Genomic DNA, 226,226 nt, shown 5'->3' on the forward strand with positions numbered 1-226,226 from the left:
GGGTGTGTCTGTCGCTCCTCGGGGCTTCGCCCCTCGTCCCGACAGACACACCCCCGCCATTCTCATCTAGATTGTCGCGCTGTTCTCACCTTGATTGTCGCGCAGCACTAAGTTGCGTGTGTCGCAGAGCCCACCAGCCTCCCTGCTAGGAGTCTGGTACATGAAGGACATTCGGGAGCCAGCTGGCGCCATTACCACACGGCACCCTCTCACCGTCACGGTGAAGGTGGCGCTTGCTATGATCGGCATCGGACGCACTCGCTTCTACGAGTTGGTCGCGGCCGGTCAGATCACCACCGTCAAGATCGGCCGGCGACGACTGGTGCACGTAGAGTCGCTGCAGCGCTTGGCAGCTGAGGGCTATGTCGCGGCACCGCCATACATGCGCCCAGAGCAGATAGACCTCGATCTTTGAACTGGCGCAAGAGCCTATCGGGAGAGGTCGTTTGACCGACTCCGTTCGCCAGCATTCAGCTCTAGTCGCAACAAAATGTGGGAACGGAAGAGGGAGTCCGCGGGAGATGCGATCAGAAAAACCCAAAAAATTCAGACACTTTACTGGCATTGCGTGGTGACCCCGACTGGATTCGAACCAGTGGCCCCCAGATTAGGAATCTGATGCTCTATCCTGCTGAGCTACGGGGCCCCACGCGGCGGCGGTGATACTCGGGACGGACGGCATGGTCCAGAGTGGTTTGACGGCGGCTCAGTTCACCTGCTTGGGCGGCACCACCGGAAAGGGCAAGGGCGCGACCGGTACGCCGTCCTCGACCAGCGCCTTGGCCTCGGCCAGGCTGGCCTGGCCATGGATCTGCGCGACCGGGGCCTCGCCCTCGTGCATCGCGCGGGCCTGATCGGCGAAGGCGGTCCCGACCCAGGTGGATTTCTCCAGCATCCTGGCCTGCTGCCCCGCCAGTTGCTCCAGCGCGGCACGGATCGCCTGCGGGGACGCGGTGTCGGGACGACTATTGCCCTTGGCGGCGATCTGGGGGGCCATGACCGCCTTCTCGATGTTGCGATCGCCACAGAGCGGACATTCCACCTGCCCGCCCTCGCGCTGGTCGGCATAGGCGGCGGATGAGGCGAACCAGGCCTCGAACACATGGCCCTGCGCGCATCGCAGGTCGAAGACGATCATGACTGGCCCACCGGTGGGATAGGGCGGCGATGGCGGATGGCGGGCAGGCGCTGGCGGACCGCATCGACCTGTGCCGAATCGATGGCGGCAAAGCCGAGACCCGCCGCCTCGCCCATATCGAGCAACACCTCGCCCCAAGGTCCGACCACCAGCGAATGGCCATAGGTAGCGCGGCCGTCCTGATGCTCGCCTGTCTGCGCGGCGGCGACGAGATGCACCCCCGCCTCGATCGCGCGCGCGCGCAGCAGCACATGCCAATGCGCCGCACCGGTGGGCCGGGTGAAGGCGGCGGGCACCGACAGCAAGGTAGCCCCCGCCTCCGTCAGCGCGGCGAACAGCGCGGGAAAGCGCATATCGTAACAAATGGCGAGCCCCAGCCGCCCGACCGGCGTATCGACCACCACCGCCCGCTCGCCCGGTGCATAGGAGGCCGATTCCCGCCAGCTTTCGCCGCTGGGCAGATCGACGTCGAACAGGTGCATCTTGTCATAGCGGGCACGAATGTCGCCCCGATCGTCGATGACATAGCTGCGATTGGCCAGCCGCCCATCCTCGCGCCGCACCGCGAGCGAGCCGAGATGAACCCACAAACCATGCGCCGCCGCCGCCGAACGCACCCTCGCCAGGACGGGATCGCGGTCCTCCGACATCAGATGCTCTGCCGCACGCGCTTTATCGCGGTCGATCAGCCCCGACATTTCGGGCGTGAACAGCATCGCCGCGCCCCCCGCCCCCGCCTCGGCGATGGCGCGTTCCAGCGTATCGGCATTGGCGGCAGGTTCGATTCCCGCCGTCATCTGGAGAACCGCGATGGCGGTCATGCGGACAGAAGCGGGTCCAGCCCTCCGCGTTTGTCGAGCGCGGCCAGATCGTCCGAACCGCCGATATGCTGTCCGTCGATGAAAATCTGCGGCACGGTGGTCCGTCCATGGGCGCGCTCGATCATCTCGGCGCGCTTGGGACCACCCATACTGATGTCAAATTCCTCCGGCTCGACGCCCTTGGAAGCGAGCAGCGCCTTGGCCCGGGTGCAATAGGGACAGAACGCCTTGGTGTAGATTTCGACCTTTGCCATCCCCCTCAGGTGTGGCGCGTGGGCGCGCTTGTCAATCGTCGGGGTCCGTTGCGTCATGATCGACGACCCGCGCCCAGCACAGGATCGCCACCGATGCCGCCCCCGCCGCCAGCAGCACGCGGACACAGGCGCCCGCCGTCGCACCCGTCGTATACACATCGTCGATCAGCACGACGTGGCGCCCCGCCACCGCCGCCGGGTCGGGCGCGCGAAAGGCCGATGTCACCGCCGCCCGCCGTGCACGGGGCGACAGGCCGCGCAGCAACGGCGTCGCGCGAACCCGCTCCAACCCGTCGCGCAGCAGCGGAACGCCGGTCCGCCGCGACACGCCCGCACCGATCAGCACCGCCTGATTGAACCCCCGTCGCCACAGCCGCCAGCGATGCAACGGCACCGGGATCAGCAGATCGGCCCGTTCGGGCATCAACCGCGCCATGGGCCCGGCCATGGTCTCCGCCACGCCAATCCGGCCGCCATGTTTCAGGCGGATCGGCAATTCGCGCGCGATCGGACCATAAGCGACCGCGGCATGGATACCGGCATGGCGCGGCGGATCGGCGAGACAGGTTCCGCACCAGCCTCCCCCACCATGGCCCTCCGCGACCGGCAGGCCACAACGCACGCAGCCCGCCCCGTCCAGAAACCGCAACCGTCCCCAGCAAGAGGCGCAGAAGCGATGATCCGCCTCGACCGGCTCGGCACAGCCCGGACAGCGCGGCGGCAGGGCCCAGCGGACCGCCCCGGCCAGCCACCCGCCCGGCGCGAATCCCTGCCATTTCGCCTGCCCGCCCATCGGGTTCGACTTGTTCCCGATCGCACAAGCGCGCACAAGCGCGCGGGTGAACAGCCCGACCATCTTCGACCGTAACGCCCGCCGTCTCCGCCGCGACCGCGCACAGCCGGATTTCGCCGCGCACGACTTTCTGCGCGCGGCCATGCTGGATGGCCTTGCCGAGCGACTGGATGCGGTCACGCGGCCGTTTCGCGACATTCTGGATCTGGGCTGCTTCGACGGCGGCTTCCAGGCGCCGCCGGGCGCGCGGGTCGCGCGGCTGGACCCCGGCTTTGCGTTCGCACATGCGGCGGGCGGGGTGCAGGGAGATGAGGATCGTCTGCCCTTCGCGGATCGCAGCTTCGATCTGGTGGTCAGCGCGGGCGTGCTCGATCAGATCGATGACGTGCCCGGCGCACTGACGCTGATCCGGCGGGTGCTGCGCCCCGATGGACTGTTCCTCGGCGCGTTCGTGGGCGGCGGTTCGCTCCCCCGGCTGCGCGCGGCGTTGCGCGTGGCGGAGGCCGAGCGGCCGGTCGCGCGGCTCCATCCGCAGGTCGATGTCCGTTCGGCGGGGGATTTGCTGATGCGGGCGGGCTTTACCCTGCCCGTCGCGGATATCGAGACGCTGGAGGTGCGCTACCGCGACTTCGGGCGGCTGCTGGGCGATCTGCGCGGCATGGGCAGCAGCAATATGCTGGCCGAGCGGCGGCCGATCGGCCGTGCGGCACTGGCGGCGGCGGCGGCGGCCTTTGCAGATATGGCCGACCCCGATGGGCGGGTGTCGGAACAGTTCAACCTGATCTTCCTGACCGGCTGGGCCCCCGACCCTTCGCAACCGCTCCCCGCCAAGCGGGGCAGCGCGACCGCGTCGCTGGCCGATGCGCTGCGCCCCAAACCGGATGTGGCGAGCTAGATAGAAAGCCTGTCCGGCGCGGAGGCGATCAGCCGATCATCGCGCCGCCGCGATCCCCCGCCAGGATGCGGCCCATCGCCTCGAACAACTGGTCCATCGCCACCGGCTTGACGATGACGTCATCGGCCCCCGCCGTCATACAGCGTTCGCGCAGGTCGACGCCGCTATCAGCAGTGACAACGATGATCGGCACTTCGCCCTTGGCATCGCCACGGGCCCGGATCTGCTGAATGGCGGTGATACCATCCATGCCCGGCATCCGCAGATCGATCAGGATCATATGATAGGAATCGCGCTCGATCATCGCGAGGCCGATCTCGGCATTTTCCGCTTCAGCCATATTGGCGCCCGCCACGTCGAGCATATCGCGGACCACCCGGCGGTTCATGCGATCATCCTCGATGAAAAGGACGTTCATCGGCGTCCTTTCCCCGTATCGCATCCCATTCCGGTCATGACGCAGATCATAATCCCGCCCTAGCGATCATGCCGCTTGCGTTACAAGTGGCGTGGCGGCGGTTTGCGGTGAGGTGCCAAACATCTTGTGCATCACCTCAACCCCCGAGACCGGTTTTGCGATAACCTCAATTAACCCGGAGGCAAAATATTCGTTCCTCTCCAAAGGCTCCGATTCCGGCCACAACAGGAAAGTCGGGATTTGCGAGGAAACGCCCGTCTCGATCGGAGACAGGATCGGGCGGCCATCGGCATCACGAATCGCGCTATCGTCGATCAGCAGGCGCGCGATACCCCCTTCGCCCAGACGCGCGACCGCCTCGTCCGCGTCGCCGACGAAGGTGGCGGCGGCATGCGGGTCACACAGCTTGGTCCACATCGCCCGCCGGATCGGGTTGCGATCAAGGATCAGGACGATGGGACGCTCGGACGCCGGCTCGACGGCCAGTTCCTCCAGCGACAGCGTCAGGGTGAAGGTCGATCCCTGCCCCACCATGCTCTCCACCGTCACGTCGCCGCCCATCGCCCGTGCCAGTCGCCGACAAATCGCCAGCCCCAGCCCGGTGCCGCCGAAATGCCGCGTAGTGCTGGCGTCCGCCTGGCGGAATGCCTCGAATATCTCCTCCTGCTTGTCGGGCGATATGCCGATGCCGCTGTCGGTGACACGGATCGCAACGCCGTCCGTCGTCCGCTCCGCCGACAGCGTCACCCGGCCCGAGGCGGTGAATTTCAGCGCGTTGGACAAAAGGTTGAAGACGATCTGCCGGATACGCGCCGAGTCGCCCAGCACCGTCGCGGGACAGTCGGACAGGTCGACCGAAAAGCCGATCGCCTTGGCCTCCGCCTGCCCCTCGAACAGACGCGACGCGTCACGGACCGTGGCCGCCAGATCGAAGGGCGCGCGCTCCAGTGTCATGCGGCCATTCTCGATCTTGGCCACGTCCAGCAGATCATCGACCAGCGCGCGCATGGTCATGCCCGCGCCGTGCATCACCTCCACCCGCTCGCGCTGATCGCCGGGCAGCGCGGCGTCGGCCAGCATGATCTGGGTCATACCCAGAATGCCGTTGAGCGGCGTGCGGATCTCGTGGCTGGTGGTCGCCAGGAACTCGGTCTTGACCGCCAGCGCCTTTTCCAGCCGGTCGTTGGTCACCGCCAGATCGCCATGCGCCGCGCGGATGCGGTTGCGGCTGCGACCCAGCGTGACCAGCCAGATGCCCAGCAGCGCCAATACCACGATGATCGCCGCAACCGAGCCGATCAGGATGATCCGCTCGGTGCGCAACTGCTCGCGTTCGAAGGCGATATTGCGTTGCAGGTCGGCAGCCTTCATCCGGGCGATCCGCAACTCCTGGTTGGCGAAGTCGAACCGGGCGCCCATCAGGGCGAGGCTGGTGGAGGTCGCAAGGCGGGTGGCCTCGTCGTCGATCCGCTTCAGCGCCTCCAGATGGCGCAGGGCGTCCGCCGTCCGACCTATGGCTGCGTAGATTTGGTAGGCGCTCTGATGCGCATCCCTGAACGAAATGCCGGTCTGAAGGGTATCGACGCCTTCGAAACTGCGATCGATCAGCCGCGCGGCCTCGTCGAATCTGTTGCGCTGGAATGCGACCTGCGCTGCGATGCTATCCAGCGCACGCGCGTCTTCGGGATCGGCACGCCGCGCACGCGCGATCGATGCTTCTGCCGCCTCGACGCGCCCCAGGCGCAATTCGCTGCGCGCGATATTGCGCCATACCTGCGCCAGCATCGGGGGACTATTGAGCTGCTGCGCCAGCGCCCCTGCCTCCCGCAACTGAGCCAGTGCATCTTCTGGGCGTCCCAACTCGCCAAGGGTCAGCGAACGGTTGTTGAGCACGACCATTCGCAGGGCGTCGTCCCCCTGATAGGCGGCACGCGCCTGTTCCAGATAACGCAGCGCGGACGCGAAATCCTTGCCGTTGATATACAGGTTCGCCATCTGGACGAGCGCCCGCGCCTGACCGCGTGGATCGTTCAGATGTTGAAAGACCCGGTACGCCGTTTGAAAGGACTGAAGGGCGGCGGAGATATTGCCGTTGTCGGTATCCAGGCTGCCCTTGGACAAAAGGACATTGCCATACAGATCGGATCGGGGGGCCAGTCGATGCGCGGTAGTCAACGCTTCGGCAATGGCCGCACGGGCCCTTTGACCGTCTCCAAGCCGGAGCGCGCCCTCGCCACGTAGCCAGTCTGCGGTCGCGAAGGCCAGCGCTCGCTGGTCGGCATCCACGATCTGCGCAGCGGATTGGCGCGCGCCTTCGGCCTTTCGAACGGCGGCCGCCGGATCGCGGAGCATCTCGGCCTTGGCCGCCTCGATCGCACGATCGAACAGGGGTTGCGGCCCCTTCGCTCCGCGCGCGCCCGACTCGAGTCCCGCCGCGAGCAAGGCTGCGACGATCAATCCGATCCTAACCGCGCGCATTCGCTACCAAGCGGGCAAAGGGCGTCGGCCGGGACAATGCCACGGCGGCCTCATGCCCCTGTTCCGCCAGGAAATGGGTCAGCGCATCCAACCCGATCGGACGGCTGATCAGATAGCCTTGGACCATATCGCACCCCATGACGCTGAGCAGGGCGAGCGCGGCCGGGGTTTCGACCCCTTCCGCCACCACTTCCATTTCCAGCGCATGGGCCAGATCGATGGTCGACCGGACGATCAGGGGATCGCGGTTGGAACTGGTCAATTGGGTGATGAACAGCTTGTCGATCTTGAGTTCGCAAGCGGGCAACTGCTTGAGATAGGACAGCGAGGACAGTCCCGCGCCATAATCGTCGATCGCAATGGTGATCCCTATATCGACGAACACCTGCAGATTCGCCATCGCGCTGTCCGGATCGCGGATTACCGAGGTTTCGGTGATCTCGAACCCGATACTGGCGCCGCTATCGGTCACCAGCGCGCAGGCCTCGCGCACGAAATTCTGATCGCTCAACAACATGCCCGAGATGTTGACATAGACCCTCAGGTCATGACCCGCGCATTTGAGGCACCGCTGGTCGGCGATCACCCGGCGGAGCGTCCATAGCGTCAGCGCCGCGATGGTGCGCGACTCCTCCGCCACCGGAATGAATTCCATCGGCGAGATCATGCCATAGGTCGGATGCCGCCAGCGCAACAGTGCCTCGATGCTGCAAATCCGTTGCTGACGGACATGGACCTTGGGCTGATATTCGACATAGAGGCCATCGTGCTCGACCGCCTGGCTGAGATCGCGGGCCAGCGCGATGCGGTCGAGGCGGTCGGCGCGCGCCGCCATCTCACGCACCACGGGCCTCGATTCGATATGCGCGTCGGCCAAGGCCTGTTCGGCATTTTCCAACAGGCGGATATCGTCGTCATGCGGCACCGTCGTCACCGCCGCGCCCAGAACCGGCTCGATACGGCATCGCTCGCCGGCCACTTCAAAAGGTTCGGACAACAAGGCGCTCATCGCCGCGAGATGCTCTTCCAGCACATCGCGGACCGGGGCCAGCATCATGATTTCAATCTGTGCCGGTGCCGTCGGGCGGATGACGCCATCGGGAAAAGCCGCGGCCAAACGCGCGGCCACCATCTCGACCAGGGCGGCGAAATGCACGCGCCCGAAGCGCCGTCGCAGGATCGTGAAATTGCCGACCGCAAGTAGGATCAGGAACTGCCATTGCGGATCCACTACACCCCCCGCCGCCATGGCGCCGGTAGGAAGGCCGTTCGGCTCAGCGGCGCTGGCGGCGATTCGAGGAGGAGTGTCGTTCACCACCTCAAATGTAATCGCGATCACTGAAGAAGGTGTTAACCTCCTTTTACGGGCGTTCTCAATCCGTTGCCGGATCAGTTACCCATTGCCTCTTGGTTAATTCTATATTAACCATATCTCCGCGCTTTTCGAAACGGGCGCCAACGAGGGAGACTATCCGTGCTGAAGTTCATCATCGCACTGATCTACGGCGAGACCATGCGCCCTTGGTAATCAGATATGCCATGGGGCGATCCCTGGCGACGAAGCCGGATCGCCCCATGACTTTTGGTTGAAATGCCGACTTCCTGACGGTTAGATTTTTAGGTCATCCGCCAGCCGCAGCATGAAGGCAGCGCCGCGCTCCATCTGAGCCACCTCGATATATTCGTCCGGTTGATGCGCCTGAGCGATCGAACCTGGCCCGCAGATGACCGTCGAGAAACCCGCCCCCTGAAATTGCCCGGCCTCCGCCGCATAGGGCACCGCGCGCGCCGGACCATTGTCCCCCGCCCAGCCCCGCGCCAGCCGTTCCGCCACTCCGTCCCTTTCCGGCGCGAAAGCGGGCGTACGCGACCGTCGCTCCACCGACACGCCAGCCCCGGGAAAGCGTAGGCGAAGCGCCGCATCGGCCTCCGTGCAGGCGGCGAAGAAGGGTGCCAGCACCGCCTCCGGCTCCTGCCCCGGCAACGTCCGCAGATCGAAGACGAACCGACATTCGCGCGCCAGGATGTTGACGGCGGTGCCGCCCGCCATCTGCCCGATGGTCAGCGTGGCGTGATGGGGGCAGAAGGGGCTGTGCGGGTCCCCTTCCCCCGTCAGCCGGTCGGCCAGATCGGCAAGCTGCTGCATCAGCCGGATGGCGACCATATTGGCCGACGCGCCCAAATGGGTCAGGCTGGAATGTGCCTCATGCCCCGTCACCGTGACGTTCCAGGTCGCGATCCCCTTATGACCACTTACCACGACCATCTCGGTCGGCTCGCCCACAACCACGGCAGCGGGCGAGGGAAGCTCGCGAGCGATCTCGGCGATCATCGACGGTGCGCCCAGACAGCCGACCTCTTCATCATAGGAGATCGCCAGATGCAGTGGACGCCGCGCGCCCGCACGCGCGACATGTGGTGCCAGTGCGAGCGACAAGGCGAGAAAACCTTTCATGTCGCAGGTGCCCCGCCCGAACAGCCGGTCGCCGCGCCGGGTCAATCGCCAGGGGTCGCTGGTCCAGGGCTGACCATCGACGGGCACCACATCGCTATGGCCCGACAGGACCACACCACCCGGCTCCATCGGCCCGACGGTGGCATAGAGATTGGCCTTGCTGGCGTCCGCGTTGAAGACCCTCCGCCCGGTAACACCGAACCCCGCCAGATGCCGCTCGACATAGGCGATCAGGTCGAGGTTGGATTCGCGCGACGTGGTGTCGATGGCGATCAGGTCGGCCAATATGGCGGTGGCCTGGGCGGAGAGCTGGTCCGGGGTCATGCCGGCATCCTGCCCGATGTGACAATCCGGTGAAACCCCGCCGAATCATTCCGGCGGGGTTTCATCATGGAAGTCAGAAGTCGCGCGAGTAGCGCAACGATGCCGCGGACCCACCGAACGATCCGGTCTGGGTCAACAGGCTGAGCGTGCGGGTCAGTGCGATCTGCAACTGGGTGGCGGTGAAGCCGCGCGCATCGGTCACGATCTCGACATAGATATTGTCGGTCAGATACTTGCCCGCCGCCAGGCTGGTGCCCCGCCCGGTCGCCTCGTCCGCGCCCAGCACGCGCAACCGGTCGAACCCAGTGGCCGAGCGCAGCTTACCCAGCGGGTTCAGCCCGCCGCCGCCAGACCCGCGCAGCGAGTTGAGCGCGGCGGCCAGTTGGATCGCCTCGGTCGCCGACAGATTCTCCGGATTGGTCCCGAACAGCAACCGGCTGAGCACCTCGTCCTGCGGCAGGGTCGGCGTTGAGGTGAAGCTGATCTGCGGACGCTGGCCGGTGCCGGTCACGTTGATGACCGCGGTGATCCCGTCGGTGGTCGTGGTGGCCTGGATATTGATGTCAGGATCGGTCAGCGCGCCGCCCCGGAAGCGGATCGTGCCACGATTCACCTCGAACCGCTTGCCCGCGAAGCTGTAGGTGCCGCGTACCAGATCAAGCCCACCATTGATCGTTGGCGCCGCGCTGGTGCCGCCGATACGCAGGTCCATCTCCCATTCGGACTCCAGCCCCATGCCGGAGACGAACAGCTGGTTGTCCGCGCGCACCCGCAGGTCGAGGCGGAACAGCCCCGGCGGCGGCGTGGGTGCCGGACGATCGGTCGGACGCGGGGTACGAATCTCGCTGCGACGGCGTACGCCGGTCAACTCGGGTACCTCGGCCTGGCCCTGGCGGATGATCTGATAGCGGGCATTGGGCACGGTCAAATCGCCCTGGATCAGGCCGCCGTCACGATTATGGGTCAGGCGGATCGTGCCGCTGGTCGTGGCGGCCAGCGCATCGCTGTCGGCCAGACGGGCATTGTTGAGCTGCGCTCGGATGTCGATCGGATAACCGCTATCCGCCGCCAGACCGATCGTGCCCTGCGCCTGGATGCTGCCCTCTCCCGCCTTGGCCTGGAGCCGGGTGATTTCCAACCGGTCATTGGAGAAGCGGCCCGCAAGCTGCATGTTGCTCAGCCGAGTACCATAGGCCTCATTGTCATAGGTCAGATTGTCGGCGCGGATCAGGCCGTTCAACTGCGGCGCGGAAACCCGGCCGGAGAAGTCGGCGGCCACCGCGATCGGTCCGCTCAACTGCTGGTTGGGCAGCGCCGCGAAGGAGAAGAGCACCGCGGACGGGCCGTTATAGCGGATACCGCCCGACAGCGGAGCCTGCATCAGCCGGTTGACCCAGCCGCCATTGCCCGGCGGCAGCGGACGCAAGGTGGCGACCATGCGGCCGACCACTGTCTGCCCACGCCGGATCAGCGCACGCGCTTCGCCACCGTCGGGCACGAGGCGTCCGGCAAAGACGATGTCCACCGCCTCCGATACTGCCGCCAGACCGGTGCGCCGGAAATTGGCGATGGTCAGCCGGGCCTCGGCCGCCGGGAAGCTGGCGCCCTGCGCCTGGGTGAAGTCCAGCGCGCCGCTGGCCTGCCCCGAAATGCCCAGATTGGGGACGAAGGCGTCGAGGATCGACATGTCCAGACGGTCGAGGCGGGTCTGTACCTTCATGCCGTTGCCATAGGATCCGGCGACGCGCACCGATCCCTGTCCCAGATCGATGCGGGTCGGCATCAGCCGCCACTCGCCGGCGACATTCTGCACCCGCGCCGGGTTGGTCGTGCGGAAGGCGATGCCGTTGGCCTGCCCCTTCGCCGCGATCAGATAATCATTGGGGGACAGGCGCGCATTGAGCGCGACGTTGAACGGGATGCTCGACGATCCGGTCAGCACCGCCTGCGCCGTGCCGCGCCCGCCGGTATAGTTCACCTTGGCGCGGGCCGACTGAATGACGACCTCGCCATAGCGGGTGTCGGCCAGTTGCGCGTCGGCGACGATCTGCGGCGCGTTCGGCAGCATGACGATGCTGGCGTTGACGATGGCGCGGCCGATGGTGAAGTCGACCATGCCGGGCACGCGCGCATTATAGGCCCGAGCTGCCACATCGGCGCGCTGGTTGCCGCCTTGATCGGCCAGTTGGACCCGCCCGGTGATCCCCTGCCCGGCGAATTGCAGTGCACCCGCGAAGGGCCCGGCGGCGGTCTGCACGACTCGCCCAGTGGTGTTGATCCCGGCAAAGACCAGGCTGCGTATGTCGATCGCCAGCTGCCGCCCCGTGCTGACCAGCACATTGGCGGTGAACGGCCCGTAATTGGTGTCGCCGCTGGCGTTCACCGCATAGGCGCCGTTCCGTCCGACGACCCGTGCCTGAAGGTTGGCCAGCCCGACGCCGACGCCGGGCTTGGCCGCGCGCAGCACGATGACCGGGTTGGTCTGCGATCCCGTCACCCTTGCGGTGATCGGGCCATATTGGTTGGAATAGGCATCCGCCTCCACCGCCAGCGCGCCATTGGCCGGGTTGTAGCGTCCGCTACCGCGCGTCACGCGGAATTGTGGCGCGGCCAGCCGCAGGCCGCTGAACGTCACGATGCCTTCGGGGCTATATTCGACATCGGCGCGAATGATCGCATTCCCGCCCAGGAAATTGCGCGCACCCTCGTTGAAGATCTGTTGCGTCCGCGCGACCACCCGGCCCTTTATCCCGAAGCCGGTCGGTGTCGCGACCAGATTGGCATCCGTGGTCAGGTTGATGATGCCGATACTCTCGACCCGATAATTGTTCACCCGGCCCTTGAGGGCACCGGTGTAGCGCCCGGTCGACAGGTTCGCGACGACGACCGCCGTGGCATCGATATTGTCCGACCGGATACGCAGGTTATCCGACAGGATATTGGGCATGGCGATCGCGAAATCGCCCTGGATCGCGACATTGTTGGTGAGCCCGCCCACCGCCGCGTTCAGCCCCGCGATCCGCTTCGCCCGCGCCTTGACGGGCACCAGGATTCGGTCGGCATTCACCTTGGCCAGACCCTCGGCATAGAGATTCTGGACCGAGGTTTCGCCAAATCCCAGCGCCGCCGCGCGGATCTTGTAGTCCACCGTCGGAGTCGCGAACGCGCCGTTCAGCACCACGCGCGCCAGCACGTCGCGGCCCGTCAGATTGGGCGCGATCGCCCCTGGCGTCAGCAGCTTGGCATCGACCGCGAAATTGCCGAACTGGCTGTTCGCCAGATCGAGGATACCGCCCGCATCGACCATCAAGGCCGAGGAACGCAGCTTCATCCGCGTATCCGCGCGCCGCTCGTTCAGCGTAGTGTCGATCGCGACCTGCAGTGCGGGGGCGGTCAGTCGTTCGACCGGACCTTCCAGATACAGGCCGGGGCGGGTCAGTCCGCGCACCTCGATATGGCCGTTGCGCGCGGTAGCGTTCAGATTGGCGAGTTCGCCGCCGCCCAAAGTCGCGATGGCGCGCCCCTGCCAAGCCTTCCAACCGCCACGCCCATCGACCGACAGGGTCAGCGGAGCCTTCAACCCGGCCATGGACGCGACGACACCGCCGGTCGGCGCGGTCAGCTTCACATCCACCGCCAGCCGGTCGGCATCGGGCACCGCGTCGAGTACCAGGCGCAGCCGGTCGCCGCCCGCGATACCGGGCCCGCGCAGCGCGTCGGCGCTGGCGGTCACCTGCGCTCGCCGGTCCGCGATATGCACCTTGCCGTCGATCGCCAGCACATGGCGCTGCCCCGTCACCGGCGCGCCGATCACGAAGCGCTGCACGGCCAGCCGGTTCACGTCGATGTCGAGATCGGGGAGCAGCGGCGCGTTCGGATCGCTCGGCGTCTGCTTCAACTCGGGCTTGCGCGCCAGCGTGACGAGGTTAGCGGTCAGCGAGCGGACATCGATATGATTGTTGGTATAGGCGAACGGCCGCCAGTCCACGTCCAGCCGCGGGCTCGACAGGAACACGCCCTTGGGATCGCTGACCCGCAGGTTGACGAGGCTCATCCGGCCATAGAGCGAACCCTCGATCCGCCCGACCTTGATGTTCAGCCCCGACGCCGTGGTGTAACCGCCCAGCTGGTCCGCGACGAAGCGGCGACCCGGATCGGTGTTGATGCCCAGCAGGATCGCCCCGACCAGCAGGATCAGCCCCAGGATCGTGAAGCCGATCCATTTGAGCACCCGCTGCCACAAGGGGCGACGCACGACGACGGTCTCGGTGGCGGGCTCGGACGACATGATCTGTTCGTCCGCCATCAGAAAGCCTGCCCGATCGAGATATACAGGGCCACCTTGCCGTCACCCGGACGCGGGTTCAGCGGGGTCGCGACATCGACGCGCAACGGCCCGAAATTGGTGTAGAAGCGCCCGCCGACACCGGCGCCGAAGCGTAGATCCTTGCCCGTCGGAAGCGTGCTTTCATAGCTGTTGCCCGCATCGACGAACGGCACGATGCCGAAATTGCCGAAGCGATAGCGCGCCTCCAGCGCAAACTCGTTCAGGCTGCGCCCGCCGACCGGATTGCCCTGCGGATCGAACGGGCCCAGCCGCTGGAAGCCATAGCCGCGTACCGAACCGCCGCCGCCGCCATAATAGCGCCGCGACGGAGCCAGATCGTTGCGGTCGATCCCGAAGATCGCCCCCGCCCGCGCCCGACCCGCAATGACGAGGCTGTCGTTGAAGGGATAATAGAAGGTCCCCTCCACCATCGTCCGCGCATAGGGGCGCACCGCACCGCGCACCGAGGTTTCGGGGCTGAGATTCAGTTTCAGGCGATAGCCGCGTGTCGGGTTGAGCAGGTCATTGGACTGGTCGAACACCACCTGCCCCGGAATGGCGGCGATGCCATAGGTGCCGCGCACCCGTTCGCCACGCGTGAAATCATAGACGCTTTCGTTCGTGCCGGTCAGCTCGCCGCCAAAGGCATAGGTGAACTTCTTCTGCCAGATCGGCGTCGAGTCATAGCTCCAGCGGAAGGCGACCGTGCCGATGAACGCATCGAACGCGTCGTAATTCTGGTGGCTGGCCGAAGCGATGACCTGAAACGTCCGGTCGCGCCGCCCGGCATTGGAGCGACGGAAGGTGCCGCTGAGCCCCTGTTCCTGGGTACCCGCGATGATCGACGCGATCAGCGCGCCTTCGGGTTTGAAGGCGTTGCGGTTGGTGAAGCTGCCCTGCAAGCGCACGCCTTGCCCGGTCGAATAGCCGCCTTCACCCGACAGGGTCCGTGCGGGGCCCTTGGTCTGGGTGACCTGAAGGTCGATCGCCTCGGTGCCGTCGGGGTTGATCCGCCCGGTCCGCTTGGGCTCGACCGCGACGCCGTTGAACAGGCCGGTCGCGACCAGCGCATTGCGCAGATCGTCGGTCAGTCGCGAGTCGTACAGCTCTCCCTCATCGAAGCGCGGGAAGACATTCAAATGGTTCAGGTCGAACACCTGATCGCCGGTCGTGGTCAGCTTGCCAAAGGCCGAGCGTGGCCCCGTATCGACGGGCAGGGTATAGGCCCCGACCGGTTCCGGCCCCTGATCCTCGAGCAATATGTCGCGGTCGCCGACCTTGACGAAGGGATAGCCGCGCTGCGGCAGGACGAGGCTGACATTGGCCTCCGCCCCCTGGATGCGGGCGGCCTCGATGGGGTCACCTACCTTGAGCGGCAGGTTGGAGCGCACCAGATCGGGTGGCGTCGTCGCCTGCGCATTCACCGTGATCGACGACAGGCGATAGAGCCGCCCCGGCGTCGCGGTCAGCACGACCTTCAACCGGCCCGCCTCGCCCTCGCCCTGCTGTTCGCGCTGCAGGGTGGAGACGGCGGTCGCATCATAATAGCCGAGCGACTTCATCAGTCGGATCGCCAACTGCTCGTCCTCGCGCGCACGGGCGGACACCTGGGTCGCATTGGCCGCCTTGCCCTTGCCCTCGCGCAGCGATGACAAGCCCTTGAACTCGTCGTCCAAGTTCAGATCGGCCAGCCCGCGGACTTCCATATCATAGCGTATGTCCGGTGCCCGCTCGCCCTTGGGGTCGGCGGCGGTCTGGAGCGGCGTGGAGTCGAAGTTGCTGAGCGGGGTGAGGGGTTGGGCCAGTTGCGGGTCTTCGGGGTCGACCGGGCCGATCGCTTCGCCGGTGGCCAAAGGCTGGGCGGTCTGTGCGCTTGGCAGCGGGGTCGTGGGCAGCGGCGTCGTGGGCAGCGGGGTCGCAGTCTGGGGCGCGGGGATGGTCTGCGTCTGCGGCTGGGTCGTCGCCATGGTCGACATGGGCTCCAGCGGCGCGTTGATGTCGCCGCTCAACGGGGGCAGCGCGGCGTTGAATTGGGCATCGGGAACGATCGGGGCATTGGCCTGCGGATCGGCCATTCCCTCGCGCTGATCCTTCGGCACGCTGGGCCCCTGGGCCGGCGCGGTACCGGGCTTCGACAATTGCCCGAGAGCCGGGGAAGTAAGCGATGAGGGAGCAATCAGCGCGACCGCGAGCCAGTAATGTCTGCCAATCCGTCCCGCCACGCCGTTAGAAACCCCTTTCCGCTCAAAGGTCTTCCGTCGTTCGGATCGATCCCCCAGCCTCTCCCAAACGCCACAAGGTCAGCCAGGGTTCCCTTAATATCGTCATCTTGGCGTCGGGGCGCAGCCGACCAGCCCGCCAACGGGTACGATGATCTCGTCCTGCCCCGTGCGGGCGATGCTCAGGCTGGCGTCGGAGACGATGGCGCCGTCCTGCAATGTTTCGCGTTGCGCGATCGTCATGGTCACGGTCGCGCTGACGCCGTTACCGGCATAGCGCGTGCTGCTCGCCAGCCCGAGCGCGCCGCCCCCCGCCGCCTCGGTCGCCGCCAGATCGATCACCTTGCCGTCCAGCGACAGCCGCAGCCGCGTCGGCTCGACCATCGCGACGAAGCGCTGATCCTGCACCGTCCACAGATAGGCGGCGCATCCCCGTTCCGGCAATTGCTGGCGCGGCAGGGTTCCGGGCGTCGGAACGGCGACCTGCGCTTGCATCAGCGCCAGGGCGAGGAGAGGCGAAACCATCATGGCGCCGATGCTATCATCAACAGCCAGCACGGGTAAGCCGCCACCGCCAGCAACAGCCCCAGCGGCACCATGTCGTCCCCCGCGATCCGCGCGCCCAGCATCCGGCGGACCAGCACATGGCCCAGCCCGATCAGGCATGCCGCCAACAGCACGGCCGGCAGCATCCGCCAGCCCAGCCACAGCCCGATCGCCCCCAGCAGCTTGGGATCGCCGCCGCCCATCCCCTCTCGCCCGCGCCATCGGCGATAGCCAGCGGCAACGGCCCAGAGCGCGCCGAAACCGGCCAGCCCCCCGACGATCCGGTCCCCCAGCAGCGGCGCGAAGCCGAGCGCTCCGGTCACCAGGCCCGTCCCCGCCAGCCATGCGGTCAAGCGATCGGGCAACCACAAGGCCAGCGCGTCGAGCGAGGCCAGGGCCAGCAACGACCAGCCGAACATCGCGCCCGTCCAGCCGTCCGGCCCCGCCAGCCAACCTGCCACCGCGCCGACCAGGACGGCCAGAAGCTCGACGCGGATATGCACCGGATCGATACGCTGTCCGCAGCGCGCGCAGCGCCCGCGCAGGATGACGGCGCTGACGATCGGTATCAGTTCCCAGGCGCGCAACGTCTTGCCGCATCCGTCGCAGGCGGAACGCCCCGACAGCACCGATCGATCGTCCAGCCAGCGCAGCACCAGGGCCGCGATGAACGACCCGATGATCGCCCCCGCCACTCCATAGATACAGGCCCAAAGTCCCGATGCCGCCCCGAACGTCATGGCGTCGCCCCTACTCCGCCGCCCCTTTGCGCGCCACGGGCAAAAGGCGTAAGGCCGCGGCAAAACATATCGATCGGAGAGTATGCGCCATGACGGATCCCATCGTCATCCTGTCCTATGCCCGCACCCCCATGGGGTCGTTCCAGGGAAGCCTGTCGAGCCTGTCCGCGACCCAACTGGGCGCGGCGGCGGTCAAGGGTGCAGTCGAGCGCGCGGGCGTCGATCCCGCCGCCATCGAGCGCATCCATATGGGTTGCGTCCTGCCCGCCGGTCTGGGCCAGGCCCCGGCGCGGCAGGCGGCGATCTTCGCCGGGCTGGGCGAGCATGTCGAGGCGACCACCGTCAACAAGATGTGCGGATCGGGCATGCAGGCCGCGATCATGGCCGCCGAAGCGCTGGCGGCGGGTTCCGCCGAGATGATCGTCGCGGGCGGCATGGAGAGCATGACGAACGCCCCCTATCTCAGCCACAAGCATCGGAGCGGGGCGCGGATCGGGCATGACACGCTCTATGACCATATGTTCCTCGACGGGCTGGAGGACGCCTATGAGCGCGGGCGGCTGATGGGGCATTTCGCCGAGGAGGCGGCGCAGGACTATCAGTTCACGCGGGCGGCGCAGGACGATTTCGCCATCGCATCGCTGGAACGCGCCAAGGCGGCGCAGGGTTCGGGCGCGTTCGACCGGGAAATCGTGCCGGTCACCGTCAAGACCCGCAAGGGCGAGGAACGGATCACGCTCGACGAACAACCCGCCAAGGGTGATCCGGCGAAGATCCCGACCTTGAAGCCCGCTTTCGCCAAGGACGGCACGATCACGGCGGCCAATGCGTCGTCCATCTCGGACGGTGCGGCGGCACTGGTGATGACGCGGGCAAGCGTCGCGGATCGGCTGGGCCTTACCCCGATCGCGCGGATCGTGTCGCATGCCGCCCATGCCCATGCGCCCGCGCGCTTCACGACCGCGCCCGTCTTCGCGATGCGCAAGGCGCTGGACCGGGCGGGCTGGTCGACGGGTGATGCCGATCTCTACGAGGTCAACGAAGCCTTTGCGGCGGTCGCGATGATCGCGATGCACGACATGGGATTGTCGCACGACCGGCTGAACGTCCATGGCGGCGCCTGTGCGCTGGGCCACCCGATCGGGGCGAGCGGCGCGCGGGTGCTGGCGACTCTGCTCTCCGCCCTGGAAACGAAGGGCGCGCGGCGGGGCATGGCCTCGCTATGCATCGGCGGCGGCGAGGCCACCGCGATGGCGGTGGAGTTGATGTAAGGGCTCTCCGTCCCCCTCGCGCAGGCGGAGGGGGCGGGCAGGGCCGCCAGCGACCGCCTGGCTTTTACGGCAGCGTTTCGCCGGGCTCGACGCCCCACAGGCTCCCGACCGGCACGAAGCCTGCCTGCCCCTTCACGTCCAGCCGGCACCAGCCGCCATTGCATTCGCTCAACCGCCCGACGACGCCGGGGGCCGCGCGCCATAGCGTCTTGGCCGTGTCATTGGGTGCGGAGCGCATCGGCAAGGGTTCGGACCCGCGCACGATCGCGGTGCGCGTGTTCCGCAGGAGGACGGCGAGCATCCACCCCTCAGTCCCATCGGGGTCCTGCACCTTGCGCCATTCCTTGAACGCGGCGACGACCTTCACCGGAAGATCGGGACGGCGATAGGTCCAGCTGGCGGGATAGGCACGCGCGGGGCCGGTCCGCATCCGCGCCAGCGACGCGCCGATCGAACCATAATAGGGCATGGCCCGCTTCTCGGGCGCGGCGGATGCGACCGACGCGACCGGCCCCATCGTCACCGTCACCGCCGCCAAGGCCAGTCCGATCATGGACCTGCGCATCCTGTTTCCTTCTTCTCGCCCGCTGTTTCCGGGCTCTACGACGAGGCGGGGGGATGCTTCAACCATGTTCCGCCGCCGCATCGCCGGTTGACGCGGTGCCGGGCTTGCCGCAATCCCGTGGCCATGGTCGATCCGCGCCGCTGCCTGAACCCCAGGGTGGTCGTCACCCGCGAACTGCCCGATCCGATCATGGACCGGATGGCCGCGCTGTTCGACACGCATCTGAACCGCACCGACGAGAAATGGAGCCGCGATCAGCTGGTCCAGGCGGTGGCGGAATGCGACGTGCTGGTTCCCACCGTCACCGATGCGATCGATGCCGATCTGATCGCCCAGGCTGGCCCCCGGCTGAAGCTGATCGCCAATTTCGGCGCGGGCGTGAACCATATCGACCTTCGCGCGGCACGCGCGCGCGGTATCATCGTCACCAACACACCGGGCGTCCTGACCGAGGACACTGCCGACATGACCATGGCGCTGATCCTGTCGGTTCCACGCCGCCTGGCCGAGGGGGAGAAGCTGGTCCGGTCGGGCGCCTGGAAGGGGTGGAGCCCCGGAGGGATGCTGGGCCACCGGATCGGCGGCAAGGCGCTGGGCATCGTCGGCATGGGGCGGATCGGACAGGCCGTGGCGCGGCGCGCACGCGCGTTCGGCCTGTCGATCCATTATCATAATCGCCGCCGCCTGCCCGCCAGCATCGAAGCGGAGTTGGGCGCGACCTGGCACGCCGATCTCGACACGATGCTGGGCGCGGTCGACATCGTGTCGATCCACACGCCGCTCAACGCCGACAGCCACGACCTGATCGATCGTCGCCGCATCGGCCTGATGCGCAGTCACGTTTACCTCATCAATGCCAGCCGGGGCGGCATCGTCGACGAGGATGCGATGGTCGACGCGCTGGAAGCGGGACGGCTGGCGGGGGCGGGATTGGATGTCTGGCGCCACGAGCCGGAAATCGACCCTCGCCTGCTCGCGCTCCCCAATGTGGTGATGACCCCGCATATGGGCTCGGCGACGTTGGAGGGGCGCATGGCCTCGGGCGAGCGGGTCATCGCCAATATCCGAAGCTGGGCCGATGGCCACCGCCCGCCGGATCAAGTGCTGGAGGGGTGGCTTTAGGCCCGTCCCCTCGCGCCTGCGTCAGTCGACCGTCTGGACGCCGAATGTAAACCACGCGCCGACCGCGTGATCGTATAGCCGGACCAGATCGTCGTCTATTCGGCAGGTGAAATGGCCGGCGCTGCTGCGATCATAGCCGCGCGCCTCGCCATCCGCGATCTCGAAATGGATCGATCCCCCGGCAGCATTGTCCTGAATTTCGGGTAGTGTGCCGCCGAATTTCACGCCACGGTCGCCGTCGAAGCCCTGCAGATGCTCGCCCCGCGCTTCCGCCGCGATCCGACGATGGCGGTCCTCCGCCTGGTCATAGAGTCCGGCGACTTTCCTGCCCTTCACGAGCGCATGGGATGAGGCGGCGATGATCGCCCGCATGTCTGACTGCATGGCCTGCGCCTGACACAAGCGATTGGGCCGATCAACCGCGCGTCGACAGACTGCTTCACGCGCAGACAGCGGACAGGCGAAAATGGAGCCCCGTGCCTTGCTCCATATCAAAATGTTGCGACGCGGAACCGAGGGTTCGTCGCTGCATTCCCCTCCTGTCATTCCAACAGGAGCTACCATCATGAAAAAGCTGGCAATTGCCCTCACCTTCACCGCGCTCGCCCTGTCGACTTCGGCCTGTTCGACGCTGAAGGGCGCGGCGATCGGTGGTGCGGGTGGCGCCGGGGTCGCGGCGGCGACCGGTGGCAGCGTGGAAAAGGGTGCGGCGGTCGGCGGCACGGCGGGCGCGGTGGTCGGCACCGTCGCCGACTGAGCTATCGGGCGGGAGAATCCGGGCTCGGCTTCACTCCCGCCCTCTCCAGCGCGGCAATGCGCGCGGCGTCCTTGGGGCGCCCGAAGAGGCGGAACAGCGACAACAATTCGGAGCGATCCGGTACGAACAGCAGGGCATCGCCGATCATCGTCCGCTCGCGGGATCGCGGCTCGACCGGACGCCAAATGCCGCCCACCGAGACTTGAAACCCCGCCATCATCTCGACCGGAACGCGCGGCACATCCCATCGCGCGAAGACCGCCGAACGGAACAGCGGATCGGGCGGCAGTGTCAGCGGCGCGACGCCCAGCCGGTCCAGCACCGCCGGTGCCAGCGACAGGTCGACCAACAGATCAACATCCTTCACCGGCCCGGCCTCAATGCCGTGCAGCGCCAAGGCCGCGCTGCCGATCATCCACCAACCCTCGGGAAATGACGCCATCGCCGCCGCGACGCTTCGCAACGTCGTGTCGAGCTCCGGCGTCATCCTCCGGGCTCAGTCGCCGGTCAGGATGCGATCGACCAGCTGCTTCACGCTCGGTACGAAGCCGTTGGAATAGAAGGGATCGCGCTTGAAGTTATAGGCCGCATGCCCGGCGAACATCAGGTTCTGCTCGACATCACCGCCATGCGCGATCTCTTGCAGCGTCTTCTGGATGCAGAAGCTGCGCGGGTCCGCCAGACGCCCGGTCGAGTTGGTCTCGCTATCGGCCCAGCTCGAGAACAGGCACTGCGACAGGCACCCCATGCAGTCGGCCTGATCCTTGCGGATTTCCTTGGCTTCTTCAGGGCTGACGAAGACCAGCGTATTGTCCGGCGTCTTGAGCGCCATGGTGAAGCCGCTGCCGAACCATTCGCGCGCGCGCAGCAGATCGCCCTTGGTCACCCAGAAATTCTTGCCCTTCACGCCGACATCGAGCTGGAAGACATGGTCGCCCGCTTCCTGCGTAGAAAAGGCGATCTGCCGGTCCGACCGCGCTTCGAGATTGCGCAGGAAGGGATTGCGCACCGCGCTGGAATAAAAGCCGGTCGGCGAGAAGCGATGGAGAAGGACATCGCCCTGCTCGATCGTCATCAGCCGCTGCTTCCACTCTTCGGGGATCGGGCTTTCCTGCGTCAGCAGGGGACGCGTGCCGAACTGGAAGGCGATCTTGCCCAGCTCGGGATTGTCGATCCAGTCGTTCCAGTCGCGCAGGTACCAGACGCCGCCCGCCATCACGATCGGCACCTCGTCCGAGATACCACCCTCGCGCATCGTGTCGCGTAGCGCCTTTACGCGCGGATACGGGTCCTGGGGCTGCAACGGGTCTTCGGCGTTGGACAGGCCGTTATGGCCACCGGCCAGCCAGGGGTCCTCATAGACCACCGCCGCCAGCCACTCCGCCGCCTTGGAATAGGCACGCTTCCACAGCGCGCGGAAGGCGCGGCCCGAGGAGACGATCGGCAGATAGCTGACCTGATGATGCGCCGCGATCTCCGACAGCTTGTAGGGCATGCCCGCACCGCAGGTGACGCCCGCGACCAGCCCCTTGGTACGCGCCAGCACGCCTTCCAGCACCCGCTGCGCGCCGCCCATTTCCCACAGCACGTTGATGTTGATCGCGCCCTTGCCACCGGCGATGTCCCAGGCACGCTTCACCTGCTGGACCGCGCCCTCGATGGCATATTCGATCAGTTCCTCATGCCGCTCGCGCCGGGTCAGGGCGCGGTAGATCTGGGGAATGATCTTGCCTTCGGCGTCATAGCTGTCGGCATTGACCGCCGAGACGGTCCCGACGCCGCCCGCCGCCGCCCAAGCCCCCGCCGAGGCGTGATTGGTCGCAGCGACACCCTTGCCCCCTTCGATCAGCGGCCAAACCTCGCGGCCGTTATACAGGATGGGGCTCAAGCCTTTGAACACGTCGTTACCTTGTCTGACCGAAAGGGTCTCATATAGCGTGTTAGGAACGCTAGGCGAGGGGGAATTAACGGCACCGGCCCGTGCCGGATCAGCCCAGCGCGCCGGGCCGACCCAGGACCTGTTCGTACAGAGCCTTGTACCGGGCGACCATCTGGCTCTGGTCGAACTCGGCCCGCGCGCGCTGCTGGTTGGCGGCGCCGGCCTGAGCGCGCAGATCGGGATTGGCGATCAGCGCCTGGATGACGTCGCGCAGGCGGACCTCATTGGCTGCATCCGCGATGAACTGGCGATTGGGCTCGGACACCATCGACCGCACATCGCCGACGGGCAGCGACGCGATGGGCAGCCCCGCCGCCATTCCCTCCAGGACCGAAATCGGCGCCTGTTCGGACAGCGAGGACAAGGCGACAATGTCGAAATGCCGGATGAAGCTGTAGGGCCGTTCCAGAAAGCCCGGCATGACCAGCCGGTCGGCAATGCCCATGGCCGCGGCGGCCTGCTGGATCGTCGCGCGCTCCGGCCCCTCCCCGACGATGACCAGCCGGAAACGCCCCGGAACGCCGCCCATCGCACGGACCAGCATCGGCAGGTTCTTGACCACCCGCAGTCCCGCCAGCGCACCGACGACGATCTCCTTGGGCTGGCGGACGAAGCCGGGAATCGCCTTGGGATCGGGATCGCGGGTGTAGAGCTGGGTCGCGATGCCGTTGGGAATGCGGTGAACCCGCTCGGCGGGCTGTTTCCAGGTCCGCAGCGCGATCCCCTCCAGCACATGGCTGGGCACCGCCAGCGCGTTGGCCGCCGACAGGGCGATGCGGCGATAGATATTGCGCTCCAGCTTCAGCCCGCGCGCTTCATCGGCGTTGAAACCATCCTCGTGATGGACCAGCGGCGGCGCACCCTTGGGATAGACGCGCCGTGCCATCACCCCGTCGATCGCCCCCCAATTATAGGTCAGCACCAGGTCGAAGCGGCGCATATAGGCCGCGATCGCCTCGTAACGCTTGACCGAGGGCTTGCCGGTCAGCGGCGGCGCATCCTGCGCGATTTCATAGCGTATGCCCTTGGCGATCGAATCCCGCGCGCCGAGTTCGTCGGGCATGGCGGAGACGATGGTGTGCCTCGTCGCATCGCCGAACGCGTTCATCAGCGCGACCGCGCGCGCCTCCTTGCCGCCCAGCGAAAAGGAGGAGTGGAGGTGAAGGATGTTCAGCGGTCGAGCCATGCGCCCCGGATTAGCGGGCAAGGCAGGGCTTGAAAACCGCCTATCCCTCCACGCGGTCGAGCAGGCGCCCGATCCCCGCCAGCGCCTCCGGCTCGGTCAACAGCGGCGTATGGCCGACATGCGGCACCGTGACCAGTTCGGACGGCGACAGCATCTCGACCATCCGGTTCGCGACGGCCGCGCTCAGAATGTCGGACCGCTCGCCCCGCACCACCAGCGTCGGTACGCCGTTCAGCGCGGACAGCGCCGCCCACATGTCCGGCCCGGCCTCGGTCCCCGGCACGCGGAACGGCTCGGCGATCCTCAGGTCGTAATCGAGCACGATCCGCCCGGCGCTGGTCAGCCTATGGGTTCGCTTGGCCATGGCCAGCCAATCCTCGACCCCCCAGTCGGGATAGACATCCTCATTATTCTCGTGGAGGCAACGCGCCGCGTGAAGCCAGGTCGGAAAGCTCTGCCCCTTGCCGACATAGCCGCGAATGCGCGCCAGGCCGGCCGCCTCGATCTCCGGCCCGATATCGTTGAGCACCGCGCCCGCCAGCCGCCCGCGCGCGGTCGCCGCCAGCACCATGGTCACGATCCCGCCCAGCGACGTGCCGACCGCGACGAACCGGGTGATGCCGTATTCGTCCAGCATCGCCTGCACGTCCTGCACATAGGTCAGGGGCACATAGGTCATCGGGTCCTTGGCATGGGCGCTTTCGCCGCGCCCGCGAAAGCTGACCGCGATTACCCGCGCACGCCCATCGAGCGCCCGGGCCAGCCCGTCGAAATCGCGGGCGTTGCGGGTCAGGCCCGGCATGCAGATGATCGGGGGAAGCGTATCGGACCCCGGATAGTCGCGCGCATGCAACCGCAAGCCGTCTTTCGACCACCAATAACGATTCTCATAGGCCGACATGCTTGAACGTCCTCCGGTGCACCCTCCATATCGCGGCATGCCCGTATCCCCGCAAGCCTATCGCCCGTCCCGCGCCCTCGCCGAAGTCGCCGATTTCCTCGCGGATTCCGTCGCACCGGCCGATTTTCCGCAGACCGTCGTCCGCTTTCGCAACGATCGCGCGGCGGGCGAAATCGGGCTGGAGACGCTGACCGACGACGAATGGGCCGACCATCTCGGCCGATTCCGGCCGCTGCCCGACACGCTGCCGGGGCCGCTCGCGCTGCGCTACCACGGCCACCAGTTCCGCCAGTATAATTCCGACCTGGGCGATGGGCGCGGCTTCACCTTCGCGCAGATGCACGGCGTGGATGGCCGGTTGCTCGAACTCGGCACCAAGGGATCGGGGCAAACGCCCTATAGCCGTTTCGGCGACGGCCGCCTGACGCTGAAAGGCGGCGTGCGCGAAATCCTGGCGACCGAGATGCTGGAGGCGCTGAACGTCCCCACCTCGCGCACTTTGTCGCTGATCGAGACGGGCGAGTCGCTGCACCGGGGCGACGAACCCTCCCCCACCCGCTCCGCGGTGATGGTGCGGATGAGCCATGGCCATATCCGCATCGGCAGTTTCCAGCGCCTCGCCTTCGAGCGCGACGAGGAGAATATGCGGCGCCTGGTCGCCTATGTGCTGCGGCATTTCTACGCTGAGACTTCGGACGATCCGGTGCGGCTGCTGACCCTGGTGGCGGAGCGGACCGCGACACTGGCGGCGCGATACATGGCCGCCGGGTTCGTGCACGGCGTGCTCAATTCGGATAATATCAACGTAACGGGGGAAAGCTTCGACTATGGTCCGTGGCGGTTCGCGCCCAGCTGGGACCCGGAGTTCACCGCCGCCTATTTCGACCAGACGGGTCTCTATGCCCTCGCCCGCCAGCCCGAGGCGATCCAGTGGGACGTGATGCAACTCGCCTCCAGCCTGCGTCTGATCGCGGAGAGCGAGCCGCTGATCGCGGCGCTGGAGGGGTTCGCCACCCGTTATCAGACGGAGATCGTGACCGCGATCCTGTGGCGACTGGGGGTGACGCCGCGCGAAGGCACCGAAGACCGCGCACTGGTCCAGACGTTCGAGCGGGCTCTGCGCGCCTCGCAAGCCCCGATCGACCGCGTCTATTTCGATCTGTTCGGCGGGCAGGTGCCGGATCAATATGACGAGACGTGGAACGAACTCCGCGACCTGATCGAGCCCTATGCGCCCCGCCGCGCCCGCGATCATGACTATTGGCGGGGCGAACCCGAGTCGATGCTGATCGACGAGGTCGAGGCGATCTGGGCCCCGATCGCCGAGCGCGACGACTGGTCGATGCTGTACGACAAGGTCGCGCGGGTGCGTGCGATGGGTGCGGCGCTTGCCGCCCCCGATGCGGCGGCCTAGCCTTTCCGAATGACCCGCCATCTGTCGACATTCGAGCCCGCCACCGGCGCGCTGATCGCCGAGCTTCCCATCGGCGACGCCGCACGCGAGGTAGCCACCGCCCGCGCCGCCTGGAGTGGCTGGGCGGCGACTCCGCTGACGGAGCGGATCGAGACGTTGCGCCGCTTCGCCGAGATCGTCCGGACCCGCGCCGAGGCCTTTGCCGATCTGATCGCGCGCGAGACGGGCAAGCCGCTATGGGAAGCCAGGACCGAGGTCGATACGGTGATCGCCAAGGTCGCCATCTCGATCACCGCGCAAGCCGAACGCGCCGGCGAACGCGTCAGCGATCAGCCGGGTGGCGGGCGCATGGCGCTGCGTCATCGTCCACATGGGGTATTGGCGGTGCTGGGCCCCTATAATTTCCCCGCGCATCTGCCCAACGGCCATATCGTGCCCGCGCTGCTGGCGGGCAATGCGGTGGTGTTCAAACCATCCGAAAAGACGCCCGCGACCGGAGCGTTCCTGGTCGAATGCTATCATGCGGCGGGGGTGCCCGAGGGCGTCGTCCGGCTGCTGATCGGTGGGCCGGATGAAGGGCGGGCCCTGGCCGGGCATGACGGGATCGACGGGCTGCTCTTCACGGGTTCGGCGCGCACCGGCATCGCGCTCAACCGGCAATTCGCCGAGCGGCCTGAGAAGATCCTCGCGCTCGAAATGGGTGGCAACAACCCGCTGCTGGTCTGGGACGATCCCGACCTCGACGCCGCCGCCGCTCTGATCGTCCAGTCGGCCTATACCACCGCCGGACAGCGGTGCACGGCGGGGCGGCGATTGATCGTGGAGGACCGGCTCTACGATCCGCTGATCGCCGCGCTGACCCGGCTGACCGACCGGCTGATCGTCGGCGCGCCGCATGACGAGCCCGCCCCCTTCATGGGGCCGGTGATCGACAATGACGCAGCGGAATTGCTTGATATGGCTTTCGGCAAACTCGTCGACATGGGCGCCCATGTCATCCGTTCGCTCGAACGCCCGATCCCCGACCGCCCCTTCCTCACGCCCGCGATCCTCGACGTGATGGATGTGACCGATCGGCCCGATGACGAGCTGTTCGGCCCGGTGCTGCAAGTCTCCCGCACTCGCGACTTTGCCGATGCGATCGGGCAGGCCAACGCCACCCGCTACGGCCTGTCGGCCTCGCTGATCTCTCCGTCGCGCGAGCGGTACGAACAATTCTGGAGCGGCGTCCGCGCCGGGATCGTCAATTGGAACCGCCCGACCAACGGCGCGGCATCGAGCGCCCCGTTCGGGGGCATCGGCTGGTCGGGCAACCACCGCCCCAGCGCCTATTACGCCGCCGATTACTGCGCCTATCCGGTTGCCAGCGCCGAAGCGGACCAGGCCGCCGCAACGATCCCGGTCGGCCTGCGCTGATGGAGAAATGGCCCGGAACCGGGGTTCCGGGCCATCCCGTCAGTTAGAAGCGGGCGGATATGCCGACCCGCAACGTCCGCCCCCGTACCGTGTAATAGGTGGGGAAGGTGTTGAAATAAGCACCCGTCGCATAGTTGGTATCGGACCCGATCAGCGGCGGGTCCTTGTCGAAGAGATTCTGGACATTGAACCGCACATCGATCCCCTTCACCAGCGTGATGTTGGTGTTGAAATCGAAATAGCTGTAGCCGGGAATACGCTGCGTCAGCGGATAGGTCTGGCCTGCCGATGCCGCCAGCACGGTGTTGGTCGACAGCTTGGAGTTGCTGGTCGGCCCGATATAGCGCCAGGTAAAGCCCAGGCCGCCCCTGATCCAGGGCAGCTGCCAGTTCACGCCTGCGACGTGACGCCAGCGCGGCATTGGATCGCCACAGGCAAATCCGAAATACCCCAGGCATGACCAGGGCGTGTTGCCCGGTGCGAATTGCCGTTCGAATTTGGTGGTCAGCGTTCCGTTGAAGTTCAGGCCGAAGGTGCCGATATTGTTGGTCATACCCAGACGCTTGGGGTCCAGCGCATAGTTGGTGCTGAAGTCGATACCCCGCGTCGCCGTATAGCCCGAATTGTTATAGCGTGCATCGGCGATCAGCAGCTGTCCCGTCTGCGGATCACGCTTGTAGAACTGGCAGAAGAATTCGACCTTGTTGCGATAGCATTGGTCGAACGCCATACCGATGCGGGTCCATTCGAACGCGCCCTGGATATTGATATCGTACCAGTCGACCGATGCAGTCAGACCGGGAATGAAGCGCGGCTGGAACACCACGCCCAGCGTCTTGCTGCGCGACCGTTCGGGCTGAAGGTCCGAATTGCCGCCATTGACCAGCGTCGTCGGGCAGAAACCGTTCGTGTCGCAGCCGGTATAGCTGGTCAGCGCATCATATTGCGCGCGCGTCATGCCGATCGAGCATTGTTCGAAGGTGTAGCGCGTCGCCCCCTTGCCGTCGGTGGACGCCCGCGGCGGCGCGCACAGGTCCAGCATTGGATAATTGGGATAGCGATTCTCGCCCTCCAGACGCTGGAGCACGCCCACACGCACCGCGCGGTTATAGCTGCCCCGGAAGCGCAGGCCGTCCACCGGCGCCCAGCTCGCCTCCGCCTTCCAGCTATGGATCAGGTTCTGATAGACGTCGTAATCGGAAATCCGATAGCCGCCATTGATGCTGAGTTCCTTGGCGAAGGGCTTGTCCTCGACCAGTGGGATGTCGATTTCGCCGCCCAGTTCCTTGACGCTGGTCCGCCCGTCGAAGGTCGTGAAGGTCGACCATGAGCCGAAGCCCTGCGACTGGTTGCGATATTTGCGATATTCGCCGGTGATCGCAAAGCCGATGCCGTTGGTGGCGAACGGGCTCTTGATTCCGTAATCTTCCAGCGTGCCCGATACGATCGCATTAATGACCTGCAGATCGTTCTGCTGGCGACGACTGCCGATGCCCGTCACCCAATTATAGACCGCATCGCTGATCGAGCTATTCGACGAAAAGGCGTCTATCGGCTGACAGTCGGGATCGGTGCCGTTGATTTTCGACAGACAGGTCGGCACGCCGTTCACATTGCGCACCTGAAGACCGCGTGCCAGCCGATCGGCCTGATCGGGCACATATTGGTGATCGGACGACCCGAGCATGATGTTGCGGGTCTGCTGATAGCTAAGCTCGAACCGGATCTTGTCGACGATCATGCCCGACAGATTGAGCGCGCCGCGCCAGTCGTCCGTCGAGTTGCGGAAGTTATAGATCATGCCGGGCCGGAACAGCGACAGCGAGATGGGTTGGCTGAGCGCGGTGGTTCCTGCCGCCGTGCCGCAAATCTCCTGCGCCTGCGACGCGCTGAGGAACGGATTGTCGCAATTGACCGGCGCGGACGGCGTCCACAGCCCGCCATCGACCGAGTTGGCTCCTGTCTCGACGATCCGGCTATACAGGAAGCTGCCGTTCACGCGCATGCCCAGCGGCAATTCCGCCGTCAGGAAGCCGCCGGTATTGAACGTCTCGCTGCGCCGCTGAATCGAGTCGACGCGCTGGATACGCACCTCATCCGCCGTGTCATAGGGGCGAAAGCTGCGCGAACCATCACGCGCATTGCTCCGGTCCTGACCGTTGATACTGAAATAATTATACGGGTTGTACGTGGTGCCGTCGCACGCCCAAGTCGTGTTGCCCGCATCGCGATTATTGGGGTCGAACATCAAAAGCGGACAGTTGACGGTATCGATATTGCGGAACTGGATCGGGTCCGCCTTTTTATAGGTCGCGAAGCCGCTGACGTTCAGGCGGCCGTCCAACAGGTTCTTGCCCGCCGCCAGCGAGGCGAAATAGTTGCCGCCGCCCAGATAGGTGCCGCGCGGATAGGTATAGCCCGCATTCTGTGCGACCTTGGCGAGCAGCGGATTGTCGTTGTTGTGGTTGAAGCCGCTGACCTCGCCATCAAAGGCGATGCCGTCGAACTTGCGCTTGACGATGAAGTTGACCACGCCCGCGATCGCGTCGGAGCCATAGACCGCCGAGGCGCCGCCGGTCATGATGTCGATCCGCTCGATCAGCGCGCCGGGGATGATGTTGACGTCATTGTCCATCCGCTGTCCGTTGAGCAGCGTCAGGGTGCGCCCGGCACCGAGATTGCGCAGCCCGACCGAGGCGGCACCCGATGTCCAGCTCTGCCCCTGCAACCCCAACATCGGCGTGACCTGCGGCAATTGCGACAAGGCATCCTCGACCCGCGCAAGCCCCCGCTCCTTCAGATAGGTCGAGTCGATGGTGGTGATCGGCGCGTTGCTGGTCATGTTGGGGCGCACGATCCGCGTGCCCGTGACGATGACATCCGACGGATCGCTCTTTTCCTGCTTGGCGTCGATCTTGTCCGTCGAGGCAGCCACACCGGTCAGCGGCGTGTCGTCCTGCGCGGCCGGGTCAGTCGCACTGCCGCCAGACTCCTGGGCGGATGCCACGCCCGACCACATCAGCGCAATCAACGACGCCCCTAACAAGCGCTTCGCGTAACGAAATTCCCCCATTTGACCCGTCCCCGCTTTGATTTTTGCGAATCCATTCAACCACATTTTAAACTGACAAGCAAATATATTATACTATATGCGCTGCAACATGAACTGCCCCAAGTTGATCTACCGCCTCCCCAAGCATCGCTCGGTTGTGGAGCGGACGGCGGGGGCTCATCTGTCAGATCATGGCTAGCCTTCTCGACCCTGCCGCGCGTGGCCGCGTGATCCTTGTCGGTGCCGGGCCCGGTGATCCGGGCCTGCTGACCGTTCGTGCGGTCGAAGCGCTGAAACAGGCCGATGTCGTCGTGCATGACGGCCTGATCGACCCGCGCGTGCTCGATATCGCCCCGCCGCAGGCCCAGCGCATCTCGGTCGCCAAGCGGCGCGCGCGGCATACCTTGTCGCAGGACGCGATCAACGCGCTGATCGTCGCGCATGTGAAGACCGGCGCGATCGTCGTGCGATTGAAGGGCGGCGACCCCTTCATCTTCGGGCGCGGTGGCGAAGAGGTGGAGGCGGTGCGCGCCGCCGGCCTGCGCGTCGAGGTGATCCCCGGCGTCTCGGCGGCGCTCGGCTGCGCGGCGGAGGCGATGTTGCCGCTGACGCACCGCGATCACGCTTCCGCGGTGTCGTTCGTCGCGGGCCAGTGCAAGGGGCTGACCGATCAGGACTGGTCGGGGCTGGCGGGCCAGGGGCGCACGCTCGTCATCTATATGGGCGTCGCGACCGCCAACGCCATCGCCGACAAGCTGATGGCGGACGGCGTCGCCCCCGACATGCCGGTTGCGGTGCTAGAGCGCGGCACGCTGGAGGGCCACCGCGCCATTCGTACCCTGCTCGCCGATCTCGGCCCGATGGTCGAGCGTGAGAAGGTGCAGAGCCCGGCGATCATCGTCGTGGGCGAAGTCGTCGAATTGTCGGATGCCGAGGACAAGCTGGCGCGTTGGGCCCGTGTGGCGGAAGGGATGAACGCATGAAGCTTTTGACGGGCAATGATCTGGCGACCGGCGATGTCGTCTGGTGGACCGGCCAGGACTGGTCGCGCCATGTCGAAGATGCGGTCGATGTCGGCGCGAGCGGTGAAGCGATCCTGCGGGCCGAGGAAGGCGCGCGCCGGGTCAACGTGCCCTATCTGATCGATGCCGAGGCGACCGAACAAGGCCCCCGCCCCGCCCATATCAAGGACCGTATCCGCGCGCTCGGCCCGACGGTGCGCCCCGACCTGACGCTGAAGCCCGCTGATGCGGATGCCGGCGCCTGGGTCATCTGAGAGAGTAATCGATGTACGTTTACGACGAATATGACCAGAGCATCGTCGATGCCCGTGTCGAGGAATTTCGCGATCAGGTGGAACGCCGCCTGTCGGGCGCGCTGACCGAGGATCAGTTCAAGCCGCTGCGGCTGATGAACGGCCTCTACCTTCAGCTTCACGCCTATATGCTGCGCATTGCGGTGCCCTATGGCACGCTGGACAGCCGCCAGATGCGGATGCTGGGCCATATCGCGCGCAAGTACGATCGCGGCTATGGCCACTTCACCACGCGGCAGAACATCCAGTATAATTGGATCAAGCTGGCCGATGCGCCTGACATCCTGGCCGAGCTGGCGACCGTCCAGATGCATGCCATCCAGACTTCGGGCAATTGCATCCGCAACATCTCGTCCGACCAGTTCGCCGGTGCCGCCGCCGACGAGGTCGCCGATCCGCGTCCCTGGGCCGAGCTGATCCGGCAATGGTCGACCTTCCACCCGGAATTCACCTATCTCCCGCGCAAGTTCAAGATCGCGGTGATCGCGGCGGACGAGGATCGCGCGGCGATGCGGCTGCACGATATCGGCATCCAGTTGCTGGAGCGGGACGGTGTGCTCGGCGCGAAGATCTTCGTCGGCGGCGGCATGGGCCGCACCCCGATGATCGCGCATGAGGTGAAGGACTTCATCACCGCCGACCATCTGATGAGCTATCTGGAGGCGTGCCTGCGGGTCTATAACCGCTATGGCCGCCGCGATAATATCTACAAGGCGCGGATCAAGATCCTGCTGCATGAGATCGGCGTGGACTCGTACCGAGAGCAGGTGGAGGCGGAATTCGCCGCGATCCGCGATCTTGGTATCGACCCGCCGGTCGCCGAACTGGCGCGGATCACCGCCATGTTCGCCGGGCCCGATTTCGCCAGCGACGCCCCCGACACGGTGGATCGCTCCGACCCCGACTTCGCGGTCTGGCTCGATCAGAACGTCGCGGCCCACAAGCAGCCCGGCCATGCCATCGTCACGATCAGCCTGAAGCCGATCGGCGGCATCCCCGGCGACGCCTCGGCCGACCAGATCGACCTGATGGCCGACCTCGCCGAGCGTTACGGCCATGACGAACTACGCGTCACCCATGCGCAGAACATCGTGTTGCCGCACGTCCGCAAGGCCGATCTCTACGCCATCTGGACCGCCCTGCGCGACGCCGGGCTGGCCGAGGCCAATCTCGACCTGATCTCGGACATCATCGCCTGCCCGGGTCTGGATTATTGCAGCCTGGCGAACGCCCGCTCCATCCCGCTGGCGCAGAAGATCGGCGAGCGATTTGCCGGGCGGCAGCGCGAGCTGGGTGAGTTGAAGTTGAAGATTTCGGGCTGCATCAACGCCTGCGGCCACCATCATGCCGGGCATATCGGCATCCTCGGCGTCGATAAGAAAGGCACCGAGAATTACCAGCTTCTGCTCGGTGGATCGGGTGCGGAGGATGTGTCGCTCGGCAAGATCACCGGACCCGGCTTCGATGAGGACGGCGTGGTCGACGCGATCGAGCGCGTGACCGACCGTTACGTGGCGCTGCGCGAGGGCGGCGAGCGCTTCCTCGACACCTATCGCCGCGTCGGAATGCAACCGTTCAAGGAGGCGATCTATGGTTGATCCGATCACGGCGAACGGCGATGCGGGCGAGACGCTGCTGCGGTTCCGCGATGACGTGGTGCATGACGAACCGGCGGTGACGCTGGACGCCTTTCTGGGTCAGACCAACGCCACCGCCGTCCGGCTGGAGGCGGGCGACGATGCGCGCGCGCTGCTGTCGCATCTGGGGCAGATCGCGCTTGTCGAGATCAGCTTTCCGACGTTTCGCGACGGGCGCGGTTATTCGGCGGCGCGGATTTTGCGCGAGGCGGGGTTCGAGGGCGAGTTGCGTGCGGCGGGCGACGTGCTGGTCGACCAGATCCCGCATATGCGCCGCTGCGGCTTCGACAGTTTCGCGCCCGAAAAGCCGATCGACGCGGCCACGCTGACCAAGCTGCTGAATCTCTATCCCCAGCCCTATCAAAAGGCCGCCGATGCGCGCGTGCCGGTGTGGAAACTGCGCCATGGCTGAGGCGCGGCAGCTGGACCGGATCGACGTTCGCCCGGCCTATACGGCCGAGGATGCGGCGGCGTATGAAGGGCGGTTCGCAGGCGTGTCTGCACCGGACATGCTGCGCACCCTGCTGACCGGCGAATTACGGGGACAGATCGCGGCGGTGTCGTCCTTCGGCACCGAGTCCGCCGTGCTGCTGCACATGGTCGCGCAGGCCGATCCGGCGACGCCGGTGGTGTTCACCGACACGCTCAAGATGTTCCCCGAAACGCTGGCCTATCGCGACATGCTGGTCGACCGGCTGGGCCTGCTCGATGTGCGGGTGATCCAGCCAGACCCCGCGCTGCTCGCGGCCAAGGACCCGGAGGGCATCCGCCACGGTTACGACCCCGATGGCTGCTGCGACCTGCGCAAGGTCGAGCCGCTGACGCGTGGCCTGGCGCCGTTCGAAGCATGGATTTCCGGCCGCAAGGGCTTCCAGGCGGGCACCCGCCGCGCCCTCCCCCGCTTTGAAGTCGAGGATGGCCGGTTGAAGCTCAACCCGCTGGCGGACTGGGACAAGGCGGCGTTGGACGGCTATTTCGCCGCTCACGACCTGCCGCGCCATCCGCTGGAGGCGCAAGGCTATCCCTCGATCGGCTGCGCACCGTGCACCAGCCAGGTGAAACCTGGCGAAGACCCCCGCTCCGGGCGCTGGCGCGGCTTTGCCAAGGTGGAATGCGGCATCCACCGTCCGGTCGAAGCCGCTCAGCCGGTTTGAGCCCTTCAGGCAATAGGGCGGGATGACATCAGGTTGATCCTCCCACCCCTTCAAGGGAGGGGCTCGGGTCGACTCCATGTCATCCTGCTCTAACGACACCACCCCGGCGAAGGCCGGGGTCCAATTGCGATGCGTTCGGTAGCGCGGAGACGTAAGCGAGCGGCGAGATAGGCACCCACGCCCCGGCTCAAAGTTGGTGGCGACTAGAGCCCCGGCCTTCGCCGGGGTCGTTAGGGAGTGTGGGAGACCCAACCCCAACATCCGCTCGCACTGAACGGCGCGCGGGGATAAACTTGTCCTCGCTCAATAGCCCGCGAAGTCGGTAAACCGCGTGATCGTCGGGTCGAACTTCATCACGACCTTCCCCGTCGCGCCGTGACGCTGTTTCGCGACGATCAGTTCGGCCAGGCCATAGACCCGCTCGACCTCGGTCGCCCATTTCGCGTGATCCTCGAAGACCTTGCCGTCATCGCCTTCCATCGGGCGCTTGGGCTCGCGCTGCATCATGTAATAGTCTTCGCGGAACACGAACCAGACCATGTCGGCGTCCTGCTCGATCGAGCCCGATTCGCGAAGGTCGGACAGCATCGGGCGCTTGTCCTCGCGCTGCTCGACCGCACGGGATAGCTGGGACAGCGCCAGCACCGGCACGTTCATGTCCTTGGCCAGCGTCTTCAGCCCGCGCGAAATCTCCGAGATTTCCTGCACTCGGTTGCCCTCGGACGACTTGCCCGAACCGGTCAGCAGCTGGAGATAGTCGACCACGACCAGGCCCAGCTCGTTGTTCAGCCGCCGCTGAAGCCGGCGGACGCGGGTGTGAAGCGCCGAGATGGTAAGGCCGCCGGTATCGTCGATGAACAGTGGCAACTGCTCCAGCTCGGCGGCGGCGGCGGCGAGCTGGGCGAACTCGTTGCGGCTGATCTTGCCCATGCGCAGCGCTTCGGAACTGATCCCCGACTGCTCGGCCAGGATACGCGTCGCCAGCTGGTCGGCCGACATTTCGAGGCTGAAGAACGCGACCTTGGCACCGACCGACTCGGAGGGCGGGATGCCGTCCTGCATGTCGCGCATCCAGCGCCGCGCGGCATTGAACGCAATGTTGGTGGCGAGCGAGGTCTTGCCCATGCCTGGGCGGCCCGCCAGGATCATCAAGTCGGAGCGGTGCATACCGCCGATCTTGGCATTGACCGAGTCGAGACCCGTGGTGATGCCCGAGACATGGCCGCCGGAGTTAAGCGCGCGCTCGGCATTCTTGACCGCCATGGTGGTGGCCTGAGAGAAGCTTTTCACGGCATTCTCGGAGCCGCCGTCCGCCGCGACCTTGAACAGCTCGTTCTCGGCCAGTTCGATCTGCGCGCGCGGATTGACCTCTTCCGAGGTGTCCATTGCCCGGTCGACCAGCGTCCGCCCCACCGTCACCAGCGCCCGCAGCATCGCCAGATCGTAAATCTGCGTCGCGAATTGCCGCGCGCCGATCAGGCCCGCGCCCGATCCGGTCAATTGTGCCAGATAGGACGGGCCGCCCAGTGCCTTCATCCCCTCATCCGCCTCGAACATCGGGCGCAGGGTCACTGGCGTCGCCAACATGTCGGTGGCGCGCAGATTCTTGATCGCAGAAAATACGCGGCCATGCACCGGCTCGAAGAAATGCTCCGGGTCCAGCCGGTCGACCAGATCGTCGGCCAGCCGGTTGTCGATCATCATCGCGCCCAGCAGCGCGGCCTCCGCTTCGATATTGCGGGGAAGCTGCTGCGGCTCGGTGGCGGCAGCGGGGTTCGGGAATGCGAGGGTGGCCATTTCTTCGGCGTTAGCGCGGAGTGGGCCCGGATGAAAACGGATTGCGTCGATCAGCGAGGGATTTGCGGCGCGCGCGCTTCGCGACTATTCCGTTCGCCATGGCCGATCCTCGGATCATCTCTATCGAACTGGACGAACGCAGCCTGGGCTGGCGCTCGGCCGATGTCGAGCAGGAGCGGCGGATCGCGATCTTCGACCTGATCGAGGAAAATTATTTCGCACCGCAGCGGCCGCAGGCCGATGGCTATGCCGGGCCCTACCGCATCAAGCTGGAGTCGGAGGAAGGCCGGCTGGGCATCCATATGTACCGGGAAGACGGGACGCATATCGAAACCCTGGTGCTGGCGCTGGGGCGGTTCCGGCGGCCGATCAAGGATTATTTCGCGATCTGCGACAGCTATTACCAGGCGATCCGCGCCGCCACGCCGCAACAGATCGAGACGATCGATATGGCTAGGCGTGGCATCCATAATGATGCGGCCGAAATGCTGAAGGAGCGGCTGACCGGCAAGATCGAGGTCGATTTCGACACCGCACGCCGCCTCTTCACACTGCTCTGCGTCCTGCATATCCGCAACTAATGGCGATTCTCTGGAAAATCGGCGCGGGGCTGCTGGCCCTTGGCGCGATCACGGCGGGCGGGCGGCATTGGGCGACGCATTGGCAGCCTTCGACCGAGCATTATCCCCTCCAAGGCATCGACCTGCCCGAAAACCCGCCTGCGGTGGAGTGGCGGACATTGCGCGCCAATGGTGCCGACTTCGCCTATATCGTCGCCACATCCGGCGCGGATCGGCGCGATCCGGCGTTCGAGGGGAATTGGGCCGCGCTGCCCGAGGCCGGGTTGCGGCGCGGGGCGATCCATGTCTATTCGCTGTGCCAGCCTGCCGCAGCGCAGGCGGACGCGTTCAACATCTTCGTGCCGCGCGCCGGCGATGCGCTGCCGGTGGCGATCGATCTGTCCTATCATGACGATTGCACTGCCCGCCCCGAACGGCGCCAACTGGTCGCCGATCTGACCCGCTTCGTGACGATGGTCGAGACGCATACGGGCAAGCCCGTGATGCTGCGCGTGTCCAAGGCGTTCGAATCCGATTACAGCGTCACCGCCGCCCTGCCCCGCCCGGTCTGGGCGGTGGGCAATGTCCTCAAACCCGATTACGCCGCGCGCCCCTGGCGCATGTGGCGCGCGAGCGACTTCCGCCGGGTCGAAGGGGTGGAAGGCCCCGTCAACTGGGATGTCGTCACCTCATGAATTCGATCGATCCGAAAGCGGCGCAACTGATCGCCGCCGCCCGCGCCGCCGCACGCCATGCCCATGCGCCCTATAGCCGCTTCGCGGTCGGGGCCGCGCTGTTGATGGAGGATGGCTCGGTCATCACCGGCGCCAATTTCGAGAATGCCAGCTATGGCCTGTCGCTCTGCGCCGAGACGGTCGCGATCGCGACCGCCTCGGCTGCGGGGCGGCTGCGCGAGATCGTCGCGATCGGGGTGATCGGCGGCGCGATGGATGCGAACGGCGCTCCGACCGGCACCACACCGGTCAGCCCCTGTGGTCGCTGCCGCCAGGTCATCAACGAAGCCGCACAGATGGGCGGTCGCGACCTGCCCGTCCATTGCGGCGCTGCCGAAGGCGATGCGGTGCGGACCTATCGTCTGTCCGAGTTGCTGCCGGATGCCTTCGGTCCTGCCGATCTGGGGATCGGCTGACTTTCTCACGAAGCAGCGAATAGGAGACGGGGATGCCCGCGCAGACGCGCGAGCGCAGAGAAAGCGGAACACGGCCACAACGCCATCGCGTGCGCTGACCGGCCATCGACCGAGACCGGATACGACCTCTCTGCGCTCTCCGCGCCTCCGGGCGAAGATCACTTTCCTTCAAACGCCGTACCGTCAAGCGTCCTGGGGCTTGTCGCCTCGCGCACGCATCGCCGCCCCGGCCGCCTGGATGAACTGCCACACCTCCGCGGAGAATCCCGGATCGGCCTGCCCTTCCCACTCCGCCCGGTTCTCGTGGAGCCGGGTTGCCCCCGACCACATTTCGGGCGTCGCGACCGCGCGGAACGGAGCCAGCAGCGCGAACCACTCGCGCACGAAACCTCGTGCCGCCTCCGAATCCGGGTCGAGCGGCAAGGCCGTCGCGATCCGCTGGCCCAGATCGGCCCATTGCGCCTGATAGGCATTCTGGTCGAAATCGACGGGCAAGGCGGTCATCCGCTTGGCCCAATGGGCCTGTTCCTTGGCGGTGAAGTGGCGGTCGGCGACCGCCTTCCACTGTGTCGTCGTCATGCTGTTTCCCTTTCGAATCAGCGAGCAGAGCGTCGCGACGTCGATGCGCTCGCCGGCATCGATGCGGGACTGGATCGATTGGAGCAGCGCGGCGGTATCGGCCAGCGTCGCCCGCTGCGCCTCGACCACCGAAAGCTGTGCAGCCACCATCGGGCCAAGCCGCGCGTCGGGCCGGTCGAGCATGCGCCCGATCGCCGCCAAGGTGAAACCCGCCCTTTTGAGCGCGACGATAGCATGCAGCCGTTCCAGTTCGCCCGCGCCGAAAATCCGCCGCCCGCCTTCGCTGCGCAGGGGCCGGATCAGCCCCCGCGCCTCATAGAAGCGAAGCGCGCGGCTGCTGAGTCCGGTCGCCCGTGCGATCTCGGCAATGTCGAGCATGCTGGTCATGGCGTGACCCTACCGCTTGACGCAACGTCAACCGCAAGCCCCTTTTTGGAGGTTGCCGCTTGCCCTGTCCCCGCGATCCGGCGATGAGCGGCCACGCAAAAGGGGAATGAAGATGTCGATCCTGTCCGACCGCTGGATTCGCGAGGCCGCGCAGACCCAAGGGATGATCGAGCCGTTCGTCGAGAATCAGCGCCGCGATGGCTGCATCAGCTATGGCCTGTCATCCTATGGCTATGACGCGCGGGTGGCGGACGAGTTCAAGATCTTTACGAACGTCGACAGCGCGGTGGTCGACCCCAAGGATTTCGCGTCCAACAGCTTCGTCGATCGCAAGACCGATGTCTGCATCATCCCGCCCAACAGCTTCGCGCTGGCTCGCACCGTCGAATATTTCCGGGTGCCGCGGGACGTGCTGGTCATCTGCCTAGGCAAGTCGACCTATGCGCGGTGCGGAATCATCGTGAACGTCACGCCGCTCGAACCCGGCTGGGAGGGGCATGTGACGCTGGAATTCTCCAACACGACTCCCCTGCCCGCTAAGATCTACGCCAATGAAGGCGCGTGCCAGTTCCTGTTCCTGAAGGGGAACGAACCCTGCGAGACCAGCTATGCCGATCGCGCGGGCAAATATATGGGCCAACGCGGGGTGACCCTGCCGCGATTGTAAGGCGCGAACGCCCGTTTCGCGGGCCGCGCGGTGCAAGATCCGGCCTTGGCACGGCACAGGCTCCACCTTGCGCCGCCTGGACCGGAGTCGTGCGCATCAGTCGCCGGCCACGTCACAAGTGCCACCCATGCCGGATCATTCATCGGCAAGTCCGATGCGGCGTTCCGCCCGGACTTGCTCCTGCGATCACCGGGCGGCGATGGTCTGTGGCAAATGGCGCAGGCCGGTGCGCGCCACCGTATGCGACGAGAGGATCGCGCCCGATGGCATGTCCATCGCAATCGCCTTCTCCTCCAGCACGGAGGCATAAAGCGCGCGCGCTTCGTCGGTGCGGCCGGTCTTGGCATAGACGGCGGCAAGGTTGAGCATCAGTTCCGGACTATCGGGACTGGCGCGCCGCTCCTGAACCAGCGTGCGCTCGGCGGCCACGAAGTTGCCCGCCGCGATCTCCTGAAACCCCGTGCGCTGCGGCCAGGAATCCTGGGCCATGGCCGGGGCCGCCATGCCCGCCGCCGCCACAAGCAAAACCGAAACGACTCCGCGCATCTCCGATCTCCTATGTTGCACTTTTATGACGTTACGTTGTCATTTTTGTGAAACGCCCGCAAGAGGCGAAAGATGCGGTTCCTGTGTACAGGCAGGAACGGGAAATCGGATGTCTGCGGGATTGGGATCCGACGGCACAGTGCGACCCGATTGCCGGTCTCAGAGGAGCTGGACGGAGGCCGCTCAGAGCGTCGCCATGCTCGCATGGGAAGGAACGCGATCTGTCGGATCCGTGCCATCCCAAACGGTTGGAATGCCCCCTCATCTAGGCTGATTTGAAGGCTCGGCTATCTGCCTCACCGGCAAGACGGATCTATAGGCGTTAACTTTGGCCGGTTTAGGCTCTGCGGATCTTGGGGGCGGATCACCCTGGAGCGAGACTTTGCCGTGCCCTTCGGCTGTACTCGAGCCGAACAGCGTTAGGACATCACCCGCCGGGTCACGTCACCGTCGCGCCGCCACTGGGGCCCGCTTGCGTGATGGTATGCTTTTCATCCGGAGCGATATTGCTCGCCGCTCACGGTGCTTCGGCTATGCGCCCTCTCGCGCGATGCCCCGAACCGAAGTCGCTACGGTAACGGGACTCAAGCTTCGGCAGGAAGCGATTTGAAGCGGTTTCCGTTCAAGTCGGACCACCGCGATTGACCCTCGCAACCGCTGCGCCGCGAACGCTTTCGATGCGGCGCCGCGTTGCCCGTCGGTCCGGCGTTTCAGCTTCGCCCCATCCTCCAGCCTTGCGCCAAATCGACATCGCTTCCGTGCCACCGATCCAGCCTGATCGGAGACCGCTGTGGCACGATCGTCCTTCGCCTACGCACGGCCGGTCAGCCGGAACGCTGGCGCAGGCCGGGGGCCCTGCCGCAACGCCAACCTTCGAAATGCCGAGCCTCAAACGAAAAAGGGCGGCCTCCGGAGAGACCGCCCTTTTCCTGTCGTCCGACAGTGACCGCGAGGGATCAGAAGTCGTTGCGATACTGCTCGTTGCCGATGAAGCCGAGCTTGCTCACCGCCGAGCGCTTGATGACGGCCAGGGTCTGATCGACCTTGTCGTACTTCGCGTCGGGGGCTGGCTGGAAGTGCAGTTCCGGCTCGGGGTTCATGGCGGCCGACTGGTCCAGATACTGGCGCAGAGTGACTTCGTCGACCGGCGCACCGTTCCAGGTGACCGTGCCGGCGGCGTCGATGCCGACCTTGTTCTTCTCGCTGTTCACCTGCGGCTGGTTTCTCGGAGAGTTGACCGGCAGGTCGACCTTCACCGCGTGAGTCTGGATCGGAATGGTGATGATGAACATGATGAGGAGCACGAGCATGACGTCGATCAACGGCGTCGTGTTCATGTCCATCATGGGCTCGCCATCATCGGATCCGGCGCTCATTGCCATGGCGTGCTAACTCCTATTCTGTCCGCCCGGCCGATCAGGCGCGGGCGTTGCCGCCGGGGGGCGGCTCGGAGATGAAGCCGACACGGGCGAAACCGGCCTGCTGCATCGTGTAGATGGTGCCGCCGATGCACCGGTACGGCGTGTTCACGTCGCCGCGGATGTGGGCCTCGGGCAGCGAGTCCGGGGTGATGTTGGGCCCCAGACGCTCGACTTCGGCCTTCAGCTTTTCGACCGCACGGGTCCGCAGCTCATCCGAGGTCACCGGCGTCAGGTTCCAGTACACCTTGCACTGGCCATTCTCGCTGGTCACCGAAAGCGACACGTTTTCCGGCTTCGTCGTGGTCGGATCGAAGCGGACGTTCGGCAGCTTCAGCGGAACGGTCTGAATCACGACCGGAACCGCGATCAGGAAGATGATGAGGAGCACCAGCATGACGTCCACGAGGGGCGTCGTGTTGATCTCCGACATCGGTTTCTCGGCGGAGTCCCCGCCAACGCTCATCGCCATGAGAGAGCTATCCTATCCATGCATTCTATCGCCGCCCTGAATGGGTCGGCGGGGGGTGGCGGGGCCGCGTCCCGAAGGATCGGTCCCCGCCCCCTTAGGCTCAGGCGCGCGTCTGAACGCCACCGGCCTGACCGGCCGTGGTCGTCGCCGGGGTCGCCTTGACGGCGGTCGGCTTGGCAGCGGCGCCCGAAGCGATGGCCGGACGAACCGCACCGTTCGAAGCCAGGAAGCCCAGCACGTCGTTCGAGAAGGACGACAGGTCTTCCGCGATGCCCTTGTTGCGACGCTGCAGCCAGTTGAAGGCGAGCACGGCCGGAACCGCGACGACCAGGCCGAGCGCGGTCATGATGAGCGCTTCACCGACCGGACCGGCGACCGCGTCGATCGACGCCTGACCCGACGAGCCGATCTTGATGAGCGCGCGGTAGATGCCGATAACCGTACCGAACAGACCGATGAACGGCGCGGTCGCACCGACGGTCGCGAGGAAGGCGAGACCGCCGCCCAGCTTCGAGTTAATCGCGGCTTCCGAGCGGGCCAGCGAACCATGCAGCCAGTCATGCGCTTCGACCGGATCGGTCAGCTTCGAATGCTGGTCCTGCGCGGCCAGACCGTCGTCGACGATCTGCTTGTAGGCCGAGTTCTTCTCGAGCTTGGCCGAACCTTCGCGCAGCGAGTTCGACGACCAGAAGCCCTGACGAACGCGCTTCGCCTGGTTGATGATCTTCTGCTGCTCGAACAGCTTCGAGAACAGGATGTAGAAGGACACGATCGACATCAAGCAGAGGATGGTGAACACCGACTGCGAGATGAGGCCGCCTTCCTTCAGGGCCTGGCCGAGACCGTAGGGGTTTTCGGCACCGGCCGCGGCGCCGCCCGCGGCGAGGATGGTGGTGAGCATGGTTGGTTAGGTCCTCTGACTAAAGCGTTGGGTTTTGATCGGCTTTTAGCCGTTATTCCTGTGGCAGCTGCCAACGGATGTTAAGCGTGTAGGACGACGCGACCGGATTACCGCCGGCATCCTGCGCCGGGGTAAAGCGAACGCGCGCCTTGGAGATGCGGCACGTCGCATCGTCCAGGGCCCGGTTGCCGCTGCTCGACAGGATCGAACAGTCGGTAACGCGCCCATCGGTGCCGATCGACAGCTTGGCCGACACGCGACCTTCCGCGCCTTCGCGCTGGGCCGAGGGCGGATAGGCGTCGGGACCGAAATACTGGCCCGGATTACCGCGCAGACCGGCCGCCTTCGAAACCGCGGGCGGAGCCGGCGGCGCAGGCGGGGCCGGCGGCGCAGGCGGAGCCGGAGGCGCAGTCGGCTGGCTGAGCGGGATGACCGACGTCGTCGTGACGGCGGGTGCCGGAACCGGCAGCTGCACGATTGGCGGCGGCGTCACCACCGTGGTCGGCGGCGGCGGCACATTAGGCTGCTCCGGCGGCGGGGGCGGCGGATCTTCCGGCGGTGGGGGGGGCGGCGGCTCTTCCACGTTGAACGTGTCGAGCTTTTCGGTGGCCTTCTTCACGTACTGGTAAGCCAGCCCCGTGACGAAGGCATAGCCCAGAGCAGCATGGATGAGCACGACGATAACGATCGCGACCACCTTGCCCCCGGACATCTTCTGGTCAGTATAGGCCATTCAGCAACGAAACTCCTCAGTCTGCCAGTTTCGCCTCGCCGTAGCGTGGGGACGTGGGAAACTCCTGCCATGCTCTTACGGCACGCGGCAGAGCCTTGAACCCTATCGCTACGACTGGCGCGGCGCAATCAGTTTGTCGGACGTAATAAACGTACAACCGGCACATGACGAAATTATTTCTGTACCGTTAATACACGAAGGAGTAGCCGAAAGCGATGAATCCCCTCTCCCACGCCATTCGCGCTTGCGTTTTGACGCTGGCGATTCCCGCTTTTACCTCCCCCGTTCCGGCGCAGATCGCGACCCGGCCGTCGATCGCTCAGGGTGATTCGATGGTAGCGCAAACAGGGCCCGGCTATGCCGATATGGCCGATTTGGTCCTGTCGGCCCCGGTGATCGCGGACGTGACGATCCGATCGGCGGCGGCGATCAAGGGGGCCGAGGCGGCGGGCGTCGCGGCCGGGCATCAGCGCTTCTATGTCGAGGCGGATGTGGGCACGTTGATCCGGGGGGCGGGCGGTTTGCCCGCACGGGTCGGCTATCTGTTCGATGCCGCCACCGATGCGCGCGGACGGGCACCGCGGCTGAAGAAGATGCGGGTGCTGATCTATGCGCGTCGCGTCCCGAATGCCGCGGATCAGTTGCAACTCGTCGCCCCCGATGCGCAGCTTGCCTGGACCCCAGATGCCGAACAGCGCAGCCGCGCCATCACGCGCGACGCCCTGTCGCCCGATGCGCCGCCGGTCATCACCGGCGTCGGCAATGCGTTTTACGTACCCGGCAGCCTGCCCGGCGAAGGCGAGACCCAGATTTTCCTGACCACCGCCAACAATCGCCCTGTTTCGCTATCCGTGCTGCGCCGTCCGGGCGAAGACCGCCGCTATGCCGTGGCGCTGAGCGAGATTGTCGACGAATCCGCCGCACCGCCCACGCGCGACACGCTGCTCTGGTATCGCCTCGCCTGCGCGTTGCCGGAATCGCTGCCCGACCACAGCACGGCGTCGCTATCGCCCGAGGATGCCGGGGCGGCGCGCGACGATTATCGCTTCGTTCTGCAAAAGCTCGGCCCCTGCGGGCGCGAGCGTCAGGTGCCGACCGCGAGCAACTGACCCGTGACGGCGTGTGCGGCGGCGAGATAGGCAACCGCCGCCGCGACCGATTCCGCCGTGGCGTCCGCCGTCGGGACGATCGCATTGATCCGCGCGCCGGGGGCGGCGGCGATGGCGAGCGGCGCGATCGTCGCCTCCGCCATTGCCTGCGACACGGGGTCACGCCCCGGAGTCAGCACCAGGACCAGATCGACACCGGGATTCGCGGCCACCACGACCGCGACATCGGCGTTGGGATCGAGATCGATTCGCCGCGCCGCCATGACGATCAGCGGCGATGACGGACCAGGGTGATGCCGATCGCTTCGCCATCCTCGGCGATGGCCAGCTTGACGATCTTCACCTGCACCCGGCGAACCCGCTTGTCCTGAAGGAACAGCGTATCGCAGATATGATCCGCAACCCCTTCGATCAGCGTGAAATGCACGCCCTCCGGCAACGCCGTCGCGGCATGTTTGAGGTCGAGATAGTTCTTCGACTCGGTCAGCGGACTGTCCGGGGTATAGCGCGCCGGACAGTCGAGATCGACGGTCAGCGAGATGCGCAGCGGCTGCGGCAGGTGTGTTTCCTCGGAATAAATGCCGGTCAGGACCTGCACTTCAAGGTCGTGGACTTCGAGCTGGAGACGGTCTTCCATGCCCGCGCCTCTAGCAGAGGCCGTACGCCCAAGGAAAGCGCAAGGGAAAGCTTGCATCACTCCGCCGTCGCGCTAAGGGCGCGCGTCCCCCTCACCCACCGGACTGCCGCCCCTTGACCGTCACGCCCGTCCTTGTCCCGCTCGACGCGGTCGATCCCGCCGCGGTCGAGGCCCTGCTGGACTGTGCCTTTCCGCCGGGGCGGCAGGCGCGAACCGCCTATAAGATACGCGGCAACGTCGCCCCCATTTCGCCGCTCTGCTTCGCGATGGTCGAGGACGAGGCGCTGATCGGTTCGATTCAGTGCTGGCCGGTGGCGCTGACCGATGACGCCGGGAATGCGCATCCGCTCGTGATGGTCGGGCCGGTCGCGGTCGCACCCGATCGCCAGCGCGACGGCATCGGTCGGCACCTGCTTCACCATATGCTGACGGCGGCGGCCTCGCTGGGACGGGACAGCGCGCTGATGCTGATCGGCGATCCGGAATATTATGGCCGCTTCTTCGGCTTCACTGCCGAACGTACCGGCCAATGGCGGCTGCCGGGACCGGTCGAGCGGCATCGCCTGCTGGCCCGTGGTGCCGATGTGCCCGCCATGGCGGGGATGCTGGGCCCGGATCCCACCCGCGGCTGAGCCTGCGGCCTTTACCTGAGCGGTCTGCGTCCCTAACTCGGGTGGATCATGCCGATGGCGCTGCCCCCCGATCTATCCTCCCTCAGCCTGGCCGAAATCGTCCAGGCTATGGAAGCGCAGAAGCTGCCGCCCGTGTCGCATTGGAATCCCGGCCATTGCGGTGACAGCGACATGCGGATCGCGCGCGACGGCACCTGGTTTCACCAGGGCAGCCCGATCACGCGTCCGGCCATGGTCCGCCTGTTCTCCACCATTTTGCGACGCGAACCCGATGGTCGCCACGTCCTGGTGACGCCGGTCGAGAAGCTCGACATCGCGGTCGAGGATGCGCCGTTCGTCGCGGTGACGATGAAGGCCGAGGGCGAAGGGCGGGATGCCCGGCTGGTTTTCCAACTCAACACCGGCGATCTGGTGGCTGCCGGCCCCGCCCATGGGCTGCGTTTCGTCGAGGGGGAAGACGGCCCCCGCCCCTATCTGCATGTCCGCGACGGGCTGGAGGCGTTGATCGCGCGGCCGGTCTATTACGAACTGGCCGAACGCGCGCTGGTCGGGGACGAGCAGCTGCCCGGCGTGTGGAGTGATGGCGCGTTCTTTCCCCTGACCGGTCCGGCCGCCGCATGACGCTGGCCGAAAGGCTGGCTCAGGCGATGGCGCGCATTCCGGCCGCCGACCTGCTGACCGGCGACGGAGTCGAGACGCACGAGATGACGGTGACGCCCACCGCCGCCGCCGTGCTGGTGCCGGTCACCGACCGGGCCGAGCCGGGTGTCGTCCTGACCCAGCGGACCGAGAATTTGCGCAATCATGCCGGGCAGATCGCCTTTCCCGGTGGGCGGGCCGATCCCGGCGATGCCGATCTGGTCGCAACGGCATTGCGTGAGGCGGAGGAGGAAATCGGCCTAAGCCCCGGCGCCGTCACCATAGTCGGGCTGGCGGACCGTTATCGCACGGTGACCGGGTTCGAGGTGACTCCGGTGCTGGGTGTCATCCCGCCCGACCTGACCCTGCACCCGGCGGAGGCGGAAGTGGCCGACCTGTTCGAGGTCCCGCTGGCCTTTCTCCTCGATCCTGCCCATCACCACCGGGTCAGCGCGCCGTGGCGCGGGCGGACCCGCCATTTCTACGAGATTTTATGGACCGACCGGCGCATCTGGGGCGCGACTGCCGCGATGATCGTCAACCTGTCACGGCGACTGCAATGGGCGACCTGAACGCCGCCAGCGCCCCTTGGGCGGACCGGATCGATCTGATCGCGCTGGCCGAGCGGCTGGAGGCGCGTTTCGTCGGCGGCGCGGTGCGAGACTCTCTGCTGGGCCATGCGGTGGCGGACATAGACCTCGCCACGCCGCTCTCGCCCGAGACGGTGATCGAGCGGGTGCGCGAATGCGGGTTCAAGCCGGTGCCGACCGGCATCGCGCACGGTACCATCACCGCCGTCCTGCCCGACGGCCCGGTCGAGGTCACGACGCTGCGTCGCGACGTCTCCACCGATGGCCGCCATGCCGTGGTCGCCTTCACCGACGACTGGCGCGAGGACGCGGCGCGGCGCGACTTCACCATGAACGCGCTTTACGCCGATCCGGCGACCGGCCGGATGTTCGACTATTTCGGCGGGCTGGACGATCTGAAGGCGGGGCGGGTGCGCTTCATTGGCGATCCGTTGCAGCGCATTGCCGAGGATCATCTGCGGATATTGCGCTTCTTCCGTTTCCACGCCCGTTTCGGCCAGGCGGTGGACGAAGCCGGGCTGGCGGCCTGTACGCAGCGCGCCAACGACCTGATGGCCCTGTCGCGCGAGCGGATCGCGGCGGAGTTGCTGAAATTGCTGGTAGCGGCGCGCGCCGTGCCGGTGATCGCGCTGATGGTCGAACACGGCATTTTCCGGGCAGTGCTCCCGGAGATCGATGCCGAGGGGGCCGAGCGGCTGGCGCAATTGGCCGAGCGCGAGCGGGCCCAGGGGATTGCACCCGACGCCATTCGCCGCCTCGCCGCGCTGATCCCGCCGCCGTCCGCCGAAGCGGTGGGAGCCCGACTGAAGCTCTCCAATCTCGACCGCAAGCGCCTGATCGCCGCCACCGCCGGACCGGGAGAGGAAGGCCCCCGCGCGCTGGCCTATCGCGTCGGGGTCGGTGGAGCGATCGACCGGCTATTGCTGGCTGGGGAGCCCGTCGAGCCGATACGCGACTGGACCCCGCCCACCCTGCCGCTGACCGGGGGCGCGCTGGTGGCGCGCGGGATCGGCAAGGGGCCGGAGGTGGCGCGGCTGCTTCGCCAGATCGAGACCCGCTGGATCGCGGAGGGTTTCCCGGACGAAGCGCGGGTCGGCGCCTTGGCCGATGCGGCGGTGGCTCAGGCCTGATCGGCGATCATCGCCCAAGCGGCATCGGGATCGAGCGGATGGGCATAGAAATAGCCCTGGCCGTAATTGCACCCCAGGGCTCCCAGCGTATGCCCCAGTTCGATCGCCTCGATCCCCTCGGCGGTGGTCTGCATGCCGAGCGCCTGGGCCAGGCCCAGGATCGCGCGGACGATCGCGATCTTGTCGCGGTCGGCCAGCATCCCGTTGATGAAGCTGCGATCGATCTTGAGCACGTCGATCGGCAATTTCTGAAGATAGGCCAGGCTGGAATAGCCGGTGCCGAAATCGTCCATCGCGATGGTGGTGCCCAGCGCCTTCAACGCCTTCATGATCGCGGTGACCCGATCGGGATCGCCGACGATCGCGCTTTCGGTCAACTCCAGCGCCAACCGCTCGCCGGCGATGCCGGCTTCGGCCAACGCCATTTCGATCAGCGCCGGAATATCGTCGCGCTGTAATTGGATCGCAGAGACGTTGACGGATATGCGGACCCCGCAGTCGCCGCCTGCCGCCCGGTCCCATTCGGCAAGCTGCCGCAGCGCCTCTCGCACCGCCCAGCGGCCCAGCGGGACGATCAGCCCCGATTCCTCGGCGACGGGGATGAATTCGGACGGCAAATGATCCTGCCCATCCACGTCGCGCCAACGCGACAGCGCCTCGAATGCGACGGTCTTGCCCGTGGCAAGGTCGCAGATCGGCTGATAGGCGAGGTGCAATCCGTTCTGTTCGATCGCGCGGCGCAACGCGGTTTCCATCGCGAACTGGGCGCGCGCGATGGTGAAGGCCTGGGGATGATAGATTTCGGTGCGGCCCGCCGCCTTGGCATGCTTCACCGCGAACTGCGCGTGGCGGATCAACTCCTCCGCATCGCCATCGGGCCCTTCGTTGAAGGCGATACCGACCGATGCCTCGACATTGACCTCGTAATCGGTGAGGCGGAACGGCGCGCGCATCGCGCGGTCGATCCGGGCGGCCAGGACATGCGCCTCGTCCTCGCTGCCGTCGATCATCATCAGAATGCCGAATTCATTACCACCGATTCGGCCGATCGAGTCGCGGGCGCGCAGCGCCCCCTTTACGCGCCGCGCCACGGTAATCAGCAATTCGTCGCCGACCAGCGAACCCATGCACGCGTTCAGCCGACCAAATCGGTTGAGGTCGATGACCAGCACGGCATGACGCTGGCCGGTCGCCATGATCGCCTCGATCAGGTCGCCAAAGCCCTGTCGATTGGGCAGCCCGGTCAGACTGTCGGTCATCATTTCGCGACGCAGGCTGCGCTCGGTATGATGCTGGGTGGTGTGATCGACGAGCATCAGGACGCAATGATCCGCCGCCCCCTCCGCCGGGCGCGTCAGGGTCGCCTGATAGTAACGGCAGTCGATCACCTCGCCCAGTTGCAGCGGGAAGTCCACCGAGCCCTGGTCGCCCCCTAGAAACGCCTCGATCCGCTGTGCCAGTTCGGTCATCAGCATCATCTGGGTCCGGTCTTCATCAAGACCGGCACGGCGAAAGGCGTCATTGGCGGCGACAATGCTCAGGCAGCCCTCGGACAGCCGGATCTCCGCCGCCGGGATCGCCATGATCTGGATCGCGCATGACGTCAGCGACACGGAATTTCGCGTCGAGGAACGTTGCGTGGGATAAGCGATTGAAGCCATCTCCCGCCCCGATTAGCCGGAGAGTCTTAAAACCCCCTAAAAACAGGGCGGTTTTCTCTCATCGCAATCGATTACGGATCGATCGATCGCGCGGAGCCGAAACGGGTTCATCCGGCCCGGGCGTTCGCCCCGGAAACGGGCCGGACGCCGGTTTTCAGCGGGCCGATGCCGCAAGAACGTCCCCCGGCCTATTTCGCAGAAAGCCTCTAATCGAAACGATTGTCGCGCGGGAAGCCGGTGGGGGGCATCCGCCCCGCCGCGCCGCGCGCCGTCCGCCAGGCCGACAGGTCGGTTTCGGTTCGGACCCGCCCGCTATCGCCGCCCATCGCCCAGCTCAGCCCGTCCTTGAAGACGAAGGTCGTGGCGTCCGACAATCCACCATCGCGGTAGCGCTGAAGCTGGACCCCGGTGCCACGCGACAACTCGACGAACTCCGTCAGCGGGAAGACCAGCAGCTTGCGATTGTCACCGATCGCCGCGACATAATCGTCCTCGACCCCGACCGGACGCACGACCTTCAATTGGGACCCGGCGCGCGGGGTCAGCACGGTCTTTCCTTTTCGCGTTTCGGCAATGGTATCGGCGGTCGGCACGACGAAGCCGCGTCCGTCCGACGCCGCGACCAGCAGCTTGGTCGCGCGCGCGGCGGGCAGGAAGCCGACGATGCCGATCGATCCGTCGAGGTCGATCATCGCGCGCACCGGTTCGCCAAAGCCGCGCCCGCCGGGCAGCTTGTCCGCCGCCAGCGTGAAGAAGCGCCCATTCGCCGCCGCCAGCAACAGCTTGTCGGTGGTCTGCGCGTGGAAGGCGAAGGCGGGGCCGTCACCTTCCTTGAACTTCGCCGTATCCGCCGAGGCGAGGTCGACATGCCCCTTCATCGCGCGAATCCAGCCGCGTTGCGATAGGATGACGGTGATCGGCTCGCGCTCGATCATCGCCTCCAGCGGTATGTCGCGGGTCGGCGCGGCTTCCTCGATCAGCGTGCGGCGCGCGCCCAGCGCAGTCTCGGGACCATAGCGGTCGCGAATCTTGCCCAGATCCTTCTTCATCCGCGTCCGCTGGCGCTGGTCGGACCCCAGCAGCAGGGTGAGCTGCTCGCGCTCCTTGTCGAGCTTGTCGCGCTCGCCGCGAATCTCGAACTCTTCCAAACGGCGCAGCGAACGGAGGCGCATGTTGAGGATCGCCTCGGCCTGACGGTCGGTCAGGCGGAATTCCGCGATCATCACCGCCTTGGGCTCGTCCTCGGTACGGATGATCTCGATGACCCGGTCGAGATTGAGATAGGCGACCAGATAGCCTTCGAGCAGTTCGATCCGGTCGGCGATCTTGCCGAGCCGATGCTCGGAACGCCGCCGCAGCACCACGAACTGATGCTCGACCCAGGCCGCCAGCGCCTCGCGCAACGACATGACGCGCGGGGTGCGGTCCTTGTCGAGAACGTTGAGGTTCAAGCTGACCCGCGTCTCCAGGTCGGAGAAGCGGAACAGCCCATCCATCAGAACCTGCGGATCGACGGTGCGCGCGCGCGGCTCCAGCACGATGCGAACCTGCGCATCCGATTCGTCGCGGACATCGGCCAGGATCGGCAGCTTCTTGTCGTTGATCAGCGTGGCGATCTGTTCGATCAGCTTGCCCTTGGCGACGCCGTAAGGGATTTCGCTGACCACGATCTGCCAGCCGCCGCCCTTCTCGCGCTCGATCTCCCAGCGCGCGCGGACGCGGAAGCCGCCCCGCCCGGTGGTGTAGCTTTCGCGCAATATGGCCGGCGCATCGACCACGATGCCGCCGGTCGGGAAATCGGGTCCCTTGACCAGCGCCAGGATCGCATCGTCATCCGCGTCCGGCCGATCGACCAGCAGGATCGCGGCCTCCAGCAGTTCGGCGGCGTTGTGCGGCGGGATGCTGGTCGCCATGCCGACCGCGATGCCGCTTGCGCCGTTCGCCAGCAGGTTGGGGAACAGGCCGGGAAACAGCTCGGGCTCCTGCTCCTCGCCATTATAGGTCGGGCGATAGGCGACGGCGTCTTCATCCAGCCCGTCCATCAGGTCGATCGCGACCTGGGTCAGCCTTGCTTCGGTATATCGGTAGGCGGCGGCGTTATCGCCGTCGATATTGCCGAAATTGCCCTGCCCGTCGACCAGCGGGTAGCGAAGGGCGAAATCCTGCGCCAGGCGAACCATCGCGTCATAGACCGATTGGTCGCCATGCGGATGGTACTTACCGATCACGTCGCCGACGACGCGGGCGCACTTCTTATACCCCGCCGCCGGATCGAGCTTGAGCAGCCGCATCGCCCAAAGCAGCCGCCGATGCACCGGCTTCAGCCCGTCGCGCACATCGGGCAGCGAGCGCGCGGTGATCGTGGACAGCGCATAGACGAGGTAACGCTCCGACAGCGCACTGTCGAAGGGCGCGTCCAGCACGCCGACGGGAGGATTGTCGCGGAGATCGATCGCCATGGAAGCATCGCTTCTAGCAAGCGTTGCACCGAAGAACAATCGGCGAGATCAAAAAGGGAACATATACATACGAAGCGGACGCGTGGGGTAGCCGCGCCCGCTTCGTCGAACCAGGGACCGGGCTTACGCCTGGGTCGCCTGAGCCTGGTTCACATCCTGGGCGAAGTGATCGCCCGCCGCCACGGTGCAATTCTGGAAGGCGACGGGGGTGAAGGTTTCGACCCCGGCCACATCCTCGTCGGTCTTCACCTTGCCATGCGGCCCGCGCACCGGCTGGAAGGCGACGACTTCGGGATGGAAGGTCGCGAGGACGTCCGCCGTATCGCGGCAGGCGACCGTGCGCTCCGCATTACCATTCTTCACCACCGCGATGGCCTCCATGCCGTTGGCGAGCGGGACACGCGCCTGCTCCCAGATTTGCGGCTGCGGCGCCGCATGCATCGGCCGCGCCACGGCAGTACCCGCCGTCAACACCAGGGCTCCACCAACAACACCGATCATCAGCTTGTTCATGACTACCTCCTTTGCAAGCATAGCCATAACCCGTGATCTACAGGGTCGGTTTCCGTTACTTCTGGCCTTACAATTTTTTAATCTGTCCTCCAAAAACTGTTCATTGTGTCGCGAGGATTACAACGCCGTCATCCTTGACGATGCTGTTCGCCGCACCATGTCAGTATGGCGCCCAACTCCATTGCGCCGCCGCGCCCCTTCCATTATAGGCGCGCCATCCCGCCTCGGGCCTCAGCATGGGGGCGCCGGGGCTGTACTCATTTCAGGGGACCGCCGCATGGCTCGCCGCCGCCAAATCTACGAAGGCAAGGCCAAGATCCTGTACGAGGGCCCCGAGCCCGGCACGCTGATCCAGTATTTCAAGGACGACGCCACCGCGTTCAATGCCCAGAAGAAGGGCACGATCAACGGCAAGGGCGTGCTCAACAACCGCATCTCCGAGCATGTCTTCACCATGCTCGACCATATCGGCGTGCCGACCCACTTCATCCGCCGCCTGAACATGCGCGAGCAGTTGATCCGCCAGGTCGAGATCGTGCCGATCGAGGTCGTGGTGCGCAACGTCGCGGCGGGCTCGCTGTCCAAGCGCCTGGGCATCGAAGAGGGCGTGAAGCTGCCCCGCACGATCATCGAATACTACTATAAGGACGATGCGCTGGGCGACCCGATGGTCACCGACGAGCATATCGCCTGCTTCGGCTGGGCCAGCCAGGAAGAGATGCACGACATCGCCGACCTGGCGATCCGCGTGAACGACTTCCTGTCGGGCATGTTCGCCGCGATCGGCATCCGCCTGGTCGACTTCAAGCTGGAATTCGGCCGCATCTGGGACAATGACTTTGGTCGGATCATCCTGGCCGACGAGATCAGCCCCGATGGCTGCCGCCTGTGGGACATGACCACCAACGAAAAGCTGGACAAGGATCGCTTCCGTCGCGACCTGGGCGGCGAGGTGGAAGCCTATCAGGAAGTGGCGCGCCGTCTGGGCCTGCTGCCCGAGGGGGGCGACACCGCCGTCCTCGACCTCGAAGAACACCGCAAGAGCCGGGGCAAGTAATGAAGCTGAAGATTTTCGTCACCCTGAAGCCCGGCGTGCTCGACCCGCAGGGCAAGGCGATCCACCACGCGCTGGAAAGCTTGGGCTTTGCTGGCGTGAACGACGTCCGCGCGGGCAAGCTGATCGAGCTGGAAGTCGCCGACGCGACCACCGACGCGCAGATCGACGAGATGTGCCGCCAGCTCCTCGCCAACACCGTGATCGAGAATTACCGGGTGGAGCGCGCCTGATGAAGACCGCCGTAATCGTCTTTCCGGGCTCGAACTGCGACCGCGACCTCGCCGTCGCGCTGGAGGCGGTGACGGGCGTCAAGCCGGCCATGGTCTGGCACGGCGACAGCGAACTGCCCGAGGGGCTGGGGCTGATCGGCGTACCGGGCGGCTTCTCTTACGGCGATTACCTGCGCTGCGGCGCGATCGCGGCCCGCTCGCCGATCATGCGCGCGGTCGTGGAGTCGGCGAACAAGGGCACGCCGGTCTTCGGCGTGTGCAACGGCTTCCAGGTGCTGGCCGAAACCGGGCTGCTGCCGGGCGCGCTGATGCGCAACCGCTCGCTTAACTTCGTGTGTCGCGACGTCGATCTGGAGGTGGCCAACACCGACAGCGCCTTCACCCGCCTCTACAAACAGGGCGAGACGATCCGTATCCCGGTCGCGCATCATGACGGCAATTATTTCGCCGATGCCGACACGCTCGACCGTCTGGAAGGCGAAGGACGCGTGGCCTTCCGCTATGCCGAGGACGTCAACGGCTCGGCCCGCAACATCGCGGGCGTGCTGAACGAGAAGCGCAACGTGCTGGGCATGATGCCTCACCCCGAACGCCGCATCGAAGCCGCCCATGGCGGCGATCATGGCCGACGCCTGTTCGAAGGCCTGCTGGAGATGGTGGGGGCCTAACCCCTCCCCTGTTCAGCCTGAGCGAAGTCGAAGGCCACGGGACTACATCTGACAAAGGGGGAGCGAGGCGACTCGCTTCCACTTTTTTGTTCGCGCGAAGCCGCGATGGCGCGAAGAAGGTTTTTGTTCGCGCGGAGGCGCGGAGGACGCAGAGGTGTCTGGTCTTGTGGACGCCCTATCCCTTTCGCCTCATGCTTGCGGCAAAAGCATGCGGCTACCGCCGCGTAGGGCAGTTCCGCGCCCTCTGCGCCTCTGCGCGAACCCATTCATGCCCCGCTCCTTTGCGTCTTCGCGGCGTCGCGCGAACCCAAATCAAACCCGCGCCCGGAATGGCGTGAAGTCGGTTCCCTCGTCGAAAACATCCACCCCCTCGGCGCGCTTCAGCCAGCCGACGATCAGATAGGTCACCGGGGTCAGCAACACCTCCCAACCTACTTTCAGCGCCCATTGGGTGAACAGCACCACGACCACCAGATGCGTGGTCCACCCCTGCGCGCCCCAGAAGGCCAGCGGATAGAAGATCAGGCTGTCGACCCCCTGCCCCACCAACGTCGAGCCGATGGTCCGCGACCAGAGATGCCGCCCGCCCGTCCAGACCTTCATCCGCGCCATGACATAGGCATTGACGAACTCACCCGCCCAAAAGGCGCAGACGCTGGCCAACACGATGCGCGGCACCTGGCCGAAGATCACCTCATAGGCTGCCTGGTTGGTCCAGCTCGGCGCCGGTGGCAGCGCGACGACGACATAGCTCATGAACGCCATGAACAGCACCGCCGCCGTCCCCGCCCAGATGACCCGCCGCGCGCGGGCATAGCCATACACTTCGGTCAGCACATCTCCGATGACGTAGCTCAGCGGAAAGAACAGGATACCCGCGCCGAACGGCCACTGTCCGACCAGCGGCAAGTCGATCACCGCGACCTTGCCCGCACCGATGACGTTGGACAGCAGCAGGATGGTGACGAACGCCGCCATCACGAAGTCAAACCAGCGAAACGTCGTCCGCTCCACATCGCGTCCCGTGACCGCCCGTTCCCCACTCATGCCGATCCCCTTCACCCTGTTCGGACCGACATTTATCGCCATTCCCAAAGCACGCAAACCACGCTACGAACCCGCCCATCCGCGCGTCCGTAGCTCAGTTGGATAGAGCAAGGAGCTTCTACCTCCTCGGTCGGGGGTTCGAATCCCTCCGGGCGCGCCAGTTCCTAAAATGGTTGCCGGGCAAAGCTCGACCCCTGGCCGGATTGCCCAGTTCCCCTTCAGTTCGCCGCGAAGGAGGGGACCTGGGTGGCCACCGTCGGAATGTCGCTCAGCGCGGCAATTTCGTCGGCGTCGCCGAGCATAAGGCCAACCCGCTGGTGAAGCCCCGTGGGCGCAATATCGAGTATCCGCCTCTCGCCATCGGTCGCCGCGCCGCCCGCCTGTTCGATCAGATAGCTCATCGGATTGGCCTCATACATCAGGCGGAGCCTGGCGTGGCCGGTGCGCTCGTCGCGGGGATAGAGGAAGGTGCCGCCGCGTTTCAGGATGCGGTGGACATCGGCCACCATCGACCCAGTCCAGCGCATCGAATAGTCCCGGCCGCAAGGACCTTCGCTGCCCGCCACCCGATCGTCGACGAAGCGGGCGACCACATCCGACCATTGCCGCCGCCGCGCCACGTTGATCGCGAACTCAGGCGTCCCGCCGGGCATCCGGATCGGGCCATCGGTGAGGTTCCAGGCCCCGACCTCGCGGTCCAGCGTGAACTCGTACACACCGGTGCCGATCGACAGCATCAACAGCGTCTGCGGTCCGTAAATGGCATAGCCCGCCGCCACCTGCTCCGAGCCGGGCTGAAGGAAATCCTCCTCGCCAATCTCGCGACCGGCGGCGTCCGCCGGGGCCTTCAGGACCGAGAAGATGGTGCCGACCGACAGGCAGACATCGATGTTGCTCGACCCGTCGATGGGATCGAACAGCAGCAGATATTCGCCCTTGGGATAGCGATTGGGAATGCGGTGGATCGTCTCCATTTCCTCCGACGCCATCGCCGCGAGGTGCCCGCCCCATTCATTGGCATCGAGCAGGAAGTCGTTGGCGATCACGTCCAGCTTCTTCTGGACCTCGCCCTGCACATTCTCGCTGCCCAGCGACCCCAGCACCTCGCCCAGCGCGCCCTTCGACACGGCATGGCCGACCGTCTTGCAGGCGCGCGCCACCGTCTCGATCAGCAGCCGCAATTCGCCGGGCAGCTTCGCGGGCCCCCGCTGCTGTTCGATCAGGAAGCGGGTGAGCGACATTCGTGGTGTCATGGTCAAGCTCCAGGCTGGGTGGAGAGGAGGGAAAGCATTGGGTTGGAGGCCGCCGAGACGCTCGAGCCGCGGGCGATCAGCCGTCCGGCGAGCACGACCTTGCGGACCGCGGCATCGGCATGGTCGAGGCGATCGATCAGCATCGCCATGGCGGTGCGGCCGATTTCCTCGACCGGCTGTTCGATGACCGACAGGCCGCCGCCGACCAGGTCCATCCAGCCCTCATTGTCGAATCCGGCCAGCGCCATGTCGCCCGGTACCGATAGGCCCAGTCCGTGCAGCGTGCGCAGGACCGCCATCAGGGCCAGGCCGTTGCTGGCGACCAGAGCCTGAGGGCGATCCGGCCGCGCGAGCAGGTCGGTGACGATCCGCGCCACCTCGCCATCGCCATGCGGGACGGCGATCGCCTCGGCGGTAAGGCCCAGCCGCTGCGCCGCCGCCTCGAAGCCCGCACGGCGTTCCTCGCCCGTGCTGCTCGACGCGCCGAACAGCCCCGCGATCCGGCGGAACCCGCGCGCCTGGAGGTGTTCGACCAGCAGCGCCGCCATCGCGGCATTGTCGAGCACGACGCAGTCATGCGCGATGCCGGGCGTGGCGCGGTCGATCAGGATCATCGGATAGTCGGGCTTCGCCTTGCCCAGTTTCGCCAAACCCTGTCGGGTCGGCGCCAGGATGACGCCGGTCACGCGCTCTTCCTGCATCAGTTGCAGGTACATCGCCTCGCGAACCGGGTCCTCGTCGGTGTTGCACAGGATTACGCGCAGGCCGCGCGCATAGGCCAGGTTTTCGATAACGCGCGAAACCGCGGTGAAGAAGGGGTTGCGGATGTCGGCGACGACCAGCCCGATGGTGTTGGTGTGTCGCGACCGCAGCCGCCGGGCGGCGAGGTTGGGGCGATAGCCGGTCGACCGCACCGCCGCGAGCACGCGGTCGCGCATCGCCTCATCGACATTGCGGCCGCTCAGCACCCGCGACACCGTCGCGGTCGAGACGTTGGCGACCAGTGCCACATCCTTGATACCGACGGTCATGGAAAACGTTCTCTCCTCTCCACTGCGCGTTCTGACGTCGCGTTCCCAAGTTTCATGCCTGCTCCGTCGTTTCGTGGCAAGCGCTATTGACATAGTTTAGAGAAAACGTTTTCTAGGACGACAAGCGACGATCGAGAGTCGTGCCGGAGAGGCCAGAAAGACATGTCTACCCAAGCCCCGCCCCCTGCCATCCGCCCGGAGCTCATCCGGCTCGCGGCCACGGCGACCGACAAGACGGATGCGATCCGCCAGGCGGGGCAGCTGCTCGTCGCGGCGGGATGCGTCGGTGCTGGCTATGAGGACAGCATGATCGCGCGCGAGGGCGTCGCGAACACCTTTCTCGGCGCGGGAGTGGCGATCCCCCATGGGCTTGGCGAGGACAAGGGACTGGTTCGTCGCGACGGGATCGCGGTGCTGCAATTCGTCGATGGGATCGAGTGGAATCCCGGCCAGGTCGCCCATCTGGTGGTCGGCATCGCCGCCAGTTCGGACAGCCATATCGCAATCCTGCGCCGCCTGACCCGCCTGATCCAGGACGAAGCGCGACTGCATCAGCTGGCGACCACCGACGACCCGATGCTGATCATCGCCGCGTTGCAGGACGAGGCGACCGATAGCCATCGGACCCGCCTGCCCGCCGACGATCTGGACGAGCGGGTGACATGGACCGTCGATTATCCCACTGGCCTGCACGCGCGTCCGGCCGCCGCCTGGTCGGAAGCGGCCAAGGCGCTGCCGGTCGCGCTGCGTGTCCGGCACGAGGGGGAAACCGCCGATCCGCGCAGCCTGGTCGCCCTGCTCCAGCTCGGACTGAAGGCCGGGGACCAGATCACCATCTCGGCTTCCGGGCCCGGAGCGCGGGGTGCAGTGGACAGCTTCCATGCGGCGATCACGCGACTGACCACTCGCGAAAAGGCCGATGCCGCGCGTGCCGCGCAAAAGGCGGCGGCGGCGGCCCCCGTCCAGGGCTGGAAACCCGTCGGGACGCCCGCGATGATCGCGGGGGTCGCGGCCAGCCCGGGACTGGCGATCGGTTCGGTCCATGTCCTCGCCTCGGCGGAACTGGAGGTCGTCGACCATCCCGCCGACCTGGCCACCGGGGGTGCGCTGCTGGAGGGCGCACTGATCCGCACGCGGGCGCAAATGCAGGCGCTGATCGACGACACCACCCGCCGCCTGGGCGCGGGCGACGCGGCGATCTTCAAGGCGCAGGCGGGTCTGCTCGACGATACCGACCTGATCACGCTCACCTGCCAGTTGATGGTCGAGGGTCATGGCGTCGCCTGGGCCTGGCATCAGGCGATCGAGCGCATGGCGGGCCAGTTGTCGGCGCTGGGCAATCCCGTGCTCGCCGCACGCTCGGCCGATCTGCGCGACATCGGCCGCCGCGTCCTGGCGCAGATCGATCCCGGATTGGGGCTGGGGACACTCGACGACCTGCCCGAAGCGCCGTGCATCCTCGTCGCCGCCGATCTGGCGCCATCGGATACGGCCGCGCTCGACACGAACCGCGTGGCGGGCATTGCCACCGCATTGGGCGGCCCGACCTCGCACAGCGCCATCCTGGCGCGCACGCTCGGCCTGCCTTCGGTCGTCGCGGCGGGCGCGGACCTGTTGTCGCAGGCGGCGGGGACGGTCGCGATCGTCGATGGCGATACCGGGCGGGTGTGGCTCGATCCGTCCGAAGCGGATCTGGCCTCCGCCCGCGACTGGATCACCGCCATCGCCGCGCGCCGTGCCGCCGAGGAAGCCGAACGCAGCCGCCCGGCCGTCACCCTCGACGGCCATGGCGTCGCGATCGCCGCCAATGTGAACCGCCCCGATCAGGTCGCCGAGGCGCTGGCGCAAGGTGGCGAGGGCGTCGGCCTGATGCGCACCGAATTCCTGTTCCTCGAACGTGGCGACAGCCCCAGCGAGGACGAACAATATGCCGTCTACCGCGCGATGATTGACGGGCTGGACGGTCGCCCGCTGATCGTCCGCACCCTCGACATCGGCGGCGACAAGCAGGTGCCGCACCTGCACCTGCCCAAGGAGGAGAACCCCTTCCTCGGCGTGCGCGGCGCGCGGCTGCTGCTGCGCCGCCCCGACCTGCTGGAGCCGCAGTTGCGCGCGCTCTACCGCGCCGCCAAGGATGGCGGCGACCTGTCGATCATGTTCCCGATGATCACCTCGGTCGCCGAACTCGTGACGTTGCGGGAACGGTGCGAGGCGGTACGCGGGTCGCTCGACGCGCCGGTGGTGCCGATCGGCATCATGATCGAGGTGCCCGCCGCCGCCGTTCAGGCCCATGCGCTGGCGAAGCATGCCGATTTCTTCTCGGTCGGCACCAACGACCTGACTCAATATGCGCTCGCCATCGACCGGCAGAATCCCGAACTGGCGAGCGAAGCGGACTCGATGCACCCGGCCGTATTGCGTCTGATCGCCATGACGGTGGAGGGAGCGCGGCAGCATGATCGCTGGGTTGGGGTGTGCGGCGGTCTGGCGGGCGATCCGTTCGGTGCGGCGCTGCTGACCGGCCTGGGCGTCACCGAATTGTCGATGACCCCGCGCGACCTGCCCGCGGTCAAGGCGCGGCTGCGCAGCAGTGAGCTGCCCGCGCTTCAGGCATTGGCCGCCCGCGCGCTGACGATGGAGAGCGCCGCCGATGTGCGCGCGCTCGACGTCGCACCGGTTGCGGAGTTGCGCGAAAGGAGTGCCGCGTGATGCGTATCGCCACCGTCACCTTCAATCCCGCGATCGACCAGACAATCATGGTCGACCGGCTGGTCCCCGGCGAAGTCCATCGCGCGCGCTCGATCCGCCAGGATGCGGGCGGCAAGGGCGTCAACGTCGCGAGTTGCCTCGCCGATTGGGGTGCGCCGGTCAGCGTGTTCGGGCTGCTGGGACAGGACAATGCGACCCTGTTCGAAACGCTGTTCGAGCAGAAGGCGATCGACGACCGCTTCGTGCGCTTGGGCGGTGACACGCGCGTCAACATGAAGATCGTCGACGACACGGACACCACCGACATCAACATGAGCGGCCCCGTGGTCGGCGAGGCCGATGTCGCTCGGGTCGAGCAGGCGGTGACGGATTTCGCGGGCGAGGACGCGCTGATCGTCCTGTCGGGCAGCCTGCCGCCGGGATGCGACACGATCCTCTATGCCGGGATGGTGGCGACGCTGACCGCGCGCGGCGCGCGGGTGCTGCTCGATACCAGCGGCGCGCCGCTGACCCAGGCGCTGCGCGCCGATGTGTTGCCGCACATCGTCAAGCCCAATCGCCGGGAACTGGCCGCCTGGGCCGACACCTCGCTCGACACCATCGCCGAGGTCGCCGCGTGCGCGACGGCGCTGCACCGGCGCGGCGTGGCGCTGGTGGTCGTGTCGATGGGCGAAGACGGTGCGCTGTTCGTATCGGACGAAGGCGCGCTGGTCGCGCATCTGGCCGCCGGGCCGCTCGCCAGCACGGTGGGCGCGGGCGACGCCATGGTCGCGGGGCTGGCCGCCGGGATCGCCGAAGGCGCTGGACTGGAGCGGATCGCGCGCCTGTCCACCGCCTTCGCCGTCGCCAAGCTGGGGCGGCCGGGCCCGCACCTGCCAGACCTCGCGACTATCGACGCATTGGCCGCACAGGTCACGATCAGCGGAGCCGGGGTTACCGGTCCGTCCATGGTGGGAGAGGATTCATGAAGAGGCTGTTGGCGATCGTCGACGCCGGAGAGGCGGGCGTCACCGGCGTCCTGGCGGGCGAGGCACTGCGCCGCGCGGCCCGCGATGCGGGCCAGGCGATCGAGATCGAATTGCGCACCGCCCAAGGCGTGGTCAATCCGGTCGCCGCCGGAAATGACGACATGCTGCTGTTCGTCGGCGCCGAAGACAGCGCCGATGCCGACACCCGCGCGCGCGCCGACCGGCTGTTGACGCTGGAAGCGGTGCTCGCCGATCCGGTCGCCGCGCTGAAGATCGGCAGCAAGGCGCCCGTCGCGACCAAGAAGATCGTCGCGATCACCTCCTGCCCCACCGGCATCGCCCATACCTTCATGGCCGCCGAGGGATTGCAGGAGGGCGCGCGCCAGCTCGGCTATGACATCCATGTCGAGACGCAAGGCTCGGTCGGCGCGGGCAACCCGCTGACGCCCGAGCAGATCGCCGAGGCCGATGTGGTCCTGATCGCCGCCGATCGCGAGGTCGATCGCGCGCGCTTCGCGGGTAAGCGGGTGCTGGTCAGCAACACCAAGCCCGCCATCACCGGCGGCGCGGCGCTGATCGAAAAGGCGCTGGCCGAGGCCAAGGTCCAGGGTGGGGCCGCCACCGCCTCCTCCGCCGCCGCAACGACCGAGCGCGCGGGGCCGTACAAGCATCTGATGACCGGCGTGTCGTTCATGCTGCCCTTCGTGGTGGCGGGCGGCCTGCTGATCGCGCTCGCCTTCGCGCTGGGCGGCATCCACGCCAATGACGAGGCGAATGCCGGCACCTTGGCCTATGCGCTGTTCAGCATCGGCGCGAAGGGGGGCTTCGCGCTGATGGTGCCTGCGCTGGCCGGATATATCGCCTATTCGGTCGCCGACCGGCCCGGCATCGCACCCGGCATGATCGGCGGGATGCTTGCGAGCAACCTGGGTGCGGGTTTTCTGGGCGGCATCGTTGCGGGCTTCATCGCGGGATATGGCGTCGACGCACTCAACCGCGTCATCCGTTTGCCCAAGAACCTCCAGGGCCTGAAACCCGTCCTGATCCTGCCGCTGCTCGGCACGCTGCTGACCGGTCTCTTGATGATCTATGCCGTGGGCACGCCGGTCGCAGCGGTGCTGTCCTTCCTGACCGAATGGCTGCGCGGGATGCAGGGGTCGAACGCGGTCCTGCTGGGCCTGATCCTGGGCGGCATGATGGCCTTCGACATGGGCGGACCGGTCAACAAGGCCGCCTATGCCTTCTCGGTCGGGCTGGTCGCCTCGCAGGTCTATACGCCGATGGCGGCGACCATGGCGGCGGGCATGACCCCGCCGCTCGCCATCGCGCTGGCCACCCGACTCTTCCCCAACCGGTTCACCGCCGATGAGCGCGAAGCCGGGGCCGCCGCCGCCGTGCTCGGCCTCGCTTTCATCAGCGAAGGCGCGATCCCGTTCGCGGCGCGCGATCCGCTCCGGGTCATCCCCTCGCTGATGGCGGGATCGGCGATCACGGGGGCGATCTCGATGGTGGCGGGCGTCGAGCTCCGGGTGCCGCATGGCGGCATCTTCGTGCTGCCGATCCCCGGCGCGGTCACCCATCTGGTCGCCTATGTCGCCGCGCTGGCGGCCGGAGTGGCGGTGAGTGCGGTACTCGTCGGATTTGTGAAGCGCCCGGTGGCGCAAGGCTGATCGCCACGCCCCGCCGGGGGGACTGGGCGTATTTCAAGAGGTACAGGTTCATGGCTGGATTGAAGGGCTTCGCGGCGATCGCCGCGCTGGGCATGGGGATGGCTGCATCCGTCGCCCGGGCCGAGGATGGGCCGACGACGCCCTCCGGCCCCGTCGTGCCGCAGGTCTCGCAACAGGCGACCAAGACGGTGCCGTTGGTGCTGGGCCAGAAGAAGAAGGGCGTCGAGACGTTCCAGCCGCTGGCCGATGACGGCATCACCCTGGCGCTGAACTACACCGGCGAGGCCGCGGCGAACGCGACCGGCGGCTTTGCACGCAAGTCGGCCTATACCGGGCAGATCTATGTCGGGGCCGACCTCGATTTCGAGAAGATCGCCGGTATCACCGGCGGCGGCCTGCACCTCGCGATCACCAATCGCCACGGCCAGAGCCTGTCGCAGATCGCGATCGGCAACAATACCTCGGTGCAGGAGGTCTGGGGCACCCAGAACACCCACCTCGCCATCCTGACCTGGGAACAGAAGCTGATGGGCGGCGCGCTCGACATCGAGGCGGGCAAGAGCCAGGCGAACATCCATTTCCTGAACTCGCCCTATTACTGCCATTTCCAGACCAATTCGGCCTGTGGCAATCCGACCTTCGTCTTCAAGAACAGCAACTTCACCTATTTCCCGGCGTCGAGCTGGATGGCCAGGGCCAAGCTGACGGTCGCCGACAACTGGTTCGCCCATGCCGGCATCTACGAGGTCAATCCCAATCGGAAACGCCCCGATGACAATGGTTTCAGCCTGAGCTTCAAGGGTGGCACCGGCTTCATCGTGCCGTACGAACTGGGCTATGCGTCCGACTTCAAGACCGACCGGCTGCCGCGCCACTATATCCTGGGCGGCTGGATCGACCGGGGCGACTATGCCGATCCGTTGCGCGACGACCGCGGCGGTATCGCGATCCTCAGCGGACGGCCAGCGGCCACGCTGAAGGGGCGCAGCGGCATCTATGCCCGTTTCGATCAGATGCTGACCCGACCCGATATGAACTCGCATCGCGGGCTGGGGGTGTTCGGTGTCGCCATGACCAACCTGTCGGGGCGGGTCGAGGAACGGCACTTCCTGGAGCTGGGTCTGCTCCAGACCGGCACCTTTGCGGATCGCGACCAGGATACGATCGGCTTCGTCATCAACCAGCAGAGCTTTTCCGACCTGGCCATGGCGCGGATGCGCGCGGCGCGTGTCTCGGCGGGCGGCGACGCCAATATCCGCCGTGACCAATATATGATGGAACTGGCCTATGGCGCCCAGGTCGGGCCCGCCATCCGCCTGTCGCCCAACATCCAATATATCCTTCACCCCGACCAGACCGGCCTGCCCTTCCGCCGGACCAACATCGGAAACGCCCTCGTCTTCGGGCTGAAGTTCACCATCGACGCCCCCACCCTCATCGCAGCGGCGCGGCGCGACTGACGTCGCGAGTCATCGCCGTTCGCGGGACGATGACGATCCGATCCTGGCGAAGATCGGCGCGATGCCCGATGGTTGTCGATCGGCCCGTATGATCGGTGGCATTCAACGCCGCGATCATCGGGCCGCCAACTGGCCAGCATCTCCGTACACCCAGAATGCTAATGCGTTTGACTCGCATATTCACCTTCATTAGGCGCGCGCTCGTAACGAGCATTGGGGGGAAAAATGCGCCTGTTTCGGTCGAGTCTTGCAATATTGCTTTGCACTGTGTCGTCGCCTCTGGTGGCGCAGGGCACGCCGCCCGGCCAGGCAGCGCAGTCGACCGACGACGTGAGCAACGACATCCTCGTTCTGGGCGAGAAGGCCAACCGAAGCCTTCGGGATACCCCTGCCAGCGTCGCGATCACCACCGCGGAGACGATCGCCAACCAGAATCTGCTGGATGTCTATGATGTGCTCCAGCGCACGCCCAATGTCTCGATCGCGGCGAACCGGACCAGCTTCACCATCCGGGGTATCGATGCGTTCAACGTATCGGGTGCGGGCGACGGCGCGCTGGCCAGCGTCTATGTCGATGGCGCGGTCCTGCCCCGCGCGGCGCTCAATACCGGGCCGCTCGACCTGTACGACATCGCTCAGGTAGAGGTGTTTCGCGGCCCGCAATCGACCGTACAGGGCCGCAATGCCCTGGCGGGGGCGGTGATCGTGCGGACGACCGATCCCGGCTATGACTGGAGCGGCAAGGCGCGGGTGATGCTGACCGGCCCGGATGGCCAGCGCCGGGCGGCGGCGGCCATCGGCGGCCCTCTGCTCGGCGATCAGATCGCCTTTCGCATCGCGGGTGAGATCGCGCGTTCCGACGGACTGGTCTACAACCGCACGCTCCACCGCGACGCCGATCCGCGCCGGTCGGAAACGCTGCGGGGCAAGCTGCTCTTCACCCCGGACGCCGTGCCTGGCCTGCGGGTCATCGCGACCTATGTCCATGACCGGCACGAACGCGGCGTCTATGCCTATGAATTCGACGCCCCCTATTCGCCCACCGATCGAATCGTGACCGAGGATGTGGCGACCGACACCCAGATCGTCAGCGACATCGCGACGCTGGAGGCCCATTACACGCTGGGCGGCGGGTTCGACCTGAGCTCCGTCACCAACGTCTCCGATGTCCGCGCCGACTATATCGCCGACCCCGACCGCAATGCCACACCGGGTCAGCTCAGCCTGACCCGCGATCCCGCCAGGACGGTGCAGCAGGAAATTCGGCTCGGCATCGACCTGCCCTGGGTTCGCGGCCTGATCGGTGCCTATTATCTGCGCGAGGACAATCGCGACTATCTGTTCGAAGCCACGCAGACCCTGAATCTGACACGACTGGGCGTCGATCGCCAGTTGCTGGCGCTGGGCCTGTCGCAGCCCATGGTCGATACGGTGCTGGGGCTTTATGGCGGCGTCGTTCCGATCAAGAACCGCCTCACCCAACCGCGCCTTACCCGCAATCTGGCCGCCTTCACCGACCTGACCTTCCCGCTGACCGGGCGGCTCAGCCTGCGTGCGGGGCTGCGCTACGACAATGAGCGACAGTTGCGCGGCGCGACCCAGTCGGTGACGCTGAACGGCAGCCTGCCCGATCCCGCCAGGCTGCCCGTGGCGGCGCTGGCCCCGATCGTGACCCGGCTGAACGCCTTGCTGTTGGCGACGGCCGCCGGTGCCAACAGCGTCGAGCCGACGCGCGCCATCACCTATGACGCGTGGCTGCCCAAGCTGGGCCTGACCTGGGACGTCGCGCCCAATGTCGGGCTGAGCGCGACGGTACAGCGCGGCTACCGCGCGGGCGGTGCCGGGATCAACCAGCAGCGGGCGCAGGCCTTCACCTATTCGCCCGAATATACCTGGAATTACGAACTGGCGCTGCGGTCCGAATGGCTGGATCGCAAGCTGATCTTCAACGCCAATGCCTATTATATCGACTGGCGGGACCAGCAGGTGGGCGTACAGCTGACCCCGGGCGCGGTATTCGACACGCAGGTCGTCAATGCCGGCAAGTCCCGCCTTTATGGCTTCGAGGCGGAATTGCGCGGGCGGCCGACGCCGTCGCTGGACGTCTATGCCGGGGTCGGCCACAGCCGGTCCAAATTCCTCGACTTCACCCTGCCCTTCGGTACCGAAGCGCGATCGGCCGGTGGCAATGAGTTCGCCAATGCGCCGCACTGGACCGCTTCCGCAGGCACGACCTGGCATGACAAGGCGGGCCTGCTGGCCAATGTCAACGCGACCTATCGCGATGCCTTCTTCCAGGATACGGTCAGGCAGAGTGTTCGCGACGTCCGCCCCCTGACGCTGGTCAATGCCAAGCTGGGTTGGCAAGGCGAGCATTTCGGCGCCTTCCTGATCGCCAGCAATATCTTCGACCGCCAGCAGCCGACTTCCTTCTTCACGGACTTTGACGGTCGCATACGCGGCACGCTGTCCGATCCCCGTATTCTGGGCCTGAGCTTCGAAGGACGGTTTTGAGGGCAGAGAAACGTCTATTCCAACGATGAACAATACATAGGTTGGTACGATCGTCCGTTGATTACCCTTGCCTCTGCCATATGATGATTTCGATCAATACAGGGGAGTATGCCAATCATGACGCGTCACGACGATCAATATGGCGATGATCTTTTTGCCAAGGACGATTACTTCAAGTTCGGATCGAATGGCTCGATTTCGGGTAATCTTCTGGGCAACGACCGAAGCGGTGACGAAGGGGAAATGGCACTCCGCTTTTTCGGCGGGGTCAGGGTTGGAGAAAAGAAGGGGCCGCCGGTCACCGATGTTCAGGGGACATATGGCACCTTCCATATTTGGGCGGATGGTCGCTTCACCTATGACCTCGATGCCGGTGTGAAGGCCTCCACGCCCCAGGGCACGGTGCTGACGGAATCCATTCCGTACAAAATCTCAGATAAGGCGGGGAAGACCGACTTCGCCTATCTGACGATGGACGTTGGGTTTGGGAATGTCGGCAGTCAGACCCGCGAGGTCGTCTATGATTTCGACCACCGCCCGAGCCTGGACGTCATTCACTTCAACACCGTTTATGACGGCGATACGATGATGATCGGGTCGGAGAGCGGCAATCGCTATTGGCAGGCCGACCCCTGGGGCCTCGGCTTCTCGTCGGACCATAATGTCGATTTCATCGTGTCCGACATGATTGTCGCGACCGGCGATTCACCGGATGCCGTCGCGCGCGTAACATTTACCGGACATAATGACGGACGCATAGTCGGCCAGAAAACGGTCTTGATCGACGTCGCGAGCATCTCTGGCCAGCAACATGTCTCCCTTTCAAGCTTTGGGAAGATCGATAGCCTGACCTATACCGTGGAAGACGTCTACGGCACCTTTCAGGGCCTGCCGTCATTGTCGTTCGACGACATCCACCTGCTGATCTAAAGCAAAGGGGTCTGTGGCACGCATGCGCCACAGACCCCTGCCCGTCTTACCGTTCAGCCCGGGAAGCCTATCCCGTCACTCCCATTCGATCGTGCCGGGCGGCTTGCTGGTATAGTCATAGACGACGCGGTTGATGCCCTTCACCTCGTTGATGATCCGGGTCGTTACGCGCGGCAGGAAGTCGCCGGGAAAGTCGAACGCCTGCGCGGTCATGCCGTCGACCGACGTCACCGCGCGCAGCGCCAGCACCGAGTCATAAGTGCGGCCATCCCCCATCACGCCGACCGACCGAACCGGCAGCAGCACCGCGAAGGCCTGCCAGATGGCGTCGTACAGCCCTGCGTTGCGGATTTCCTCGAGATAGATCGCATCTGCCTTCCGCAGGATGTCGCAGCGTTCGCGCGTCACTTCGCCGGGGATGCGGATGGCGAGGCCGGGTCCGGGGAATGGATGGCGACCGACGAACACGTCCGGAAGCCCCAATTCGCGACCCAGCACGCGGACCTCGTCCTTGAACAGCTCGCGAAGCGGTTCGACCAGCTTCATGTTCATGCGTTCGGGCAGGCCGCCGACATTATGGTGGCTCTTGATCGTCACCGACGGGCCGCCGGTGAAGCTGACGCTCTCGATCACGTCCGGATACAGCGTGCCCTGCGCCAGGAATTCGGCACCGCCGATCTTCTTGGCCTCCGCCTCGAACACGTCGATGAAGGTCTTGCCGATGAACTTGCGCTTGGCTTCCGGATCGGTGACGCCCGCCAGGCCGTCCATGAACAGGTCCTGCGCATCCACATGGACGAGCGGGATGTTGTAATGGCCCCGGAACAGGCTGACGACCTGCTCGGCCTCGCCCTGGCGCAGGATGCCGCCATCGACGAAGACGCAGGTCAGCTGGTCGCCGATCGCCTCGTGGATCAGCAGCGCCGCGACCGACGAGTCGACTCCGCCCGACAGGCCGCAAATCACCCGACCGCTGCCCACCTGTTCACGAATTTCGGCGATCTTGGCCGAACGGAACTCGGCCATCGTCCAGTCGCCCGACAGGCCGACGACGTGCCGCGCGAAATTGGCGATCAGCTTCGCGCCATCGGGAGTGTGGACGACCTCCGGATGGAACTGCATCGCATAGATGCGGCGGGCATCATCGGCGATGATGGCATTGGGAGCGCCCGGGCTGGTCGCGACGACGCGGAAGCCCGGCGCCAGCGCCGTCACCTTGTCGCCATGGCTCATCCACACCTGATGGCGCTCTCCCTGGCTCCACAGCCCGTCGAACAGCGCGCATTCGCCCTCGATGGTGATGAACGCCTCACCGAACTCGCCGCTATCGCCCTTCTCGACCTTGCCGCCGAGCTGCTGGGTCAGCGCCTGCTGGCCATAGCAGATGCCGAGCATCGGCAGGCCGCTGTCCAGGATCGCCTGCGGGATGCGGGGAGACTCGGCATCGACCACGGAGGCGGGGCCACCGGACAGGATGATGCCGGCGGGCTTGATCCGGGCGAACGCCGCTTCGGCCGATTGGAAGGGAACGACTTCGCTATAAACCCCCGCTTCGCGCACGCGCCGCGCGATGAGCTGGGTGACTTGGCTGCCGAAATCGACGATGAGGATGCTGTCGGGGTGCTCCATGGCGGTCCGATAGCGATGTCTTTCGGAAAATGCTACCGGGTCGGGACGGTTTGAATCCCATCGATCGCGACCATCCGCACCGCCTGAGCATCGACACGGCAGCGGAAGGGGCGGCTCTCGCCCGCCTCGCGGTAACTGGTGCGCAGCAAAACATCACCCTGCACGTCATAGCCATTGCCCAGCGGAAGGGCCGAGCGGACCTGCCCGACCTGGGCCAACGCGAAGCTGCGGCGCCCTTCGCCCTCGGCCGCCTTGGCGCACGCATGGACCGCCGCTTCATCGTCCGTTTCCGCGCGATAGGGCGACGGCGTTTCGACGGCACGAACCGGGCGGGAGACATCTATGACGCCGGAATCATGATCGGGCGTCGACGTCTTGCCTGCGATCAGCGTCACGGCCGTGGTCAGCAGCGCGCCCGCAACGAAACCTCCGGCGATGGCGTTCGCCTGCTTGCGTTGCTCCGGGCTCTGCCATTGCCGTTCGCGATCGGAGGGAATGAACGGCACGGCCGGCACGACCTGCGTAGACGTGGCGGGCGCGGACGGCTCGGTCTGCGCCGCTAGCGGCAGAGGGAGCATCGAAACCGTCAGGATCCAGCCGACCGTCATGCGCTGCATTCCCCACCTCCCTTGGTTCGCTTCCGTAACGTTATTCGTTCCGACTTTCGCCAAGCTGAACATAGGCGAAATCGCGGACACGAAAAAGGGCCGCCCCATCGCTGGGACGGCCCTCTTTTCGAAGGTCTTCGAGGCTGCGGATTACGCGGCTTCGTCGAAATCTTCCTCGGTCATGACCGGACCCGAATCCTGGCCCTTCGCCGAGACGTCGCGGTCGACGAACTCGATGATCGCCATCGGCGAAGCGTCCGACGCGCGGATGCCGGCCTTGATGATGCGGGTATAGCCACCGTTGCGGTCCGCATAGCGCGACGCCAGAACGTCGAACAGCTTCACCAGCTGCGCATCGTCGAGGAGACGGGCATGGGCCAGACGACGGTTCGAGAGACCGCCCTTCTTGGCCAGCGTCACCAGCTTTTCGACATAGGGACGCAGTTCCTTCGCCTTGGCGACGGTGGTGGTGATCTGCTCGTGCTTGATCAGCGCTGCCGCCATGTTGCGGAAGAGCGCGATACGATGAGCCGAGGTACGCTGCAGCTTACGGCCGCCGACGCGATGACGCATGGGTATTTCCTTCGTTCGTTAAGGGGCCGTTTGACGGTACCCCAGACCTGGTAGCCGTTAGAGGCTGCTACCTTCGCCTATCTTGTGGCCCTCCGGTATTGCCGGGGAGCGGGTCAGCAAAGCTGCTGGAGTGGCCGGGACGGATCACGGCAAAGCCGCGATCCCGACGTCGAACGGGTCGCCCGTGGGCGACCCGCCGGCCGGGCTTTCGCCGTCTCGCGGATAGCGACGCTATCCGCGTGCGGCTTAGCCCATGATCTCCTGTTCCAGCTTCTTGGCCATTTCCTCGATATTCTCGGGCGGCCAGCCGGGGATTTCCATGCCCAGGCGCAGACCCATGGACGACAGCACTTCCTTGATCTCGTTCAGCGACTTGCGGCCGAAATTCGGAGTGCGCAGCATCTCGGCTTCGGTCTTGCCGACCAGATCGCCGATATAGATGATGTTGTCGTTCTTGAGGCAGTTCGCCGAACGCACCGACAGTTCCAGCTCGTCGACCTTCTTGAGAAGGTAACGGTTGATCTGCTGCGCGTCGCTCTGCGGCTCGCCACCGGCGGCGGGGATCGCCGCCTGGCCCACGGGGGCCGCGCGGGTGAGCGCCGAGTCGTCGAAGTGCACGAACAGCGCCAGCTGATCCTGGAGGATGCGCGCGGCATAGGCCACGGCGTCTTCCGGGGTGACGGTGCCGTCGGTTTCGACCGAAAGCGTCAGCTTGTCATAGTCCAGGTCCTGACCGACGCGGGTCGGGTCGACCTTGTACGACACCTGGCGAACCGGCGAATATAGCGCATCGACCGGGATCAGACCGATCGGCGCATCGGCCGGACGGTTGGACGCGGCGGGGACATAGCCCTTCCCGATATCAGCGGTCAGTTCCATGTTGAACGTCGCGCCTTCGTCGAGATGGCAGATCACCAGGTCCTTGTTCATGACCTCGATGTCGCCCGACACGGCGATGTCGCCGGCCTTGACGGTGGTGGGACCGGTCGCCGACAGCTGGAGCCGCTTGGGACCTTCGCCCTGCATGCGGATGGCGAGCTGTTTGACGTTCAGGACGATGTCGGTGACGTCTTCACGCACACCGGCCAGCGACGAGAACTCGTGCAGCACGTTCTCGATCTTGATCGAGGTGACCGCCGCGCCCTGGAGCGACGACAGGAGAACGCGGCGAAGCGCGTTGCCCAGCGTCAGGCCGAAGCCACGCTCCAGCGGTTCGGCAACGAACGTCGCCTTCCGCTTGCCATCGCCACCCTTCTTTTCGAGCGCGTTGGGCTTCTTCAGTTCCTGCCAGTTCTTTGCGTTGACAGACACGTGGTTCCCCTGAGTTATGGGCCGGAACGGGGACGGTTCCAGCCGTGGAGAGAGGCATGGCCGACTCGTCAGCCGGCCATGGGAAGCATCAGACGCGGCGACGCTTGGAAGGCCGCACGCCGTTGTGCGGGATCGAGGTCACGTCACGGATCGAGGTGATCTGGAAACCGACCGCCTGCAGCGCGCGCAGCGCCGACTCGCGGCCCGAACCCGGACCCTTCACTTCGACTTCCAGGGTGCGCACGCCATGCTCGGCGGCCTTCTTGCCCGCGTCTTCCGCTGCGACCTGCGCCGCATACGGGGTCGACTTGCGCGAGCCCTTGAAGCCCATCATGCCGGCCGACGACCACGAAATGGCATTGCCCTGCGCGTCGGTGATGGTGATCATGGTGTTGTTGAAGCTGGCGTTCACATGGGCGACGCCGGCGGTGATGTTCTTGCGCTCGCGACGGCGAATGCGCTGCGGTTCACGTGCCATTGAATGAAAGTCCTGACCTAATATCCTGATGCGGAGAGCGGCGGGCGGTCAGCCACAAGCCTGCCTCCGGCGGAGTAATTCGTCCCCCGGACGAATTACTTCTTCTTGCCTGCGATCGGCTTCGCCTTGCCCTTGCGGGTGCGCGCGTTGGTGTGCGTGCGCTGGCCGCGGACCGGCAGGCCCTTGCGGTGACGCAGGCCGCGATAGCAGGCCAGGTCCATCAGGCGCTTGATGTTCATCGCGGTCTCGCGACGAAGATCACCTTCCACCGTGTGGTCGGCGTCGATGGTCTCGCGGATCTGGAGCACTTCCTGATCCGACAGGTCCTGGACGCGACGATCGGCGGCGATGTTCAGCTTTTCGGCGATCTGCTTCGCCTTGGCCGGACCGATGCCATGGATATAGGTCAGCGCGATCAGAACGCGCTTGTTGGTCGGGAGGTTGACACCCGCGATACGTGCCATGAAACTTGTTCTCCTAGCTCCACGAAGCATGGCATGGCCGCACATGCTCCATCTCAACGCGATGGTTCCGCCACGCGGAAGCGCGACGCCCGCAAATCGCGCGTCGTTCAACCGGGAGTGGTGGAAGGACGGTCAGTTAGGCCCCGCGCAACCCTCTGTCAAGCGATCGGTTCCCGAAACTTCGTCGATTGAACCCGGCGCAGTGTCAGCCAGCGGCGGAACGACACGATCGCCCAGACGATCTCCACCACGCCAAACGGCCAGGCGCCCTGGAGAAAACCATAAGCGGAGCCCGCAATGCATCCCAGCACGAAGCCGAAAGTCCACCAATGCGATCCCGCCTCCATCGCATAGCAGAGAAGCGTGAACGACACGGCGGCAAGGCCGAACAGCGACAGCGAATCCATCGCCTGGGTTTAGTGCGCCAGGACAAGGGGGCAACCCCTGTGCCCTCCCGCCCCTGCAAAGGGAGAAAGAACGCGTTACGGAATGATCAACCGGGCAATCAGGCCCGGTGCGTTGTCCGCCAGTTCGAATCGCCCGCCATGCAGCCGCGCCACCGCTTCGATCAGCGCCATGCCCAGTCCCGCGCCGGGCGTGGTGCGCGCGGTATCGAGTCGGCCGAACCGCTTGAGCGCCTGTGCCCGGTCCGCCTCGGCAATGCCCGGACCATGATCCTCGACCTGAAAGACGATGCCGTCATGGCCCTGATAGAGCCGCAACCCGACCTGCCCGCCCGACGCGCCATGCTTCAGGGCATTGTCGATCAGGTTGGATAGCGCCTGGCTCATCAGTTCACGATGCAGGGGCAGCGGCGCCGGGCGATCTTCCACCGCGATCAGGAAGCGCAGGCCCGCATCCTCGATCACGGGGGCATAGAGTTCGCCGATTTCCTCGACCATCTCGGCGGGGGCGGCCATGGTGAAGCGGTCGCGTGTCACCGACTCCGACCGGCTGATCTCGATCACCATGGTCAGCATCCGCATGATGAGGTCGGTTTCGACCAGCAATCCGCCCAGCGCCGCCTCGCGCTGCGCTGGGTCGGCGATCAGCACCGCCTGTTCGGTCTTGGTCCGCAACCGCGCCAGGGGCGAGCGCAAGTCGTGCGCCAGGCTGTCGGTGACGACGCGGAGTTCGGCCATCAACTGCTCGATCTTGCCCAGCATCGCATTCAGCCGCAGCGCCAGTCGGTCGAACGCGTCGCCATCGCTGTTGCCGCCCCGGACCAGCGACACCCGCCGCGACAGGTCGCCCTCGCCCGCCGCATCCATGACCGACACAATGGCATTGAGCCGCCCCGACACATAGCGCGCCAGGACCAACCCTGTCCCCACCCCCAGCATCAGCGACAGGAAGACCGCCAGCGCCAGGGCGCGCTCGATCGCGACCTGCTGCGCCTCGATCAGATCGAGCGGGCGGCCGACCAGCAGCCAGTCATTGCCGATGGGGTGAAGCGTATAGCCCGCCTCGCGCGACGCCCAGACGCCGTCGCGCCCCAGCACGGCGATGCGGAACGGCGTATCGGCCAACGGCACGGCCAGGTGACGCGGCGCATAGCCCGCGATCCGATGCCCCTGGGTATCGAAGATGGCGAGCACCAGCGAGACGTCCCCCGGCTCGCGCGCCTGGGTGATCGCATCGGCCAGCGCGGGCAAGGCGCCCGTCCGCCACACGGCGCGAAGGGCGTCGGCCTGTTCGACGATCTCGCGGTGGAGCGCCGCCACCGCATCGGCGCTGGTCTGTTTCCAGATGAACCCGACCAGTGCCAGATTGGACACCAGCGCCAATATGATCGACAGCAGCGCGATCCGCGCCGAGATCGTCAGCCGCAACTTCACCCTTCGACGGCCAGCCTGTAACCTGCGCCGCGCACGGTGTGCAGGATCGGCGTGCCGAATCCTTCCTCAAGCTTGCGCCGAAGCCGCCCGATATGGACGTCGACCACGTTGGAGCCGGGGTCGAAATGATAGTTCCAGATCTTCTCCAGCATCATCGTGCGGGTGACGACCTGCCCCGCATGACGCGCCAGGAACTCCAGCAGATTGAATTCGCGCGCGCCGACCGGGATGATCTTGCCCGCCCGGGTGACGGTGCGGGCCAGCAGGTCGATCTCCAGATCGCCGACATGCAGCTTGGTCCGCGTCGGCTCCGACGCCGCGCGGTCAGACCGGCGCACCAGCGCCTCGATCCGTGCCGACAATTCGGCAAACGAGAAGGGCTTGCACAGATAATCGTCCGCACCCGCCTTCAAACCATCGACCCGGTCATCGACCGTGGCAAGAGCCGACAGGATCAGCACGGGCGTGGCGATCCCCGCCGCGCGGATCGCGCTGACCATCGCCAGCCCGTCCAGGCGCGGCAGCATCCGGTCGGCGATGATCAGGTCGAATATGCCCTCGCTCGCCAGGAACAGCCCGTCGCGCCCGTCCCCGCACTGTTCGACGGCATAGCCCGCCTCGGCCAGTCCCTTGGCGACATAGGCGGCGGTGGACGCATCGTCTTCGACGATCAGGATCTTGCGGCTCATCGGTTCGTCTGCTCCGGCATAGGGCGATCTTCGCTCCAACGACGTCGTTCGGCATGTTCGAGCCCATCGTCCCGATCCCGTCCACGCCGTCCGCCCGCGGATGACTAGGCCCGATATCGGTTCAGGGAAAGGCCGGCGGAAAGTGCGCTCTCCGCCGGCCCCGACGGCACCCCCGGGAGTGTCGGGCGCCGAGCTCGTTGAACTGCTTGGCTTTTCGCTACATCGGGCCGGGATACCCCGGCGTGACCATAATGTGACAAATGCGTCATTCGCGGCATCGGCTGAGCAAGGGTGGTGCGCCGTACATCCGCAACCGGACCGAATTCCGCACCAAAACCTCAATCATGTTTAAACTTTTGATAATCCTTTAATTTATGATCCCGCCATCATGTTGACCGCCCCCATCCCCCTCGATGCTTCGTCCGCCGAGGAGCGGCGTCTCGCCACGCTTCAGGCGCATGCCCTGCTCGACAGCGAGCCGGAGGCGGAGTTCGATGCGCTGGTATCGCTGGCGGCGGACATGCTGGATTGCCCGGTCGCCGCGCTGACGCTGGCCGATCGCGATCGTTTCTGGGTGAAGTCGTCGGTCGGTCCGCTGCCCAGCCAGATGCCGCGCAGCGTCGCCTTTTGCGACCAGACGATCCGGTCGCCCGACCTGATGATCGTGCCCGACCTGACCAGCGATCCGCGCTTCGCCGTCAATCCCTTCGTCACCGGCGAGGCCGGGACGCGCTTCTATGCGGGCATGCCGATCCGCGTGCCGGCACTGGATGGGTCGCCCCAGGCCATCGGTTCGCTCTGCGTCATGGATGCCACCCCCCGCTCGCTGAGCCCTGCGGGCGAGCGAACGCTGCGCCATCTTGCCCGGTTGGCCGAAGCGCTGATCGCTGCGCGCGCCGTTGCCAGGCGCGCCACCGCCATGGCCGAACTGAGCGAACGCCAGGCCGAGGACCTGCGCGGCAAGGAGCGGACCGTGCGACAGGTCGAGCGGCTGGCCCTGATCGGATCGTGGCGCCTCCGGTTGTCCGACGGTCAGGCGACATGGTCCGAAGGCGTCTATCGCATCCACGAACTCCCCCCGGGGCGGCCGGTGACGGTCGAACAGGGACTGAGCTATTACCCGCCCGCCTCACGCGACATATTGCGCTCGACGATCGAGGCCACCGCCCGTCTGGGCGATCCGTTCGACATCGAACTGGACTTCGTCACCGCACAGGGTCGCCAGCGCCGTGTCCGGGTGATGGGCGAGCGCGAGATGCAGAACGGACGGCCCCACGGCCTGGTCGGCATGTTCCAGGACGTGACCGAGCGCCACGCTCTTGAGGTCCAGCTACGCCGTAATGCGGATACCGACGCGCTGACCCTGCTCGCCAATCGCGCCGCGTTCGACCGGACGCTGGAAGCCGCCATCAGGGAGGCCAGTGCCACGGATCAGCCGCTCGGGCTGGTGCTGATCGACCTGGACGGGTTCAAGCTGATCAACGACACGCTGGGTCACCCCGCCGGGGACGAGGTGTTGCGCATGGTCGGCACGCGGCTGCGCGCCGACTGGCTGCACGCATGTTTCGTCGCGCGGTTGGGGGGCGACGAGTTCGGGGTGATCGTCCGTGATCCCGTCTTGCTCGCTCAACCCGAATCGCTGCGCGCTCGGCTAGAGACGCTGCTGACCATCTCTATCACGGCGAACGACCTGACCATGAGTTGCGCGGGCACGGTATGCGTCACGCTGCGCCCCGAGGATTGCCGGACGATCCGCGACTTCATGCACCATGCCGACACGCGCTTATACGCCGCCAAGCGCGACCGGGTGGGCGAGCGGCGGCGGGGCGACCGGCGGCAGGGCGACCGGCGCCGCGCCGGATAGCAAGGCGGGTCAACGAGGCTCGGCCCTTCCCTCACCCGCCCATGGCCCCATATAGCGGGTGCATGTCTTCGCGCGCCCGCGTCCTCGTCCTGAACTCCGCGCTCGGCCCTCTCGACTATCGCGTGCCGCAAGGCATGACGGTCGAGCCGGGGTCGATCGTCGTCGCACCGCTCGGGCCCCGGCAGCTGCTGGGCGTGGTCTGGGAACCCGAACGGATGCCGTCGGATGCCGAGGTCGGCGACAATCGCCTGCGCCCGCTGCTGGGTGTGGCGGACGCGCCGCCCCTGCCCGATCCGCTGCGCCGGTTGATCGAGTGGACGGCGGATTATTATCTCGCCCCGCCTGCTGCGGTCGTGCGAATGGCGCTGTCCTCCACCTCCGCGCTGGAGGGCGCGCGGACCGTCACCGAGTACCGCGTCACCGGCCATGTCCCCGACCGCCTGACCCCGCAGCGTGCCCAGGCGCTGGAGCGGATCGGTGATCGGCAGGGCCTGATCCGCGAACTGGCAACGATGGCGGACGTCTCCGACGCGGTGATCCGGGGGCTGGTCAAGAACGGCGCGATCGAGGGGGTGGAGGTCGATATCGACAGCCCCTTCCCGCTGCCCGATCCCGACCATCACCGCCCGGAGCTTTCGGAGGACCAGCGCGCGGCGGCCGACACGCTCGTCGCGGGCGTCGCGGCGCATGCGTTCCAGCCGGTACTGCTCGACGGCGTCACCGGTTCGGGCAAGACGGAGGTCTATTTCGAGGCGGTGGCGCAAGCGGTTGCCGAAGGGCGGCAGGTGCTGGTCCTCCTCCCCGAAATCGCGCTGACCGAACCGTTCCTCAAGCGATTCCACGACCGCTTCGGCTGCGAGCCGGTGGCGTGGCATTCGGGACTGCGTTCGTCACAGCGGCGGCGGGCGTGGCGGGCCATCGCCAGTGGACAGGGCCTGGTCACGGTCGGCGCACGCTCGGCGCTGTTCCTGCCCTATCGCAATCTCGGCCTGATCGTCGTCGACGAGGCACACGAAACCAGCTTCAAGCAGGAAGACGGCGTCCATTACCATGCGCGCGACGTGGCGGTAATGCGCGGCAAGTTCGAGCCCTGCCCGGTCATCCTCGCCTCCGCCACTCCCGCGATCGAGACGCGGCAACAGGTCGCGCTGGGCCGCTATACCGAAGTGAAACTGCCCGGCCGCTTCGGCCCGGCGCAAATGCCGACGATCGAGGCGATCGACCTGATCCAGGACCCGCCCGAACGCGGCCGCTGGATCGCGCCCCAGCTGGTCGCCGCGATGAAGGAGGTGCTGGAGAAGCGCGAACAGTCGCTGCTCTATCTCAACCGGCGCGGCTATGCCCCGCTGACCCTGTGCCGGACCTGCGGGCATCGATTCCAATGCCCCAATTGCACCGCCTGGATGGTCGAGCATCGACTGGTCCGGCGACTGGCCTGCCATCATTGCGGCCATGTCTTGCCCACGCCGCGCGCCTGCCCAGAGTGCGGCGGCGAGGATTCGCTGGTCGCCTGCGGCCCCGGTGTCGAGCGGATCGCGGACGAGGCGACGGCACTGTTCCCCGAGGCCAAGATCGCGGTCGTCACCTCCGACACCATCTGGTCCCCCGCCAAGGCGGCGGAGTTTGTCGGGCGGATGGAGGCGGGCGAAATCGACATCGTCGTCGGCACGCAGTTGATCACCAAGGGCTATCACTTCCCCAATCTGACCCTGGTGGGCGTGATCGACGCCGATCTGGGCCTCGACGGCGGCGACCTGCGCGCGGCGGAGCGTACCTTTCAGCAGATCCGCCAGGTATCGGGTCGCGCGGGACGCGGCGCCAAGCCGGGCCACGTCTTCATCCAGACCCACAGCCCCAAGGCCCAGGTGATGCAGGCGCTGGTGACGGGCGATGCCGAGGCCTTCTACACAGCGGAGACCGAGGCACGGCGGGACGCCGATGCCCCGCCCTTCGGCCGTTATGCCGCGATCATCGTCTCTTCGGAGGATCAAGGCGCGGCGCAATCGGCTGCCGGGATGATCGCACGCGCTGCTCCCAAGGTGGAGGGGATGCATGTCTTCGGCCCCGCGCCCGCGCCGTTGGCGATGCTACGGGGGCGGCATCGGTATCGGTTGCTGGTCCACGCCCGGCGCGCGCTGGCGGTGCAGGATGTGATTCGCGAATGGCTGGGCGGGCTGGAATGGTCCGCCAAGGTTCGCGTCGCGGTCGATGTGGACCCGTACAGCTTTTTGTAAGCCGGGCATCGAAGAAGGTCAGTTCGCGCGGAGGCGCGGAGACGCGGAGGTGCCGTATTGGCGGCACCGCCGCCCTTTCATAACTGGCCAGAGGTGAAAGGCTGTATAGGCGACGAGCGAGACACCTCCGCGCCTCCGCGCGAACCAAATCTCCTTTGCGCTTTCGCGAGGCCGGTCGAGAGGGTTTCCCTTGGCCTTCGACTTCGCTCAGGCTGAACGGCGGTTGGGGATAGCCGCCCTACCCCCCCATCGGTACGCCAGAGCGAAATCGCAGGCCACGCCCTGCCCCTCCCCACAAACGAAAACGGCCGCAGCTTCCGCCACGACCGTTTCAAAAACCCGGTAAGGAAAACCTTACCCCGCATGCTCCGCCAGCACGGTCAGGCCCTTGGGCCCCACCTCGGCGAAGCCGCCACGGATCTGGATCGATTCCGGCTCGCCCTTGTCGGTGCGGTACACCTGGATCGCGCCGTCGCGGATGGTCGACATAAAGGGCGCATGGCCCTCCAGCACGCCGAAATCGCCCTCGGTGCCGGGAACGACCACCATATGCACCTCCTCCGAGCGGAGGAGCTTTTCGGGCGTGACGAGTTCGAAGTGCAGCATGGTCTAGTATCTCGCATCGCTCTCCCCGCCGGGGAGAGGAAAGAGGGGGACGGACCGGGCCGTCCCCCCTGTCATCAGGCTTCCTGAGCCAGCTTCTCGGCCTTGGCGACGGCTTCGTCGATGCCGCCGACCATGTAGAAGGCCGCTTCCGGCAGATGGTCATACTCGCCGTCGACCACCGCCTTGAACGAACGGATCGTGTCTTCGATCTGGACGAACTTGCCCGAGATGCCGGTGAAGACTTCCGCGACGTGGAAGGGCTGAGACAGGAAACGCTGGATCTTGCGGGCGCGCTGGACGGTCAGCTTGTCCTCTTCCGACAGCTCGTCCATGCCCAGGATCGCGATGATGTCCTGCAGCGCCTTGTAGCGCTGGAGCAGCGACTGGACCGCACGGGCCGTCTCATAATGCTCCTGGCCGACGATGCGCGGCTCCAGCACGCGGCTGGTCGAGTCGAGCGGGTCGACGGCCGGGTAGATGCCCAGCTCCGAGATGGCGCGGTTGAGCACGGTCGTCGCGTCCAGGTGGGCGAACGAGGTGGCCGGCGCCGGGTCGGTCAAGTCGTCGGCGGGCACGTACACGGCCTGCACCGAGGTGATCGAACCCTTGTTGGTCGACGTGATGCGCTCCTGCAGCGCGCCCATGTCGGTCGACAGGGTCGGCTGATAGCCCACGGCCGACGGAATGCGGCCGAGCAGCGCCGACACTTCCGCGCCCGCCTGGGTGAAGCGGAAGATGTTGTCGACGAAGAACAGCACGTCCTGGCCTTCCTGGTCGCGGAAATATTCCGCGATGGCGAGACCCGACAGCGCGACGCGGGCACGGGCGCCCGGCGGCTCGTTCATCTGGCCATAAACCAGCGCGACCTTCGAGCCCTCGCTGATCGCGTTGCCCTCGGCATCCTTGGCGATGACGCCCGCGTCGAGGAATTCGTGATACAGGTCGTTGCCCTCGCGGGTCCGCTCACCGACGCCCGCGAACACCGAGGTGCCGCCATGGCCCTTGGCGATGTTGTTGATCAGTTCCTGAATCAGAACCGTCTTGCCGACGCCCGCACCACCGAACAGGCCGATCTTGCCGCCCTTCGCATAAGGCGCGAGCAGGTCGATGACCTTGATGCCGGTGACCAGGATCGCGCTCTCGGTCGACTGCTCGACGAACTCAGGCGCCTTGGCGTGGATCGGGGCGCGCAGATCGGTGGCGACGGGCCCGCGCTCGTCGATCGGCTCGCCGACGACGTTCAGGATGCGACCGAGCGTCGCGGGGCCGACCGGAACCTGGATCTGGTTGCCGGTGTCGGTCACGGTCTGGCCGCGGGTCAGGCCCTCGGTCGTGTCCATCGCGATCGTGCGGACGGTGTTCTCGCCCAGATGCTGCGCGACTTCGAGCACCAGACGGGTGCCGTTGTTGTCCGTCTCCAGCGCCGACAGGATCGCGGGCAGGTGATCGGGGAAGTGAACGTCGACGACCGCGCCGATGACCTGGGCGATCGTGCCGACATTGTTGGTGGCCGTGGTCGGCCGGATGTCCTCAGCGGCGGTTGCCATCATTGCTTCCTTGGTTCGGTAGAGCCCGACATAGCTTCGGGGCGGATAAAGGTCACGACCAGACGGCGGCCACCGTCGATCTTGTCACGGGTAACATGGTAATCGGCGCCGGTCAGGTGGCCGGTGGTGGCGCTTTCGGTCTGGATCGCGGCCGCAACCGCATCCTTGCCGTCCAGACCCAGCTGATCCATCGGCTTGGTCACCCAGCGAATGAACTGGGTCTTGGCGAACGGGCTGGTGTCGAGATTGACGAGGTCGAGCGAGAAGCGAAGCGTGTTCAGCGTCTTCGCGTTACCCTCGACGAGCAGATTGGCCATGTTGATCGGCGGTGCGGACGGATCGGCCATCGGCGTGGCCTGTGCGATCGCGCGATATTGGCCCTGAACGGGCGCATAGCCACTCATGCGGAAGCCCATCCGATCGAGCAGGCTGACCGTCTCCGGCGCATTGCCGAACACCGTCGCCCAGCCGCCCGTCACGAACGGCGTCGGCGAAGCCTTGGGCGCGTCCTTCGGCTGATCGGACGCCTGGCCGCATCCGGCCAGAGCGACCGTCAGGCCCAGAAGGAGCGCGAGACGCATCAGAGCGCCTCGGCGCCCGAGATGATTTCGACCAGCTCGGTGGTGATCGCGGCCTGACGCGTGCGGTTATACTGGATCGAGAGGCGACGGATCATGTCGCCCGCGTTGCGCGTGGCATTGTCCATCGCGTTCATCTGCGAACCGTAGAAACCGGCCTGATTCTCCAGCAGCGCGCGGAAGATCTGCACCGCGACGTTGCGCGGCAGCAGCGCGTCGAGGATGTCCTCTTCGCTCGGCTCGAACTCGGCGACCGCCTCGACCGAGGTTTCGGCCTTGGTGGCTGCGGGCATCGGCACCGGGATCAGCTGCTGCGCGACCGGATCCTGCACCAGCGCCGAGACGAACTTGGAATAGAACAGGTGGGCCACGTCAAACTCGCCGCGCTCGAAGCGGGCGATTAGATCGTCGGCGATGACGCGCGCGTCGTCGAACTTGGGCGCCTTGATCGCGCTCATGTCATGATCGGCGAGGATCGCGTTGGGGAAGAAGCGCTTCAGCACGCGCCCCTTCTTGCCCGCGATGTAGAACTTCACCGTCTTGCCCTGCGCAGTCAGCTCTTCGGCCTTGCGGCGCGCGGCGCGGACGATGTTGGTGTTGAACGCCCCCGCCAGGCCACGCTCGGAGGTCGCGACGACCAGCAGCTGGACATCGTCCTTGCCGGTGCCCGCCAGCAGCGGCGACGCGCCGACGCCGCCCACGCGCGCGGCCATGCCGGCCATCACCGTTTCCAGCCGCTCGGCATAGGGACGGCCGTTCTGCGCCGCGTCCTGCGCCCGGCGCAGCTTGGCGGCGGCGACCATCTTCATCGCCTTGGTGATCTTCTGGGTCGACTTGACCGAGTTGATCCGGATTTTGAGGGCCTTGAGGCTCGCCATCTTCGTCCTTCTGCCTCCCTCTCCCCTCGGGGGAGAGGGTCGGGGTGAGGGGTTGCCACGGGCGAGGTCGCTTGGGGCGGGGGGGGGGGGGGGGGCCGCCCCCCCCCCCCCCCCCCGGGGGGGGCCGGCGGGCGCGGCCCCCCCCCGCCACGGGCGAGGTCGCTTGGGGCGGCCCCTCACCCAACCCTCTCCCCAGCGGGGAGAGGGCTTATGTCTGCTTTACGCGAAGATCTTCGCGAACTGGTCGAGCGCGGCCTTGAGCTTGCCCTTGGCCTCGTCGCCCAGATCCTTGGTGTCGCGGATCATCGCCAGCACATCGGCATGATCGTTGCGCAGGTACGCCAGCATCGCCGCTTCGTAGCGGACGACCTGTGCCACCGGCACATTGTCGATGTAACCGTTGGTGCCGGCGAAGATCGACGCCGTCTGCTCTTCGAAAGGCAGCGGGTTGAACTGCGGCTGCTTGAGCAGCTCGGTCAGGCGCGCACCGCGGTTGAGCAGCTTCTGCGTCGAGGCGTCGAGGTCCGAGCCGAACTGCGCGAAGGCGGCCATTTCGCGATACTGGGCAAGCTCCAGCTTGATCGAGCCGGACACCTTCTTCATCGCCTTGGTCTGCGCGGCCGAGCCGACGCGGCTGACCGACAGGCCGACGTTGATCGCGGGGCGGATGCCCGCGAAGAACAGGTCGGTTTCGAGGAAGATCTGGCCGTCGGTGATCGAGATCACGTTGGTCGGGATGTACGCCGACACGTCGCCCGCCTGGGTCTCGATGATCGGCAGCGCGGTCAGCGAACCGGCGCCATTGGCGTCGTTCATCTTGGCCGCACGCTCGAGCAGACGGCTGTGCAGATAGAAGACGTCGCCAGGGTACGCTTCACGGCCCGGCGGACGGCGCAGCAGCAGCGACATCTGGCGGTATGCAACGGCCTGCTTCGACAGATCGTCGAACACGATCAGCGCGTGCATCGCGTTGTCGCGGAAATACTCGCCCATCGCGGTGCCGGTGTACGGCGCCAGGAACTGAAGCGGCGCGGGCTCCGACGCGGTCGCGGCGACGACGATGGAATATTCCATCGCGCCATTCTCTTCGAGCGTCTTGACCAGCTGCGCCACGGTCGAGCGCTTCTGACCCACGGCGACGTAGATGCAGTAGAGCTTCTTCGACTCGTCGGTGCCGGCGTTGACCGTCTTCTGGTTGATGAAGGCGTCGATCGCGACGGCCGACTTGCCGGTCTGGCGGTCACCAATGATCAGCTCGCGCTGGCCACGGCCGACGGGAACCAGGGCGTCGATCGCCTTCAGGCCGGTTTGGACCGGCTCGTGCACGCCCTTGCGCGGGATGATGCCCGGTGCCTTCACCTCGACGCGGCGGCGCTCGGTCGCCTCGATCGGGCCCTTGCCGTCGATCGGGTTGCCCAGACCGTCCACGACGCGGCCCAGCAGGCCACGGCCGACCGGCACGTCGACGATGGTGCCGGTGCGCTTGACGGTGTCGCCTTCCTTGATCTCGGCGTCCGAGCCGAAGATCACGACGCCGACGTTATCGGCCTCGAGGTTCAGGGCCATGCCCTGAACGCCATTGGCGAACTCGACCATCTCGCCCGCCTGGACATTGTCGAGGCCGTAGATGCGCGCGATGCCGTCACCGACGCTCAGCACCTGGCCGGTCTCGCTGACCTGGGCCTCGGTGCCGAAATTGGCGATCTGGTCCTTGATGACCTTGGAGATTTCTGCGGCGCGGATATCCATGGGAACGTCAGCCTTTCATCGCGCTGGCGAGCGCATTCAAACGGGTGCGGATCGAGCTATCGATCATCTGGGAACCGATGCGGACGACGAGCCCGCCGAGCAGGTCGGGATCGACCGACAGGTCGACCGACACCTCACGGCCGACCCGGGTGCGCAGCTGCTGCTTCAGCTCTGCGACCTGGCCCTCGGTCAGCGGGTGGGCGCTCGTCACCTCGGCGGCGACCTCGCCGCGATGGCGGCTGGCCAGCTGGCGGTACGCGCGGATGATCTGCGGCAGCGCCGAGAGGCGCCGATTCTCGGCGAGCACGCCGAGGAAATTCTTGGTCACGCCATCGAGGCCCAGCGTGTCGGCGACCGCCAGGATCGCCTTGACGGCGGCCCCGCGCGCCACGACCGGGCTCTTGGTCAGCGCAGCCAGGTCCTTGTCGGCGGCCAGCGCATCGCGAAGGGTCACGAGGCTCGCCTCGATCGTGTCGATCGAACGGCGCTCAGCGGCCGTTTCGAAAAGCGCGAGCGCATAACGACCACCCAGGCTCGCCTGGATGCCGCCTGTGCCGCTTATAGTACCGCCGGACATCTCCACGGATGCGAATTCCTCGAACAACGAACGGGTTGGCCCCATGGGGAACGGGGCGCGAAAAACGCGCCTCCGATGGGTTGGCGGGCGGTTAGCATCGGGAACCCGTTGATGCAAGGTGCGTGGCGCATCTTGTGACAGGATGGTGACGCAAGTTTAACAGCTTTGGCCGCAAGCCGTGGGATGAATGCCACAGCCTCTTTGCTAAGCTCTTCCGGCCCCAATGGTTCGGGGTCTTGGATCGCCCCCTCATGCCCGACCTCATACCATATGATAGCCTGTCCGTTTCGGATGAGGATGCCGCCTGGGACGCGTTCTTCCGGCGCGACCGTTCGGCGGACGGACGGTTCGTCGTCGCGGTCATGTCGACCGGCATCTATTGCCGCCCCAGCTGCCCGGCGCGGCGCCCCCGCCGCGAGCATGTCCGCTTTCACCCGACACCGCAGGCCGCACAGGCGGCGGGCTTCCGAGCCTGTATGCGCTGTCTGCCCGATCAGGTCGCACGCGACCGGCAGGCTGTGGCGAGCGCGCTCGCGCTTCTCGAGGAAAGCGACGGCATCCCTTCCCTGACGGCGTTGGCGCAGGCGGTCGGCTATGCTCCGCATCATTTCCACCGGCTGTTCAAGCGCGCGACCGGCGTAACCCCCGCCGCGTACGCGCGCGGCCTGCGCAACCGGCGTGCGGACATGGCTCTGAAGGAACAGAATAGCGTGACGGCGGCCGTCTATAAGGCGGGCTATGCCGCGCCCAGTCGCTTCTATGCGGACAGCGAGATGCGGCGCGGCATGGCGCCGGGCCAGTGGCGGCGCGGCGGGGACGGCGTGACGATCGACTGGGCGATGATCGCGACTCCGCTGGGGCCGATGCTGGCGGCGACAACCGAACGCGGGCTCGCTCGGCTGGCATTCGATGAGGATGAGACCATGCTCGTCGAGCATTTCGCCGCCGCCCGGATCGCGACGCTGGGCGACGTGGAGGCCGAAGCGATCACGCGCCTGGTCGCCGCACTTCCCCTACCCGACCCGGACCTGCCCGAAACGGCGCGCCGCATCGCCTTTCTCGAGGCCGTGACCCAAGGGCTGACCGGCCGGGATCAGCGCGTCGAACGACAGCTATAGACCAGCTTCTCATTGGGAAGCGGCGGCAGTTGCTGGCGGATTTGCACCTGCTCGCCTTCCAAATTCTGAAGCGCCGTGTCGGTCTTCACACAGCCGCGCGGAGTGGTCGGCTGATGCAGCTTGCGGATCGCGTCCATCGTCGCGGAGGGCAAAAGATAGCGTGTCTGGGTATAGCTGCGCGTCACGGGATCGAAGCGCGCCACCGTCACCGTCGGCTCTTCGTCGGGGACGATGATCCGCTGCCAGCCGCCCTCGCCCTCCAGGAACTGGATATTGCCGTCGGCGCAGCCCTTCGCACCCCAATCGATCCGGGTCTCCGCCGTCGAGGAGACGGTGATTCGGCTGCGGTCGGGTTGCAGGGTGCAGATCATCGGCCCCAGCGCCTTTCCGGGGGGAGTGGCGCTGGGCAAGGCGGAGGCTTCGCGGGGCAGGTCGATCTCGCCGGAGGGACGCAGGAGGAAGACGACCACCGCCGCGACGATCGCCACGCCGCCGATCCCGCCGGTCCGGATCGCCGCGCGCCGGGACCCGCGCGATTCGAGCAGCCCGGCACCGCCCAGTGCCAGCGCCCCGCCGACCAGCAGCAGCGCGGCGATCGCCATGACATTCTCGCGCGTCCGTTCGGCGGCGGCGCGCGCGGCATCGAGCGCTTCCTCGCGGCGAATTGCGGCGGCGTTGATCGCCTCGCGCTTGGCGGCGGCGGCATCGGCGATCGCCCGCGCATCCGCCGCACTATCCTCGCGCAACCGCTCCTCGATCGAGGTACAGGGCACCGCGACCGAGATATAGGGTTGTTTGGCGGCGCGCAGGAACGCCATCAGCTCGGTATCGGCGATCGCGAAACCAAAGGTTGAATCGCCGTCATCCGCGCGCGTCAGCGCCGAATTGACCCCGATCACCCGCCCGCACGGATCGAGCAGCGGCCCGCCCGAATTGCCGCGCGCGATGCTGGCGGTGTGGAGCAGCACCTCGATCCCGGTCAGCGCGCGGCGGCCCGATGCCACACCCTGCGACCGGACCGGCGAGAGCGGGCGGATATAGTCCGCCGCCGACTGCGCCGTCGCCAGATCGACATTGCCCGGATAGCCGAGCGCGATCACCTGGTCGCCTTCGGTCACCGGGCCGGTGAACAGCGCGGCGGGCGGCAGCTTGGCCTCGCTGACCTCGATCAATGCCAGGTCGCGGCGCGCATCATAGGCGATGACCCGCCCCTGATAGGATTTGCTGCCCTCCGAGGGGACGACACCGATCACGACATTGTCGGGATAGCGTTCGGCCAGTTCGACGACATGGGCGTTGGTGACGATGCGGTTGGGCGCCACGGCGAAACCCGACCCATGGCCGAACCCCGCCACCTCGTCATCGACCATCGCGATCGTCACGACCCGCACGACTCCGCGCGCAGTGGCGGCGATGTCATCGGCCCCGGCGGCGACCGGCAGCAGCCCGACCAGCGTCAGGACCAGGGAAAGGACGAACCGATGCAGCATCGGACAGCGCCATATCCCGCCCTTTCCATTCCCCGCAACCGCGATCGGTTAGGCTTATGGTAAATGTTGGCATTTACGGAATGGCCGCATGTCATGGGAAATTGCGCGATGAGTGCCTTTGGTCGTCGTCAGGGTTTGGGTGCCACGCCGGGAAGCCGTCCGGCCTTTGGCGTCGCGCGGCCGATGCATGGTCCCGGCCCCGCTCCCCGCCCCGAAAGCGAGGTGCCCGGTCCGGGCGGTCAGCAATTCCCTCCGCTCAGTGCGCTGGCCGGCGCGGAAATCGCGGCGCCCGTCACCGCGGCCGATGCGATGCAACGGCTGGCCGACCGCCAGGCCGCCGCCGTCGAGGCGACGCCGGCCCGCGGCGAGGGTTTCGAGGCGTCGATCCACCGGATCAAGGAACAGGTGCTTCCCCGCCTGCTCGAACGAGTCGATCCCGAAGCGGCCGCGACACTGGGCAAGGACGAACTGGCCGAGGAATTCCGCCCGATCATCGGCGAGGTGCTGGCCGAACTGAAGCTGACGCTAAACCGGCGCGAGCAGTTCGCACTGGAAAAGGTGCTGGTCGACGAGTTGCTGGGCCTGGGTCCGCTGGAGGAACTGCTCGCCGATACCGACGTCACCGACATCATGGTCAACGGCCCCGAGCAGACCTATGTCGAGCGAAAGGGCCGGCTCGAACTCGCCAATATCCGGTTCCGCGACGAGGAGCATCTGTTCCAGGTCGCGCAGCGTATCGTCAATTCGGTCGGCCGCCGCGTCGACCAGACCACGCCGCTGGCCGACGCACGGCTGAAGGACGGCAGCCGCGTCAACGTGATCGTGCCGCCGCTGAGCTTGCGCGGCACCGCCATCTCGATCCGCAAATTCTCCGCCAAGCCGATCACGCTCGACATGATGGCGGCGGGTGGATCGATGAGCCAGGACATGGCGACGCTGCTGAAGATCGCAGGCGCGTCGCGGTTCAACATCGTCATTTCGGGGGGCACCGGCTCGGGCAAGACGACGATGCTCAACGCTTTGTCCAAGATGATCGACCCGGGCGAGCGTGTGCTGACCATCGAGGACGCCGCCGAGCTTCGCCTGCAACAGCCGCACTGGCTTCCGCTGGAAACCCGGCCCGCCAATCTGGAGGGTCAGGGCGAGATCAGCATCCGCGATCTGGTGAAGAACGCGCTGCGTATGCGGCCCGACCGGATCATCCTGGGCGAAATCCGTGGTTCGGAATGTTTCGACATGCTGGCGGCGATGAACACCGGCCATGACGGATCGATGTGCACGCTCCACTCCAACTCCCCGCGCGAGGCGCTGGCCCGCATGGAGAATATGGTGATGATGTCGGACATCAAGGTGCCCAAGGAGGCGATCAGCCGCCAGATCGCCGATTCGGTGGACATGGTCATCCAGGTCAAACGCCTTCGCGACGGCAGCCGCCGCGTGACCAACATCACCGAGGTCATCGGTATGGAAGGGCCGGTGATCATCACGCAGGAGCTGTTCAGCTTCGAATATCTGGACGAAGGAACCGACGGCAAGATCATCGGCGAATATCGCTCGGCGGGTCTGCGGCCTTATACGCTGGACAAGGCCAAGCAGTTCGGATTCGACAAGGCGCTCCTGGAGGCGTGTCTGTAAATCCATGTCGGCCCGACAGCGGCATGCGTGCCCTGACGCCAAAGCATCGCTTCCCGGCAAGGGCGGGCCGCGCATCGCGGACATGGCATAGACGCCGCCCACGTCCCGCCGATTTGCCGCGCGCGCAGCTTCCGCTTCGGCTAGGCGTTCGGTCGTGATGCGTCGTCCGATCTATCTGCTCCCCATTCCCCTGTTGCTGGCCGCCGCGGTGATGGCCCCGCTGGCGTCCCATACGGACAGGCCCGCCACCGCACCCGAGGAGGACGTCGTTAACGCCGCCGCGCGCGATCCCGGCGTGATGACGCTCGCCCCCGATGCCGAGGATCGCTGGATCCCGTTTCAACTGACCCCGGGCAACCAGATCCGGTTCGCCATGACCATCGACGGGCAAAGCGTCACCGCCATCCTCGATACCGGGGTCAGCTTCACCTTGCTGTCGCAAAGCTCGCCGGTCGCGGCGAAGGGCCGGGTTCGCCCGGGCGGACAGGCGAGCGCGATCGGCGGAGCGGTGGCGATCGGGTGGATGCCGACCCGTACCGTGGCGCTTGGCGGGCTCAGCCGAAAGGGTGGCGGCGTCGCGGTCGCCCCCCTGCCCGCGCTGGCGACCGGGGATGCGACTGCGGTGGACCTGCTGGTCGGGCGCGACCTGCTGGCCGACCACGCGCTCGACATCGACTATGCGGCCAAGCGTTTCCGCCTGATCGCGTCGGGCCGGATGCCGTTCACCGGTGCGACCGCGCCGCTGGTCATCTCGCCAGAACGGCGCGTCTATGAAAGCGTGGTCGGGCTGGGCGCGGCGCGGCTGTCGCCGGTCATCGTCGATACCGGGGACGGCTCCGCACTGACGGTGACGCAGGCTGGATGGCGTGCGGCGAAGCTCAACTCGCTGCCCACCACCACCGCCATCGGCTTCGGCCTGGCGGGGCCGTCGGTCAACGATCTGGCGATCGTGCCTAGCGTCAGGCTGGGCACGCTGACCGCGCATGAGGTCGAGGTGCGGATCGAACCGGCCCAGGGTTTCAGCGAGTCTGTCGGCGCGGCCGGACGGATCGGGTCCGGTTTCCTCCAGCGCTATCGCGTGCTGCTCGATCCCGGCGCGGGGCGGATGATCCTGTCTCCGGGCCCGCATGCCGACGACCCGGCGCTTCGCTCGACGGTCGGGCTGTTGCTCGGCGTGGCGAGCGACCGGTTGCGCGTCCTGCACGTCATGCGCGGCGGCCCTGCCGACAAGGGCGGCTGGCGCGAAGGCGATACGATCTGCGCCATCGACGGACAGCCCATCCCCCATGACTATGTCAGCAGCCCGATGGCCCGCTGGACCGTGGGCAAGCCGGGTACCATGGTCACCTTGCGCACCTGCGACGGGCAAGACCGAAAGCTGACCCTCGCCCGCTTCTACTGACGCCGCTTTCCCCATTCGCGCGCGACGGTATAGCCGAGATAGCCGGTCCCGAAGAGCGCGTAGAGCGGCTCGGGTATGGCGGCGAGATATTGCGCCATGCCCCGGATCATCGCCGCCGCCATGGACGGGCGAAACCCGGCGAGCACGCCCATCGGGATGCTCCAGAGCAGCAGCGCATACATGACATAGAGAAAGGTCGGGCGCGCGCGCCGCGTCCAGGCATCGGTGCTTTCCTCCGCCGTCACGACAGGCGATCCGCCAGCCAGCCATAGAGGAACGCCTCATTGGCGGGCCGCCGCTCCGCCAGAGTCAGATAGCGTTCGCCCTGCAAGGCCTCCACGGCTTTCAGCAACACCATTTCGCCCGGCGGTCCGCGATGCCGCAGGAACGCCTCCAGCGCCGCCAGCGTGGCAGGGCCGATCCGCCCGTCCGGCGTCAGGTCGCCATAATCGCGACCGCCGCGATTGAGCGCATTGAGCGCGCGTTGCAGGAAGCCGGTCGCCACCGCCGGGCCCATATTGACGCCGGTATCGAACAGTTCCTCCGCCAGACGCGGGGCCCGTTCGGCCACCTGGTCGAAGCCCGGCGCGATCCAGTAGAGCCGGCGATAGATCGACTCCGCGCGCGACAGCGGCAGGCGGCGCATCGGCCCGTCATAGCCGTCCGCCCGCGCCATCGCCTGGGTAATGCCGAAGCGGGTCTCCCCGCCGCGATCGGCCGGATGGTCGCTATAATCCCCCTCGCGCGCGATCACCTGCGCGATCAGCGCCTCGACCCCCGCCGCATCCGTCCATGCCCCCATGTCCATCCTCCCCATTGCCGAAGAGGGTGAACCATATCGGTTCGCTGTAGGACAGCGATTTCGCGAAGGCGGCTTAGGCCAGCACGCTGCGGGCGAGCGCCAACGTGCCGAGCGGCCCCGCCTGATCGCCCAGTTGCGCGTGCACGATCCGGTTGGCGACTTGCGCTGCGTCGACGAAGGGCAGATAGCCCGACAGCTTCTCGACCGTCGCCCGGCGGACCATGTCGAGCAGATGCGGCTGGCCCACACCCACGCCGCCGCCGATCACGATGCGCCCACAAGCGAGCGTCAGGAACAGTCCGGCAAAGCTCTCCGCCAGCGCATCGGCGACAAAGGCCCAGGCGGGGTGATCGGCATCCAGTTCCTGCGCCGGACGGCCGGCGCGCGCTGCAATCGCGGGACCCGCGACCAGGCCTTCCAGGCAATCGCCATGAAAGGGGCAGGCCCCGGCGAAATCATCGCCCGCGACACGGCGGACGCGGACATGCCCCGCCTCCGGGTGCATCCGGCCCGACACCGGCTGGCCATTGACGATGATGCCCATGCCGACCCCGGTGCCGACCGTGACATAGATATGGTCGGCCAGCCCACGCGCCGCGCCCCACTGCCCCTCGGCCAGCGCCGCGCCGGTCACGTCGGTATGGATAGCGACCCGCTCGCCAAAGCCCTCGGCCAACGCGCCGACCACGTCCGCGCCCGCCCAGCCGGGCTTGGGCGTGGCGAGCATATGGCCATAATCCATGCCGCTCTTGTCGAGCGCGATCGGACCGAAGCTGCCGATGCCCAACGCCTCGGGCTTATACTGCTCGCGCCATTCGCCCAGACGCTGCGCCAGTGCGGCCAGGGTAACGGCGGGGGTGGTGGTGGGCAGGCGTTCGGACACCAGAATGTCCCGCCCGCGCCCGATCAGCACAATCGATTTCGTACCGCCCAGTTCGACACCCGCGACGATCCGATCATGTGCCTCGGTCATTCCATTCTCCCGCCAGATATTGTTGCGCTTTGGATGGCTGCGCCTGCGCGAAACCGCGCGTCCGGGTCAAGAGCGGGGATGCAAAAAGCGCGACTGGCGGGTGTGTCGATTCCTTACAAGGCGCTCAGCGCGGCCAGCCGATCGGCCCGCAGATTCAGGACATGCGCGACCGCCAGCACAATCCCGCCCGCGACGGTCAGGGCGGTGCCCGCCATACTGGTCTCGAACACGACACCCAGCATCAACAGGCCCAAGCCGATAAGCCCCCACGTCATGGGACCGCGATGCCCATGACGTCTCAACCCCCGCAGCAGCGCGGTCCCGCTCAGCGGTATCGCGATCGCCAGCATGACGATGTGGAATTTCTCCCCCAGATCGGCCCATGCCGCGATCGAGGGAAGGAACGCGATCAGGATTGGGAACAGCAGGCAATGGACCAGGCACAGGGACGACGCGGAAATGGCCAGTCGATCCAGCCCCACCCCGCCGGCATGGCGCGGCGCGGCATAAGGCGTCAGGCCCAGTGTCGGCAGGTCGCCGTCATTCTGATCAACCATCATATAGCCTTTCGTCACGCCCCTTTTCGCAAATGATACTCTATATCATAAATCTCAAGACCAAATCGACAGCGCCCGACTTTAAATTGTATTCCGTATAATCTAGCATGGCTGGACGGGCTGAGGAGTGACGTGATATGGCAATGACGCGATGGGCTTTGTGGACCAGCCTTTCGGCCATGATGGCCAGCACCGCGCTGGCACAAACGCCGTCGCCACGCCTTGAGTGGGAAAATCCCGCCATCGACCGGATCGGTGCGGAACCGATGCACACGAGCTTCGCCGGGTTCGAGACGCGCGCGGCCGCTCTGGTGGGCGACGTCACCCGGTCGCGCTATCACCTGTCGCTCGATGGGACGTGGAAGGTGCAGATGTCGCCCAATCCCGAGGCGCGACCCGTCGGCTTCGAGGATCCCGCCCGCGACGTGTCGAAATGGCGCGACGTGGCGGTTCCCGGCATCCTCCAGGCCCAGGGGCTGAGCCGCCCGGTCTTTGTCGGCAGCGGCTATCCCTTTCCGCGCAACGAACCCCTTATCGAGCATCGGCTGAACGAGGTCGCTTCCTATCGCCGCGACTTTACCGTTCCGGCGCATTTCGCCGTACGCCGCCTGCTCCTCAACATCGGCGCGGCGGGGGCAGCCTATTATCTCTGGGTCAACGGCGAGAAGATTGGCTATTCCGAAGACTCGAAGCTCCCCACCGAATTCGACATCAGCCGGGCCGCGAAGCCGGGCAAGAACACCATCGCGATAGAGCTCTATCGCCATTCGGACGGCAGCTACCTCGAGGATCAGGATTTCTGGCGGGTCAACGGGATCGAGCGGTCGATCACCCTCTATGCCGCGCCGCAGACGCATATCCGCGATCTGGCGATCGATGCCGGGCTGACCCATGACTATCGCGACGGGACGCTGTCGGCCGCGATCGACCTGGCGGGCGCGGCGCAGGGGACCTCGGTGCGCGCCACGCTGCTCGACGGCAAGCGGGTCGTGCTGACCCGGACCGCGACGCCGACCGGCACGACCGCGACGATCGCCGCCGAGGTTCCGGCGGTGAAGACGTGGAGCGCCGAGGACCCCAACCTCTACACGCTGCTGGTCGAACTGGTCGACGCGAAGGGCAAGCTGATCGAGGCGACCAGCCGCCGCATCGGCTTCCGCACCGTCGAGGTTGCGGGCGGCGAGGTGCGGGTGAACGGCAAGCGGATCATGATCCGCGGCGTCAACCGGCACGAGCATGACCCGCACACCTTCCGCATCGTGTCCGAAGAGACGATGCGGAAGGATATCGAGCTGATGAAGGCCGCCAATATCAACGCGGTCCGCACCTCGCACTATCCCAATGATCCGCGCTGGTACGACCTGGCCGACGAATATGGCCTGTACGTGATGGACGAGGCCAATATCGAGAGCCATGGTTACTTGAGCCTCACCCAGGAAAAGGGCGATCCGACGCTCAACCTGGGGCACAAGCCCGAATGGGCGGCGGCGCATCTCGACCGGGTGCAGCGGATGGTCGAGCGCGATCGCAACCACCCCTCGATCATCTTCTGGTCGCTGGGCAATGAAAGCGGCGTCGGCCCCAATTTTGAGGCGGCGGCGAAATGGATCCGCCAGCACGACAAGACCCGGCTGATCAACTTCCTGGGTTACAGCATGAGCGGCTGGCGGCATCCGACCAATGCCTATGTCGACATCTTCGCGCCCATGTATGACGATGTCGAGAAGCTGGCCGACTATGCCCAGCGGCCAGAATTCACCCAGCCGCTGATCCTGTGCGAATATGCCCATGCGATGGGCAACAGCCTGGGCGACTTCCAGGGCTATTGGGACGTGTTCCGCAAATATCCCAAGCTCCAGGGCGGCTTCGTCTGGGATTGGGTCGACCAGACGATGATCTTGAAGGACAAGGACGGCCGCCCCTATTGGGGGCAGGGCCTGGACTATGATCCCGATCCCAAGGATGCCGGGCTGCACGGCGACGACAGCCCGGTCGGCGACGGCGTGATCCAGTCGGACCGGACCCCCGACCCCGAATATTACGAGATGGCGCATGTCCAGTCGCCGATCAGCTTCACCCACAAGGACGGCGGGTGGCAGGTGGTCAACCGCCACGACCATATCGACCTGTCGCGCTTCACGCTGGACTGGACGATGCTGGAGAATGGCGTCGAGACGGCCCGCGGCAGCATCGCCACGCCGTCCGTGGCGGCGGGGGTCAGCGCGCCCCTGTCCTTCACCCTGCCCGCGCCCAGGGATGCCTCGGCCGAGCGTTCGCTGATCCTGCGCGCGCGGACCAAAGCGGGGGCGATCCCGCCGCTGCCCGCGGGCCATGTCGTCGGCTGGGACCAGTTCGCGCTGACCGGCCCGGTCTTCGCCGCCATACCCGCCGGGTCGGTCCCGCCGCAGGAAAGCGCCGATGCGATGACGCTGGCGGCGGGCGATGCCGTGCTGGAGATCGACCGGACGACCGGGCTCGTCCGGCGTTATGCGCGGGGCGGCAAGACGCTGCTGACCGGCGGCACCCCCGACTTCACCCGCGCGCCGACCGACAATGACGTGGGCGCGGGCGTGCCCAAGAGCCATGCGATGTGGCAATATTTCTCTGAGCATCGCCGCCTCGACGCGATCCGGCGCGAGGGCGATGCCATCGTCGTGGATCACGACATGGGCGTCGGATCGGTCAAAATGCAGACCCGCTGGACCATAGCGCCGGACGGCAATGCGACGGCGACCGTCCGCTTCACGCCGCTGCGCGCGACGCTGCCCGATCCCTTGCGCGTCGGCCTCGCCTTCGCGACGCCGGGGCAGCAATTCACCCAGGTCAGCTGGTTCGGACGCGGCCCGTGGGAAAGCTATGCCGACCGCAAGACCGGCGCGATGATCGCCCGCTGGAGCGAGGCGCTGGCCGACCAGTATCACGACTATGCCCGGCCGCAGGAGAGCGGCAACAAGACCGATGTGCGCTGGCTGCAGCTCACCGGCACTGGGGTCGGGCTTCGCGTGACGGGGGCGCAGCCGCTTTCGGTCAACGCCCTGCCCTTCCCCTATGCCGACCTGGCGATGAAGCCGCCGTCCCAGGCGCATAGCTCGGACATCCGCCCGCATGGCGACGGCACGCTGCTGATCGACGCCGCGCAGGCGGGGGTGGGCGGCGATACCGGCTGGAACCTCGATGGCCGTGCGCACATGCCGTACCGCATTCCGCTCCAGCCCCTGACCTACAGCTTCACCATCGGAGCGGCCCGTTGAAGACCCTGCTGACCCTTTCGCTGTTGCTCGCCGCCGGTCCGGTCGCCGCGCAGGGCGTGCCCGACCGTATCGCCAGGTCGCTGGCCCTTCGCGAGCAATGGCAATGGCTGACCCACGACATCGCCTCCCCCGCCGAGTGGGACGCGGACGGACGGCATTTCCATTATCGCAAGACGGTGGCGGACGGTTTCGCCTTCGTCGATGTGGACGCGACCAGCCACGCCAAGGCCCCCGCCTTCGACGCTGCTGCGCTCGCCCCCGCATTGGCCAGAATCATGGGCAAGCCGATCACACCGCTCCGCCTGCCCTTCGATCATTTCTCCTATACGCCCGACCGTTCGGCGATCACCTTCAGCATCGGCTATGAGGACGGCGCCACCTATCGCTGCGTCCTTGCCCGGCCCGCCTGTACCGTCGTCCCGCCGGAAAACCCCGGCCGCCCGCGCGGCTTCGGCGTGGTGCGCGACTTGCGCGTGCCCGCCGGCAACCATCCCCGCCTCTCGCCCGACGGCAGGCTGGAGGCGCTGGTCCTCGACGACAATCTGGTCGTGCGGGAGGCCGGGGGCGGCAAGGAATTGTGGCGGTCCCAGGACGGCAGCCCCGCCAATTTCTACGATCCCGAGACGATCGCCTGGAGCCCGGACGGCCGGCATATCGCGCTCCAGCGCGTCCGCCCCGGCTATCCCCGCATGGTCACCCGTGTCCTCGCCGCCCCGCCGGGCAAGGTCCAGCCCGAGGTCGTGCAGCAACTCTATCCCAAGCCCGGCGATGCGGTGGATCAAGAGGCACCCGTCCTGTTCCGCGTCGCCGACGGCAAGCGGACCGAGATCGACCCGTCGCTGTTCGCAAATGCCTATACCCTGTCAGCTCCGGCCTGGCGGGCCGATGGCAGGAGCTTCGCCTTCGACGATCTGAAGCGCGGCTTCGGCGAGGCGAAGATCATCGCGGTCGATGCCGACACCGGCAAGGCGCATGCCGCCGTGACCGAAACCGCGAAGACCTTCGTCTTTCGCGACCGCATCTGGTCGCACGACTTAAAGGATATGGGCCGCGAGATTCTCTGGTCGTCGGAGCGGGACGGCTGGCGGCATCTCTATATGATCGACGGCACGACCGGCCGGATCGTTCGCCAGATCACCAAGGGCCAATGGATCGTCCGCGACATCGCGAAGGTCGATGACGACAAGCGCCAGATCTGGTTCTCCGCTAGCGGCTTCGTGCCCGGCGAAGATCCTTATTACAAGCAATGGTTCCGGGTCGATTTCGACGGCCGCAACCTCATCCGGCTGACCCAGGAGAATGCGACGCACGAGGTCCGCTTCTCCCCCGACATGACGACCTATGTCGACGTCTATTCCCGCACCGACCTGCCGGAGACGATGGAACTGCACGACGCGCGCGACGGGCGGCTGATCCAGACGCTGGAAAAGGGCGACATCACCGCGCTGACCGCCGCCGGGTTCCGCCCGCCGGAGCGCTTCACCGCCAAGGGCCGCGACGGCAGCACCGATATCTACGGCCTAGTCGTCCGCCCGCGCGATTACGACCCCGCCAAACATTATCCGGTGATCGAGAACATCTATGCCGGGCCGCATGACAGCTTCGTGCCCAAGGCATTCTGGCCGTTCGGCGGCTTCTCGGGCGGCGACAAGGTCATGGGGATGCAGCAGCTCGCCGATCTGGGCTTCATCGTCGTGATGATCGACGGCATGGGCACCGCCAACCGCTCCAAGGCCTTTCACGATGTCGCATGGAAGAACCTCGCCGATAGCGGTTTTCCCGACCGGATCGCCTGGATGAAGGCGCTGGCGGCCAGGGACCCCGCCGTCGATATTTCCCGTGTCGGCATCTATGGCGGCTCGGCGGGCGGGCAGAGCACGCTGAACGCACTGCTGTTCCACCCAGATTTCTACAAGGCCGGGGTCGCCTATGCCGGGTGTTTCGACAACCGGATGGACAAGATCGACTGGAACGAACAATGGCTCGGCTATCCGGTCGACCAGAGCTATCTCGACGCCTCGAGCGTGGTCCATGCGCAGCAGTTGCAGGGCAAGCTGATGCTGGTCGTCGGCGAACAGGACTCCAATGTCGATCCCGCCAGCACGACCCAGGTAGTCGATGCGCTGATCAAGGCGGACAAGGATTTCGACCTGCTGGTCATCCCCGGCGGCGAGCATACCGCCGGGCGCAGCACCGGCCCGGTGGCCTATGCGATGCGGCGGCAATATGCCTTTTTCCTGAAGGCGTTGCGCGGCGAGGAATAGCACCCTTCCCTCAGCCACAATAGCACCACCCCGGCGAAGGCCGGGATCCAGTTTCGGCATTCCATCAGGCGCCCCACGAACGTCACGGCAATTGGGCCCCGGCCTCCGCCGGGGCGGGCGGCGGGGGTTGGGAAGGGAATAGCAGTGTTGCCTCTCGCCCTCCCCGCGCCTATCGCTCGCCCTGCGACAGGTTCCCCTTCGGGGGATGAAAAGGGAATGGGGTGTGACGCCCCGGCTGCCCCTGCAACTGTAAGCGGCGAGCCATCCGCCATCACGCCATTGGGGGCCTGTTCCCGAGAAGGCGGCGGACCGGCACCGACCCGCGAGCCAGGAGACCTGCCCGTCGCGGTCGTCTTTCGGCCGGTCAGGATGTACCGGGCGGACGGGGCTATCCCCTCGCGCGACGACAGCGCCTTTGTGGAGACATGCCCCGATGACCGAGCCCTGTTCATGCTGAAACCCGCCGCGAACGGCCCCGCCGTGGTCGCCTGCAACACCTGTCGCCTGTCCGACGACGCGCGCGAAAATGAAGACGGCAAGCGCGGCGGCGCGCTGCTGGTCGAGGCGTTGCGCGCGGTGAAAGCCTCCGACCCGGCCTATGCGGATGTGGCGGTCGAGGAGATGCCCTGCCTCTTTGCCTGCCAGTCCTTCTGCACGGTCCATCTTCGCTGCCCCGGCAAGGTCGGCTATGTGATGGGCAAATTCGCTCCGGACGAGGAGGCCGCGCGTGCGATCCTGGACTATGCGCGCGCCTATGCCGACAGCGACTGGGGACAGGTGCCGTACAAGCAATGGCCGCAAGGGGTGAAGGGCCATTTCCTGACCCGCACGCCGCCCGAAGGATTCGTCGTCGAATGACCGCCTTCCCCACGATCGCCGCGTTCGAGGCCGCGCTGGCCGATCTGTCCCGTCCCGATACCGCCGCGCGCGAGGCCGCCATGCGGCGGCAGGGCCAGTTGACCAAGCCTCCCGGCTCGCTGGGCCGCCTGGAGGACATCGCCATCTTCCTCGCCGGGTGGCAAGGCGTCGAGCGCCCCCGGATCGAGCGCGGCCGCGCGGTGATCTTCGCGGGAAATCACGGCGTCGTCGCACGCGGGGTCAGCGCCTTTCCGGCCGAGGTGACGGCGCAGATGGTCGCCAATTTCGCCGCCGGGGGTGCGGCGATCAATGCGCTGGCCGCCGCGGCCGGGCTGGAATTGTCGGTGGTCCCGCTCGACCTGGACCGCCCGACCGCCGACTTCACCACCGCACCCGCGATGAGCGAGGCGGAATGCCTCGCCGCCCTGTCTGCCGGCGCCGAAGCGCTGGGCGATGCCGACCTGCTGGTGCTGGGGGAGATGGGCATCGGCAATACCACCCCCGCCGCCGCTCTGGCAGCCGCCAGTTTCGGGGGTGCAGCGGCCCTTTGGGTGGGCCCCGGCACCGGCGTCGATGGGGAAGGCCTGTCGCGCAAGACAGCGGCCGTGACCGATGGGTTGACGCTGCACCGCGCGCATCTGACCAGCGCGTTCGAAATCCTCCGCCGACTGGGCGGGCGGGAGATTGCGGCGATGGCGGGTGCGGTGCTGGCGGCACGAGCCCGGCGCGTGCCTGTGGTGATTGACGGGTTCATCGGCACCGCGGCGATCGCGCCGCTCGCCATGGCCGATCCGGCCATCGCCGACCACTGCCTGGCCGGACATTGCTCGGCCGAGCCGGGCCACGCCCTGCTGCTGTCGCGGCTGGGTCTGGAGCCGATCCTGTCGCTGAACATGCGGCTGGGCGAAGGCAGCGGTGCGGCGGTGGCGGTGCAGATCATCCGTGCGGCGATCGCAGCGCATGACGGCATGGCGACCTTTGCCGAGGCCGGGGTCGCCACCGCGTGACCGCCTTCCGCCTCCATCTGCTCCGGCATGGCGAGCCCGAGCTGACGGGGCGGATGCTGGGGCGCACCGACTGCCCGGTGACGGAACGCGGCATTGCGGCCTGTCTGGCACGGGCTGCCCAAGTGCCGGTGGCACGGCGCATCAGTTCGGACCTGTCGCGCGCGCGCGCCTGTGCCGAAGCGATGGGCCCGACCGAGATCGATCCGCGCTGGCGGGAGCTGGATTTCGGGGAATGGGACGGGCTGGCCCCGGACGCGATCGATGGGGACGCGCTCGGGCGGTTCTGGGAAGACCCCGATGCGGCACCCCCGCCGGGCGGCGAGCGCTGGTCCGATCTGGTCGCGCGGGTTCGCGCCGCCCTGATGGCGCTGTCCCCCGAACCCACGCTGATCGTGACCCATGGCGGGGCGATGCGCGCGGCGCTGCATGTGCTGTGCGGGTTCGACGCAAGGGCCGTCTGGTCCTTCGCCCTGCCCTATGCCAGCCTGGTGACGCTGGAGGTGTGGGACGGAGACCCCCGCACCGCGCAGGTGACAGGGTTGGCCACAGCATGAAGACGCTGATCGTCGCGCTTGGCTTCCTGACCCGGCTGCCCATGCCGCGTGTCGAGGCGGACGAGGCGGATTTCGCCCGCGCCATCCGGCTTTATCCGCTGGCGGGACTTATGATCGGCGTGATCGTGGCGGGCGCGGGCTGGCTGGGCGGACGGGTCGATCCCTGGATCGGGGCGCTGGCCGCGCTGGGGGCCTGGGTCTGGGCGACCGGGGCGCTGCATCTGGATGGGCTGGCCGATCTCGCCGACGGGCTGGGCGCGGCGCATGGCGATCGCACGCGGCTGCTGTCGGTGATGGCCGATCCGCATATCGGCAGCTTCGGCACCATCGCGCTGGTGATGCAACTGCTCGCCAAGCTGGTGCTGCTGCATGGCGTGCGACCGGGGGACTGGGCGATGATCGCGCTGGTTCCGGCGGTGGCGCGGATCGGGCCATTGGTCTGGGCGCGCATCCTGCCACCGTTGCGGCAGGGTGGCCTGGGCGCGATGGTGGCACGGGCGGTGCGCCCGGTCGATCTGGGACTTTGGGCGATCGTCGCGATAGCGCTCGTGCCGCTCTATCCGCCGCTCATCTTGGGGCCGATCGCGATCATCGTGCTGGCCGCCTGGTTCCGGCGTCGTGTCGGTGGCGTGACCGGCGATGTCCATGGTGCGGGGATCGAACTGACCGAGACGGGCCTGCTGGTTGCCGCGCTGCTCTACGCCGCTCCCTGAGCGATCCGCAGCAGCGCGTCGCAATCGACATGCGCTTCCAGCACGGCGGCGATCGCATCCAACGCAGCGTCCACATCGGCGCGGTGATCCGGGCCCTGCCCCGCCACGCCGATCCGCGACAGCCATGCCGCCCGCTGCCCCGCCTCCCCCAACAGGCCATGGATATAGCTTCCCGCGACGAGGCCGTCGGCGCTCATCGCGCCCTCGGGCCGCCCGTCGGCGAGGTGCCCCACGGGACGCGCGGCATCCGGGCCCCTGGTCCGGCCGAGATGGATTTCGTAACCGGAAAAGGATGCGCCCAAGGCTTCGCCCGTCACCGGCCGTACCGTCTTTTCGCCGGTCAACACGGTCTCGACATCGAGCAGCCCCAGCCCTTCGACGCTGCCCGCCGGTCCCTCGATTCCATCCGGATCGGCGACCAATCGGCCCAGCATCTGGTATCCGCCGCATAGCCCCAGCACCGGCCGGCCGCGCCGATGATGCGCGGCGATATCGATATGCCAGCCCTGCTCGCGGATGAAGGCAAGGTCGGCGATGGTCGCCTTGGACCCCGCCAGCACGATCATCGCGGCATCGGGTAGGGGCTGGCCGGGGCGGACCATCACCAGATCGACCATCGGCTCCAGGCGCAGGGGATCGAGATCGTCGAAATTGGCGATACGCGGGGTGATCGGACAGGCGATCACCACCCGCCCCCCGGCCCCCGCCTTCGCCCGTTCCAGGATCACTGCATCCTCGCTGGGCAGACGTGCCGCGTCGGCCAGCCAGGGTATCAGCCCCAGCGAATGCCAGCCGGTATGCCGGGCGATCAGGGCCATGCCATCGGCGAACAGCGCCGGGTCGCCGCGAAACTTGTTGACCAGAAAGCCCCGGATCATCGCGGCATCGGCCGGTTCGATCACCGCCCTGGTTCCCACCAGCGACGCGATCACCCCGCCCCGGTCGATGTCTCCGGCCAGCACCACCGGGACGTTGGCCGCGCGCGCAAAGCCCATATTGGCAATGTCGCCGCTGCGCAGATTGACCTCGGCAGGCGACCCCGCACCCTCGACGATGACGAGGTCGCACTCCGCCTCCAGTCGCCGGTAGCATTCCACCACTTCGGGCAGCAGCCCGATCCGCCCTTCGCGCCATTTCGACGCGGGCAGCATCCCCCGCACCTGCCCGCGCACGATCAGTTGCGAGGTGCGGTCGCCCTGCGGCTTGAGCAGCACCGGATTCATGTCGACATGCGGCTCGACCCGCGCCGCGAAGGCCTGGGTCGCCTGCGCCCGCCCAATCTCACCGCCATCGGGGGTCGCGGCGGCATTGTTGCTCATATTCTGCGGCTTGAAAGGGCGGACGCGAAGGCCGCGATTGGCGAAGGCCCGGCACAGCCCCGCGACCAGCACCGATTTGCCCACGTCCGAGCCGGTGCCCTGAATCATCACGCCAGCCACGCAACACCCCCCGCGATCAGCCAAAGAAGCAGGCAGGCGCGCGCATAGATTTGCAGCGCAGTGACGATGTCGTTCGGCGCCGCCATACGCCCTTCGCGCCCGATCCACGGCTTGATCTGGGTCACGCCGTCATAGGCGACCGGCCCCGCCAGCGCGACGCCCAGCGCCCCTGCCATCGCCGCCTCAGGCCAGCCCGCATTGGGCGAGGCATGGGCGCGCGCATCGCGCTTCATTACCGCCCAGCCGCCCGCGCCCGCCACACAGACCAGCAACCCGGCGATCCGCGCCGGTATCCAGTTCGCGCCGTCATCGATCCGCGCCGCCGCCCAGCCGAACGCGCGCCAGCGTGGCTCCTTATGCCCGATCATGCTGTCGGCGGTGTTGATCGCCTTGTACATCCACACCCCCGGCAGTCCGAGCAGCAGCAACCAGAACAGCGGCGCGACGATCCCGTCGCAAAAGCTCTCCGCCAGCGTCTCGATCGCGGCGCGCGCGACGCCCGCCTGATCCAGCCGCTGCGTATCGCGCCCCACGACCCGCGCGACCAGGGCGCGAGCGGCGGGAAGGTCGCCGCGCATCAGCGCGTCGGCCACCGGGCGGACATGAAGATAGAGGCTGCGCTGCGCCAAGGCGGGCCAGGCGAGGACGGCACTGGCGATCCAGCCCCAGCGTCCGAACAACAGATGCGATTCCCGGTCGAGCCACCATGCCGCCGCGCCGGTCAGCGCGATTAGAAGCAGGATGGTCAGGACGCCCAGACCCCGCCGCACGCCCTGGGGCCACTCCGGCCGGTTGCCGAGCCGCTCCGCGACATTCAGGAAGCGGGCAAACGCCCCCACCGGATGCCCGACCCGCGCGTAAAGCCGGTCGGGCCAACCGATCGCGGCGTCGAGCGCCAGCGCGAGCAGCGCGACGGGATCAGCCATGTCGCAACGCCTCGTCCAGCCGGGCGAGATCGTCCGCCGCCTCGGGCACGCCGAACCGCAACCGCTCGGGCGCGTCGGCGAAGGGCCGAACCAATATTCCCGCCGCCGCCAGTCGGGCGAACAGACTGGCCGCCACCGGCGTCTCGACCATGCGGAACAGCGGACAGTCTCCTTTTGCGATCAGACCATGGCGCGCCAGCACCGCGTCCAGCGCCGCCGCCCGCTCGGCCATCGCGATGCGGGTCGCCGCGATCCATGCGCGATCGGCATAGGCCGCGCTGCCCCAAGCGATGGCATGGCTCGATACCGGCCAGTCGCCCAGCAACAGGCGAAGCCGCGACAGCATGTCCGGCTTGGCGATGACGAAGCCCAGCCGAACCCCCGCCAGCCCGAAGAACTTGCCGAACGACCGCAGCACGACGATCCGCTCACCGCCCGCAAAGCCGGGCCCCGGCATCGCATCGGCAAAGGCTTCGTCCAGGATCAGCCAGCCGCCCGCACGGGCTTGCGCCTCGGCCAGGCGCGCCAACTGATCGCACGAGCGATGGACGCCGTCGGGATTGTTGGGATTGGCGATCAGCAGGCTTCCCGACTGCCCCTTCCACTCCTCCAGCGCGGCGTGATCGACCCGCATCGTCGCGATCGCATCGTGGGTGCCGTAACTCGGCCGGACCGCAACGATCGGCTGGGCGATACCCAGCAGCGGCAGGAGACGCAGCGCCATCTCGCTTCCCGGCACCGCCGCCACGCGTTCGGACGCGACACCAAAATGCGCCGCCGCCAATGCCTCCAGCCGGGCGAGTGCACTGCGATCGGGCAAGGGCCCGGCATCGACCGCCAGCGCGGCGGTCGGCTGCCACGCCACCGGATTAATCCCCGTCGACAGATCGAGCCACGGTTCGGGCGCGTGCGGAAACATCGCCCTGGCCGCATCGATCCGCCCGCCATGATGGGTCAGCGCACCCATTTCCGCTTGCGTCACAGCCCGGCTCCCGCAATGCGCAGAGGCATGACGAAGCCCCGTACCATCCTCGTGCTCGGCGGTGCCCGGTCGGGCAAAAGCCGCCATGCGCAGGCGCTGGCCGAGGCGATGACACCCGAAGGCTGCTTCATCGCCACCGCGCAAGCCTGGGACAAGGAGATGCGCGACCGCATCGCGCGCCACCAGGCCGATCGCGACGCGCGATGGACGACGGTGGAGGCTCCGCTTACCCTGCCGGAAGCCATTATGGAGCATGGCCGCGCCGACCGGGTGCTACTGGTCGACTGTCTGACGCTGTGGCTGACCAACCTGTTGCTGGGCGACGCGGACTTGATCGCGGCGGGGGATGCGCTGGTCGCGGCGCTGGCGGACGCACCCGGCCCGGTCGTGCTGGTCAGCAACGAGGTCGGCTTCGGCATCGTCCCCGACAATGCGCTGGCCCGCCGCTTCCGCGATGCGCAGGGCACGCTGAACCAGCGGCTGGCGCGGGTCTGCGACGCGACCGACCTGGTGGTCGCCGGGCTGCCCCTTCGCCTTTCAGGAGAGAAATGATGCGAACCGACGCCGAACATGCCGAGCGCATGGCCAAGAAGAAGGTCGCGCAGGACCAGAAGGTCGCCGCGCGCGACGTCGAAAAGGGGCTGGTGATCGTCCATACCGGCAAGGGCAAGGGCAAGACGACCGCCGCGCTGGGCATGGTGATCCGCGCGGTCGGACATGGGATGCGCGTCGGCATGGTTCAGTTCGTCAAGGGCGCGATGACCACCGGCGAGGCGGCGGTGCTGGCGCGCTTTCCCGAGGTGGACTTCCACGCGATGGGCGAGGGCTTCACCTGGAACACCCAGGACCGCACCCGCGACATCGCCACCGCACGCACCGCCTGGAACGAGGTGAAGCGGATGATCGCCGACCCGGCTTATGACCTGATCGTCGCCGACGAACTCAACATCGTGTTGCGCTACGACTATCTGCCGGTCGATGAGGTGCTGGAGGCACTCGCCTCCAGGGGGGAGATGACGCATGTCGTCATCACGGGCCGCAACGCCCCCGACGCGCTGATCGCGGCGGCCGATCTGGTGACCGACATGACGCAGGTGAAGCATCCCTTCCGCGAACAGGGCGTGAAGGCGCAGAAGGGCATCGAGTTCTGACCCCGTCATCCCAGCGAAGGCTGGGATCTTTTGCCAGTATAGGGCTGATGTTCTGAAAGGCCCCAGCCTTCGCTGGGGCGACGATAGAGTATTGGGGATCACAACCCCTCCCCCACCAGATCCCCGCCGCGCCGCAGCAGGTATACATCCATAATCCAGCCATGCACGCGCCGCAGCGCCGCCCGGCGCGCGACGATCCGCTCGGCGACGTCCGCCAGCCGCCCGGACTCGATCTCCTGCTGCGCCATGCCCAGATACGCCCCCCACCAGATCGCCGCATCTGGCTGATCCAGCGTGGTGAAGGCGCATCCGCCGTCCAGCATCACCGCGACGCTGTCCGCCCCTTGCGGCCAGCCAGTTTCGCGCAAGCGCCGCCCGGTCGTCACCATCACCGGCGCGCCGACCGCGTTGAACGGGATGGCATGCGCCGCGCACAGCGCCTGGAGGCTGGTGATCCCCGGCACCACCGTCACCCGCTCCACCGCCGCCAGCCGCCGGGCGATGCGGATCGTGCTGTCATAGAGCGAGGGGTCGCCCCAGACGAGCAACGCCACCCGCCCGCCATCCGGCAGATGCGCAGAAATCTCCGCCGCCCAGCATTCGGCGATCGCGTCATGCCAATGCTCGACCGTATCGAGATAGGCGCCCTCCGTGGCGCGCACCGGCAGTTCGAACTCGACCACCCGCACCTCCGCCCCCACCAGCACCTGCGCGCAGATGTCGCGGCGCAGGTCGATCAGCTCGACCTTGTCGCCTTTACGCGGCAGCAGGATCAGGTCGGCGGCGCGCATCGCGGCCTCGGCGGCACGGGTCAGGTGGTCGGGATTGCCCGTGCCGATGCCGATCAGGTCGAGATGGATCACAGATCCTCCATCAACGGGCCATAGAGGATCAGCGCCGCCTTGTCCGACACGCCCTCCGCGAGTCGCGCGGCTAGTCCGGCCACGGTCGAGCGGGTCAGGCGCTGGTCGGGACAGCCGACATGCTCGGCCATCAGCGCGGGCGTTTCGGGCGGCAGGCCATGCGCGATCAGCGCCTCGGCCAGCGCGGGGAAGGTCCGCTTGGGCATGAACACCACCGTCGTCGCACTCGCATCGGCCAGCGCCGCCATGTTGCGGTCGGCGGGCAGCGCGCCGGTCACGTCATGGCCGGTCACGAACTGCACCCGCCGCGCCTCGGCCCGCCGGGTCAGCGGAATGGCGGCCGCAGCCGCCGCCGCGCTCGCCGCGCTGACGCCGGGGACGATCTCGAAGCCGATACCGGCCACCCTCAGGGCGACGATCTCTTCCTCCAGCCGCCCGAAAATGCCGGGATCGCCCGATTTCAGCCGCACCACCCGCTTGCCCGCCAGGGCGTGATCGACCAGCAGCCGGTCGATCGCCGCCTGTTTGGGCGAGGCGCGGCCCGCCCGCTTGCCCACCGCGATCAGCTCGGCGCCAGGCCGCGCATGGGTCAGCATCGGTCCGGCGGCGAGGTCGTCGAACAGCACGACATCGGCCTGCCCCAGGCAGCGCACCGCCTTGAGCGTCAGCAATTCGGGATCGCCCGGCCCCGCGCCGACCAGATGGACGAAGCCGCTCACCACCAGCGCGCCACCAGATGGAAGAAGGTGCCGGTCACCGCGCCCCGCCGCGATCCGGTTTCGGGCACCGCCTCGCCCTGCGCATCGACGACATGCGCGAGGGGCGCGTCGGGCTGTTCGAGGACGGTCGAATAATGGAATTCATGCCCGCCCAATACCGCGCCCTCGGGCATCCCCGCCACCTCGCCCAGCAGCGTCGCACGGCGATAACCCAGATGCATCTTGCGCTTGGCATAGCTGGTCACGAGACCGAGCAGCCCCGCCATCCGGTGGCTGACACCCTCGGCATCGATCAGCGTCTCGCCCAGCGCCATATAGCCGCCGCACTCGCCATGGACCGGCCTGGTCCGGGCATGGTCGGCCAGCCCGGCTCGGAACCGCTCCGCCGCCGCCAGCCGCCCGGCGTGAAGCTCAGGGTAACCGCCGGGCAGCCAGACCAGATCCGCCGACGCATCGGGCGCTTCGTCGGCGAGCGGCGAGAAAGGCAGGATTTCCGCCCCCGCGGCCCGCCAGCCCTCCAGCATATGCGGATAGACGAAGGAAAAGGCCGCATCCTGCGCCAATGCGATCCGCTGGGCCGGTGGCGGCGGCAGGATCACGTCGGTAGCGGGCGCGGTCTTGGCATAGGCCGCCGCGCGGATCGCTTCCAAGTCGACATGCGCCGCCAGGAACGCCGCATAGTCGCCGATCAGCCGGTCGAGTTCGGGATGCTCGACCGCCTGCACCAGCCCCAGGTGTCGCTCGGGCAGCACCAGATCGCCGCGCCGGGGAAGCGCGCCGAAGACCGGCAGGCCGATCTCCTCGAACCCCAACTTCGCCAGCCGCTCATGACGCGGGCTCGCCACCCGGTTGAGGATGACGCCGGCCACGCGCAGGTCCGGGTCATAGCGCGCGAAGCCCAGCGCCGTCGCCCCCGCCGACTGGGCCTGTCCCGACACGTCGATGACGAGGATCACCGGCCAGCCCATGCGCTTGGCCGTCTCCGCGCTGCTCCCCATGCCGGTCGCACCGGGCTTGGCGACGCCGTCGAACAGCCCCATCGAGCCTTCCGCAATCACCAGATCCGCGTCCGCCCCCCGCTGGCCCAACGTGTCGAGCAGCCCGGCGGGCATCGCCCAGCCATCAAGGTTGAACGACGCCCGCCCGCACGCCGCGCGGTGAAAGGCGGGGTCGATATAGTCGGGGCCGCTCTTGAACGGCTGCACCGCCACCCCCGCATCGCGAAATGCGCGGAGCAGGCCCAGCATCACCGTCGTCTTGCCGGTGCCCGAGGCGGGCGCGGCGATCATCAGGCCCGGAGTTGATGGCCCCGTCATTCGATCGTGTTCCCAGGGCGATAGCGGCGGTCATATCCCTCGGCGTACAGCCGGCTTTCGGCGAAATCGCTCTGGTCGAGGACACGGCCAACCAGGATCAGCGCGGTCCGCTCCGGGCCATCGGCGGCGGCCGCCTCAATGGTCGCAAGCGTCGCGCGGACGATCCGTTGCTCGGGCCAGCTCGCGCGCCAGACGATCGCGACCGGGCAGTCCGCACCATAATGCGGGGTCAGATCCGCGACCACTTTCGCAAGGTTATGGATCGACAGGTGGATGGCGAGCGTCGACCCCGTCGCCGCGAAGGCGGATAGCGACTCCCCTTCGGGCATGGCGCTGGCGCGGCCGGGGGTGCGGGTCAGGATCACCGACTGGGCGATGCCGGGGAGGGTCAGCTCGCTTTCCAGCACCGCCGCCGCCGCCGCGAAGGACGGTACGCCGGGCGTGACCGACACCGGGATGCCCAGTTCGCGCAACCGCCGCACCTGCTCGCCCATCGCCGACCAGACCGACAGGTCGCCCGAATGGAGCCGGGCGACATCCTGGCCTTTGCGATGCGCATCGGAAATCTCGGCCATGATCTCGTCGAGCGTCATCGGCGCGGTGTTCACGATTTTCGCGCCCGGCGGGCAATGCGCCAGCACCGCCTCGGGCACCAGCGATCCGGCATAGAGGCATACCGGGCAGGCCGCGATCAGGTCGCGTCCGCGCAAGGTCAAGAGATCGGGGGCGCCGGGTCCGGCGCCGATGAAGTGAACGGTCATCTCATTGTCCTTGGGCGATGGCGCAGGTTGCCATTCGGTCGGAGGATGTCACGCGGGGCACGATGATCCGCGCGCCCGGTCCGGCGGCGGCGAGCGCCGCAGCTTCGGCGACGCTGCCGACGCCGCGATAGGCAAGGCTGGCGGCCGAACGGGTCGGGGTGTCGATCCCGTGCAAGCTATCGACGGGGATGGGGCGAACGGAAAGCCCCTCGGCAAGGGCGAAGCCGGCGATCGCCGCCGCCCGGTCGGCGGGCACGGCCAGCGCGTCGGGGTGCACGCCCGCCACTGCGAGCGCGCTGCGGAAGGACTCGTGCGTCGCACCCGCCCGGCATCCGAAACCGGCGATCACCATGCGACCCGCCATTGCACGATGGGGTAGCTCGCCTTCCATCCCCGCTTGGTGCCGAGCGGTCGCGCGCGCGCCAGTTCGATGCGCAGGAGATCGCCGCCATAGCGCACATGGCACTCCGCCAGCAGGGCCTCCGTTTCCAGCGTCACGGCATGCGCCACCAACCGACAGCGCGGCAGGGTTCGCAGCGCCTCTACCAAAGGCCGCGTCAGCCCCCCGCCGACGAACACCGCATCCGGGTGTGGCCGATCGGCGAGCAAGGCGACCGCATCGCCCTCGACTAGGTCCAACCGGGTGATACCCAGCCGCGCGGCATTGTCGGCGGCGCGGACGAGACGGGCGGGATCGCGCTCGAACCCCAGGGCACGGGTGGTCGGATCGCTCAACAGCCATTCGATCGCGACCGATCCCGATCCGGTGCCGATATCCCATAGCAACTCGCCTGGACGCGGAGCCAACGCCGACAGCGCCAGCGCGCGGACGGGACGCTTGGTGATCTGTCCGTCATGGTCGAACCAGTCGTCGTCCAGCCCGCTCGCGCCAGGAAGCACGCGGCCGTTACCGGCGGGTTCGATCGCCACCGTCACGGGGTGCGCGATATCGGTCCAGTCGAGCGCATCCGCCGTGCAGACGCGCACCCGCTCGCGCGGCCCGCCCAGCGCCTCCAGCACGGTCAGCGTGCTTGCACCGAATCCCTGCTCGGCCAGCCACGCTGCGAGGCCCGTCACCGACGCGCCGTCGCGCATCAGCGCCAGCACCCGCTGCCCCGGTGCCAGATGCGGCCGCAGGGTCTCGACCGGGCGGGCATGAAGGCCGATGCTCTGGATCGTCTCGACCGGCCAGCCTAGCCGCGCCGCCGCCAGCGACAGGGTGGAGGGCGCGGGATAGGCGACCCACTCCCCTACCTCCAGATGACGGGTCACCACCGACCCCGCGCCGAACCAAAAGGGATCGCCCGAGGCGAGCATCACCACCCGCTCTCCCCGCTTGGCGAGGAGCATCGGCACCCCCTCGGCAAAGGGTACCGGCCAGACGATCCGCTCCGCCGCGCCCTTCTGGGGCAGCAGCGACAGGTGACGCGGCGCGCCCATCACGCTATCGGCGGCCTCGATCGCGGCGCGTGCGGGGGCGGTCAGGCCATCCCAGCCATCCTCGCCGATCCCGACGATCGTCAGCCACGCCTGGGAGTCAGCCATGCGCCATATCCTTCTGCTCGGCGGCACGACCGAAGCGAGCGCGCTGGCCAGCGCATTGGCCAAGCGGGGTGAGCGGGCCGTGCTGAGCTATGCAGGCCGCACCGAGACGCCGCGCGCGCAGGCGATCCCGACGCGGGTCGGCGGCTTTGGCGGCATCGAGGGGCTGGCCGATCATATGACCCGCGAGGGCGTGACCCATCTGGTCGACGCCACCCACCCCTTCGCTGCGCGCATCAGCGCCAATGCGATCGCGGCGGCCGAGTTGGCGGGCGTGAGGCTGCTCGCATTGACCCGACCCGCCTGGGACGCGGGCCCTGGCGACCGCTGGATTCGCGTCGCCGATACGGCGGAGGCCGTGGCTGCGCTGGGCAGCGAGGCGGCACGAATCTTCCTTGCGCTCGGTCGACAGACCATCGGAAACTTCGCCGATGCTGCGCAGCATTTCTACCTGCTGCGCTTCGTCGATGCCGCCGAGGTCCCCGCGCTGCCGCACCATCATCTGGTGGTGGATCGCGGTCCCTTCACGCTGGAGGGCGAAATGGCCTTGTTCCGCGCCCACCGGATTCAGGTCATCGTCGCCAAGAATGCGGGCGGCGCGGGCGCGCGGGCCAAGCTGGATGCGGCGCGCGAACTCGGGCTGCCGGTCGTGATGATCGACCGCCCCTTCATCCCCGACCGACCGCAGGTGGAGAGCATCGCGGCGGTACTCGACTGGCTCGATCACGGCGTCGTCCGGGGGGTGTAGAGGATCGGGCGGCCCGTGTGTGGGATCATCCGCGTGCGGCTGGACCCGATAATGACGACGGTGCGCATGTCCGCCATCTCGCCCCGCGCCTGGGGCAAGGGCACGATGCGCAGATGCTCCTCCGGGGTCGAGACGGCGCGGGCGAACAGCACCGGGCGGTCGTCGCCGCACGTCTCGCGGAGCAGCGCAAAGGCCGCGTCCAGCGCATCGGGCCGCGCCTTGGACCGGGGATTGTAGAGCGCAATGGCGAAATCCGCCTCCGCCGCAAGTTGCAATCGAAGCTCGATCAGCACCTGCGGCTTAAGATTATCCGACAGGTTGATCGCGCAGAAATCATGCCCCAGCGGCGCGCCCGCCCGCGCGCTGGCCGCCAGCATCGCGGTGATGCCGGGCAGGACGCGGATGTCTAGGTCGTGCCACCGCGCCGGGTCCTCCTCCACCCGCTCGAAGATCGCCGCCGCCATGGCGAAGACGCCCGGATCGCCCGAGGACACCACGACCACCCGCGCGCCCGCCTCGGCCATTTCCAGCGCATGGAGCGCGCGGTCACGCTCGACCCGGTTGTCGCTGGCATGGCGGGTCAGGCCGGGGCGTTCGGGCACGCGCGCGACATAGGGGATATAGCCGACCACATCGGTCGCCTCCGCCAGCGCCGCCGACACCTCGGGCGTAACCATGGCGTCCGCCCCCGGCCCCAGCCCCGCGACGATCAGCCAGCCGCTCATGGCCGCCGCCCCTGCCCATGGATCAGCGCGATCGAAAAATAGGGCGCGGGCGCGTCCTCCACCTCCGCCAGCTGCCGCACGCGCTCGCCCGCCTGGGCGGCATGTTCGATCAACCACGCCTGGTCCGACCGCCCCGCCGCCGCGATGGCGCGGCGCAGCTTGGGCAGATGGCGGCCGATCTTCATCACGACCAGCGCATCGGTCTCCGCGATGCGGCGGGTCAGTTCCGGCTCGGGCAGGGTCGCCATTGCGACGGTCAGCACATCGTCGCCCCAGGTGATCGGCGCGCCGCTGGCGGTCCAGGCGCCCGACATGCCGGTGATGCCGGGCACCACCGCGACGGGGGCATGGGGAAGCAGCCGACTGTGCAGGTGCATGAACGAGCCGTAGAAGAACGGATCGCCCTCGCACAGCACCACCACATCCTCGCCGCGCTGCACCAGCGACAGGATATGCGCGGTGCAGGTCGCGTAGAAGGCCGACAGGCATTCATTGTAGCGCGGGTCGGTGAAGAGGATCTCGGTCGTGACCGGATAGTCCATCGGATATTCGACCACATCGTCCCGCAGCATCCCATCGACGATGGTGCGCGCATGGCCGCGCCGCCCGGCCTTGCGGAAATAGGCGACGTGCCGGGCCCCGCGCACCAGCCGGTCGGCGCGGACGCTCATCAAGTCCGCCGCGCCGGGGCCGAGGCCGACGCCGTGGATCGTGCCCGTCGTCATTCGGCGCGGCTCGCCAGCGCGTTGATCGCCGCCACGGTGATCGCGCTGCCGCCCGGACGGCCCTTCACGATGGCGCAAGGGACGGGCATCGCCTCCCACAGCGCGTCCTTCGACTCCATCGCGCCGACAAAGCCGACCGGACAGCCGATGATCGCCGCCGGGCGCGGACAGTCGGGGTCTTCCAACATGGTCAGCAGGTGGAAGAGCGCGGTCGGTGCATTGCCGATCGCCACCAGCGCGCCCGCCAGATGCGGCCGCCACAGCTCCAGCGCGGCGGCGGAGCGGGTCGTGCCCATATCCTTGGCCAGTGCGGGCACCGACGGATCGCGCAAGGTGCAGATCACCGGATTATCGGCGGGCAGCCGCGCGCGCGTGACGCCCTCGCTGACCATATGCGCATCGCACAGGATCGCTGCGCCCGCCGCCAGCGCCTGCCGCCCCGCCGTCGCGAAGCCGCGCGAGAAGTGGATCGACGGGGCGAGTTCGACCAGCCCGGCGGCATGGATCATGCGGACCGCGACCGGCTCCTCCTCCGCATCGAAGCGGGCGAGCTCCGCCTCGGCGCGGATGATGGCGAAGGACTGGCGATAGATCGCCGCGCCATCGGTTTCGTAACTATAGGGCATCAACAGGCTCCGAGAAGCGCGACCGCCCGCTCGGGCGACAATCCGGTGTGAAGCGGTGCCGCCCCGGCGCGGGCGTGGCGGGCCAGATCGAAAGCCCCCTCGCGCCCGGTCAGCACCCAGTCCGCCGCCCGTGCCCGCGCGCAGCCCTTCGCGCAACCCGAGACGTGCAGACGCCCCTCGATCAACGGCGCGAGGCGGGCGGCGAGATCGCGGGTCTCGACGCTCGCCTGCGGACAGGCGGGCGCGCCGACACAGGCGTCGACATGCAGGATCGGCGCATCGTCCAGCACCATGCCGGTGGCCGGTCGGGGAGCGAGGCCCTCCGCGATCAGCAGCCGCCACGGGGTCAGCCGAACGGCACAGCCCTGGCTGCGGACAAAGGCGGCCAGCGCCGATGCCCCGATCCGGCCGAATGGCAACCCATAGACCGCACCGATCGGATGGGCGCCGGGCCGCATCGGCGGGCCGCCCGCGCTCGGCACCGCATCGCCACTCGCCCAGTCGGGCAGATCCGCCGTGTGGCGCGCCATCCGTCCGGCGGCGGCGCCTTCGCTCTCGACGAACCAGTGCGCCAGCCGGATCAGCGCATCGGCGGCGGTCCGACGCGTAACGCGCATGCCCGCCGCCCGGCCATCGGCGCGCAGCAGCAAGTCCCCATCCGCCCCCCGCTCGATCCGGAAATCGGCGGGCGCTTCCATCAGCATCGGGGTTGGCCCCGCATCGATCGCAAAGCCGATCTTGCTCGGCAGATCGGGCAAGTCGGTCAGCCGCGTGCGTAACTCGGTCGCGATGCCGTGCGAATCGTCGCCCTCGCGCCAATCGGGATTGATCAGGATCGCGCCCCGGGCCTCGCGCACCGGATCGGGATCGACCAGCCCCAGCGCGCGGAGCGCCTCGACCATCGGGGGCCAGCTCCGCTCGGTCGCGCCGCGCAGTTGCAGGTTCGCGCGCGCCGTCAGGTCGATCTGGCCATTGCCATGGGCGTTTGCGGCCTCGCACAGCCCCTCGACCTGATGCGCCGCCAGCCGGGCCAGCGGCGGCCGGACCCGGACCAGCAGGCCGTCGCCCGCCATCATCGGCCGCCACGCATCGGGGCACCATCCCTTGATGACGAAGCCGCTCATGCCTCGCCGTCCAGCATGGCGAGGATCGAGTTGCGCCGCGTCCGCCAAAGCCCCGCCGCATGAAGCGCCGCAAACCGCGCTTCCATCGCCGCTAGCGCCGCCGGGTTCGCCTGCGCCAAAAAGTCTCGCACATCGTCGCGCGCCAGCGTCGCATCCCAGTACAGGTCGATCAGCGACGCAGGGACCATATCGGCCAGATGCGCGAAGCTGCCCAGATGGTCGAGCGTCGCCGCGATCTCCGCCGCGCCGCGAAAACCATGCGCCATCATCCCCGCGACCCAGCGCGGATGGGCGGCACGGGCATGGACGGTGCGGGCGATCTCCTCGGCCAGCGTCCGCGCCCTGGGGCTGGCCGGATCGCGCGTGTCGAGATGATAGAGCGACGCCGCCCCCTCACCCAGCGCCGCCCGCGCCGCCGCGAAGCCCGCCTGATGCGCGGCATAGTCCGCCGCCAGCAGCAGGTCGCTCTCGGGGAGGTCGTGGAGGTGGACAAAGGCCTGCGCCCCCGCCACCCGTGCCGCGATCCCCTCGGCATCGCGCCGGTCGCCATCGTCCAGCGCCGTCGCCGAGGCCGCGAGCCAGCTTTGCCCCGCTGCGATCCGCGCGGCCTCGTCATAACTTGCTTCGGGGTCGAGCCCGATGCCATAGCGCCCCGGTGCGGGGCCATAGACGCGCGGGGTCGCCTGCCCGACAAAGGGGTTCCATTCCGGTTCCTCGTCGCGCTGCCCCAGCGCGCGCACCGCCTGCCCGAAAAGGGCAACCAGATGCGGGAAGGCATCGCGGAACAACCCCGACACGCGCAGCGTCACATCGACGCGCGGCCGATCGAAGCGCATCAACGGCATCACCTCGAACCCCGTCACCCGCTCCGAGCGATGGTCCCATAGCGGCTCGACCCCGATCAGGTGGAGCGCCATGGCGAATTCCTCGCCCGCGGTGCGCATCGTTGCCGATCCCCAGAGATCGACGATCAGGGTGCGCAGGTGATCGCCCTCCTCCTGCATGTGCCGCCGGATCAGTTCCTCGGCGAGCTTGACCCCTTGCGTCTGCGCGGCGCGGCTCGGCACCGCGCGGGGATCGATGGCGTAGAGGTTGCGCCCGGTCGGCAGCACATCGGCACGGCCCCGGTAGGGCGAACCCGATGGCCCCGCCGGAACGCGTTTTCCGTCCAGCCCCGCCAGCAGCCCGGCCCGCTCGACCGCGCCCTGTTCGCCACGCCCGAAGACATGGAGCCCCTCGCCGAATTGGCTGTCCTTCACGTCGCAGACAAAGGCGTCAATCCGGGCGAGCGGATCCTCCGCTCCCGCCAGCCCCAGCGTCTCGCCCAGCCCGACGCTGTCCGCCTCCTCCGCGATCAGGCCGCGCAGCCGGTCGCGGCGCGCGGGGTCGAGGCCATCGGCATTGGCATATTCGTCCAGCAACGCCTCCAGCCGCCCCAGCCCCGCGCCCGTCTCCGCCTGGACCAGCGCCGGAGGGACATGGCCAAGGGTGACCGCACCTAGGCGTCGCTTGGCCTGTGCCGCCTCACCCGGATCGTTGACGATGAAGGGATAGAGGACCGGCCAGTCGCGAATCAGCGCTTCCGGCCAGCAGGCGTCCGACAGCGCGACCGCCTTGCCGGGCAGCCACTCCAGCGTGCCATGCGCACCGACATGGACCAGCGCGTCGATTCCCTGCGCACGCAGCCAGAGGTAGAAGGCGACGTACGAATGACGCGGACAGCGCGACAGGTCGTGATAATCCTCGCCCCGTGCGCTCGGTCGGCCGCGTTCGGGCTGCAGCGCGACGATCGCCTTGCCCAGCGTCAGGGCAGGGAAGCGGAAGGCGTCGCCCTCGACCAGCGGGTCCTGCTCGACCGCGCCCCAGCTTTCGAACAGATCGGCGCGCAACGCTTCGGGTAATGTGGAAAGTGCGTCGTGATACGCCGCCACCGGCCATGCGATGCGGTTGACGAGCAACGCGGCGGGCAAATCCGACGGGGCTTCCACATCATAACCGGCCTCGCGCAGATCGGCGAGGATCGCTTGCGCCGAGGCGAAACCGTCCAGCCCGACCGCATGCGCCGCCTGCCAATCCTTGCCCGGATAGGTGGACAGCAGGATGGCGAGCCGCCGCTTCGCCGCCGGGGTCGCGGCGAGCGTCGTCCAGCCCGTCACCCGGTCGGCGACCGCTTCGATGCGGCTCGATTCGGCGCGGTGAAGGCGCAACGCCACGTCGAAATCGGGGTCGCGCTCGCCCGGTTGCTTGAAGCTGACGACCCCCGCGAACAACCGTCCGTCGATTTCGGGCAGGACGACATGCATGGCGAGGTCGGCGGGTGACAGGCCCCGCGCCGAACCCGCCCAGCCCTCGCGGTCGCTGGTCGCGAGCGCGACCTGGAACACCGGCACGCCCGCACCGTCCAAAGGCGTGGCGTCGTCCTCGCCCCTGGCAGAGAAGGCGGTCGCGTTGACGATCGCGGTCGGAGCCAGCGCCTCCACCCAGCGCGCAATCCAAGGCCCCGCCCCCTCGGCTTTCAGCGAAGGGACGAACAGCGCGACAGGATCAAAACCGCGTGTCGCCAAGGCGGCGTGAAGGGCGGCGATCGGCTCCAGATCGGCGGCGACCAGATAAGCGCGGTAGAAGATGATTAACACGCGGGGGCGGCCAGTCGTCAGCAGGGACGCGGCCGGACAGGTGACGTCTCCCGGCGACCAGCCGCCTACCGGCGCCACCGTGAAGCCACTCCCCCGAGCCATCGGGGTCGCGGACAATTCCGCCAGCGCCAGGGCGGCGGCTTGTGCCCCGCCCGCATCGCACAGCGCGGTCAGCCGTCGCACCATCACGTCGTCCACCGTCGAGGCTGCCGACAGCCGTCGATCCTCGCGCCCGTCCGCCGCCAGCACCGCCAGCGCAATGCCGCGCTCGCGCGACAGCCGCTCAACCTCGCGCAGGCCATAGTCCCAATAGGCCGCGCCACCGATCAACCGGATCAGGATCGCCTTCGCATGCGCCAGCGTCTGCTCGACATAGGTGTCGACCGACAGCGGATGGACCAGGGCCGCCAGATTGGCGAGCCGCAGCGACCAGCTGAAACCGCCCGCCCGCCAGCCCGCCGCAAAGGCGCTCAGGTCGCTGTCGGAAAAGGACAGCACCACCACGTCACCGGGGCGTTGCCCCAGATCCTGCGGAACCGCCTGTTCCTCCAGCCCATGGCTCTCGCGAAAGACGAGATGCACGCGCGTTAGCCCTTCAGCACACCCTCGATCGCGGCGCGGTCGATCCGATCATGCTCGGCGATGACGACCAGACGGGTGCCGCGCGGCTCGCCCGCACCCCAGGGACGGTCGTAGCTGGTGCGCACCCGGCGACCGACCGCCTGGACCAGCAGCCGCATCGGCTTGCCCGCGACCGCCGCATAACCCTTTACCCGCAGGATATCCTGCTGCTCGGCGAGCGTCACGATGCGCGCGGCGATCGCCTCGGGGCTCTCCACCTCACCCAGCATTACCGAAATGCTGTCGAAATCGTCATGCTCGTGATCGTCCGCGCCGTCATGGTGCGAGGGGCGCGCGGCGATGTCGTCCTCGGCGGCGGCCTCCAGGCCCAGCACGATCTCGGCGGAGACGATGCCGTCGACCGCCTCGACCATGGGCAGCGGGCGCGGGGCTTCGGCGGCAATGATCTCGCGCGCCTTGGCGACGCCCTCCGGCCCGGCGAGGTCCGCCTTGGTCAGCAGGACGAGGTCGGCACAGGCCAACTGGTCCTCAAACACTTCGGACAGCGGGGTCTCGTGGTCCAGGCTGGGGTCGGCGGCGCGTTGCGCCTCCACCGCGTCCAGATCGGGGGCGAAGCGGCCCGCCGCGACGGCCTCCGCATCGGCCAGTGCCACCACGCCGTCGACGGTGATGCGCGAGCGGATGGCGGGCCAGTCGAACGCCTTGAGCAACGGCTTAGGCAGTGCCAGACCCGAGGTCTCGATCAGGATATGGTCGGGGCGAGGCTCCATCGCCAGCAGCGTCTCCACCGTCGGGATAAAGTCGTCGGCAACGGTGCAGCAGATGCAGCCATTGGCCAGTTCGACGATATTCTCCGCCGGGCATTCGGGGATGGCGCAGCTTTGCAGGATGTCGCCATCGACGCCCAGCGTGCCGAATTCATTAACCACCACCGCCAGACGACGGCCGCCCGCGTTGCGGATCAGATGGCTGATGAGCGTGGTTTTTCCGGCGCCCAGAAAGCCGGTGACGATGGTGACGGGGACCTTGCTGAGGTCACGCATGCTATTTCTCCGCCGCGCCGGACGAGCGAAAGCGACATGGGGCCAATCGCCGGCGCGGTGACGGACGGGCGCAGTCGAATGCGTCCGCCCCGCGTGTCGGCGACCGATGCGGCCCCGGCCGCATGGCTTCGTCGCTCCCCGACGGAGAACCGTGCCCCGACCACCCCCTGGGTCCAGGCAAGAGCGACCATGACGCCGGCAGGTCTCCTGGCTCGCGGGTCGAAGCAAGGGGATGCGCCTTCCCGGATCACTCCAGTGGCCGTGCTTCACCAGAGCACCAGCATCGCTCGCTCACCGCTTACAGTTGCAGGGACAGCCGGGGATTTGCACCCCATTCCCGTTTCAAAGCCCCAAGGGGCACCGGCGCGATCTTCGGGACTTTTCAGTCCCGATGTGCGGCATTTATCCCGCCGCGCCGGGCTTGGCAATTCGCGCCTCCATCGCGGCGAACCCGCGCCAGCGATAGAGGAGGAAGCTGGCGCCCCAGCACAGCACGAACAGCCCGACGATGGCGAAGCCCAGCACGTTGAAATGCTCCGACAGCGCCCCGGCATAGCGGAACGGCCCCGCCGTCCAGCCGAACCGCTCGGCGAGCAGCGCGGTCGCCTGGATGCCGCCGATCACCAGCGCGACCAGCGCCGAGACCAGGGTGATCGTCATATTATAGTAGAGCTTGCGAAGCGGATGGACGAACGCCCATTCATAGGCGCCCAGCATCACCAGCCCGTCGGCCGTGTCGATCAGCGCCATGCCGACCGCAAATAATATGGGGAAGACCAGGATCGTACCGAGCGATATGCCGTCGGCGGCGTGCGCGCCCGACAGGCCCAGAATCGCGACTTCGGTCGCGGTGTCGAAACCCAGTCCGAACAGGAAACCCAGCGGTGCCATGTGCCAGCTCCGCCGGATCAACCGGAAGAGCGGACGAAAGAGGCGCGACAGCGGCCCCTGCCCCGAAAACATCATGGCGGCGTCCGCCTCCGCCATCGGCTCACCCCGCGCGACGCGGCGGAATCGGGTCCACACGTCACGCAGGATGATCAGGTTCATGATCGCGATCGCGAACAGGAAGCTGGCCGAGACGATCGTGGCGATGGTCCCGCCACTCTGCCCAAAGGCCTCGAAATCGGCGAGCGTCGTGGCGGCGAGCGCGACCGTGGTCGCCGCGATCAGCACGATGGCGGAATGGCCGATCGCGAACCACAGGCCGACCGCAATGGGTCGCTGCCCGTCCTGCATCAGCTTGCGGGTGACATTGTCGATGGCGGCGATGTGATCGGCATCGACCGCATGGCGCAGCCCCAGGCTATAGGCGAGCAAAGCGGTGCCGAGCATCAGGCTGTTGCCCGCGAACACGCTCAGCGCCCAGCCCCAGACGGCGATATTGACGAAAACCAGCGCGGCCATCAGCAGCGCGACCCGCTTCTTCAGCGGCAACCGGGCGCGCGGCGCTCCGGCATGATGGTAGGACATGGGTGATACCCCCGGCGTCATTGCGACAAGGGCCGAACTCCGCTGGCGCGGTCACCATCCCACCCCACGGACGCACGCCGGGCAAGATGGCCGATTCGTCTCGGCCGATGGGCGTCGCTCGCATGATACAATATATCCCAGCCATGACCATCCCCTGGATCGCAGCAAGAGCGACTCGCACCGGCAGGTCTCCTGGCTTGCGGGTCGAAGCAAACGCGACACGGCCTTCCCGGATGGCTCCAGTGGCTGTCCCCTATTGCAGGGACCGGCATCGCTCGCTCACCGCTTACAGTTGCAGGGACAGCTAGGGATTTTCACCCCATTCCCGTTTCAAGCCCCGAAGGGCACCGGCGCGATTGACCGGCGGCGGGCTGAAAGCCCTTGCCGGTCGGCATGGGGATAGTCTGCGGCGGATGGAGGCGCAAACCGCTTTATCGGGCCGGACGCTCGGCTTAATCCGGATCACATGGTGGATGTGAGAAGATGGCGCCGCTGGGCACCTGCGGCGGCGTGCTTGGTCGCGGCCTGTTCGGGCGGCAATTACCGGCCGGTCAGCGATTATCCGGTGCGGATCGGCAAACCCTATTCGGTGCGCGGCGTCACCTATGTCCCCGCCGAGGACGCGACCTATGACATGCTCGGCTATGCCAGTTGGTATGGCAGCGAATCGGGCAAGCGCACCGCGAATGGCGAGCGCTTCCGCCCCGGCTGGGCGACGGCGGCGCACACCACCCTGCCGCTGCCCAGCTATGTCGAGGTGACGGCATTGGACACGGGGCGGCGGATCATCGTGCGGATCAATGATCGCGGGCCGTTCGCCGGGTCGTCGCGGATCATCGACCTGTCGCGCGGCGCGGCCGAACAGCTCGGCCTGCGCGCGGTGGGCAAGGCGGCGGTACGGGTGCGGCGGGTGGAGCCGGACGAGAAGGACCGCGAACGCCTGCGCCACGGCAAGGCGGCGCGGCCGTTGCCGCCGGTATCGGATGCGGTGCGAGCGAATCTGCTGTCGCAGATCGCGGCGGCGGGCATGACGGTGCGGTAGATGTCGTCATCCCGGCGAAGGCTGGGATCTATGCGTCCGACAGGACAAGGGGCGCCAACGGCCCCTGGCCTTAGCTGGGGCGACGATCGGCATATGGCCCATAACGAAAGAGCAGGTTCTCACCCGCTCCGCCGTCATCTGCCAATTTTGGAAGAAGATTGGTCGGGGCGACAGGATTCGAACCTGCGACCCCCACACCCCCAGTGTGATGCGCTACCAGGCTGCGCTACGCCCCGACCGAGCGGCGGCCTCTAGGCGGGTTTTCCGTGGGATGCAAGCCTTGATGTTGCAATGGCCGCCACCCCACATCGGGCTCTCCATTGCGCCTGTCCGCCTGCGATGGTAGCGGGCAGGCTATCCGACATGGGGGCTGGTCGATCGTTCGCGGTCGGCGGGTGCCCGTGCCCATTCAGCATAGACGGGTCCGAATGTTCATTCCCTTCACCGCCCCAGTCGCCGTGATGGCTGCCGCAACCGGCACCGCCGCATCGAGCGGAGCCGCCTCGTTCCTCAGCCTCGCGCCGCTGCTCCTCGTATTCGTCGTCTTCTATTTTCTGATGATCCGCCCGCAACAGCGCCGCATGAAGACGCTGCAGGCCGCAGTCGAGGGGGTCAAGAAGAACGATCAGGTCACCACGGCGGGCGGCATCGTCGGCAAGGTGACCCGCGTCGAGGACGCGCTGGTCGAGGTCGAGATCGCGCCGAACGTTCGCGTCCGCGTGGTCAAGGCGACGCTGACCGACGTGGTCGATCCCACCGCCAAGCCCGCGAACGACTGAACCTTCGATGCTGGATTTCCCCCGCTGGAAGGTCGCTTCCATCGTCGCGTTGCTGGCGGCCCTGTGCCTGCTGGCGATCCCGAGCTTCCTGCCGGAGAGCGTCACCAACACATGGGGGAGCATTCCGCACCCCCGTGTGAACAAGGGTCTCGATCTGGCGGGCGGCAGCTATCTGCTGCTGGAGGCGGACACCGCCGATCTCGCCAATACGCGGCTGGAGACGATGCGCGACCAGGTCGCGGCCGAGATGCGGCGCGGCAATCCGCGTATCGACATCGGTGACATCTCGGTCCGGGGCGGCCAGCTCAGCTTCATGCTGCGCGATCCGACCCAGGTCGATGCGGCGCGTGAGCGGCTGCTGTCGATCACCGGCGGCGGGGCGGGCATGACCGGCCAGCGCGAATGGGACATCCAGGTCGTCGATACGTCGCGCTTCGTCCTGAAGCCGACCCAGGCGGGTCTCACCCAGGCGATCGACACCGCGATGAAGACCGCGACCGAGGTCGTACGTCGCCGTATCGACGCGCTGGGCACCAAGGAGCCGACGATTCTCCAACAGGGTTCCAGCCGTATCGTCGTGCAGGTGCCGGGGCTTCAGGACCCGCAGCAGCTCAAGGACCTGATCGGCAAGACCGCCAAGCTGGAATTCAAGCTGGTCGACACGACCGCCAATCCGGTGGAAGTGGCCAAGGGCAATGCGCCCGCCGGCAGCCAGGTCCTGCCCTATCCCGGCAATCCGCTGGGCGCGCCGGTGATCGCGGTCAAGCGGCCGGTCATCATCTCCGGCGACCAGTTGATCGACGCGCAGCAGACCTTCGACCAGCAGACCAACGCACCGCAGGTGGCGATCACCTTCGACGCGCAGGGCGGTCGCAAGTTCGCGCGGATCACGCAGGAAAATACCGGCAAGCCCTTCGCCATCATCCTCGATGGCCAGGTGCTGTCGGCCCCCAATATCAACGAACCGATCCTGGGCGGTCGCGCCTCGATCAGCGGCAACTTCACCGTCGACACCGCCAACCAGCTCGCGATTTCGCTGCGCTCGGGCAAGCTGCCGGTCGATCTGAAGGTCGTCGAAGAGCGCACCGTCGGCCCCGATCTGGGCGCCGACTCGATCCGCAAGGGCATCCTTGCCTCGGCGATCGCAGCGGTCGCGGTGATCGTGTTCATGGCCGTCACCTATGGCCGGTTCGGTATCTATGCGAACATCGCGGTCGTCATTAACGTGCTGGTCATCCTGGCGGTCATGGCGATGCTGAACGCGACGCTGACCCTGCCGGGTATCGCGGGCTTCATCCTGACCATCGGTACCGCAGTCGACGCCAACGTGCTGATCAACGAGCGTATCCGCGAGGAACGGCGGCGTGGGCGAAACGTCGTCCAGGCGGTCGAGCTGGGTTACAAGGAAGCCAGCCGCACCATCTTCGAGGCGAACGTGACCCACGCCATTTCGGGCGTCATCATGCTCGTACTCGGCTCGGGCCCGGTCAAGGGCTTCGCGGTCGTGCTGTTGATCGGCATCGTGACCAGCGTGTTCACCGCCGTTACCTTCACGCGGATGCTCGTGGCGCTGTGGTTGCGCCGCGAAAAGCCCAAGACCATCAATATTTGAGGCAGGAGAACAGATCATGCGCCTCCTGAAACTCGTCCCCGACAACACGAACATCGACTTTGTCCGCCTGCGCGGCTGGGCGTTCGGGCTGACGCTCGCGCTCACCCTGCTCGCGGTCGGCGTCACCTTCGCCAAGGGCCTCAATCTGGGCGTCGACTTTGTCGGCGGCCTGATGATCGAAGAGAAATTCCCCACCCCGCCCTCGGCCGACCGGGTCCGCTCGGTCGTCGACGGGCTGGGCGTGGGCGAAGCCAATATCCAGACGGTCGGTGACGGCCGGACGATCAGCATCCGCCTGCCCGTGCCCGCGTCCAAGGACGAAGGCGCGACCAACGCCGTCGTCCGCAAGGTCGAGGCGGCGCTGGGCCAGCAATTCCCCGGCGCGACCTTCAGCCGTTACGACACGGTGTCGGGCAAGGTGTCGGGCGAGTTGATCAAGCACGGCGTGCTCGCGGTCGTCCTGGCGATCCTGGGCATCGGCCTGTTCGCCATCTTCCGCTTCGAATGGCAGTTCGGCGTGTCGACCATCGTCGCGATCGTCCACGACCTGCTCGTCACGCTGGGCTTCTTCGCGATCACCCAGTTCGAGCTGGACCTGACGATCATCGCGGCGTTCCTGACCATCATCGGCTATTCGATCAACGACAAGATCGTGATCGACGATCGTATCCGCGAGAATATGCGCCGCTATCGCAAGATGGACATGCGCGAGATCATCAACCTGTCGGTCAACGAGACGCTGCCGCGCACGGTCATGACCTCGGTCACCATCCTGTTGGCGCTGATCGCGCTGCTGCTGCTCGGCGGCCATGTGCTGCGCGGCTTCACCGCGGCGATGATCCTGGGCATCGTGGTGGGCACCTATTCGTCCATCTATGTCTCGTCCTCGCTGCTCATCACGCTGGGCCTGCGCGCCGAGCCGAACCGCGAGAAGCCGGGCACCACTGACAAGCGTAGCGTCGCCGACGCCGAGCGGATCACGCCGCGCGAAGGATGAGCGACTCGATCCGCATCACGCGCGATCCCACCGCGCCCGGCCCGATCGTCCGGGGCTTTGCCGCCACGGGCTTTCGGGTCGGCGAGATCGCCTATCCCGCACTGCTGCTGTCACCCGACTGGCATGAGCCGTGGAACCCGCCGCCGTTCGAGTCGCTGACGGCGGATGCGGTGGCGGCGCTCATCGATGAAGCGCCCGAGTTTCTGTTGCTGGGCACGGGTGCGAACCTTCGTCGCGCGCCCGCTCCCTTCGCCGCCGCGTTGGAGGCGCGCGGGCTGAGTATCGAGGTGATGGACAGCCGCGCCGCCGCCCGCGCCTGGGGCGTGTTGCGCAGCGAAGGCCGCAAGATCTGCGCGGCGCTCTACCCGCTCGACGCCTGACCTGATCGCCTCCGCATAGGCCGGAGGCCTTTCCCGAAACCTCTCTCCCCGCAAGGGGAGAGGATTGAACGGCGGGCCGATCCGCCTCGCGCGGCCCCTTCACCTGGCGGCGATCATGCGCGCCCGGTTCGCCAGTGCGCCGGTCACGCTTTCGCGGCAGCCCCCGCTCGGGACACCAGTTCCGACAGATGCGAATGCAGCGCGGCGGCGTTGGCGGGCCAGGTGAAGTCGCGCACCGCCGCGCGCACCGCCCATGGATCCGGCGCCTGATCCAGCACATCGCGGATCGCCACGGCAAAGGCCTCCGGCTCGGCCTGGGTGATCCGTCCGGCGGTCCGGCTGGTCACGACATCCTCCGCCCCGCCCGCCGAAGTGATGACGATCGGCGTGCCGCAGGCGAGCGACTCGACCCAGGCATTGGCCAGCCCCTCGGATGCGGAGGCCAGCGCCATGACATCCGCTGCGCCGAGCAGCGCGGGCAATTCGTCGTGCGGAACGGCGCCGATCAGACGCACCCGCTCCGCGATTCCCGACCGCTCGGCCCGTGCCTGCAAGGCGGCGCGTTCGCCCCCCTCCCCCACGATCATCAGCGTGACGCCGGGCAGCCGGGCCACGGCGTCGATCACCACGCCATGCCCTTTGCGCGGGATCAGCGCGCCCAGCGACAGGACCAGTGGCCCGGCAATGCCCAGCTTCGCCTTCGCCTCGGCCCGGTCGACCGGCTGGAACCGTGCCTGATCCACCCCGGTATGATGGACCCGGATAGACCCGCGCGGAACGCCGAGCGCCGCCACGTCCCGCGCCATCGCATCGCTAACGGCCAGCAGTCCATCGGCGGCGGCCGCCGCCCGCGCGACCTGGCTCCGGGTCGCGGGCATATGCCCCCAATGATGGATGTCGGCACCCCTCGCCTTGATCGACACCGGGACCCCGTATCGCCGCCCCAACGCCACCGCCGCCGGACCATCGGGAAAGAAGAAGGACGCGTCGATCACGTCGAAGGGCCGCTCCACCCATAGCCGATCCAGCACCGGGATCAGCGCACGGATCAGCGCCGACACATGGAATCGTCCCCCCGTCCCCGGCCATGTGGTGAAGCGCGGACGGCTGACGTCCAGGCCACCCCAAGTCTCACGCAGCGGCAGCGCCGCCTGGGCCCGGAACCGCTCGGCCCGCGCCAGCGGCCAGACGGGCAGCCCGACCGGCGCCACCACCCGCACCCCCACGCCCGGACGCATCGCCAGTGCCGCGGTCTGCCGTTGAACGAAGATGCCGAAATTGGGCCGCGTCGCGTCGGGAAACAGACTCGACAGGGTCAGCACGTTCAACATGGTACCTCATATCCTCAGCCAGCCGACACAGCCCGGATCGATCGACACCATTTTCGGACGCGATTCGTAAAGATGTCCGCAACAGAAGAGGGCGGCATTGTAGTTTGATCGAAAGCTTAGCAAAACTGACGACAAAGACGAATGCCATTCATGTTCGCGACAGATCGTCCCTGACAGATTTGGGGACATGGGCTATTCCCGTGAATAGCTTTCGGGGGAGGATTTCGATGGGTCGATTCGGACGGTGGGGTGCGGTGCTGGCGCTGACGGCGACGCTCGCCGGCTGTGGCGACGGGGGCGGCAGCACGTCCGGGTCGGTATCGACCGGCGGCGGAACCTCGTCGGGGGGCAGTGTGGAATCCGCCTGTTCGCTTCGCAACCGCCAGAACTGGGTCGCGGCCCAGATGAACGAATGGTATCTTTTCCCCGATACCCTGCCCGCCTCGCTCGATCCGTCGCCCTATACGACCGTCAGCGATTATATCGACGCGCTGACCGCGACGGCGCGGGCGCAACGCAAGGATCGGTATTTCACCTACATCACCTCCATCAAGGAGGAGGATGCCTATTATAATTCGGGCTCGGATGCGGGCTTCGGCTTTCGCCTGACCACCGATTCGACCCAGAGCAAGCTGCTCGTCGCCGAATCGTTCGAGAGCAGCGCGGCGTTCGCCGCCGGGGTCGATCGCGGGACCGAGATTCGGGGGATCGGCTCGACCGCCTCCAACATCCAGTCGATCCAGGACATCGTCCGCGCCGATCCCAATAACGGCCTCTCCAACGCGCTGGGGCCGGATACGGCGGGGACCACCCGTTACTTTACTGTCGCCGATATCTCGGGCGCGGTGCGCACCGTCACGCTGACCAAGTCGGCCTATACGCTGCAGCCGGTTTCGCCCAATTACGGTACGCAGGTCATCACCGACAATGGCCAGCGCTATGGCTATATCAACCTGCGCACCTTCATCAGCACGGCCGACCCGCAGTTGCGCGCCGCCTTCTCGACCTTCAAGCAGCAGGGCATCACCCAGGTCGTGGTCGACCTGCGCTATAACGGTGGCGGCAGCATCGCCATCGCCGATTTGTTCAACAATCTGCTGGGCGGGGCACGCCAGACCTCGGACGTGATGGGCTATGTCGCCTTCCGCCCGAGCAAGGCATCGAACAACGAGACGACCTATTTCGCGCCACAGGCCGAATCGATCATGCCGACCCGGCTCGCCTTTATCGGCACCGGTGGAACGGCATCGGCCAGCGAATTGGTCCTCAACCGCACCTTGCCCTATATGGGCAGCAATACGGGGCTGATCGGCGCCAACACCTATGGCAAGCCGGTGGGCCAGATCGCGCGCGATAATGCGCAATGCGACGACCGGCTGCGCGTCATCGCGCTGGCGATCCAGAACGCCAACAGGCAGGGCGATTATTATAACGGCCTGGCCGGCGTCGTGCCCGCCAGTTGCCGCGCCGGTGACGACCTGACCCGCAAGATGGGCGATCCGCAGGAAGCCTCGACCCGCGCCGCGCTCGACTTCCTGCAAGGCAAGAGCTGCACACCGATCAGCGCCAGCGCATCGGCGCAGGCACTGGGTGACGGTCCGCGCAAGCTGGTCCAGCCCCAGCGCCCCTCGGCTGCCCAGCGCGACGTGCCGGGCCTGTTCTAAGGGCCGTCGCGTGGCCGGATTCCCCCTGCGGGGGCAGCGGGGCCATGCGCATCATGGTGGAGGGGTGTCGCGCTAGGGAGAGCAGGACACCCTTCCGTCCGGCCTGCGGCCCGCCACCTCCCTTACCAAGAGGGAGCGGGATTACAGCCGCTGCGTGCCCGCATAGGCGAACAAGGCATCGCCGTCCGCCGACAGGCTGACGGTTTCCGAACCCGTCACGGTCAGGCACTGCCCCGCCTTGAATGCGATACCTGCCACCTCGCCGGTGCCGGTGATCGGGATCAGCCAGGCGGTGCGCCCCTCGGGTAGCGCGACGGCATGGTCCCCCGCCGCCCAGCGCTCCAGCACGAATTTCGGCCCTTCGACCAGAATGTCGCGCCCCGCCCCCGCCGGCCCCGGCGAGACGATCGGCTGGTACGGCGTCAGATGCGCGACATCGACGCCGTCCTCCAGATGCAGTTCACGGTCGCTGCCATAATCATAGAGGCGATAGGTGGTTTCGCTGTTCTGCTGAACCTCGATCACCGTCAGGCCCGCGCCGATCGCATGGATGGTGCCCGATGGCGCGTAATAAAAGTCGCCCTGCCTGACGCTGACCCAGTCCAGATCCTCCTCGACCGAACCGTCGCGCGCATCGGCGCGAAGCTGCTCCTTGGTCATCGGCGCCTTGGGGCCCAAGGCGATGGTCGAATCGGGCTCGGCGGTCAGGATGGTCCAGCATTCGTCCTTGCCGCGCGGCAGGCCACGCGCATGGGCCTGTTCGTCATCGGGATGGACCTGCACCGACAGCTTCTCGCTGGTGAACAGATATTTGATCAGCAGGTCGGGCGAGGTGTCGCCGGGTTCCTGGAACCACACTTCGCCAATGGGTGCGCCGCCGGGCACGACATCCTCGAACCCGGGATACAGCGTGTGACGGCCCCAGGGCTTTTCGACGCGATGGGTTTGGAGAAGCGTGGCGGGCATGGGTCAGTAATTCCTTCCGATCGGACGGCGGTTCAACCGCCTGGACGGGCGCGCCGTTCCGCCGCCCGGGCCGTAATGCGCCCCATGCCGCGCGCATCGCATGGATGGCAAGCCATCTGTCGCAAAGCGGGTGTGCGGAGGGACTGTTCCCCGCCGCTCGGCTGCGCTAAGGACGTGCGCGATGCGTAACCCCCGTTCCCGTGCGCTGTCGCTGGCGCTGATCGCCGCTCTGGCCCTTCCGATCGCGGGTTGCGCCCGCAACCGTACCCGCACCGACCTGCCCTATGTCGCGCGCGACGTCGGCACGCTGTACACGGCCGCCAAGAACCGGCTGGACCAGCACCGCTATAAGGAGGCGGCCTTGCTGTTCGACGAGGTGGAGCGCCAGCACCCCTATTCGATCTGGGCCCGCCGTGCACAGTTGATGAGCGCGTTCAGCTATTATCTGGGCCGCGACTATACCCAGTCGATCCAGTCGGCTCAGCGTTTCATCTCGGTCCACCCCGGTAATCGCGACGCGCCTTACGCTTATTATCTGATCGCGCTCGGCTATTATGAGCAGATCCAGGACGTGACCCGCGACCAAAAGATCACCCGCCAGGCGCTCGACGCGCTGGGGGAACTGATGCGCCGCTATCCCAACACCCGCTATGCCGCCGATGCGCGGTTGAAGGTCGATCTGGTCAACGATCACCTGGCGGGCAAGGAAATGGAGATCGGCCGCTTTTACGAAGACCGCCATCAGTGGCTGGCCGCGTCGATGCGCTTCCGCACCGTGGTCGACAAGTATCAGACGACCAGCCACACGCCCGAGGCGCTGCTGCGGCTGACCGAGACCTATCTCGCCTTGGGCGTCCGTCCCGAGGCGGAACGCGCCGCCGCCGTGCTGGGCGCCAATTATCCGGGCAGCGACTGGTATGACCGCGCCTATAAGCTGATGCGCGAATATCCGGTCGCGCCGATCCCTGCGATCCAGCCGGGCCAGCCCGTGGTTCCCAGCGGCACGCCGGGTTCGGTGAATGTCGGCCTGCCGGGCAGCACGGGCACCGCGACCCCCAGCGCGGCCGCCCCCGGCCGACCGACCCCGACCGGCAACAACAGCTCGCCGACCGGCTGAATCAGGAAAGGGCACGCGATCAGGCTTCGCGTGCCCCCTCCTCCCCGCCCCGAACAAATCGGGATCATTTTCGCGTGAGGGGGATAACATCGCGCGGCGTTTCGCTCTATATCGCCCGCCATGCTGACCGCGCTGTCCATTCGTGATGTCGTGCTGATCGAGGCGCTGGACCTCGATTTCGGCCAAGGCCTGGGCGTTCTGACCGGCGAGACCGGCGCGGGCAAATCGATCCTGCTCGATGCCCTAGGATTGGCGCTGGGTGGACGCGGCGACAGCGGGCTGGTGCGGCACGGCGCGGGCCAGGCGATCGTCACCGCCAGCTTCGAGCCCCCCGCCCCCGATGGCCGCCTGTCCGCCATATTGGACGAAGCGGGCATCGAAATCGAACCGGGCGAACCGCTGATCGTCCGCCGACAGGTCAAGGCCGATGGCGGCAGCCGGGGCTTCGTCAACAGCCAGCCCGCCTCCGCCGCGCTGTTGCGCGAAATGGCGCCTTTCCTGGTCGAAATCCACGGCCAGCATGATGATCGTGGCCTGCTGAACCCGCGCGGGCACCGGATGATGCTCGACAGCTTCGGCCGGATCGACACACAGGCGGTGGCCGCCGCCTGGACCCGGTTGCGCGAGGCGGAGACCGCGCTGACCAGCGCGCGCGAAGAGATCGAGACGGCGGCGCGGGATCGCGAATGGCTGGAACATGCGGTGGCCGAACTGACCAAGCTCGCCCCCGAACCCGGCGAGGAAGAGGCGCTGGCCGATCGCCGCCGCACCATGCAGCGCTCGGAGAAGATCGCGGGCGAACTCGGCGCAATCGAGGAGCATCTGCAGGGGTCGGACGGCGCGCTCGCCGGATTGCGGCAGGCCGCCCGGGTGCTGGAGCGGATCGGCGAGGATCACCCCGCGCTGGCGGACGCACTCGCCGCGATCGACCGCGCGGTGATCGAGGCGTCGCTGGCCGAGGAACGGCTGGTCGAAGCGCAGCGTGAACTCGCCTATGACCCCCGCGCGTTGGAAGAGGACGAGGCACGGCTGTTCGAATTGCGCGGCATGGCGCGCAAGCACCGCGTTCAGCCCGATGACCTGGCCGAGCTGACCGAGCAGCTTCGCGGACGGCTGGAACGGCTGGACGCGGGCGAGGAAGGCATCGGCCGGCTGGAGGCCGCCGTCGCGACCGCGCGCGCCGCCTATGACAAGGCCGCCGCGCAGGTGTCGAAGGCGCGCGCCGCCGCCGCCGAGCGGCTCGACCGATCGGTGAAGAGCGAGCTGGCACCGCTCAAGCTCGATGCCGCACGCTTCCGCACCACCGTCGCCCCGGTCGAGCCGTCGGGCTGGTCGGCGGCGGGCAAGGACCGGGTGGAGTTCGAGATTTCCACCAACCCCGGCGCGCCCTTCGCCCCGCTGATGAAGATCGCAAGCGGCGGCGAATTGTCGCGTTTCATCCTGGCGCTGAAGGTCGCGCTGGCGGAGGAAGGCGGCGCGACGACGATGATCTTCGACGAGATCGATCGTGGCGTCGGCGGCGCCGTCGCCTCCGCGATCGGCGACCGTCTGCACCGGCTCGCGGGTCGGACCCAGTTGCTGGTCGTGACCCACAGCCCGCAGGTGGCGGCGCGCGGAGCCGCGCATCTGTTGATCGCCAAGAGCCATGACGGCACCGTCACCCGCACCGGCGTCCGCGCGCTGGGCGATGCCGAACGGCGCGAGGAGATTGCCCGCATGCTGTCCGGCGCAACCATCACCGACGAGGCCCGTGCGCAGGCCGACAGGTTGCTCGAGTCCCAATAACGCACAGCCGAAAACGATTTTATATCCGATATGAAGCTGTTAGGATTGGGAAGTCCTTATTCCCAAGGCGATTTTCTTCGGACGTACCGGATGCTCGCGAAATTCCCGTCGGCGACCCCGCCCCATGATGCCCATGATGTGGCTCAATTGACCGCCGGTCTTCAGTCCTGTCTGGCGCTGGCGGACAAGCTGCATCTGGACATGGTCGCGATTCATGTCGAGCAGGCGCGGGCCTGGCTGGTCGATCATGGCCTGGAATGCCCGGCGGGACCGAAACCGTCGAGCGAACCCCATCACGACCAGCAACCCTGAACCGGCGGGATCGCGCCCTACTCGCTTGATCTTGTTGAGGGTCCGGCATCTTGATCCTGGCGCAAGGGCTGGACTAGCACGGACGGCGTGACGCCACAGACCTCCTTGCCGCAAACCGATCTCGAAGCCGCCGCCGAGCTGAACACGCTCGCCCGCGAGATCGCCCATCACAACCGCCTTTATCATAGCGAGGACGCGCCCGAGATTTCGGACGCCGACTATGACGCGCTGGTTCGCCGCAACAAGGCGATCGAGGCCGCCTTCCCCCACCTCATCCGCGCTGATTCGCCCAGCAAGCAGGTCGGCGCCGCACCCGCCGCCCATCTGGCCAAGGTCGCTCATGCCCGGCCGATGACCAGCCTGGACAATGCCTTCACCGATGAAGAGGTGGAGGAATTTATCGGCCGCGTCCGCCGCTATCTGAAGCTGCCGGACGGCGAGCCCGTCACCCTGACCGCCGAGCCCAAGATCGACGGCCTGTCCTGTTCGCTTCGTTATGTCGACGGCCAGCTCGTCCAGGCGCTGACCCGGGGAGACGGTACGATCGGCGAGGATGTGACGGAGAATGTGCGCACCATCGCCGATGTGCCCAAGACGCTGTCCGATCCCGCCCCCGCCGTGTTCGAGGTGCGGGGCGAGGTCTATATGAGCAAGCGGGATTTCGCCGCGCTCAACGCCCGGCTGGCACAGGACGCCGCGGAAGCGCGCAAGGAGGCGCGCCAGTTCGCCAATCCGCGCAATGCCGCCGCCGGTTCGCTGCGTCAGAAGAATCCCGCCATCACCGCCGCCCGCCCGCTCCGCTTCCTGGCCCATGGCTGGGGCGAGGCGAGCGAGGTGCCGGTCGAAACCCAGTTCGACATGGTCGAGACCTGGCGCCGCTGGGGCTTTCCCATCGCGGACGCCTTTGCCCGCGTGCCGGATGCCGCCGCCGCCCTGGCGATCTACCGCAGCATCGAGGCGCAGCGGGCGGACCTGCCCTTCGACATCGATGGTGTCGTCTACAAGGTCGACCGGCTCGACTGGCAGGCGCGGCTGGGGATCGTCGGCCGGGTGCCGCGCTGGGCGATCGCGCACAAATTTCCCGCCGAACGTGCCCAGACCACGCTGGAGAAAATCGACATTCAGGTCGGCCGCACCGGCGCGCTGACCCCCGTCGCCCGGCTGGAGGCGGTGACCGTCGGCGGTGTCGTCGTGACCAATGCGACGCTGCACAATGCCGATGAGATCGAACGGCTGGGGGTTCGCCCCGGTGACCGCGTGGTGCTCCAGCGTGCGGGCGACGTCATCCCGCAGATCGTCGAGAACCTGACCCGCGACGTCGCCCGCGCGCCCTTCGTCTTCCCCGACCACTGCCCCGAATGCGGCAGTCTGGCGACACGCGAGGAGGGTGAGGTCGTCATCCGCTGCACCGGCGGCCTGATCTGTCCCGCCCAGCGCGTCGAGCGATTGATCCACTTCGTTTCGCGTCATGCCTTCGACATTACCGGCCTGGGACTGGTGCGGGTCGAGGAATTCTTCCGCGACGGGCTGATCGCCTCGCCCGCCGACATCTTCCGCCTGCATCGTCATCGCGAGGCGTTGATCCAGCGCGAGCGTATGTCCGAACTGGTGGTCGACAAGCTCCTGGCCGCCATCGACTCGCGGCGTGAGATCGCGCTCGACCGCTTCCTCTTCGCGCTGGGCATCCGCCATGTCGGAGAGATCACCGCGCGCGATCTGGCACGGCGCTTCGTCTCGGTGGCGGGTTTTCGCGCGATGATCGACGCCGCGCTCACGGTGCGGGCCGAAACCGTCGCCGCCTTTGGCGAGCCGGAGCGCAAGTTCGAGCTGCGCCGCCAGCGCGCCATCGTCGCCGCGATCGATACGCCGCAAATCGGCCCCGAAGTCGCCGACGCGCTGCTCGATTTCTTCGCGGAGGACCATAATCGCGCCGTGGTCGACGACCTGCTGAGCGAAGTCACCCCGCTCGACGTCGTGCACCAGACCCGCGACTCGGAGGTGACGGGCAAGACTCTGGTCTTCACCGGCACGCTCGAAACCCTGTCGCGTGACGAGGCCAAGGCGCAGGCCGAAGCGCTGGGCGCGCGCGTATCGGGATCGGTCTCCGCCAAGACTGATCTGGTCATCGCGGGGCCGGGGGCTGGATCGAAGCTGAAAAAGGCGCAGGATCTGGGCATCCCGGTGATCGACGAAGCCGCCTGGAACGCCCTGGTCGCAGGGAGCTGATTCTGCACTGACAAAGGGTGACGCGGCCATGACGCCCGCGTCACCCGATCGGGCATCGTTGCGCCCGCACCGCTGGCCCAGCCTGCGCCGCTCCACCGAATCAGCCCAGACATTTCCAAGCAATTAGAGCGCGCTATCACTGTCGCCACCCGCGATACCGTTGCCAAACTGCAACGCCCGCGCACCGAGTGACAGCCCCCCTGTCACAAGCGCGAGCTTTGTAACATAATGGCAATGTTCGAAGCGCAGGGGCACGCCCAACCGAGCCGGAAAACACGGCCGGACCGTGCCGCTTCGCGCGCGAAAAGGGGACTTTTTATCTATGCGTAATTCGCTTTTCCTGGGTGCGGCCATTGTCGCGCTCGCCATTCCGGCGGCGGCTGCCGCGCAGGAAACGACCTCGTCGATCCGCGGCAACGTCTCCGCCAACGGCGCGCCGGTCGCAGGTGCGACTGTTACGATCGTCAACGTACCGTCGGGCACGACGACCTCCACGGTCTCGGGTGCGGACGGCTCGTTCTCCTCGACCGGCCTTCGCGTCGGTGGTCCTTTCACCGTCACCGTCTCGGCTCCGGGCTATCAGGAAACCCGTGTCACGGACATCTTCACCGTGACCAGCCTTCCCTATGAACTGCCGGTCGAGCTGGCGGCCGAGGGCCAGGGCAGCGGCGAGATCGTCGTGACCGCTTCGTCCATCGCGGGCGCCGGCACCAAGAGCCTGGGGCCGGTCACCGTGCTGACCGCCGCCGACATCGCCAATATCGCCAGCGTCAACCGCGACGTGCGTGACCTGATGCGCCGCGATCCGTTCGCCCGCCTCGACTATGCCTCCGGCTCGGGCCGCGCCGTGTCGTTCGCCGGTCAGAATGCGCGCTTCAACCGTTTCTCGGTCGACGGCGTGCCGATCACCGACAATTTTGGTCTGAACCCCGATGGTCTGCCAACCCGCCGCAGCCCGGTGCCGCTGGACGCCATCGGCCAGTTCCAGACCAAGGTCGCGCCTTATGACGTGCGCGAAGGCAATTTCCAGGGCGGCGCGATCAACGCCATCCTTAAGTCGGGCACCAATCAGTTCCACGGGACTGGCTTCTATTCCTATTCGTCGAACAAGCTGACCGGCAACGAAACCAAGGCGGGTCCGGGCGTGCCGACCGGCCGCGTGACCCTGCCCCCGTTCAAGATCCAGAATTTCGGCGCCGAGCTTTCGGGCCCGATCATCAAGGACAAGCTGTTCTTCATGGTCGCGGGCGAGCGCATCCGCGCAGGCACCCCGATCGTCGACGGCACTGTCGAGAACAATGCCGGCACGGTCATCCCGAACGCAGGCGACGCCGGTGGCCTGCTGACCGACGCGACCGTCAACCAGATCACGTCGATCGCCAAGTCCCGTTACAATTACAATGCGGGCGGCATCCTGAACAATTCGCAGGACAGCGACGACCGCCTGACCGCGCGCCTCGACGCCAACCTGTCCGACACGCAGCGCGCGTCGTTGACCTATCTGTACACCAAGGACTCGATCCGGCTTAACCAGAACGCGTCGGTCACCGCGCCCAGCCTGGGCCTGGAATCGAACGGCTATATCAGCAGCAACCGCCTCCACACCGGCGTGTTCCAGCTGAACAGCGACTGGTCGGACGAATTCTCGACCGAAGTCCGCGCTTTCTACAAGGATTACAAGCGCGGCCAGGATCCGGTCCTGGGTCGCGGCTTCGCACAGTTCCAGGTTTGCGCGGCGCCGACGTCGGACCGCTCCAACCCCGGTTCGGCCGGTGCCAATGCATCGACCACCTGCGCACCGGGCTATGCCTCGATCTATCTGGGCCCGGACGTTTCGCGTCAGTCGAATGCCCTGACCAGCCGCACCTATGGCGGCCTGATCCAGGGTCGCCTGAACCGCGAAAACCATGACCTGCGCATCTTCGCCGATTTCCAGGACACCAAGATCGAGAACCTGTTCGTGCAGAGCACGGCGGGCAACTATTATTTCGACTCGATCGCGGACTTCCAGGCGGGCAACGCCCAGCGCCTGCGTTACGGCAATGCGGTTCCCAGCCTGAACCCGATCGATGCGGCGGCTCGCTTCCGCTATCAATCCTATGCCTTTGGCATCCAGGACAATTGGCGGATCACCGACTGGTTCAGCCTGGATTACGGCATCCGTTACGACATGTATGGCGGCCACAGCCGTCCGGCATTCAACCAGTCGTTCTTCAACCGCCTGGGCTACGCCAACACCGCCTATATCAGCGGCCGCGGCATCGCTCAGCCGCGTATCGGCTTTGAACTGCGTCCGTCAAAGGAATTGTCGGTTCGCGGCGGCGTCGGCATCTTCTCGGGCGGCTCGCCGGACGTCTACGTCTCGAACAGCTTCTCGAACACGGGCTTCCTGTCGAACACGATCGACATCCGCCAGAACAACGATGGCAGCTACGCGGCCACCAACCTGCCCGCAGGTGTCGGCGCCGCGGCGCTGACCGGCGTTTCCGGCACGACGATCCCCGGCGCGGTGAACAACTATCTGAATGCGGGCACGATCTCCTCGACTGCCCCGACCAATGCGCTGGACCCCAAGTTCAAGCTGCCGTCCCAATGGCGCTCGACCCTGTCGTTCGACTATGCGCCGACGGCGTTGTCGGGCTTCAACTTCGGTGCCGACTTCTTCTACTCGAAGGTTCGCAACCAGGTGTTCTTCACCGACGCGCGAGTCGTGCCTACCGCGCTGCGGACTCCCGACGGCCGCGTGCGCTATGCGGCGCTGACCTCGTTCGGCGACACGAACTCGGACCTGATCCTGACCAACACGACCCGTGGCCGCAGCTATATCGCGGTCGCGCGGGTCGACAAGACGTTCGATCTGGGCCTGAACCTGGGCGCCAGCTTCACCTATCAGGACATCAAGGACCAGGCCCCGGCCACCTCGTCGACCGCCAGCTCCAACTATGGCAACGGCGCGTTCCTCGATCCCAACGGTGCGGCGTACGGCATCTCGAACGAGCAGGTGAAGTACAACATCAAGTACAACCTGACCTTCGAGCGCGCCTTCTTCGGCGATTACAAGACCACCTTCGCGCTGTTCGGTGAGACCCGCATCGGCCGTCCGTATAGCTGGACCATGCAGGATGCCTCGAATCTGCGCAGCCCGGTCTTCGGGACGATCGGTTCGTCCAGCCGTTATCTGCTGTACGTACCGACGGGTCTGGACGATGCCCGCGTGTCGTATGACAGCCCCCAGACGGCGCAGACGCTCGATGCGCTGATCAAGTCGACCGGCCTGGACAAGTATCGTGGCCAGATCGCACCGCGCAATGCGTTCAACTCGAAGTGGTTCACCAAGATCGACCTGCACTTGGCGCAGGAGATTCCGACGGGTCTGGGCGCGTCGCGCATCCAGGTCTTCATGGACATCGAGAACTTTGCGAACCTGCTGAACAAGAATTGGGGCCAGCTGCGTCAGTACAGCTTCCCCTACACGCAGGCAGCGGTGCGGGTGCAGTGCCTGACCGCACCGGTCGCGACCGGCACGGCGGGCGGTTCGGCAGTCGCCACCACCTCGAGCCAGGCTTGCGCCCAGTATCGTTACCTGGCGCCGAACTCGACGCCGACCGACACGATCTCGTCGCAGGAATCGCTCTACCAGATCCGCATCGGCGCGCGCTTCAGCTTCTAAGTCGAGGCGTCCGGCTGTCGGACATCGGGGCCGCCCCTCCTTCGGGAAGGGCGGCCCTTATTTTTGCCCCTATCCCTCGGGTTTTGCCCTTCGGTCGCAGGCGGTGTAGATGTCGCCCGGCCATGGCCACCCATTCGCCCGTTCCGCCTTACCTCGCCTCCCCTGCCGCGTCCGGGCAGCTCTCGGTGCGGCCGTTTTTCGAGAACAAGGCACGCGCCTTTTGGATTCTCCAGGCGGTCGGCTGGTCGGGCTATCTGGTCCAGCGTTCGGTGGTCGGCATCTCCAACGGCTTTTCGCTGGAGAAGATCATCCCGGTGATCATCGAGGCGATCCTGGGCTATTGCATCACCCTGCTGCTCTCGACGCTTTACGGCTATTATCGCCGCCTGCCGCGCATCATGGGGGTGTTCCTGACGCTGGCGACGCTGGCGGCGGCGACCTTCCTCTATGCCGCGCTCAACGCCTTTTCCTTTTCGTTCATCACCACGACCCAGCCGGGGGTGACGGTCAGCCTGCTGATAGGCAATTTGTTCATCACCTTCAACGTGCTGGCGGGCTGGTCCGCACTGTATTTCGCGATCAACTATTATCTGATCGTCGAGAGCCAGATCGACGAGATGCGCGCGCTGGAACTTCAGGCATCCACCGCGCAGCTGGCGATGTTGCGCTATCAGTTGAACCCGCATTTCCTGTTCAACACGCTGAATTCCATCTCGACGCTGGTGCTGCTGAAACAGACCGAGCGGGCCAATGCGATGTTAAGCCGGCTGTCAGCCTTCCTCCGCTACACCCTGGCGAACGAGCCCACGGCGCATGTGACCGTGGCGCAAGAGGTTGAAACGCTGAAACTCTATCTCGAAATCGAGAAAATGCGCTTTGAGGATCGCCTGCGTCCCAGTTTCGAGATCGACCCCCGGGCCGAGCGCGCGCGCCTGCCCTCGCTGCTGCTGCAACCGCTGGTCGAGAACGCTATCAAATACGCCGTCACGCCGCAGGAGGAAGGCGCGGAAATCCGTGTCGATGTGCGACTGGTCGGGCAACGGGTGCGGATCGCCGTATCGGACACCGGCCCCGGCTTGCACGAGGTGCGTCATTCCTCAAGCGTTTCGACAGGCGTTGGACTGTCCAATATCCGCGAACGGTTGGCCCAGGCTTATGGCCCGGACCACCGTTTCGAATCCCGCTCCGCGCCGGCTGGCGGATTCTCGGTCGAGATCGAGATCCCCTTCCAGCTTGAGAATGTGAACAGAGAGGCCGCATGACCATCCGTACCATCCTCGTCGACGACGAGCCCCTGGCGATCCAGGGCATGGAGCTTCGGCTCCAGGCGCACGACGACGTCGAGATCATCGAGCGTTGCTCGAACGGGCGCGAAGCGATCCGCGCGATCAAGACGCACAAGCCCGACCTCGTCTTTCTCGACATCCAGATGCCGGGTTTCGACGGCTTTTCGGTAATCCAGGGGCTGATGGAGGTCGAGCCGCCGCTGTTCGTCTTCGTCACCGCCTATTCCGACCACGCCCTGCGCGCCTTCGAGGCGCAGGCGGTCGATTATCTGATGAAGCCCGTCGAGGAAGCCCGCCTGGCCGACACGCTCGACCGCGTGCGCCAGCGGCTGAACGAGAAGCGCGGCGCAGGCGAGGTCGAGAAGCTGAAGGAAGTGCTCGCCGAGCATGCGCCGGACGCGGTCACCGACCTCAGCGAAGGCGGCGAAGTGGCGTCCAGCCGTTTCGAGAAGCTCATCAACATCAAGGATCGCGGCCAGATCTTCCGCGTGGATGTCGACACGATCGAGATGATCGAGGCGGCGGGCGATTATATGGTCATCAACACCGGCGACAATTCGTTGGTCCTGCGCGAAACGATGAAGGACCTGGAAAAGCGGCTCGACCCGCGGCGTTTCCAGCGGGTGCACCGTTCGACCATCGTCAACCTGGACCTGGTCAAGCAGGTCAAGCCGCATACCAATGGCGAGTGCTTCCTGCTGCTCGAATCGGGCGCGCAGGTGAAGGTCTCGCGCAGCTACCGCGACGTGGTGGCGCGGTTCGTTCATTAAGGAATATGTCCTCCCCTACAAAGGGAGGTGGCAGGCCGAAGGCCTGACGGAGGGGTGTCGCGCTATCGAAAGGGGGACACCCCTCCACCAGCTTCGCTGGTCCCCCTCCCCTTGCAGGGAAGGAATTTAGACTAACGCAACCCCAACATCTTGTGCGTCTGAAGCGTCAATCGCCAGCGCGGCCGTTCCATCACCATGGCGATGCACGCCTCGCGATTCGCCTCCGCGCGCGGATCGTCGAGCGGCTGGAGCAGATGGTTCGCGAAGTTCCAGCCCTCGACCTCCGCCGGGTCGATGCCCGCCTGGGGCCAGACCAGCTTCAATTCCTGCCCCGAACGCTGAACGACCTCGGACCCCGCCTTGGGGCTGATGCACACCCAGTCGAGACGCGGATGCGCCGCAATCGTCCCGTTGCTCTCGATCGCGATGAAGAATCCGGCATCATGCAGTGCATCGACCAATGCGTCGTCGACCTGCAACATCGGCTCGCCACCGGTCAGCACGACGAAGCGTTCGGCCCGTTCCGCGCCCCAGAAGCCCTCGACCGCTGCGACCAGTGCCGCGGCATCGGCAAAGCGTCCGCCGCCCAGACCATCGACCCCGACGAAATCGGTGTCGCAGAACCGGCAGATGGCGCTGGCCCGGTCCTGCTCGCGGCCCGACCAGAGATTGCACCCAGCAAAGCGCACGAACACCGCGCGCCGCCCGGCCTGCACACCCTCACCCTGGAGCGTCAGGAACATCTCCTTGACGGCATAGCTCATGGCGTCAGCCCTGCGGCTTGACCGCGTAAGCGGTGGGATCGGGAATGCCCGCTTCCTCGAATCCGCGCGAGCGCAGGCGGCAGCTATCGCATTCGCCGCAATGCAGTCCCTCGGGCGTCGGGTCGTAGCAGGACCAGCTCAGCCCCATATCGACGCCAAGCCTCGTGCCTTCGCGCACGATGTCCGCCTTGGTCATATGCTGAAGCGGGGCATGGATCCTGAACGGCTGGCCCTCGACGCCGGCCTTGGTCGCGATCTCCGCCAGCCCTTCGAAGGCGGCGATGAATTCGGGGCGGCAGTCGGGATAGCCCGAATAGTCGAGCGCATTGACCCCGATGAACAGGTCGCGCGCGCCCGCCGCCTCGGCCCAGCCCAGCGCGAGGCTGAGGAAGATGGTGTTGCGCGCGGGGACATAGGTGACCGGGATGCCTGGCTGCACGCCGTCCTTGGGCACGTCGATATCGGCGGTCAGCGCCGATCCGCCGAATGCCGACAGATCGAGCGGCAGGACGATATGCCGTTCGGCCCCCAACGACTCGGCGACTCGCGCGGCGGCGGCAAGCTCGACCTTGTGGCGCTGGTTATAGTCCACCGACAAAGCGAGAATGCGATAGCCTGCGGCCTTGGCCGAAGCAGCGGAAATCATCGAGTCCAGCCCGCCCGAAACGAGCACGACCGCCATGGGAGCAGAAGATGTCATGATGGGTGGGATCGCTACGCCGATTGTCGCGGTCTTGCAACCCGACGCACGGCGACCGCTTCGGAGAAAGGTCGGGACCACGGCCAGCCAGCCCGATGGACGGCCCCAGGGTCGCGGTCCCGAAAAGGGCTTGAACCGGGCATGCTGAAACCCGGACGAGGGAGTCTCCGCTACTGCAGAGCCCCCTTCATAGACCCAGGTCGGTGAAAATCGGGTTAAGCGGCCCCGGCTTAATTCTTCAGCTTCCAGCCCTTACGCAGCAGGACGTAGCAGAGCACCGCCATCACGATATCAAGGCCTAGAACCGCGAACCCGCCCAGCGTCACCGGCGAGTCGGACAACCCAAGAAAGCCGTACCGGAAGCCTGAGATGATATAGAAGAACGGGTTGGCATGGCTGACCGCCCGGAAAGCGGGGGCCAGCAGGTCGACCGAATAGAAGGTGCCGGACAGTAGCGCGAGCGGCGTCACCACGAAATTGGTGACGGCGGCAGCATGGTCGAACTTCTCCGCCCAGATCGAGGTCAGGATGCCCAGGAACGACAGGAACAGCGTGCCGAGCAGCCCGAACCACAAGATGGCGAGCGGCGCATGGGGCGTCACATGGACGCCGGGATAGGCGACCATCGCCAGCCACACGACGAAGCCGACGATCGCCGCGCGTGTCACCGCGCCGCCGACCAGCGCAGCGAGCAGTTCGGCGGTCGACAGCGGCGGCATCAGATAATCAACGATCGTCCCCTGGATCTTGCCGACCAGCAGCGAGAAGCTGGCATTGGCGAAGGCGGGCCCCATCATCCCCTGGCTGATGATCAGGCCGGGGGCGATGAAATCGGCGAAGGTCACCGTTTCGCCACCGACCAGAACCGGGCGCTTCGCGCCGGTCGCCACGGTGAAGACGATCAGAAACAGCAAGGTCGTAATCGCCGGAGCCCAGATCGTCTGGAGCTGCACCTTGAAGAACCGGCGCACCTCCTTGATATAGAGGGTTCTGAGGCCGCCCCAGTTGATGTTCCGGATTACGGGCTCACCGGGGGCGGCGCGCACCGCCGAGGGAATTTCTCCGATTGGGGGCTGGCTGCTCATCGCCATAGCGCGTAACCGTTGCCGTGGCCGCCCGCAAGCCGGTACGATGACTGGTCGGTGCGATGATGAAGTGAGGAAAGGTTTCGAATGTCGTGGACCGATGAGCGGATCGATACGCTCAGGACGATGTGGGAAGCGGGTCAGACCGCCAGCCAGATCGCCGAAGCACTGGGCGGGGTCAGCCGCAACGCGGTGATCGGCAAGGCGCACCGCCTGGGGCTTCAGGCGCGTCCGTCGCCGGTAAAGGCCAATGAGGCCGCCGCGCCCGTGGTCGAGTCGCCCGTGGCCGCGCCGCCGCCCCCGCCACCTCCCGCGCCGGAACCGGACCCCGAACCCGTGCGCGCCGAGCCGGAGGTGGAAGTATCCGCCGAGCCCGCGCCCGAACCGGTACGCGAGCAGCAGCCGATCCTGCGCTCGGTCGGCCCAGGCGGTTTCGTGCGCCAGTCCCCCGGCGAGCAGCAACCCCCGCCCTCGCCCGCGCCGCCGCGTCGACTCGTCCCGGCCAAGCCCAGCCCCGAAATGGCGGGCAAGACCTCGCTGCTCGATCTGAACGACCGCATCTGCAAATGGCCGCTGGGCCATCCGGGCGAACCCGATTTCCACTTTTGCGGTGAGAAGGTGAATCCGGGCTTCCCCTATTGCGTCGAGCATTGCGGCCATGCCTATCAGGCGCAGTTGCCCCGTCGCGACCGCCGCCCGCCGCCGCCGCTGCCCTTTGGCGGCCCGCGCGTCCGCTGATTCGGGGTCGATAGAAAAAGCCCGCCGGTGTCATGACCGGCGGGCTTTTTTGTTGGCGGATGCCCCTGCCCCTCGACTTCGCTCAGGCCGAACGGAGCTTGGCATCACGCCAAATACGCCGTTCACGCTGGGCGAAGTCGGGGGGCGCGCCCGTTGCTTAGAAGCGGAACGCCGCCGTTGCGCGCAGCGAATGCCAGCGGAATTTGTCGTCCGAGCGCCGGATGTCGGTGCCGGTCGTGTTGGGCGCCAGCACGAACGGATTGGTGGCGGGAGCCGACCCTTGCGTCACGCGCACCCGCGTGTCGTCGTCGCGATACTGGTGGTACATATATTCCATGCCGATCGAGAAGTTGCGCCCGATCTTCTGCTCGATGCCGCCACCGCCGAGAAAGCCGAACTGGTTGCGGTCGCCGCTAAGCGCAAAGGCATTGGCCGCGTTCGAGGTGGTGAAGCTGCGGTTGATCCGCGCATAGCCACCGCCGAAGGTACCGTAGAACAGCGTATTGTTCGCCGCATAGCCCGCACGGCCCCGCACCGAGGCTTCCCAGTCGATGCTGCGGGTGAAGGTGTACCAGGCGGGCGTGGTCGAGAAGCCCGACACGCTGTCGGTGATCTCCGACTTGCCGAACTCGCCGACCGCACCATAGACGATGTTGCCGACCTGATGGTCGATACCGACGCGCCCATAATAGGCGATGCCGTCCTTGTCGTTGTCACAACCGGTCGCGGCATTCTGGGGCGACAGCACGCTGCGCGCGCGGCCGTTGCAGAAGCCCGGCGAAAAGGCATTGGCACCCGTCGCGGTCGTCACGACGTCGCCGAACCGGCCATCCAGATTGCGGTCGAACAGCATCCGCGAGCCGATGTCGTTGCCCTGCACGTCATAGCCGAAGCTGCCGCCGACATAGACGCCCGAAAAGGGCGCGTCGTCCTCGCCCGCATAGCTGCCGTCCTGCGCCATCGCCGGTGCGGCGAAAAGCACCGAGGCCATCGCCCCCGCCATCCAGAATTTCGTCATGATCACTCCCGTACCCTTGGCTTATAGGTGCTCGCGGAACGGGCAGGCGGGCCGGAATATCCCATGTTAGCCATCCGGCAAACTTTTGTCGCAATTGAAGGGACCTACGCCAAAGCTGGCGCGACGCCCCCGCAATGCCTATAGTTCCCGTTATGTCCAATGATCTGTTCGCGGGCGGCGCCCGTCCCCAGCCTGCCTATGATGCCTCCTCGATCGAGGTGTTGGAGGGGCTGGAGCCGGTTCGCCGCCGCCCAGGCATGTATATCGGCGGCACCGACGAACGCGCGCTGCATCACCTGGCCGCCGAGGTGCTCGACAATGCGATGGACGAGGCCGTCGCCGGTCACGCCACCCGAATCGAGGTGAAGCTGGAGCCGGGCAACCGCCTGACCATCGTCGACAATGGGCGCGGCATCCCGGTCGATCCGCACCCCAAATTCCCCGACAAGTCGGCGCTGGAGGTCATCCTCTCGACGCTCCATTCGGGTGGCAAGTTCACCGGCAAGGCCTATGCGACCTCGGGTGGTCTGCACGGCGTCGGCGTGTCGGTGGTCAACGCGCTGTCGTCGGACACGGTGGTCGAGGTCGCGCGCGACCGTGTACTTTACCGCCAGCGTTTTGCCCGTGGGCAGACTCTCGGCCCGCTGGAAACCGTCGGGGCGGCCCCCAACCGGCGCGGGACCAGCGTCGCCTTCACCCCGGATACCGAGATTTTCGGGCCCGAACTTGCCTTCAAGCCCGCGCGACTGCACAAGCTGGTGCGGTCCAAGGCCTATCTGTTCGCGGGCGTCGAAATCCGCTGGCACTGCGCGCCCGAATTGATCTCGGACGACACGCCCGCCGATGCGGTGTTTCAATTCCCCGGCGGCCTGGCCGACCATCTGAAGGAACAGATTGGCGGCCGCGAATGCGCCACCGCCGATTTCTTCTCCGGCAATCAGGACTTCCCGGCCGAGCAGGGCCGTGTCGAATGGGCGGTCGCCTGGCCGCTATGGAGCGACGGCAGCTATAGCTGGTATTGCAACACCATCCCGACCCCCGATGGCGGCACGCACGAACAGGGGCTGCGCCAGGCGCTGGTCCGGGGCCTTCGCGCGTTCGGCGAGCTGGTGAACCAGAAAAAGGCCAAGGACATCACCGCCGACGACGTCATGGTCGGCTCCGAGTTGATGCTGTCTGTCTTCATCCGCGAACCGCAGTTCCAGAGCCAGACCAAGGACCGTCTCACCAGCCCGGAGGCGGCGAGCCTGGTGGAAAAGGCGATCCGCGATCATTTCGACCATTATCTCTCGGCCAATATGGACCGGGGCAAGGCGCTGCTCGGCTATGTGCTCGACAGGATGGACGAGCGTTTGCGCCGCAAGGCCGAGCGCGAGGTCAAGCGCAAGACCGCGACCAGCGCGCGCAAGCTGCGCCTGCCCGGCAAGCTGACCGATTGCGCCGCCGACAGCCCGGAGGGGACCGAGCTGTTCATCGTCGAGGGCGACTCGGCGGGCGGCTCGGCGAAACAGGCGCGCGATCGCAAGACCCAGGCGATCCTGCCGATCCGCGGCAAGATCCTGAACGTCGCCAGCGCCACCTCGGCCAAGATCCTGCAAAATCAGGAGATTGCCGACCTTACGCTGGCGATGGGCTGCGGCACGCGCAAGGATTGCGACCCGACCCAGCTGCGCTACGAAAAGATCGTCATCATGACCGACGCAGACGTGGACGGCGCGCATATCGCCACGCTGCTGATGACCTTCTTCTTCCAGGAAATGCCCGATCTCGTCCGGCGCGGGCATCTCTATCTCGCGCAGCCGCCGCTCTACCGCCTGACGGTGGGCGCCAAGTCTCTCTATGCCCGCGACGACGCCCACCGCGCCGAACTGGAACGCACCGCGTTCAAGGGCAAGAAGGTCGATGTCGCGCGCTTCAAGGGGCTGGGCGAAATGAATCCCGGTCAGTTGCGCGAAACCACCATGGATCCGGCGACCCGCAGCCTGATCCGCATCACCCTGCCCCAGGAATATGAAGAGCGGGCGGGCGTGAAGGATCTGGTCGACCGGCTGATGGGCAACAACCCCGCGCACCGCTTCGCCTTCATCCAGGAAAATGCGGCAAGGCTGGACGAAGAGGTGATCGACGCCTGATTCAACGCCTTGGAAATAATAGATTACTTGTCTTTATGACAGGATCATGAAGAATATTGCCCTCCCATTCGGCGTTTAGGCAAGTGCCGGGACCGCTCGGCGCTTTTGGAAGGAAGGGACTGGCTTCATGATCCTGCTACCATTGCTGATACAAGCGCAAACCCCGGTTTCGCCGCCCCAGAATCTCTCGCGCCCCGCCGTGGAGAATGTCGTCACGCTGCCGACCGAGACGGGCTCGACCATCACCGTCACGGGCGACAATCTAAAGGCGGCGCAGGCCGATCTGGACAGTTGCCTTCGCGATCATTGCCCGCCCAAGGAGGACATAAAGCGCTCGCTGACCTATGCCGAGTTGCAGTTCATCGCGGGCGACTATCGCGGCAGCCATGGGACCCTAGCCGCATCACGCTATCGCAATGCCCGATACGCCGCCGAACTGCCCCATGAGGTTTCGGGTCTGCACCGGGCGCTCGGGCGCCTGACCCGGCTGAACGGACTGCCCTCCAGCCCGATCACCAACGCATCCGACGCGGTCTATGCCCTGCGCGCCGGACTCCCGGCCGGGACACCCGCCATCTATCAACAGCGACTGGAGGTCGGCGACGCCATGGCGCGTGAAGGCCGGGCCTATGGCGCGCTTCAACATTATGGCTGGGTCGCGCACTCGGCCGAGAAGGCTGGGCTGAGCGACGTGCTGGGCCAGGCGCTGGTCCGCACCGCGCTCGTCACCAGCGCGCTCGCCGCCGACCATGCCGAATGGCGGCCCCGTGCCAAGGCATCGATCGATCAGGTCCTGAACCGCACCGAACCCGGCATGCGCCCCTATCGCAACGTCGTGCGGACCATCGCCATCCAGCTGGCGTCGGACAGCGACCGCCCGGCGGTGATCGACAAGGTGCTGGCCGAAATGGAGCCCGATGGTGACCAGCAGGTCGTCGTCTATTCCCCTTCGATCCTGCCACGCGACCTGTCGGAAGGCGCAACGGCGGTCGACGCCGGCCCCGCCTTTGTCGACATCAGCTTCCGGGTCATGCCGGACGGCCATGTGAAGGATATCGAGCCGGTCAACCTGACCGCTTCGACCCGCCCCGCCTGGATCGACGTGGTGACCAAGGCGCTCGCGGAGCGTCGTTATACCCGGCTGCCCAACCCGACCAATTCGGACGGCATGCTGCGGCTGGAGCGTTATACCTTCATCTCCAGGCTGGGCGACGACACCGGGTCGCGTATGATGGTCCGATCCACCGCGCGCCAGATCAGCAGATTGGACCTGACCGCCGCCGTGACACCGGTCGGCGCGCGGCAATGACGGCCCGGACGATGCGCACGCCGGCGCGTTGACGGGACCGGCCAATGACTCGTATGAAGGAAAAGGGCGGCCACCTGTGCCGCCCTTTGCTATTTGAAGGAGACGTCCCGTGACCATCACCGCCCTGATGCCCGTTTACCCACGGTGCGGGGTGCGTCCGGTCCGAGGTGAGGGCGTCTATCTGTACGGCGAAAATGGCGAGCAGTATCTGGACTTTGCCGCCGGAATCGCGGTGAACGCCCTGGGCCATGGCCATCCGAAACTGGTCGATGCGATCGCCAAACAGGCCGCCACCCTGATGCATGTGTCGAACCTGTACGGCAGCCCGCAGGGCGAGCATTTCGCGCAGCGGCTGGTCGATTCGACCTTTGCCGATACGGTGTTCTTCACCAATTCGGGCGCGGAAGCGGTCGAGTGCGCGATCAAGACCGCGCGTCGCTATCACTTCGCCAACGGCAATCCGCAGCGTCATACGCTGATCACGTTCAACAACGCGTTCCATGGCCGGACGCTGGGCGCGATCTCGGCGACCAACCAGCCCAAGATGCGCGACGGGTTCGAACCGCTGCTGCCCGGCTTCACCTATGCGCCGTTCGACGATCTGGAAGCGGCGCTGGCGCTGATCGACGACAACACCGCCGGTTTCCTGGTCGAGCCGATCCAGGGCGAAGGCGGCCTGCGCCCCGCCAGCATGGAGTTCCTCCAGGGCCTGCGCAAGGCGTGCGACGAGCATGGCCTGCTGCTGGTGCTGGACGAGGTACAGTGCGGTTATGGTCGCACCGGCAAATTCTTCGCGCATGAACTGTACGGCGTGACGCCGGATATCATGGCGGTGGCCAAGGGCATTGGCGGCGGCTTCCCGCTCGGCGCGTGCCTGGCGACCGAGGAAGCGGCCAAGGGCATGGTGATCGGCACCCACGGTTCGACCTATGGCGGCAACCCGCTGTCCATGGCGGCGGGCGAAGCGGTGCTGGACGTGATCCAGGAGCCGGGCTTCCTCGACCATGTCGAGGCGATGGGCCAGCGGCTGCGCTCCACGCTGGAGCAGATGATCCCGAATTTCGATCATCTGTTCGAGGAGGTGCGCGGCCACGGCCTGATGCAGGGCTTGAAGATGAAGAGCGACAGCCGCCGCTTCGTGGCGCATTGCCGCGACCATCACGGCCTGCTGCTGGTCGCGGCGGGCGAGAATGTGATCCGCATCCTGCCGCCGCTCACCATCGACGAGAGCCATATCACCGAGTTCGCGACGAAGCTGTCGGACGCCGCGCGCGTCTACGTCCCCGCCGCCGACGATTAATCCCTGCCACCCCGGCGGTCGGAAACCGCCGGGGGACGGAGTACCGACCATGACGATCCGCCACTTCCTGAACCTCGCCGACGCCGGTCCCGAGGGTGTGACCGCCATTCTGACCGATGCCCAGGCCCGCAAGGCCGCCCGCGCCGGTTTCACCAAGGGCCGCGTCGATGCCGACGCCCCGCTCGCCGGCCACACCTTGGCCATGGTGTTCGAGAAGAACTCGACCCGCACCCGCGTCAGCTTCGACATGGCGATCCGCCAGCTCGGCGGCACCTCGATCGTGCTCGACGCCGGGACCATGCAGCTCGGGCGCGGCGAGACGATCGCCGACACTGCGCGCATCCTGTCGGGCTATACCGACGCGATCATGATCCGCACCGACGACCATGCCAAGGTCGAGGAAATGGCGCATTATGCCAGCGTCCCGGTCATCAACGGCCTGACCGACCTGTCGCATCCCTGCCAGATCATGGCCGACCTGCTGACCGTGATCGAAGCGGGCAAGACCCTGTCCGGCCTGAAGGTCGCGTGGCTGGGCGACGGCAATAATGTGCTGCACTCGATCGTCGAGGCGGGCGGGCTGCTCGGCTTCGACGTCGTGGCGGCTTGCCCCGAGGGCTATCACCCGGAGCCCGGCACGCTGGAACTGGGTCGGGGTCGCGCCACCTGCACCACCGATCCCCGTGCGGCGGTCGAGGGCGCGGACATCGTCGTCACCGACACCTGGATCTCGATGGGCCAGGCCCATGCCGAGGAAAAGCTGGCGGCGATGATGCCGTTCCAGGTCAATGCCGGGCTGATGACGTTGGCCAAGCCGGACGCCAAGTTCCTCCACTGCCTCCCCGCCCACCGCGAGGAGGAAGTCACGTCGGACGTGATCGACGGTCCGCAGTCGCTGATCTGGCCGGAGGCGGAAAACCGGCTCCATGCGCAGAAATCGGTGCTGCGCTGGTGCTTCGGCCAGATCGGTTGATCGTCGCCCACCACACCCTATTTATGGAAAGGCCGGCGGCTTCGTCGGCCTTTTCCTTTCCCCCGCCCCACCGGCACCATATCGCTCGAATTCTGTTTCGGGCGTAAAGGCACGAGCATGACCGACATCACCCTGCCCGAACTCGACCGCGCGATCGGTTTCACCATCCCCGAGCAGCATGCGCGCGGCCGGCTGGTACGGCTCGGCCCGGTGCTGGACGAGATTCTCGCCGCCCATGCCTATCCCCCCGCGATCGAGCGGCTGCTGGCCGAGGCGCTGACGCTGACCGCGCTGATCGGCACCACGTTGAAGGATACCGGCGGGCAGCTGACGATCCAGACGCGCAGCGACAGCGGCGTGATCCAGTTGCTGGTCTGCGACTATCGGGGCGGCGAGTTGCGCGGCTATATCCAGTTCGACGCCGACAAGCTGGCCGAGCTGCCTGCCGAACCGACACTCTTCGCGCTGTTCGGACAGGGTTATCTGGCCATCACCTTCGACCTGGCGATCACGGGCGAACGCTATCAGGGCATCGTGCCGATCGATGGCGAGACGCTGTCGGCGGCGGCGGAAAGCTATTTCACCCAGTCGGAGCAGATTCCCAGCCTGCTACGCGTCGGGATCAGCAAGGGGCCGGACGGTCGCACCATCGCGGGCGGCCTGTTCCTCCAGCATCTTCCCGAGGGCGAGGAGGGTCGCGAGCGGCTGCACGTCAAGCTCGATCATCCCGAATGGGAGCATGTCCAGGCTCTGGGCCAGACGATGCAGGTCGACGAACTGGCGGACGCGGGTCTGCCGCTGGAGACCCTGGTCTGGCGGCTGTTCCACGAGGAGCAGAATGTCCGGGTGCAGGAAGCCCCTGCCATCGTGCGCGGGTGCCGTTGCTCGGCGGACTATATCGCCAGCGTCATCACCAAATTCTCGGTCGAGGAACGGCGCGAAATGGCGGATGCCGATGGCCTGATCTATGTCGACTGCGCCTTCTGCGCGACGAAGTTCCCGGTGCCGTTCGACGCCGATCCGGTAGCGTGACGGAGGCTGGCGCCGCTTCATGCGGTGCGGCGCCCCTCCTATCTATAGCGGACGCTCCCCCTTCCCCATCAGAATGGGGAGGATGGGGCTCAACCGCCCAGCGCCTCGATCAGCGACTTGACCTTCTGCTGACGCCATTGGGGCAACGGCGCGACCAGCCAATAGCCCATGCGCGACGGCACCGCCTCGCCGGTCGCCACGACGCGTCCCTCGGCCAGATCGCGTTCGGCGAGCAGATGCGGGACGATGGCGCGTCCCAGCCCCGCCGCCACCGCGTCGATCGCCAGCCCTGCATCCGTCACGCGGACCAGCGGCGCCCCTTCTTCGGGCGCACCCGGCCAGGCGATCAGCGGTGCGTCGGCCGGGCCAATGGGAATCATCCCGTCCGACTCGATCGCCTCGCCCTCCAGCCCGCCAGGGCCATCGCCCCAACGAATGGCGAGGTCGAGATTGGCCTCGGTGAAGTCCAGCCCCTCGTCCGACGCGATCAGCGAGAAGCGAAGGTCCGGATCCGCCGCCGCGATGGCGGCCAGGCGCGGCATCAGCCATTTTTCGGTCACGTCGCGCGGGGCGGCGATGGTCAGCGACTTGGACGACTGGCCCGCCTGCATGGCGCGCACGGCATCCTCGAACTGCAGGAAGCCCGCGCGAAGCGGTGCAAGCCCCGCCTCCGCCTCGGGCGTCAGCTCCAGCCCGCGCGTGGTCCGCCGGAACAGCACGACGCCCAGCGTGTCCTCCAGCGCGCGGATCTGCTGCCCCACCGCCGCCGGGGTCACCGCCAGTTCGTCGGCAGCGCGCGTGAAGCTCAGATGCCGGGCCGCCGCGTCGAGCACGCGCAGGCCGTTGAGCGGCAGATGCGTCCGCTTCACGATTCCACCGCCGGCGCGACCAGCGCGAACTGGGGGATGGCCGCGTCGAAGGTCACGCCATCCGCGCCGACCATCCGGTAACTGCCCTGCATCGCGCCACTGGTCGTGGCCAGCGGACAGCCCGAGACATAGTCGTAAGATGCGCCCGGCTGGATCACCGGCTGTTCGCCGACCACGCCTTCGCCCTCGACCGAATGGCGCGCGCCGCGTCCGTCGGTGATGATCCAGCGGCGGGTCAGCAACTGCACCGGCTGGTCCCCGCCATTCTCGATGCGGACATGATAGGCCCAGAACCAGCGCCCACGCTGCGGCTCGGACTGTTCGGGCAGATAGCTGACCGACACGCGGACCGTCACCGGCCCGCTCGTCAGTGCGTGGGGGAAGAGCGCCTTCACAGACTCACGGCGCGCAGCGCCTGGTCGAGATCGTCGATCAGGTCGTCCGCATCCTCCAGCCCGATATTGAGGCGCAGCATCCCCTCGCCGATCCCCATCTCGACCCGCTTGTCCTCGGCGACGCCCGCATGGGTGGTCGAAGCGGGATGGGTCATCAGCGAGCGCGAGTCGCCGATATTGTTGGAGATGTCGATCAACTCCAGCGCGTCGAGCAGGCCGTGCGCCTGTTCGCGACCGCCATCGAGTTCGATTGCGAAGATGCTGCCGCCCGCCTTCATCTGGCGCATGGCGAGTTCATGCTGCGGATGGCTGGGCAGCGCCGGGCACAGGACGCGCGGCACGCGTCCCTCCAGGAACCGCGCGACCTTCAGCGCCGATTCCGACTGGCGATGGATGCGCAGGTCCAGCGTCTCCAGCCCCTTGAGCACCACCCAGGCGTTGAACGCCGACAGGGTCGGGCCGGTGTTGCGGGTGAAGGGCAGCAGCGTGTTGGTGATGAAATCCTCGGTCCCGCACACCGCGCCTGCCAGCACGCGGCCCTGCCCATCCATCATCTTCGTGGCGGAATAGGCGGTCACGTCCGCGCCGAAATCCATCGGCCGCTGGAGTGCGGGCGTCGCAAACGCATTGTCGACGACCGTGGTGATCCCCCGCTCGCGCGCGATGGCGCAGATCGCCTCCAGATCCGCCACGTCCATCGTCGGATTGGCGGGCGTTTCGAAGAAGAAGACCTTGGTCTCGGGCCGCACCGCGTCGAGGAATGCCTGCGGATCGCGCGCATCGACGACGGTGGTCGCAATACCGAACTTGGGCAGCAGCGTGTCGGTCAGCCAGCGGCACGACCCGAACGCCGCGCGCCCGCCGACCAGATGGTCGCCCGCCTGCAACTGACACAGCAGCACCGCGGTCATCGCCGCCATGCCCGACGCCATGGTCCGGCACGCCTCGGCACCCTCCAGCAGCGCGATGCGCTGTTCGAGCATTTCGACGGTCGGGTTCTGGAGGCGGGAATAGGTCATCCCCTCCTGCTCGCCCGCGAACCGCGCCGCGGCATCGCCCGCCCGGTCATAGCAATAGCCCGAGGTGAGGAAGATCGCCTCGGAGGTTTCGCCATATTCGGACCGCGCGGTGCCGCCCCGAACGGCCTGCGTCGCGGGGCGCCAGTGGTTGGTGATCGAACGGTCCTGGCCAGTCTTGCGCTTCATGCCCGTCCATTTGCCGTTCCGGGGGGCGGGGTTCAAGGATATTCGGACGCCAGGCTTGCAAGTGTCGCCGTTACCCGAGCGGAACGAAGTTGCGCGCGTCCCGGTTATGCGCATCCGATCCAACAGGGAGAATGAAAATGAAGATCCGCATCGGCCTGCTGATGGCCGCAAGCCTGGTGTCGCTGTCGGCCTGCAACAGCAAGGGCACCGACAAGCTGGCGGAGAATGTCGAAAAGGCCGCCGACAACCGGGCCGACACCATGGAGACTCAGGCGGACGCGCTGCGCAACGAGGCCAAGGCGCTCGACCAGAAGGCCGAAAAGACTCGCGACTATGCCGAGGACCGCGCCGACGCGATCAAGGCGGCAGACGTCAACGCCAGCGCGATGAGCCCGGAACAGCGCGAAGCGATCGTCGCAAACCAGGCTGCGGCGGTTCGGTAACGACGCCAAATCCCCCCTGTTAAGGGGCGGTGGCAGTCCGCAGGACTGACGGAGGGGTGTTACCATCGGCGCAGACACCCCTTTCACCAGTGCCGCATTCCCTCCGTTACAGGAAGGGAATGCGACTATTGCGCCTCGCGATGGTTGGTCACCTTGCCATAGATCGGCTTGGTGACCGTGGTCAGGCGATCGCCGGCATCGCCGGTCAGGTCGAGGAACAGGATGCGGTTCGCCCCCGGCTTCATCCACGGCGCGGGCGTAAACAGCGTATGGACCGGTCCGATCCCCCAGTAGCGGCCCAGATTATGGCCGTTGAACCACAACTGCCCCTTATGCGCGCCGCGCATGTCGAGATAGGTGTCGGCGGGTTTCGCCACCCTCATCTCCGCCTCGTAGAAGCAGGGACCGGAGCAGGGCTTGGCTGACAGCTTCAACCCCGACACATCGTCCATCGGCAGGCGGAACATCTGCCAGTCGCGCAAGGCCTGCCCGGCCAGCGTCACCGCCCCGGTAAGCCCGGTCTGTTCGGTCCGGATCGCATGGCTGTAGTTCACCCGCCCGGTATTCTCGACCAGGATGTCCAGCGTGGCGGGCGCGGTGCGCGCGGGCAGTTCCACCGTTTCCTGATCGAGCCGCCGGTCGAGCGTGCCGACCAGCTTGCGGCCGAGATAGACCTGCGCATAGCTGTGCATGCCCTTGAGCATCAGCGTCCCCGCCGGGCCCTTTGGCACGGTAACGCGGTAGAGGACGTAACCATAATTCTGGTCGAGCTCCTCGAACGTCTTGGGCTCGGCCGCGCGCACCGGCTGGGGAAGATTGTCCCATAGCGACGCGCTGCGCCGGATGGCGGAGACGGGGAAGCTCTGCGCCACGGTCGCCGCGGGCGTCGGCGCGGCGGGCTTGCCGGTGACCTCGGCGATGGCGGCAGCGATCAAGCCATATTTGTAGCGTGGATTGCCCGCCTCATCGATTGGCGTGTCATAATCATAGCTGGTCGTGTCGGGGTGATAGTCCTTGCCGGTGTGCGAATCCGCCCCGTTCATCCAGCCGAAGGTGGTGCCGCCATGCACCATGTAGAGCGAGATCGAATAGCCGCGCTTGAGCATATAGGCCATTTCCTCGGCCTCTTTCTTGCCGTCGGTCTCGTGATGCTCCTCACCCCATTTGTCGAACCAGCCCGCCCAATATTCGCCGACCATGCGCAGGCCGTCGGGGCGGAACGCCTCCAGCTTGGCGATCGCGTTCTGCGCGCCGCCCGACCCGAAATTGACGACCGAGGGCAGGTTGGGCAGCGAACCCTTGGCCAGATCGCCGCCCTGGTTGGAGGTGAACAGCACGCCGTCCGCGAACCCGGCGCGCTTGTACGTCGCCTCCAGACCGCGCAAATAGGCCTGATCGTCGCCGAACGCGCCATATTCATTCTCAAGCTGAAGCGCGACGATCGGCCCGCCATTCTTCATCAGCAGCGGCTTCACCTCCTGCCCCAACCGCATCAGCCAGCGATCGACGGCGGCGGTATATTGGGGATCGGTCGAACGCAGCACGAGGCTGCGATCCTTGAGCAGCCAGGAGGGATAGCCGCCCAACTCCCACTCGGCACAGACATAGGGACCGGGACGCAGGATCACGTCCAGCCCTTCGGCCTGGGCATCGCGGATAAAGGCGACGATGTCGTTCTGCCCGCTAAAGTCATAGACTCCGGGGCGCGGTTCGTGCGCGTTCCAGAAGGCATAGGTGGTGATGGTGTTCAGACCCATCGCCTTGGCCTTGCGCAACCGGTCGCGCCAATAGGCACGCGGGATGCGGACATAATGCATCTCGCCGGAAATGACCTGATGCGGCTGGCCGTTACGGAGGAAGCCTTTGCCCTTCACCTCGAAACTGCGGGCGGGATCGTCATTGGCGGTGGGGATTTGGGCCGACAGGGGGGACAGCGCCGTCGCCGCCAAAATTCCGAACACCATCGATCGAACCGCTCGCGTCACGTCACTCTCCCGCCATTCGGACCGGACGGGATGTGTCGGACGATAGGCCCCATCCCTGCCCTTTCGCCATGGGTGCCATGCGGAAGCACGTTCGTCAAATTGTCTGACCATTGACCCTTGCAAGTCGATGCCCTCGACCACCGCGACGGCGTGCAATGTTAAACACGCATTATTCAGAATGCGCCGCGCGGCGCATAGGGCAACTTGCTGGGGAGGAATTTGCGCTGAGGGCGCAGATGCGCATAACGTCGGCGGCAGGCTGTCCGACCGTCCGATCAGCGCACACCTCTGCTCCCCAATTCCATATCGACAGGGACATTGGATGCGCGGCCAGCCGCGCCAACCCCATTGCCCCGTCCCCGCTCCAGCGTCATGACCTTTGCCATGCGCCGCCTGCTCGCCCCTATCAGCCGCCCGGTCCCGGCGCTGCTTGCCATTCTCATCGCCGCACAGGCGCTGTTCTGCTGGCGGTTGACGACACCGCACATGCTTGTCTTCGACGAGGTGCATTACGTCCCCGCCGCGCGCACGTTGCTGGCGCTGGAGGGACCGGTGAATATCGAGCATCCGCTGCTCGGCAAGGCGCTGATCGCGCTTGGTATCCTGATCTTCGGCGATGATCCGCTCGGTTGGCGGGCGCTGTCGACGCTGGCGGGGACCGCGATCGTCGGGGGCGTGTTCGCCATCGTCTGGCTGATGACGCATCGAACCCGCGCGGCGGCGATCGGGGCGGGGCTGACCCTGGTCAACTTCATGGTGCTGATCCAGGCGCGGATCGCGATGCTCGACGGGTTCATGGCGGCCTTCGTCGTGCTGGCGGTGGCGGCCATGGGCTGGGCGATGCGGGGATCGGTGTCGCAGAGCCGCTGGCGGTGGACGCTGGGCGCGGTGCTGCTCGGGCTGGCGGTCGGGGTCAAGTGGGCGGCGGTGCCCTATCTGGGCTATGCCGCGATCGGCTTCGTCCTGATGAAGCGCGGCGATCCGACGCGCTGGCCCGGCCTCTCCTGGTGGTCGGCCTGGGCGCTGCTGGGTCTGGCGGCGATGCTTGCCTATCTGGCGACCTTTGCCCCTGCCTTCTTCTATGCGCGCGAGCCGATGACGCTGGCGCACCTCCTGCCCTTTCAGTGGGAGATGTATGCCCGCCAGACCCAGGTCCTGCCGCCGCATCATTACCAGTCGGCCTGGTGGAGCTGGCCGGTGATCGGGCGGCCGATCTGGTATTTCTATGAGGTCGCCGACGGCGCGCAGCGGGGCATCTTCCTGCTCGGCAATCCGGCGGTGATGTGGGGCGGGCTGGTCGCGGTGGCGGCCTGTGCGCTGGGCTGGCTGCGCACCCGCGAGATGCGGCTGGGCGTCGCGGCGGCGCTTTGGATCGGTGGCTTCGCGGTGTGGGCGATCATCCCCAAGTCGCTGGGTTTCTATTATTATTACTTCCTGCCGGCGATCTGGCTGTCGGTCGCGCTGGCGGTGGCGATCGATCGGTGGCGGGCGGCGCTGCGCGACTGGGACGAGGCCTATCTGGTCGCGGCCGTGTGTCTGTTCGTCTATTTCTATCCGATCCTGACCGCGGGGGCCTTGGCGGGGCCACGATCCTTCCTTCGGTGGACGTGGTTTACCGATTGGCGGTGAAGGGCGGGACGTGCACTTCGACTTCGCTCAGTGCGAACGGCGTTTCGTACCAAGCTCCGTTCAGGCTGAGCGAAGTCGAAGCCCACGCCCCGCCATCACCGCCAGCTCAATACCGCCCCCACACGAACCGCGACGACAGCGCGTAATTCCATACCGCGCCGACCAGCACCCCAATCAGCGCCGACACAGCCCATTCGTTCGCCCGTGCATCGTGCAGAAAGGCCGCAACGCCGACATTGGCAATCGCCCCCACCGCGCAGACCAGGCAGAAGGACACCCAGCCGTCGAGCAGCGGCCGGAATCCCCGCAACCGCCGATCGCGATAGGTCAGCGCGTTGTTCAGGAAGAAGTTGAACGTCATCGCCGCCGCCACCGCGACGATCTGGCTGGCCAGGAAGGTCGCGCCGAGCAGCACGAAGAACAGGCTGAGCACCGCCATATGGACGCCCACGCCCAGCACCCCGATCGCGGAGAACATGGCGAAGCGCACCGGCACCACCTTCCCGAAACGACGGTCGTAGAGCGCAATCAGATATTCCATCGCGACGACGTGATCGAGCTTCGACTCGCCCTCGGTCCGCACGCGGAAGACATAGGGCATCTCGGCGGCGCGCAAGGGGCGCGGCGAGGCGCTCATGATGTCGAGCAGGATCTTGAAGCCGATTCCCGACAGATGCGGCACCGTCTCGCGCGCCACGGCCGTACGGACCATGAAGAAGCCGCTCATCGGGTCGGACAGGTTCACGTTCAGCACCCGCTGCGACAGCCGGGTCGCAAAGGCCGACTTGGCCACCCGGTCGCGGTCCCAGTCGCCCGTCCCGCCGCCATCCACGAAGCGCGAGCCGACGACGATGTCGAGATCATCCTCCGCCTGCAACCGGTCGAGCATCTTCGGCAGCAGCGTCTCGTCATGCTGCAGATCGCCGTCGATCACCGCCACGACGGACGCGGCGGTGGCGCACATCCCCTCGATACAGGCCGAGGACAGCCCGCGCCGTCCGATCCGCTGGATCACCCGGACGCGGGGATCGACCCGTGCCAGTTCGCGCGCGGCATCCGCCGTGCCGTCGGGGCTGTTGTCGTCGACGAAGATCGCCTCCCACCGCCGCCCGGCCAGCGCCTGGTCGAGCTTGGCGATGAGCACGGGCACATTGGCGCGCTCGTTGAAGGTCGGGATGACGACCGCGAGTTCGAGGAGCGCGCTCACCGGTATCAGAGGCGCTCGAGGATCGCGTCGGCCATGGCGCGGGTCGACAGGCTGCCGCCCAGATCGCCGGTCCGCGCGCCGTCGCGGATCGCGCCCGCCACCGCCGCGTCGATCCGGTCGGCGGCCTCGCCCAGCCCCAGCGAATGGCGCAGCATCATCGCCGAGGACAGGATCGCCGCGCACGGGTTGGCCTTGCCCTGCCCGGCAATGTCGGGGGCCGAGCCATGGATCGGCTCGTACAGCCCCTTGCCCGTCGCGCCGAGCGCGGCCGAGGGCAGCATCCCGATCGAGCCCGCGCACATCGACGCCTGATCCGAGAGGATATCGCCGAACAGATTGCCGGTCAGGATCACGTCGAACTGGCCCGGATCGCGCACCAGCTGCATGGCGCAATTGTCGACATACATATGCTCGAGCGCGACCTCGGGGTAATCCCTGGCCACCTCGACCACCACGTCGCGCCAAAGCTGCGACGTTTCCAGCACATTGGCCTTGTCCACCGACAGCAGGCGACGGCGACGGCGCATCGCGGTCTCGAAGCCGACGCGGGCGATCCGCGCGACCTCTTCCTCGTCATAGCGCATCAGGTCATGACCCTCGCGCAGACCCGCCTCGGTGGTGCCGCGCCCCTTGGCGCCGAAATAGACGTCGCCGGTCAGCTCGCGCACGATCACCATGTCGATGCGCCGCGCGATGTCAGGACGCAGCGAGCTGGCATCCTCCAGCCCCTCGAACAGCCGGGCGGGGCGCAGATTGGCGAATAGGCCGAACGCCTTGCGCAGCCCCAGGATCGCCTGTTCGGGCCGATGCGCACGCTCCAGCGTGTCGAAGCGCGGATCGCCGACCGCCCCGAACAGCAGCGCATCGGCGCGCTCCGCCACCGCCAGCGTCTCGGGCGGCAGCGGATGGCCCGCCGCTTCATACGCCGCGCCACCGACCTTGGCCTCCTCGAAGGTCAGGCCCAGGTCCAGCGCCTCCAGCACGCGCCGCGCTTCCGCCGTCACTTCCGGCCCGATGCCGTCACCGGCGAGGATCGCGATCAATGCCATGGGTGGCCCCTTCTTACCTATGTTCGGAGCGCCCTTTGCCTTAGCGGGCAGGCATCACGCAACCGCCCTTTTGAAACGGTCGAACAGTCGCGTGCGGGCAGGCATGGGATCGTTGCGCAATCCGGCCAATATGTCGCGGGACAGGAAATGTGCGGTGATCCGTGCACCCGCGAAAATCTCGGCCCAGTCGGCCGCCCCGCCATCGCGCAAAAAGGGCGGCAACGGGAACAGTCGCGCCTCATAGCCGAAGGCGGCCCCCACCGACACCGCCGCCCCGCTCTTCGGGCTGACATAGGCGAGATCCTCGGCATTCCCGGTCACGGTACAGCGCTCCAGATCGAGCCCGAACCCCAACTGCCCCAGCAACAGCAATTCATACCGCACCAGCGCCCCCGCCCAGCCGCGCGCCGACGGGGCCGATTCGATCGCGGTCAGCACCGCGTCGAGCGCATCGTGCAGGACCGGATAAGGCTGTTCCTCGGGCAGCGCGGCGGCGGTCAGTGCGCACAGCCACTCGATCCCGGCGGCGGCCAGCGGCTCGCCATGAAGCCCCGCGCGGCTATGCCCCGGCTCGATGGTCAGCGCGGCCAGTTGCTCGACCGTCCGCGCCCGCCATTCGCCGATGATCCCGTTGCCCGGTTGCAGCACCGGCCTGAGCGCCCGCGACCGCCCGCCCCGGACATAACCCGGCTGCACCCCGTCCTCGCGGGTCAAGGCCCGCACGATCGCCCCATGCTCGCCATGCGGCCGGACCGACAGGATGATGGCGGGGGCGACGCGGTGCATGGAGGGGGATGTAGGGGGGAATGGGATGGGATGCTATGCGTGGAGAAGCGGACAACAGTATCTCCAAGAAGCAGCATACGCCACCAAACAACGCCACGGCCGCCGATGAAAAGTTGGAGGCCACGGCGTTTTTATCTTGCTCCAATGACCCGCGTTACGTCACCATCCCGCAAAATTATCTCGAGTCAAAACCACAGAAATGGACAGATCATTGATATGATTTTGGGTTTTGTCAAAAGATCAGTGACTTGGGCGGCATTGCTCACACTTTCCCAAGCGGCGCATGCACCGCTCTCGACACTTCGAGCGCAAGAAAACCCCTCCACCCTACCCGCGACCTTTACCGACCGCCCGGTTTTCTGGATACCTGATGCCGGATCGGGATGGATCGACTTCGAGCCCAAAAGCGATATCGTCATCATCCCGGTCGTCTTGAACGGTCACTCCACGAAAGCGATGATTGATACGGGCTTCGATCATGTCGTTGTGAGCAAGGCCTATGCCGACGCCCATCATCTTCCCCGGACGCCTTGGGCCAAGTCGGAAAGTGTCGGTGGGCCGACGCAGCTCTATACCACGCCGTCCGCCACCCTGGATGTCGGCGCGATTCGCACCACGAAACCCGGTGCCGTCACTGTCATGGACCTCAGCCGATTGAACGCCGTGGGCCTTGCCGATGTCGAGGTGGTCATCGGCCTGCCCATACTTGGCATCTTCGAATGGCAGGTCGATCAGGATCATCATCGTTTCCGGTTGCTAAGCAGCGGATCTATCCCGATCCCCAACGGCATTCCGATCCGGGTAGGGCCAAACAACTCTCGGCTGGTCACCGACGTCTCGATCAACGGCCAGTCCGTATCCCCCACGATGATTGACACCGGCAACGACAGCGCGGTTTCCATCTCGCCTGCTGTTGCCGAGCGTACGGGGTTCAAGCCGCAGACGGACATCGGATCGGTCGGCGTTGGGGGCATGGTCGTCCACCCCCTCGGCCGACTGACCGATTTCACGCTTGGGGCGTACAGGGTTTCGGGTACCTATGCGACGGTCGAGCAAGCGAACTGGTGGGGATCGAACGAGATACAGGCCTCGATAGGCATGGGCGTGCTGCGCGCCTATAATATGACGGTCGACCTGACAGCGGGACGGATGCTGCTGGAACCACGAATGCCGCCGTTAAAGCCAGCCTATCGAAGCACATCCGGCATACAGGGATATACCCGGAACGGACGGTTATCGGTCGCCCATGTCATGAGTCAATCACCAGCGGCCGCTGGCAAGCTGAAACCAGGCGACGAGATATGCGCCATCGATCAAAAGGCCATCTCAAAAGAATTGGTCGAAGATTATTTTGCTCACGCTGCCCCAGGAACCAAACATCTGCTGACTCTCTGCGACGGAACTTCGCGGGCAATCACATTACGCAGCTTCTACTAACGGCGGCAACACCGTCACCGGCTATGGTAAAAATCATACACCTGCTGCGCCACCGCCTGACTGACCCCCGGTGCCTTGCGCAGATCCTCCAGGCTCGCATTCCGCACCGCGCGGCCGGTGCCGAAGTGCATCAGCAACGCCTTCTTCCGCGCCGGGCCGATGCCGGGCACTTCGTCCAGCGGGCTCGCGCCCATCGCCTTGGCGCGCTTGTCGCGGTGCGCGCCGATCACGAAGCGGTGGACCTCGTCGCGTAGCCGCTGGAGGTAGAAGAGCAGCGGCGCGTTGACCGGCAGCATCCGCTCGCTGCCGTCCATCATGTGGAAGACCTCGCGCCCCTCGCGGCCGTGATGCGGGCCCTTAGCGACGCCGACCAGGCAGACATCCTCGATGCCCAGGTCCTCCAGCACCGCCTTGGCCGCGTTGAGCTGACCGCGTCCGCCGTCGATCAGCACCAGATCGGGCCAGGTCGCATCGTCGCGGTCGGGATTTTCCTCGAGCTGGCGCGCGAAGCGACGGCGGAAGACTTCGCGCATCATGCCGAAATCGTCATTGGTCGCCGCCTCGTTCCCCTTGATGTTGAACTTGCGGTACTGGCCCTTCTGGAACCCGTCCGGCCCGGCCACGACCATTGCGCCCAGCGCATTGGTGCCCTGGATATGGCTGTTGTCGTACACTTCGATCCGCTGCGGCGGTTCGGACAGGTCGAAGAAGTCGGCCACCTCGCGCAGCAGCTTGGCCTGGGTGGTCGATTCGGCCAGCCGCCGGTCGAGCGCCTCGACCGCGTTGCGCTTCGCCTGATCGAGCAGGCGGCGGCGGTCTCCCCGCTGCGGCACGGTGAGCTGTACCTTATACCCGGCCCGCTCGCCCAGCGCCTCGGTCAGCAGATCGCCCTCGGGCAGGTCGCGATCGAGCAGGATCGTCTTGGCAGGCGGCACTTCCTCATAAAATTGACTGAGGAAGCTGGTCAGCACCTCCTCTTCGGGCACGTCGGTGGTGTGCGCGGGGAAGAAGCTGCGATGCCCCCAATTCTGGCCGCCGCGGATGAAAAAGGCCTGGATGCCCATCACCCCCTCGCGACACGCCAGCGCGAAGATGTCGGCATCGCCCACGCCCTCGGCGTTGATCGCCTGAGTCCCCTGGATGAAGGTCAGCGCCTTCAGCCGGTCGCGCAGGATCGCGGCGAGTTCGAAGTCCATCGCCTCGGCCGCCGCCTGCATCTGGGTGCCGAGCTTGGCCTGGACCTGGGTAGACTTGCCGCCAAGGAAGTTCTTGGCATCCGCGACCAGCTCGGCATAGGCGGCCTCGTCGATCCGGCCGACGCACGGCGCCGAGCATCGCTTGATCTGGTAGAGCAGGCACGGCCGGTCGCGCCCCTTGAAGAAGCTGTCGGTGCAGGAGCGGAGCAGGAACAGCTTTTGCAGCGCATTCAACGTGTTGTTGACGCTGCCCGCGCTGGCGAAGGGGCCGTAATAATTGCCGACCGCGCGCCGCGCACCGCGATGCTTCTGGATGCGCGGGAAGTCGTGGTCGTTGCGCAGCAGGATGAAGGGAAAGCTCTTGTCGTCGCGCAGCAGGACGTTGAAGGCCGGGCGGTAGCGCTTGATCAGCTGCGCTTCGAGCAGCAGCGCCTCGGCCTCGTTGTTGGTCGTGACGATCGTCATCGACCGGGTCTGCGCGACCATGCGTTGCAGGCGCTTGGGCAGGCGGTCGACCTGGGTGTAGTTGGCGACGCGGTTCTTCAGCGCGCGCGCCTTGCCGATATACAGCACGTCGCCGCGCGCATCCTGCATCCGGTACACGCCCGGCCGCAGCGGCAGCGTCGCCAGCACGTTGCGGATCGCCGCCACCCCCGCGTTCAGATCGGGCGCATCGGCCCCGCGCAGGGTGAAGGTGGATTTCTCTTCGTTGAAGCGGTCGACGGGAGGCTCGGACATTACGGCCGATTTAGGAGCGCGGGGGGCGGATCGCTACCCTGTGAGGTGGCTTTGGTTCACGCGAAGCCGCGAAGACGCGCCGGTTTTTTTGGGTTCGCGTGGAAAGGGTTCGTCCCGCTCTTCCTCCCCTGCAAGGGGAGGGGGACCAGCGAAGCTGGTGGAGGGGTATCCCCGCTGATAGTGACACCCCTCCGTCAGCCCTGCGGGCTGCCACCTCCCCTTCCAGGGGAGGAATTGGGTTCAGCCCTGCGCGAACAGCTTGGTCCCCATCACGCCGATCACGGTCAGCACCATGAAGCCCGCCTGGACCGGCGCGATCCTGTCGCCGAAGACGATCGCGCCGCCGATCACGACGCCCACCGCGCCCAGCCCGGTCCACACCGCGTAAGCAGTCCCGGCCGGAAGCCCGCGCATGGCCAGCGCCAGCAGGCCCATATTCACGAAGCTGAGTAGGATCGGCACGCTCGACGCCTGCCAAGTGGCGACGGTCGCTGCCCATTTCAGGCTGAGCGCCCAGCAAATCTCGGTAATCACGGCAATGCCCAGAATGACCCATGCCATCGGAGCGTCTCCTTGGTAACGGGCTCAGCACTATGGGCATCGGCGCCGGAAACCCGGAAGAGACGGCGATGCGGCCCCGTACGTGCGGGACTATGTCATGTGGGGCTTGGCCCCTCCACCACCGGGCTTGGCCCGGCGGCCCCCCTCCCCAAGTCGAGCTTGGGGAGGAATGGGCTTTCCCGCCCTCTGCACACGCGCGGGGAGAGGGATTCCCTTGGGCTTCGACTTCGCTCAGCCTAAACGGAGTTGGTGGTCGTTCGACCGCCAAAAACGACCGAACCGCGCCTCGGTCGCCCGAAGCGCGGTTCTGTCACTGGCACTGGCGCCGATCAGTTCGGGCGGCCAAGCCCTGCAATCGAGCGGTCGATCATCGCCCGGTCGGCGTCGACCGAGTGATGCTCGGCGATCAGCAGACCGGCGGCCTTGGCCGCGGCCTCGGCGGCGCGGGCGCGGACCTCGGCCAGAGCGGTGCGCTCGGCGGCCGCGATCTTGTCCTCGGCCATCTTGGCGCGACGCTCCATCAGCGCCTCGGCATCGGCCTTGGCCTTGCTGAGCAGCTGCCCCGCTTCGTGCTGCGCCTGGACACGCATCGCCTCGGCATCGGCGTGGGCGGCCTTCGCCTTGGCCTCATATTCGGCCTTCAGCGTCTCGGCTTCCTGACGCAGCTTGGTCGCCTCGTCGAGCTGGGCGCGGATCGCGGCGATCTTCTGGTCGAGCGAACGACCGATCATCGCGGGCACCTTCTTCACCAGCATCCCGATCAACACGACCAGAGCGGCGAGCGCCACCCAGCCGGTCGAATCGAAACCCAGCGCGGTCGGGCTGGCGGCGTGATGCTCGCCCTCGGCGGGCGCGACCGTGTTCGCGGTCAGGCCATCGCCCTCGCGGATCGGCTGCGGGGCCATGCCCTCGGCCGAGGCCGCATCGGCCAGGTTCTGCGCGACCAGCGCGTCGGCGTTGGTCAGCGCGCCGTTCGCGGAATGATTAGCCATGCGCGCTCACCTTTCGCACCGCGTCGGCCGCCGCATCCTCGCCCACATGGACGCCGGACAGCTTGGCGACGAGATCGCGCGCGGCCTCGGCCGCCACGGACTGAAGATTGGCCATCGCCTCGGCCTTGGCATTGGCGATCGCCAGGTCGTGATGACCCAGCCGCTCGGCCAGGTCGGCATCGGCCGCCTTGACCTGCGCCTCGAAAGCATGGGTGGCCCGTGCCTTGGCGGCGTTGGTTTCCGCCATCGCGGCGGTGCGCGCGGCGTCCATCTCGGCCCGCCATGCCGCCTCGACCCGGTCGGCCTCGGCACGCGCGGCCTCCGCCGCCGCCAGATCGCCGGCGATACGGGCTTCGCGAGCGTCGACGGTCGCCTGAATCTTGGGCACCATCCCACGACCGACCACGAAATAGAGCAGGCCGAAGGTGATCAGGAGCCAGAAGATCTGCGACGCATAGGTCGCACTGATCTGTGCTATCTGGGGCATGGAGTCCTCGTTGCCATATCAACCGGGCGCATCGTCACCGACACGCCCGGCCGATCCGAATGATTAGGCGACGAACACCAGGATGATCATCGTCACGAAGGCGAGCAGGCCCAGAAGCTCAGCACCGGCGAAACCGATGAAGAGGCGGCCCTGCTGGCTGTCCGCCGCACCCGGATTGCGCAGCGCGCCTTCGAGGAACTTGGCGAACACGTTGCCCACGCCGAGCGAGGCGATGCCCATGCCGATAGCGGCCAGACCGGCACCGATCAGCTTCGCGGCTTCTGCGTCCATTTCAATCACTCCAGTTCAAAAAGGGTCGTTTGGGTATTCAAGTCGTGCGTCGCGGCCGCCCGCCCGGTCCGGCTCCCCGGATCAGTGCAGGTTGACCGCGTCGTTCAGATAGACCGAGGTCAGCAGCGCGAAGACATAGGCCTGGATCGCGGCGACCAGCAGTTCGAGAAGGGTGATGCCGATCATCAGCAGGAAGCTCGGCAGGGTGATGAGCGCGGCATAGCCGGGGCCCATGTTGATGCCGTTGATGACGAAGGCGGCGAGAACCTTCAGCAGGATGTGCCCCGCGGTCATTGCGACGAACAGTCGCAGACCCAGCGAGAAGGGGCGCACCAGGAAGCTCATCAGCTCGACCACGAAGATCAGCGGGATCATGAGCGGCGGCGTGCCGTGCGGTACGAACAGCGCGAAGAAATGGAAGCCGTGGCGACCGAAGCCAACGATCAGCACGATCGCGAACGAGATCAGCGCGAGCACGCCGGTCACGGTCACGTGGCTGGTCACGGTGAAGGGATGGACACCCTTGATCACGCCGAAGGGCAGCAGGCCCAGCACGTTCGCGAACAGGATGAACATGAACAGCGAGAAGACGTAAGGAAGGAAGCGCTTGCCTTCGGGCCCGATGTTCGACGTCAACATCGAATTGACGAAGCCCGTGAAACCCTCGACCGCCGCCTGCCAGCGTCCGGGCACCAGATCGCGCTTCATGCCGCCGATCATGAACACCCACAACGCGACCAGCGTCGCCACCATCCACAGAGCGGAATTGGTGAAGGAAAGGTCGTAGCCGCCGACCACCCAGTGCTGACCGAGCACCGGCTCGATCAGGAACTGGTGCATCGGATCAATCTTGCCGCCCGATTCTGCCGCCACGCTGCTTCGTTCCCACATATGACGAACGCCCGGTTACTCCGGGCGTTCGCCAGAAATCCGAATAATCTGCCTGAACGCCACGCCGATCCCCAGGAACAGCATCACGATCAGTGCCCAGGGTGCGGTGCCGAACCAGCGGTCGAAGAGCCAGCCGATCAACGCACTGCCGACAAGACTTCCGATCAGCGCGGAGATGACGCGGCTGCCTTGGGAATACCCCCTGTCGGCGTCCACCTTCACCCCTTGCCGCGATGCCTCGTCCGCTCGCGCCTTGGCCAGACGCTGATCCAGCGCCGCCAGACGCGGATCGCCCGCATCGTCAAAGTCCCGTCCGGGCTCCATCTCCGCCACGCAGCCACCCTCACCTGTTTTCGTCACCGAAGGGGAGAATGCGCGCGAACGGCGAGCGACCCCGCCAAGGCGAGGCCCGTTTAGAAAGGCCCTCCCCCCAAGTCAACCGCTTGGGGGAGGGCTTGTGACAGATGTGTTAAGGATTGTTGCCGATCGGGAACAGCCCGCGTCGATTCTTTTCGAGAAGAAGAAGGACGCGGCCTTACACGCAGGCGGGCGCCCGCTCCGGCGCGGCGCCGGTCCGGGTCTTCCACACACCCTCGGGCGTCTTGTACTTCTCACCCGAAACCGTCTGCGCGATCAGGTTGCAGCCGCTGGTGAACGCCATCTGCTCGACGGTCGCGCCGCTGGCCTGCGCCTTTTGGGTATAGGCCGCCTTGCGCTGGATATTGATGCTGTTGACCAGGGTGCGCAGTTCGGCCGTCGCGCTGCCGACGATGCCGAGATAGCCGTCGGGCTGCTCGCCGACCTGCCCCGCCGCGCGCGCGGCGGCATAGGCCGGATCGCGCTGCGCCATCGCCATGCCCGACAGGCCTATCAGCGAGACCACGCCGAGGGCCAGGATCATCGTCTTCGTCTTCATCTCAGAATATCCCCGGATTCTGCTGGATCAGCGATTTGGCCTCGCCATCCAGGCGATATACCACTTCCTGCGTCACATTGATGTTCAGATTGATCTCGATCGGCTTTTCGGGCGCGGAGATGTTCACGCATCCCCCGCTCATCGCCAAAAGCGCGACCGGCATCCATCGTGCTCCATCCAAGATCGGCATCCTGTCCAGCATTTTCAATCCTGTTACGGTCATGGCACGGTCTCGCTTGCGGAAGGCTGAATAGGGCGATTGGCGGGCGGCGCGGCGCGCTTGTTCTGCTCTTCGAGCAACGCGGGCAGGTTCCGCTGGATCAGGCGGCGCGGGTCGTAGAAGGACTGCGCCGAATCGAGCAGCCCGCGAAAGGGTGCCTTGATCCGCACGTTGAACACGAAGGGCAGTCGTTGAAGCCGCCGGATCAGGAAATTGGTCTTCGCCCCCTTGCCCTGACTGATTCCCGCAAAGCGCACATCGGTGACCATCTCGCCCGCCAGAGGCCCGTTCATGTCGATCCGAAGCGATCGATAATTGAGCGAGCGCAGCGCCCCGAAGGCCAGGTTGCCCCAGAACCCAAGATTCTTCTGACTGATCTCCCCCAGATAGGCGATGCTGCCACCGCCCGGCCGCACGACCAGTCGTCCGCCCTCGATCCGGCCACCGCGCTCGTCGAAGATCATCGGCAACGTCCCGTCGAAGACGCCGGTGGCGTTCAGATTCTGAAAGTCGAACTGGAGCAGGAACTGGTCGGCGGCGGCCCCCTCAACATGGAAGGTCATGCGCCGCTCCACCGGCTGCGAAAAGTCGAGCAAGGTCGGGTCGAGGGTCAGCGTGCCGCCCGCGAAGGGCCAGCGCCCGCTTTCCACCTTCACCCGCGCGCCCGACAGGGTCTGGTAACGGATGGTGCCGTTGGTCACCGGGATGCCCGGATTGATCGTCTTGACCGTCGCCACCTGTCCGGGCGCGCTTTCCAGCGCGAGCAGGTCGGTGAAGCGGATGGTGCCCGCGATCCCGCTGACCGGGCCCAGCGCCGCGGCGAGGTCGACGCCCTCCGTTCCGAACTGCCCGGTGGAACGCACGCCGGCGCCGTCCCAGTCGATCCGACCCTTGCCCGCGATCATGCCGCGAACCTCCTCGATCACGCCCTTGGTGACCGGAGTCAGCAAGTCGGGCTGGAACTCCTTGGTGAAGGTGATGCCGGGGACGTTCAAATCGGCGAGACCGACCGCACGGTCCAGCGCGTGACGGATGGTGACGTCGGCCACCTTCACCGACCGCGTCGGCTCGAACAACTGGCCGATGGCGTCGATCTGGCTGCCCGCCAGCGTCAGCGCGACGCCGCGCGCCGCCATGGGCAGGAAACGAGGCGATTCGGTCCGCGCATCGCGGACTTGCAGATCGCCGTTCAGCGACAGCCTGCCCCCCGCCAGCCGCCAATCGCCCGCCGCCTGGCCGAGAAGGAGGGGGATTTGTCCGATCTGACCCGAGCCCCCCTCGAACCGACCGACGATCCCCTCGGGCGTGATCCGTCCGGTCAGGTCGGTCGCGTCGATCCGGGTCGGCGATTCCGGGCGGCCGATCCGGCTCTCCACCCCGGTCAGCGCAAAGCTGCGATCGGCCAGCGCGAAACGGGTGGTCGCCGCCGAGACCGCCAGGGGGCTGCCGCCGATCCGCCCCGCCACCCGCGTCGAACCGAGTTGTACCCCACCGCCCAGCCGAGCGCCGTCGATCCGCACCAGCGCGCCGTCCAGCGGGCAGAGGCGCGTCGCCACCCGCTCCAGCCGCAGCCCGGACAGAGCGAGCCGGTCGATGGACAAAGGCTGGCAGTCGGGATTGATGCGAAGCGATCGGCCGCCATTCCATCGCGCGGCGATCGGCAGGGTCAGGCCAACGATCCGGCCGCCGCTGATCGGTCCGGACAGCGCCAGCCGCGTCGTCACGACCGTCTCCCCATTGGCCGCCGCGCGGAACTGCATCCGGTCGAACGCCAGGGCCGCCCCATCCGCCTGATAACGGGCCATCTGCGCGGTGCCGCGAATCGGCGCTCCGGGTGCCGCCTGCCGCAGGGTCGCGCGGATGGCCGGCAGACCGCCGCCGCCGGTCGCCAGGCTGGTATCGATCCGGACCCCGGTCGCATCATAGACCAGGCCCGTCGCGCCGCGAAACGCGATGCGCGCCCCGCTGTTCGACGCGAGCGAAAGGCTCGGCACACGCACCGACAGGCCTGTCGCGCGGGGCCCGCTCTGCTGGTCGAGCGCCAACCGCATATCGGCGGCGAAGCGACGTCCGCTCCGCACCGCCGCGTTTACCACCGCGCGGACCACCGGCCCGACCGGCGTGGCGGCAGCCGAGGCACTCCAGCCCTGGGCGCTAGCCAGCACGCCGGGCGCGAGCCGCGCACCCCCCAATTGCAGCCGCCCGTCGAAGCGGGTCGCCCGCCCGACCAGATATTGTCCCTGGACAACCCCGCGCTCGGCTCGCCCGGCGCGCGCGGCCAGTCCTCGCGCGGTCAGCGCCAGATGCCCGCCGGTCGCCGCCGCATTGCCGGCAAGGTCGATCGTCCCGTCGATCGCGCTCGCGGCCAGATCGGGATGGCGGACCGCCCCGCTGCGCAGCGTCACACGCCCCTGCCATCGGTCGAGTGAGGGGGCGAGGGTGACATCGACCCGCGCCGCCAGCGACCGCGCGGACACGTCGCCGCACGCCATCCCGCCCAGTGTCACCGGACCGGTCAGCGTCGGGCGTTCCCGCACGATCCGGATCCGAAGCGGGGCGGCCAGGCCGCTGGCGACGCAATTGCCGAGCGTCAGGCGCGGCGCGACGGCCCCCAATCGACCGGTAAAGCCGTTGCTCAGCACGCCCTTGCCCGACAGGCTGAGCCCGATCACGCCCTGCGGCGTCTCCAGCCGGATTCCGCCATCCTCGACCGACACGTCGAGGGCGGGCAGCGCGAAGGGCTTACCCGAGGATGGCGGCATCAACCGGTCCAGCGTACCCAGCCGGACCTGTCCGTTCACCAGCCGGCCGCGAAGCCGTACCCGACCGGCGCGCACCTCGGTCACCACCGGTCCCGACAGGCCGATGCGGGTCCGCGTTTCCAGCCAGTCGGCCACCAGATCGGGCCGCGCCGGATCGCCGATGACCACATTGGTCAGCCTTTGCCGACCCAAACCCAGATCGGAAATCTCGTAGCGGGCGGGCACGCCGCGCTTGGCCAGCGCACGGTCGATCGCATCCCCGGCCAGCGACTTGCGCGCGATCCACCCGGCGATCAGCGCGATGAGCAACACTAGCGCGATGGCGATCAGGATATGTTGCAGGCGGCGGAAACGCCGTGTGGGGCTTAGGGGCGTTCCGACCTCCTCGTTCGCGCCCTCCACCCCGATGTCACTCCCTTTTCCTGACTTGCGTCATAGCCGCACGGTCGCGCCGCACGCAATCGCACGAAGCCCGGCGACAGTTCCCGCCGCCGCTCCTATGCTGTCCCGGCAGGGGGAATGGACATGGGCGATACGGGGCAGGATCGTGGCAACGACCATAGCGGCCACCGCGCAAGGCTGCGCGATCGATTGTTGGGCGGTGGCGGATTGCTCGACCATGAACTGCTCGAATATCTGCTGACGACCGCCATTCCCCGCCGCGATACCAAGCCGATCGCCAAGGCGCTGCTACGCGAATTTCATGACATAAGCGGCGTCCTGACCGCCGACCCGGTCGCCCTGCAGCGCGTCGAGGGGGTGGGGGAAACGGCGGCGGCGGCGCTGAAGATCGTACAGGCCTGCGCACTGCGGCTAGCGCAGACGGAGGCCGCGAAGCGGCCGGTCCTATCCAACTGGCAGGCCCTGCTCGACTATCTTCATGCCGATATGGCGCATCATGGGGTGGAACGCTTCCGAGTGCTTCACCTGAACACCCGCAACATGCTGATTCGCGACGAATTGATGGGGGAAGGCTCGATCGACCAGGCGCCGGTCTATATCCGCGAGGTAATCCGTCGGGCGCTGGCGTTCGGGTCCGCGGCCTTGATCCTGGTTCACAACCACCCCAGCGGGGACCCCTCGCCCAGCCGCGCCGATATCGACGTGACGCGCGCCATCGCGGAGGCGGGGCGCAATCTGGGAATCGTGGTGCATGACCATCTGATCATCGGCACCTCGGGGCATGTCAGCCTGCGCGCGCAGGGCCTGATCTGATCGCCGTGCCGAAATGGGCGCAAGCGCCTGCACCACCGGCTTGTCATCGAAAGGACGGTGCCGCATCGCTTCACCCATGATGTCATCCGCCCGCCTGTTCCAAAGGTTACGCCACATTGGCGATCGGCTGGTCCGCGAGGTTCGGATGCGGGCGCATTTGCACGAAGCGCGGCGGGTGCTCGCCACGCCGCCGATCCGCCCGCAGCAGGACGGCGTCGTCCTGATGTCGATGATCGGCTCGCGGGTCCTGCTGCCCTATCTGGTCGCGGTAAAATCGCTCCATCGCCATCTGGGCATGGGGCGGATCGTCCTGATCGACGATGGCAGCCTGACCGATAACGACAAGCGCGTCCTGGCGCATCATTGCGGATCGCCCGACATCATTCCCATCGGCACGATCGACACCGGCCAATGTCCGCGCGGCGGCACCTGGGAAAGACTGCTGACCCTGCTCGACCTGCGCGCAGGCGATTATGTGATCCAGCTCGATTCGGACACGGTCACCATCGGCGATCTGCCAGAGATCCGCTCGGCCATCGCCGCCAATGCTGACTTCATCCTGCTGGGCGGCGAGGATGCGGAGGCGGCGGGGCTGCTGCCCCTGCCCGACTTCACCGCGCGTCGTTATCCAGACGGCCCATCCGCCCCGCCCGCCCATATACAGCGGATGATCGAGTCGCGCCTGGCCTCCTATCCCGATGCGGCCCTCCATCATTATGTGCGGGGCTGTTCGGGTTTTGCCGGCTTCGCGCGCGGCGGCCCGGCCAGTCGGGTCGAGGCCACCCGCTTCTCCCGCCACGCCGAAGCGCTGGTCGGCCCCGCCATCTGGTCGCAATGGGGCAGCGAGCAGGTCACGTCCAACTTCCTGCTGGCCAATGAACCGGGAGTGCGGCTGCTCCCCTATGCGCGCTATACCAATTACTGGCGCCAGAAGGCATCCGGTGACGAGCGGTTCGTCCATTTCATCGGCACGTACCGTTATTCCGGCCCAAGCTACCGCCGGTTGACCGCGCAAGCGATCGACCGACTGCTCGCAGGATAGGCGATCCGCGCCGACGCGGCCAGTTTTTGCGTCTGGCGCGCCCGATGCTAGGGGCCTGTTCGGTAACGCGAAGAGGAAGATGTGATGCAGGTCTGGACCGGGTTGGGCAATCCGGGGCCGCAATATGCGATGCACCGCCACAATGTCGGCTTCATGGCGATGGACGCCATCGCCGAGGTGCATGATTTCGGCCCCGTGAAGAAGCAGTTTCAGGGCTGGACCCAGGAAGGACGCATCGGCGGGCAGAAGATCCTGCTGCTCAAGCCCGCCACCTTCATGAACGAAAGCGGGCGAAGCGTCGGCGACGCGCTGCGCTTCTACAAGCTGGGCGTCGAGGCGCTCACCGTCTTTCACGACGAACTCGACATCGCGCCCTTCCGCGTCAAGGTGAAGACCGGCGGCGGCACGGCGGGGCATAATGGGCTTCGCTCGATCGACCAGCATCTGGGGCCCGATTTCCGCCGCGTCCGCCTCGGCATCGGCCATCCGGGGCATAAGGACCGCGTGACCGGCCATGTGCTCGGCAATTACGCTAAGGCGGAGATCGAGCCGCTGTCCGACCTGCTCGGTGCGGTGGCGGCCGAGGCGCATTGGCTCGCCGAGGGCGACGATGTCCGCTTCGTCAACGACATCGCGCTGCGGCTGGGGGATGCGGCATGAGCGTCCGCCGCCTGTTCGCCTCGCTGCTCTATGAGGGCAATCTCGACGATGCCGACCTGCTCGAGGAGATCGAGCAGAGCTGCTGGGCGCTGGCCGAGGACGATCGCGCCGGGCGGCGATGGTCGAAGGAGCATGGCTATCGCGGCTATACCAGCTATGCCTCGCTCAACGACCTGCCGATCCGCGACCCGGTCTTCGCCGACCTGCGCAAGAAGCTGGATCGCCATGTCGCGCGCTTCGCCGAGGAATGCGCCTTCGATCTGGGCGGTCGCAAGCTCAAGCTCGACAGCCTGTGGGTCAATGTCCTGAAGCCCGGCGGGCATCACTCGGCGCATATCCATCCCCATTCGGTGGTGTCGGGCACGCTCTATGTCGCGATGCCGCCGGGATCGGGGGCGCTGAAGCTGGAGGACCCGCGCCTGCCCATGTTGATGGCCGCCCCGCCCCGCCGCCCCGATGCGCCCGACGATCTGGCGACCTTCGCCACCGCCACGCCCGAGCCCGGCACCGTTCTGCTGTGGGAAAGCTGGCTGCGACACGAAGTGGTGCCCAATGGCGCCAAGGGCGAGCGGATCAGCGTCAGCTTCAACTATCGTTAGGAACGGCCGCGACGAGCAGCACTCCACCCGCGACAAGCCGTAAAGTTCCAACGGCTGAACGCGCATGGAGGGCGTTTCGTCGCGCCCATATCGTGCCGTTAACTTATCTCGATTAAGGGCTGTCCGACCGCATCCTTAGCCCGGACATTATTCCCGATGATCGAATTCGCTGTCTTCACCTTCGGCATGTTGGCGAGCTTCGTGCTGTCGGGCCTTGGCCGCAACAAGAAGGCGAAGCGGGCCAATCCGCCGATGCTCCATTATATGGGTCTGGTGCTGATGGGCTTTTCGGGTGCGCTGGGCGTGATGTTGCTGGCCTGGGCCGCTGCGATGATGGTCGGGATCGCCTGACGACCTTAGTCCTGCCGTCTGTTCCAGCCTGAGCTACGTCGAAGGCCAAGGGATGACGGTTGAGTCAGATGCCCTTGCGGCCAGCGTTCCGCATAGCCTTTGACGTCCCTCGGGCTGAACGGCGGTGGTTGCGGGCGGGGACGTCCGCCATCGGTTGAGAAATATCCCCATCGTCGCTAGAGGGACGCTTTCCCCTTCCTGTAGGATAAGCGACGCATGGGTTTCCGCTGCGGCATCGTCGGCCTGCCGAATGTCGGCAAGTCCACCCTCTTCAACGCGCTGACCGAAACGGCGGCGGCGCAGGCCGCCAATTATCCGTTCTGCACGATCGAGCCGAATGTCGGCAATGTCGCGGTCCCCGACCCGCGCCTGTACAAGCTGGCCGAGGTCGCCGGCTCCGCCAAGATCATCGAGACGCAGCTCGCCTTTGTCGACATTGCGGGCCTTGTGCGCGGCGCGTCGAAGGGCGAAGGGCTGGGCAACCAGTTCCTGGGCAATATCCGTGAGGTGGACGCGATCGTCCATGTCCTGCGCTGCTTCGAGGATGGCGACGTCACCCATGTCGAGGGCAAGGTCGATCCCATCGCCGATGCCGAGACGGTCGAGACCGAGTTGATGCTCTCCGACCTCGAAAGCCTGGAAAAGCGGGTCCCGGCCTTCATCAAGAAGGGCCAGCAGGGCGACAAGGAAGCCAAGATCGCCGCCTCGGTGCTCGGCCAGACGCTGGACCTGCTGCGCGAGGGCAAGCCTGCGCGGCTGACCAAGCCCAAGGATGACGAGGAAGCACGCGTCTTTTCGCAGGCGCAGCTGCTGACCGCCAAGCCCGTCCTCTATGTCTGCAACGTTGAGGAATCGAACGCGGCGAACGGCAATGCGCATTCGCAAGCCGTGTTCGAAAAGGCCGCCGCCGAGGGTGCGCAAGCCGTCGTCGTGTCGGCGGCGATCGAGGCCGACATCGCGACCATGCCTGCGGAGGATCGCGGCGAATTTCTGTCCGAGCTGGGTCTGGCCGAAACCGGCCTGGCGCGCGTGATCCGCGCCGGTTACGCGCTGCTCGACCTGCTGACCTTCTTCACCGTGGGGCCGAAGGAAGCCCGCGCCTGGACCGTTCACCGCGGGGCCAAGGCACCGAACGCGGCGGGCGAAATCCACAGCGACTTCGAACGCGGCTTCATCCGGGCCGAAACCATCGCCTTTGACGACTATATCGCGTTCAAGGGCGAAGCGGGTGCCCGCGATGCGGGCAAGCTGCGCGCCGAGGGCAAGGAATATGTCGTTCAGGACGGCGACGTGATGCTGTTTCGCTTCAACGTCTGACCCAATATGCGCCGGTCGGCCGCGGATCGACCGGCGCATCGAACCTTGCAGTGCATTTTCCACACATTACTTGGTCATGATGATCCAGGTTAACCCGATTCGCCGCATTATCTATAGCAGCCTGGCCGTGGGTGATAATGGTCGTGCGGATCATCAGGCGATCCTCAGCGTCTCTCGCCGCAACAACGGCATGGACGGCATTTCCGGGATTCTGTGGATCGAAAAGGGCCGCTATCTGCAATTGCTGGAAGGGCCGGTCGACAGCGTCGGCGACGCCTTCGAGCGGATCAAGGGCGACCCGCGCCATACCGAAATCCATATTCTCGACGATCGCCTGACCGACGCGACGGAATTCGGCGACTGGGCAATGGCGGGCCTGCCGGGCGATCATCCGGGCGACGCCCAGGCGCGGCTCCGCCTGCTGCTGCGCAACAGCGACGACGAGATCCGCCGCTTCTTCCCGTTGGACTGATCTCACGGAATCGCCCCCGTCGGGGCGGCGACGGACCGCCGCGCCCCATCGAGTCTCGCCACTGTGACATGGCCGCGTTATCGGGATGGTCCGAAAGGACCCTCCTCCCGTGACCAGACTCCCCTTCGCCACGCTCGCACTGACCCTGCTGGCCGGTTGCGCCTATCCCTATACGCCGCCGTCGCTGTCGACGATCGGCGCCGCGACGCCGCCCGCCATGGCAGCGGTTCCGAGCTCCGGCCCCCAGCCCAGCCTCTCCCCTTCCGAAGCCCGCGCGCCGGTGACGATCCTGGTGTCGATCGACGGCTTCCGTGACGATTATCTGGAGCGGGGTCTGACGCCCCATTTGTCGCGGCTGGCGGCGGAAGGCGTGAGCGCCACGATGCGCCCCTCCTTCCCGTCCAAGACCTTCCCCAATCACTGGACGCTGGTGACCGGTGTGGTCCCCGACCGGCATGGGATCGTCGCCAACGGCTTCACCGATACGGAGCATCCCGACGAGCGCTTCACCATGTCGTCGGAGCAGCCCTATTGGTGGAATAGCGCCGAGCCGATCTGGGTCGCGGCGGAAAAGGCAGGCATTCCGACCGCCACCATGTTCTGGCCCGGCTCCAACGTCGCCTGGGGCGGCACCGTGCAGAACGACGGCCATCATCTGGTCACCGGCGGCACGCGCCCGCATGATTGGCAGCAGTTCAATCAGAGCGTCTCCGACCGTCAGCGGGTGGATGCGATCATCGACTGGTTGCGTCGGCCTTCGTCCACCCGCCCCCGTTTCCTGACGCTGTATTTCGATGAGGTGGACACCGCCGGTCATGAGGGCGGCCCCGATTCGCCAGTGGTCAATGCCGCGATCGGGAATGTCGACCAGGCGATCAGCCGATTGCTCGCCGGGTTGGCCGAACTGGGCCAGCCCGCCAATCTGGTGATCGTCGCCGATCACGGCATGGCGGCGATTTCCAGCGATCGGGTCGTGGCGCTCGACCGCTTTACCGATCCCGCCGACTATGTGCTGATCGAGGACGGCCCCTATGCCACGCTGCGCGCGGTGCCGGGGCATGAGGCGGCGCTGGAGCGCCGTTTGCTCGGCCATCACGACCATATCGATTGCTGGCGCAAGGAACAGATTCCGGCGCGCTTCCATTATGGCCGCAACCCCCGCATCCCCCCGTATTTCTGCCTTGCCGATGCGGGGTGGACCATCAAGGCCAAGCCCCCCGAAAAGCCCTTTGCCGGTGGCACCCATGGCTATGACAATGCCGACCCCAGCATGGCGGCGCTGTTCATCGCGCAGGGTCCGGCCTTTCGTGCGGGCGTGAAACTGGCGCCGTTCGACAATGTCGATATCGCACCGCTGCTGCGCGATCTGATCGGTCTGCCGCCGGGCAAGGATCTGGACGGAACCGATTCCCCCTTCCGGCGCGTTCTGCGGCGATAAGGGAGGACGGTCGTGATCTGGCTGGAGGATATGGTGGTCGGCGACGTGGCACGGTTCGGCACCTGCCATGTCGATCGCGACGAGGTGATCGCCTTTGCCGCGCGCTATGATCCCCAGCCCTTTCACCTGTCCGACGAAGCGGCGGCGGCTACCCATTTCGGGCGGCTGTCGGCCAGCGGCTGGCACACCGCGTCGATGACGATGGCGATGATCGTCGCCTATTATCGAGACATCGGCTTTCAGAGCCTGGGCTCGCCCGGCATCGACGAGCTTCGCTGGCTGAAGCCCGTCTATCCCGGCGATACGCTACGCTGCGAGACCCGCGTATTGGAAACACGCCGCTCGGCCAGCCGCCCGGACATGGGCTTCGTGGTCAGCGATCTGACGGTCTACAATCAGGACGATGTGGCGGTCATGCGCTTCCGCCCCACCGTCATGATCCGGGCGCGGCCGGCCGCCTAAGCCTCAACGGGGTCCGCGAGGACCACGCGGGCCACCCGGTCGCGGGCCGCCGCGCCAGCCGCCGGGCGTCCCGCGATTGCCGCGCCACCCTTCGGCCCGCGGCACGCCGGGCGCGGGCGCGACCGATCCGTTGCCCCGCCAGCCATTGCCCCGCCAATTGTCGCCGCGCCAGCCGCTACGACCCCAGCCACGCCACTGATCCCGGATCGGCCCGCCACGCCATGCGTTGCGCCGCCCCTCCCAGTAAGATCGCTGTCCGTCGTTCCAGCGATAGGGCCGCCGATAGCGGTCATAGACGTAGACGCCGGTGCCCGGATAATAAAAGTCGTTATACCAGCCATAATAGGACGGCGCATATCCATAGCCGCCATAACCGCCATAATAGCCGGGACCATATCCGCCGCCGAAGCCCGACCCGACCGATACGCCGCTATAGCCATAGCCGTCGGTGCATCCGCCCAGTGCCAGCAAACCGGCCGCCATCAGCGCGGCCCAACCCGTCTTGCCGAGGCCCATCCTCGCTCTCCATATCCCCTGGCCATATCCCTGGCCTGTCGCCATGCGGGTGCGGCAGGGGTCCGTCATCCGCGTCGATCGACGATCAACCCGCCGCGTCGCGCCATGGTTCCTGCGCCGCAGCGCATGCATATCCCCTGAACGGGCGGAGCGCTCCCGCAGACGGGCCCAAAGGGGATTGGCAAAGCAGGTCAAGCAAGGCTAACCTGAAACACCGTTCATCAAGGACGGACCAGTTGAGAGGGCGGCGCATGACCGGGACAATCCGGCACGACCGTCACGGCGTATCGTTTGCGGACGCGAACCAGGTGGAGGGACAGGACGAATGGCGATGACGGAGAACACCGTACCCCCCGGCGAGGCGCCGGAGCCATTCGAGGAAGAGGTCCATGATCCCCGCCGCCGCGACTTCATCAACATCGCCGCCGTGTCCTTTGCGGGCGTGGGTGCACTGGCCATCGTCCTGCCGCTGATCAACCAGATGAACCCCTCGGCCGACGTGCTCGCGCAGTCGACGACCGAGGTCGACCTGTCCAAGATCGAACCCGGCCAGGCGATCAAGACCAGTTTCCGCAAGCAGCCGCTGTTCGTCCGCAACCTGACGCCCAAGGAAATCGCCGAGGCGGACGCCGTGCCGCTGTCCGACCTACGCGATCCCCAGACGCTGGAGGAACGGACCAAGCCGGGCAAGAAGAACTGGCTGATCACGCTGGGCGTCTGCACCCATCTGGGCTGCGTGCCGCTTGGCGCGGGCGAAGGTGAGAATAAGGGCCCCTATGGCGGCTATTTCTGCCCCTGCCACGGATCGGCCTATGACACCGCCGCCCGCATTCGCAAGGGTCCGGCGCCGAAGAACCTGTTCGTGCCCGACTATAACTTCAACTCCGACACCGTCGTCACGGTCGGCTAAAGGGAGAGGATCGACACCATGAGCTTTCCCTGGGCCAAGCATTACCAACCCAAGCAGCCGGTCATGCGCTGGCTGGACGAGAAGCTGCCGCTGCCGCGCCTCGTCTATAATGCGGTGGGGGCCGGGTATCCGGTGCCGCGCAACCTCAACTATTTCTGGAATTTCGGCGTGCTGGCGGGGGCCGCGCTCGCCATTCAGATCATCACCGGCGTGGTGCTGGCGATGCATTATGCCGCCAATGCGGGTGTCGCCTTCGACTCGGTCGAGGGGATCATGCGCGACGTGAACGCCGGCTGGTTCCTGCGCTATGCCCACGCCAATGGCGCGTCGATGTTCTTCATCGTCGTCTACACCCATATCTTCCGCGGCCTCTATTACGGGTCCTACAAGGCCCCGCGCGAGATGGTGTGGCTGCTCGGCGTGGTCATCTTCCTCCTGATGATGGCGACCGCCTTCATGGGCTATGTGCTGCCCTGGGGGCAGATGAGCTTCTGGGGCGCGCAGGTCATCACCGGCTTCTTCTCGGCGATCCCGCTGGTCGGCGACACCATCCGCATCTGGCTGCTCGGCGGTTTCGCGCCGGACAATGCCGCGCTCAACCGCTTCTTCTCGCTCCATTATCTGCTGCCCTTCGTGATTGCGGGCGTCATCATCCTGCACATCTGGGCGTTGCACATTCCGGGGTCGAACAACCCGACCGGCGTCGATGTGAAGGGCGAGCAGGATACGGTGCCCTTCCACCCCTATTACACCGCCAAGGATGCGGTGGGGCTGGGCGTCTTCCTGCTGGTCTTTGCGGGGCTGTTGTTCTTCTTCCCCAATTATCTGGGCCATCCGGACAATTACATTCCGGCCAACCCACTCTCGACCCCTGCGCATATCGTGCCCGAATGGTATTTCTGGCCCTTCTACGCGATCCTGCGCGCCTTCACCGCCGACTTCATCCTGCCCGCCAAGCTGTGGGGCGTGCTGGCGATGTTCGGTTCGATCCTGCTGCTGTTCTTCCTCCCCTGGCTCGACAGCTCGCCGGTGCGGTCGAGCAATTTCCGGCCCAAGGCGCGGGTCGCCTTCTGGGTGCTGGTGGCGGACGTGCTGCTGCTCGGCTGGTGCGGGGGATCGCCCGCGACGCCCTTCTTCATCATCCTCAGCCAGATCACCGCGGCCTATTATTTCCTCCATTTCCTGGTGATCCTGCCCTGGATCGCGCGGACGGAGCGGCCCGCCCCGCTGCCCCATTCGATCACCGAGGCGGTGCTGGCCAAACATGGCGGCACGGCACCGACCAAGTCGGCCCTGGCCTGACGCGAACCGATAAGAGAGGATTCTGACGACATGGTTCGTGGCATCGCATTCCTGGTCGGCGCGGCCTTCACCCTGGTCCTGGCGATCGCGCTGTGGGGCAGCGTCTCGGGGCTCGTCTCCGACCCGCCCGCGCCGACCGCCGAGGAGGAGTTCCACCTTCACCCGAAACCCGCGCATCTGGCCTCGGACGGTATTCTGGGCCGGTTCGACCGTCGCCAGCTCCAGCGCGGTTTCCAGGTCTATAAGGAGGTCTGCGCGGCCTGCCACTCGCTGCGGCTGGTGGCGTTCCGCGACCTGAAGGATCTGGGCTATAGCGAACCCGAGGTGAAGGCGATCGCCAACCAGTGGGTGATCGAACAGCCCAGCATCAACCCGGAAACGGGCGAGGCGACGACCCGCAAGAATGTGCCGGCCGACCGCTTCCCCTCGCCCTTCGCCAACGAGGTCGCGGCGCGTGCGGCGAACAACAACGCGCTGCCGCCCGACCTGTCGCTGATGACCAAGGCCCGGCATGACGGCACCAATTACGTCTATTCGCTGATCGGCCCCGATGCCTATCGCAACCAGCCCGCCGAATTGCTGCGCAAATTCCCCGATGCCAAGACGCCGACGGGGCTGCACTACAACCCCTATTTCGCAAACCTCAACATCGCGATGCCGCCGCCGCTGACCCAGGACGGGCAGGTGCAATATACTGACGGCACGCTGGCCACCCGCGACCAGATGGCGAAGGACGTCGCCGCCTTCCTGACCTGGACCGCCGAACCCAGGTTGGGATCGCGGCACGCGGCCGGGATCGGGGCGGTGATCTTCATCTTGATCTTCTGCTTCCTGGCCTGGGGCGCGTATCAGAATGTCTGGCGCGACGTGAAACATTGAGGCCGGATTTGAGCATGTGAGGGACCGGGGCGGTTTTCCGAGGGGAAGCCGCCCTTTTTATCGTAAGGAGCGTTCCCTGCCTTCGTTCGGTCCGAGCTGCGGTCGAAGGCCACGCCCCTCACGCTCCACCGCCCCCTCGAGACAGGAACTCCTTTAGCCTTCGACTGGGCACAGGCTGAACGGAGGGTTGGACTGCCCCCCTTTACCCCTGCCCGCCGCAAGCCCATGAGGCCCCGCATGAACGCCCATGACGATCTGAAAGCCCTGATCCGCACCATCCCGGACTTCCCCAAGCCCGGCATCCAGTTCCGCGACATCACCCCCCTGCTGCTCGACCCGACAGGTTTCGCACAGACTATCGAGCGGATGGCCGCGGCAACGCGCGGTCCCGTGGACCTGATCGCAGGGGTCGAGGCGCGTGGGTTCCTGTTCGCCGCCGCGCTGGCCGTGCCGTTGAACGCGGGCGTGCTGCTGATCCGCAAGGACGGCAAGCTGCCCGGCGCCACCATCGCGGAGGATTATGCGCTGGAATATGGCCAGGACCGGATCGTGATGCACGAGGACGCCTTGGTCCCCGGCGCCCGCATCTTGCTGGTCGACGACCTGATCGCCACGGGCGGTACCGCCCGCGCCGCGCTCCGGCTGCTGCGCAAGGCGGGCGGCGTGGTCAGCCAGGCTCACTTCCTGCTCGACCTCCCTGATCTGGGCGGTGCGGAGGCGTTGCGCGCCGAGGGGATCATGGTCGATTCGCTGATCGCCTTTCCGGGTCACTGATGCGGCTCGCGCTTTATGAGCCTGACATTGCGGGGAATGTCGGCACGCTGATCCGCACCGCCACCTGTTTCGGCGTGGCCGTGGACCTGATCGAGCCAATGGGCTTTCCCTATTCGGACCGGGCGCTGGCACGGTCGGCGATGGACTATGCGGCAATGGCGCAGGTGGTCCGCCACGCCGATTGGAGCGATTTTCGCGCGGCGACGCCGGGCCGGATCGTGCTGGCGACGACGCTGGGAGCCGTGCCGCTTCCCGAGATGACGTTCCGGCCCGATGATGTGATCCTGCTCGGCTCGGAAGGCGCCGGGGTGCCGCGCGCGGTGCACGACGCGGCCGATATCCGGGTCCGCGTGCCGATGCGCGACGGCGTCCGCTCGCTCAACGTCGCGATCACCGGCGGTATTTTGCTCGCGGAGGCGCGCCGCCAGACGGGGTGGGACAATATCGCGGGTTGACCCCCCGCCCCGCCCATGGCCAGAACCACCGCGTGATGACCAGCCGCACCCCCGATATTGCCCTCGACGCCGAGCAGGATGCCGCCCGCCAGTGGTTCGAGTCCCTGCGCGACCGGATCTGCGCCGAGTTCGAAGCCATTGAGCGAGAGGCCGGATCGGACGCCGCCTTCGCCTATACCGCCTGGGACCGTGTCGACCCCAGCGGGGAAGCCGGTGGCGGCGGGGTGCGCGGCGTGATGAAGGGCCGCGTCTTCGAAAAGGTCGGGGTCAATGTCTCGACGGTCGGCGGCACGTTCGAGGGGCCGTTCGCCAAGACGATCCACGGCGCGGGCGACGATCCGCGTTTCGTCGCCACGGGGATCAGCCTGGTCGCGCATATGGCGAACCCGCATGTGCCCGCCGTGCATATGAACACCCGCTTCCTGACCACGACCAAGCGCTGGTTCGGCGGCGGCGCCGACCTCAACCCTCCCCTGCCGATCGCGGAGGATACCGAGGATTTCCACGCGCGCCTGAAGGCGGCATGCGACGCGCATGATCCGGGCCACTATCCCCGCTTCAAGGCATGGGCGGACGAGTATTTCTACATCCCCCACCGCCAGGTCCATCGTGGCGTCGGCGGCATCTTCTACGATCATCTGGAACGCGATTTCGAGGGTGACTTCGCCTTCACCCGCGATGTCGGCGAGGCGTTTCTCGATATCTTCCCGCGCATCGTCCGGCGGCGCATGGGCCTGCCCTTTACCGAGGCGGACCGCGCGGCGATGCTGGCCTGGCGGGGGCGTTATGCCGAATTCAACCTGGTCTATGACCGGGGCACGCTCTTCGGGCTCAAGACCGGCGGCAATATCGACGCCATCCTGATGAGCCTGCCCCCGCTCGCGACCTGGGAGTAAAAGCCATGGCGCTGATCCCCGTCGATCCAGGCGAAGTCGCGACCATCGTCACCACGCTCGAAATGCGCGAGCGGCCGCGCCCGCGCCCCCTGCCCGAGGCGCCCCTGAGCCTGGTCGCCTGGGTCCAGCCCGATCCCGCCAAATATCGGACGCTGTTCGCGCGCGTCGGTGCCCCTTGGCTGTGGTTTTCGCGGCTGGTGATGAGCGACGAGACGCTGACCGCGATCATCCATGACCCCGCCGTCTCGGTCTTTGCCGTGGTCGACCGGGCAGGGATCGAGGTGGGCCTGCTCGAACTCGACCACCGCCAGACGGGCGAATGCGAGATCGCCTATTTCGGGCTGATCCCCGAACTGGCCGGGCGAGGCCATGGCCGCTGGCTGATGGCGCAGGCCCTGATGCGCGCCTGGACCGCGGCGGTCGAGCGGGTATGGGTGCATACCTGTACGCTCGACCATCCCGCCGCGCTCGGTTTCTACCGGCGGCAGGGCTTCACCGCCATCGGCCGGGCGATCGAGACGTTTTCGGACCCCCGCGACCTGGGCCTGCTGCCCCAGGACGCCGCGCCGCAAATCCCCCGGCTTAGAGCTGTCGATTGACCAGCCGGCGATAGGCGGCCACCGCGATCAGCGCCTGCGCCAGGCCCGCCGCCATGGCGACCGCCGCCGCCCCCGCCTGAAGCAGCGCGATCGCCACCGGATTGCCCGGACCATCGCCCTTGGAAAGATCGATCATCGTCAGAAAGGGCTGTGTCGCGATCATCCCGCCCAGATAGGTGCAGGAGGACAGCGCCGCCATCGGCAGCCCGACGCCGCGCGTCAGCTTGATCGAGCGGGCGAGCGCCGCCATCGCCGCCATCCGCCGCTCCGCCAGCAACACCGGCCCGACGAGCAGCAGCCGCCCCGCGACATACAGGCCGGGAAGGATATAGAGCAGCATCCCCGCGCCGACCGGCAGGGCGACCAGGATCATCGCGAGCAGATAGCGCGGCGCGATCGCCACGGCGCCGCGCAGCGCTTCGCCCACCGTCGCCCGCCCCCCGCTGAGCAACAGGGCCAGCAAGGCGGCCGTCCCGATCAGGCCGACGACATAGCTGGCGAAATACCAGCCGCCATAATGGCTTGCCCATTGCCCGACCGAGTCGATCCAGACCGAGGCACGCGCCGTCGCTTCGCCCACGCCCTCCTCCGGCAAAGGCGGCGTCGGGACCAGCAGCCCCAGCGCAAAGGCGGGCCAGAACAAGAAAGGCCCCGCCAGCCGGAGCAGCAACGAACGATCCCGGCGGAACAGGCCCCAGGCGTCCCGCAGGGTCGCAACGACATCCAATCCCATCACGATTGCGGCGAACCGTCCTTTCGAAGCGCCTGCTCCCCCGCCGTCGCGACATAGAGACGCGCGACGAAGACATAGGCCAGCGTCATGAATACCGCGCTCACCACCGAACCCAATAGCGCGGTCAGCGCCCGCGCCAGCCACAGCTTGTCGCCGCCCAGGACCAGACCGAATAGGGCGCTCGCCACGCCCTGCACCGCCAGGCCCGACACCGACATGACGATCAGGAACAGCAGCGACACGCCGATCAGCCGCCAGGTCATGCCCCGCGTCAGCGCAATCGAGCGGCGAAACGCGCCCAGACCGACCCGTTCGTTCAGGGCCACCGCATAGGTGAGCATCAGCCGCGCGGCCAGCCAGAGCGCCAGCGGCACGATGACGAGGGCATAGACCAGCAGGAAGAGCGCCGCCCCGCCCGGCATCGGCGGCATCCGGGACGGGTCGCCGTTGACCGCCATCATCGCGGTGAAGTCGAAGCCAAACGCGACGAGCCCCACGATAAGGACCAGCGCCGCCAGCGCCAACACGAACCCGATCGCCAGCGCCAGTCCCAGCACCGGCAGGAAACGCTGAAATCCGGCGCGCGACGCCTCCGCCGTCGTGGTGGAAGGATGCGTCGCCAGCGCCATGATTCCCAATTGCGCCCATACACCCAGCATCAGCGACACGATGGTCAGCATCAGCCCCAGGCCGGAGACATTGCCCGCCGGCGAAACGCCGCCGCTCGGCAGGATCAGAATCTGCAATATACCGGGCAACACGAAGCCGATCGCGGCGAAGGGTATCAACATGCCGGCACGGCCCGCCAATACCTGCTGGGTGCTGTCCCACACCGATCCGATCCTGACGGTCATCGTTCCTCCCTTGGTCCGGACGCCTTCGCCCGTCCGGGCGATCGATCGCTGCCTAGCCCATCGAAGGGCGCAACGCCATGGCGACGGCCAACGGCCTGATCGCCCCCGCTTGCATCATGGCGATGGCGGGCGCAGATAGCCGCGATCGTGACCCAAAGCCCCGCACCCACCCCCGACATCGAATGGCGGATCAGCCCCGGCCTGACGCCCTATGACCAGTCGCTGGCCGAGATGGAGGCGCGTGCGGCCGCCGTGGCACAGGGGCAGGCGCGCGAACTGGTCTGGCTGCTCGAACATCCCCCGGTCTATACGGCGGGGACCAGCGCCGATCCGGTCGATCTGGTCGATCCGCGCTTTCCCGTGTTCCAAACCGGGCGCGGCGGCAAATACACCTATCACGGCCCCGGACAGCGCACCGGCTATCTGGTGCTGGACCTGAACCGGCGTGGGCGGGACGTGCGGCAATTCGTCCATGGGCTGGAGGACTGGCTGATCGCCGCGCTCGCCCGACTGGGGGTGAATGCCTTCAGCGTGGACGGACGCGTCGGCATCTGGACACGCGATGGCGGCACGGAGGCGAAGATCGGCGCGATCGGCGTTCGGGTGCGTCGCTGGGTCACGCTTCACGGCTTCGCGATCAATATCGTACCCGATTTGTCGCATTTCGGCGGAATCGTACCGTGCGGCCTGCCCGAGTTTCCCGTCACCAGTCTTTTTGCGTTAAACGGCGTCAAGTCGTTGGAAACCTTTGACGAGGCGCTTGCGTTCACCTTTCCGGCGTTCCTCAGGACCCTGGGCGGGTCCGATAAAACGACACTTGAGGACCGGGCGGTATCCGATTAATGTCCACCCCGATTTGGGTAATAGGGCCAGCAAGCCGTTCCAAATCCTTAATATCAAGGGAGCTTCCAATGCGTGCAATCATCTCCAAGGTCCTGACGGGCTCGATCATCGCCGGCGCGGCGCTCGCGGTTTCGGCTTGCGGCTCGAACACCGAGAACACCACCGACGCCAACATGACCACCGAAATGAACGCCTCCGAGGGCATGGACACCGCCACCGACAACATGACCGCCGTCGACGGCGCCATGAACGGCGGCATGATGGCCAATGACACCATGGGCAACGACATGATGATGGCCAACGACACGATGATGACCAACGCGACCAACGCGATGTAATCATCGTCGGGGTCATCCCTGACGTGCAAGGGGCCGTCCGGGCGACCGGGCGGCCCCTTTTCGTTGGCGATTCCAACTCCCACCGCCCTTTTTCAGTCCCAGGCTTTCCGCCGTTTTCGCTACCTTTCCGTAACGACACCGCTCATCGCAACCCTGGCTTGGGCCCTCGATTTCCGTTTGGGAAAAAACCGGTAAAGCGTTATGTTTCGGGACGCTCGAAGGCCCTACGGGGGAAGGATCGGAACACAATGAAGGTGGTGCGTACCGCGCTGGTTGCCGGCGTGGCGTTTTGGGGGATGGGTGCCGCGGCACCCGCATCGGCGCAATTTTTCCTGCAGTCCTATAATTTCGAAGGCAAGCCGGTCCGGGGTGACGAGCCCGGCATCGGGCAGCCGCTTCCGGGCGCGAACCCGGCGGAATTGCGCGCGGGCCTGTTGTGGAACATGCGCGCGGCGCTCAACGTCGCGGCGCTGCAATGCCAGTTCGAGCCGATGCTCTCGACCGTCGCCAATTATAACGCGATCCTGAAGGATCACGATGTCGAGCTGAAGGGCGCGTTCGACACGCTGGGTGCATACTTCAAGCGGACCAGCAAGACCCCGCGCGAAGGGCAGATGGCGCTCGACCAATATGGGACGCGCACCTATTCCAGCTTCGCGGCGGTCGCCGCGCAGTTGAACTTCTGCCAGACGGCGGGATCGATCGCGCATGCGGCGGTCTTCACCCCGCGCGGGCATCTGGGCGAACTGGCGGTCGAGCGGATGCGCGAACTGCGGAACAGCCTGACCCCTTATGGCGAGCAGCGCTTCCCCCGCTATATCGGCCGCGAACATGTCGCCGTGACGATGCCGCGCCTCGATGCGCCGTGTTGGAACAAGAAGGCGCAGTGGGTCGCCAAGAAGTGCGGCGCGCAGAACTGGCCCCCCGCCGGCGGCACCAGCCTGGCCGCACGCTGATCCGGGACCTCCCCGGGCCTGGCCTGGGGAGGAGGAACGGCGGCGCAGGGGCGGTCCCATCGGGTGACGCCCCTTGCGGAGGGTCGCTGGCGGCGGTCCTGACGACCTGCCGCCGCCTCTTGGCGGACCGGATAAGCGCCCCCTCCCCTTTCGCGTCGGAATTTGCTAGGCGCGGCCCATGCTCAATCTGAATGGCATCACCGTGCGCCTGGGCGGCCGCACGATCCTCGACGGCGCATCCGCCGCGCTTCCTCCCGGCAGCCGGGTCGGCCTGATCGGTCGCAACGGTGCGGGCAAGTCCACGCTCGTCCGCGTGATCGCGGGCCAGTTGGAGGCCGATGACGGCGCCTGCGAAATGCCCAAGGGCGCCAAGCTCGGCTATATCGCGCAGGAAGCCCCCGACGGCACCGCCACCCCGTTCGAGACGGTGCTCGCCGCCGATATAGAGCGTGCCGAACTGATGGAGCGCAGCGAAACCGAGAGCGATCCGGAAAAGCTGGGCGACATTTACGAGCGGCTGATCGCGATCGACGCCTATACCGCCCCCGCGCGTGCTTCCAGCATCCTCCAGGGTCTGGGCTTCGACGAGGCGATGCAGGCGCGGCCTCTGTCCAGCTATTCGGGCGGATGGAAGATGCGCGTGGCGCTCGCCGCTTTGCTGTTCTCGGCCCCCGACGTGTTGCTGCTCGACGAGCCCTCGAACCACCTCGACCTCGAAGCGGTGATGTGGCTGGAGGATTTCCTCAAATCCTATCGCGCGACGATCCTGCTGGTCAGCCACGAGCGCGACTTCCTGAACAATGTCGTCGACCACATCCTGCACCTGCAGGGCGGCAAGGTGACGCTCTATCCCGGCGGCTATGACTCGTTCGAGCGCCAGCGTGCCGAGCGGATGGCGCAGTTGGCCGCCGCCAAGGCGAATCAGGACGCGCAGCGCGCCAAGTTGCAGGACTATATCGCGCGCAACTCGGCCCGCGCCTCGACGGCCAAACAGGCCCAGAGCCGCGCCAAGATGCTGTCGAAGATGCAGCCGATCGCCGAGATGGCGAACGATCCGTCGCTGTCCTTCGACTTCCCCGATCCCGACCAGCTACGTCCGCCGCTGATCACGCTGGACCTGGCGAGCGTGGGCTATGCCGAGACGCCGATCCTGAAGCGGCTGAACCTGCGCATCGACCCGGACGACCGGATCGCGCTGCTGGGCCGCAACGGCAACGGCAAGACGACGCTCGCCCGCCTGCTCGCCGCGCAGCTGACGCCGATGGAAGGCGACATGAACTCCTCCGGCAAGATGCGGGTGGGCTATTTCACCCAGTATCAGGTCGAGGAACTCGACACCGACGACACGCCGCTCGAGCATATGACGCGCATCATGCGCGGCGCGACCCCGGCGGCGGTGCGCGCGCAGCTGGGCCGGTTTGGCTTTTCGGGCGACAAGGCGACGACCAAGGTCGGCAAGCTGTCGGGCGGTGAACGCGCACGCCTCGCGCTGGCGCTCATCACCCGCGACGCGCCGCATATGCTGATCCTCGACGAGCCGACCAACCACTTGGACGTCGACGCGCGCGAGGCGCTGGTCCAGGCGCTCAACATGTACAAGGGCACGGTCGTGCTGGTCAGCCATGATCGCCACATGCTGGAGATGACCGCCGACCGGTTGGTGCTGGTCGACAACGGCACCGCGAAGGAATTCGACGGGTCGCTGGACGATTATATCGCCTTCGTCCTGAAGGGCGATGCGGGCCAGGGCGATGCCGCCTCCAAGGCGGATCGTGCGGCGAGCAAGAAGGCCTCGGCCGAGCAACGCGAGCGCTTCAACGCGATGAAGAAGACGCTGCGTACCATCGAGGACGAGATGGCCAAGCTGACCCGCGAACGCGAGGCGCTCGACAAGGCGATGAACGACCCGGCGGCGGCCGAACCGCGCCATGCCAGGCTGTCGATGGGCGAACTCAACAAGCGCCGCGCCGAGGTGGTCGACAAGCTGGCCGATGCGGAAGCGCGCTGGATGGAAGCCGGCGAGGCGATGGAGGCGGCATAAGCCGCTCGCCTCCTCCGTTCGCACTGAGCCCTTCGGCGGGCTGGCAAGCCAGCCGCTCAGGATAAACTTCGGCGCGTCGCGCCGAAGTCGAAGTGCGCTAAGGGATCTCCGTGGGCTTCGACTTCGCTCAGCCTGAACGGGGGTTTGGGGAATGCCCTCCCCAAATTTCCTTCTGTTCCCCGGCGAAGGCCGGGGCCCAGTTTCGGGCAAGTCGATGGCGTGCTATCCGGCGAGTGGGAGGCAACGACACCCCACCCTCGATAGCGCCCAGCACCTGGACCCCGGCCTTCGCCGGGGTACGCCCAGTAATTACGCTTCGGTTTCTTCCGAATCCTCGGCGGCGTCGTCCTGCGCCGGATTTTCGATCCACGCCTCGACCTCACCGGTCAGCTTCAGGGTCAACGGGCGGCCATGGCGGTCGACCTTCTTGCCCAGCGCGACGCGGATCCAGCCTTCGGAAATGCAATATTCCTCGACGTCGCGGCGCTCATTGCCCTTGAAGCGGATGCCCACGCCACGCTGGAGCAGGTCCTGGTCGAAATAGGGGCTGTCCGGGTTGGTGGACAGGCGATCGGGAACGGTATTGGTCATGCCCGGCGCCTTAACGCCGACTCGGGGGTGCTGCCAAGAAAAAGCGGCGCCGGAATGATCCGACGCCGCCACAGGCTTTAGTTACAGACCTGAACCGGTACACTGCGGCCCCAATAGGGATCCCAGCGCCAGTCGTTCCAGCAGCGCGGCGCATAGCTGCGATACTGGTACGCCACCGGCGGCGGCGGGGGCGGCGGTGCGTAATAGGGATCGTAACCGCGATCATAATAATAGCCGCGATCGACATAGCGCGGGCGGTTGCTGCTCGCGATCGCCGCGCCCACACCCAGGCCGACGATACCGCCCAGAAGCGCACCCGCCACCGCATCGCCGCCGCGATCGCGGTGATAATAGCCACCGCCCCAGCCACCGCCCCAGCGCTGCGCCTCGGCCGGCGCCGCAGCGGTCAGCGCGGTCGCGGCCAGCGCGACGCCCATCCCCACCTTCTTCAACATTCCGTTCATTTCGAACCTCCGATACTCAAACGCCCGGTCCGCCTGATGGCAAAACGCGCCGCATTGCGTCCGTGTTGCCTTCCCTAATGCGATCGGGCTGAATGGCTGTGGAATGTGGCGTTTAGTCAGGGTTCAGGAGAAGGCAGCGACATGGCCCATTGGCTGTTGAAGTCGGAGGCGGAAAGTTACGGTTGGGACGATCTTGTCCGCGACGGGACGACCGAATGGGACGGGGTGCGCAACGCCGCCGCCGCCAAGCATCTGCGCGGCATGGCCGTAGGCGACCAAGCGATCTTCTACCACAGCGGCAAAGAGAAGGCGGCGGTCGGCATTGCGACGATCACCCGCACGGCCAGGGCCGATGGCGAGGATGGACGCTGGGTCTCGGTGCAGGTCGCACCCGACCGCGCGCTTCCCAAAGCCGTCACGCTGGCGGCGATGAAGGCGGAGGCGGGGCTCTCCGATCTGCCGATGCTCCGCCAGTCGCGTCTGTCGGTCTCACCGGTGGGCGAGGCGGAATGGACGCTTCTGATGGCGATGGCGGGGCTGTAATCCTGCCCCGCGCCGAAGGGGATCACCCCAGGCTGCGGGCGTAGTCGGCGGCCTCCCGCACCTGCTCCGGCGTCGGTCGGACGCCGGTGTAGAGGATGAATTGCTCCAGCGCCTGGATCGTCGCGACCTCGGTCCCGGTGATGACCCGCTTGCCCATGGCGCGGGCGGTTTCGAGGAAACGGGTCTCGGGCGGATATTGCACCACGTCGAAGGCAATCTCGGCCTGGCCGATCATCGCCTCGGGGAAAGCGAGCTGATCCGCATTGCCCCCCGTCATGCCGATCGGGGTGACGTTGATGAGCAACGGCGCGCCCTCGCCCAATTCGGCGGCCCAGCCAAAGCCGTAGAGCTCGGCCAGCCCCCGCCCCGCCGCTTCGTTGCGCGCGACGATGGTGCCGCGACCGAAGCCCGAATCGCGAAGCGCCGCCGCCACCGCCTTGGCCATGCCCCCCGATCCGCGCAGCACGAAGGGCGTCGCGCGGTCGATGTCGGCGATCAGTTCGACCACGGCGGCATAATCGGTGTTATACCCGGTCAGCCGCCCATCATCGTTGACGATGGTGTTCACGCTGTCGATCGCCGCTGCCGAACCGGCCAGGCCATCCAGCATCGGGATCACCGCCTCCTTGAACGGCATCGAGATCGCGCAGCCCCGAATGTTCAGCGCCCGAATCCCGCCGACCGCCGCCGCCAGATCGGTGGTGCCGAACGACTTGTAGACATAATCGAGCCCGGTCAGCTCGTAGAGCCGGTTGTGGAACCGCGAACCGAAATTGCCGGGGCGCGCCGACAGCGACATGCACAGCCGCGTGTCGCGACCGATGGGGGGCTTTGTGGTCATGAGCAGGGTCTAGCGGAGGACGGGGGCGGGTGCATCCCCGTTGTTTTCCGGATGGTTTCCCGTGGCTTCCGGCGTCAGGACATTGCGTTGGCGCACCCCGTCATCCGACGATCCGATATGCAGCGGTCAGCATGGGCCGCGCGGAGAGAGCCTATCGCCGCATCTCGCCGGCGATGGCCCGCACCAGATTTCCCGCCGGCATGGCCCGAGCCAGCGGAGCGCCCTGCCCGGCCCATTGCGCGCCATAGCCATGCTCACCGCGCAGCATGGCGGCGGCGTGGAGCGCCTTTCCGGCGTCATAGGCAATGGGATAATCGGGGGGCGTGACGGACACATGCTTGCCCAGTGCGGTGAAGCGATTGGGCAGACAGCGCGCGGGCCGACCGGAGATCGCACGGGTCATGACCGTGTGCGCAGCCCCCGGCCCCATCAAGGCCGCGCGATAGGCCGGATTCGCCGCGCTTTCGGGGCAGGCGATGAAAGCCGTCCCCAATTGCGCCGCCACTGCCCCCAGCGCCAGTGCCGCCGACACCCCCGCACCGTCCATGATCCCGCCCGCCGCGATGACCGGCCGTGCCGTCCGCGCCGCAAGCAAACGGGTCAGCGCCAATGTCCCCAGCCGATCGTCAGGCGCGTCGGGATCGAAAACCCCGCGATGCCCCCCGGCTTCATAACCCTGGGCGACCAGAGCATCGACCCCGGCACGTTCGGCGGCTTGCGCCTCGGCCAGCGAGGTGACGCTCGCCAGCAACAGGCATCCGGCGCGCTTCAACGCCGCGATCCGCCCGACATCGGGCAGCCCGAAATGAAAGCTGACCACCGGGGCCCGCATCTCTACCAGCATGGCCAGCATCGCGTCGTCCTCGGCAAAGCTGGCATAGATGCTGTGCAGCGCGCCCGGCGGTTCGGCATCCTGTTCGGCAAAGGCGGGGCGGAGCGCCTCGCACCATGCCGCCTCGCGCGCCGGATCATGGCGGGGCGGGGCATGGACGAAGAGATTGATGTTGAACGGCCGCTCCGTCCGGGCGCGGGTCTCCGCGATCGTCGCAGCCGCCCGATCCGCGTCGCCCGCGCCCAGCGCGATCGCACCGAGACCGCCGGCTTCGCTCACCGCCGCCGCCATGGCCGGGGTGGAAACCCCCGCCATCGGCGCTTGCAGAAGGGGCAGGCGCGCGATCAGATCGGCGAAATGCACCGGATCAGCGGGGCGCCTTGGCGCCCTCGATCGCAGCCTGCGGATCGACCGAAGGCGCGCCCTTGGCGGGGGTGCCGGTATTGGCGATCGATCCTGTGTCGCCGCGCACGTCTTCCTCGACCCTGTTGACCGCCGCGTCGGCACCATTGGCCGGGGCCTCGCCCGCCGCTGGTTCCTTCGCGGCCGGGGCCGCGGGCAGCGGCAGGTTCGATCCCTGCTGGTTGAGGTACAGGATCACGTTCGCCCGATCCTGCGGATTGGAAAGACCGGCAAAGGTCATCTTGGTGCCGGGGGCGAATTTGCGCGGAGAGGTCAGCCACGCGTTCATCTTGTCCCAGTCCCAATTGCCGCCGACCGCCTTCAGCGCGTCGGAGAAGGCGAAGCCTGCTTTGCCCTGCGCGATCGCCTCGCCCATGGTGGCATAGAGATTGGGGCCGATACCATTCGCGCCGCCCTGGTTGATCGTGTGGCAGGCGGCGCATTTCTTGAACACTTCCGCGCCCTTGGCTGCGTCCGCCGTGGGCAGGAGCGATGCGATCGGCACCTCTGCCGCGGCACCTCCGCCGCCTTCGGCTTCGACGCCCTCGATCGCATAGCCCATTTTCTCCGGCCGTTCGTCGTGGAAGATCATGCCGCCGACGATCGAAAGGCCCAGTGCCACGCCTGCCGCGCCCAGCACCCATCCCGCGATCGTATTGGTCTTTAGGTCCATCGCTTTTCGCTGCCCCGCCAATATCTCTCCTGAACGCGGACCTTAGGTGCGGCTTTCGCGGACGGCAAGTTTTGCTTCTGGGCTTGCCGTCTTGATCGCATGCCGCCCCGCCTCTAGGCCGCTGGCCCATGGAAAACTACGCCGCCCCCGCCCGCCCGATCGTCGAGGCGATGACGAACGCCGCGCTGGCCGAGCCGCAACGCGCCGTCGCCTTTCAGGGTGCACCCGGCGCGAACAGCCATGTCGCCGCGATCGAGGCCTATCCGGACGGATTGCCGCTGCCCTGTTTCGACTTCGCCGACGCACTGGATGCGGTGAAGAGCGGCAAGGCGGACCGCGCGATCATCCCGATCGAAAATTCGCTGCACGGGCGGGTGGCGGACATCCACTTCCTGCTGCCCGAATCCGGGCTGGCGATCGTCGGCGAGCATTTCCTGTCGATCCGCCATGCGCTGATGGCGACGGGCTCGCGCGACGGACTGGTCGAGGCGATGAGCCATCCGCAGGCGCTGGGCCAATGCCGCCACTGGCTGCGGGCGCATGGCATCCGCCCCATCGCCTATGCCGATACGGCGGGCGCGGCGGCGCGGGTGGCGGAGATGGGCGACCCGTGCGTCGCCGCCCTCGCCCCGCCAAGCGCCGCCAAGCTCTATGGGCTGAACCTGCTGGCCGAGGATGTTTCGGACGGCGAGCGCAACATGACCCGCTTCGTCGCGCTGGCGCGGGGCAGCCAGCCGCCGGTCGGCGAAGGGCCGTGGATGACCAGCCTGATCTTCGAGGTGAAGAACATCCCCGCCGCGCTTTACAAGGCGCTGGGCGGCTTCGCGACCAACGGCGTCAACATGACCAAGCTGGAAAGCTATCAGCGCGGGGGAAGCTTCGCGGCGACCGAATTCTATTGCGACGTCGTAGGCAAGCCCGGCGAACTCGCCTTCGACCGTGCGATCGAGGAACTGGGGTTCCACAGCAAATGGGTGCGGATACTCGGCACCTACGCCCAGGCGCGGCAGCGGGGATGATATCCTCCCCGGCACGGGGAGGTGTGAGGCCGCAGGCCTGACGGAGGGGGGCTTCCACAAAGGACGTCCCCTGACGTACGCGCCCTCCACCAGCTTCGCTGGTCCCCCTCCCCGTACCGGGGAGGCTTACTGTGCCCAGGCCTCCAACAATGTATGCGCGATCGCATAGGCGGGCGGCACGCCGAAGCGCGACGAATCCCCGGCCAGCGCCGCGCGAACCTCATCGCGTGGAACCCAGATCGCATCCTCCAGCTCGGTCGTGTCGATGGTCAGGCGGTCATCCACCGCCGTCGCGACGCAGGCGATCATCAGCGACGAAGGAAAGGGCCAGGGCTGGCTGGCGATGTAGCGGACATTCTCCACCCGTACGCCCGCTTCCTCGAAGAATTCGCGCGCGACCGCTTCCTCGATCGATTCCCCCGGCTCCAGAAAACCCGCGAGCGCCGAATAGCGCCCGGGTGGGAAGGCAGGCTGCCGCCCCAGCAAGGCGCGCCCCTGATGCTCGGCGATCATGATGACGACCGGATCGACGCGCGGGAAATGCTCGGTGCCGCAAGTCGGACACCGCCGCCCCCAGCCGGCCCGGAACGGCTCGGTCGCCGCGCCGCACCGCGCGCAAAAACGATGCCGCGCATGCCAGTCGATCACCGAGCGCGCCGCCGCATAGGTCGCCGCCTCCCCCGCCTCCAGCATGTGAAGCGCGGCGATCATCTCGAACGAGCGGCCCACCGCCGGTTCCGGCGACAGCCGCGCGAAATGCGGTACCCCATCCTCGATGCCCAACAGGACATGGTCCTCGGGCTGCGCTTCGGGGGCGACGCGGGTCCATGCCAGCCGCCCGTCCGCCATCTCGGGCTGATAGCCGTCGAGGATCAGCAACCGCGCCACCGGGTCGGACAGCGCGGCCGCAAAGCCTTCGGAATCATGGCGCAGCGGATCGGCACGATCGAGCCGCCCGCCGGTAAAGCCGATCGTCACGGACGCGCCCTTCCCAGATCCTGATACAGGGCCCCCGCCACATCGCGGCGCAGCGGATATTTGTCGGCGGGGAAGTAATTGACCATGATCGTCCCGCGCATATGCCGCGTCGGATCGACATAGGCCACCGTGCCCGCCGCCCCGCCCCAGCCATAGGTGCCCTTGCCCGGTCCGCCCGGCGTGTCGGCCAGCGTCACCGATCCGCCCGCGCCGTAACCCATCGCCGCCGTCCCCGCCGCGCCGCCCGTCGTTCCTGCGACGCCGCCGAAGGTGACGCCCGGGGGCAACAGGTTCGACATGGCGAGCCGCACCGTCTCCGGCTTCATCACGCGGACGCCGTCGACCTGCCCCTCATTCTGAAGCATCTGGAGAAACCGGTCATAATCACGCGCCGACATGACCAGCCCCGCGCCGCCATAAGGAAAGCTGGGCGGCTGGCGAAAGACCGACGTCGCCGCCGGATCGACCGGCACGATCGTATCGCCCAGAAAAGTATAGTTGCTGACCAGCCGGTTCGCCACCGATGCAGGCACCTGCCAATAGCTGGACGTCATCTTCAGCGGCGCGAACAGCCGGGTCTGGACGAACCGCTCGAACGGCATGCCCGACACTTTCTCGACCACCGCCGCCAGGATGTCGAGGCTCATGGAATAGCTCCATTGCGTCCCCGGCTCGGCGACTAGCGGTACGGTGGCGGCGCGCTCGGCGAATTGCTGGAGCGTGGCGGGGCGGGTCGGACGGACCTTGGCCTCGACCTGTGCATTCGCCGCAAAGGGCATCAGCCCCAACCGCTCATATTCCTGGAGCAGCGGCCCCTTGGCATTGAAGCCATAGCCCAACCCGGCGGTATGGGTCAGCAGCTCGCGGATGGTGATCGGCTTGGTCGCCGGGCGACTGTCGAGCGAAGCCTGCGGATTGGTCAGCACCCGCATCTGCTTATAGGCCGGATAGATGTCGGACAGCGGCTGATCGAGCGATAGCTTGCCCTCCTCGATCAGGATCATCGCGGCCATGGCGGTGATCGGCTTGGTCATCGAATAGACGCGCCAGAGGCTGTCGGGGGTGACGGCCGGCGCGTTCGGCTCGATACCCGTCCGCCCGGCGGACACGAACACCGGCGGCTGGCCCTGGATCCCGATCGCGGCGACGATGCCCGGCATCTTGCCTGTGCGGACATAGCTGTCGAACAACGCCTGGGTCGCGGGCAGCGGGACGGCGGTTCGTGCCTGGGGTCGGCTTTGCGGCGCGACCTGCGCCGGGGCGGTGGCACTCAGCAGGGTCAGCATCACCCCGCCCGTCATCATCACATGGCGCATCATCGGCTTCAGGCCCCTTTCAATCGATCGGCTGCTCGCGCGAACAGCGTGGGCAGGCCGGCGGTTCCCAATTCGGCGATCGGCCACCATTCGCCCGCCGCCGAATCATCCGGTTCGCCCTCGCTCTTGGCGAGCGCCAATTCCAGCTCGAAATGGGTGAAGCCGTGGACCACCGTCTCGTTCAGCATGGTCCACGGCCCCCCGCCCGGCGCATCCACCAGTCCGGGGCGGTCATCCTCCCATGGCCCGGTGGGCAGCGCGCGCATACCGCCCAGCATCCCCTTGTCCGGGCGGCGGACCAGCCAGACCCGCCCCTCGCGCTCGATCCAGAAGACGGTCCCGTGGCGATAAGGGCGCTTCTTCTTCGGCGCCTTGGCGGGCAACGTCTCGGCAATTCCCTCCGCCCGCGCCTGGCAATCCATGGCGATCGGGCAGAGCAGGCATTGCGGCTTCTTCACCGTGCAGATCGACGAACCCAGATCCATCATGGCCTGCGCGAAATCGCCCGCGCGCATGTCCGGGGTGATGCGGTCGGTCGCCTCGCGGATCGCTGGGCGTGCGGCGGGCAGCGGGGTTCGGATGGCGAACAGCCGGGCGACGACGCGCTCGACATTGGCGTCGACCACCACCGCGCGCTCGCCGAACGCGATCGCCGCCACCGCCGCCGCCGTATAGGCCCCCAGTCCCGGCAATGCGCGAAGCGCCGCCTCGCTCGCGGGGAAGCGGCCGCCATGCTCGGCCACCACCGCCCGCGCCGCCTTCACCAGATTGCGCGCGCGCGCATAGTAACCCAGCCCCGCCCAGGCGGCCATGATGTCCTCGTCCGACGCCGCCGCCAGGCTCGCGACATCGGGCCAGCGCTGCGTCCAGGCGATGAAGCGGGGCGTGACCGCCGCCACCGTCGTCTGCTGCAGCATGACCTCGGACAGCCAGACACGGTAGGGATCGGGCGTCTCCCCCGGACGGCTGCGCCAGGGCAGGTCGCGGGCATGCCGGTCGTACCAGGCGAGCAACCGGGCGGCGGGCGTATCGGATGATGATGAATGCTTGGCGTCCACCCGCCCGCTATGGCATGGAGCGCGACATGAGCAAGCGCGTCCGCGCCCCCCAGGAGCCGCCCCCCCGATCGAATCGCCCCCGTGCGGTATCCGAACTGCTGCCCGCGATCGGCGGTGCGGCCTTTCGCCGCTTCGGCTTCGTCCAAAGCGCGATCGTCAGCCGTTGGCCCGATATCGTCGGCCCGCGCCTGTCGACCGCCAGTGCGCCCGAATCGATTCGCTTTCCGCAGGGCGAGAAACAGAATGGCGTGCTTACCCTAGTGGTGCGCGGGGCCCATGCGCCGATGATGCAGCATATCGCCCCCGAGATCATCGAGCGGGTGAATCGCTTCTTCGGCTATCCGGCGGTCGCGCGATTGCAGATACGGCAGGGCGAATTGCCGATGGCCGCCCCCCGCCGCGCCGCACCGCCCAAGCCCCAGCCGATTCCGCCGGAGATGGGCGACGGGCTGCGCCAGATCGCGGATCCGGAGCTTCGCGCCGTGCTCGAATCGCTTGCCGCGGGCGTCGCTGCGACGCGCGGCCTTCCCAAGGTGTCGTGATGCGTCTCTTCCTGTCGCTGGCCGCGCTCGGCCTCACGCTCTCCGCCGCCGGGGCCGCCGATGCCGCGCAGGCGCGAGCCAGGACCGACTGGACGACCCACATCACCCAGACGCCAGCGGGTGCCTATGTCATCGGAAATCCGGCCGCGCGGGTGAAGCTGGTCGAATATGTCAGCTACACCTGCCCGCACTGCGCCGATTTCACCGTCAAATCCGCCCCCATTCTCAAGGGGCAGATGGTCCGGTCGGGATCGACCAGCATCGAGCTTCGCCATTATATCCGCGACCGTCTGGACCTCGCCGCCGCGCTGATCGCGCGTTGCGTGGGCGCGCCGAAGTTCGCCGGGCTGACCGACACGATCTTCGCGCAGCAGCGGGACTGGCTGAAGCGCGGCATGGAATTCGATCAGGCCAACGCCCAGCGCATCGGCGCCTATCCGCCCGCCGCGCAGATGCGTGCAGAGGCAGACGGCTCCGGCCTGACCGCGATCGGCAAGAATGCGGGGCTCAGCGATGCGCAGATCACGACCTGCCTGTCGGACCGCGCCGCCACCGACCGCGTGATCGCGCTGACCACCTCCGCGCCCGATACGATCGAGGGCACGCCCGGCTTCTTCATCAACGGCAAGCAGGCGATGGGCGTCTTCACCTGGGAAAAGCTGCTGCCGCTGTTGCGCGCGGCGGGCGCCCGCTAATTTCTTCTTTTCCTCGGAGCATATGTCGATGAAGTCTCGTCTTCTCCTTCTCGCCCTTCCGCTCGCGCTGGCCGCCTGCGGCGGTGGCAATGGCGATGCCAACAGCACGGCCCCCGCCGCCTCGCCGCTGCCCGCCATCGCGGCCCCCGCGGGCAAGGACTGGACCCAGGTCGTCAGCAAGACCGCCGAGGGCTATGTGATGGGCAATCCCGATGCGCCCATCAAGCTGGTCGAATATGGCTCGCGCCTGTGCCCGGCCTGCGGCGCCTTCGCGCGCGAGGGTTATGAGCCGCTGACCAACACCTATGTCAAATCGGGCAAGGTAAGCTGGGAATTCCGCGAGTTCCTGATCCACGGCGCGCCCGACCTGCCGCCCGCGCTGCTCGGCATCTGCGCGGGCGAGGCGACCTTCTTCCCGGTGTTGGAGCAGATGTACCAGTCGCAGCAGGGCTTCAATGACAAGCTGCAGGCGATGTCGCCCGCGGTGCAGCAGCAGCTCCAGAACGCCAAGCCGGTCGACGTCATCAAGGCGCTGGCCGATCAGATGGACCTGATCAACTTCGTCAAGCAGCGCGGCATTCCCGAAGCCAAGGCGCGCCAGTGCCTGAGCGACATGACGCAGATCGACCGGCTGACCAAGCAGACCCAGGATCGCGGCGCCGACGGCACGGTGACCGGCACCCCGACCTTCCTGCTGAACGGCAAGCCTCTCAAGGGCGCGATCAGTTGGTCGGACGTGCAGGCGGCGCTGAAGAACGCTGGCGCGTAAGCGGCACGGCTTTCGGGTCAAAGGAAAGGCGGTCGGGCGAAGGTCCGGCCGCCTTTTTTTGTTTTTCCACCAGACGAGGACCACCCCGGCGAAGGCCGGGGGCCAGTTGCGTTACGTTCGGGGGAACGTCGGACGTCGCGTGGGAGGCTTATTCACACCCTTCGACAGCCCACTCTCGGCATTGCGTAACGCGCCATCAACCGAACCGCTACTGGACCCCGGCCTTCGCCGGGGTGGCATAAACAGTCATGGTCACGCCATTCGCCTCACGTCCATGGAATGGCCATTCTCATCCCACCCTGTTCGCACCGAGCGAAGCCGAAGTGCATGCCCCGCCTGCAACCCCGAGCGAGTCCCGTGGCCTTCGACTTCGCTCAGGCTGAATGGGGGTGGCGTGCAGGGCGCATAGAAAAGGGCCCGGGGATCGCTCCCCAGGCCCTTTCTTTTGGCTGTGCCGCAAGGACAGGCCGGTCCGGTCCCCGGCGAGGCGAAGCCCCGCCGGTTCGCGGAAACCCGACTTAGAAGTCTATGCCGCCCATGCCGCCCATGCCGCCGCCGGCGGGCATGGCGGGCGACTTGTCTTCCGGCAGCTCGGCCACGGTGGCTTCCGTGGTGATGAGCAGGCCGGCAACCGACGCCGCGTTCTGGAGCGCGGTGCGGACGACCTTGGTCGGGTCGATCACGCCGGCAGCAACCAGGTTCTCATACGTGTCGGTCGACGCGTTGAAGCCGAACGAGGTGTCGTTCTGATCGAGCAGCTTGCCCGACACGACCGCACCGTCATGGCCGGCGTTCTGAGCGATCTGGCGAACCAGCGCGGTCAGCGACTTGCGAACGATGTCGATACCGCGGGTCTGGTCGTCGTTGATGCCCTTGACGCCGTCCAGCGCCTTGGTCGCGTACAGCAGCGCCGTGCCACCGCCGGGGACGATGCCCTCTTCGACGGCTGCGCGGGTCGCGTGCAGCGCGTCGTCGACGCGGTCCTTGCGCTCCTTCACCTCGACCTCGGTCGCACCGCCGACCTTGATCACGGCCACGCCGCCAGCGAGCTTGGCCAGACGCTCCTGGAGCTTCTCGCGGTCGTAATCGCTGGTGGTGTTCTCGATCTGCGCACGGATCGCCTCGGTGCGGCCCTTGATCGCTTCGGCATCACCCGCGCCATCGACGATGGTGGTGTTGTCCTTGTCGATCGTGACGCGCTTGGCGGTGCCCAGCATGCCGACGGTGACCGACTCGAGCTTGATGCCCAGGTCTTCCGAGATCAGCTCGCCTGCGGTCAGGATGGCGATGTCTTCCAGCATCGCCTTGCGACGATCGCCGAAGCCCGGAGCCTTGACCGCCGCGACCTTCAGGCCGCCACGCAGCTTGTTGACGACGAGCGTGGCGAGTGCCTCACCCTCGATGTCCTCGGCGATGATCAGGAGCGGACGGCCCGACTGAACGACGGCTTCCAGGATCGGGAGCATCGCCTGCAGGTTCGACAGCTTCTTCTCGTGGATCAGGATGTACGGGTCGTTGAGTTCGACCGTCATCTTCTCCGGGTTGGTGATGAAGTAGGGCGACAGGTAGCCACGGTCGAACTGCATGCCCTCGACGACGTCGAGTTCGAATTCGAGGCCCTTGGCCTCCTCGACGGTGATGACGCCTTCCTTGCCGACCTTTTCCATGGCCTCGGCGATCTTCTCGCCGACTTCACGGTCGCCGTTCGCCGAGATGATGCCGACCTGGGCAACTTCCTGGCTGCCCGAGACGGGCTTCGAGCGCGACTTGATGTCCTCGGTCACCTTGGCGACGGCGATGTCGATGCCGCGCTTCAGGTCCATCGGGTTCATGCCGGCCGCAACCGACTTCATGCCCTCGCGGACGATCGCCTGAGCGAGGACGGTCGCGGTGGTGGTGCCGTCACCGGCGATGTCGTTGGTCTTCGACGCCACTTCGCGCACCATCTGGGCGCCCATGTTCTCGAACTTGTCCTTGAGTTCGATTTCCTTGGCGACCGAAACGCCGTCCTTGGTGATGCGCGGCGCACCGAACGACTTGTCGATCACGACGTTGCGGCCCTTCGGGCCCAGCGTGACCTTGACGGCATCGGCGAGGATATCGACGCCCTTCAGAATGCGCTCACGCGCGTCGCGCGAAAACTTGACTTCCTTGGCTGCCATGGTGGCTACCCTTTCGATCTGGAATTGTCAGAAAAACGGGAGAAGGATCAGGCTCAGCCGATGATGCCGAGAATGTCCGATTCCTTCATGATCAGCAGGTCTTCGCCATCGACCTTCACCTCAGTGCCCGACCACTTGCCGAACAGGATGCGGTCGCCGGCCTTGACGTCCAGCGGCGTGACCTTGCCGTCATCGGCCTTCGCGCCCGAACCGGCGGCGACGACTTCGCCCTCCTGGGGCTTTTCCTTGGCGGTGTCGGGGATGATGATCCCGCCAGCCGTCTTTTCCTCGGCCTCGACGCGACGGACGAGAACGCGGTCGTGCAACGGACGAAAGTTCATTGCCATGTCCCTTTAATCTGGCTTGTTACACTTTTCTGGCACTCGCCGGGTGGGAGTGCCAACGCCCCGGATATGTGAACGCCGGTTCAGCCCGTCAACGACCCCGAACAAAAAATTTCGACGGACCGCCCCGAATGCGGGAACAAAATCCTGGCCGAGGTGCGCCTGTATTGGCCTCACAATACGGGCCATTGCCCCGTTATCGCGGCTGGGCTAGCCATGGGGGATGACCGACGCCCGCGCAGACGCCTATCCGCCCACCTCCCCGCTCGACCAGGATTTCAGCCGACCGGGGCGCAAGCGCGGCAAGCGCAGCGGCTGGCGGATCGTCAAGGCGGCGTGGCGGCTGCTGGTCGGGATCAAGGATTTCCTGGTGCTGGCGGCGATGCTGCTGTTCTTCGGGCTGATCTTCGCCGCGCTGAACGCGCGTCCGGGTACCAAGCCGATCACCGACGGCGCGCTTCTGCTCAAGCTGGACGGCCCGATCGTCGAACAGCCCGAGACGATCGCCCCGCTCGCGCTGCTGTCGGGCGGCGACACGCCACGCCAATATCGCCTGCGCGACGTGGTCCGCGCGATCGATACGGCGAAGGGCGATGCTCGGGTCAAGGTGCTGGTGCTCGACCTCGACGCGTTCGGCGGCGCCTACCCGGCCACCCTGCAGGAGGTGGGCGATGCGATCGCGCGCTTCCGCAAGGGCGGCAAGCCGGTGCTGGCCTATGCCACCGCCTATACCGACGGAGCCTATCGCCTGGCGTCGAACGCCAGCGAGATCTGGGTCAATCCGCTGGGCGGCACATTGTTCGCGGGGCCGGGCGGCAACCAGCTTTATTATAAGGGGCTGATCGACAAGCTGGGCGTCAACACCCATGTCTATCGCGTCGGCAAGTTCAAGTCGTTCGTCGAGCCCTATATCCGCACCGACCAGAGCCCCGACGCCCGCGCCGCGTCGCAGGCGCTGTACGGCACGCTGTTCGCCCAGTGGCGCGAGGCCGTCGCCAAGGCCCGGCCCAAGGCACAGATCGATGGCTTCCTGTCGCAGCCCGACCGTGCGGTGCTGGCGGCGAACGGCAGTATCGCCGACGCCAATCTGAAGGCGGGACTGGTCGACAAGCTGGGGGACCGCATGGCGTTCGGCAAGCGGGTGGCCCAGATCGCGGGCGTCGAGTCGAACAAGCCCGCAGGCGCGTTCCGCACCATTTCCTACGCATCCTGGGTGCGCGCCAATCCGCTGCCCACCAAGGGGGATGCGATCGGCGTGCTGACCATCGCGGGCGACATCGTCGATGGCGAAGCCGGCCCCGGCTCGGCGGCGGGCGAAACGGTGTCCAAGGCACTGCTCGACGGTCTGGCCAAGAAATCGCTCAAGGCGCTGGTCGTGCGGGTCGATTCGCCGGGCGGCTCGGTGCTGGCGTCCGAACAGATTCGCCAGGCGATCCTGGAGGCCAAGCGGCAGAAGCTGCCGGTCATCGTCTCGATGGGCGGCTTGGCAGCGTCGGGCGGTTACTGGGTCTCGACGCCGGGCGACATGATCTTCGCCGAGCCCGGGACGATCACCGGGTCGATCGGCATCTTCGGCATCATCCCGACCTTCGAGAACACGCTGGCCAAGATCGGCGTGACCACCGACGGAGTGAAGACCACGCCGCTGACCGGACAGCCCGACGTCTGGGGCGGCACGACGCCGATGCTCGATACGATCCTGCAGGCCGGCATCGTGAATGGCTATCGCCAGTTCCTGACCCGCGTCGCCCAGTCGCGGCACATGACGCCGGAAAAGGTCGACACCATCGCGCAGGGCCGCGTGTGGGACGGCGGCACCGCGCGCCAGATCGGCCTGGTCGACCGCTTCGGCAACCTGTCCGACGCCATCGCCGAGGCCGCCCGCCGGGCCAAGCTGGACCCCGCCAAGGTCTATCCGGAATATCTGGAGAAGAAGCCCGGCTTCGCCGCGATGCTGGCCGAGGGTTTCGGGAGCGATGATGACGACAGCCAGCAGGGCGGCGATGTGTTCGCCATCGCCGCGGCCGAGCGCCGTGCGGTCGCGGCACGTGCGCTGGGCGATGTCGCGCGCCTGGTGCGTGGCGGGTCGGTGCAGGCACGCTGCCTGGAATGCGGCGCGATGGGACCGATGGCGAAGGTCGGCGACCAGCGACTGCTCGATATGGTGATCGCGCGCTTGGGGCTCTGATCGGATCCCCTGCGCCCTCATCCCCCATATCGGTTCAGCCTGGGCGAAGTCGAAGGCCAAGGGAATCTCCTCGCCGCAAAGCGTAGGACATCTACTTCGACTTCGCTCAGTGCGAATGGCGGGAGGGGTTTAGCGCAAAGGGGCGAAGGACGTTGGCCTCTTCCGAAGCATCGGTCCCCGCGCTAGGCAGGCCCATCGCTTCAGGAGACGCTGCCCCCATGATCGCCATCCGCGCCGCCCGCCCCGATGACGCCGCCGCCATCGCTGCCATCTATGCACCCCATGTCCTGGCGGGCGTCGTCTCCTTCGAGACCCAGGCCCCCGACGCCGATGCGATGCGCGCGCGGATGGAGGGCGCGGACGGCCTCTATCCCTGGATCGTCGCGACGCTGGCCGATGAAGAGGGCCGGGAGGATGCGGTGATCGGCTATGCCTATGCCGCGCGTTTCCGCGAGCGCGAGGCCTATCGCTGGGTGGTGGAGACGACGATCTACGTCGCCGACGTGTCGCAGCGTTCGGGCATCGGACGACTGCTCTACGAGGCGCTGGTCGACACGCTGACCGCGCAAGGCTTCACCCAGGCGATGGGCGTGATCGCGCTGCCCAACGACGGATCGATCAAGCTGCACGAGGCGGTCGGCTTCCGCCGCGCCGGCGTCTTCCGCGAGGTCGGTCACAAGCATGGCCGCTGGATCGATGTCGGCTATTGGCAGCGCGAATTGGCCGAACCCGCACCCCACCCTGCCGAGCCGAAGCGATTTACCGATGTCGGCGTGGTGCGGGACCCGGTGGCGGTGAAGCACCGCTGACCCCGTGGCAGGGCGGGCCCGATGGGCCCGCCGCCGTGCGTCAGCGAAACACGAAGAACGACCCGCCCGGCTTCCAGTTGATCCGCTTGATCCATACGGATCTGACCGCTTGGCCGTCGGCGGCGATGGCGGGACTGAATTTGGCGCGCTTCGTCGCCGCCTCGCACGTCGCGTCCTGAAAGGCCTTGTCGCCGCCCGCCTTGGTCACAACGCATTTCTCGACGCTACCGTCCGCTCCCACGAGCAGCCGAATGATCACTGCGCCGCCCATCCCCATCTGGCTCAGCCCCGCCGGATAATCGTCCGGCCGGAACCATTTCAGCGGGCTCTCGCGCGGCTCGGGTCCGGTTTTGAGCTGCCGCTGCTGTACGGGATCAAGACCCCAGGACGCGATCAGGTCGTCGGAACATTGGTCCAGCGCGCCGAGCGCGCCCTTCATCGATCCCAGGTCGAGTTGGATATTGTAGCGCCGGACAAAATTGATGGTCAGCATCGTCGGCTTGCCTGCCGCGACATCGCTGCGCAGCGCCTTGGGAAGATCGATATCGGGGCGGAAACGCAGCTGCGACGGCACGTTGCGCATGGCAGCGAAACCTTGCGCCTGGATGCCGGGAACCTCCGCGACGGTCGTCGTCGCCACCGTGACGGGGACGTTATCGTCGGTGGGCGGGATATGCGGTCCGGCCAGCGCCATCTCCAGCTCGTCCCGGAGATCATAGCGGGCGATCTGGAGCAAAATCTGATCCTTACCCTCGCCAAAGGTCCGCAACAGGCGGCATTCGGTCGGGGCGTAGTTCATATTCCACTTGGATGTCGGCGTCATGGGCGGCTTGGGTTCGGCGGCGTACAGAATAGGCGGCGCGACCACCCCTAGAATCGCGGCGATCCCTGCGGACGCCATAGCCATTCGACGGCGCATCATTCCCTCTCCCCTCAGGACGACCGAACCGGCCTATAGGCGGGGAGGATGACATGACGGTTTCCGCCGCCCAACCTAAATCGTCAATTTCTGCCCGTTCTGCGTCCCGTCCTGTCTCGACCATACCAATCTAAGGCTTGGCTTTGCGGCCCGGCTTTGTCTAACGCCATGGGTGAACCCCTTGGGGGCACGCTAGAAAGGAACAAGCATCATGGCTGCCGACTGGTCGACGATCGAATCGCTTCCGCAGACCCCGCTTCTCGATCTTTTCGCGAGTGATCCCAATCGGCTGGCCTCGCTCAGCCTGGACGTGGCGGGTATCCATTTCGACTGGTCCAAGACCCACCTGACGCCAGAGGCCGTCGCCGCCTTCGCCGAACTCGCCAAGGCCAGCGGCCTGGCCGCCAAGCGCGACGCGCTGTTCGGCGGCGAGGTCGTCAACGTCACCGAGGGTCGCGCGGTCGAGCACACCGCCGAGCGTGGCGAAGGCAATCCCGAAAGCGTCGCCACCGCCCGCCAGTCGCACGCCCGGATGCGCGCGCTGATCGACGCGATCGAGGCGGAGGCGCTGGGCCCCATCCGCCACGTGCTGCACATCGGCATCGGCGGCTCGGCGCTGGGCCCGGACCTGCTGGTCGACGCGCTGGGCCGCGACAGCGACCGCTATGACGTCGCGATCGTCTCCAATGTCGACGGCGTGGCGCTGGAGGAGGTGTTCAAGCGTTTCGACCCGGCCGCCACGCTGCTGGTAGTCGCGTCCAAGACCTTCACCACCACCGAGACGATGCTCAACGCCACCTCCGCGCTCCAGTGGATGACCGAGCACGGCGTCGAGGACCCCTATGGCCGCGTCATCGCGCTGACCGCCAATCCGGCCAAAGCGGTCGAATGGGGCGTGGACGAGACGCGAATCCTGTCCTTTGCCGAGTCGGTCGGCGGCCGCTATTCGCTCTGGTCGACCATCGGCTTCCCCGCCGCGCTGGGCCTGGGCTGGGACGCGTTCGAGGAATTGCTGGAAGGCGCGGCCGAGATGGACCGCCATTTCCGCCTGACCGACCTGGCGCAGAACGCGCCTGCGCTCGCCGCCTTTGCCGACCTTTATTACACCCAGGTCCGCCATGCCGAAACGCGTGCGCCGTTCGCCTATGACGAGCGTCTGCGCCTCCTCCCCTCCTATCTCCAGCAGCTGGAGATGGAGTCGAACGGCAAGGGCGTGACCGTTGACGGCCAGCCCGTCGGCCGTCCGACTGCCGCGATCACCTGGGGCGGGGTCGGCACCGATGCGCAGCATGCGGTGTTCCAGCTGCTCCACCAGGGCACCCACCTCGTCCCCGTCGAGTTCATCGCGGTGGTCGAGCCGGGCGACGTGCTGAGCGACGAGCATCACCGCCAGCTGCTGCTCAACGCCTTTGCGCAGGGCGCCGCGCTGATGAAGGGCAAGACGGTCGATGACCCCGCCCGCAGCTATTCGGGCGATCGTCCGTCCTCGACCATCCTGCTCGAAACGCTCGACCCGCGCACGCTGGGCGCGCTGATCGCCTTTTACGAGCATCGCGTGTTCGTGAATGGCGTGCTGCTGGGCATCAACAGCTTCGACCAGTTCGGCGTCGAGCTGGGCAAGGAAATGGCTAAGGCGGCGGACCAGGGCGGTCAGGATTTCGATCCCTCGACCGAAGACCTGATCAAGCGGGCGTTCGGCTAAGCGCATCCTCCCCGCTCGCGGGGAGGCGGACCAGCGAAGCTGGTGAAGGGGGCGTGTCGCGAGGAAAGACCTTGGTGAAAGCCCCCTCCGTCAGCGCTCCGCGCTGCCACCTTCCCGCCAGAGGAAGGAATTTTGAGTTTTCGATCACTGTCAGGGGGACGCTGAACTTGGCTCGGCGTCCCCCGTTGTGCTTTTAGGCGGGTCACACACCCGAGCATCTGCATTCCCGGAGAAACCGATCCCATGGCTGAGTATGACTATGACCTGTTTGTCATCGGTGCGGGATCGGGGGGTACGCGTGCGTCGCGGGTCTCGGCAGCACATGGCGCGCGCGTGGCGGTGGCCGAGGAGTATCGGGTCGGCGGCACCTGCGTCATTCGCGGCTGCGTGCCCAAGAAGCTGCTCGTCTATGGCGCGCATTTCGCCGAAGACCTGAAGGACGCCCGCCGTTTCGGCTGGCAGGTGCCCAGCGAGTGCGAATTCTCCTGGGAAACGCTGCGCGACAATGTCCTGTCGGAGGTCGATCGGCTGAACGGTGCCTATAAGAAGACGCTGGAAAGCCATGATGTCGAGATCATCGACCAGCGCGCGGTCGTCACCGGGCCGCATAGCGTCCGTCTGGCCGACGGCACCGAGAAGACCGCCGAGCGTATCCTGATCGCGGTCGGCGCCCACCCCGCCGTGCCCTCCTGTCCGGGGCATGAGCATGGCATTACCTCCAACGAGGCCTTCCATCTCGACAGCATTCCCAAGCGCGTGCTGATCGCAGGGGCGGGCTATATCGCGAACGAGTTCGCGGGCGTCTTCCACCAGTTCGGCGCGCACGTTACGCTGATCAACCGCAGCAAGGAAATCCTGCGCGGATACGACCTGACCATTCGCGACCGGCTGCTCCAGATTTCGATGATGAAGGGGATCGATTTCCGCTTCGACGCGACGTTCGAGGGGATCGAAAAGCAGGCGGACGGCTCGCTGCTGGTATCCATGTCGGGCCATGCCCCGATCGAGGTCGACTTGGTCATGTTCGCCACCGGGCGCGTCCCCAACACGCATGGCCTAGGTCTGGAAACCGCCGGGGTCGAACTGGACGATCAGGGCGCGATCAAGGTGGACGAGGACAATCGCTCGACCTGCCCCAGCATCTATGCGGTCGGCGACGTAACCAACCGCGTGCAACTGACCCCCGTGGCGATCCGCGAGGGACAGGCCTTTGCCGACACCATCTTCGGCAACAAACCGACCAAGGTCGATTACGACTGTATCCCCGCCGCCGTGTTCAGCCATCCGCCAATGGCGGGCGTCGGCCTGACCGAAGCCCAGGCCAAGCAGAAGCTGGGCTCGGTACGGGTCTACACCTCCGACTTCCGCCCGATGAAGAATGTGCTGGCGGGACGCGACGAGCGGGCGCTCTATAAAATGGTGTGCGACGGCGATACCGACCGGGTCGTCGGCCTGCATATGATCGGCCCCGATGTACCCGAAATCCTCCAGGCCGCCGCCGTTGCGGTCAAGGCGGGGCTGACCAAGGCGCAGTTCGATGCGACCGTCGCGCTGCACCCGACCATGGCCGAAGAACTGGTGCTGATGCGCTGAACCTTGCCCCTTGCCCTGCGACTGTCCCGTCGCAGGGCATATGATGGCTTTTCACGCCCATTTATATATCGCGCGAAACATTATCGCTGTGTATTCATGGGACATTGTGTAGCGCCAAGGGACGGCAATCGTCCGCGGCCCGATCGTCTTGGAAATAGTGATGCGTGATCAGATCATGTCGTTCGAACTGGTTATCTCTCATGCGCAGGCCGCGATGGACGGCGCCGACGCCCTGAACATGCCGCTGGCGGGCAATCATATCGCCGCCGGTCTCGACATGCTGCGCGCCGCCAAGGAAGAGCTGGAAAGCCGTCGCGAGTCGGCGTGACCGAACGCCTCGGCCGCGCCGTCAGCCGCTTGCCGATTCGCCCTCATCCTGGCCATCGTCCAGCGCCGTCGCGCGCAGATGCGCGGGACGATCATGGAGGCGGCCGATATAGGCCATGATCGCATCGGTCTTCGGCATCAGGCCGAATTGCGTGAACCACATCATCTGCGATCCGACATAGACATCCGCCGCGGTGAAGCGATCACCCGCGATATAGGGGCTGTTCGCCACCGCATCGCTGATGACGCCGACCGCGCGATCAAAATCGCCATATCCCGCCATACGCTGCTGCTCCGGCGTCACCGTCACGCCGAAGGCGCGATTGGTCGTCGCCGCCTCCAACGGCCCCGCCGCGAAGAACAGCCAGCGATAATAGGCGGCTTTCTCGGTGGGCAACGGCGCCAGTTCCGCATCGGGAAACGCCTCGGCCAGATAGGCACAGATCGCCGCCGTCTCCGTCACCACCTGCCCCTGGTGAACGATGGCGGGGACCTTCGTCATCGGATTGATCGCACGATATTCGGACGCCACCATCGTCGTCCCATAGTCGAGCACCACGACGTCATAGGCCGCGCCCGCCTCCTCCAGCATCCACCGCGCGATGCGCCCGCGCGAATGCGGGTTGGTATAGAGCGTCAGGTCGGCGGTCATAGGGTCTCTCCAGCGGGCGGCATTTTGCGCTAAGCTTATGCCCGGTCGAGATGACGGTGCAAGAAGGCGGTGGTCCGGTCCCAGGCCTGTTTGGCGGCGGCGGCATTATAGCGTTCGGCCGAACCGTCATTGTTGAACGCATGGTCGACGCCGGGATAGGTGTACGCCTCCACCGGCTTCCCCGCCGCACGCAGCGCCGCGACCCAGGGTTCGCCCGTCGCGTTCACCCGCGCGTCCTTGCCCGCATAATGGAGCATGAGCGGGGCCTGCACCTTCGCCGCTTCCGCCGGCGCGGGGGCCGGCCCGTAATAGGCCACGCCCGCCGTCAGGGCAGCGCCCGCCGCCACCGCCAGCCGGTTGACGAACGCGCCGCCCCAGCAGAATCCGACAGCACCGACCCGCCCCGTTCCCGATGCGTCGGCCGCCGCATGTGCCATCATCGCACGCGCCTGGGCCAATGCCAGATCATAGTCGAGCGAGCCGATCAGCGTGCGCGCCCGATCCTCATCGGCGGGCGTCCCGCCCTGTGGCGCGAGCAGGTCGGGCGCGATGGCGTGGAAACCGGCCAGCGCCAGCCTGCGTGTCACATCCTCGATATGCGGGGTCAGGCCACGATTCTCGTGAATGACCAGGACGGAGCCCAAACGCTTCCGCATGGACTTGGGGGTCGCGACATAGACCGCCGACCGTGCGCCCGCCTCCATGCCTTCTCGGCGGTCGATGCGCAGGCGCGTGTCATGGGGATCGACGATCGCCGCCGCCGCCGGGCTGGCGGCGATCCCCAGGATCAGCGCTTCGGCCGCCGCGGCCGACCCCGCCAGCGCGGTCATCTGACGCAGCAGGGTTCGGCGGTCGTGATGCTCATGGGTGAAGGCGTCGTAAATCCGGACGGCCTGGTCGTGCAACGCATCGGTCATGCGGACTTCCTCCCTTCGGCCAACCGTCACGCTATCTGCGGTGGCGTATTTGTGGCCGGTGGCGGAACTGTAAACCGCGTATGTTCAGAGGGCTAGGGCCGATCAACATCCTCGCCATCGGGCCTCCGAACCCGTTCAGCCCGAGCGGCGTCGAGGCCACGGAGCCGCCCAAACGAAAAGGGCCGCCCCCTCTTGGGAACGGCCCTTTCGTCACTTGCAGGATGATCAAGCCCCCAGAGGGGTAGGCGAGCCGAACGGCCCCGTGCCGCGACGGGTCTTGGGTATCGAAGTCCCCGCCTTCGCGATCGGCACCGTCTTGGCCTTGGGATCGTCGCGATCGATATCGTCGCCCGCGATCAGCTTCTTGATCTCGTCGCCCGACAGCGTCTCATATTCGAGCAACGCCCCCGCCAGCAGGTGAAGCTGGTCGACATGCTCGGTCAGCACATGCTTGGCGCGATGCAGGCCGCCCTCGACGATCGACTTGATCTCGTCGTCGATCAGCTGCGCAGTCTGGTTGGACATGCGCACCGGTTGGCTCGACGAGTAACCCAGGAAGCTTTCGCCCTCGGGCTGGGCATATTCCACGGGGCCGACCTTGTCCGACATGCCCCATTTGGTGACCATGTCGCGCGCCAGCCCCGTGGCGTACTGAATGTCGCCGCTCGCGCCACTCGACACCTTGTCGTAACCGAAGATGATCTCCTCGGCGACACGGCCACCCATGGCGACCGCTAGGTTCGCGTACATCTTGTCGCGGTGATAGCTATACGAGTCGCGCTCCGGCAGGCGCATCACCATGCCTAGCGCGCGACCGCGCGGGATGATCGTCGCCTTGTGGATCGGGTCCGACGCCGGTTCGTGCAGCGCGATGATCGCATGACCCGCCTCGTGATAGGCGGTCATCCGCTTCTCGTCCTCGGTCATGACCATGGAGCGGCGCTCAGCGCCCATCATGACCTTGTCCTTGGCTTCCTCGAACTCGGCATTGGCAACCAGGCGCTTGCCCTTGCGCGCCGCCATCAGGGCGGCCTCGTTGACGAGGTTGGCGAGGTCCGCGCCCGAGAAGCCCGGCGTACCCCGCGCGATGACGCGAGCGTCGACGTCGGGGGCCAGCGGCACCTTCTTCATATGGACTTCGAGGATCTTCACGCGGCCATCGATGTCCGGGCGCGGCACCACGACCTGGCGATCGAAGCGGCCAGGACGCAGCAGCGCGGGGTCGAGCACGTCGGGGCGGTTGGTCGCGGCGATGATAATGATGCCTTCATTGGCCTCGAAGCCATCCATCTCGACCAGAAGCTGGTTCAGCGTCTGCTCGCGCTCGTCATTGCCGTTGCCCAGACCCGCACCACGATGGCGGCCCACCGCGTCGATTTCGTCGATGAAGACGATGCAGGGGGCGCTCTTCTTGGCCTGTTCGAACATGTCGCGCACGCGGCTGGCGCCGACGCCGACGAACATCTCGACAAAGTCCGAACCCGAAATGGTGAAGAAGGGCACGCCCGCCTCCCCCGCGATCGCGCGGGCGAGCAGCGTCTTGCCAGTACCGGGCGAGCCGACCAGCAGTGCGCCCTTCGGGATCTTGCCGCCCAACCGGGCGAATTTCGAGGGGTCCTTCAGAAACTCAACGATTTCCTGCAGCTCTTCGCGCGCCTCGTCGATGCCGGCCACATCGTCGAAGGTCACCTTGCCTTCCTTCTGGGTCAGCATCCGCGCGCGGCTCTTGCCGAAGCCCATCGCACCGCTGGCACCGCCGCCCTTCTGCATCTGGCGCAGAACGAAGAAGGCGATACCGATGAACAGGATAAAGGGCAGCGAATTATAGAGCATCAGCATCCAGACCGAGGGTGCTTCCTCGGTCTTGGCGGTAAAGGTCACCCCTTCCTTGCGGAGGTGTGGGATGAGCTGCGAATCGGGGACGGGCGTTGTCTTGAACCGCTCACCCGAGGACAGCGTGCCCGTGATCGAATCGCGCGAGATGACGGCGGTCTTCACCGTCCCCTCGTCCACCTTGTCGAGGAAGGTCGAATATTCGATCTGGTTGCCGCTCTGCCCCGACGATCCCGCGCCCGACAGACTGACGAACAGGGCGAGCGCCATCAGGATGCCCACCCAGATCAACAGGCTCTTCATCCAGGGGTTGCCGCCCCCATTGGGATCGGGGCTCTGCTGCTTGTCGTTATCGTTCATCGGTGCCGGATACCTTTCATGCTCCAAGATAGGCATGACGAGGTTAATGGCAATGGAACAACGCCGATCATTGTGATCGGCGGACCGAGAGTATTCCCACCGTCGGCAAAGCGCGGGGACGCAGCTTCGCAAAGCGGCAAGCCTTGCGCCCCTCCGCCTCGCCCCTCCGACGCCGCCTGGGGAATTACCCCGTCCGGCGAGGCGGGGCGGGGCGGAAGCGCCATACCCCCGATCGGACGCTCGCGATCACACCGGCCTGGGTCGCGCGGCGACCTTCATAAAGCGACTCGAGCAACTTCTCGATATTGGCGCCCTCGGTCCAGCCGGGCGCATCGATCGCCGCGGCAGCGTGCACCGTTCCGATCGCGCGGCGGGCCAGCCTGCGGCCCAGTTCGCGCGGCAGATTCGCGGCATCGATGCGGACATTGTCGTCATCGATCTTCGCCCGCTCCTCCCACAGCCAGTCGACGGTGGCGCGAAGATCGCTGTCCGCCTCGGCCAATTGCTGCGCCGCGCGGGCGAGCTGCGCCACGCCCAGCCACTCATGTCCGTCGAGCAACTGGCGGAACCGGGTGCGATCGTGACGCGGATCGTGATTGGCGGGATCGTCGACAAAGGGGGCCTCCGCCCGGCGGACGATCTGGCGCAATTCGGCCCGCCGCCAGTCGAGCAGAGGACGCAAGATCGTCATCCCCGCAATCACCGTACGCGCCCGCACACCCGAAAGGCCCGACAGCCCGGCCCCACGCGCCGCGCGCATCAGGAAGGTCTCCGCCTGGTCGTCGGCGTGATGCGCGGTCAGGATCACCGGTGCGCCGAGGGCGCGCGCCTGCGCCGCCAGCAACGCATAGCGCACGTCGCGCGCCTGGGACTGGATGCTCGCTCCCGCGATCGGCGTCGCGGGGCGCAGGCCATGGTGCGGCACGCCCAACCCGGCGCAATGCTCCGCCACCATCCGCACCTCGTCCGCCGCCTCGGGACGAAGGCCGTGGTCCACCGTCGCCACGGCGATCTTCCCAGGAAAGGCCGCCGCCGCCAGGGTCAGCATCGCCATGCTGTCGGGCCCGCCCGATACGGCCAGCAGCAACGGCGTGGCATGGCAAGAAGGATCGTGAAGAAGCGTCAGATCGGCGGCGAAGCGCGCAATCTGATCGACGGCCGTGGCATCGGTGGCCATGATGCTCTCAAAACTGGTCAGGGATGTGCGCGCTCTGGCCCTTCCGGGGGACGGGCGCAAGAGATTTTACGAGCCGCCCGCCCGATCCAATGCCCTTCGCAAGCCCGGGGGCCCCTGTGCAACATGGTGGAGGGGTTGTCAGCGCCGCACCGGAAGCCTGCGCCGGCCATACCGCCTCCGCCAGTCCCCCGCCCCCTTTCGGGGCAGGAATATTATGCGATCACTCGCACTTGGCGGCCTTGCGACCGCTGACGACCTGCGTCTTCATCGATGCCGACATCTTCGCGCCATACACGTCGGTGAGTTCGTCATAGACCTTGCAGGCATCGGCGGCCTTGTTCAGCTTGGTCAGCGCCTGGCCCAGATAGAGCAGGCTGTCGGGCGCGCGTTCGCCGTCCGGGAATTTCTTGTAATTCTCGTAAAAGGCCATCGACGCCAGGCTGGGCTTGCCCGAGTCCAGGTAGGTGCGGCCCAGCAGATTCTGCGCATAGCTGGCACGACGGCTCTTGGGATAGTCGGTGACCACCTTCTTCAACTGGGTTTCCGCCTCGGCATAGCGCTTGGCGGTCCAAAGGCGATAGCCATAGAGATAGGCGTCCTCCGCCGGATCGCCGGTCGAGGGCTTGTCGACCGCCGCACCGCCCGCTGCCGGGGTGGTCGAGGCGGTATCGCCGGTGACGACCGATGCAGCCGCCGGGGTCCTGCCGGGGCGCGGGCCGCTGGGCGCGGCGGGCTCGGACGGGTCGAGCGGCGCACTCTGCCCCGCTGGCGCGATCGGCGCGGGGCCAGACTCCAACGCCTTCAGCCGCGCCTCGGTGCCGCGCTTATACGCGTCGAACTGATCCTGGAGCTGGCGGGTGCGAAAGCCGTTCTGCTCGATCTGGCCGGTCAGGCTCGCCATCTGTTCTTCCAGCGAGGTGACGCGCGCGGTCAGGTCGCTGATCGCGCTGGTGGCGGGCACGCCGGGGGCCTGTGCCTGGGTCTGGGGCGCGGTGATCTCGGGCTGGACATAGCCCCCCGCTCCGTTCGGAAAGACCTTGCGCTGGACCGCGCGCATTTCACTTTCCAGCTTGCCGACGCGGCCCTCGACATTGGACTGCGCGGTGGCGGCGGTCGGCAGGATCATCACGGCCGCGACCCCGGCCAGCAACAGATTACGCATCGGCTTCACCCCCCGGTGGGCATGGTGTTGAAAGGACGGGAATATCCTACCCCGTCGCGGCTGTCTCCAGCCTGAAAGCAAAGCCCCTTACAAATCCGCCGGGGCCGTGGCGGCGGTCGTCGGCGACGGCACAGGTGCCGCCGCGGCCGGGGTTGCGCCACCCGCATCGCCCGCCCCCGTCGTGGAGGAGCGCCGCGCCGGCCGCTCGCGCGGTGCGTTACGGCTCGGGGCCGGGCTCGTCGTGGTCGCGGAAGGCGCAGGTGCCCCCGACAGCCGCGCCGCGATCGCGCTGGAGTCCAGTCGCACATCCTTGATCGCACGCGATCCGTCGCCCAGCGGCGGCAGCGCCGTTCCGTTCAGCGTCACGGTCAGCTTGTCGGGACGACCGACATTCAACAGCGGCCCGTTGGCATCCGCAGGCACCTCATATTGCTCGCCCGGCTGGAGCGTGCCGATCTTCAGCGTCTTGTTGTCCGCATCATAGACGCGCAGCCACACCTCGCCCTTGGCGGTCAGCACGACCTTGCCGCCGGTTACCGGCGTCGGGCTTGGCGCGGGCGCGGGTGCCGCCTCGGTCGCATTGGCGAGCGGGGTCGCGGCGGGAACTTCCTGCGCGGTGCGGTCGCGGCGGAACAGGTCGGTGCCATACCACAGCCCCGCCAGGATCAGCACCGCCAGCGCCAGCCCGACGCCGATGATCGCCAGGCCACGCGAGGGCACGCGGGCCGGATCGGCAATATCCTGCGGCACATATTCGGTGGTGCGACGGCCGAGGCGATCGACATCGGCGCGCACCGCCTGAGCGATCGCAACCTCGTCCGCCCCGACGGCGCGGGCATAGGCCTTGGCGAAGCCGACCGCATAGGTAGCCGACGGCAGGCTCTGATAATCGGATGCCTCGATCGCCGCGAGATGGCGACTGGGGATGCGCGTGCGAGCGCCGATATCGCCCAGCGATAGCCCTTGCGCCTCACGCGCCATGCGCAGGACGTCACCGGCGCGGGCAGGTGCCGCTGGTGCGGCATCGTGGCCGGGATTGACCTCGTCCATTCTCAACTCCGAAGTGACCATGGCCCACCCCATGATCGCGGTCGTTCTTTCAGAGCCCCGGGCTCAAGTCAACGCGGGGCCCCGGCCAGGGTCAGGCCAATTCCACACCGTTCGTCGCAGCCCAGGCACCAAGCGCCCCACGCATGTCACGCACGGGATGCGCGAGCAGCCGCGCCATCTCCTCGGCAATCGCCGAACGGTCGAGCGAGCGGATCATCGCCTTGACCGGCCCCACCGCCGCAGGGGTGATCGACAGGCGTTCGATGCCCAGGCCGATCAGCGCCATCGCCTCCAGCGGACGCCCGCCCATTTCACCGCAGACGGCCACTGGCACCCCCGCCGCACGCGCCGGATCGACCACGCGGCGAAGGAAGCGCAGGATCGACGGGCTAAGCCAGTCATAGCGCTCCGCCAGCTTCGGATTGGCGCGATCGGCGGCGAACAGGAACTGGGTCAGGTCGTTGGTGCCGATCGACAGGAAATCGACATTCGGCAGGATCAGGTCGAGCTGTTCGGCGAGCGCTGGCACCTCCAGCATCGCGCCGTAACGGACATCGAGCGGCAGGCGGCGCCCGCGCGTGCCCAGCCATGCCCGCTGCGCCTCGAACAATGCCTTGGCCTCGTCGAACTCCCACGCTTCCGACACCATCGGGAACATGATGTGGAGCGTCCGCCCCGCCCCCGCCTCGATCAGCGCGCGGGCCTGTGCCTTCATCAACCCGTCCCGTTCCAGCGCGAGGCGAAGCGCGCGCCAGCCCATCGCCGGATTCTCCTCATGCCCATCGGCGGTGTTGAGATAGGGCAGCGCCTTGTCCCCGCCGATGTCGATGGTACGGAACACGACGGGACGGTCGCCCGCCGACTCCAGCACGTCGCGGTACAGCCGCTGCTGCCGCTCACGTTGCGGCAGGGTGGCGGAGACGAGGAACTGGAATTCGGTGCGGAACAGCCCGATCCCGTCCGCACCGGTGGTGTCGAGCGCGGCGGCATCGTCGCGAAGACCCGCATTGACCATCAGGGTGACGCGGTGCCCGTCCTTCGTCACCGGCGGCACGTCACGCAGAGCCGCGAAGGCCGCTCGCCGTTTCTGGCGCAGCGTCAGCTTGGCCTCGAACGCCTCCTCCATCGCGGAGGTGGGACGGACCAGCACGCTGCCCTCGGTCACGTCGAGCAGCAACTGGTCGCCATCCGCAATCTGGCGGCGGACATCGCTGACCCGGCCCAGCACTGGCACGCCCATCGCCCGCGCCACGATGATGACATGCGCGGTCAGCGACCCTTCCTCCAGGATGACACCCTTCAACCGCCGACGGTCATATTCCAGCAGCTCGGCGGGCCCCAGATTGCGCGCGATCAGGATCGTGTCCTGTCGCAGCCCCAGTTGCGCCGCCGTGCCCATCTGGCCCGACACGATGCGGAGCAGCCGATTGGACAGGTCCTCCAGATCGTGCATGCGGTCGGCGAGCAGCGGATCGTCGATCTGGCGCATCCGCTGGCGCGTACGTTGCTGCACGCGTTCGATCGCGGCCTCGGCGGTCAGGCCGCTGTCGATCGCCTCGTTGATCCGGCGCGCCCAGCCTTCGTCATAGGCGAACATCTTATAGGTCTCGATGACCTCGACATGCTCGCCGCCGACGCCGAACTCCGCCTCGCGCGCCATGCGATCAATCTGTTCGCGCATCTTGTCGAAGGCGGCATAGACGCGGCGACGCTCGGCATCGATATCCTCGGCGACTGTATGCTCGATGACGATGCGCGGCTGGTGATAGACGGCGAACCCGCTGCCCATGCCGTCGACCAGCTTCTGACCGCTCAAGCGGATCGAGGCGGTCATCTGCGGCCGCGCGCCCGCCGCGCCCGCCGCATCGATCAGCCCGGCATTGGCGATCAGTTCGGACAGCACCATCGCGACGGTCTGAAGCGCTTCGATCTCGACATCGGCATATTTGCGCGGGTCGGTATGCTGTACCGCCAGCACGCCCACCGCCCGCTCGCGCCGGATGATCGGCACGCCCGCAAAGCTATGGAACCGGTCCTCACCCGTTTCCGGCTTATAGGCAAAATCGGGGTGGCTGGCTGCCTCGTCGAGGTTCAGCACCTCGACATCCTCGGCGATGGTGCCGACCAGCCCCTCGCCCAGCGCCATCTTGGTGACGTGCACCGCCTCTTCGGCCAGACCGCGGGTCGCGAACAGTTCCAGCACGCCCTCGCGCAGCAGATAGATGGAGCACACCTCACTGCCGATCGCCTCGCCGATGATCTGAACCACCTGGTTCAGCTTGGCTTGAGCGGGCGTGCGCGACGCCATGACGTCGTGCAGGCGAACGAGGATCTCGCGGGCGGATGCGGCGGCCGAAACGGGCATGGCGACAGGGCTAACAGACGGGATGCGGCGGTGTCATGTGCTAATATCGCAGCGCCGGGGTTCATTGCCGCAAGCACCCCAAATAAAGATGCTGATTTGCATTATATCGCAGATATTTATCCGGAACAGCGGCGAGTGCGGCCGGTTGATTTGGCTATTCGTCACGGGAGAGCATCATGCCCAAGATCCTATCCGTCGCGCTTGCCCTGGGGGTCACCGCTGCCCCGGCCATCGCGCAGACCCCGCCGCCGCCACCCGCAGCGGCCAAGGCGCAAGCCGACGCCTATGTGAAGGCCGCCGGGACAAGCGATCTGTACGAGATCACCTCCAGCCGCATCGCGCTGCAGAAATCGCGTAACGCCGATGTCCGGCGATTTGCGCAGATGATGATCGACCACCATCAGCAGACGACCGCCGCCACCGTCCGCGCCGCCAAGCAGGACGGCCTGTCGGCCACGCCGCCCAGGCTGGGCCCTGCCGAGGCGTCGATCGGCGAACTCCGCCGCGCCTCCGCCCAGGACTTCGACCGATTATACATCGGCCAGCAATTGCCCGCGCATCAGGCCGCGCTCGACCTGCACCAGAGCTTCGCCGCGAATGGCGACAAACCCGCGCTGAAGACCAGCGCGCAGAGCGCGGTGCCGATCGTGCAGCAACATATTCAGATGCTGCAACAGATGCAGCCCTGAGCCTGCCCCCCTCCCCGAGCCTGGCTCAGGGGAGGGAACGCCGCGAAGCGATGGTAGAATGGTATCGGCACCCAGCGCCAGCATCCGCACCCCCAGGTCGTGCGGTCAGCTGCGCCCCCCATCCCACGCCCAACGCGGATGAGTTACCGACTAGCATTCTAGGAACTGCAACTTCGTGACTGTCCGGCACGATGTCGGCCAGGACGGCTTCATCCGCTATCGCGCGCGACAGCAGGACTGTGGCGGCTGCACCCTGCGGGATCGCTGAACGCCCAACATGCCCGTGCGCAAGGTCATCCGTTCGATCCACGAAGGGGCCCGCGACATAGCCACTACCCGCCTGAGCCGGTCGGCGCTGTACCGTGCAACTCAGCCGCAGCTTGCCTCCTTTCCGCGCCCCAACTTCTTCAACACAATCGGGTCGTACGGGACCCTGCTGGGACAGCGTGTGATCGAGTGAATTCACATCCGGCTAAAAGAGTCCGCAGAGTTGCGGCCGATAACCGAATCTGGTCCTCGCAAGAAAGCGATAAGCAAGCTCCTCCTCACACAGGACGATTCAGGAATTTCCGCTAGATGTTCGGTCAATATCCTGATCGAGATATGACGCCACATATGGGCAGCAATATCACATCCAGCATTGCGAACCAGGCAAGCCAAAGCGCGCTCCTGGTTCCAACTTTTGCGGGGGGATTGATATGCACAGCCCATCGGCCACGTCGGTTCCCGACGGCAGCCGTAACATATTCTTCGGTTCGCAGCGTACGCGATCGCTGGGGGCCGCCCTGCTCGCTGGCAGCGCGCTTTGCGGAACGCTATTGTCGCCGGGTTCGGCGGTGGCGCAAAGCGGTCAGGCCATCGCCTTGGATGCGCGCAGTCGCCCGGCCATGGCCCCCGTCACGGTCGACAGCACAAGCATCACGACGACGCAGGGCCAGCAACCGGGCATCTTCGTCAGAAGTTTCGACAGTCAGACCGCTTATGCAGGCACCATCATCGTCGAGAGCAGCTCGATCTCAACAGAGGGTGTCAATTCGTCCGGTATCGTCGTCGCTGACGCCGTTCGCCCGGGATTTGGCCTGCGCGCCGCGCGCGGCGGCACGGATACGCTTTCGATCGTCAGTCAGTCGATCAGCGTCAATGGTACTGGCGGCATGGGCATCCTCGTCGATCATCGGGGTCCGATCAGCATCAAGAGCGGCTCGATCACGACGAGTAGCCAAAATGGTGGGAACGCCGGCATTTACGTTTGGGCCGGCGACCGGGTCGACATCGACAGCGACCGCATTACGACGCCGAACGGGCCAGGCATCGTCATATACGGTGCTTCGGGGGCCGTCCGCATCAATGCCGCGTCCACGACGGTCGGCACCGGCGGCGACGTCGGAGTGTTTGCACGGACCAGCACCGGCGACATTTCGATCGTAGCGGGCACAACCTCGACCGCGCGGCGGGATATACTGAACGGTCAGATCACGGCCGATGGCGTGATCGGCATCTCGACGGGCGGCGGGGCGATTACGATCGACGCCGGTACCACGACGGTCTGAGCTGCCCCCTTCTGAGTGGTCCATGGACTATGACAGTCTGGATCAAAGAAGGGACAACGAATGCCTGCCAAGAAGCACAAGCCCGAGGAGATCATCGGCAAGCTGCGTGAGGTTGAGATCATG

Annotated in this window: 212 protein-coding genes, 3 tRNA genes, 1 pseudogene and 3 riboswitches; of the genes and pseudogenes, 100 read left to right on the forward strand and 116 right to left on the reverse strand. The window is 66.7% G+C overall.

Annotation, left to right across the window (positions count from 1 at the left end; all coding sequences use genetic code 11):
- The first annotated feature begins 160 nt into the window (after window positions 1–160).
- Window positions 161–415: a helix-turn-helix domain-containing protein gene (locus NZL82_RS11060; protein WP_261269819.1), complete on the forward strand. Its 255-nt coding sequence runs from the start codon at window positions 161–163 to the stop codon at window positions 413–415.
- A gap of 154 nt (window positions 416–569) precedes the next feature.
- On the opposite strand, the gene NZL82_RS11065 is transcribed toward NZL82_RS11060, so the two are convergent.
- The 5 genes from NZL82_RS11065 to NZL82_RS11085 form a co-directional block, all read right to left on the reverse strand.
- Window positions 570–646: transfer RNA gene (locus tag NZL82_RS11065), tRNA-Arg, on the reverse strand.
- A 60-nt stretch (window positions 647–706) separates the two neighbouring features.
- The gene (locus NZL82_RS11070) at window positions 707–1,138 is read right to left on the reverse strand and encodes a DUF1178 family protein (protein ID WP_261269820.1); all 432 of its coding nucleotides are present in this window, start codon (window positions 1,136–1,138) and stop codon (window positions 707–709) included.
- On the reverse strand, window positions 1,135–1,959 hold the full coding sequence (locus tag NZL82_RS11075) for a carbon-nitrogen hydrolase family protein (protein WP_261269821.1): 825 nt from the start codon (window positions 1,957–1,959) through the stop codon (window positions 1,135–1,137). The genes NZL82_RS11070 and NZL82_RS11075 overlap by 4 nt, the downstream gene beginning before the upstream one ends.
- A complete protein-coding gene (gene grxC / locus NZL82_RS11080; protein WP_261269822.1) occupies window positions 1,956–2,213 on the reverse strand; it encodes a glutaredoxin 3 in 258 nt (85 codons plus the stop codon). Before grxC ends, NZL82_RS11075 begins: the two co-directional genes overlap by 4 nt.
- Before the next feature lie 31 nt (window positions 2,214–2,244).
- Entirely contained in the window at window positions 2,245–3,069 is an 825-nt protein-coding gene (locus NZL82_RS11085; RefSeq protein WP_261269823.1) for a ComF family protein, read from the reverse strand.
- On the opposite strand from NZL82_RS11085, the gene NZL82_RS11090 reads away from it, so the two are divergent.
- Entirely contained in the window at window positions 3,053–3,901 is an 849-nt protein-coding gene (locus NZL82_RS11090) for a class I SAM-dependent methyltransferase (RefSeq protein WP_261269824.1), read from the forward strand. The genes NZL82_RS11085 and NZL82_RS11090 overlap by 17 nt on opposite strands.
- Window positions 3,902–3,929: 28 nt before the next feature.
- Here the strand turns inward: NZL82_RS11090 and NZL82_RS11095 are convergent, their stop codons facing one another.
- The 8 genes from NZL82_RS11095 to NZL82_RS11130 form a co-directional block, all read right to left on the reverse strand.
- Window positions 3,930–4,319, reverse strand: a complete 390-nt coding sequence (locus NZL82_RS11095) for a response regulator (protein WP_261269825.1) — start codon at window positions 4,317–4,319, stop codon at window positions 3,930–3,932.
- Window positions 4,320–4,385: 66 nt separating this feature from the next.
- Window positions 4,386–6,797 (reverse strand): ATP-binding protein, encoded by a 2,412-nt coding sequence (locus NZL82_RS11100; protein WP_261269826.1) that lies wholly within the window; start codon window positions 6,795–6,797, stop codon window positions 4,386–4,388.
- Window positions 6,784–8,136 (reverse strand): EAL domain-containing protein, encoded by a 1,353-nt coding sequence (locus NZL82_RS11105; RefSeq protein ID WP_261269827.1) that lies wholly within the window; start codon window positions 8,134–8,136, stop codon window positions 6,784–6,786. Before NZL82_RS11105 ends, NZL82_RS11100 begins: the two co-directional genes overlap by 14 nt.
- Before the next feature lie 270 nt (window positions 8,137–8,406).
- Window positions 8,407–9,576 (reverse strand): acetylornithine deacetylase, encoded by a 1,170-nt coding sequence (gene argE / locus NZL82_RS11110; protein WP_261269828.1) that lies wholly within the window; start codon window positions 9,574–9,576, stop codon window positions 8,407–8,409.
- A gap of 73 nt (window positions 9,577–9,649) precedes the next feature.
- Window positions 9,650–13,882 carry a translocation/assembly module TamB domain-containing protein gene (locus tag NZL82_RS11115; RefSeq protein WP_261269829.1) on the reverse strand — a complete coding sequence of 1,411 codons (4,233 nt, stop codon included), beginning with the start codon at window positions 13,880–13,882 and terminating at the stop codon, window positions 9,650–9,652.
- Window positions 13,882–15,978, reverse strand: coding sequence for an autotransporter assembly complex family protein (locus NZL82_RS11120; protein ID WP_261270017.1), 2,097 nt, complete (start codon window positions 15,976–15,978; stop codon window positions 13,882–13,884). Before NZL82_RS11120 ends, NZL82_RS11115 begins: the two co-directional genes overlap by 1 nt.
- A gap of 249 nt (window positions 15,979–16,227) precedes the next feature.
- Window positions 16,228–16,650 carry a hypothetical protein gene (locus tag NZL82_RS11125; protein WP_261269830.1) on the reverse strand — a complete coding sequence of 141 codons (423 nt, stop codon included), beginning with the start codon at window positions 16,648–16,650 and terminating at the stop codon, window positions 16,228–16,230.
- Window positions 16,647–17,408, reverse strand: coding sequence for an A24 family peptidase (locus NZL82_RS11130; protein ID WP_261269831.1), 762 nt, complete (start codon window positions 17,406–17,408; stop codon window positions 16,647–16,649). The genes NZL82_RS11125 and NZL82_RS11130 overlap by 4 nt, the downstream gene beginning before the upstream one ends.
- Before the next feature lie 89 nt (window positions 17,409–17,497).
- Here NZL82_RS11130 and NZL82_RS11135 point away from each other — a divergent pair, with 89 nt between their 5' ends.
- Window positions 17,498–18,679 carry an acetyl-CoA C-acyltransferase gene (locus tag NZL82_RS11135; RefSeq protein WP_261269832.1) on the forward strand — a complete coding sequence of 394 codons (1,182 nt, stop codon included), beginning with the start codon at window positions 17,498–17,500 and terminating at the stop codon, window positions 18,677–18,679.
- Between the two features lie 64 nt (window positions 18,680–18,743).
- Here the strand turns inward: NZL82_RS11135 and NZL82_RS11140 are convergent, their stop codons facing one another.
- The gene (locus NZL82_RS11140; protein WP_261269833.1) at window positions 18,744–19,244 is read right to left on the reverse strand and encodes an SH3 domain-containing protein; all 501 of its coding nucleotides are present in this window, start codon (window positions 19,242–19,244) and stop codon (window positions 18,744–18,746) included.
- A 123-nt stretch (window positions 19,245–19,367) separates the two neighbouring features.
- Between NZL82_RS11140 and NZL82_RS11145 the strand changes: the two genes are divergently transcribed.
- Entirely contained in the window at window positions 19,368–20,366 is a 999-nt protein-coding gene (locus NZL82_RS11145; protein WP_261269834.1) for a D-glycerate dehydrogenase, read from the forward strand.
- A 21-nt stretch (window positions 20,367–20,387) separates the two neighbouring features.
- Here NZL82_RS11145 and NZL82_RS11150 read toward each other — a convergent pair whose 3' ends face one another.
- Entirely contained in the window at window positions 20,388–20,750 is a 363-nt protein-coding gene (locus NZL82_RS11150; RefSeq protein ID WP_261269835.1) for a hypothetical protein, read from the reverse strand.
- A 181-nt stretch (window positions 20,751–20,931) separates the two neighbouring features.
- On the opposite strand from NZL82_RS11150, the gene NZL82_RS11155 reads away from it, so the two are divergent.
- On the forward strand, window positions 20,932–21,123 hold the full coding sequence (locus NZL82_RS11155) for a hypothetical protein (RefSeq protein WP_261269836.1): 192 nt from the start codon (window positions 20,932–20,934) through the stop codon (window positions 21,121–21,123).
- 1 nt (window position 21,124) lies between these two features.
- Here the strand turns inward: NZL82_RS11155 and NZL82_RS11160 are convergent, their stop codons facing one another.
- The 4 genes from NZL82_RS11160 to NZL82_RS11175 all read right to left on the reverse strand — a co-directional run bounded on the left by NZL82_RS11160 (window position 21,125) and on the right by NZL82_RS11175 (window position 25,149).
- Window positions 21,125–21,610, reverse strand: a complete 486-nt coding sequence (locus NZL82_RS11160) for a hypothetical protein (protein WP_261269837.1) — start codon at window positions 21,608–21,610, stop codon at window positions 21,125–21,127.
- A gap of 9 nt (window positions 21,611–21,619) precedes the next feature.
- Window positions 21,620–23,023: a nitronate monooxygenase family protein gene (locus tag NZL82_RS11165; RefSeq protein ID WP_261269838.1), complete on the reverse strand. Its 1,404-nt coding sequence runs from the start codon at window positions 23,021–23,023 to the stop codon at window positions 21,620–21,622.
- Between the two features lie 88 nt (window positions 23,024–23,111).
- Window positions 23,112–24,248 carry a glycosyltransferase family 4 protein gene (locus NZL82_RS11170; protein ID WP_261269839.1) on the reverse strand — a complete coding sequence of 379 codons (1,137 nt, stop codon included), beginning with the start codon at window positions 24,246–24,248 and terminating at the stop codon, window positions 23,112–23,114.
- A 40-nt stretch (window positions 24,249–24,288) separates the two neighbouring features.
- A complete protein-coding gene (locus NZL82_RS11175) occupies window positions 24,289–25,149 on the reverse strand; it encodes an alpha/beta fold hydrolase (protein WP_261269840.1) in 861 nt (286 codons plus the stop codon).
- Window positions 25,150–25,186: 37 nt separating this feature from the next.
- On the opposite strand from NZL82_RS11175, the gene NZL82_RS11180 reads away from it, so the two are divergent.
- Together NZL82_RS11180 and astD are read left to right on the forward strand one after the other, a co-directional pair.
- Window positions 25,187–26,563, forward strand: a complete 1,377-nt coding sequence (locus NZL82_RS11180; RefSeq protein WP_261269841.1) for a protein adenylyltransferase SelO family protein — start codon at window positions 25,187–25,189, stop codon at window positions 26,561–26,563.
- Window positions 26,564–26,572: 9 nt separating this feature from the next.
- Entirely contained in the window at window positions 26,573–27,979 is a 1,407-nt protein-coding gene (astD, locus tag NZL82_RS11185) for a succinylglutamate-semialdehyde dehydrogenase (protein ID WP_261269842.1), read from the forward strand.
- 43 nt (window positions 27,980–28,022) lie between these two features.
- On the opposite strand, the gene NZL82_RS11190 is transcribed toward astD, so the two are convergent.
- A complete protein-coding gene (locus tag NZL82_RS11190) occupies window positions 28,023–31,010 on the reverse strand; it encodes a TonB-dependent receptor domain-containing protein (RefSeq protein ID WP_261269843.1) in 2,988 nt (995 codons plus the stop codon).
- A 212-nt stretch (window positions 31,011–31,222) separates the two neighbouring features.
- On the opposite strand from NZL82_RS11190, the gene cobA (NZL82_RS11195) reads away from it, so the two are divergent.
- Genes cobA (NZL82_RS11195) through NZL82_RS11215 form a run of 5 tightly spaced genes read left to right on the forward strand, consistent with a single transcriptional unit; the run spans window position 31,223 to window position 35,137 of the window.
- A complete protein-coding gene (cobA, locus tag NZL82_RS11195; protein WP_261269844.1) occupies window positions 31,223–32,014 on the forward strand; it encodes a uroporphyrinogen-III C-methyltransferase in 792 nt (263 codons plus the stop codon).
- Window positions 32,011–32,307: a DUF2849 domain-containing protein gene (locus NZL82_RS11200; protein WP_261269845.1), complete on the forward strand. Its 297-nt coding sequence runs from the start codon at window positions 32,011–32,013 to the stop codon at window positions 32,305–32,307. Before cobA (NZL82_RS11195) ends, NZL82_RS11200 begins: the two co-directional genes overlap by 4 nt.
- A gap of 11 nt (window positions 32,308–32,318) precedes the next feature.
- Window positions 32,319–33,944, forward strand: coding sequence for a nitrite/sulfite reductase (locus tag NZL82_RS11205; RefSeq protein WP_261269846.1), 1,626 nt, complete (start codon window positions 32,319–32,321; stop codon window positions 33,942–33,944).
- Window positions 33,937–34,395 (forward strand): DUF934 domain-containing protein, encoded by a 459-nt coding sequence (locus tag NZL82_RS11210; RefSeq protein ID WP_261269847.1) that lies wholly within the window; start codon window positions 33,937–33,939, stop codon window positions 34,393–34,395. Before NZL82_RS11205 ends, NZL82_RS11210 begins: the two co-directional genes overlap by 8 nt.
- Entirely contained in the window at window positions 34,388–35,137 is a 750-nt protein-coding gene (locus NZL82_RS11215; protein WP_261269848.1) for a phosphoadenylyl-sulfate reductase, read from the forward strand. Before NZL82_RS11210 ends, NZL82_RS11215 begins: the two co-directional genes overlap by 8 nt.
- Window positions 35,138–35,440: 303 nt before the next feature.
- Here NZL82_RS11215 and NZL82_RS11220 read toward each other — a convergent pair whose 3' ends face one another.
- Window positions 35,441–36,934, reverse strand: a complete 1,494-nt coding sequence (locus tag NZL82_RS11220; RefSeq protein WP_261269849.1) for a replicative DNA helicase — start codon at window positions 36,932–36,934, stop codon at window positions 35,441–35,443.
- Between the two features lie 98 nt (window positions 36,935–37,032).
- Here NZL82_RS11220 and NZL82_RS11225 point away from each other — a divergent pair, with 98 nt between their 5' ends.
- From NZL82_RS11225 to NZL82_RS11235, 3 genes are read left to right on the forward strand one after another with little or no spacing between them, the layout of a single operon-like run.
- Window positions 37,033–37,515, forward strand: a complete 483-nt coding sequence (locus NZL82_RS11225) for a UPF0262 family protein (RefSeq protein WP_261269850.1) — start codon at window positions 37,033–37,035, stop codon at window positions 37,513–37,515.
- The gene (locus NZL82_RS11230; protein ID WP_261269851.1) at window positions 37,515–38,189 is read left to right on the forward strand and encodes a glycoside hydrolase family 25 protein; all 675 of its coding nucleotides are present in this window, start codon (window positions 37,515–37,517) and stop codon (window positions 38,187–38,189) included. Before NZL82_RS11225 ends, NZL82_RS11230 begins: the two co-directional genes overlap by 1 nt.
- Entirely contained in the window at window positions 38,186–38,644 is a 459-nt protein-coding gene (locus tag NZL82_RS11235) for a cytidine deaminase (RefSeq protein WP_261269852.1), read from the forward strand. The genes NZL82_RS11230 and NZL82_RS11235 overlap by 4 nt, the downstream gene beginning before the upstream one ends.
- A gap of 183 nt (window positions 38,645–38,827) precedes the next feature.
- Here NZL82_RS11235 and NZL82_RS11240 read toward each other — a convergent pair whose 3' ends face one another.
- Window positions 38,828–39,610, reverse strand: coding sequence for a MerR family transcriptional regulator (locus NZL82_RS11240; RefSeq protein ID WP_261269853.1), 783 nt, complete (start codon window positions 39,608–39,610; stop codon window positions 38,828–38,830).
- Between the two features lie 112 nt (window positions 39,611–39,722).
- On the opposite strand from NZL82_RS11240, the gene dcd reads away from it, so the two are divergent.
- Window positions 39,723–40,277 carry a dCTP deaminase gene (gene dcd / locus NZL82_RS11245; protein WP_007405039.1) on the forward strand — a complete coding sequence of 185 codons (555 nt, stop codon included), beginning with the start codon at window positions 39,723–39,725 and terminating at the stop codon, window positions 40,275–40,277.
- Window positions 40,278–40,463: 186 nt separating this feature from the next.
- On the opposite strand, the gene NZL82_RS11250 is transcribed toward dcd, so the two are convergent.
- From NZL82_RS11250 to NZL82_RS11270, 5 genes are all read right to left on the reverse strand, one after another.
- Entirely contained in the window at window positions 40,464–40,823 is a 360-nt protein-coding gene (locus tag NZL82_RS11250) for a tetratricopeptide repeat protein (protein ID WP_261269854.1), read from the reverse strand.
- Window positions 40,824–41,779: 956 nt separating this feature from the next.
- Window positions 41,780–42,205 (reverse strand): biopolymer transporter ExbD, encoded by a 426-nt coding sequence (locus tag NZL82_RS11255; protein WP_261269855.1) that lies wholly within the window; start codon window positions 42,203–42,205, stop codon window positions 41,780–41,782.
- A 34-nt stretch (window positions 42,206–42,239) separates the two neighbouring features.
- Window positions 42,240–42,713, reverse strand: coding sequence for a biopolymer transporter ExbD (locus NZL82_RS11260; RefSeq protein ID WP_261269856.1), 474 nt, complete (start codon window positions 42,711–42,713; stop codon window positions 42,240–42,242).
- A gap of 100 nt (window positions 42,714–42,813) precedes the next feature.
- Window positions 42,814–43,614 (reverse strand): MotA/TolQ/ExbB proton channel family protein, encoded by an 801-nt coding sequence (locus tag NZL82_RS11265; RefSeq protein WP_261269857.1) that lies wholly within the window; start codon window positions 43,612–43,614, stop codon window positions 42,814–42,816.
- Window positions 43,615–43,666: 52 nt separating this feature from the next.
- On the reverse strand, window positions 43,667–44,347 hold the full coding sequence (locus NZL82_RS11270) for an energy transducer TonB (protein ID WP_261269858.1): 681 nt from the start codon (window positions 44,345–44,347) through the stop codon (window positions 43,667–43,669).
- Between the two features lie 215 nt (window positions 44,348–44,562).
- Between NZL82_RS11270 and NZL82_RS11275 the strand changes: the two genes are divergently transcribed.
- Entirely contained in the window at window positions 44,563–45,456 is an 894-nt protein-coding gene (locus NZL82_RS11275; protein WP_261269859.1) for a hypothetical protein, read from the forward strand.
- Here NZL82_RS11275 and NZL82_RS11280 read toward each other — a convergent pair.
- Together NZL82_RS11280 and NZL82_RS11285 are read right to left on the reverse strand one after the other, a co-directional pair.
- The gene (locus NZL82_RS11280) at window positions 45,432–45,719 is read right to left on the reverse strand and encodes a Rossmann fold domain-containing protein (RefSeq protein WP_261269860.1); all 288 of its coding nucleotides are present in this window, start codon (window positions 45,717–45,719) and stop codon (window positions 45,432–45,434) included. The genes NZL82_RS11275 and NZL82_RS11280 overlap by 25 nt on opposite strands.
- Before the next feature lie 5 nt (window positions 45,720–45,724).
- Entirely contained in the window at window positions 45,725–46,093 is a 369-nt protein-coding gene (locus NZL82_RS11285) for a dihydroneopterin aldolase (protein WP_261269861.1), read from the reverse strand.
- 113 nt (window positions 46,094–46,206) lie between these two features.
- On the opposite strand from NZL82_RS11285, the gene NZL82_RS11290 reads away from it, so the two are divergent.
- From NZL82_RS11290 to NZL82_RS11305, 4 genes are read left to right on the forward strand one after another with little or no spacing between them, the layout of a single operon-like run.
- Window positions 46,207–46,725, forward strand: coding sequence for a GNAT family N-acetyltransferase (locus NZL82_RS11290; protein ID WP_261269862.1), 519 nt, complete (start codon window positions 46,207–46,209; stop codon window positions 46,723–46,725).
- A gap of 48 nt (window positions 46,726–46,773) precedes the next feature.
- A complete protein-coding gene (locus NZL82_RS11295) occupies window positions 46,774–47,346 on the forward strand; it encodes a DUF1285 domain-containing protein (RefSeq protein WP_261269863.1) in 573 nt (190 codons plus the stop codon).
- A complete protein-coding gene (locus NZL82_RS11300) occupies window positions 47,343–47,936 on the forward strand; it encodes a CoA pyrophosphatase (protein ID WP_261269864.1) in 594 nt (197 codons plus the stop codon). Before NZL82_RS11295 ends, NZL82_RS11300 begins: the two co-directional genes overlap by 4 nt.
- Window positions 47,924–49,084, forward strand: coding sequence for a CCA tRNA nucleotidyltransferase (locus NZL82_RS11305; protein ID WP_261269865.1), 1,161 nt, complete (start codon window positions 47,924–47,926; stop codon window positions 49,082–49,084). The genes NZL82_RS11300 and NZL82_RS11305 overlap by 13 nt, the downstream gene beginning before the upstream one ends.
- On the opposite strand, the gene NZL82_RS11310 is transcribed toward NZL82_RS11305, so the two are convergent.
- The 3 genes from NZL82_RS11310 to NZL82_RS11320 form a co-directional block, all read right to left on the reverse strand.
- Window positions 49,075–50,667 (reverse strand): bifunctional diguanylate cyclase/phosphodiesterase, encoded by a 1,593-nt coding sequence (locus tag NZL82_RS11310; RefSeq protein WP_261270018.1) that lies wholly within the window; start codon window positions 50,665–50,667, stop codon window positions 49,075–49,077. The genes NZL82_RS11305 and NZL82_RS11310 overlap by 10 nt on opposite strands.
- Window positions 50,668–50,951: 284 nt before the next feature.
- Window positions 50,952–53,204, reverse strand: coding sequence for a DNA topoisomerase IV subunit A (gene parC / locus NZL82_RS11315; protein WP_261269866.1), 2,253 nt, complete (start codon window positions 53,202–53,204; stop codon window positions 50,952–50,954).
- Window positions 53,205–53,327: 123 nt separating this feature from the next.
- A complete protein-coding gene (locus NZL82_RS11320; RefSeq protein WP_261269867.1) occupies window positions 53,328–53,717 on the reverse strand; it encodes a hypothetical protein in 390 nt (129 codons plus the stop codon).
- A 277-nt stretch (window positions 53,718–53,994) separates the two neighbouring features.
- Between NZL82_RS11320 and purC the strand changes: the two genes are divergently transcribed.
- The 3 genes from purC to purQ are packed head-to-tail and all read left to right on the forward strand — an operon-like array spanning window position 53,995 to window position 55,672.
- A complete protein-coding gene (purC, locus tag NZL82_RS11325; protein WP_007405170.1) occupies window positions 53,995–54,774 on the forward strand; it encodes a phosphoribosylaminoimidazolesuccinocarboxamide synthase in 780 nt (259 codons plus the stop codon).
- Window positions 54,774–55,004, forward strand: coding sequence for a phosphoribosylformylglycinamidine synthase subunit PurS (gene purS / locus NZL82_RS11330; RefSeq protein WP_042486357.1), 231 nt, complete (start codon window positions 54,774–54,776; stop codon window positions 55,002–55,004). The genes purC and purS overlap by 1 nt, the downstream gene beginning before the upstream one ends.
- Window positions 55,004–55,672, forward strand: a complete 669-nt coding sequence (purQ, locus tag NZL82_RS11335) for a phosphoribosylformylglycinamidine synthase subunit PurQ (protein WP_261269868.1) — start codon at window positions 55,004–55,006, stop codon at window positions 55,670–55,672. The genes purS and purQ overlap by 1 nt, the downstream gene beginning before the upstream one ends.
- A gap of 312 nt (window positions 55,673–55,984) precedes the next feature.
- On the opposite strand, the gene NZL82_RS11340 is transcribed toward purQ, so the two are convergent.
- Window positions 55,985–56,719: a queuosine precursor transporter gene (locus tag NZL82_RS11340; RefSeq protein ID WP_261269869.1), complete on the reverse strand. Its 735-nt coding sequence runs from the start codon at window positions 56,717–56,719 to the stop codon at window positions 55,985–55,987.
- Window positions 56,720–56,802: 83 nt separating this feature from the next.
- Here NZL82_RS11340 and NZL82_RS11345 point away from each other — a divergent pair.
- Window positions 56,803–56,879: transfer RNA gene (locus NZL82_RS11345), tRNA-Arg, on the forward strand.
- A gap of 58 nt (window positions 56,880–56,937) precedes the next feature.
- Here NZL82_RS11345 and NZL82_RS11350 read toward each other — a convergent pair.
- Window positions 56,938–57,960 carry a class 1 fructose-bisphosphatase gene (locus NZL82_RS11350; RefSeq protein ID WP_261269870.1) on the reverse strand — a complete coding sequence of 341 codons (1,023 nt, stop codon included), beginning with the start codon at window positions 57,958–57,960 and terminating at the stop codon, window positions 56,938–56,940.
- 14 nt (window positions 57,961–57,974) lie between these two features.
- Entirely contained in the window at window positions 57,975–59,003 is a 1,029-nt protein-coding gene (locus NZL82_RS11355; RefSeq protein ID WP_261269871.1) for a LacI family DNA-binding transcriptional regulator, read from the reverse strand.
- Between the two features lie 162 nt (window positions 59,004–59,165).
- On the opposite strand from NZL82_RS11355, the gene ptsP (NZL82_RS11360) reads away from it, so the two are divergent.
- The 6 genes from ptsP (NZL82_RS11360) (at window position 59,166) to NZL82_RS11385 (ending at window position 69,254) form a co-directional block, all read left to right on the forward strand.
- Window positions 59,166–61,712, forward strand: coding sequence for a phosphoenolpyruvate--protein phosphotransferase (gene ptsP / locus NZL82_RS11360; RefSeq protein WP_261269872.1), 2,547 nt, complete (start codon window positions 59,166–59,168; stop codon window positions 61,710–61,712).
- Window positions 61,712–62,680, forward strand: coding sequence for a 1-phosphofructokinase (gene pfkB / locus NZL82_RS11365; RefSeq protein ID WP_261269873.1), 969 nt, complete (start codon window positions 61,712–61,714; stop codon window positions 62,678–62,680). The genes ptsP (NZL82_RS11360) and pfkB overlap by 1 nt, the downstream gene beginning before the upstream one ends.
- Window positions 62,677–64,350, forward strand: a complete 1,674-nt coding sequence (locus tag NZL82_RS11370) for a fructose-specific PTS transporter subunit EIIC (RefSeq protein ID WP_261269874.1) — start codon at window positions 62,677–62,679, stop codon at window positions 64,348–64,350. The genes pfkB and NZL82_RS11370 overlap by 4 nt, the downstream gene beginning before the upstream one ends.
- Window positions 64,351–64,400: 50 nt before the next feature.
- On the forward strand, window positions 64,401–65,810 hold the full coding sequence (locus tag NZL82_RS11375; RefSeq protein WP_261269875.1) for a carbohydrate porin: 1,410 nt from the start codon (window positions 64,401–64,403) through the stop codon (window positions 65,808–65,810).
- 267 nt (window positions 65,811–66,077) lie between these two features.
- Window positions 66,078–68,324, forward strand: coding sequence for a TonB-dependent receptor (locus NZL82_RS11380; protein ID WP_261269876.1), 2,247 nt, complete (start codon window positions 66,078–66,080; stop codon window positions 68,322–68,324).
- A 117-nt stretch (window positions 68,325–68,441) separates the two neighbouring features.
- A complete protein-coding gene (locus tag NZL82_RS11385) occupies window positions 68,442–69,254 on the forward strand; it encodes an Ig-like domain-containing protein (protein ID WP_261269877.1) in 813 nt (270 codons plus the stop codon).
- Window positions 69,255–69,329: 75 nt separating this feature from the next.
- On the opposite strand, the gene guaA is transcribed toward NZL82_RS11385, so the two are convergent.
- The 9 genes from guaA to NZL82_RS11430 form a co-directional block, all read right to left on the reverse strand.
- Window positions 69,330–70,883, reverse strand: coding sequence for a glutamine-hydrolyzing GMP synthase (guaA, locus tag NZL82_RS11390; protein WP_261269878.1), 1,554 nt, complete (start codon window positions 70,881–70,883; stop codon window positions 69,330–69,332).
- 32 nt (window positions 70,884–70,915) lie between these two features.
- Complete coding sequence (locus NZL82_RS11395) at window positions 70,916–71,500, reverse strand: hypothetical protein (RefSeq protein ID WP_261269879.1); 585 nt, start codon at window positions 71,498–71,500, stop codon at window positions 70,916–70,918.
- A gap of 141 nt (window positions 71,501–71,641) precedes the next feature.
- Window positions 71,642–72,064, reverse strand: coding sequence for a 50S ribosomal protein L17 (gene rplQ, locus NZL82_RS11400; protein ID WP_007405047.1), 423 nt, complete (start codon window positions 72,062–72,064; stop codon window positions 71,642–71,644).
- A 246-nt stretch (window positions 72,065–72,310) separates the two neighbouring features.
- Window positions 72,311–73,375 carry a DNA-directed RNA polymerase subunit alpha gene (locus tag NZL82_RS11405; protein WP_261269880.1) on the reverse strand — a complete coding sequence of 355 codons (1,065 nt, stop codon included), beginning with the start codon at window positions 73,373–73,375 and terminating at the stop codon, window positions 72,311–72,313.
- An 88-nt stretch (window positions 73,376–73,463) separates the two neighbouring features.
- Window positions 73,464–73,853, reverse strand: coding sequence for a 30S ribosomal protein S11 (gene rpsK, locus NZL82_RS11410; RefSeq protein ID WP_007405180.1), 390 nt, complete (start codon window positions 73,851–73,853; stop codon window positions 73,464–73,466).
- A 95-nt stretch (window positions 73,854–73,948) separates the two neighbouring features.
- Window positions 73,949–74,317 carry a 30S ribosomal protein S13 gene (rpsM, locus tag NZL82_RS11415; protein WP_261269881.1) on the reverse strand — a complete coding sequence of 123 codons (369 nt, stop codon included), beginning with the start codon at window positions 74,315–74,317 and terminating at the stop codon, window positions 73,949–73,951.
- Between the two features lie 158 nt (window positions 74,318–74,475).
- The gene (locus NZL82_RS11420) at window positions 74,476–74,724 is read right to left on the reverse strand and encodes a hypothetical protein (protein ID WP_261269882.1); all 249 of its coding nucleotides are present in this window, start codon (window positions 74,722–74,724) and stop codon (window positions 74,476–74,478) included.
- A 75-nt stretch (window positions 74,725–74,799) separates the two neighbouring features.
- Window positions 74,800–76,155, reverse strand: coding sequence for a HAMP domain-containing sensor histidine kinase (locus tag NZL82_RS11425; RefSeq protein WP_261269883.1), 1,356 nt, complete (start codon window positions 76,153–76,155; stop codon window positions 74,800–74,802).
- A complete protein-coding gene (locus NZL82_RS11430) occupies window positions 76,152–76,844 on the reverse strand; it encodes a response regulator transcription factor (protein ID WP_261269884.1) in 693 nt (230 codons plus the stop codon). The genes NZL82_RS11425 and NZL82_RS11430 overlap by 4 nt, the downstream gene beginning before the upstream one ends.
- A 388-nt stretch (window positions 76,845–77,232) precedes the next feature.
- Between NZL82_RS11430 and NZL82_RS11435 the strand changes: the two genes are divergently transcribed.
- Entirely contained in the window at window positions 77,233–78,708 is a 1,476-nt protein-coding gene (locus tag NZL82_RS11435) for a sensor domain-containing diguanylate cyclase (RefSeq protein ID WP_261269885.1), read from the forward strand.
- 62 nt (window positions 78,709–78,770) lie between these two features.
- Complete coding sequence (locus NZL82_RS11440; RefSeq protein WP_261269886.1) at window positions 78,771–80,942, forward strand: primosomal protein N'; 2,172 nt, start codon at window positions 78,771–78,773, stop codon at window positions 80,940–80,942.
- Window positions 80,943–81,296: 354 nt separating this feature from the next.
- Here NZL82_RS11440 and NZL82_RS11445 read toward each other — a convergent pair whose 3' ends face one another.
- The 6 genes from NZL82_RS11445 to NZL82_RS11470 form a co-directional block, all read right to left on the reverse strand.
- On the reverse strand, window positions 81,297–81,548 hold the full coding sequence (locus NZL82_RS11445) for an ATP synthase F1 subunit epsilon (protein WP_007405041.1): 252 nt from the start codon (window positions 81,546–81,548) through the stop codon (window positions 81,297–81,299).
- 74 nt (window positions 81,549–81,622) lie between these two features.
- Window positions 81,623–83,095 carry a F0F1 ATP synthase subunit beta gene (gene atpD / locus NZL82_RS11450; RefSeq protein WP_261269887.1) on the reverse strand — a complete coding sequence of 491 codons (1,473 nt, stop codon included), beginning with the start codon at window positions 83,093–83,095 and terminating at the stop codon, window positions 81,623–81,625.
- The gene (locus NZL82_RS11455) at window positions 83,095–83,676 is read right to left on the reverse strand and encodes a hypothetical protein (RefSeq protein ID WP_261269888.1); all 582 of its coding nucleotides are present in this window, start codon (window positions 83,674–83,676) and stop codon (window positions 83,095–83,097) included. Before NZL82_RS11455 ends, atpD begins: the two co-directional genes overlap by 1 nt.
- Entirely contained in the window at window positions 83,676–84,551 is an 876-nt protein-coding gene (locus tag NZL82_RS11460; protein WP_261269889.1) for a F0F1 ATP synthase subunit gamma, read from the reverse strand. Before NZL82_RS11460 ends, NZL82_RS11455 begins: the two co-directional genes overlap by 1 nt.
- A gap of 219 nt (window positions 84,552–84,770) precedes the next feature.
- Complete coding sequence (gene atpA, locus NZL82_RS11465) at window positions 84,771–86,300, reverse strand: F0F1 ATP synthase subunit alpha (RefSeq protein WP_007406897.1); 1,530 nt, start codon at window positions 86,298–86,300, stop codon at window positions 84,771–84,773.
- A gap of 7 nt (window positions 86,301–86,307) precedes the next feature.
- The gene (locus tag NZL82_RS11470) at window positions 86,308–86,877 is read right to left on the reverse strand and encodes a F0F1 ATP synthase subunit delta (RefSeq protein ID WP_261270019.1); all 570 of its coding nucleotides are present in this window, start codon (window positions 86,875–86,877) and stop codon (window positions 86,308–86,310) included.
- Between the two features lie 251 nt (window positions 86,878–87,128).
- Here NZL82_RS11470 and NZL82_RS11475 point away from each other — a divergent pair, with 251 nt between their 5' ends.
- A complete protein-coding gene (locus NZL82_RS11475; RefSeq protein ID WP_261269890.1) occupies window positions 87,129–87,995 on the forward strand; it encodes a bifunctional transcriptional activator/DNA repair enzyme AdaA in 867 nt (288 codons plus the stop codon).
- Here NZL82_RS11475 and NZL82_RS11480 read toward each other — a convergent pair.
- Window positions 87,971–89,485: a S1C family serine protease gene (locus NZL82_RS11480; protein ID WP_261269891.1), complete on the reverse strand. Its 1,515-nt coding sequence runs from the start codon at window positions 89,483–89,485 to the stop codon at window positions 87,971–87,973. The genes NZL82_RS11475 and NZL82_RS11480 overlap by 25 nt on opposite strands.
- Window positions 89,486–89,593: 108 nt before the next feature.
- On the opposite strand from NZL82_RS11480, the gene NZL82_RS11485 reads away from it, so the two are divergent.
- Together NZL82_RS11485 and NZL82_RS11490 are read left to right on the forward strand one after the other, a co-directional pair.
- Window positions 89,594–91,120 (forward strand): CpaF family protein, encoded by a 1,527-nt coding sequence (locus tag NZL82_RS11485; protein WP_261270020.1) that lies wholly within the window; start codon window positions 89,594–89,596, stop codon window positions 91,118–91,120.
- 157 nt (window positions 91,121–91,277) lie between these two features.
- Window positions 91,278–92,522, forward strand: coding sequence for an aspartyl protease family protein (locus tag NZL82_RS11490; protein WP_261269892.1), 1,245 nt, complete (start codon window positions 91,278–91,280; stop codon window positions 92,520–92,522).
- Here NZL82_RS11490 and NZL82_RS11495 read toward each other — a convergent pair.
- The 4 genes from NZL82_RS11495 to NZL82_RS11510 all read right to left on the reverse strand — a co-directional run bounded on the left by NZL82_RS11495 (window position 92,516) and on the right by NZL82_RS11510 (window position 94,854).
- A complete protein-coding gene (locus tag NZL82_RS11495; RefSeq protein WP_261269893.1) occupies window positions 92,516–92,767 on the reverse strand; it encodes a holin family protein in 252 nt (83 codons plus the stop codon). The genes NZL82_RS11490 and NZL82_RS11495 overlap by 7 nt on opposite strands.
- On the reverse strand, window positions 92,764–93,324 hold the full coding sequence (locus NZL82_RS11500) for a glycoside hydrolase family 108 protein (RefSeq protein ID WP_261269894.1): 561 nt from the start codon (window positions 93,322–93,324) through the stop codon (window positions 92,764–92,766). The genes NZL82_RS11495 and NZL82_RS11500 overlap by 4 nt, the downstream gene beginning before the upstream one ends.
- Window positions 93,325–93,397: 73 nt before the next feature.
- A complete protein-coding gene (locus tag NZL82_RS11505; RefSeq protein ID WP_261269895.1) occupies window positions 93,398–94,297 on the reverse strand; it encodes an ROK family protein in 900 nt (299 codons plus the stop codon).
- A 113-nt stretch (window positions 94,298–94,410) separates the two neighbouring features.
- Window positions 94,411–94,854 (reverse strand): MerC domain-containing protein, encoded by a 444-nt coding sequence (locus NZL82_RS11510; protein ID WP_261269896.1) that lies wholly within the window; start codon window positions 94,852–94,854, stop codon window positions 94,411–94,413.
- A gap of 137 nt (window positions 94,855–94,991) precedes the next feature.
- Between NZL82_RS11510 and NZL82_RS11515 the strand changes: the two genes are divergently transcribed.
- From NZL82_RS11515 to cobS, 6 genes are all read left to right on the forward strand, one after another.
- Window positions 94,992–98,105 carry a glycoside hydrolase family 2 TIM barrel-domain containing protein gene (locus NZL82_RS11515; RefSeq protein ID WP_261269897.1) on the forward strand — a complete coding sequence of 1,038 codons (3,114 nt, stop codon included), beginning with the start codon at window positions 94,992–94,994 and terminating at the stop codon, window positions 98,103–98,105.
- Window positions 98,102–100,369, forward strand: a complete 2,268-nt coding sequence (locus NZL82_RS11520; RefSeq protein ID WP_261269898.1) for a S9 family peptidase — start codon at window positions 98,102–98,104, stop codon at window positions 100,367–100,369. Before NZL82_RS11515 ends, NZL82_RS11520 begins: the two co-directional genes overlap by 4 nt.
- 171 nt (window positions 100,370–100,540) lie before the next feature.
- Window positions 100,541–100,728: riboswitch (cobalamin riboswitch) on the forward strand.
- A 91-nt stretch (window positions 100,729–100,819) separates the two neighbouring features.
- A complete protein-coding gene (locus tag NZL82_RS11525) occupies window positions 100,820–101,227 on the forward strand; it encodes a DUF1636 domain-containing protein (RefSeq protein ID WP_261269899.1) in 408 nt (135 codons plus the stop codon).
- Window positions 101,224–102,234, forward strand: coding sequence for a nicotinate-nucleotide--dimethylbenzimidazole phosphoribosyltransferase (gene cobT, locus NZL82_RS11530; RefSeq protein WP_261269900.1), 1,011 nt, complete (start codon window positions 101,224–101,226; stop codon window positions 102,232–102,234). The genes NZL82_RS11525 and cobT overlap by 4 nt, the downstream gene beginning before the upstream one ends.
- A complete protein-coding gene (locus tag NZL82_RS11535) occupies window positions 102,231–102,788 on the forward strand; it encodes a histidine phosphatase family protein (protein ID WP_261269901.1) in 558 nt (185 codons plus the stop codon). Before cobT ends, NZL82_RS11535 begins: the two co-directional genes overlap by 4 nt.
- Window positions 102,785–103,501: an adenosylcobinamide-GDP ribazoletransferase gene (gene cobS / locus NZL82_RS11540; RefSeq protein ID WP_261269902.1), complete on the forward strand. Its 717-nt coding sequence runs from the start codon at window positions 102,785–102,787 to the stop codon at window positions 103,499–103,501. Before NZL82_RS11535 ends, cobS begins: the two co-directional genes overlap by 4 nt.
- On the opposite strand, the gene NZL82_RS11545 is transcribed toward cobS, so the two are convergent.
- From NZL82_RS11545 to NZL82_RS11555, 3 genes are read right to left on the reverse strand one after another with little or no spacing between them, the layout of a single operon-like run.
- Window positions 103,486–104,940 carry a cobyric acid synthase gene (locus NZL82_RS11545; RefSeq protein ID WP_261269903.1) on the reverse strand — a complete coding sequence of 485 codons (1,455 nt, stop codon included), beginning with the start codon at window positions 104,938–104,940 and terminating at the stop codon, window positions 103,486–103,488. The genes cobS and NZL82_RS11545 overlap by 16 nt on opposite strands.
- A complete protein-coding gene (gene cbiB, locus NZL82_RS11550; RefSeq protein WP_261269904.1) occupies window positions 104,928–105,866 on the reverse strand; it encodes an adenosylcobinamide-phosphate synthase CbiB in 939 nt (312 codons plus the stop codon). Before cbiB ends, NZL82_RS11545 begins: the two co-directional genes overlap by 13 nt.
- Complete coding sequence (locus tag NZL82_RS11555) at window positions 105,859–106,848, reverse strand: aminotransferase class I/II-fold pyridoxal phosphate-dependent enzyme (RefSeq protein ID WP_314732888.1); 990 nt, start codon at window positions 106,846–106,848, stop codon at window positions 105,859–105,861. Before NZL82_RS11555 ends, cbiB begins: the two co-directional genes overlap by 8 nt.
- Before the next feature lie 27 nt (window positions 106,849–106,875).
- On the opposite strand from NZL82_RS11555, the gene cobU reads away from it, so the two are divergent.
- Complete coding sequence (cobU, locus tag NZL82_RS11560) at window positions 106,876–107,400, forward strand: bifunctional adenosylcobinamide kinase/adenosylcobinamide-phosphate guanylyltransferase (RefSeq protein ID WP_261269905.1); 525 nt, start codon at window positions 106,876–106,878, stop codon at window positions 107,398–107,400.
- Window positions 107,400–107,999 (forward strand): cob(I)yrinic acid a,c-diamide adenosyltransferase, encoded by a 600-nt coding sequence (cobO, locus tag NZL82_RS11565; RefSeq protein WP_405051369.1) that lies wholly within the window; start codon window positions 107,400–107,402, stop codon window positions 107,997–107,999. The genes cobU and cobO overlap by 1 nt, the downstream gene beginning before the upstream one ends.
- Window positions 108,000–108,097: 98 nt before the next feature.
- Here cobO and cobF read toward each other — a convergent pair whose 3' ends face one another.
- Genes cobF through cbiE form a run of 6 tightly spaced genes read right to left on the reverse strand, consistent with a single transcriptional unit; the run spans window position 108,098 to window position 113,203 of the window.
- A complete protein-coding gene (cobF, locus tag NZL82_RS11570; protein ID WP_261269907.1) occupies window positions 108,098–108,862 on the reverse strand; it encodes a precorrin-6A synthase (deacetylating) in 765 nt (254 codons plus the stop codon).
- Window positions 108,859–109,581 carry a uroporphyrinogen-III C-methyltransferase gene (gene cobA, locus NZL82_RS11575; protein WP_261269908.1) on the reverse strand — a complete coding sequence of 241 codons (723 nt, stop codon included), beginning with the start codon at window positions 109,579–109,581 and terminating at the stop codon, window positions 108,859–108,861. Before cobA (NZL82_RS11575) ends, cobF begins: the two co-directional genes overlap by 4 nt.
- Window positions 109,578–110,870, reverse strand: a complete 1,293-nt coding sequence (locus NZL82_RS11580; RefSeq protein WP_261269909.1) for a cobyrinate a,c-diamide synthase — start codon at window positions 110,868–110,870, stop codon at window positions 109,578–109,580. Before NZL82_RS11580 ends, cobA (NZL82_RS11575) begins: the two co-directional genes overlap by 4 nt.
- 23 nt (window positions 110,871–110,893) lie before the next feature.
- Complete coding sequence (cobM, locus tag NZL82_RS11585) at window positions 110,894–111,658, reverse strand: precorrin-4 C(11)-methyltransferase (protein ID WP_261269910.1); 765 nt, start codon at window positions 111,656–111,658, stop codon at window positions 110,894–110,896.
- A gap of 1 nt (window position 111,659) precedes the next feature.
- A complete protein-coding gene (locus NZL82_RS11590) occupies window positions 111,660–112,010 on the reverse strand; it encodes a cobalamin biosynthesis protein (protein WP_261269911.1) in 351 nt (116 codons plus the stop codon).
- Complete coding sequence (gene cbiE / locus NZL82_RS11595) at window positions 112,004–113,203, reverse strand: precorrin-6y C5,15-methyltransferase (decarboxylating) subunit CbiE (RefSeq protein WP_261269912.1); 1,200 nt, start codon at window positions 113,201–113,203, stop codon at window positions 112,004–112,006. The genes NZL82_RS11590 and cbiE overlap by 7 nt, the downstream gene beginning before the upstream one ends.
- Here cbiE and NZL82_RS11600 point away from each other — a divergent pair.
- Window positions 113,202–113,948, forward strand: a complete 747-nt coding sequence (locus NZL82_RS11600; protein WP_261269913.1) for a cobalt-precorrin-6A reductase — start codon at window positions 113,202–113,204, stop codon at window positions 113,946–113,948. The genes cbiE and NZL82_RS11600 overlap by 2 nt on opposite strands.
- Here NZL82_RS11600 and cobJ read toward each other — a convergent pair.
- From cobJ to NZL82_RS11635, 7 genes are all read right to left on the reverse strand, one after another.
- Window positions 113,924–114,673: a precorrin-3B C(17)-methyltransferase gene (gene cobJ, locus NZL82_RS11605; protein ID WP_261269914.1), complete on the reverse strand. Its 750-nt coding sequence runs from the start codon at window positions 114,671–114,673 to the stop codon at window positions 113,924–113,926. The genes NZL82_RS11600 and cobJ overlap by 25 nt on opposite strands.
- Window positions 114,670–115,398 carry a precorrin-2 C(20)-methyltransferase gene (gene cobI / locus NZL82_RS11610; protein WP_261269915.1) on the reverse strand — a complete coding sequence of 243 codons (729 nt, stop codon included), beginning with the start codon at window positions 115,396–115,398 and terminating at the stop codon, window positions 114,670–114,672. Before cobI ends, cobJ begins: the two co-directional genes overlap by 4 nt.
- A complete protein-coding gene (locus NZL82_RS11615) occupies window positions 115,395–116,024 on the reverse strand; it encodes a precorrin-8X methylmutase (protein WP_261269916.1) in 630 nt (209 codons plus the stop codon). The genes cobI and NZL82_RS11615 overlap by 4 nt, the downstream gene beginning before the upstream one ends.
- The gene (locus NZL82_RS11620) at window positions 116,024–117,148 is read right to left on the reverse strand and encodes a cobalamin biosynthesis protein CobG (protein ID WP_261269917.1); all 1,125 of its coding nucleotides are present in this window, start codon (window positions 117,146–117,148) and stop codon (window positions 116,024–116,026) included. The genes NZL82_RS11615 and NZL82_RS11620 overlap by 1 nt, the downstream gene beginning before the upstream one ends.
- The gene (gene cobN / locus NZL82_RS11625) at window positions 117,145–120,366 is read right to left on the reverse strand and encodes a cobaltochelatase subunit CobN (protein ID WP_261269918.1); all 3,222 of its coding nucleotides are present in this window, start codon (window positions 120,364–120,366) and stop codon (window positions 117,145–117,147) included. Before cobN ends, NZL82_RS11620 begins: the two co-directional genes overlap by 4 nt.
- 5 nt (window positions 120,367–120,371) lie before the next feature.
- On the reverse strand, window positions 120,372–121,409 hold the full coding sequence (cobW, locus tag NZL82_RS11630) for a cobalamin biosynthesis protein CobW (RefSeq protein ID WP_261269919.1): 1,038 nt from the start codon (window positions 121,407–121,409) through the stop codon (window positions 120,372–120,374).
- A 179-nt stretch (window positions 121,410–121,588) separates the two neighbouring features.
- Window positions 121,589–121,789: riboswitch (cobalamin riboswitch) on the reverse strand.
- A 22-nt stretch (window positions 121,790–121,811) separates the two neighbouring features.
- On the reverse strand, window positions 121,812–122,882 hold the full coding sequence (locus tag NZL82_RS11635; protein ID WP_261269920.1) for a HoxN/HupN/NixA family nickel/cobalt transporter: 1,071 nt from the start codon (window positions 122,880–122,882) through the stop codon (window positions 121,812–121,814).
- Between the two features lie 164 nt (window positions 122,883–123,046).
- A riboswitch (cobalamin riboswitch) is annotated at window positions 123,047–123,249 on the reverse strand.
- A gap of 108 nt (window positions 123,250–123,357) precedes the next feature.
- On the opposite strand from NZL82_RS11635, the gene NZL82_RS11640 reads away from it, so the two are divergent.
- Window positions 123,358–123,924, forward strand: a complete 567-nt coding sequence (locus NZL82_RS11640) for a septal ring lytic transglycosylase RlpA family protein (RefSeq protein ID WP_261269921.1) — start codon at window positions 123,358–123,360, stop codon at window positions 123,922–123,924.
- 159 nt (window positions 123,925–124,083) lie between these two features.
- On the opposite strand, the gene NZL82_RS11645 is transcribed toward NZL82_RS11640, so the two are convergent.
- A tRNA-Pro gene (locus tag NZL82_RS11645) sits at window positions 124,084–124,160 on the reverse strand.
- Window positions 124,161–124,385: 225 nt separating this feature from the next.
- Between NZL82_RS11645 and yajC the strand changes: the two genes are divergently transcribed.
- Genes yajC through NZL82_RS11665 form a run of 4 tightly spaced genes read left to right on the forward strand, consistent with a single transcriptional unit; the run spans window position 124,386 to window position 127,692 of the window.
- A complete protein-coding gene (gene yajC, locus NZL82_RS11650) occupies window positions 124,386–124,703 on the forward strand; it encodes a preprotein translocase subunit YajC (RefSeq protein ID WP_261269922.1) in 318 nt (105 codons plus the stop codon).
- Between the two features lie 7 nt (window positions 124,704–124,710).
- A complete protein-coding gene (gene secD, locus NZL82_RS11655; RefSeq protein ID WP_261269923.1) occupies window positions 124,711–126,315 on the forward strand; it encodes a protein translocase subunit SecD in 1,605 nt (534 codons plus the stop codon).
- 16 nt (window positions 126,316–126,331) lie between these two features.
- Window positions 126,332–127,312 carry a protein translocase subunit SecF gene (secF, locus tag NZL82_RS11660; protein WP_261269924.1) on the forward strand — a complete coding sequence of 327 codons (981 nt, stop codon included), beginning with the start codon at window positions 126,332–126,334 and terminating at the stop codon, window positions 127,310–127,312.
- Window positions 127,309–127,692, forward strand: a complete 384-nt coding sequence (locus tag NZL82_RS11665) for an Mth938-like domain-containing protein (protein ID WP_261269925.1) — start codon at window positions 127,309–127,311, stop codon at window positions 127,690–127,692. The genes secF and NZL82_RS11665 overlap by 4 nt, the downstream gene beginning before the upstream one ends.
- Before the next feature lie 143 nt (window positions 127,693–127,835).
- On the opposite strand, the gene NZL82_RS11670 is transcribed toward NZL82_RS11665, so the two are convergent.
- The gene (locus tag NZL82_RS11670) at window positions 127,836–129,023 is read right to left on the reverse strand and encodes a glycosyltransferase (RefSeq protein ID WP_261269926.1); all 1,188 of its coding nucleotides are present in this window, start codon (window positions 129,021–129,023) and stop codon (window positions 127,836–127,838) included.
- Between the two features lie 227 nt (window positions 129,024–129,250).
- On the opposite strand from NZL82_RS11670, the gene NZL82_RS11675 reads away from it, so the two are divergent.
- Window positions 129,251–130,687: a S41 family peptidase gene (locus NZL82_RS11675; protein ID WP_261269927.1), complete on the forward strand. Its 1,437-nt coding sequence runs from the start codon at window positions 129,251–129,253 to the stop codon at window positions 130,685–130,687.
- Window positions 130,688–130,828: 141 nt separating this feature from the next.
- Here NZL82_RS11675 and NZL82_RS11680 read toward each other — a convergent pair whose 3' ends face one another.
- Window positions 130,829–131,653, reverse strand: coding sequence for a phosphoheptose isomerase (locus NZL82_RS11680; protein ID WP_261269928.1), 825 nt, complete (start codon window positions 131,651–131,653; stop codon window positions 130,829–130,831).
- A 181-nt stretch (window positions 131,654–131,834) separates the two neighbouring features.
- Here NZL82_RS11680 and NZL82_RS11685 point away from each other — a divergent pair, with 181 nt between their 5' ends.
- The 7 genes from NZL82_RS11685 (at window position 131,835) to NZL82_RS11715 (ending at window position 142,819) form a co-directional block, all read left to right on the forward strand.
- Window positions 131,835–132,770, forward strand: coding sequence for an outer membrane protein assembly factor BamD (locus NZL82_RS11685; protein WP_261269929.1), 936 nt, complete (start codon window positions 131,835–131,837; stop codon window positions 132,768–132,770).
- 120 nt (window positions 132,771–132,890) lie between these two features.
- Window positions 132,891–134,555, forward strand: coding sequence for a DNA repair protein RecN (gene recN, locus NZL82_RS11690; protein ID WP_261269930.1), 1,665 nt, complete (start codon window positions 132,891–132,893; stop codon window positions 134,553–134,555).
- 138 nt (window positions 134,556–134,693) lie between these two features.
- Entirely contained in the window at window positions 134,694–134,867 is a 174-nt protein-coding gene (locus NZL82_RS11695; protein WP_261269931.1) for a hypothetical protein, read from the forward strand.
- Window positions 134,868–134,954: 87 nt separating this feature from the next.
- Window positions 134,955–137,093: an NAD-dependent DNA ligase LigA gene (gene ligA, locus NZL82_RS11700; RefSeq protein ID WP_261269932.1), complete on the forward strand. Its 2,139-nt coding sequence runs from the start codon at window positions 134,955–134,957 to the stop codon at window positions 137,091–137,093.
- A gap of 322 nt (window positions 137,094–137,415) precedes the next feature.
- Entirely contained in the window at window positions 137,416–140,763 is a 3,348-nt protein-coding gene (locus tag NZL82_RS11705) for a TonB-dependent receptor (RefSeq protein ID WP_261269933.1), read from the forward strand.
- A 122-nt stretch (window positions 140,764–140,885) separates the two neighbouring features.
- Window positions 140,886–142,025 carry a sensor histidine kinase gene (locus tag NZL82_RS11710; RefSeq protein ID WP_261269934.1) on the forward strand — a complete coding sequence of 380 codons (1,140 nt, stop codon included), beginning with the start codon at window positions 140,886–140,888 and terminating at the stop codon, window positions 142,023–142,025.
- Window positions 142,022–142,819, forward strand: coding sequence for a LytTR family DNA-binding domain-containing protein (locus NZL82_RS11715; RefSeq protein ID WP_261269935.1), 798 nt, complete (start codon window positions 142,022–142,024; stop codon window positions 142,817–142,819). Before NZL82_RS11710 ends, NZL82_RS11715 begins: the two co-directional genes overlap by 4 nt.
- A gap of 131 nt (window positions 142,820–142,950) precedes the next feature.
- Here NZL82_RS11715 and queE read toward each other — a convergent pair whose 3' ends face one another.
- The 3 genes from queE to NZL82_RS11730 all read right to left on the reverse strand — a co-directional run bounded on the left by queE (window position 142,951) and on the right by NZL82_RS11730 (window position 145,368).
- Window positions 142,951–143,583: a 7-carboxy-7-deazaguanine synthase gene (queE, locus tag NZL82_RS11720; RefSeq protein WP_261269936.1), complete on the reverse strand. Its 633-nt coding sequence runs from the start codon at window positions 143,581–143,583 to the stop codon at window positions 142,951–142,953.
- A 4-nt stretch (window positions 143,584–143,587) separates the two neighbouring features.
- A complete protein-coding gene (gene queC, locus NZL82_RS11725; protein WP_261269937.1) occupies window positions 143,588–144,283 on the reverse strand; it encodes a 7-cyano-7-deazaguanine synthase QueC in 696 nt (231 codons plus the stop codon).
- Window positions 144,284–144,513: 230 nt separating this feature from the next.
- Complete coding sequence (locus tag NZL82_RS11730) at window positions 144,514–145,368, reverse strand: ABC transporter permease (protein ID WP_261269938.1); 855 nt, start codon at window positions 145,366–145,368, stop codon at window positions 144,514–144,516.
- Between the two features lie 87 nt (window positions 145,369–145,455).
- On the opposite strand from NZL82_RS11730, the gene NZL82_RS11735 reads away from it, so the two are divergent.
- A complete protein-coding gene (locus tag NZL82_RS11735) occupies window positions 145,456–146,106 on the forward strand; it encodes a GcrA family cell cycle regulator (protein ID WP_261269939.1) in 651 nt (216 codons plus the stop codon).
- Between the two features lie 157 nt (window positions 146,107–146,263).
- Here the strand turns inward: NZL82_RS11735 and NZL82_RS11740 are convergent, their stop codons facing one another.
- On the reverse strand, window positions 146,264–147,124 hold the full coding sequence (locus tag NZL82_RS11740; RefSeq protein WP_261269940.1) for an outer membrane protein: 861 nt from the start codon (window positions 147,122–147,124) through the stop codon (window positions 146,264–146,266).
- A gap of 152 nt (window positions 147,125–147,276) precedes the next feature.
- Between NZL82_RS11740 and parE the strand changes: the two genes are divergently transcribed.
- The 5 genes from parE (at window position 147,277) to NZL82_RS11765 (ending at window position 153,870) form a co-directional block, all read left to right on the forward strand.
- A complete protein-coding gene (gene parE, locus NZL82_RS11745) occupies window positions 147,277–149,256 on the forward strand; it encodes a DNA topoisomerase IV subunit B (protein ID WP_261269941.1) in 1,980 nt (659 codons plus the stop codon).
- Between the two features lie 127 nt (window positions 149,257–149,383).
- The gene (locus tag NZL82_RS11750; RefSeq protein WP_261269942.1) at window positions 149,384–150,565 is read left to right on the forward strand and encodes a hypothetical protein; all 1,182 of its coding nucleotides are present in this window, start codon (window positions 149,384–149,386) and stop codon (window positions 150,563–150,565) included.
- A gap of 109 nt (window positions 150,566–150,674) precedes the next feature.
- Window positions 150,675–151,865, forward strand: a complete 1,191-nt coding sequence (locus NZL82_RS11755) for an aspartate aminotransferase family protein (protein WP_261269943.1) — start codon at window positions 150,675–150,677, stop codon at window positions 151,863–151,865.
- Between the two features lie 49 nt (window positions 151,866–151,914).
- The gene (argF, locus tag NZL82_RS11760) at window positions 151,915–152,838 is read left to right on the forward strand and encodes an ornithine carbamoyltransferase (RefSeq protein ID WP_261269944.1); all 924 of its coding nucleotides are present in this window, start codon (window positions 151,915–151,917) and stop codon (window positions 152,836–152,838) included.
- A gap of 117 nt (window positions 152,839–152,955) precedes the next feature.
- Entirely contained in the window at window positions 152,956–153,870 is a 915-nt protein-coding gene (locus NZL82_RS11765; protein WP_261269945.1) for an Hsp33 family molecular chaperone HslO, read from the forward strand.
- 89 nt (window positions 153,871–153,959) lie between these two features.
- Here NZL82_RS11765 and NZL82_RS11770 read toward each other — a convergent pair whose 3' ends face one another.
- The 3 genes from NZL82_RS11770 to NZL82_RS11780 are packed head-to-tail and all read right to left on the reverse strand — an operon-like array spanning window position 153,960 to window position 156,339.
- Window positions 153,960–154,739, reverse strand: coding sequence for a LysR family transcriptional regulator (locus NZL82_RS11770; protein ID WP_261269946.1), 780 nt, complete (start codon window positions 154,737–154,739; stop codon window positions 153,960–153,962).
- A complete protein-coding gene (apaG, locus tag NZL82_RS11775; protein ID WP_261269947.1) occupies window positions 154,736–155,134 on the reverse strand; it encodes a Co2+/Mg2+ efflux protein ApaG in 399 nt (132 codons plus the stop codon). The genes NZL82_RS11770 and apaG overlap by 4 nt, the downstream gene beginning before the upstream one ends.
- Window positions 155,131–156,339: a PLP-dependent aspartate aminotransferase family protein gene (locus NZL82_RS11780; protein WP_261269948.1), complete on the reverse strand. Its 1,209-nt coding sequence runs from the start codon at window positions 156,337–156,339 to the stop codon at window positions 155,131–155,133. Before NZL82_RS11780 ends, apaG begins: the two co-directional genes overlap by 4 nt.
- A 137-nt stretch (window positions 156,340–156,476) precedes the next feature.
- On the opposite strand from NZL82_RS11780, the gene NZL82_RS11785 reads away from it, so the two are divergent.
- Window positions 156,477–156,782, forward strand: a complete 306-nt coding sequence (locus NZL82_RS11785) for a hypothetical protein (protein ID WP_261269949.1) — start codon at window positions 156,477–156,479, stop codon at window positions 156,780–156,782.
- Between the two features lie 125 nt (window positions 156,783–156,907).
- Here NZL82_RS11785 and NZL82_RS11790 read toward each other — a convergent pair whose 3' ends face one another.
- On the reverse strand, window positions 156,908–158,746 hold the full coding sequence (locus NZL82_RS11790; RefSeq protein ID WP_261269950.1) for a beta-galactosidase family protein: 1,839 nt from the start codon (window positions 158,744–158,746) through the stop codon (window positions 156,908–156,910).
- Between the two features lie 393 nt (window positions 158,747–159,139).
- Between NZL82_RS11790 and NZL82_RS11795 the strand changes: the two genes are divergently transcribed.
- The gene (locus NZL82_RS11795) at window positions 159,140–160,396 is read left to right on the forward strand and encodes a phospholipid carrier-dependent glycosyltransferase (RefSeq protein ID WP_261269951.1); all 1,257 of its coding nucleotides are present in this window, start codon (window positions 159,140–159,142) and stop codon (window positions 160,394–160,396) included.
- A 106-nt stretch (window positions 160,397–160,502) separates the two neighbouring features.
- On the opposite strand, the gene NZL82_RS11800 is transcribed toward NZL82_RS11795, so the two are convergent.
- From NZL82_RS11800 to recO, 3 genes are read right to left on the reverse strand one after another with little or no spacing between them, the layout of a single operon-like run.
- Window positions 160,503–161,603: a glycosyltransferase family 2 protein gene (locus tag NZL82_RS11800; RefSeq protein WP_261269952.1), complete on the reverse strand. Its 1,101-nt coding sequence runs from the start codon at window positions 161,601–161,603 to the stop codon at window positions 160,503–160,505.
- A gap of 5 nt (window positions 161,604–161,608) precedes the next feature.
- A complete protein-coding gene (leuB, locus tag NZL82_RS11805) occupies window positions 161,609–162,652 on the reverse strand; it encodes a 3-isopropylmalate dehydrogenase (RefSeq protein ID WP_261269953.1) in 1,044 nt (347 codons plus the stop codon).
- Window positions 162,653–162,706: 54 nt separating this feature from the next.
- On the reverse strand, window positions 162,707–163,438 hold the full coding sequence (gene recO, locus NZL82_RS11810) for a DNA repair protein RecO (RefSeq protein WP_261269954.1): 732 nt from the start codon (window positions 163,436–163,438) through the stop codon (window positions 162,707–162,709).
- A gap of 144 nt (window positions 163,439–163,582) precedes the next feature.
- Between recO and NZL82_RS11815 the strand changes: the two genes are divergently transcribed.
- Window positions 163,583–164,875, forward strand: a complete 1,293-nt coding sequence (locus tag NZL82_RS11815) for an aspartyl protease family protein (RefSeq protein ID WP_261269955.1) — start codon at window positions 163,583–163,585, stop codon at window positions 164,873–164,875.
- 14 nt (window positions 164,876–164,889) lie between these two features.
- Here the strand turns inward: NZL82_RS11815 and uvrC are convergent, their stop codons facing one another.
- The 10 genes from uvrC to NZL82_RS11865 form a co-directional block, all read right to left on the reverse strand.
- The gene (gene uvrC, locus NZL82_RS11820) at window positions 164,890–166,809 is read right to left on the reverse strand and encodes an excinuclease ABC subunit UvrC (protein ID WP_261269956.1); all 1,920 of its coding nucleotides are present in this window, start codon (window positions 166,807–166,809) and stop codon (window positions 164,890–164,892) included.
- Window positions 166,810–167,049: 240 nt separating this feature from the next.
- A complete protein-coding gene (locus tag NZL82_RS11825) occupies window positions 167,050–167,370 on the reverse strand; it encodes a multidrug efflux SMR transporter (RefSeq protein ID WP_261269957.1) in 321 nt (106 codons plus the stop codon).
- A 329-nt stretch (window positions 167,371–167,699) separates the two neighbouring features.
- Window positions 167,700–168,362 carry a hypothetical protein gene (locus NZL82_RS11830; RefSeq protein ID WP_261269958.1) on the reverse strand — a complete coding sequence of 221 codons (663 nt, stop codon included), beginning with the start codon at window positions 168,360–168,362 and terminating at the stop codon, window positions 167,700–167,702.
- A complete protein-coding gene (locus NZL82_RS11835; RefSeq protein ID WP_261269959.1) occupies window positions 168,355–168,849 on the reverse strand; it encodes an ATPase in 495 nt (164 codons plus the stop codon). The genes NZL82_RS11830 and NZL82_RS11835 overlap by 8 nt, the downstream gene beginning before the upstream one ends.
- Window positions 168,850–168,912: 63 nt before the next feature.
- The gene (locus NZL82_RS11840; RefSeq protein ID WP_007406947.1) at window positions 168,913–169,140 is read right to left on the reverse strand and encodes a F0F1 ATP synthase subunit C; all 228 of its coding nucleotides are present in this window, start codon (window positions 169,138–169,140) and stop codon (window positions 168,913–168,915) included.
- Between the two features lie 81 nt (window positions 169,141–169,221).
- Entirely contained in the window at window positions 169,222–170,013 is a 792-nt protein-coding gene (locus NZL82_RS11845; protein ID WP_261269960.1) for a F0F1 ATP synthase subunit A, read from the reverse strand.
- A gap of 33 nt (window positions 170,014–170,046) precedes the next feature.
- On the reverse strand, window positions 170,047–170,355 hold the full coding sequence (locus NZL82_RS11850; RefSeq protein WP_405051371.1) for an AtpZ/AtpI family protein: 309 nt from the start codon (window positions 170,353–170,355) through the stop codon (window positions 170,047–170,049).
- A 211-nt stretch (window positions 170,356–170,566) separates the two neighbouring features.
- Window positions 170,567–170,947, reverse strand: a complete 381-nt coding sequence (locus NZL82_RS11855) for a YdbL family protein (RefSeq protein WP_261269962.1) — start codon at window positions 170,945–170,947, stop codon at window positions 170,567–170,569.
- 1 nt (window position 170,948) lies between these two features.
- Window positions 170,949–171,110 (reverse strand): YnbE family lipoprotein, encoded by a 162-nt coding sequence (locus NZL82_RS11860; protein ID WP_261269963.1) that lies wholly within the window; start codon window positions 171,108–171,110, stop codon window positions 170,949–170,951.
- 56 nt (window positions 171,111–171,166) lie between these two features.
- Window positions 171,167–174,331, reverse strand: a complete 3,165-nt coding sequence (locus tag NZL82_RS11865; RefSeq protein ID WP_261269964.1) for a YdbH domain-containing protein — start codon at window positions 174,329–174,331, stop codon at window positions 171,167–171,169.
- Window positions 174,332–174,454: 123 nt separating this feature from the next.
- On the opposite strand from NZL82_RS11865, the gene radC reads away from it, so the two are divergent.
- The 9 genes from radC to NZL82_RS11910 all read left to right on the forward strand — a co-directional run bounded on the left by radC (window position 174,455) and on the right by NZL82_RS11910 (window position 181,485).
- A complete protein-coding gene (gene radC, locus NZL82_RS11870) occupies window positions 174,455–175,144 on the forward strand; it encodes a DNA repair protein RadC (protein ID WP_261269965.1) in 690 nt (229 codons plus the stop codon).
- 76 nt (window positions 175,145–175,220) lie between these two features.
- Complete coding sequence (locus tag NZL82_RS11875) at window positions 175,221–176,186, forward strand: glycosyltransferase family A protein (RefSeq protein WP_261269966.1); 966 nt, start codon at window positions 175,221–175,223, stop codon at window positions 176,184–176,186.
- Window positions 176,187–176,270: 84 nt separating this feature from the next.
- The gene (gene pth, locus NZL82_RS11880; protein WP_261269967.1) at window positions 176,271–176,846 is read left to right on the forward strand and encodes an aminoacyl-tRNA hydrolase; all 576 of its coding nucleotides are present in this window, start codon (window positions 176,271–176,273) and stop codon (window positions 176,844–176,846) included.
- Window positions 176,843–177,445, forward strand: a complete 603-nt coding sequence (locus NZL82_RS11885; protein ID WP_261269968.1) for a TIGR02466 family protein — start codon at window positions 176,843–176,845, stop codon at window positions 177,443–177,445. The genes pth and NZL82_RS11885 overlap by 4 nt, the downstream gene beginning before the upstream one ends.
- Before the next feature lie 156 nt (window positions 177,446–177,601).
- Window positions 177,602–177,796: a hypothetical protein gene (locus tag NZL82_RS11890; protein WP_261269969.1), complete on the forward strand. Its 195-nt coding sequence runs from the start codon at window positions 177,602–177,604 to the stop codon at window positions 177,794–177,796.
- 216 nt (window positions 177,797–178,012) lie between these two features.
- A complete protein-coding gene (gene ychF, locus NZL82_RS11895; protein ID WP_261269970.1) occupies window positions 178,013–179,113 on the forward strand; it encodes a redox-regulated ATPase YchF in 1,101 nt (366 codons plus the stop codon).
- Window positions 179,114–179,189: 76 nt separating this feature from the next.
- Window positions 179,190–179,585, forward strand: coding sequence for a BLUF domain-containing protein (locus NZL82_RS11900; protein ID WP_261269971.1), 396 nt, complete (start codon window positions 179,190–179,192; stop codon window positions 179,583–179,585).
- A 109-nt stretch (window positions 179,586–179,694) separates the two neighbouring features.
- Window positions 179,695–181,023: an ectonucleotide pyrophosphatase/phosphodiesterase gene (locus NZL82_RS11905; protein ID WP_405051370.1), complete on the forward strand. Its 1,329-nt coding sequence runs from the start codon at window positions 179,695–179,697 to the stop codon at window positions 181,021–181,023.
- A 12-nt stretch (window positions 181,024–181,035) separates the two neighbouring features.
- Window positions 181,036–181,485 (forward strand): MaoC family dehydratase, encoded by a 450-nt coding sequence (locus tag NZL82_RS11910; protein ID WP_261269972.1) that lies wholly within the window; start codon window positions 181,036–181,038, stop codon window positions 181,483–181,485.
- 3 nt (window positions 181,486–181,488) lie between these two features.
- Here the strand turns inward: NZL82_RS11910 and NZL82_RS11915 are convergent, their stop codons facing one another.
- Complete coding sequence (locus NZL82_RS11915) at window positions 181,489–182,001, reverse strand: hypothetical protein (protein WP_261269973.1); 513 nt, start codon at window positions 181,999–182,001, stop codon at window positions 181,489–181,491.
- A 325-nt stretch (window positions 182,002–182,326) separates the two neighbouring features.
- Here NZL82_RS11915 and petA point away from each other — a divergent pair, with 325 nt between their 5' ends.
- The 7 genes from petA (at window position 182,327) to NZL82_RS11950 (ending at window position 187,816) form a co-directional block, all read left to right on the forward strand.
- On the forward strand, window positions 182,327–182,911 hold the full coding sequence (gene petA / locus NZL82_RS11920) for a ubiquinol-cytochrome c reductase iron-sulfur subunit (protein ID WP_261269974.1): 585 nt from the start codon (window positions 182,327–182,329) through the stop codon (window positions 182,909–182,911).
- Between the two features lie 18 nt (window positions 182,912–182,929).
- On the forward strand, window positions 182,930–184,213 hold the full coding sequence (locus NZL82_RS11925) for a cytochrome b/b6 (protein WP_261269975.1): 1,284 nt from the start codon (window positions 182,930–182,932) through the stop codon (window positions 184,211–184,213).
- A gap of 30 nt (window positions 184,214–184,243) precedes the next feature.
- A complete protein-coding gene (locus tag NZL82_RS11930) occupies window positions 184,244–185,092 on the forward strand; it encodes a cytochrome c1 (protein ID WP_261269976.1) in 849 nt (282 codons plus the stop codon).
- Between the two features lie 225 nt (window positions 185,093–185,317).
- Entirely contained in the window at window positions 185,318–185,866 is a 549-nt protein-coding gene (locus tag NZL82_RS11935; RefSeq protein WP_261269977.1) for an adenine phosphoribosyltransferase, read from the forward strand.
- Complete coding sequence (locus NZL82_RS11940) at window positions 185,866–186,321, forward strand: tRNA (cytidine(34)-2'-O)-methyltransferase (RefSeq protein WP_261269978.1); 456 nt, start codon at window positions 185,866–185,868, stop codon at window positions 186,319–186,321. The genes NZL82_RS11935 and NZL82_RS11940 overlap by 1 nt, the downstream gene beginning before the upstream one ends.
- A 35-nt stretch (window positions 186,322–186,356) precedes the next feature.
- Window positions 186,357–187,217 (forward strand): oxygen-dependent coproporphyrinogen oxidase, encoded by an 861-nt coding sequence (hemF, locus tag NZL82_RS11945; protein ID WP_261269979.1) that lies wholly within the window; start codon window positions 186,357–186,359, stop codon window positions 187,215–187,217.
- Between the two features lie 5 nt (window positions 187,218–187,222).
- Window positions 187,223–187,816, forward strand: a complete 594-nt coding sequence (locus NZL82_RS11950) for an N-acetyltransferase (RefSeq protein ID WP_261269980.1) — start codon at window positions 187,223–187,225, stop codon at window positions 187,814–187,816.
- Here NZL82_RS11950 and NZL82_RS11955 read toward each other — a convergent pair.
- Together NZL82_RS11955 and NZL82_RS11960 are read right to left on the reverse strand one after the other, a co-directional pair.
- Window positions 187,800–188,552 (reverse strand): hypothetical protein, encoded by a 753-nt coding sequence (locus tag NZL82_RS11955; protein ID WP_261269981.1) that lies wholly within the window; start codon window positions 188,550–188,552, stop codon window positions 187,800–187,802. The genes NZL82_RS11950 and NZL82_RS11955 overlap by 17 nt on opposite strands.
- Complete coding sequence (locus NZL82_RS11960; protein WP_261269982.1) at window positions 188,549–189,403, reverse strand: hypothetical protein; 855 nt, start codon at window positions 189,401–189,403, stop codon at window positions 188,549–188,551. Before NZL82_RS11960 ends, NZL82_RS11955 begins: the two co-directional genes overlap by 4 nt.
- Window positions 189,404–189,550: 147 nt before the next feature.
- Between NZL82_RS11960 and lipB the strand changes: the two genes are divergently transcribed.
- The 4 genes from lipB to NZL82_RS11980 all read left to right on the forward strand — a co-directional run bounded on the left by lipB (window position 189,551) and on the right by NZL82_RS11980 (window position 193,581).
- Window positions 189,551–190,246, forward strand: coding sequence for a lipoyl(octanoyl) transferase LipB (lipB, locus tag NZL82_RS11965; protein WP_261269983.1), 696 nt, complete (start codon window positions 189,551–189,553; stop codon window positions 190,244–190,246).
- Window positions 190,247–190,314: 68 nt separating this feature from the next.
- A complete protein-coding gene (locus tag NZL82_RS11970; protein WP_261269984.1) occupies window positions 190,315–190,584 on the forward strand; it encodes a hypothetical protein in 270 nt (89 codons plus the stop codon).
- Window positions 190,585–190,832: 248 nt separating this feature from the next.
- Window positions 190,833–191,540 (forward strand): hypothetical protein, encoded by a 708-nt coding sequence (locus tag NZL82_RS11975; RefSeq protein ID WP_261269985.1) that lies wholly within the window; start codon window positions 190,833–190,835, stop codon window positions 191,538–191,540.
- A gap of 178 nt (window positions 191,541–191,718) precedes the next feature.
- Complete coding sequence (locus NZL82_RS11980) at window positions 191,719–193,581, forward strand: ABC-F family ATP-binding cassette domain-containing protein (RefSeq protein ID WP_261269986.1); 1,863 nt, start codon at window positions 191,719–191,721, stop codon at window positions 193,579–193,581.
- A 309-nt stretch (window positions 193,582–193,890) separates the two neighbouring features.
- Here NZL82_RS11980 and NZL82_RS11985 read toward each other — a convergent pair whose 3' ends face one another.
- Entirely contained in the window at window positions 193,891–194,172 is a 282-nt protein-coding gene (locus NZL82_RS11985) for a DUF3297 family protein (protein ID WP_261269987.1), read from the reverse strand.
- A 77-nt stretch (window positions 194,173–194,249) separates the two neighbouring features.
- Window positions 194,250–194,636, reverse strand: a complete 387-nt coding sequence (locus NZL82_RS11990; protein ID WP_261269988.1) for a hypothetical protein — start codon at window positions 194,634–194,636, stop codon at window positions 194,250–194,252.
- A 141-nt stretch (window positions 194,637–194,777) separates the two neighbouring features.
- On the opposite strand from NZL82_RS11990, the gene NZL82_RS11995 reads away from it, so the two are divergent.
- Window positions 194,778–195,179 (forward strand): EVE domain-containing protein, encoded by a 402-nt coding sequence (locus NZL82_RS11995; protein ID WP_261269989.1) that lies wholly within the window; start codon window positions 194,778–194,780, stop codon window positions 195,177–195,179.
- A 22-nt stretch (window positions 195,180–195,201) separates the two neighbouring features.
- On the opposite strand, the gene NZL82_RS12000 is transcribed toward NZL82_RS11995, so the two are convergent.
- From NZL82_RS12000 to NZL82_RS12010, 3 genes are all read right to left on the reverse strand, one after another.
- Window positions 195,202–196,020, reverse strand: a complete 819-nt coding sequence (locus NZL82_RS12000) for a shikimate 5-dehydrogenase (protein WP_261269990.1) — start codon at window positions 196,018–196,020, stop codon at window positions 195,202–195,204.
- A gap of 151 nt (window positions 196,021–196,171) precedes the next feature.
- Window positions 196,172–197,215, reverse strand: coding sequence for a nitronate monooxygenase family protein (locus NZL82_RS12005; RefSeq protein WP_261269991.1), 1,044 nt, complete (start codon window positions 197,213–197,215; stop codon window positions 196,172–196,174).
- A 4-nt stretch (window positions 197,216–197,219) separates the two neighbouring features.
- Complete coding sequence (locus NZL82_RS12010) at window positions 197,220–197,927, reverse strand: cytochrome c family protein (protein ID WP_261269992.1); 708 nt, start codon at window positions 197,925–197,927, stop codon at window positions 197,220–197,222.
- Between the two features lie 128 nt (window positions 197,928–198,055).
- Here NZL82_RS12010 and NZL82_RS12015 point away from each other — a divergent pair, with 128 nt between their 5' ends.
- Window positions 198,056–198,946: a prephenate dehydratase gene (locus tag NZL82_RS12015; RefSeq protein WP_261269993.1), complete on the forward strand. Its 891-nt coding sequence runs from the start codon at window positions 198,056–198,058 to the stop codon at window positions 198,944–198,946.
- 126 nt (window positions 198,947–199,072) lie between these two features.
- On the opposite strand, the gene nudC is transcribed toward NZL82_RS12015, so the two are convergent.
- Genes nudC through NZL82_RS12030 form a run of 3 tightly spaced genes read right to left on the reverse strand, consistent with a single transcriptional unit; the run spans window position 199,073 to window position 202,298 of the window.
- A complete protein-coding gene (nudC, locus tag NZL82_RS12020; protein WP_261269994.1) occupies window positions 199,073–199,924 on the reverse strand; it encodes an NAD(+) diphosphatase in 852 nt (283 codons plus the stop codon).
- Window positions 199,921–201,240 carry a serine hydrolase domain-containing protein gene (locus NZL82_RS12025; RefSeq protein ID WP_405051372.1) on the reverse strand — a complete coding sequence of 440 codons (1,320 nt, stop codon included), beginning with the start codon at window positions 201,238–201,240 and terminating at the stop codon, window positions 199,921–199,923. Before NZL82_RS12025 ends, nudC begins: the two co-directional genes overlap by 4 nt.
- Window positions 201,241–201,248: 8 nt before the next feature.
- The gene (locus tag NZL82_RS12030) at window positions 201,249–202,298 is read right to left on the reverse strand and encodes an A/G-specific adenine glycosylase (RefSeq protein ID WP_261269996.1); all 1,050 of its coding nucleotides are present in this window, start codon (window positions 202,296–202,298) and stop codon (window positions 201,249–201,251) included.
- Window positions 202,299–202,324: 26 nt separating this feature from the next.
- Here NZL82_RS12030 and NZL82_RS12035 point away from each other — a divergent pair, with 26 nt between their 5' ends.
- The 3 genes from NZL82_RS12035 to NZL82_RS12045 are packed head-to-tail and all read left to right on the forward strand — an operon-like array spanning window position 202,325 to window position 204,304.
- On the forward strand, window positions 202,325–202,840 hold the full coding sequence (locus NZL82_RS12035) for a DUF721 domain-containing protein (protein ID WP_261269997.1): 516 nt from the start codon (window positions 202,325–202,327) through the stop codon (window positions 202,838–202,840).
- Entirely contained in the window at window positions 202,840–203,535 is a 696-nt protein-coding gene (locus NZL82_RS12040; RefSeq protein ID WP_261269998.1) for a DsbA family protein, read from the forward strand. The genes NZL82_RS12035 and NZL82_RS12040 overlap by 1 nt, the downstream gene beginning before the upstream one ends.
- 28 nt (window positions 203,536–203,563) lie before the next feature.
- Entirely contained in the window at window positions 203,564–204,304 is a 741-nt protein-coding gene (locus tag NZL82_RS12045; RefSeq protein WP_261269999.1) for a DsbA family protein, read from the forward strand.
- 518 nt (window positions 204,305–204,822) lie between these two features.
- On the opposite strand, the gene groL is transcribed toward NZL82_RS12045, so the two are convergent.
- The gene (gene groL, locus NZL82_RS12050) at window positions 204,823–206,466 is read right to left on the reverse strand and encodes a chaperonin GroEL (RefSeq protein ID WP_261270000.1); all 1,644 of its coding nucleotides are present in this window, start codon (window positions 206,464–206,466) and stop codon (window positions 204,823–204,825) included.
- A gap of 53 nt (window positions 206,467–206,519) precedes the next feature.
- Window positions 206,520–206,807: a co-chaperone GroES gene (groES, locus tag NZL82_RS12055; protein ID WP_261270023.1), complete on the reverse strand. Its 288-nt coding sequence runs from the start codon at window positions 206,805–206,807 to the stop codon at window positions 206,520–206,522.
- Between the two features lie 226 nt (window positions 206,808–207,033).
- Between groES and sppA the strand changes: the two genes are divergently transcribed.
- Window positions 207,034–208,998: a signal peptide peptidase SppA gene (gene sppA, locus NZL82_RS12060; protein ID WP_261270001.1), complete on the forward strand. Its 1,965-nt coding sequence runs from the start codon at window positions 207,034–207,036 to the stop codon at window positions 208,996–208,998.
- Between the two features lie 218 nt (window positions 208,999–209,216).
- Entirely contained in the window at window positions 209,217–209,807 is a 591-nt protein-coding gene (locus NZL82_RS12065; protein WP_261270002.1) for a GNAT family N-acetyltransferase, read from the forward strand.
- 40 nt (window positions 209,808–209,847) lie between these two features.
- On the opposite strand, the gene NZL82_RS12070 is transcribed toward NZL82_RS12065, so the two are convergent.
- Window positions 209,848–210,714 carry an energy transducer TonB gene (locus tag NZL82_RS12070; RefSeq protein WP_261270003.1) on the reverse strand — a complete coding sequence of 289 codons (867 nt, stop codon included), beginning with the start codon at window positions 210,712–210,714 and terminating at the stop codon, window positions 209,848–209,850.
- 223 nt (window positions 210,715–210,937) lie between these two features.
- Between NZL82_RS12070 and pgi the strand changes: the two genes are divergently transcribed.
- The 3 genes from pgi to NZL82_RS12085 all read left to right on the forward strand — a co-directional run bounded on the left by pgi (window position 210,938) and on the right by NZL82_RS12085 (window position 214,349).
- Window positions 210,938–212,428 (forward strand): glucose-6-phosphate isomerase, encoded by a 1,491-nt coding sequence (gene pgi, locus NZL82_RS12075; RefSeq protein WP_261270004.1) that lies wholly within the window; start codon window positions 210,938–210,940, stop codon window positions 212,426–212,428.
- 243 nt (window positions 212,429–212,671) lie between these two features.
- Window positions 212,672–214,021, forward strand: a complete 1,350-nt coding sequence (gene gor, locus NZL82_RS12080; protein ID WP_261270005.1) for a glutathione-disulfide reductase — start codon at window positions 212,672–212,674, stop codon at window positions 214,019–214,021.
- A gap of 160 nt (window positions 214,022–214,181) precedes the next feature.
- Window positions 214,182–214,349, forward strand: coding sequence for a hypothetical protein (locus NZL82_RS12085; RefSeq protein ID WP_261270006.1), 168 nt, complete (start codon window positions 214,182–214,184; stop codon window positions 214,347–214,349).
- A 21-nt stretch (window positions 214,350–214,370) separates the two neighbouring features.
- Here NZL82_RS12085 and NZL82_RS12090 read toward each other — a convergent pair whose 3' ends face one another.
- From NZL82_RS12090 to ptsP (NZL82_RS12120), 7 genes are all read right to left on the reverse strand, one after another.
- On the reverse strand, window positions 214,371–215,000 hold the full coding sequence (locus NZL82_RS12090; protein ID WP_261270007.1) for a glutathione S-transferase family protein: 630 nt from the start codon (window positions 214,998–215,000) through the stop codon (window positions 214,371–214,373).
- Window positions 215,001–215,035: 35 nt separating this feature from the next.
- On the reverse strand, window positions 215,036–215,917 hold the full coding sequence (locus NZL82_RS12095) for a dienelactone hydrolase family protein (protein ID WP_261270008.1): 882 nt from the start codon (window positions 215,915–215,917) through the stop codon (window positions 215,036–215,038).
- Between the two features lie 225 nt (window positions 215,918–216,142).
- Window positions 216,143–218,110: an ATP-dependent zinc metalloprotease FtsH gene (gene ftsH, locus NZL82_RS12100; RefSeq protein WP_261270009.1), complete on the reverse strand. Its 1,968-nt coding sequence runs from the start codon at window positions 218,108–218,110 to the stop codon at window positions 216,143–216,145.
- A 184-nt stretch (window positions 218,111–218,294) separates the two neighbouring features.
- Window positions 218,295–219,287, reverse strand: coding sequence for a tRNA lysidine(34) synthetase TilS (tilS, locus tag NZL82_RS12105; RefSeq protein WP_261270010.1), 993 nt, complete (start codon window positions 219,285–219,287; stop codon window positions 218,295–218,297).
- A 220-nt stretch (window positions 219,288–219,507) separates the two neighbouring features.
- On the reverse strand, window positions 219,508–220,449 hold the full coding sequence (locus NZL82_RS12110; protein WP_261270011.1) for a tetratricopeptide repeat protein: 942 nt from the start codon (window positions 220,447–220,449) through the stop codon (window positions 219,508–219,510).
- 87 nt (window positions 220,450–220,536) lie between these two features.
- A complete protein-coding gene (locus NZL82_RS12115; protein WP_261270012.1) occupies window positions 220,537–221,499 on the reverse strand; it encodes a helix-turn-helix domain-containing protein in 963 nt (320 codons plus the stop codon).
- A 91-nt stretch (window positions 221,500–221,590) separates the two neighbouring features.
- The gene (ptsP, locus tag NZL82_RS12120) at window positions 221,591–223,864 is read right to left on the reverse strand and encodes a phosphoenolpyruvate--protein phosphotransferase (protein WP_261270013.1); all 2,274 of its coding nucleotides are present in this window, start codon (window positions 223,862–223,864) and stop codon (window positions 221,591–221,593) included.
- Window positions 223,865–224,040: 176 nt separating this feature from the next.
- Between ptsP (NZL82_RS12120) and NZL82_RS12125 the strand changes: the two genes are divergently transcribed.
- The 3 genes and pseudogenes from NZL82_RS12125 to NZL82_RS12135 all read left to right on the forward strand — a co-directional run bounded on the left by NZL82_RS12125 (window position 224,041) and on the right by NZL82_RS12135 (window position 226,103).
- Entirely contained in the window at window positions 224,041–224,553 is a 513-nt protein-coding gene (locus tag NZL82_RS12125; RefSeq protein WP_261270014.1) for a DUF4142 domain-containing protein, read from the forward strand.
- 160 nt (window positions 224,554–224,713) lie between these two features.
- Window positions 224,714–224,884, forward strand: a pseudogene (locus tag NZL82_RS19825) (IS5/IS1182 family transposase); the annotation flags it as partial.
- 556 nt (window positions 224,885–225,440) lie between these two features.
- Entirely contained in the window at window positions 225,441–226,103 is a 663-nt protein-coding gene (locus NZL82_RS12135; protein WP_261270016.1) for a hypothetical protein, read from the forward strand.
- The last annotated feature ends 123 nt before the right edge of the window (window positions 226,104–226,226 follow it).

Source organism: Sphingomonas sp. LC-1 (assembly GCF_025371035.1).
GTDB classification, from domain to species: domain Bacteria; phylum Pseudomonadota; class Alphaproteobacteria; order Sphingomonadales; family Sphingomonadaceae; genus Sphingomonas; species Sphingomonas sanguinis_E.

Excerpts from the sequence above, each read along its gene's own strand:
- NZL82_RS11060 (WP_261269819.1), top strand. The coding sequence starts at position 161 with ATGAAGGACATTCGGGAGCCAGCTGGCGCCATTACCACACGGCACCCT.
- NZL82_RS11070 (WP_261269820.1), bottom strand. The coding sequence starts at position 1,138 with ATGATCGTCTTCGACCTGCGATGCGCGCAGGGCCATGTGTTCGAGGCC.
- NZL82_RS11075 (WP_261269821.1), bottom strand. The coding sequence starts at position 1,959 with ATGACCGCCATCGCGGTTCTCCAGATGACGGCGGGAATCGAACCTGCC.
- grxC (WP_261269822.1), bottom strand. The coding sequence starts at position 2,213 with ATGGCAAAGGTCGAAATCTACACCAAGGCGTTCTGTCCCTATTGCACC.
- NZL82_RS11085 (WP_261269823.1), bottom strand. The coding sequence starts at position 3,069 with ATGGTCGGGCTGTTCACCCGCGCGCTTGTGCGCGCTTGTGCGATCGGG.
- NZL82_RS11095 (WP_261269825.1), bottom strand. The coding sequence starts at position 4,319 with ATGAACGTCCTTTTCATCGAGGATGATCGCATGAACCGCCGGGTGGTC.
- NZL82_RS11100 (WP_261269826.1), bottom strand. The coding sequence starts at position 6,797 with ATGCGCGCGGTTAGGATCGGATTGATCGTCGCAGCCTTGCTCGCGGCG.
- argE (WP_261269828.1), bottom strand. The coding sequence starts at position 9,576 with ATGACCCCGGACCAGCTCTCCGCCCAGGCCACCGCCATATTGGCCGAC.
- NZL82_RS11115 (WP_261269829.1), bottom strand. The coding sequence starts at position 13,882 with ATGGCGGACGAACAGATCATGTCGTCCGAGCCCGCCACCGAGACCGTC.
- NZL82_RS11120 (WP_261270017.1), bottom strand. The coding sequence starts at position 15,978 with ATGGCCGATCCGCAGGCCAATGCCCCGATCGTTCCCGATGCCCAATTC.
- NZL82_RS11125 (WP_261269830.1), bottom strand. The coding sequence starts at position 16,650 with ATGATGGTTTCGCCTCTCCTCGCCCTGGCGCTGATGCAAGCGCAGGTC.
- NZL82_RS11130 (WP_261269831.1), bottom strand. The coding sequence starts at position 17,408 with ATGACGTTCGGGGCGGCATCGGGACTTTGGGCCTGTATCTATGGAGTG.
- NZL82_RS11135 (WP_261269832.1), top strand. The coding sequence starts at position 17,498 with ATGACGGATCCCATCGTCATCCTGTCCTATGCCCGCACCCCCATGGGG.
- NZL82_RS11140 (WP_261269833.1), bottom strand. The coding sequence starts at position 19,244 with ATGCGCAGGTCCATGATCGGACTGGCCTTGGCGGCGGTGACGGTGACG.
- NZL82_RS11145 (WP_261269834.1), top strand. The coding sequence starts at position 19,368 with ATGGTCGATCCGCGCCGCTGCCTGAACCCCAGGGTGGTCGTCACCCGC.
- NZL82_RS11150 (WP_261269835.1), bottom strand. The coding sequence starts at position 20,750 with ATGCAGTCAGACATGCGGGCGATCATCGCCGCCTCATCCCATGCGCTC.
- NZL82_RS11155 (WP_261269836.1), top strand. The coding sequence starts at position 20,932 with ATGAAAAAGCTGGCAATTGCCCTCACCTTCACCGCGCTCGCCCTGTCG.
- NZL82_RS11160 (WP_261269837.1), bottom strand. The coding sequence starts at position 21,610 with ATGACGCCGGAGCTCGACACGACGTTGCGAAGCGTCGCGGCGGCGATG.
- NZL82_RS11170 (WP_261269839.1), bottom strand. The coding sequence starts at position 24,248 with ATGGCTCGACCGCTGAACATCCTTCACCTCCACTCCTCCTTTTCGCTG.
- NZL82_RS11175 (WP_261269840.1), bottom strand. The coding sequence starts at position 25,149 with ATGTCGGCCTATGAGAATCGTTATTGGTGGTCGAAAGACGGCTTGCGG.
- NZL82_RS11180 (WP_261269841.1), top strand. The coding sequence starts at position 25,187 with ATGCCCGTATCCCCGCAAGCCTATCGCCCGTCCCGCGCCCTCGCCGAA.
- astD (WP_261269842.1), top strand. The coding sequence starts at position 26,573 with ATGACCCGCCATCTGTCGACATTCGAGCCCGCCACCGGCGCGCTGATC.
- cobA (WP_261269844.1), top strand. The coding sequence starts at position 31,223 with ATGGCTAGCCTTCTCGACCCTGCCGCGCGTGGCCGCGTGATCCTTGTC.
- NZL82_RS11200 (WP_261269845.1), top strand. The coding sequence starts at position 32,011 with ATGAAGCTTTTGACGGGCAATGATCTGGCGACCGGCGATGTCGTCTGG.
- NZL82_RS11205 (WP_261269846.1), top strand. The coding sequence starts at position 32,319 with ATGTACGTTTACGACGAATATGACCAGAGCATCGTCGATGCCCGTGTC.
- NZL82_RS11210 (WP_261269847.1), top strand. The coding sequence starts at position 33,937 with ATGGTTGATCCGATCACGGCGAACGGCGATGCGGGCGAGACGCTGCTG.
- NZL82_RS11215 (WP_261269848.1), top strand. The coding sequence starts at position 34,388 with ATGGCTGAGGCGCGGCAGCTGGACCGGATCGACGTTCGCCCGGCCTAT.
- NZL82_RS11220 (WP_261269849.1), bottom strand. The coding sequence starts at position 36,934 with ATGGCCACCCTCGCATTCCCGAACCCCGCTGCCGCCACCGAGCCGCAG.
- NZL82_RS11225 (WP_261269850.1), top strand. The coding sequence starts at position 37,033 with ATGGCCGATCCTCGGATCATCTCTATCGAACTGGACGAACGCAGCCTG.
- NZL82_RS11230 (WP_261269851.1), top strand. The coding sequence starts at position 37,515 with ATGGCGATTCTCTGGAAAATCGGCGCGGGGCTGCTGGCCCTTGGCGCG.
- NZL82_RS11235 (WP_261269852.1), top strand. The coding sequence starts at position 38,186 with ATGAATTCGATCGATCCGAAAGCGGCGCAACTGATCGCCGCCGCCCGC.
- NZL82_RS11240 (WP_261269853.1), bottom strand. The coding sequence starts at position 39,610 with ATGACCAGCATGCTCGACATTGCCGAGATCGCACGGGCGACCGGACTC.
- dcd (WP_007405039.1), top strand. The coding sequence starts at position 39,723 with ATGTCGATCCTGTCCGACCGCTGGATTCGCGAGGCCGCGCAGACCCAA.
- NZL82_RS11250 (WP_261269854.1), bottom strand. The coding sequence starts at position 40,823 with ATGCGCGGAGTCGTTTCGGTTTTGCTTGTGGCGGCGGCGGGCATGGCG.
- NZL82_RS11255 (WP_261269855.1), bottom strand. The coding sequence starts at position 42,205 with ATGGCAATGAGCGCCGGATCCGATGATGGCGAGCCCATGATGGACATG.
- NZL82_RS11260 (WP_261269856.1), bottom strand. The coding sequence starts at position 42,713 with ATGGCGATGAGCGTTGGCGGGGACTCCGCCGAGAAACCGATGTCGGAG.
- NZL82_RS11265 (WP_261269857.1), bottom strand. The coding sequence starts at position 43,614 with ATGCTCACCACCATCCTCGCCGCGGGCGGCGCCGCGGCCGGTGCCGAA.
- NZL82_RS11270 (WP_261269858.1), bottom strand. The coding sequence starts at position 44,347 with ATGGCCTATACTGACCAGAAGATGTCCGGGGGCAAGGTGGTCGCGATC.
- NZL82_RS11275 (WP_261269859.1), top strand. The coding sequence starts at position 44,563 with ATGAATCCCCTCTCCCACGCCATTCGCGCTTGCGTTTTGACGCTGGCG.
- NZL82_RS11280 (WP_261269860.1), bottom strand. The coding sequence starts at position 45,719 with ATGGCGGCGCGGCGAATCGATCTCGATCCCAACGCCGATGTCGCGGTC.
- NZL82_RS11285 (WP_261269861.1), bottom strand. The coding sequence starts at position 46,093 with ATGGAAGACCGTCTCCAGCTCGAAGTCCACGACCTTGAAGTGCAGGTC.
- NZL82_RS11295 (WP_261269863.1), top strand. The coding sequence starts at position 46,774 with ATGCCGATGGCGCTGCCCCCCGATCTATCCTCCCTCAGCCTGGCCGAA.
- NZL82_RS11300 (WP_261269864.1), top strand. The coding sequence starts at position 47,343 with ATGACGCTGGCCGAAAGGCTGGCTCAGGCGATGGCGCGCATTCCGGCC.
- NZL82_RS11305 (WP_261269865.1), top strand. The coding sequence starts at position 47,924 with ATGGGCGACCTGAACGCCGCCAGCGCCCCTTGGGCGGACCGGATCGAT.
- NZL82_RS11310 (WP_261270018.1), bottom strand. The coding sequence starts at position 50,667 with ATGGCGATCCCGGCGGCGGAGATCCGGCTGTCCGAGGGCTGCCTGAGC.
- parC (WP_261269866.1), bottom strand. The coding sequence starts at position 53,204 with ATGGCGATCGATCTCCGCGACAATCCTCCCGTCGGCGTGCTGGACGCG.
- NZL82_RS11320 (WP_261269867.1), bottom strand. The coding sequence starts at position 53,717 with ATGAACAAGCTGATGATCGGTGTTGTTGGTGGAGCCCTGGTGTTGACG.
- purC (WP_007405170.1), top strand. The coding sequence starts at position 53,995 with ATGGCTCGCCGCCGCCAAATCTACGAAGGCAAGGCCAAGATCCTGTAC.
- purS (WP_042486357.1), top strand. The coding sequence starts at position 54,774 with ATGAAGCTGAAGATTTTCGTCACCCTGAAGCCCGGCGTGCTCGACCCG.
- purQ (WP_261269868.1), top strand. The coding sequence starts at position 55,004 with ATGAAGACCGCCGTAATCGTCTTTCCGGGCTCGAACTGCGACCGCGAC.
- NZL82_RS11340 (WP_261269869.1), bottom strand. The coding sequence starts at position 56,719 with ATGAGTGGGGAACGGGCGGTCACGGGACGCGATGTGGAGCGGACGACG.
- NZL82_RS11350 (WP_261269870.1), bottom strand. The coding sequence starts at position 57,960 with ATGTCGCTCACCCGCTTCCTGATCGAACAGCAGCGGGGGCCCGCGAAG.
- NZL82_RS11355 (WP_261269871.1), bottom strand. The coding sequence starts at position 59,003 with ATGACCGTCGGTATCAAGGATGTGGCACTGGTCGCCAACGTCTCGACC.
- ptsP (WP_261269872.1), top strand. The coding sequence starts at position 59,166 with ATGTCTACCCAAGCCCCGCCCCCTGCCATCCGCCCGGAGCTCATCCGG.
- pfkB (WP_261269873.1), top strand. The coding sequence starts at position 61,712 with ATGCGTATCGCCACCGTCACCTTCAATCCCGCGATCGACCAGACAATC.
- NZL82_RS11370 (WP_261269874.1), top strand. The coding sequence starts at position 62,677 with ATGAAGAGGCTGTTGGCGATCGTCGACGCCGGAGAGGCGGGCGTCACC.
- NZL82_RS11375 (WP_261269875.1), top strand. The coding sequence starts at position 64,401 with ATGGCTGGATTGAAGGGCTTCGCGGCGATCGCCGCGCTGGGCATGGGG.
- NZL82_RS11385 (WP_261269877.1), top strand. The coding sequence starts at position 68,442 with ATGACGCGTCACGACGATCAATATGGCGATGATCTTTTTGCCAAGGAC.
- guaA (WP_261269878.1), bottom strand. The coding sequence starts at position 70,883 with ATGGAGCACCCCGACAGCATCCTCATCGTCGATTTCGGCAGCCAAGTC.
- NZL82_RS11395 (WP_261269879.1), bottom strand. The coding sequence starts at position 71,500 with ATGCAGCGCATGACGGTCGGCTGGATCCTGACGGTTTCGATGCTCCCT.
- rplQ (WP_007405047.1), bottom strand. The coding sequence starts at position 72,064 with ATGCGTCATCGCGTCGGCGGCCGTAAGCTGCAGCGTACCTCGGCTCAT.
- rpsK (WP_007405180.1), bottom strand. The coding sequence starts at position 73,853 with ATGGCACGTGAACCGCAGCGCATTCGCCGTCGCGAGCGCAAGAACATC.
- rpsM (WP_261269881.1), bottom strand. The coding sequence starts at position 74,317 with ATGGCACGTATCGCGGGTGTCAACCTCCCGACCAACAAGCGCGTTCTG.
- NZL82_RS11420 (WP_261269882.1), bottom strand. The coding sequence starts at position 74,724 with ATGGATTCGCTGTCGCTGTTCGGCCTTGCCGCCGTGTCGTTCACGCTT.
- NZL82_RS11430 (WP_261269884.1), bottom strand. The coding sequence starts at position 76,844 with ATGAGCCGCAAGATCCTGATCGTCGAAGACGATGCGTCCACCGCCGCC.
- NZL82_RS11435 (WP_261269885.1), top strand. The coding sequence starts at position 77,233 with ATGTTGACCGCCCCCATCCCCCTCGATGCTTCGTCCGCCGAGGAGCGG.
- NZL82_RS11440 (WP_261269886.1), top strand. The coding sequence starts at position 78,771 with ATGTCTTCGCGCGCCCGCGTCCTCGTCCTGAACTCCGCGCTCGGCCCT.
- NZL82_RS11445 (WP_007405041.1), bottom strand. The coding sequence starts at position 81,548 with ATGCTGCACTTCGAACTCGTCACGCCCGAAAAGCTCCTCCGCTCGGAG.
- atpD (WP_261269887.1), bottom strand. The coding sequence starts at position 83,095 with ATGGCAACCGCCGCTGAGGACATCCGGCCGACCACGGCCACCAACAAT.
- NZL82_RS11455 (WP_261269888.1), bottom strand. The coding sequence starts at position 83,676 with ATGCGTCTCGCGCTCCTTCTGGGCCTGACGGTCGCTCTGGCCGGATGC.
- NZL82_RS11460 (WP_261269889.1), bottom strand. The coding sequence starts at position 84,551 with ATGGCGAGCCTCAAGGCCCTCAAAATCCGGATCAACTCGGTCAAGTCG.
- atpA (WP_007406897.1), bottom strand. The coding sequence starts at position 86,300 with ATGGATATCCGCGCCGCAGAAATCTCCAAGGTCATCAAGGACCAGATC.
- NZL82_RS11470 (WP_261270019.1), bottom strand. The coding sequence starts at position 86,877 with ATGTCCGGCGGTACTATAAGCGGCACAGGCGGCATCCAGGCGAGCCTG.
- NZL82_RS11475 (WP_261269890.1), top strand. The coding sequence starts at position 87,129 with ATGCCCGACCTCATACCATATGATAGCCTGTCCGTTTCGGATGAGGAT.
- NZL82_RS11480 (WP_261269891.1), bottom strand. The coding sequence starts at position 89,485 with ATGCTGCATCGGTTCGTCCTTTCCCTGGTCCTGACGCTGGTCGGGCTG.
- NZL82_RS11485 (WP_261270020.1), top strand. The coding sequence starts at position 89,594 with ATGAGTGCCTTTGGTCGTCGTCAGGGTTTGGGTGCCACGCCGGGAAGC.
- NZL82_RS11490 (WP_261269892.1), top strand. The coding sequence starts at position 91,278 with ATGCGTCGTCCGATCTATCTGCTCCCCATTCCCCTGTTGCTGGCCGCC.
- NZL82_RS11500 (WP_261269894.1), bottom strand. The coding sequence starts at position 93,324 with ATGGGGGCATGGACGGATGCGGCGGGGGTCGAGGCGCTGATCGCGCAG.
- NZL82_RS11505 (WP_261269895.1), bottom strand. The coding sequence starts at position 94,297 with ATGACCGAGGCACATGATCGGATCGTCGCGGGTGTCGAACTGGGCGGT.
- NZL82_RS11510 (WP_261269896.1), bottom strand. The coding sequence starts at position 94,854 with ATGGTTGATCAGAATGACGGCGACCTGCCGACACTGGGCCTGACGCCT.
- NZL82_RS11515 (WP_261269897.1), top strand. The coding sequence starts at position 94,992 with ATGGCAATGACGCGATGGGCTTTGTGGACCAGCCTTTCGGCCATGATG.
- NZL82_RS11525 (WP_261269899.1), top strand. The coding sequence starts at position 100,820 with ATGCTGAAACCCGCCGCGAACGGCCCCGCCGTGGTCGCCTGCAACACC.
- cobT (WP_261269900.1), top strand. The coding sequence starts at position 101,224 with ATGACCGCCTTCCCCACGATCGCCGCGTTCGAGGCCGCGCTGGCCGAT.
- cobS (WP_261269902.1), top strand. The coding sequence starts at position 102,785 with ATGAAGACGCTGATCGTCGCGCTTGGCTTCCTGACCCGGCTGCCCATG.
- cbiB (WP_261269904.1), bottom strand. The coding sequence starts at position 105,866 with ATGGCTGATCCCGTCGCGCTGCTCGCGCTGGCGCTCGACGCCGCGATC.
- cobU (WP_261269905.1), top strand. The coding sequence starts at position 106,876 with ATGACGAAGCCCCGTACCATCCTCGTGCTCGGCGGTGCCCGGTCGGGC.
- cobO (WP_405051369.1), top strand. The coding sequence starts at position 107,400 with ATGCGAACCGACGCCGAACATGCCGAGCGCATGGCCAAGAAGAAGGTC.
- NZL82_RS11580 (WP_261269909.1), bottom strand. The coding sequence starts at position 110,870 with ATGATCGCCGCGCCCGCCTCGGGCACCGGCAAGACGACGGTGATGCTG.
- cobM (WP_261269910.1), bottom strand. The coding sequence starts at position 111,658 with ATGACCGTTCACTTCATCGGCGCCGGACCCGGCGCCCCCGATCTCTTG.
- NZL82_RS11590 (WP_261269911.1), bottom strand. The coding sequence starts at position 112,010 with ATGGTGATCGCCGGTTTCGGATGCCGGGCGGGTGCGACGCACGAGTCC.
- NZL82_RS11600 (WP_261269913.1), top strand. The coding sequence starts at position 113,202 with ATGCGCCATATCCTTCTGCTCGGCGGCACGACCGAAGCGAGCGCGCTG.
- cbiE (WP_261269912.1), bottom strand. The coding sequence starts at position 113,203 with ATGGCTGACTCCCAGGCGTGGCTGACGATCGTCGGGATCGGCGAGGAT.
- cobJ (WP_261269914.1), bottom strand. The coding sequence starts at position 114,673 with ATGAGCGGCTGGCTGATCGTCGCGGGGCTGGGGCCGGGGGCGGACGCC.
- cobI (WP_261269915.1), bottom strand. The coding sequence starts at position 115,398 with ATGACGACGGGCACGATCCACGGCGTCGGCCTCGGCCCCGGCGCGGCG.
- NZL82_RS11615 (WP_261269916.1), bottom strand. The coding sequence starts at position 116,024 with ATGCCCTATAGTTACGAAACCGATGGCGCGGCGATCTATCGCCAGTCC.
- NZL82_RS11620 (WP_261269917.1), bottom strand. The coding sequence starts at position 117,148 with ATGAGCGGCTTCGTCATCAAGGGATGGTGCCCCGATGCGTGGCGGCCG.
- cobW (WP_261269919.1), bottom strand. The coding sequence starts at position 121,409 with ATGCGTGACCTCAGCAAGGTCCCCGTCACCATCGTCACCGGCTTTCTG.
- NZL82_RS11635 (WP_261269920.1), bottom strand. The coding sequence starts at position 122,882 with ATGTCCTACCATCATGCCGGAGCGCCGCGCGCCCGGTTGCCGCTGAAG.
- yajC (WP_261269922.1), top strand. The coding sequence starts at position 124,386 with ATGGCTGCCGCAACCGGCACCGCCGCATCGAGCGGAGCCGCCTCGTTC.
- secD (WP_261269923.1), top strand. The coding sequence starts at position 124,711 with ATGCTGGATTTCCCCCGCTGGAAGGTCGCTTCCATCGTCGCGTTGCTG.
- secF (WP_261269924.1), top strand. The coding sequence starts at position 126,332 with ATGCGCCTCCTGAAACTCGTCCCCGACAACACGAACATCGACTTTGTC.
- NZL82_RS11665 (WP_261269925.1), top strand. The coding sequence starts at position 127,309 with ATGAGCGACTCGATCCGCATCACGCGCGATCCCACCGCGCCCGGCCCG.
- NZL82_RS11670 (WP_261269926.1), bottom strand. The coding sequence starts at position 129,023 with ATGTTGAACGTGCTGACCCTGTCGAGTCTGTTTCCCGACGCGACGCGG.
- NZL82_RS11675 (WP_261269927.1), top strand. The coding sequence starts at position 129,251 with ATGGGTCGATTCGGACGGTGGGGTGCGGTGCTGGCGCTGACGGCGACG.
- NZL82_RS11680 (WP_261269928.1), bottom strand. The coding sequence starts at position 131,653 with ATGCCCGCCACGCTTCTCCAAACCCATCGCGTCGAAAAGCCCTGGGGC.
- NZL82_RS11685 (WP_261269929.1), top strand. The coding sequence starts at position 131,835 with ATGCGTAACCCCCGTTCCCGTGCGCTGTCGCTGGCGCTGATCGCCGCT.
- recN (WP_261269930.1), top strand. The coding sequence starts at position 132,891 with ATGCTGACCGCGCTGTCCATTCGTGATGTCGTGCTGATCGAGGCGCTG.
- NZL82_RS11705 (WP_261269933.1), top strand. The coding sequence starts at position 137,416 with ATGCGTAATTCGCTTTTCCTGGGTGCGGCCATTGTCGCGCTCGCCATT.
- NZL82_RS11710 (WP_261269934.1), top strand. The coding sequence starts at position 140,886 with ATGGCCACCCATTCGCCCGTTCCGCCTTACCTCGCCTCCCCTGCCGCG.
- NZL82_RS11715 (WP_261269935.1), top strand. The coding sequence starts at position 142,022 with ATGACCATCCGTACCATCCTCGTCGACGACGAGCCCCTGGCGATCCAG.
- queE (WP_261269936.1), bottom strand. The coding sequence starts at position 143,583 with ATGAGCTATGCCGTCAAGGAGATGTTCCTGACGCTCCAGGGTGAGGGT.
- queC (WP_261269937.1), bottom strand. The coding sequence starts at position 144,283 with ATGACATCTTCTGCTCCCATGGCGGTCGTGCTCGTTTCGGGCGGGCTG.
- NZL82_RS11730 (WP_261269938.1), bottom strand. The coding sequence starts at position 145,368 with ATGAGCAGCCAGCCCCCAATCGGAGAAATTCCCTCGGCGGTGCGCGCC.
- NZL82_RS11735 (WP_261269939.1), top strand. The coding sequence starts at position 145,456 with ATGTCGTGGACCGATGAGCGGATCGATACGCTCAGGACGATGTGGGAA.
- NZL82_RS11740 (WP_261269940.1), bottom strand. The coding sequence starts at position 147,124 with ATGACGAAATTCTGGATGGCGGGGGCGATGGCCTCGGTGCTTTTCGCC.
- parE (WP_261269941.1), top strand. The coding sequence starts at position 147,277 with ATGTCCAATGATCTGTTCGCGGGCGGCGCCCGTCCCCAGCCTGCCTAT.
- NZL82_RS11750 (WP_261269942.1), top strand. The coding sequence starts at position 149,384 with ATGATCCTGCTACCATTGCTGATACAAGCGCAAACCCCGGTTTCGCCG.
- argF (WP_261269944.1), top strand. The coding sequence starts at position 151,915 with ATGACGATCCGCCACTTCCTGAACCTCGCCGACGCCGGTCCCGAGGGT.
- NZL82_RS11765 (WP_261269945.1), top strand. The coding sequence starts at position 152,956 with ATGACCGACATCACCCTGCCCGAACTCGACCGCGCGATCGGTTTCACC.
- NZL82_RS11780 (WP_261269948.1), bottom strand. The coding sequence starts at position 156,339 with ATGAAGCGCAAGACTGGCCAGGACCGTTCGATCACCAACCACTGGCGC.
- NZL82_RS11785 (WP_261269949.1), top strand. The coding sequence starts at position 156,477 with ATGAAGATCCGCATCGGCCTGCTGATGGCCGCAAGCCTGGTGTCGCTG.
- NZL82_RS11790 (WP_261269950.1), bottom strand. The coding sequence starts at position 158,746 with ATGGTGTTCGGAATTTTGGCGGCGACGGCGCTGTCCCCCCTGTCGGCC.
- NZL82_RS11795 (WP_261269951.1), top strand. The coding sequence starts at position 159,140 with ATGACCTTTGCCATGCGCCGCCTGCTCGCCCCTATCAGCCGCCCGGTC.
- leuB (WP_261269953.1), bottom strand. The coding sequence starts at position 162,652 with ATGGCATTGATCGCGATCCTCGCCGGTGACGGCATCGGGCCGGAAGTG.
- recO (WP_261269954.1), bottom strand. The coding sequence starts at position 163,438 with ATGCACCGCGTCGCCCCCGCCATCATCCTGTCGGTCCGGCCGCATGGC.
- NZL82_RS11815 (WP_261269955.1), top strand. The coding sequence starts at position 163,583 with ATGACCCGCGTTACGTCACCATCCCGCAAAATTATCTCGAGTCAAAAC.
- uvrC (WP_261269956.1), bottom strand. The coding sequence starts at position 166,809 with ATGTCCGAGCCTCCCGTCGACCGCTTCAACGAAGAGAAATCCACCTTC.
- NZL82_RS11825 (WP_261269957.1), bottom strand. The coding sequence starts at position 167,370 with ATGGCATGGGTCATTCTGGGCATTGCCGTGATTACCGAGATTTGCTGG.
- NZL82_RS11830 (WP_261269958.1), bottom strand. The coding sequence starts at position 168,362 with ATGGCTAATCATTCCGCGAACGGCGCGCTGACCAACGCCGACGCGCTG.
- NZL82_RS11835 (WP_261269959.1), bottom strand. The coding sequence starts at position 168,849 with ATGCCCCAGATAGCACAGATCAGTGCGACCTATGCGTCGCAGATCTTC.
- NZL82_RS11840 (WP_007406947.1), bottom strand. The coding sequence starts at position 169,140 with ATGGACGCAGAAGCCGCGAAGCTGATCGGTGCCGGTCTGGCCGCTATC.
- NZL82_RS11850 (WP_405051371.1), bottom strand. The coding sequence starts at position 170,355 with ATGGAGCCCGGACGGGACTTTGACGATGCGGGCGATCCGCGTCTGGCG.
- NZL82_RS11855 (WP_261269962.1), bottom strand. The coding sequence starts at position 170,947 with ATGAAGACGAAGACGATGATCCTGGCCCTCGGCGTGGTCTCGCTGATA.
- NZL82_RS11860 (WP_261269963.1), bottom strand. The coding sequence starts at position 171,110 with ATGCCGGTCGCGCTTTTGGCGATGAGCGGGGGATGCGTGAACATCTCC.
- radC (WP_261269965.1), top strand. The coding sequence starts at position 174,455 with ATGGGCGATACGGGGCAGGATCGTGGCAACGACCATAGCGGCCACCGC.
- NZL82_RS11875 (WP_261269966.1), top strand. The coding sequence starts at position 175,221 with ATGATGTCATCCGCCCGCCTGTTCCAAAGGTTACGCCACATTGGCGAT.
- pth (WP_261269967.1), top strand. The coding sequence starts at position 176,271 with ATGCAGGTCTGGACCGGGTTGGGCAATCCGGGGCCGCAATATGCGATG.
- NZL82_RS11885 (WP_261269968.1), top strand. The coding sequence starts at position 176,843 with ATGAGCGTCCGCCGCCTGTTCGCCTCGCTGCTCTATGAGGGCAATCTC.
- NZL82_RS11890 (WP_261269969.1), top strand. The coding sequence starts at position 177,602 with ATGATCGAATTCGCTGTCTTCACCTTCGGCATGTTGGCGAGCTTCGTG.
- ychF (WP_261269970.1), top strand. The coding sequence starts at position 178,013 with ATGGGTTTCCGCTGCGGCATCGTCGGCCTGCCGAATGTCGGCAAGTCC.
- NZL82_RS11900 (WP_261269971.1), top strand. The coding sequence starts at position 179,190 with ATGATGATCCAGGTTAACCCGATTCGCCGCATTATCTATAGCAGCCTG.
- NZL82_RS11915 (WP_261269973.1), bottom strand. The coding sequence starts at position 182,001 with ATGGGCCTCGGCAAGACGGGTTGGGCCGCGCTGATGGCGGCCGGTTTG.
- petA (WP_261269974.1), top strand. The coding sequence starts at position 182,327 with ATGGCGATGACGGAGAACACCGTACCCCCCGGCGAGGCGCCGGAGCCA.
- NZL82_RS11925 (WP_261269975.1), top strand. The coding sequence starts at position 182,930 with ATGAGCTTTCCCTGGGCCAAGCATTACCAACCCAAGCAGCCGGTCATG.
- NZL82_RS11930 (WP_261269976.1), top strand. The coding sequence starts at position 184,244 with ATGGTTCGTGGCATCGCATTCCTGGTCGGCGCGGCCTTCACCCTGGTC.
- NZL82_RS11935 (WP_261269977.1), top strand. The coding sequence starts at position 185,318 with ATGAGGCCCCGCATGAACGCCCATGACGATCTGAAAGCCCTGATCCGC.
- NZL82_RS11940 (WP_261269978.1), top strand. The coding sequence starts at position 185,866 with ATGCGGCTCGCGCTTTATGAGCCTGACATTGCGGGGAATGTCGGCACG.
- hemF (WP_261269979.1), top strand. The coding sequence starts at position 186,357 with ATGACCAGCCGCACCCCCGATATTGCCCTCGACGCCGAGCAGGATGCC.
- NZL82_RS11950 (WP_261269980.1), top strand. The coding sequence starts at position 187,223 with ATGGCGCTGATCCCCGTCGATCCAGGCGAAGTCGCGACCATCGTCACC.
- NZL82_RS11960 (WP_261269982.1), bottom strand. The coding sequence starts at position 189,403 with ATGACCGTCAGGATCGGATCGGTGTGGGACAGCACCCAGCAGGTATTG.
- NZL82_RS11970 (WP_261269984.1), top strand. The coding sequence starts at position 190,315 with ATGCGTGCAATCATCTCCAAGGTCCTGACGGGCTCGATCATCGCCGGC.
- NZL82_RS11975 (WP_261269985.1), top strand. The coding sequence starts at position 190,833 with ATGAAGGTGGTGCGTACCGCGCTGGTTGCCGGCGTGGCGTTTTGGGGG.
- NZL82_RS11980 (WP_261269986.1), top strand. The coding sequence starts at position 191,719 with ATGCTCAATCTGAATGGCATCACCGTGCGCCTGGGCGGCCGCACGATC.
- NZL82_RS11985 (WP_261269987.1), bottom strand. The coding sequence starts at position 194,172 with ATGACCAATACCGTTCCCGATCGCCTGTCCACCAACCCGGACAGCCCC.
- NZL82_RS11990 (WP_261269988.1), bottom strand. The coding sequence starts at position 194,636 with ATGAACGGAATGTTGAAGAAGGTGGGGATGGGCGTCGCGCTGGCCGCG.
- NZL82_RS11995 (WP_261269989.1), top strand. The coding sequence starts at position 194,778 with ATGGCCCATTGGCTGTTGAAGTCGGAGGCGGAAAGTTACGGTTGGGAC.
- NZL82_RS12000 (WP_261269990.1), bottom strand. The coding sequence starts at position 196,020 with ATGACCACAAAGCCCCCCATCGGTCGCGACACGCGGCTGTGCATGTCG.
- NZL82_RS12010 (WP_261269992.1), bottom strand. The coding sequence starts at position 197,927 with ATGGACCTAAAGACCAATACGATCGCGGGATGGGTGCTGGGCGCGGCA.
- NZL82_RS12015 (WP_261269993.1), top strand. The coding sequence starts at position 198,056 with ATGGAAAACTACGCCGCCCCCGCCCGCCCGATCGTCGAGGCGATGACG.
- NZL82_RS12025 (WP_405051372.1), bottom strand. The coding sequence starts at position 201,240 with ATGCGCCATGTGATGATGACGGGCGGGGTGATGCTGACCCTGCTGAGT.
- NZL82_RS12035 (WP_261269997.1), top strand. The coding sequence starts at position 202,325 with ATGAGCAAGCGCGTCCGCGCCCCCCAGGAGCCGCCCCCCCGATCGAAT.
- NZL82_RS12040 (WP_261269998.1), top strand. The coding sequence starts at position 202,840 with ATGCGTCTCTTCCTGTCGCTGGCCGCGCTCGGCCTCACGCTCTCCGCC.
- NZL82_RS12045 (WP_261269999.1), top strand. The coding sequence starts at position 203,564 with ATGAAGTCTCGTCTTCTCCTTCTCGCCCTTCCGCTCGCGCTGGCCGCC.
- groL (WP_261270000.1), bottom strand. The coding sequence starts at position 206,466 with ATGGCAGCCAAGGAAGTCAAGTTTTCGCGCGACGCGCGTGAGCGCATT.
- groES (WP_261270023.1), bottom strand. The coding sequence starts at position 206,807 with ATGAACTTTCGTCCGTTGCACGACCGCGTTCTCGTCCGTCGCGTCGAG.
- sppA (WP_261270001.1), top strand. The coding sequence starts at position 207,034 with ATGACCGACGCCCGCGCAGACGCCTATCCGCCCACCTCCCCGCTCGAC.
- NZL82_RS12065 (WP_261270002.1), top strand. The coding sequence starts at position 209,217 with ATGATCGCCATCCGCGCCGCCCGCCCCGATGACGCCGCCGCCATCGCT.
- NZL82_RS12070 (WP_261270003.1), bottom strand. The coding sequence starts at position 210,714 with ATGGCTATGGCGTCCGCAGGGATCGCCGCGATTCTAGGGGTGGTCGCG.
- pgi (WP_261270004.1), top strand. The coding sequence starts at position 210,938 with ATGGCTGCCGACTGGTCGACGATCGAATCGCTTCCGCAGACCCCGCTT.
- gor (WP_261270005.1), top strand. The coding sequence starts at position 212,672 with ATGGCTGAGTATGACTATGACCTGTTTGTCATCGGTGCGGGATCGGGG.
- NZL82_RS12085 (WP_261270006.1), top strand. The coding sequence starts at position 214,182 with ATGCGTGATCAGATCATGTCGTTCGAACTGGTTATCTCTCATGCGCAG.
- NZL82_RS12090 (WP_261270007.1), bottom strand. The coding sequence starts at position 215,000 with ATGACCGCCGACCTGACGCTCTATACCAACCCGCATTCGCGCGGGCGC.
- NZL82_RS12095 (WP_261270008.1), bottom strand. The coding sequence starts at position 215,917 with ATGACCGATGCGTTGCACGACCAGGCCGTCCGGATTTACGACGCCTTC.
- ftsH (WP_261270009.1), bottom strand. The coding sequence starts at position 218,110 with ATGAACGATAACGACAAGCAGCAGAGCCCCGATCCCAATGGGGGCGGC.
- tilS (WP_261270010.1), bottom strand. The coding sequence starts at position 219,287 with ATGGCCACCGATGCCACGGCCGTCGATCAGATTGCGCGCTTCGCCGCC.
- NZL82_RS12110 (WP_261270011.1), bottom strand. The coding sequence starts at position 220,449 with ATGCGTAATCTGTTGCTGGCCGGGGTCGCGGCCGTGATGATCCTGCCG.
- NZL82_RS12115 (WP_261270012.1), bottom strand. The coding sequence starts at position 221,499 with ATGGACGAGGTCAATCCCGGCCACGATGCCGCACCAGCGGCACCTGCC.
- ptsP (WP_261270013.1), bottom strand. The coding sequence starts at position 223,864 with ATGCCCGTTTCGGCCGCCGCATCCGCCCGCGAGATCCTCGTTCGCCTG.
- NZL82_RS12125 (WP_261270014.1), top strand. The coding sequence starts at position 224,041 with ATGCCCAAGATCCTATCCGTCGCGCTTGCCCTGGGGGTCACCGCTGCC.
- NZL82_RS12135 (WP_261270016.1), top strand. The coding sequence starts at position 225,441 with ATGGCCCCCGTCACGGTCGACAGCACAAGCATCACGACGACGCAGGGC.